Source organism: Aliivibrio sp. 1S128 (assembly GCF_001691065.1).
Classification (GTDB): Bacteria; Pseudomonadota; Gammaproteobacteria; order Enterobacterales; family Vibrionaceae; genus Aliivibrio.
Genome location: NZ_MAJV01000069.1, coordinates 1 through 167154 on the forward strand (window position 1 = coordinate 1; position 167154 = coordinate 167154).

General features: G+C 38.3%; 139 protein-coding genes and 2 pseudogenes. 81 read left to right on the forward strand and 60 right to left on the reverse strand.

Annotated features, from left to right (window positions below; all coding sequences use genetic code 11):
• The first annotated feature begins 223 nt into the window (after positions 1-223).
• The 18 genes from eutS to eutH all read left to right on the forward strand — a co-directional run bounded on the left by eutS (position 224) and on the right by eutH (position 15657).
• Entirely contained in the window at positions 224-574 is a 351-nt protein-coding gene (gene eutS, locus A6E03_RS09245; protein ID WP_065600786.1) for an ethanolamine utilization microcompartment protein EutS, read from the forward strand.
• A 1-nt stretch (position 575) separates the two neighbouring features.
• On the forward strand, positions 576-1031 hold the full coding sequence (locus A6E03_RS09250) for a EutP/PduV family microcompartment system protein (RefSeq protein WP_065600703.1): 456 nt from the start codon (positions 576-578) through the stop codon (positions 1029-1031).
• Between the two features lie 45 nt (positions 1032-1076).
• Positions 1077-1769: an ethanolamine utilization acetate kinase EutQ gene (eutQ, locus tag A6E03_RS09255; RefSeq protein ID WP_065600704.1), complete on the forward strand. Its 693-nt coding sequence runs from the start codon at positions 1077-1079 to the stop codon at positions 1767-1769.
• Between the two features lie 2 nt (positions 1770-1771).
• Complete coding sequence (eutT, locus tag A6E03_RS09260) at positions 1772-2629, forward strand: ethanolamine utilization cob(I)yrinic acid a,c-diamide adenosyltransferase EutT (protein WP_065600705.1); 858 nt, start codon at positions 1772-1774, stop codon at positions 2627-2629.
• Complete coding sequence (gene pta / locus A6E03_RS09265) at positions 2616-3587, forward strand: phosphate acetyltransferase (RefSeq protein WP_065600706.1); 972 nt, start codon at positions 2616-2618, stop codon at positions 3585-3587. The genes eutT and pta overlap by 14 nt, the downstream gene beginning before the upstream one ends.
• Positions 3588-3626: 39 nt before the next feature.
• The gene (gene eutM, locus A6E03_RS09270; RefSeq protein ID WP_065600707.1) at positions 3627-3956 is read left to right on the forward strand and encodes an ethanolamine utilization microcompartment protein EutM; all 330 of its coding nucleotides are present in this window, start codon (positions 3627-3629) and stop codon (positions 3954-3956) included.
• 24 nt (positions 3957-3980) lie between these two features.
• Positions 3981-4262: an ethanolamine utilization microcompartment protein EutM gene (eutM, locus tag A6E03_RS09275; RefSeq protein ID WP_065600708.1), complete on the forward strand. Its 282-nt coding sequence runs from the start codon at positions 3981-3983 to the stop codon at positions 4260-4262.
• Positions 4263-4317: 55 nt separating this feature from the next.
• Complete coding sequence (locus A6E03_RS09280) at positions 4318-4611, forward strand: EutN/CcmL family microcompartment protein (RefSeq protein ID WP_065600709.1); 294 nt, start codon at positions 4318-4320, stop codon at positions 4609-4611.
• A 30-nt stretch (positions 4612-4641) separates the two neighbouring features.
• Positions 4642-6060: an aldehyde dehydrogenase family protein gene (locus A6E03_RS09285; protein WP_065600710.1), complete on the forward strand. Its 1419-nt coding sequence runs from the start codon at positions 4642-4644 to the stop codon at positions 6058-6060.
• 3 nt (positions 6061-6063) lie between these two features.
• Positions 6064-6903, forward strand: coding sequence for an ethanolamine utilization protein EutJ (eutJ, locus tag A6E03_RS09290; protein ID WP_065600711.1), 840 nt, complete (start codon positions 6064-6066; stop codon positions 6901-6903).
• Between the two features lie 3 nt (positions 6904-6906).
• Positions 6907-8151: an iron-containing alcohol dehydrogenase family protein gene (locus tag A6E03_RS09295; RefSeq protein WP_065600712.1), complete on the forward strand. Its 1245-nt coding sequence runs from the start codon at positions 6907-6909 to the stop codon at positions 8149-8151.
• Entirely contained in the window at positions 8151-9581 is a 1431-nt protein-coding gene (locus A6E03_RS09300; RefSeq protein WP_065600713.1) for an ethanolamine ammonia-lyase reactivating factor EutA, read from the forward strand. The genes A6E03_RS09295 and A6E03_RS09300 overlap by 1 nt, the downstream gene beginning before the upstream one ends.
• 14 nt (positions 9582-9595) lie before the next feature.
• Positions 9596-10960, forward strand: a complete 1365-nt coding sequence (locus A6E03_RS09305; protein WP_065600714.1) for an ethanolamine ammonia-lyase subunit EutB — start codon at positions 9596-9598, stop codon at positions 10958-10960.
• A gap of 10 nt (positions 10961-10970) precedes the next feature.
• The gene (gene eutC / locus A6E03_RS09310; protein ID WP_065600715.1) at positions 10971-11867 is read left to right on the forward strand and encodes an ethanolamine ammonia-lyase subunit EutC; all 897 of its coding nucleotides are present in this window, start codon (positions 10971-10973) and stop codon (positions 11865-11867) included.
• 13 nt (positions 11868-11880) lie between these two features.
• Positions 11881-12537, forward strand: coding sequence for an ethanolamine utilization microcompartment protein EutL (eutL, locus tag A6E03_RS09315; RefSeq protein WP_065600716.1), 657 nt, complete (start codon positions 11881-11883; stop codon positions 12535-12537).
• A gap of 15 nt (positions 12538-12552) precedes the next feature.
• Entirely contained in the window at positions 12553-13914 is a 1362-nt protein-coding gene (locus A6E03_RS09320) for a 4Fe-4S dicluster domain-containing protein (RefSeq protein WP_065600717.1), read from the forward strand.
• A 12-nt stretch (positions 13915-13926) separates the two neighbouring features.
• On the forward strand, positions 13927-14475 hold the full coding sequence (locus tag A6E03_RS09325; protein WP_065600718.1) for a BMC domain-containing protein: 549 nt from the start codon (positions 13927-13929) through the stop codon (positions 14473-14475).
• Between the two features lie 63 nt (positions 14476-14538).
• Positions 14539-15657 (forward strand): ethanolamine utilization protein EutH, encoded by a 1119-nt coding sequence (gene eutH / locus A6E03_RS09330; RefSeq protein WP_065600719.1) that lies wholly within the window; start codon positions 14539-14541, stop codon positions 15655-15657.
• Positions 15658-15778: 121 nt separating this feature from the next.
• On the opposite strand, the gene A6E03_RS09335 is transcribed toward eutH, so the two are convergent.
• Positions 15779-16498, reverse strand: a complete 720-nt coding sequence (locus tag A6E03_RS09335) for an SDR family oxidoreductase (RefSeq protein WP_065592359.1) — start codon at positions 16496-16498, stop codon at positions 15779-15781.
• Between the two features lie 163 nt (positions 16499-16661).
• On the opposite strand from A6E03_RS09335, the gene A6E03_RS09340 reads away from it, so the two are divergent.
• Both A6E03_RS09340 and A6E03_RS09345 read left to right on the forward strand, forming a co-directional pair.
• Entirely contained in the window at positions 16662-17552 is an 891-nt protein-coding gene (locus A6E03_RS09340; protein ID WP_065592360.1) for a LysR family transcriptional regulator, read from the forward strand.
• 85 nt (positions 17553-17637) lie between these two features.
• Complete coding sequence (locus A6E03_RS09345; RefSeq protein ID WP_255310622.1) at positions 17638-18963, forward strand: diguanylate cyclase domain-containing protein; 1326 nt, start codon at positions 17638-17640, stop codon at positions 18961-18963.
• 4 nt (positions 18964-18967) lie between these two features.
• Here the strand turns inward: A6E03_RS09345 and A6E03_RS09350 are convergent, their stop codons facing one another.
• The 6 genes from A6E03_RS09350 to A6E03_RS09375 all read right to left on the reverse strand — a co-directional run bounded on the left by A6E03_RS09350 (position 18968) and on the right by A6E03_RS09375 (position 26060).
• Positions 18968-20953: a diguanylate cyclase domain-containing protein gene (locus A6E03_RS09350; protein WP_065600720.1), complete on the reverse strand. Its 1986-nt coding sequence runs from the start codon at positions 20951-20953 to the stop codon at positions 18968-18970.
• Complete coding sequence (locus A6E03_RS09355; RefSeq protein WP_065592362.1) at positions 20950-21543, reverse strand: YfiR family protein; 594 nt, start codon at positions 21541-21543, stop codon at positions 20950-20952. The genes A6E03_RS09350 and A6E03_RS09355 overlap by 4 nt, the downstream gene beginning before the upstream one ends.
• 2 nt (positions 21544-21545) lie before the next feature.
• Positions 21546-23756 (reverse strand): TonB-dependent siderophore receptor, encoded by a 2211-nt coding sequence (locus A6E03_RS09360; protein ID WP_065592363.1) that lies wholly within the window; start codon positions 23754-23756, stop codon positions 21546-21548.
• Positions 23757-24063: 307 nt separating this feature from the next.
• A complete protein-coding gene (locus A6E03_RS09365; protein ID WP_065592364.1) occupies positions 24064-25272 on the reverse strand; it encodes an MFS transporter in 1209 nt (402 codons plus the stop codon).
• 9 nt (positions 25273-25281) lie between these two features.
• Positions 25282-25464, reverse strand: coding sequence for a hypothetical protein (locus tag A6E03_RS09370; protein WP_065592365.1), 183 nt, complete (start codon positions 25462-25464; stop codon positions 25282-25284).
• A gap of 131 nt (positions 25465-25595) precedes the next feature.
• Positions 25596-26060 (reverse strand): hypothetical protein, encoded by a 465-nt coding sequence (locus A6E03_RS09375; protein ID WP_065592366.1) that lies wholly within the window; start codon positions 26058-26060, stop codon positions 25596-25598.
• A gap of 532 nt (positions 26061-26592) precedes the next feature.
• Between A6E03_RS09375 and A6E03_RS09380 the strand changes: the two genes are divergently transcribed.
• Together A6E03_RS09380 and A6E03_RS09385 are read left to right on the forward strand one after the other, a co-directional pair.
• Positions 26593-27126: a heme NO-binding domain-containing protein gene (locus A6E03_RS09380; RefSeq protein ID WP_065592367.1), complete on the forward strand. Its 534-nt coding sequence runs from the start codon at positions 26593-26595 to the stop codon at positions 27124-27126.
• A 19-nt stretch (positions 27127-27145) separates the two neighbouring features.
• Positions 27146-28900, forward strand: coding sequence for an ATP-binding protein (locus tag A6E03_RS09385; protein ID WP_065592368.1), 1755 nt, complete (start codon positions 27146-27148; stop codon positions 28898-28900).
• Between the two features lie 51 nt (positions 28901-28951).
• Here the strand turns inward: A6E03_RS09385 and A6E03_RS09390 are convergent, their stop codons facing one another.
• From A6E03_RS09390 to ggt, 13 genes are all read right to left on the reverse strand, one after another.
• On the reverse strand, positions 28952-30421 hold the full coding sequence (locus A6E03_RS09390; RefSeq protein WP_065592369.1) for a peptide MFS transporter: 1470 nt from the start codon (positions 30419-30421) through the stop codon (positions 28952-28954).
• 264 nt (positions 30422-30685) lie between these two features.
• Positions 30686-31606: a M14 family metallocarboxypeptidase gene (locus A6E03_RS09395; RefSeq protein ID WP_065592370.1), complete on the reverse strand. Its 921-nt coding sequence runs from the start codon at positions 31604-31606 to the stop codon at positions 30686-30688.
• A gap of 58 nt (positions 31607-31664) precedes the next feature.
• Positions 31665-36053, reverse strand: coding sequence for a DUF6701 domain-containing protein (locus tag A6E03_RS09400; RefSeq protein ID WP_065600721.1), 4389 nt, complete (start codon positions 36051-36053; stop codon positions 31665-31667).
• The gene (locus tag A6E03_RS09405) at positions 36043-36474 is read right to left on the reverse strand and encodes an MSHA biogenesis protein MshP (protein ID WP_065600722.1); all 432 of its coding nucleotides are present in this window, start codon (positions 36472-36474) and stop codon (positions 36043-36045) included. The genes A6E03_RS09400 and A6E03_RS09405 overlap by 11 nt, the downstream gene beginning before the upstream one ends.
• Positions 36446-37243: a PilW family protein gene (locus A6E03_RS09410; RefSeq protein WP_065592373.1), complete on the reverse strand. Its 798-nt coding sequence runs from the start codon at positions 37241-37243 to the stop codon at positions 36446-36448. The genes A6E03_RS09405 and A6E03_RS09410 overlap by 29 nt, the downstream gene beginning before the upstream one ends.
• On the reverse strand, positions 37243-37857 hold the full coding sequence (locus A6E03_RS09415; protein ID WP_065600723.1) for an MSHA biogenesis protein MshD: 615 nt from the start codon (positions 37855-37857) through the stop codon (positions 37243-37245). Before A6E03_RS09415 ends, A6E03_RS09410 begins: the two co-directional genes overlap by 1 nt.
• Positions 37847-38374: a Tfp pilus assembly protein FimT/FimU gene (locus A6E03_RS09420; protein ID WP_065592375.1), complete on the reverse strand. Its 528-nt coding sequence runs from the start codon at positions 38372-38374 to the stop codon at positions 37847-37849. Before A6E03_RS09420 ends, A6E03_RS09415 begins: the two co-directional genes overlap by 11 nt.
• A gap of 355 nt (positions 38375-38729) precedes the next feature.
• Complete coding sequence (locus A6E03_RS09425) at positions 38730-41462, reverse strand: DUF6701 domain-containing protein (protein WP_255310623.1); 2733 nt, start codon at positions 41460-41462, stop codon at positions 38730-38732.
• Positions 41463-41619: 157 nt separating this feature from the next.
• Positions 41620-42042: an MSHA biogenesis protein MshP gene (locus A6E03_RS09430; protein ID WP_065592377.1), complete on the reverse strand. Its 423-nt coding sequence runs from the start codon at positions 42040-42042 to the stop codon at positions 41620-41622.
• The gene (locus A6E03_RS09435; protein WP_141676937.1) at positions 42014-42811 is read right to left on the reverse strand and encodes a PilW family protein; all 798 of its coding nucleotides are present in this window, start codon (positions 42809-42811) and stop codon (positions 42014-42016) included. The genes A6E03_RS09430 and A6E03_RS09435 overlap by 29 nt, the downstream gene beginning before the upstream one ends.
• A complete protein-coding gene (locus A6E03_RS09440) occupies positions 42811-43374 on the reverse strand; it encodes an MSHA biogenesis protein MshD (RefSeq protein ID WP_065592378.1) in 564 nt (187 codons plus the stop codon). Before A6E03_RS09440 ends, A6E03_RS09435 begins: the two co-directional genes overlap by 1 nt.
• Entirely contained in the window at positions 43364-43891 is a 528-nt protein-coding gene (locus A6E03_RS09445) for a Tfp pilus assembly protein FimT/FimU (protein WP_065592379.1), read from the reverse strand. The genes A6E03_RS09440 and A6E03_RS09445 overlap by 11 nt, the downstream gene beginning before the upstream one ends.
• Before the next feature lie 328 nt (positions 43892-44219).
• Complete coding sequence (gene ggt / locus A6E03_RS09450; protein ID WP_065600725.1) at positions 44220-45974, reverse strand: gamma-glutamyltransferase; 1755 nt, start codon at positions 45972-45974, stop codon at positions 44220-44222.
• 288 nt (positions 45975-46262) lie between these two features.
• On the opposite strand from ggt, the gene A6E03_RS09455 reads away from it, so the two are divergent.
• Positions 46263-47264: a triacylglycerol lipase gene (locus A6E03_RS09455; RefSeq protein ID WP_065600726.1), complete on the forward strand. Its 1002-nt coding sequence runs from the start codon at positions 46263-46265 to the stop codon at positions 47262-47264.
• A gap of 33 nt (positions 47265-47297) precedes the next feature.
• On the opposite strand, the gene A6E03_RS09460 is transcribed toward A6E03_RS09455, so the two are convergent.
• Together A6E03_RS09460 and A6E03_RS09465 are read right to left on the reverse strand one after the other, a co-directional pair.
• Positions 47298-49145: a M3 family metallopeptidase gene (locus A6E03_RS09460; RefSeq protein WP_065600727.1), complete on the reverse strand. Its 1848-nt coding sequence runs from the start codon at positions 49143-49145 to the stop codon at positions 47298-47300.
• A 144-nt stretch (positions 49146-49289) separates the two neighbouring features.
• Positions 49290-49979 (reverse strand): type 1 glutamine amidotransferase domain-containing protein, encoded by a 690-nt coding sequence (locus tag A6E03_RS09465; protein WP_065600728.1) that lies wholly within the window; start codon positions 49977-49979, stop codon positions 49290-49292.
• A gap of 142 nt (positions 49980-50121) precedes the next feature.
• Between A6E03_RS09465 and A6E03_RS09470 the strand changes: the two genes are divergently transcribed.
• The 6 genes from A6E03_RS09470 (at position 50122) to A6E03_RS09495 (ending at position 56562) form a co-directional block, all read left to right on the forward strand.
• Positions 50122-51042: a LysR family transcriptional regulator gene (locus tag A6E03_RS09470; RefSeq protein ID WP_065600729.1), complete on the forward strand. Its 921-nt coding sequence runs from the start codon at positions 50122-50124 to the stop codon at positions 51040-51042.
• A 247-nt stretch (positions 51043-51289) separates the two neighbouring features.
• Positions 51290-52660 (forward strand): NCS2 family permease, encoded by a 1371-nt coding sequence (locus A6E03_RS09475; protein ID WP_065600730.1) that lies wholly within the window; start codon positions 51290-51292, stop codon positions 52658-52660.
• Positions 52661-52884: 224 nt separating this feature from the next.
• Positions 52885-54372: an arylsulfatase gene (locus A6E03_RS09480; RefSeq protein ID WP_176703467.1), complete on the forward strand. Its 1488-nt coding sequence runs from the start codon at positions 52885-52887 to the stop codon at positions 54370-54372.
• A gap of 122 nt (positions 54373-54494) precedes the next feature.
• Complete coding sequence (locus tag A6E03_RS09485; protein WP_065592387.1) at positions 54495-54878, forward strand: DUF4345 domain-containing protein; 384 nt, start codon at positions 54495-54497, stop codon at positions 54876-54878.
• Between the two features lie 35 nt (positions 54879-54913).
• Positions 54914-55591: a nucleoside-diphosphate sugar epimerase gene (locus tag A6E03_RS09490; RefSeq protein WP_065592388.1), complete on the forward strand. Its 678-nt coding sequence runs from the start codon at positions 54914-54916 to the stop codon at positions 55589-55591.
• A gap of 44 nt (positions 55592-55635) precedes the next feature.
• Positions 55636-56562 carry a LysR family transcriptional regulator gene (locus tag A6E03_RS09495; protein WP_065592389.1) on the forward strand — a complete coding sequence of 309 codons (927 nt, stop codon included), beginning with the start codon at positions 55636-55638 and terminating at the stop codon, positions 56560-56562.
• A gap of 54 nt (positions 56563-56616) precedes the next feature.
• Here the strand turns inward: A6E03_RS09495 and A6E03_RS09500 are convergent, their stop codons facing one another.
• From A6E03_RS09500 to A6E03_RS09510, 3 genes are all read right to left on the reverse strand, one after another.
• Complete coding sequence (locus A6E03_RS09500; protein WP_065600731.1) at positions 56617-59025, reverse strand: glycoside hydrolase family 2 protein; 2409 nt, start codon at positions 59023-59025, stop codon at positions 56617-56619.
• 528 nt (positions 59026-59553) lie between these two features.
• Positions 59554-59955, reverse strand: a complete 402-nt coding sequence (locus A6E03_RS09505; RefSeq protein WP_065592391.1) for a hypothetical protein — start codon at positions 59953-59955, stop codon at positions 59554-59556.
• A 13-nt stretch (positions 59956-59968) separates the two neighbouring features.
• A complete protein-coding gene (locus A6E03_RS09510) occupies positions 59969-61936 on the reverse strand; it encodes a S8 family serine peptidase (protein ID WP_083201856.1) in 1968 nt (655 codons plus the stop codon).
• Between the two features lie 294 nt (positions 61937-62230).
• Between A6E03_RS09510 and A6E03_RS09515 the strand changes: the two genes are divergently transcribed.
• From A6E03_RS09515 to A6E03_RS09525, 3 genes are all read left to right on the forward strand, one after another.
• Positions 62231-62956 carry a response regulator gene (locus A6E03_RS09515; RefSeq protein ID WP_061029855.1) on the forward strand — a complete coding sequence of 242 codons (726 nt, stop codon included), beginning with the start codon at positions 62231-62233 and terminating at the stop codon, positions 62954-62956.
• An 18-nt stretch (positions 62957-62974) separates the two neighbouring features.
• Positions 62975-64270, forward strand: a complete 1296-nt coding sequence (locus tag A6E03_RS09520; RefSeq protein ID WP_065592392.1) for an ATP-binding protein — start codon at positions 62975-62977, stop codon at positions 64268-64270.
• 170 nt (positions 64271-64440) lie between these two features.
• Positions 64441-64986, forward strand: coding sequence for an outer membrane beta-barrel protein (locus A6E03_RS09525; protein ID WP_065592393.1), 546 nt, complete (start codon positions 64441-64443; stop codon positions 64984-64986).
• Between the two features lie 55 nt (positions 64987-65041).
• Here the strand turns inward: A6E03_RS09525 and A6E03_RS20050 are convergent, their stop codons facing one another.
• Positions 65042-65257, reverse strand: coding sequence for a hypothetical protein (locus A6E03_RS20050; RefSeq protein ID WP_141676936.1), 216 nt, complete (start codon positions 65255-65257; stop codon positions 65042-65044).
• 158 nt (positions 65258-65415) lie between these two features.
• Positions 65416-66057, reverse strand: coding sequence for a YdcF family protein (locus A6E03_RS09530; RefSeq protein WP_141676935.1), 642 nt, complete (start codon positions 66055-66057; stop codon positions 65416-65418).
• Between the two features lie 295 nt (positions 66058-66352).
• Here A6E03_RS09530 and A6E03_RS09535 point away from each other — a divergent pair.
• The 3 genes and pseudogenes from A6E03_RS09535 (at position 66353) to A6E03_RS09545 (ending at position 69905) form a co-directional block, all read left to right on the forward strand.
• A pseudogene (locus tag A6E03_RS09535) lies at positions 66353-67264 on the forward strand (LysR family transcriptional regulator).
• Between the two features lie 142 nt (positions 67265-67406).
• A pseudogene (locus tag A6E03_RS09540) lies at positions 67407-69373 on the forward strand (alkyl/aryl-sulfatase).
• 247 nt (positions 69374-69620) lie between these two features.
• Positions 69621-69905, forward strand: a complete 285-nt coding sequence (locus tag A6E03_RS09545; RefSeq protein ID WP_065600732.1) for a hypothetical protein — start codon at positions 69621-69623, stop codon at positions 69903-69905.
• Between the two features lie 36 nt (positions 69906-69941).
• Here A6E03_RS09545 and A6E03_RS09550 read toward each other — a convergent pair whose 3' ends face one another.
• On the reverse strand, positions 69942-70427 hold the full coding sequence (locus A6E03_RS09550; protein ID WP_065600733.1) for a hypothetical protein: 486 nt from the start codon (positions 70425-70427) through the stop codon (positions 69942-69944).
• A 434-nt stretch (positions 70428-70861) separates the two neighbouring features.
• On the opposite strand from A6E03_RS09550, the gene A6E03_RS20470 reads away from it, so the two are divergent.
• Complete coding sequence (locus A6E03_RS20470) at positions 70862-70984, forward strand: hypothetical protein (RefSeq protein WP_255310624.1); 123 nt, start codon at positions 70862-70864, stop codon at positions 70982-70984.
• Positions 70985-71026: 42 nt separating this feature from the next.
• On the opposite strand, the gene A6E03_RS09555 is transcribed toward A6E03_RS20470, so the two are convergent.
• Positions 71027-71716 (reverse strand): DNA-3-methyladenine glycosylase I, encoded by a 690-nt coding sequence (locus A6E03_RS09555; RefSeq protein WP_065592449.1) that lies wholly within the window; start codon positions 71714-71716, stop codon positions 71027-71029.
• A gap of 162 nt (positions 71717-71878) precedes the next feature.
• Between A6E03_RS09555 and A6E03_RS09560 the strand changes: the two genes are divergently transcribed.
• Both A6E03_RS09560 and A6E03_RS09565 read left to right on the forward strand, forming a co-directional pair.
• Positions 71879-72808, forward strand: coding sequence for a Gfo/Idh/MocA family protein (locus tag A6E03_RS09560; protein ID WP_065592397.1), 930 nt, complete (start codon positions 71879-71881; stop codon positions 72806-72808).
• Between the two features lie 49 nt (positions 72809-72857).
• Positions 72858-73829, forward strand: coding sequence for a LysR family transcriptional regulator (locus A6E03_RS09565; RefSeq protein WP_065592398.1), 972 nt, complete (start codon positions 72858-72860; stop codon positions 73827-73829).
• 101 nt (positions 73830-73930) lie between these two features.
• Here A6E03_RS09565 and A6E03_RS09570 read toward each other — a convergent pair whose 3' ends face one another.
• From A6E03_RS09570 to A6E03_RS09590, 5 genes are all read right to left on the reverse strand, one after another.
• Complete coding sequence (locus A6E03_RS09570) at positions 73931-74590, reverse strand: nitroreductase family protein (RefSeq protein ID WP_060992004.1); 660 nt, start codon at positions 74588-74590, stop codon at positions 73931-73933.
• 247 nt (positions 74591-74837) lie between these two features.
• Positions 74838-75845 carry a glycine betaine/L-proline ABC transporter substrate-binding protein ProX gene (gene proX, locus A6E03_RS09575; protein WP_065592399.1) on the reverse strand — a complete coding sequence of 336 codons (1008 nt, stop codon included), beginning with the start codon at positions 75843-75845 and terminating at the stop codon, positions 74838-74840.
• The gene (gene proW / locus A6E03_RS09580) at positions 75842-76936 is read right to left on the reverse strand and encodes a glycine betaine/L-proline ABC transporter permease ProW (RefSeq protein ID WP_065592400.1); all 1095 of its coding nucleotides are present in this window, start codon (positions 76934-76936) and stop codon (positions 75842-75844) included. The genes proX and proW overlap by 4 nt, the downstream gene beginning before the upstream one ends.
• A gap of 4 nt (positions 76937-76940) precedes the next feature.
• Entirely contained in the window at positions 76941-78128 is a 1188-nt protein-coding gene (proV, locus tag A6E03_RS09585) for a glycine betaine/L-proline ABC transporter ATP-binding protein ProV (protein WP_065592401.1), read from the reverse strand.
• A gap of 462 nt (positions 78129-78590) precedes the next feature.
• Positions 78591-79703, reverse strand: a complete 1113-nt coding sequence (locus A6E03_RS09590) for an NADH:flavin oxidoreductase (protein ID WP_065600734.1) — start codon at positions 79701-79703, stop codon at positions 78591-78593.
• A 429-nt stretch (positions 79704-80132) separates the two neighbouring features.
• Between A6E03_RS09590 and A6E03_RS09595 the strand changes: the two genes are divergently transcribed.
• The 9 genes from A6E03_RS09595 to A6E03_RS09635 all read left to right on the forward strand — a co-directional run bounded on the left by A6E03_RS09595 (position 80133) and on the right by A6E03_RS09635 (position 95061).
• The gene (locus A6E03_RS09595; RefSeq protein WP_065592403.1) at positions 80133-81599 is read left to right on the forward strand and encodes a peptide MFS transporter; all 1467 of its coding nucleotides are present in this window, start codon (positions 80133-80135) and stop codon (positions 81597-81599) included.
• A 358-nt stretch (positions 81600-81957) separates the two neighbouring features.
• The gene (dtpA, locus tag A6E03_RS09600; RefSeq protein ID WP_065600735.1) at positions 81958-83442 is read left to right on the forward strand and encodes a dipeptide/tripeptide permease DtpA; all 1485 of its coding nucleotides are present in this window, start codon (positions 81958-81960) and stop codon (positions 83440-83442) included.
• A 188-nt stretch (positions 83443-83630) separates the two neighbouring features.
• Positions 83631-83981 (forward strand): rhodanese-like domain-containing protein, encoded by a 351-nt coding sequence (locus A6E03_RS09605; RefSeq protein WP_065600736.1) that lies wholly within the window; start codon positions 83631-83633, stop codon positions 83979-83981.
• Positions 83982-84155: 174 nt separating this feature from the next.
• A complete protein-coding gene (locus A6E03_RS09610) occupies positions 84156-84392 on the forward strand; it encodes a hypothetical protein (protein ID WP_065600737.1) in 237 nt (78 codons plus the stop codon).
• Between the two features lie 557 nt (positions 84393-84949).
• A complete protein-coding gene (dptF, locus tag A6E03_RS09615; RefSeq protein ID WP_065600738.1) occupies positions 84950-86557 on the forward strand; it encodes a DNA phosphorothioation-dependent restriction protein DptF in 1608 nt (535 codons plus the stop codon).
• Positions 86550-87863: a DNA phosphorothioation-dependent restriction protein DptG gene (gene dptG / locus A6E03_RS09620; RefSeq protein ID WP_065600739.1), complete on the forward strand. Its 1314-nt coding sequence runs from the start codon at positions 86550-86552 to the stop codon at positions 87861-87863. Before dptF ends, dptG begins: the two co-directional genes overlap by 8 nt.
• Positions 87844-92868 carry a DNA phosphorothioation-dependent restriction protein DptH gene (dptH, locus tag A6E03_RS09625; RefSeq protein ID WP_141677250.1) on the forward strand — a complete coding sequence of 1675 codons (5025 nt, stop codon included), beginning with the start codon at positions 87844-87846 and terminating at the stop codon, positions 92866-92868. The genes dptG and dptH overlap by 20 nt, the downstream gene beginning before the upstream one ends.
• A gap of 19 nt (positions 92869-92887) precedes the next feature.
• Entirely contained in the window at positions 92888-93925 is a 1038-nt protein-coding gene (locus A6E03_RS09630) for a ParB/Srx family N-terminal domain-containing protein (RefSeq protein ID WP_065600741.1), read from the forward strand.
• Positions 93925-95061, forward strand: coding sequence for a potassium channel family protein (locus tag A6E03_RS09635; protein ID WP_083201857.1), 1137 nt, complete (start codon positions 93925-93927; stop codon positions 95059-95061). The genes A6E03_RS09630 and A6E03_RS09635 overlap by 1 nt, the downstream gene beginning before the upstream one ends.
• 59 nt (positions 95062-95120) lie before the next feature.
• On the opposite strand, the gene dndE is transcribed toward A6E03_RS09635, so the two are convergent.
• From dndE to dndB, 4 genes are read right to left on the reverse strand one after another with little or no spacing between them, the layout of a single operon-like run.
• Positions 95121-95489, reverse strand: a complete 369-nt coding sequence (gene dndE / locus A6E03_RS09640; protein ID WP_065600743.1) for a DNA sulfur modification protein DndE — start codon at positions 95487-95489, stop codon at positions 95121-95123.
• Positions 95486-97459 carry a DNA sulfur modification protein DndD gene (gene dndD / locus A6E03_RS09645; protein WP_065600744.1) on the reverse strand — a complete coding sequence of 658 codons (1974 nt, stop codon included), beginning with the start codon at positions 97457-97459 and terminating at the stop codon, positions 95486-95488. Before dndD ends, dndE begins: the two co-directional genes overlap by 4 nt.
• Positions 97459-99423, reverse strand: a complete 1965-nt coding sequence (dndC, locus tag A6E03_RS09650; protein ID WP_065600745.1) for a DNA phosphorothioation system sulfurtransferase DndC — start codon at positions 99421-99423, stop codon at positions 97459-97461. Before dndC ends, dndD begins: the two co-directional genes overlap by 1 nt.
• A gap of 21 nt (positions 99424-99444) precedes the next feature.
• A complete protein-coding gene (dndB, locus tag A6E03_RS09655) occupies positions 99445-100539 on the reverse strand; it encodes a DNA sulfur modification protein DndB (protein ID WP_065600746.1) in 1095 nt (364 codons plus the stop codon).
• A 120-nt stretch (positions 100540-100659) separates the two neighbouring features.
• On the opposite strand from dndB, the gene dndA reads away from it, so the two are divergent.
• The gene (gene dndA, locus A6E03_RS09660; protein WP_065600747.1) at positions 100660-101784 is read left to right on the forward strand and encodes a cysteine desulfurase DndA; all 1125 of its coding nucleotides are present in this window, start codon (positions 100660-100662) and stop codon (positions 101782-101784) included.
• Positions 101785-101789: 5 nt separating this feature from the next.
• Positions 101790-102590 (forward strand): restriction endonuclease, encoded by an 801-nt coding sequence (locus A6E03_RS09665; RefSeq protein WP_065600748.1) that lies wholly within the window; start codon positions 101790-101792, stop codon positions 102588-102590.
• Here the strand turns inward: A6E03_RS09665 and A6E03_RS09670 are convergent.
• Both A6E03_RS09670 and A6E03_RS09675 read right to left on the reverse strand, forming a co-directional pair.
• Positions 102576-104597 carry a DNA phosphorothioation-associated putative methyltransferase gene (locus A6E03_RS09670; RefSeq protein WP_065600749.1) on the reverse strand — a complete coding sequence of 674 codons (2022 nt, stop codon included), beginning with the start codon at positions 104595-104597 and terminating at the stop codon, positions 102576-102578. The two genes, A6E03_RS09665 and A6E03_RS09670, sit on opposite strands and share 15 nt — an antisense overlap.
• Positions 104598-104676: 79 nt before the next feature.
• Positions 104677-105720, reverse strand: coding sequence for an alpha/beta hydrolase (locus A6E03_RS09675; RefSeq protein ID WP_065600750.1), 1044 nt, complete (start codon positions 105718-105720; stop codon positions 104677-104679).
• 565 nt (positions 105721-106285) lie between these two features.
• On the opposite strand from A6E03_RS09675, the gene A6E03_RS09680 reads away from it, so the two are divergent.
• Entirely contained in the window at positions 106286-107233 is a 948-nt protein-coding gene (locus tag A6E03_RS09680) for a hypothetical protein (RefSeq protein WP_065600751.1), read from the forward strand.
• 75 nt (positions 107234-107308) lie between these two features.
• Here A6E03_RS09680 and A6E03_RS09685 read toward each other — a convergent pair whose 3' ends face one another.
• Entirely contained in the window at positions 107309-108697 is a 1389-nt protein-coding gene (locus A6E03_RS09685; RefSeq protein WP_065592411.1) for a DASS family sodium-coupled anion symporter, read from the reverse strand.
• 647 nt (positions 108698-109344) lie between these two features.
• On the opposite strand from A6E03_RS09685, the gene gbpA reads away from it, so the two are divergent.
• Both gbpA and A6E03_RS09700 read left to right on the forward strand, forming a co-directional pair.
• Positions 109345-110820: an N-acetylglucosamine-binding protein GbpA gene (gene gbpA / locus A6E03_RS09690; RefSeq protein WP_065600752.1), complete on the forward strand. Its 1476-nt coding sequence runs from the start codon at positions 109345-109347 to the stop codon at positions 110818-110820.
• A gap of 573 nt (positions 110821-111393) precedes the next feature.
• Positions 111394-111885, forward strand: coding sequence for a M48 family metallopeptidase (locus A6E03_RS09700; RefSeq protein ID WP_065592414.1), 492 nt, complete (start codon positions 111394-111396; stop codon positions 111883-111885).
• Between the two features lie 25 nt (positions 111886-111910).
• Here A6E03_RS09700 and A6E03_RS09705 read toward each other — a convergent pair whose 3' ends face one another.
• Positions 111911-112267 carry a YkgJ family cysteine cluster protein gene (locus A6E03_RS09705; protein WP_255310625.1) on the reverse strand — a complete coding sequence of 119 codons (357 nt, stop codon included), beginning with the start codon at positions 112265-112267 and terminating at the stop codon, positions 111911-111913.
• Between the two features lie 311 nt (positions 112268-112578).
• Between A6E03_RS09705 and A6E03_RS09710 the strand changes: the two genes are divergently transcribed.
• Entirely contained in the window at positions 112579-112773 is a 195-nt protein-coding gene (locus A6E03_RS09710; protein ID WP_065592415.1) for a hypothetical protein, read from the forward strand.
• 91 nt (positions 112774-112864) lie between these two features.
• Here the strand turns inward: A6E03_RS09710 and A6E03_RS09715 are convergent, their stop codons facing one another.
• Complete coding sequence (locus A6E03_RS09715; protein WP_065592416.1) at positions 112865-113251, reverse strand: hypothetical protein; 387 nt, start codon at positions 113249-113251, stop codon at positions 112865-112867.
• A 331-nt stretch (positions 113252-113582) separates the two neighbouring features.
• Between A6E03_RS09715 and A6E03_RS09720 the strand changes: the two genes are divergently transcribed.
• The 5 genes from A6E03_RS09720 to emrD all read left to right on the forward strand — a co-directional run bounded on the left by A6E03_RS09720 (position 113583) and on the right by emrD (position 119451).
• Positions 113583-113789 (forward strand): DUF3283 family protein, encoded by a 207-nt coding sequence (locus A6E03_RS09720; protein WP_065592417.1) that lies wholly within the window; start codon positions 113583-113585, stop codon positions 113787-113789.
• A gap of 91 nt (positions 113790-113880) precedes the next feature.
• Complete coding sequence (locus A6E03_RS09725; protein ID WP_012551547.1) at positions 113881-114603, forward strand: YebC/PmpR family DNA-binding transcriptional regulator; 723 nt, start codon at positions 113881-113883, stop codon at positions 114601-114603.
• 220 nt (positions 114604-114823) lie between these two features.
• Positions 114824-116335 (forward strand): DEAD/DEAH box helicase, encoded by a 1512-nt coding sequence (locus A6E03_RS09730; protein WP_065592418.1) that lies wholly within the window; start codon positions 114824-114826, stop codon positions 116333-116335.
• Positions 116336-116683: 348 nt separating this feature from the next.
• Entirely contained in the window at positions 116684-117997 is a 1314-nt protein-coding gene (locus A6E03_RS09735) for a diguanylate cyclase (RefSeq protein WP_255310626.1), read from the forward strand.
• 251 nt (positions 117998-118248) lie between these two features.
• On the forward strand, positions 118249-119451 hold the full coding sequence (gene emrD, locus A6E03_RS09740) for a multidrug efflux MFS transporter EmrD (RefSeq protein WP_065592420.1): 1203 nt from the start codon (positions 118249-118251) through the stop codon (positions 119449-119451).
• A 118-nt stretch (positions 119452-119569) separates the two neighbouring features.
• Here the strand turns inward: emrD and dbpA are convergent, their stop codons facing one another.
• Positions 119570-120958 (reverse strand): ATP-dependent RNA helicase DbpA, encoded by a 1389-nt coding sequence (gene dbpA, locus A6E03_RS09745; protein ID WP_065592421.1) that lies wholly within the window; start codon positions 120956-120958, stop codon positions 119570-119572.
• A gap of 365 nt (positions 120959-121323) precedes the next feature.
• Between dbpA and A6E03_RS09750 the strand changes: the two genes are divergently transcribed.
• The 10 genes from A6E03_RS09750 to A6E03_RS09795 all read left to right on the forward strand — a co-directional run bounded on the left by A6E03_RS09750 (position 121324) and on the right by A6E03_RS09795 (position 135279).
• Positions 121324-122772, forward strand: coding sequence for a diguanylate cyclase (locus A6E03_RS09750; protein WP_065592422.1), 1449 nt, complete (start codon positions 121324-121326; stop codon positions 122770-122772).
• Positions 122773-122856: 84 nt separating this feature from the next.
• Positions 122857-123588: a siderophore ferric iron reductase gene (locus tag A6E03_RS09755; RefSeq protein ID WP_065600754.1), complete on the forward strand. Its 732-nt coding sequence runs from the start codon at positions 122857-122859 to the stop codon at positions 123586-123588.
• Between the two features lie 129 nt (positions 123589-123717).
• On the forward strand, positions 123718-124485 hold the full coding sequence (locus A6E03_RS09760) for an ABC transporter ATP-binding protein (protein ID WP_065600755.1): 768 nt from the start codon (positions 123718-123720) through the stop codon (positions 124483-124485).
• 42 nt (positions 124486-124527) lie between these two features.
• Entirely contained in the window at positions 124528-125418 is an 891-nt protein-coding gene (locus tag A6E03_RS09765) for an iron-siderophore ABC transporter substrate-binding protein (protein ID WP_065600756.1), read from the forward strand.
• A gap of 17 nt (positions 125419-125435) precedes the next feature.
• Entirely contained in the window at positions 125436-127433 is a 1998-nt protein-coding gene (fhuB, locus tag A6E03_RS09770; RefSeq protein WP_065600757.1) for a Fe(3+)-hydroxamate ABC transporter permease FhuB, read from the forward strand.
• 180 nt (positions 127434-127613) lie between these two features.
• Complete coding sequence (locus A6E03_RS09775; protein WP_065600758.1) at positions 127614-129779, forward strand: TonB-dependent receptor; 2166 nt, start codon at positions 127614-127616, stop codon at positions 129777-129779.
• 194 nt (positions 129780-129973) lie between these two features.
• Positions 129974-130897 (forward strand): SPFH domain-containing protein, encoded by a 924-nt coding sequence (locus tag A6E03_RS09780; RefSeq protein WP_065592439.1) that lies wholly within the window; start codon positions 129974-129976, stop codon positions 130895-130897.
• 6 nt (positions 130898-130903) lie between these two features.
• On the forward strand, positions 130904-131359 hold the full coding sequence (locus tag A6E03_RS09785; RefSeq protein ID WP_176703465.1) for an NfeD family protein: 456 nt from the start codon (positions 130904-130906) through the stop codon (positions 131357-131359).
• Between the two features lie 175 nt (positions 131360-131534).
• A complete protein-coding gene (locus A6E03_RS09790; protein WP_065600760.1) occupies positions 131535-133160 on the forward strand; it encodes a methyl-accepting chemotaxis protein in 1626 nt (541 codons plus the stop codon).
• A gap of 493 nt (positions 133161-133653) precedes the next feature.
• Complete coding sequence (locus tag A6E03_RS09795; RefSeq protein WP_065600788.1) at positions 133654-135279, forward strand: methyl-accepting chemotaxis protein; 1626 nt, start codon at positions 133654-133656, stop codon at positions 135277-135279.
• Between the two features lie 125 nt (positions 135280-135404).
• On the opposite strand, the gene A6E03_RS09800 is transcribed toward A6E03_RS09795, so the two are convergent.
• The 11 genes from A6E03_RS09800 to A6E03_RS09850 all read right to left on the reverse strand — a co-directional run bounded on the left by A6E03_RS09800 (position 135405) and on the right by A6E03_RS09850 (position 148832).
• The gene (locus A6E03_RS09800; RefSeq protein ID WP_065600761.1) at positions 135405-136340 is read right to left on the reverse strand and encodes a LysR family transcriptional regulator; all 936 of its coding nucleotides are present in this window, start codon (positions 136338-136340) and stop codon (positions 135405-135407) included.
• Between the two features lie 63 nt (positions 136341-136403).
• Positions 136404-138242 (reverse strand): glycoside hydrolase family 13 protein, encoded by a 1839-nt coding sequence (locus A6E03_RS09805; protein WP_065600762.1) that lies wholly within the window; start codon positions 138240-138242, stop codon positions 136404-136406.
• A gap of 88 nt (positions 138243-138330) precedes the next feature.
• Positions 138331-140304, reverse strand: coding sequence for an amylo-alpha-1,6-glucosidase (locus A6E03_RS09810; protein WP_065600763.1), 1974 nt, complete (start codon positions 140302-140304; stop codon positions 138331-138333).
• A gap of 84 nt (positions 140305-140388) precedes the next feature.
• Positions 140389-141012, reverse strand: coding sequence for a hypothetical protein (locus A6E03_RS09815; protein WP_065600764.1), 624 nt, complete (start codon positions 141010-141012; stop codon positions 140389-140391).
• Between the two features lie 82 nt (positions 141013-141094).
• Positions 141095-142231 carry an ABC transporter ATP-binding protein gene (locus tag A6E03_RS09820; protein WP_065592673.1) on the reverse strand — a complete coding sequence of 379 codons (1137 nt, stop codon included), beginning with the start codon at positions 142229-142231 and terminating at the stop codon, positions 141095-141097.
• Positions 142231-143145 carry a sugar ABC transporter permease gene (locus tag A6E03_RS09825; protein WP_065592674.1) on the reverse strand — a complete coding sequence of 305 codons (915 nt, stop codon included), beginning with the start codon at positions 143143-143145 and terminating at the stop codon, positions 142231-142233. Before A6E03_RS09825 ends, A6E03_RS09820 begins: the two co-directional genes overlap by 1 nt.
• Positions 143145-144443 (reverse strand): ABC transporter permease subunit, encoded by a 1299-nt coding sequence (locus A6E03_RS09830; protein WP_017020915.1) that lies wholly within the window; start codon positions 144441-144443, stop codon positions 143145-143147. The genes A6E03_RS09825 and A6E03_RS09830 overlap by 1 nt, the downstream gene beginning before the upstream one ends.
• Positions 144444-144555: 112 nt before the next feature.
• The gene (locus A6E03_RS09835; protein WP_065600765.1) at positions 144556-145689 is read right to left on the reverse strand and encodes an extracellular solute-binding protein; all 1134 of its coding nucleotides are present in this window, start codon (positions 145687-145689) and stop codon (positions 144556-144558) included.
• Between the two features lie 492 nt (positions 145690-146181).
• The gene (locus tag A6E03_RS09840; RefSeq protein ID WP_065592676.1) at positions 146182-147060 is read right to left on the reverse strand and encodes an NAD(P)-dependent oxidoreductase; all 879 of its coding nucleotides are present in this window, start codon (positions 147058-147060) and stop codon (positions 146182-146184) included.
• Positions 147061-147185: 125 nt separating this feature from the next.
• Positions 147186-147713, reverse strand: a complete 528-nt coding sequence (locus A6E03_RS09845) for a DUF3087 domain-containing protein (protein ID WP_065600766.1) — start codon at positions 147711-147713, stop codon at positions 147186-147188.
• Between the two features lie 198 nt (positions 147714-147911).
• Positions 147912-148832, reverse strand: a complete 921-nt coding sequence (locus tag A6E03_RS09850) for a permease (RefSeq protein ID WP_065592678.1) — start codon at positions 148830-148832, stop codon at positions 147912-147914.
• A 106-nt stretch (positions 148833-148938) separates the two neighbouring features.
• Here A6E03_RS09850 and A6E03_RS09855 point away from each other — a divergent pair, with 106 nt between their 5' ends.
• The 3 genes from A6E03_RS09855 to A6E03_RS09865 are packed head-to-tail and all read left to right on the forward strand — an operon-like array spanning position 148939 to position 150816.
• The gene (locus A6E03_RS09855; protein ID WP_065592679.1) at positions 148939-149247 is read left to right on the forward strand and encodes a helix-turn-helix transcriptional regulator; all 309 of its coding nucleotides are present in this window, start codon (positions 148939-148941) and stop codon (positions 149245-149247) included.
• A gap of 1 nt (position 149248) precedes the next feature.
• Positions 149249-149722, forward strand: a complete 474-nt coding sequence (locus A6E03_RS09860; protein ID WP_065592680.1) for a methylated-DNA--[protein]-cysteine S-methyltransferase — start codon at positions 149249-149251, stop codon at positions 149720-149722.
• A gap of 50 nt (positions 149723-149772) precedes the next feature.
• Positions 149773-150816, forward strand: a complete 1044-nt coding sequence (locus tag A6E03_RS09865; protein ID WP_065600767.1) for an ion channel — start codon at positions 149773-149775, stop codon at positions 150814-150816.
• A 3-nt stretch (positions 150817-150819) separates the two neighbouring features.
• Here A6E03_RS09865 and A6E03_RS09870 read toward each other — a convergent pair whose 3' ends face one another.
• The 3 genes from A6E03_RS09870 to A6E03_RS09880 form a co-directional block, all read right to left on the reverse strand.
• On the reverse strand, positions 150820-152160 hold the full coding sequence (locus A6E03_RS09870; RefSeq protein WP_065592682.1) for a heavy metal sensor histidine kinase: 1341 nt from the start codon (positions 152158-152160) through the stop codon (positions 150820-150822).
• Between the two features lie 4 nt (positions 152161-152164).
• A complete protein-coding gene (locus tag A6E03_RS09875) occupies positions 152165-152848 on the reverse strand; it encodes a heavy metal response regulator transcription factor (protein WP_012551588.1) in 684 nt (227 codons plus the stop codon).
• 104 nt (positions 152849-152952) lie between these two features.
• Positions 152953-153333 (reverse strand): DUF3316 domain-containing protein, encoded by a 381-nt coding sequence (locus A6E03_RS09880; RefSeq protein ID WP_065600768.1) that lies wholly within the window; start codon positions 153331-153333, stop codon positions 152953-152955.
• 235 nt (positions 153334-153568) lie between these two features.
• On the opposite strand from A6E03_RS09880, the gene A6E03_RS09885 reads away from it, so the two are divergent.
• Both A6E03_RS09885 and A6E03_RS09890 read left to right on the forward strand, forming a co-directional pair.
• The gene (locus tag A6E03_RS09885) at positions 153569-154234 is read left to right on the forward strand and encodes a response regulator transcription factor (RefSeq protein WP_017021635.1); all 666 of its coding nucleotides are present in this window, start codon (positions 153569-153571) and stop codon (positions 154232-154234) included.
• A gap of 9 nt (positions 154235-154243) precedes the next feature.
• Positions 154244-155629 (forward strand): histidine kinase sensor domain-containing protein, encoded by a 1386-nt coding sequence (locus A6E03_RS09890; protein ID WP_065600769.1) that lies wholly within the window; start codon positions 154244-154246, stop codon positions 155627-155629.
• Positions 155630-155757: 128 nt separating this feature from the next.
• Here the strand turns inward: A6E03_RS09890 and A6E03_RS09895 are convergent, their stop codons facing one another.
• Positions 155758-158217, reverse strand: coding sequence for a molybdopterin guanine dinucleotide-containing S/N-oxide reductase (locus A6E03_RS09895; RefSeq protein ID WP_065592686.1), 2460 nt, complete (start codon positions 158215-158217; stop codon positions 155758-155760).
• Between the two features lie 12 nt (positions 158218-158229).
• Complete coding sequence (locus A6E03_RS09900) at positions 158230-159321, reverse strand: NapC/NirT family cytochrome c (RefSeq protein WP_065592687.1); 1092 nt, start codon at positions 159319-159321, stop codon at positions 158230-158232.
• A gap of 326 nt (positions 159322-159647) precedes the next feature.
• Here A6E03_RS09900 and A6E03_RS09905 point away from each other — a divergent pair, with 326 nt between their 5' ends.
• The 8 genes from A6E03_RS09905 to A6E03_RS20255 all read left to right on the forward strand — a co-directional run.
• Entirely contained in the window at positions 159648-161729 is a 2082-nt protein-coding gene (locus A6E03_RS09905; protein ID WP_065600770.1) for a TonB-dependent siderophore receptor, read from the forward strand.
• Positions 161730-161839: 110 nt separating this feature from the next.
• Positions 161840-162607 (forward strand): DUF3450 domain-containing protein, encoded by a 768-nt coding sequence (locus A6E03_RS09910; protein ID WP_065600771.1) that lies wholly within the window; start codon positions 161840-161842, stop codon positions 162605-162607.
• Between the two features lies 1 nt (position 162608).
• Complete coding sequence (locus A6E03_RS09915; protein WP_065600772.1) at positions 162609-163964, forward strand: MotA/TolQ/ExbB proton channel family protein; 1356 nt, start codon at positions 162609-162611, stop codon at positions 163962-163964.
• Positions 163964-164473, forward strand: coding sequence for a MotA/TolQ/ExbB proton channel family protein (locus tag A6E03_RS09920; RefSeq protein WP_045104286.1), 510 nt, complete (start codon positions 163964-163966; stop codon positions 164471-164473). Before A6E03_RS09915 ends, A6E03_RS09920 begins: the two co-directional genes overlap by 1 nt.
• Positions 164470-164874 (forward strand): biopolymer transporter ExbD, encoded by a 405-nt coding sequence (locus tag A6E03_RS09925; protein WP_017021643.1) that lies wholly within the window; start codon positions 164470-164472, stop codon positions 164872-164874. Before A6E03_RS09920 ends, A6E03_RS09925 begins: the two co-directional genes overlap by 4 nt.
• Positions 164874-165494: an energy transducer TonB gene (locus A6E03_RS09930; protein ID WP_065592692.1), complete on the forward strand. Its 621-nt coding sequence runs from the start codon at positions 164874-164876 to the stop codon at positions 165492-165494. The genes A6E03_RS09925 and A6E03_RS09930 overlap by 1 nt, the downstream gene beginning before the upstream one ends.
• Positions 165491-166729, forward strand: a complete 1239-nt coding sequence (locus A6E03_RS09935; protein ID WP_065600773.1) for a hypothetical protein — start codon at positions 165491-165493, stop codon at positions 166727-166729. The genes A6E03_RS09930 and A6E03_RS09935 overlap by 4 nt, the downstream gene beginning before the upstream one ends.
• A 151-nt stretch (positions 166730-166880) precedes the next feature.
• A partial coding sequence (locus tag A6E03_RS20255) for a hypothetical protein (RefSeq protein WP_176703466.1) occupies positions 166881-167154 on the forward strand: 274 nt, incomplete at its 3' end.

Below are 167154 nucleotides of genomic sequence, written 5' to 3' on the forward strand. Positions count from 1 at the left end.
AAATAAATAATAAATACTTATTTTAAATGGATGTTAACGATAAATGTTTATTACTGTTTAATATCACATACTCAATACTATTTATAAATACGTTATAAATAATGATTTGTGATTAAGATCATAAGTAATATATTTAAATATAAATAATGAACTTTACTTGATTGCCTATTTAATACTTTGGGGGTAGATTGATTGTAAGTTGAATTTACAAATATTTATTATTATGCTTGATCTTACATCTGGAAAAGAAAGAATAATTCAAGAGTTTGTTCCAGGAAAGCAAGTTACTTTAGCTCACTTAATTGCAAACCCAACCGAAGAGTTATGTGAAAGAGTTGGCGTAGAGAGTAGTGGTGCTATTGGAATATTGACGTTAACTCCCGGAGAAACATCAATAATTGCAGGTGATATAGCAACAAAAGCGGCGAATGTGCATATCGGCTTCCTAGACCGATTTTCTGGAGCATTAGTTATTACAGGATCTGTAGCAGCAGTGGATGAATCACTACAAACCGTTTGTGATGTTTTAAATAGAACGCTGTCTTACAATAGTTGTACAATAACAAGAACATAATATGGAAAAACAAAATTTAGATAATGTTGTTTTTGTTGGAGAGGTTGATGCAGGTAAATCGGCATTAGTTGACAAATTAGTTAATATAGAAATAAATACAGGTAAAACACAATCTCCTATATTTTATCCAGGAAAGGTTATTGATACTCCAGGAGAGTTCATTGATAAGCGATCGTTAAATGGCGCGTTATTAACAACAATTTGTAATATTAAATCTATTGTTTTATTACAACCAGCCAATGGAAAACAATTTGCACCACCCAATGGATTACTGAATGTGTATCCAAATAAAAATATTATTGGTGTTATTAGTAAAGTTGATGAAGTTGATGCTGATATTGAACATGCCAAAAAATTATTTAGACAAAATAGAATTCCAGAGCCTTATTTTGAAGTTTCTATTTTTGACCAAGATTCGATAGATAAACTTTCTCACTATTTATTATCACTGCAGTAATTTTTACTGGAGTGATGTTGTGAAAACGGATAAGGAAGTGACGTTATGAAACAACTAATTTCTGCTGCGGATATTCGACAAGCAAAGTCAGATAAAAAGGCCTACCTTGTTGCACCCGTAAAAGAATTTATTATTACTCCAGAAGCTCGTGAAGTAGCAAAAGTAGAAGGTATTGAATTATTAGATGCCTCTCCAGTTGTTGCTCCTGCTCCAGTCTCAATTACTGTGCCAGTAGTGTCTGAACCTGTTGTCGGTCAAAGCCAGTTAATTCAAGCTGAAATTGAAGCGAAATTATCAGGTGTTGATGCTGCAAAAAGTGCTGAAATCCAAAAGTTAATTGCAGCAGCAATGGCTAATTTTAATCAAAATCTACCAGCGTCTCCTCGTCAAATTAACGATGATGGCATCGTACTTATTCACGGTAATGCGGTGAAGTTAGATGTCTTTGATGGGGCACCAGGAAAAAACATTGGATTAACCGATGTTATTGGAGCCAAAGAAGGCAGCAACATGGGCGTAGGTTATATGGGATGGGAAAATGCATTCTTCCCATGGACGTTAACTTACGATGAAGTCAATGTGGTACTTGAAGGTGAGCTTCACGTAAAAACGGCGTCTGGAACGACCATTGCAAAGCCAGGCGAAGTTATTTTTATCCCTAAAAACAGCACTGTTGAATTCGGTACGCCAACTCATGTTCGTTACGTCTACATTACTTACCCTGTTGAGTGGTTGTAACTATGAACACGCAAAGTATACCTAAGTTTATTACTGAAGATTATTTGAAACAGTATTTTGGTATGCGACAAAATGGTGAAATTCAATTAGAACCAGGAACGCGTTTTACCCCTGCCGCTCAACAAATGTTGATTGAAAGAAAAATATCAGTTCGTTGGCGTGATGAGAAAGGGCAAGTATTTGTCGAGAAAGGAGTGTCAGGTGCTGATATCTCTGAATTTGAGAAAGTACACCCTTTAAAAAGTAACAATATTCGACCTGAAAACAGCTGCGTTTTGTGTCATTCCAATGTGGGTAAAAAGCCGTCTTTAATGACGCACCTTGATGACAAAATGCTAGTGCCTAAAACACACCCTCGTATTGTATTACGAGGAAAATTAGATGCCTGCATTAGCTACTGCGTGGTTGTTCAATGTGAAATGGAACAGCAACCAAAAATCTTAACGTGTTTTATGGCTGATATTCGGTCTTATTTAGGTCAAATTTTGCAATCTGAAGTCACAAGTCAACCATTGCCAGAGCTTAATCTGGGTGAGTTTGATGCCTCTGTTATTCATCACTGGTCGCACAACCCATTAAAGTACCTTGGGCATGATCATATGTTGCCTGATGTGAGTTATGGAAAGTTAGTCGCAGAGTTGAACTATTTACGTGCATTAGTACGTGAATTAGAGGTCACAGCAATTGATACGTTTCTTGATCAAAGCATGCAATTAACCAGTAATGGGGTTAATCGAGACGATCTTGTTGCGGGGTTAAATCGCCTGTCTAGTGCGGTGTATGTTGTCATGATTCTCGTGTGGCAACATCTTAATGGGCATGAATTATTGTTGAAAGGTTTATCAAATGAAGTTACTTGATAAGTGCCGAGAATCTTGCTTAAAGCAACCTAAACGCATTGTTTTTCCAGATTCGAACGACATTCGTTTGTTGCATGCTGCGAACGATTTAAAACAAGCCGGTCTTGCTGAACCTATTTTATTAGGAAGCCCACACTTATTGCGAGATTACGCCCATAACAGTGGCATTGCTATGCCTTGTTTAACCGTGTTGTCGCCTGAGTTTTCGGGTTGTTTTGATGAAATGGTAACACGCTATATTGCCAAGCAGCGTAAACCAATGGCGCGTGATGTCGCGATTGAGTTACTTAAACTGCCGCTCAATTTTGCCATGATGATGGTTGAGCAAGGTTATGCCGACATTTGTATTGCAGGGAATCAATCCTCTACAGGGGATGTGATTAGAGCGTCATTGCGTGGTGTTGGTATTGCAGAAAAAACCAATACGGTATCGAGCTTTTTTATGATGCTGTCACCTGATGGGGGAAACACCTTTGCTTTTTCAGATGCAGGGGTGATTCCATTACCAACAGCAGAACAGTTGGCAGATATTGCGATTGATACAGCACGTAATTATCAACGTCTTACCGGTGTTGAACCACGTGTCGCTATGCTGTCTTTTTCAACCAAAGGTAGTGCGAAGCACGCAACTGTTAACCATGTAATTGAAGCCACTAATATGGTGCGAGAGCGTGCGCCAGATTTAATCATTGATGGCGAAATTCAATTTGATGCGGCGATGGTTCCCGCGATAGCTTCACAAAAAATGCCCGGGAGTCAACTGGAAGGTACTGCAAATGTGTTTATCTTTCCATCTTTGAATGCGGGTAATATTGCTTACAAAGTGGCGCAGCGTTTAGGCGGATATATTGCGTTGGGCCCAATGTTACAAGGGTTAGCAGGTTCGGTGCATGACTTATCAAGAGGGTGCAGTGCCGACGATATTGTAGACATCTCTTTATTGGCCTCTAACCTCTGATTTGATTAATTTAACTGACTGAAATTTAAAGGAAATAAAATGGAAGCTCTGGGTATTATTGAAACAAAAGGCCTTACTGCTCTTATTGAAGCCTCTGATGCGATGGTGAAAGCCGCACGCGTAGAGTTAGTTGGCTATAAGCAAATTGGTTCAGGCATAGTGTCTGCCATTGTTCGTGGTGATGTTGCGGCCTGTAAAGCAGCAACAGATGCAGGAGCGGCAGCCGCGCAACGTTTGGGTGAAGTGGTAGCAGTACACGTTATCCCTCGCCCACACAGTGATTTAGAAGCCATTTTCCCTATCAAATTAGCAGAAAGTGCGCCAGACAAAGAAGCAACAGCGGCTAAATCAGCGCGTAATTCAAAATAACTATATTTTAATAAGGGTAGAAAAATGGATGCGTTAGGAATTTTAGAAACTAAAGGGTTAACGGCGTTGATTGAAGCGTCTGATGCTATGGTAAAAGCGGCTCGTGTTGAGTTAGTGGGTTATCAACAAATTGGTTCAGGTTATGTTGTTGCGCTTATCCGTGGTGATGTTGCTTCATGTAAAGCTGCGACAGATGCGGGTTCTGTGGTTGCTCAACGTTTAGGTGAATTAGTGGCAGTACACGTTATTCCACGTCCATCAAAAGACTTAGAGAAAGTATTTCCCATTACCTCTAAATCAAAATAACTGGTCCCCTTAGATTCATGGTGGATCTAGGGGGAACCTTTAGCAAGGAGATGTCATGAGAATAGCTCGTGTTATCGGTCATGTAATTGCAACCGTTCGTAGTCGAAACATGCAAATGGATAAATTGTGTTTGGTTGAGTTTGTAAACCCAAAAGGAAAAGCCACCGGTGAAGTTCACATTGCCATGGATCAGCTTGGTGCTGGTGAAGGGGAATGGGTAATGGTGGTTTCTGGTAGCTCTGCAAGAACGGCTTATTCTGGCTCTATTGACGGCTCTCCTGTTGATCTTTGTGTTGTTGGTATTATTGATGAAATTACTGCGGGCGGCGAGCGTTGCTACGGCAAATGATCGTTGTCGATGTGGTGGAGTATATTGAACATGGATCCAAAACAAATTGAAGAAATCGTAAAGCAGATTGTATTACAGCTGAATGGTAATACTCACACTGCTTTGGATCAGCAAGTCAGCCCTGAAATAGGAAATTATGGTGTGTTCCCAACCTTAGATGGTGCGGTTGCAGCAGCTAAAAAAGCACAGAAACAAATTCGCAGTGTGGCCTTACGTGATGAAATGATCACAGCAATTCGTCGAATGACGAAAAAATACGCTCAAGAACTGTCAGAAATGGCGGTCGAAGAAACGGGTTTTGGTCGTGTGGAAGACAAAATTAAAAAACATATTTTGGTTTCTCAGCGTACGCCGGGAACGGAAATATTATCTCCACAAGCCGCTTCTGGTGATATGGGTATGAGCTTAATGGAAAATGCACCTTGGGGTGTTATCGCGTCAGTTACCCCAAGTACAAATCCAAGCTGCACTGTTATTAATAATGCCATCAGTATGATTGCTGGCGGCAACGCTGTTGTATTTGCACCGCACCCTGCCGCAAAGAAAGTCTCTCAGTATGCTATTCAATTAGTGAATAAAGCGTGTGAAAGTGTAGGTGGCCCAAATGCAATGTGTACTACAGTAGCAACGCCTTCACTTGAAAATGCAGAAGCGTTATTTGTTTACCCTGGTATTAACTTATTGGTTGTGACAGGTGGTGATGCAGTGGTTGAAGCCGCTCGAAAAATTACGGATAAACGATTAATTGCAGCAGGGCCTGGTAATCCACCAGTTGTTGTTGATGAAACGGCAGACATTGAACGTGCGGCAGTTTCCATCGTTCAAGGTGCTTCTTTTGACAATAATATTGTGTGTGCAACAGAAAAAGAAATCATTGCAGTTGAGTCTATTGCGGATGAGTTAAAAGACGCAATGTGCCGAAATGGTGCGCATTTATTAACGTTAGATGAAGCCGAAGCCATAGCAGGAATCGTTTTGAAGGGCTATCCGGGTGATAAGCCATCAGCAAACCCTAAATGGGTGGGGCGTGATGCGGCTAAATTAGCTGCAGCCGCAGGTATTGATGTGCCTGAAGCGACGCGTTTGCTGATCTTTGAAGCGGACAAATCTCATGTATTTGCCGTTACAGAGCAGATGATGCCAATTTTACCGCTTATTCGAGCTGTTAATGCAGATCAAGCTATTGATTGGGCTGTTGAATTAGAGAATAACAATCGTCATACCGCGGCGATTCATTCTAAAAATATCGATGTGTTAACACGCATGGCGTATGAGATGGATTGCAGTTTGTTGGCGAAAAATGGCCCTTCTATAGCTGCGATTGGTGCGGGTGGTGAAGGATGGACAACCATGACCATTTCAACCCCAACAGGCGAAGGCGTGACAAACGCATTAACCTTTACTCGTAAGCGTCGTTGTACCGCCGTAAATTCATTTAGGATTGTATAAACCATGAAGACGGATTATCTCGCTAAAGCTAATGAAAACCTATTGATTATTGATGAGGTAGTGAATGATGAAACCCCATTTACCGCCCCAGAAAATGTCTTTATTGGGGTTGATTTAGGAACCGCAGACATCCAAACCGTCGTCATAAATGATCAAGGAACGCCGATAGCGGCGTTCCTTGATTGGGCTGATGTCGTAAGAGATGGCGTTGTTGTAGATTACGCAGGCGCATGCAGAATTGTGCGTAGCCAGTTGACTAAAGTACAAGAAAAATTAGGTATTGAACCTAAGGAAGTGATCACATCATATCCCCCCGGTACTGATCCAAGAATTTCGATTAATGTCGTGGAATCGGCGGGCGTCGTAGTTAGCCATGTGATTGATGAACCGTGCAGTGTTGCAGCATTATTACATATCAATAACGGCGCAGTTGTGGATGTGGGCGGAGGGACAACAGGTACTGCGATCATTGAAAATGGAGAATTGCAGTTTTCTTTGGATGAGCCTTCCGGTGGGCGTCATGTCAGCTTAACCATCGCTGGTGGATTAGGGGTTGATATGGAAGAGGCAGAATTATGTAAACGCCGCAGTCACGATGATCCAATAATTGCTGCGATGGCAAGACCTGTAATTGAAAAGATGTCGGATATTGTCGCAGGGCATATTTCAGGCCACCAACCTGAAGCGATTTACCTTACTGGTGGTGGCACGTTAATTAAAGGGTTCACTGATATTTTTAAACAAACGTTCCCAACGATTGAAATCATAGAATTGTCTCGTGCGTTATATTTAACCCCTCTAGCGATAGCGAGCTACGGGCTTGCATTGCAAGAAAAAGAGTAAATTATGGCAAACACTATATCATCTTCCACCATTGCAACAATCGTGACTCAAACATTACAGCAATGTCAGTTTAATACCAGTTTCACGTTTCGTTCTCCTGCTATCACGGTGACTGGGCCTTATTGCGTCAATCAATTAGGTGCTACACTTCATGAACTTGGGGCAAAGCACGTGCTATTGGTGGTAGATAAAATGGTGTGGCAATTAGGGCTAACCTCTAGTTGTGAAACTGCCATTGAATTAGCAGGATTAACGCTTACTTTATTCACCGATGTTCAAGGCGAACCAGACAGTGAATTAGTTGTAAAAGGCGTGGCAATGCTTAAGGCAAGTGGCGCTGATTTTGTCTTAGGTTTAGGTGGTGGTTCAGCACTGGATGCCGCCAAAGCCATTGCGGTATTGGGTGATTATAAAGGGGCATTGTCTGAATTTGTAGTTGGTGGTTTGGCGTCTCGAACTGTTGGATTAGGTGCTATTCCTACAACGGCAGGGACGGGATCTGAAGCAACCGATATTACCGTAATTAAAGACGTTGTTAATAACATCAAAGTCCCCGTTAAAGGACCCGCATTAGTGCCAGACTTGGCCTTGCTTGATCCTGCATTAATGCTTGGAGTGCCTTCTTCAATTACTGCGGCAACCGGGATAGATACGTTAACACATGCAATAGAAGCGTACACATCACGTCAATCAAATCCTCTTGCTCAGGCATATGCGTATCATTCTATTGAAATGGTAATTAAAGCCTTACCCGTCGCTGTTGGCTGTGGTGATGATATGGATATGCGTCATAGTATGGCGATAGCCGCTTATAAAGCAGGGCTATCATTCAGTAATTCTGGACTGGGTTTGGTACACGCAATTTCTCATCAAATAGGGTCGTTTTACCATATTCCTCATGGTGTAGCGAACGCGATTTTATTGCCTTATGTAATGGTTTTTAATCGTTTATGTTGTGAAAACAGTTATGCAGAAATAGCCAAAGCATTGGGTGTTGATCGTGATTCAATGACAAAGAGAGAACTCTGTCAGGCGGCAATTTTGAGAGTAAGACAATTAATTATTGATTTGGGCTTACCCACCTCGTTAGCGGGTTTTGAGGTGAATCCAACGGATTTTACAACGATAGCAGAACAAGCCATGTCCGATATTTGTTTAACTGGCACACCTCGTCAAGTGAATGCACTGCAAATAGTCAGCTTACTGGAGCTTGCGTTCGTGGGCGACTTGGAAATGGAAGGTAGCTAATGGAAAGAAAGATTATACAGAGTGTTGGGATTGATATTGGTACTACAACTACCCAAGTTATTTTTTCCACATTGACGGTTGTTAATCGAGCTCCTGCTTCTCAGGTGCCGATGTATGAGTTTATTGACCGTGAAATAAGTTACCAAAGCCCAGTTGAATTTACGCCGATCGCTCACGATGGGGTGATAGACGTAGTGGCATTGCGTCAGTTTATTGATCAGCAAATTACGTTAGCAGGGTTTGAGAAAAAAGGCGTAGAAACCGGTGCCATTATTATTACCGGTGAAACAGCCAAAGCCCATAATGCGCGCGATGCCATTATGGACCTATCCCATCAATTGGGTGATTTTGTGGTGGCTACGGCAGGGCCGAATTTAGAATCTATTATTGCGGGCCGTGGGAGTGGCGCACAAGAATATTCAGAAAAGAACCACGGCAAAGTCATCAACATTGATATTGGTGGTGGTACGTCAAATTACGTGGTTTTTAATAGTGGAAAAGTGGTTGATACCGCGTGCTTGAATATTGGCGGGCGCTTAGTGGAACTCAATGCTCAGGGAGAAGTGACTTACTTACACAAACCCGCAATTACCGTCATTAATGACTTGTTTGGTGAAGCGTTAAACCCAAGACAAATCAACCATGATTATTTAGTGCGTATTGTGGCTCGAATGGCGGATCTCATTGTAGAGATCCTTACTGGAAAGTTAACAGGATTAGCCGCTCGTTTATTACAAACACCAGAGCTAAAAGACATTGCCGATATTGATGCCATCTTTATCAGTGGTGGTGTGGGTGAGTGTTTTTATTCGCAACAACAAGGTGAGCAAAACACTATGCAATTTGGTGATGTTGGTCCTTTACTGGCAAGAGCCTTATTACGCCATCAAGAACTCGATAAATTTGTCGTTAAAAAGCCCAATCAAACCGTGAGAGCAACGGTTATTGGGGCTGGTGCGTATTCATTAACGTTATCGGGCTCGACGATTTGGTTAAACGCAGAAGCACTGCCTTTAAAGAATATTCCAGTGGTTCATCCATCGGTAGATTGGCTGCAAGATTTTCCTGATATTTGCAGTGAAATTGTGCTTGCCGCGGAGCGAATGGATTTAGGGTTATCAAATGATCACTACGCGATTTCTTTTGATGAGTCGATGCCGATTACTTATAAAGCAGTTCAACATCTTGCTCGTGAATTAGCGTTATTTTATGAGAAGCATGGTAACCATCATGTCATGTTTTTAGTGGTTTTGCATAACGACATAGGTAAGGCGTTAGGCATGGAACTGCAGCCGCTATTGGCCACAAATGCATTAAGTGTTATTGACGAAGTAGCGACTCATGAAGGGGACTACATCGATATTGGGAAAAGTTATTTCGGTGGAGAGATTGTACCGTTAACCGTTAAATCTCTTGCCTTTCCATCTTAATTAGGAAGTATTTTATGAAATTGAAAACGAGCCTGTTTGGTCAAAGCTATCAATTTAGAGACGTAAAAGATGTATTAGCAAAAGCATCGGAACTGCGCTCTGGTGATGTATTAGCAGGGATTGCTGCCGAGACGTCTCAAGAACGAATTGCGGCAAAACACGTGTTGTCTGAAATGACGTTGAATGATCTACGTGAAAACCCAGTGGTAAGTTATGAGTCAGATATTATTACGCGCATTAACCAAGATAGTTTGAATCGTTCGGTATTTGAAAGTATTAAAAACTGGACGGTCAGTGAGCTGCGTGAATACGTGTTGTCTGATGAACCAACCAGAGAAGACTATCAACGTTTACGCAAAGGTCTGACGGCTGAAATGGTGTCGGCAGCAGCAAAATTAAGTTCAAACAGTGATTTGATGTATGGCGGTAAAAAATTAACGGTAGTGACAAAAGCGAATGCAACCGTTGGCCTTCCTGGGCGTTTTAGTTGTCGCCTTCAACCGAATGACACTCGCGATAACGTGAGCTCTATTTTAGCGCAAACGTATGAAGGCCTTTCGTTTGGTTGTGGTGATGCGGTGATAGGAATTAACCCTGTAACAGACAGTGTTGAAAACACCACGCAAATGCTGAATGCCATTCAAGAAGTGATCACCAAGTTTGATATACCCACTCAACCTTGTGTATTAGCGCATATTACCACTCAAATGGAAGCCGTTCGTAAAGGTGCTCCTGCGGGTCTGCTATTCCAAAGTATTGCGGGATCAGAGAAAGGGCTAAATGAATTTGGTGTGAGTGTTGAGATGCTGGATGAAGCTTATGAAATTGGTAAGCAATACAGCAACTTGGCAGGCGAAAATATGATGTACTTTGAAACAGGTCAAGGTTCTGCCTTATCTGCTAATGCGCATAATGGTGCCGATCAAATGACCATGGAAGCGCGTTGTTATGCCCTTGCTCAACGTTACAATCCACATTTGGTTAACACAGTAGTCGGATTTATTGGGCCTGAGTATTTGTATAACCATCAACAGATCATTCGTGCTGGTTTAGAAGACCACTTCATGGGTAAGTTATCAGGAATGCCAATGGGTTGTGATGCGTGCTACACCAACCATGCAGATACTGATCAAAACTCGAATGAAAACTTATTGGTATTACTGGCCGCGTCAGGTGTGAATTTTGTGATTGGTATGCCTATGGGTGATGACATTATGTTGAATTACCAAACAACGGCATTTCATGACACAGCGACCGCTCGCCAATTATTGAATTTACGTCCTGCTCCAGAATTTGAAGCGTGGATGGAAACCATGGGATTAATGGAAAATGGACGCCTAACAGCAAAAGCAGGCGATCCGTCAATTTTCTTTAAGTAAGGGATAGGTAATGAACGATCAAAATATTCAAAGCATTGTCGCGACGGTATTAGCCCAGCTTGGCGAAACCAATATTCAGCCATCAACCATCACAAAAATTGTTGATGATTCCGTTAATGCCATTAACCAATCTCCAATCGGTGATGATTCTTTGCCCGATCTTGGTGAACTGCGCTTTAAAAAATGGAACGGCGTTAAAAATGCAGCTGATCCAAAAATTGTCGATGACTTAATGGGTCAAACCAATGCACGTATGGGAACTGGTCGTGCAGGCCCTCGTCCTCGTACCGTAGCATTATTGCGTTTCTTAGCGGATCACTCTCGCTCTAAAGATACCGTTATTAAAAACGTAGAATCTTCTTGGTTACAAGAACGAAATTTAATTGAAGTTCAAACGTGTGCCATTGATAAAGACCAATATTTAACACGCCCTGATTTAGGACGTAAGTTAAATGATGAAGCAAAAACGATACTTAAAGATCAATGTAAGCAAGCACCTCAAGTGCAAGTTGTGTTATCTGATGGTTTGAGTTTGGATGCGGTAACAAGCAACCACGGTGAAATTTTACCTGCGTTATTAAACGGTCTTAAAAATGCAGGGTTAGATGTGGGTACGCCTTTCTTCTTACGCTATGGACGAGTAAAAGCGCAAGATGAAATTGGCATGTTATTGAATGCAAAAGTTAATGTTTTATTGATAGGTGAGCGTCCGGGATTAGGCCAATCTGAATCATTAAGTTGTTATGCCATTTATAACCCAACAGAAAATACCGTTGAATCGGATCGTACGGTTATCTCAAATATTCACGCAGGAGGCACTCCACCAGTAGAAGCCGCTGCCGTGATCGTTGATTTAGTCAAAGAGATGATCGCTAAACAAGCTAGTGGCATTAATTTAAAGCGTTAACAGGAGAGTAACTATGGCTATTTATGACAAGATTCAACCATCAGTGTTAGCAACACGAGTGATCGCTTCTGTTGACGCCGTTTATAAAGAAAAATTAGGCTTGAAAGACCATCATAACAGCATTGGTTTAATTACAGCCGATTGCGATGATGTAACTTATTGTGCGTTAGATGAAGCCACTAAAGCGGCAAATGTGGAAGTGGTTTATGCCAAATCCTTTTATGCAGGTGCTGCTCATTCTTCAGGCCCAACCTCTGGTGAAGTTATCGGAATTATTGCGGCGACCAATCCTGCGGATGTTATTGCAGGGCTTGAAAGAGTTAAGTCATACATTGAATTTGAAGCGGGTTTTCAGTGTGCCAATGAAGCGGGAGATATTGCCTATTTTGCGCATTTAGTCTCATCAACTGGCACGTTTTTATCTCAAGAAGCAGGGGTAGGAACAGGGGAAGCTCTCGCGTATTTAATTGCACCGCCACTTGAAGCTATGGTTGGGTTAGACGCAGCCCTAAAAGCGGCTGATGTGACTTTGGTGAATTTATTTGCTCCCCCATCAGAAACAAACTTTGGTGGTGGTCATTTAACAGGGTCTCAAGCCGCGTGCCGGGCAGCGTGTGAGGCATTTGAAGCCGCAGTGATTGATGTTGCCCGCAACCCTATTGCAAACTGATTTTAGGAGTAGTCGATGAATCCGTTGTTAAAACAGGTTCAAGACAGTGGTGTTATTGGCGCAGGTGGGGCAGGATTCCCCACTTACGTTAAGCTAGACTGTCAGGTGGATATGATCTTAGCGAATGGTGCAGAGTGTGAACCTTTATTATATAAAGATCAGGTTCTTATGCAGCGTTGGACGAGTGACTTTTTTGGCGGAATGCTGCTTGCTATGCAAGAAGTAGGGGCAAGCTGTGGCGTTATTGGGATTAAAAAGAAAAACACAGATACCATTGCCATACTTGAAGCGACATTACCTAATACGATTGTTTTATGTTTGATGGATGATGTGTATCCCGCAGGGGATGAAGTTGAATTAGTTTACAAAGCGACAGGTAAACGCATTCCTTCTGGAGGCTTACCAAAAGACATTGGTGTGATGGTGAATAACATTGAATCGTTTATCAATGTGTTTCGAGCGTCAAAGAATATTGCGGTTACAGAAACCATGATCACCGTTCATGGTGAAGTGGTTACTCCTTACACGGCTTGGCTTCCAATTGGTATTACTTACCAAGAGGCGATAGATTTAGCGGGAGGGGTGACTTGCCACGATTTTGTGGTGGTTGAGGGTGGCCCTATGATGGGGTCGGTCACGGAGGATTTATCTCAACCTGTGACCAAAATATCGAGTGGCTTACTTGTGTTACCAAAAACAAACCGAGTGGCTCGTATTAAACAACGCAGTGAAAAAGATTTACTTCGTATTGGTAAGGCGGCCTGTGATCAATGCAGATTATGCAGTTCAATGTGCCCAAGAGGTTTGCTTGGTTATCCAATTCAGCCTCATTTAGCTATGCGTTCGTTGCAAGTGTCTGGTGTAAATAACTTACCTGACGCATTGGCAGCGCAAGCGTGCAGCGGATGCAACTTATGTACAATGTGGTCGTGCCCTGAAGGGCTAGACCCAAGTCGAGTATGTGGTATAACAAAAAGAACCCTGCGAGATAATAATCAATTACTTACTCCAGTTCAATTACAAGAAAGAACCATTGATGTTCATCCATTAAGGGAATATCGAGGTGTGCCAACTAAGCGTTTAGTTCGTCGTTTAGAATTAACTGATTATATTCATATTAAAGCGGAATTCATTGAGTTTGATGAATTGAAAAATCAAACGTCAACAAAAATACCAGTCAATATAAATCAAGTCACTATTCCTTTATCTCAACATATTGGTAAGCCTGCGGTAGCAATAGTTAAGGTAGGTGATAGTGTGAAAAAAGGTCAAATTATTGGTCAGGCAGCCCCTGATGCATTAAGTGTTTCTGTGCATTCAAGTATTGATGGCACCGTTATTTCAGTGGATAACGTTATTGTTATCAAACGAATTTAGAAAGAGATCGTGATGTTAACTTCAATAGGTTGTATCGAATTAAATTCAATAGCTCGTGGTTTTTTAGTCTCTGATGCGATGTTAAAATCGGCAAATATAGATATTTTATTTAACCGAACTATTTGTCCCGGAAAATTCATGATTATGGTGGCTGGTGATGTCGCTTCCGTTAATGCCGCGATTGATACTGGGTTGCGAATTGGGGGTGGTGAAGTTGTGGATGACTTGGTTATTGCGAATGTTCATCCTGATGTATTTCCTGCTATTTCAGGAACGAGAGTGGTAGAAAAAACAGGGGCATTAGGCATTGTTGAAACCTTCTCTGTTGCTGCCATTGTAGAGGCTGCAGATGCGGCAGTAAAAGCGGCTAATGTGGAGTTATTAGAAGTTCACATGGCGATGGCGATTGGTGGGAAAGGATTTGTGACGTTAACCGGAGATGTTGCGTCAGTACAAGCCGCCGTTGATGCCGCTGCAGAAAGAATAAAAGGAAAAGGCGTACTGGTAGATAAAGTGGTAATTGCCCAACCCTCGAAAGAGATTTTACAAGGTACGATTTAGTTTATTAATGATTAACACGTTGATTTTTAAATATTTGCATATCATTTTTTAGGGAAAAATATCATGAATGACATTATTATATACATTATGGTCGGCTTTATGATTCTGGGTGCGGTTGATAAAGCACTTGGAAATCGTTGGGGGTATGGCGAAAAGTTTGATGAAGGTTTCATGGCAATGGGTGCGTTGGCATTAGCTATGGTTGGTGTGGTTAGTTTAGCGCCTGTGCTTGCAACGTTACTTAGTCCTGTAGTTGTGCCTTTGTATACCGTTTTTGGTGCTGATCCCGCTATGTTTGCAGGCACGTTATTAGCGAATGATATGGGAGGTTACCCATTAGCAATGAGTATGGCTCAAACACCAGAAGCGGGTAACTTTGCAGGGCTAATTTTAGGCTCAATGATGGGGCCAACGATTGTGTTTACCATTCCTGTCGCGTTGGGCATTATCAATAAAGAAGATACGCCTTTTCTTGCTCGTGGTGTATTAATTGGCTTAACGACTATTCCTGTAGGTTGCTTGGTTGGTGGCTTATTTGCAGGGTTTGATTTAGCGATGATCTTAGGCAATCTTGTTCCTATTGTTATTGTAGCAGGGTTAATCGCCGTCGGTTTATGGCTAAAACCAGACGCGATGATCCGTGGGTTTGAAGTTTTTGGTAAAGGTGTTATTGCGATAATTACCTTAGCCTTGGCTGCCATTGTGGTTGAAACCTTAACAGGGTTTGTTGTTATTCCGGGTATGGCACCAATTTCGGATGGTATTGAAATTATTGGTTCAATTGCGATTGTTTTAGCAGGTGCGTTCCCGATGGTTCATTTCATAACTAAGCATTTTAATAAGCCATTAATTAAGCTTGGCCGTGCGATGGGCATGGGTGAAACTGCAGCAGCGGGTTTGGTGGCAACATTAGCCAACAGCATTGCAATGTTTAATATCTTAAAAGACATGGATAACCGTGGAAAAATCATTAACGTTGCCTTTGCCGTGTGTGCTTCTTTCGCTTTTGGTGATCACCTTGGTTTCACTGCTGCTGTGAATAGTGATTTAATTTCAGCGGTAGTATTAGGTAAATTGGTTGGTGGTGTGTCGGCCTTATTTATTGCGGTATACGTAACACGTAATATGAACGTGGCTGAAAAATTAGAAACAGAAGATAAAGCAGAAGAAAAAATAGCGTAGATTATCGTCTACCTTAAATATAGGTAATAAAAAAGCCAAACAAGGTTATCCCTGTTTGGCTTTTTTGTAACTTAATTTTTTATAGTGTGACTATAATATAGTTACGTTTAGTTAGTACCTACTATGGTTGCTGCTTTGTTGGAGCAAGTGCAATCTCACGGATACATACGTTTTGAGGCTGTTGGTAAGCAAAAGATACTGCACGAGCGATATCATCAGCAGCTAGAACGCCACCCATGCTTTCTTTCCATTCACCGTAACCGTCTTTGATCTCTTGAGAAGTTGTATGAGTTAGAAGCTCAGTTTCAACGGCACCCGGTGCAATCGTAGTTACACGAACGTTTGATAAAGCCACTTCTTCACGAACGTTTTCAGAGATAGCGTGAACCGCGAATTTAGTACCACAATAAGCTGCATGGCTTGGGAACGTCTTCTTACCAGCAATAGAGCTGATGTTGATAATAGTACCCGTGTTACGCTCCATCATAGGTGCTAGAACCGCTTGCATGCCATTTAGAAGACCAATAACGTTTACATCAAACATGGTCTTCCACTCTTGTGCGTCTTGAGTGTCAATTTGGCCAAGAAGCATAGCGCCTGCGTTGTTGATTAGCGCATCAACAGGACCGAACTTAGCTTCACCTTGAGCGATTGCTGCATCAAAAGACGCTTTGTCTGTTACGTCTACTTTTACAGATAAAGAGTTTGGTAAGTTTAGAGCTTCAAGACGGTCAATACGACGAGCAAGAAGAAGCAGAGGATGACCTTCATCGCTTAAACGACGTGCGATAGCTTCACCAATACCAGAACTTGCACCTGTAATAACAACTAATTTTTTCATCTTCTATTTCCTCAATAAATTCAACAAGCAAACGAATTCAGAACCCTGTTTCGTTGCGATGGATGTATATTAATAAAAACCTTATTGTTGATATATAGCTATTTACTTGAAACTCTGTTGCTGTACTGCAACAATAAAGGGGTCTATTTACTGTGGTGGCTTTATGATTAACCAAATCAACCTTACTGATATTCGCTCTTTTGTTCTTATTGCTCGTTTAGGCAACTTTACTAAAGCAGCAGAAACACTTGATGTCTCTCGCTCTCATGTTTCTCGTCAAATAAGTAGTCTTGAAAAACAAATGGGCGTGACATTATTAATACGCACGACTCGGACTTTACGTTTAACAGAAGCAGGAAAGCATTTTTATTACCAGTGTGAGCAAGCCCTTCATACTATAGACCAAGCGTTGTTATCTGCTGTTGATGATGTAGAAAAAGTACAAGGAGAGATAAAAGTGAACTGCGTAGGCGGGCATTTAGGTGAGGTTGTTATTGCTGAAATCGTTAATACATTTATGCAGCAATACCCAGATGTTTCGATCAGCTTAGATTTTAGCAGTAATCGTGTCGATCTAATTGAAGAAGAATTTGATATAGCGTTTCGCATGGGTACTTTAGATGACTCCGGTTTTGTGGCTAAAAAACTATTAACGATAGATATGGGAACGTTAGCAAGTCCAGAGTATTTGGAAAGAAGAGGGCGACCTAGCCATCCTAAGGAATTAAATCAACATCATTGTTTAACAGGATCTGTGCGTAAGTGGCATTTTCAATCGACACAATCGCAAGATTATTATGATGTGACAGTGAAAGGGAATTTACAGTGTAAAAATGGACGAGTATTAGTTGCTGGTGCAATCGCAGGCAATGGAATTATTCGTGTACCTTTGATTTATTGCCAACAAGAATTGGATGATAATAAATTAGAGCAAGTGTTTGCTGAGTGGGTTATTCCAAGTGTCGATTTTTCAGCTATTTATCATCGAGATCGATATCAACCTAAACGAATAAGAACCTTCATTGATTTTGTTTATTGCTATTTATCTCACTAAAATATGACCTTACACCACGTTTATCGTGAAGTATTATTGTTACTATTATTGATAGTGTCTATTATTCAGAGTAATGGATTGTTAAATGTTTATTATCAGGGCTGATATAATGAATGTTCGATTAAAATTAGTTTTATTTCTCATCTTGCTATTCTCTATTTCCATTGTGGGCTCTATATTAACGTTAAAATTAGAGTCTTATGGTGATGAAAAACTAAGTTGGGTCATTCACACTCATAATGTGATAGCGAGTTCAGAAAAATTACTTAGTAGTATGAAAGATGCTGAGACTGGACAACGAGGCTATCTTTTAACGCAAGAAGTTATGTACTTAGAACCTTATTATACGGGTATATCTAGTGCTCTAAAGTATTTTCAAGACCTGAAAATGCAGACACAGGATAATATAGATCAGCAAAAGGCTCTTGAGCATATAGATAAATCAATAAAATTAAAATTGGATGAATTGGCTTTAACTGTTGAATTGGTTCAATACGATAATTTATCTCAAGCCTTAAGGGTTGTGAAAGAAAATAGAGGTAAAGATTATATGGATGATTTAAGATCCGATCTTACCCAATTTATTAATATAGAATTATTGTTACTTGAAAAGCGTAAAGGTGATTTTAAAGAGAATAGAACACAGCTTGTTACGTTAATTAAAATGCAAATGGTATTGCTAATCTTTTTAGCCATAGCCACCATTTTTTTTATGAAACGAAATTTATTTGATCCATTAAATCTTTTGCTTTCAAGTACTAAAAAAATGCAACAAGGTGAAAAATTAGATATTTCTGATGTTGTTGAAGATAATGAAATGGGAAATCTTCTTGCGGCTTTCTTTAAAATGAATGAGGTTGTACACGAAAAAGCAGAAGTATTAGCTTATAAAGCCCACCATGATGAACTTACAGGTTTGAAAAATCGGAGTATGGTGAATACTGAACTGCAATGTGCGCTTCATCATGGTGAAAAAACACAAACTAAAGTTGCCGTTTATTTCTTGGATTTGAATAAGTTTAAAGAAATAAATGATTCATTGGGGCATGATATTGGTGATCTGGTTTTAATTAAAACAGCCCAATTGCTGACAGAGACGATTCGTTCTAAAGACAAAGTATTTCGATTAGGTGGTGATGAGTTTTTGATTATTGGACAAGATATATCTCAGAGCTCAGGTATTAAAAAATTGACGTCAAAATTGTTAGAACAGTTCAAATTTCCAATACTTATTAATGAAAAATCAATGATGATATCTCCCTCTATTGGAGTCTCTATTTATCCTGATGATAGTCTGAGGGGAGAAGAATTGGTCAAATTTGCAGATATTGCCATGTATGAAGCGAAAAAAGAACAGGGCAATAACTGCTGTGAATTTGATGTATCAATGCTTAAAAGAGACAATGATTAGGCTTCTATTTTTTGCCATTTTTAAGGTGATAACGGTTTTTTCCTAATAATTTAGCGTGATACATCGCTTCATCTGCTTGTTGTAATGCGCTTTCTAAATCTCGTTTACTGTTTCTATCCCAATAATAAACCCCAATACTCGCGGACACTTTTGCCTCATTGTTTTTAATTATGATAGGTTGACTAATTTCTTCTAGAATATGTTGAGATATGGAATGAATATTATATTCTTGATTCGTTCTTTCATTAGGTAAATAAAGACCTAATAAAAACTCATCTCCTGATAAGCGAGCGACAAGATCATACTGGTATACGCAGTTGGTAAGTCGTTGAGCGATTATTTTTAATAATGCATCACCAGACTGATGTCCATAGGTGTCGTTTACCGCTTTAAAACCATCAAGATCGATAAACAGAATATAAGCGGACCTTCCTTTTTTATGTAGATCAAGAAGGTTATGATAAATGTTTTTCTTATTTGCTAGTCCTGTTAATGCGTCATGATTGGCTTCAAAACTGAGTCTTTTTAGCTCAAGTTCTTGAGTTTGGTCACTAATTGAAATAATGAATGATTCTACTTTGTCATCACTGTTTTTAATGGTTGTGATTGTAATTAAACAAGGTAACCAGGCTCTGGTGTCTCTTAAATTATCGGATAATTCTAAGCTTGATACTTCAGTTTTAACGTTAAGAAAGCCATGTTTCAGTAATTGCTTAAATACCGTAAATGAAAGCTCAATGGGTTCTCGTAAATACAGTTGATTTAGGTTGTCTATTTGCCCAAAAATTCGAATAAAAGCATTGTTTTTAGTTTCGATATTTAATTTTCGACTTAATACGATGGCAGAAATTGGATTCTGGTCAAAAATCATTTCAGCCATACGTTGGCGTTGCTCTGCAAGATAACGATTACTGATATCTTCAACATGTATTAATGAGTTTTTGTCTCCAGCGATAGGGTATGTTGATATCTGATACAGTTTGCCTGAAAGCTGATGACGAAGCACTATAGGATCCAAGCGTTGATGCTGCTTAATATGCTCTTGTAACGATATTAATCGGCTCTTTGGTTCAAAGCTACTCAAAATTATATCAATGAACTGGATGTCTAGATCTACAACAATATTAATGTTTTCAACCGTAATGGATGACAATAATTGATGAGCCGCTGGATTGTAATAAGTGATTTTTTTATTTGGAGAGACCACTAATAAGCCTTGCTCTAGGGAATCAAGCACTTGGTTTATATAGTGGTTTTTATCTTCTAAATGTTGAAACGCTTGAGTTAGCAGATTGTCTCGATGGCTGAGATTATCTAACATTTCATTAAAACAGCGAGTTACCATACCTAGTTCATCTGAATGTAAAACAGAGAGGCGTTGATTTGTGACCCCTTTTTTAATGACGCTTTGCATTGAATGAAAGATAGATAATAACGGCATAGCAATCAGTCGATGTAATCTGTGAGCAAAGAATAAAGCTAAGCTAGATAACAACACGGTTATGAATAAAAAGACAGTAATGATCTGATTACGCTGTTGGAACATTTTATCTTTAGATGCCCATACCGTTAGGTTTCCAAGATGTTCATTTTCTAGGGTAATAGGCTGCGTGATAGCAAAAAAGATTGAATCATTACAGCTGATGTTTTGTTGAACCCATTGGCAATTCATTGGTAACTTATCAAGTGTGGCAAAAGATTCTTTATTTATATCTTCAACATAAGCAGCAATTATTTCTGGGTCAAAAGAAAGGGCATTCATTTGATCTAAAACCGTTATTTTGTCATTGAAGATTAATGCTCCAGATAAGTTACTGGCAATCCCTTGGGCTAAAATTGACGTACGGGTATACAAGTTAGCACTGTGTGTGACACCGACAAAATAAGCAACACTTGCACCTAAAATAATACTACTAAGTGTAAGCAGCGTCCAAATAGGATAAATCACTTTTTTTCGCAACGGTAGCGAACTAAACCAAAGATGGATCATAGTGATCCCTCATCGTTAGCTATGTTCGAGACGGACAGTAGTTGTGAACGTAAAGAGAGCCCGGTTGGAGCAATGTGTTTTAAACTGATCAAAGGCTTAATTCGATTATTTATTTTAATAAAAGCAATCATGCCTCCTGAATGAATGAAGGATTCTCCGTCGCCGACTAAAAGAGCGTGTGGCTGTGAAGTCTGAAACTGTTTAATCATGATTGGGTCTTGAGTTGAGAGATAAATAACGTGACAGCTATTTGGTTGAATGTCACTGATTGAAGAATAAGGAATGAATGTTGCTTGAGCTGGTTTTTTATTTATTAAGGCTCGTAATGTGTTGCTTATATCTGATGATGCTTCAGAGCAAAAATTGAATTTTTGATTACTAGGGGCAAACGCGCCCCAAGTTGTTAAGAAGGCAAACCGAAAGAGATAGACGGCTTTTAAATTATGGTCTTGAATATTTTGGGTATTTGCTTTGAGTGCAAAACTACTTATAGGTAAAGCCAATAAAAGGATCAGGCACACCATCATTTTATAGGGAAGTCTATAAAATGATGAAAGGGACGAACTTGCCTGTGCTTTTATTATTGGCATAGCTATATGAAATTCCAGCTCAATTCAGCATAATATTGAGTGCCGTTGGCAAAAGGGTTTAATTGTTCTGAGTATTCTTTTACTTGGTCGTTTCCTAGGTTTTCAGCACTGATTTTTACGCTTGGCCATGTTGGTTTGTGCTGCCAGTGAATTGACATATCAAGAGTAACTAACTCTGGCCATACAAGATAATCATCGCCATAATTTCGGTATGCGGCTACCAATTTTTCATCAGGCTTAGAGGCTGAAACGTAATTAACAACAGAAGAAACCCAAAGTGTTGGATGAATATCCCACATCATGTGCAGTGTTGCATAATGATTGGGTGTATTTTCTAGATCTAAAATAGGTAAGTCGTTTGAACCACAAATAGATCCAGAGCATTCGCCTTTAATCGTTTTATAACTATAGTTAGCATTAACGTGCAATACATTAATTGGCTGCCATTGCATACTCAATTCACCGCCCATCGTTTCTTGAGAAAGAGGGTCGATGAGTTGGACATACATATCATGAATGACAGTACCAATAGCTCCGTTTGAATGATCTTGGGAGATATAAACAAATCCCCCCATATTCTGATACGCCCTTACGTTATCGTGTTGACTGTAAAATAGGCTTGCACTGAACTGAAATTGGTTATGTTGCCAATAGCGATATCCAATCTCATAAGTATCAACGGATTCCATTTCTAGATCACGATTACCTAAGTATTTATAAGCTTGCAGATAATCAACAGGACCAATCGTGCCATTTACAGGTTTGTCATAAACATTCCCCGTTGCTGGGTCATAATAACCACATGAATTACAAGAGTAATTTTCTTGAAATTGTGTATCTAACTCTAAACGAGAAGGCGTTATTACCGCACGTCCCCAGCCCATCCAAAGGCGTTGATTATCGGTTAGTTTTTGTAATAATCGAGCTTGAGGTTGAGAGTAGACTTCTTCGGTTATATTGGCATATTGCCAACGGTTACCTAATGTCACCTCTGTGGATTCGGTAATATTAAACGTCCAGTTTGCGTATAACCCGTAGCTTTGGTTCAGAAATTCATGCTCTTCAATAGTGCGAACATAAGGAGATAGATATTGCTCTTGTTCAGTAAATTGAGCGTATTCTTCATCAATAATACGAGCATTTGCACCGAGAGTTAAAATTCCCCAATCTTGAGTGTTAAATGTGTAGCGGCTGTCTAAATCTATACGAGTAAAACTTGCAGGTTCATTGGTGCTGTCTGAATCACTGTAGGTTACCCAAGCTTGGTTCTCCCATTGATCGCCATCTGACTTTTCATGAAGATATTGAATACCAGCGAAGAGCTCTTGTGAGTTCATTTCTGTTAGAAACGCATCATAATCACTTTGATGTGATGCAGGATTCAAAAATGCAGGTGTGTAGGTTAACCATTGGTATTCTTCGCGTGAGCGAATGCCACCAAATTGAATAGAAACGGTATTTTGAAGATTCTGATAATCGGCACGTAAACCAAATCGTTCGGTTTGTACTTCTAAGTTACGTAAGTCTTTTAGGTGAGCGTCTTCATCAGTAAAAGGAGAATGTTCTAGTAGCTCTATATAGCCTGATAGGTGTGTGTTTGTGTTAATTTGAGCGCTGTGATGTGCTTTATATTCACGATAATCATAATTACCCACAGAGGCGCTAAGTTGAGCTTTTGGCGCACTTTCTGCATCTTTGGTGATGATATTTATGACACCATTAACCGCATTACCACCCCATATCGTGCCTACAGGACCTAATACCACTTCTATGCGGTCAATATTATCTAAACTAACAGGTAAAGTATCCCAATTGACACCAGAATAAAGAGGGTTAACGACACTTCTTCCATCGATCATGACAAGTAGAGTGTTGTTTTCTCCTTGGTTTTTACTTCGAGCTGAAATAGTCCAATCATAGTCAGAAAATTTAGTTACATGCAGGCCTGGAGCAAGCACTAATACATCGGCAATGGAGCGAGCACTAGATCGTTCAATTTCTTTGGATGTGATTACATGTACAGCGGCAGGAACGTCAGACAAGCTTAATGATGTTTTCGTTGCGGTAACGACTTTAGTATCAACAAGAGAATCTAATGGCATATTAAGTAATGCATCTAGATCATTAAGTCCATCATCTATATTTGCGATAACAGGAAAAGACATAAGGGCAGACAAAGCATAAAAAAGTTGAGTTCGAGATAGTATCTGCATGACGTTCAATCAACACCAAATATAATTTAATTATAAGGTATAAAGTAAATACCCATTTTGTATATTTTGAGTTAAATCTTACATTTAAGATATCATTATGAAGTTAATTTTCGTGTAACTTCAAAATATTACGAATTAAATTTCATTACACCAATGAGATTTTAGAAAATAATACGACTAAAAGAAACGGTGAGTTGGTGTGATTGAGAAATATTAAAGGGGCATTTGAAACATTGTATTAAATGTTGAGTGTGTAGATCATAAAAAAGCCGATACACGTTATAACGTATCGGCTTTTTTAAGAACATTAAGCTGTTTGTAATTGCATTCTTTGTATTGGTTTATCATTAATAGGTAAATGAATTAATGCCGCACAGAAAGCTAGAACAACCGTAGACCACCAGATTGGTTCGTATGAGCCATAGTAATCATAAATACGACCGCCAGCCCAAGCGCCTAAAAAGCTGCCAACCTGATGAGTAAAGAAGACTAAACCATACAGAGTTGATAAGTAACGAGCCCCGAATATTTGTCTCACTAAGCCAGAGGTTAATGGCACTGTACCCAACCAACAGAAACCAATCGCACCACCAAAGATCGCCGCCGTATGCTCGGTGACAGGCAAAGTGACGAACGCGCCAATAACGATAGTACGTACAAAATACAGTGCTGACATTACGTGTCGCTTGCTGTACTTATCACCCATCACACCCCAGAAGTATGAACCAAAGATATTAAAAATACCCACATAAGCCAATGCCATTGCGGCACTTGAAGCCGGCAGATCTTTATCGGCTAAGTAACTAGGTAGATGCGTAGCAATAAACATCACATGGAAGCCACACACAAAGAACCCTGCGTGGATTAACCAGTAACTTTTGTTAGCAAATGCTTCTTTTAGCGCCTCAGTTAATGTTTGTGTATTTTCTTCTTCTGTTTGTTTTTTTGATGGCTTTGCTGTTTTCATAAACAGAGCAAAGGTAATAATAAGTGAGCATAGCATTGCAAAGACTTGCAGCGCGAATTGCCAATTAAAGTCATGCATTAAAACTTGAGCCCCTGGAATGACAGCAAACATACCAAAAGAGCCGGCAGCCGTCGTTAAACCAAAAGCTTTAGCGGCATGTTCAGCAGGAACGACTTTAGCGACAGCGCCTAGAATAATCACATAACTGGTTGCACTTAAACCGAAACCAACCAAAGCGCCAAGAGATAAATACAACATACTTGGTTCTGTTGCGACAGAAGTAAGAACAAGCCCTAACGCATAAGAAACGGCACCAAGCATAATAATGCGCTTAGATCCCCACTTGTCTGATGCCATGCCAACAAAGGGTTGAAAAACACCAAATAATAGATTTTGTAGCGCTACAGCAAAGCTAAAAAATTCACGACCTGTTTGGAAATGGTCTGAAATTGGCATCATAAAAATACCGAATGATTGTCTGATCCCTAGACTGATAATTAAAATCCCGATCCCAAGCCATACTAGTGGTGGAAAGCGAAAAATACTCATAATGTGCTCTTAATGGTGATGATGAGAATGATGGTGGCTTTCGTCTTGCCCTGTTTGCTGATGACACCCACTGTTTACGGCTTGTTGAGCTAATAAGTTCAACAAAGCAGGTGAGTTATGAACGGCAATAAGGGATAAAACTAATAACACACTCATTCTGACCAATTGAGCGAAAATGGATTGTGAAAACATGCAGCGCTCTTAGGGTTAAAAATAAGAGCGCGCATAGTAGAGAAAGGCAGTATATGAAGCAAATGACTATTTGTAAGGGTAACTATGAATTTTATGCATATATTATTTATTAAGGAGGCCGTTTATTTTCGTTAATCGAGAATTTCACCAACAACGACATCTTCCACTTTACTATTTAAGAATAAATTACGTTTAATAATAGGTTCAACGGCAGCTAATGAAGCAGACACGCCAGGCCAGCTGTCAGTGTGTGCGGCTAATTCAATATAAGCCACGTTATCTCTTATTCTAAAGTGTGTAACTCTGGCTGAGTTTTTATAATTAGAGACAAAAATATCTTTAGCACTTTGTTCTGCAAGGTTTTTAAAGGATATTTTAGGAATGCATTCACTTATAAATTGAACCGAATTTAATGGACTCTCCCCGCCTTCTTGTGAAAACCGAGCCATAGAATTACGATAGTCTAAAATGTTTTTAGGTAGAGAAAAAATAAATTCATTCTTCTTGCACTCAGAACTTTTTAGTTCAATCTCTTGCTCAAATTGGCAACCACTAAAGAGAAGTAATAGTGGCATGAGAGATAATAATTTTTTCATGGATTGAACTCGAGTAATTGATTTCTATTAATAAAATAAGTTTATAGGATTGAGTGTCTAAAAAGTGCCTTTATTTTAATAAAATGAGTAAAAAACAAAGTAGAGATCATTTTACCTTGATTTGTAGTCCATAGTATTAAATTGGCTTTAATCTTAAAATTAAAGGCCGTAATACGAAAGAGATAATTTAAAAGGAAAAAAGATGAAGTTTATTTGGTTAAAAATAGTGATTACGATATTAGTTTTTGCAATGTTGTTTGGTGTCGTTTTCTATCAAGTACAGAGTGGCGTGGTATAGCGATTGTGGTTTTCATTCGATGACTAGAAATAGAATGCGGTTTCGAAAACAATGGGTCGCCTTCTGATTTATTAGTCAAGCTATTCCATCGTGAAGGAGTCAATGTTTATAAAAATAATAGGTTTGATCTCTATTAAATGAAAAAAGATAGGCTAAGTAATTACCTTATTGAGCTATTTTTATCTAAGCTAATAAATAGGATATAAAGAACCTAAAGTAAGAAAGGGATGCAATATGAAAGGAATTATATTTTCAGAGTTTTTAGAATTAGTTGAAGATACGTTTGGTTTAGAAATTTGTCAGGAAATGCTGGATCAAAATAACGATGAAGGGGCTTACACCTCTGTAGGGACCTATGATCATAAAGATTTAGTGAAACTCATTATTTCATTAAGTAAATTAACCGGCATCAGTATTGAAGATTTGCAGGAAGTATATGGAAAGTCTGTTTTTCTTACATTGTTTAATAGTATGCCGGGTTTAAAGGGCAAGTCGTCTTCAACGTTTGAATTTATTAAGCAAGTAGAAAACTATATTCACATTGAAGTGAAAAAATTATACATAGATGCAAATCCGCCGCAATTTACTTTTATTTCAAGCACTGAATCTGAAATGGTAATGGATTATATTTCAGCACGTTGTTTTTCCCATGTGTGTTTTGGCTTAATACAGGGGTGTGCAGATCATTTTAATGAGAAGATTGATATCCAAATGACACCAATTCAAGACGATGGTTCTCAAGTACGTTTTACCCTAAAAAAACAGTAAGGTGTATTAAGGGATAATTATGGATAATGAGAAGATGCTTGAGTTGTTGAATCGTAAAATTCAACGAGAAAAAGCGGCGCGTAAAGCTGCTGAAGCATTGTTGGAGAAAAAAAGTCATGAACTTTATATAGCGAAACAACTGGTAGAAGAAACGTTATTGATCGTAAAAGAACAAGCGGAAAAAGACGTCGAATTACTCCAATTTAAAGGGTATTTAGACGCGATCTTGTTGGATTATAATCAAGCATTTTTACAAGATGAACCATCAAGTATTTTATTGCAACGACTGCTAGATGATTTGGCAAGTATCGACAGTATTGCCTCATTATGCTTAACCGTGGCACCTGAATTAAATGTTCATGGGCATATTCAATCGGTGTTAGTTGCTGGAGATTATGTTGAGAGTGAAGATCAAATTCATTCTAATTCAGAGTTCAATTGGAGCCGAAATGGGGCTCATATAATTGTGTATTTACATCATGAAGATGAGCGATGTGGCTCATTACAATTTACTTTTAATCAAGCACCAAATAAAACATGGCATCAAACTATTGAAAAACAATGTCGTTTATTTTCTGAAATGTTAAGTGCCGCGTTTGTTCGTCAACATTTGCTTGAAAAAACGATAAAAGAGAAACAAAGAGCAGAGAATTCAGAGCAATCTACCCGTGATTTTGTAGCAATGATAAACCATGAACTAAGGACACCTCTTAATGGTCTACTGGGGTCTGCAGAGTTAATGGAAGACAGTGATATCACCAGTTATCAGCAAACGCTGTTAACAACGATTCATCAATCTGGCGAAATGCTAAGGGTCATTATTAATGACCTACTTGATTTTAGTAAAATGAATGCGGGAATGCTTCAGTTAACGAGCATCCAATTTGAACCTGCGATATTAATTCAGACCATTAAACATATTTTTGCTCATCAAATAGAAGAAAAAAGATTGAGTTTTGTTATCGAGATAGAAAATACACTACCCGCTGAATTGTGGGGAGATGTTGACCGAATTCAACAGATATTAGTAAACTTGATTGGTAACGCGATTAAATTTACGAGAGAAGGAGAGGTCATTTTTTCTATTTCTTGGCATGAGAATGCACTACGTTTTATTGTGTCAGACAGTGGGTGTGGGATCCCTCTTGAAAAACAAGCGACGCTATTTGACCCATTTACTCAGGTTGATAATTCAAGCCAACGACAGTTTGAAGGCACCGGCTTGGGGCTTTCTATTTGTAAATCACTGGTTGATAAAATGGAAGGCGAGTTAACGTTAAAAAGTGAGTTAGGTAAAGGCGCAGTATTTACAGCTACTATTCCACTAATCGTTGCTTCTAAGAAAAAATTGGAATCGAAAGAATGCGCTGATTGTACTCATTCAATTGATGGGCTTTCAGTTTTAGCTGTCGAAGACATTAAGATGAACCAAGTTATCTTGAATATGATGTTAACAAAAGTAAATATACAACCAGATTTTGCGAATGATGGTCAAGAAGCTTTGGTATTTTTAGAGCTGAAAGACGTTGATATTATTTTAATGGATTGTCGAATGCCGATAATGGATGGTTTTGAAACAACAAGAAGGTTGAGAGAGCAAGGGTACAATAAACCGATAATAGCCTTGACTGCAGGAACAACCTCAACCGAGGTAGATAGCTGTGTGAATGCAGGAATGGATGATATTTTGCATAAGCCATATAAAGCGAAAGATTTAGAAAAAATGCTAATGAAATGGAGTTGTTCTTCTTTTTCTGGGAACGATAAGGTATAAAAAAGCCCAGCTCTCATTATGAGTACTGGGCTTTGTCTTTTAAATTAAGCGCTATGCATTAGATAATGCAATTTCTTCTGCTTTTTTGCTGCTTTCAAGCATTTTACGAATAACAATTGAAGCGGCAAATGCAACGCCAACCATGACTACCGCTAAGATAGTAAGCAGTTGGAAGTAGTTGCCGTAAACGGTTTGTACAAATTCCTGCGTAATCACTTGGCCTTTCTCTTGGGCGATAGACGTTGAGAATACCGCACCCACAATACCACTTAGTGCGATAGCAACAGAGAATAAGCTTACAGAGAAGTTTTCAATATGCTTTGGTGCAACAGACAAGATGAATGCAACCACTAAGCTACCCACAATAACTTCAGCAAAGGCTTGGAAGAAGTGGATAAGTAGGAATACTTCAGGACGAATAATCGCATCTTCACCAACACCCATCACAGCCATGGTTAAAATACCAAATGCAATTGCCGTTAGAATGAAAGAAAAACCAATTTTTGTTGCCGTTGAAAGGTGAATCTCACGCTTTGCAAGTGCAGAGAAAATCATCGCAATTACAGGTCCAGCCACAATACACCATAGCGGATTCATTGCCATAGATGCTTCAGGAGCAATTGGAATTAAATTAAATAAATCGCCACGCATGGTATTAATACTAACCATGGTCATTGATGTCATCATCTGGCCATAATAAACAAAGAAAGCGGTTGTTAATGCCGTCATGATTAAAATGGTACCCATCTTCAAGGCATCTGCCTTTTCAGATTTAATCATTAAGTAAATAAAGTAACCAATAGCGGCAAGACCAATGGCATAAACGATGTTCTGTCCGATATCCATGTTGGAAAACATGAAGAACACAAGAGCAATCATTGCTGCTGAGGTGATTAAAAAAGCAATCCAGTTTTTTGTACTTACCGGCGTTTGATCAATCTCTGCTCCAACTGTTAATAGAGATTTACGGAAAATAACCAAGGTGGCCAATGCAAAGAAGGCTAAAATAGAAGATAACAGGAAGCTTCCGTGGAACCCAATAACAAGAACGAACATTGGGAATAAGTATTGGCCCAATAGAGCGCCAACGTTGTTAACCGAGTAGTTTACTGGGTAGCAGTTCTCAAAGTGCTCTTGAGTATCAAATGTGCGTTTGTAAAGGCTAGGGTAAGATGGCGACATTAAACCACGAGCGTAACTTGCTAACGCGATACCACATAGCGCCATAGGTACATTCGTAGTGTACGAGCCAAGAACTAACAAAGCATAACCCGTAGAGAAGCCAAGGTAACTGATGGTTAATGAACGATAAGCCCCTAAAAACTTATCCGCAATAAAACCGCCAGCAATCGCAAATAAAGGCCCGATTGATGAGAAAGCACCAACCACCATCATGGTGTCAGCCTCGCTATAATTTAGCTCTTCAAGGAAAAAGCGAGTTAAAATGACCATTACGCCATAGAATGATAAACCAAACATCATTTGGCAAAACATCATGGATTTATTTAGTTTGTTCCACATAAGGATTCTCTTTTAGATAATTACTCTTTGTATTTTACCATCAAAAGAATGTAACAAAGTACGTTATTCTTAAAGTACCATTGTGGAAATAGTGTAATGAAGGGTATTTTTTAGTGTTTTGTTTTATTAAATGCGAATGATTTTTTAGATTCTGTTTCTTCTGATGAGTAAGTAATCAATAATTAAATAGAAAATAGATGAATCATTCAAATTTTTAATTCTTTGAGCTATCTCATCTATTTTCCAAATACGAGAACGTAATCGTTAACGTTGAGTGATCAAGAACTCTAGTGCGCCCGTAATTGCTGCAACTTGAGCATCATTACATTCTTGAACGGTTACTTTATCACTGTCAGGGTAGACTTCCGTTGTCGAAACAAAATCCGCATTGGTTAGCCCTGCGCACAGTCCTAATTTCTTTGTTGGGTAGTTTATTACGCCTTCCTGCTCGACATCTGAACCAATAATTTGGTTGTTTTCATCAGGCGGTGCAATGTGAGTTACTGTACGCACTGAATCAATAATTGCTTTTTGAAATTCAGGAGCGGGTTTATCGGTATCACCCACGGTGTAAAACCCATCAGGAATATAACCTTCGATGTATTCTAATCCGTCACGCGCCGCTAATGCTGGGCGAAATTCGGTTTCATCGCTGTCAGTCGTTTCATGTAGATCGATATGAGCAAATACAGGCGTTTCTAATGAAGCGACTAATGCCATTAAACCTGCGGATTCTTCTGTTGGAGTGTCAGCGTAGAATGAACGGTTAGGATCCGTAGCTGTAGGATTCCAACGATTAATTACTTCATAACCCCAAGGACTGACACAAGGCGCAACAACAATATTAAACCACTGACTGTAATGCTCTGCTTTAGAGTCTATAAACTGCAAGGCACCGTGAACGCCTGATGTTTCATACCCATGAACACCACCACTGATTAATAAGGTAGGTTTAGCATTATCCCATTGGCGAGTTTTAATGCATAACAATGGAAAGCGATCTTCATCATACGATAATGCACCATATTGAGATACGTCAAAGCGATCAGCAAGAGCATGAATTTTAGTGACGACGTCTTCCTGATAAGATCGTTTTACTATCATTGTTGCTAACCAAATTGCTTTATCTTCTTCATTCCAAACTTGGCCTTGTCTACCAATTGGGTAGGTATAATTGTTTTTCATATCATTCCTTTATTATTATGCAGTTTTCATGTTTCTGAGCAAGCAGGACATGGTAACACTAATTTAGTTGTTCACGGTTCCATATAATACGATCACTGCCTCGATAGATACCAAAACGAATGATGGCTTTTATAGAATCTTCAAAAGAGTCATTTTGATCAACGTCTTGCTTTAACCAAGGTAATTCAAATAAAGACAGCGTTGGAATGACTTTTCCTTGGTTGCCATTACCCGGAGCACTGAATGTCATGCTCGTTAAACCATTATTTACATTGGTGTCAGTCAAACTTGCTGATGTCGTCCCTTTTCCTACTGGCAATGCCGCAGGATCATTCCCAACATCAAAGGTGAAATAATTCGGTTTTAGAGCAGTACACCTGTCGGTATTCTTTTCAAAACGTCCGCCAATGTATGATTCTGTTGTTATTTTTGATTCTAAAGACGACAGCTCTGAACCATAAGTATTCGCCATTGTAATTCGTCCCCATTCTTGTCTATGCTCAGGGGTCGCTGGGAAGTCATAATTAAGGCAAGCCCCCGACGAATTTACTTTATAGCAGATTTGATCATCGTCTTTTAGGTCATCGGCCGTTAGTTTTAGTGTAATTGCATCATTGGTAGGTGGGTGAGGAGCAAAGGGCTTTTTATAGCGCAACTCAGCACCTTGTAGTTGAACTTGGCTTTTATTTTTAATTTTTACCACGTTGCCAGCGGTAGCAAACCCACTACGATGACCAAGAATAGATAGGCTGTCAGTATCTATCACGTCAATATCAGAAGGTGTGGCAGCATAAGTTCTAAAATTCCAACCGTTTCGGTATTTCCACCAGTCGCCAATGTTGTAATTTTGAAGTTGCCCGCCAGTTTGAGAAAGAGGTGTTACTTCAAGCGTTGGAAGACGATTAAATTCAAAAGTTTGCCCCATGTAAGTATAAGAGCTACAGGCATCGGTAATACTTGGTTGTTCTGCTGACATTGAGAAATAAGCGGGCGTAAAACGACCAATACTCCCCGTTGATGCCGATTGAATTTGATAAGCGGTACTGCCAAGATAATTAGCCGGTGGTGTTACTGATATATCAAACACACCCACCTCACTAATGCTTTGTGTAATACGATTGGTCCCATCTTGTGATGCAACATGATCGTATTCATTGGCTAATAGATTACCCAAATTACCGCCTGATGATGCAATCGGAGCGATTAATTGATGATCAAGTAACAGCATGTTTTGTGCATAGTTAGGCGTTGTTGGGTTGTTTGCAATATAGGTATCACTATCGCTTACCCATGCGTGTGCTCTTACGTATAAATTAAATTCTTCTCCTGCATGCGCGAATATGGTGCAAGTTGGATCTTCTGAAGGGCAGTGACTGTTGGTCGTTGAATTGCGGCTATCGGCGACTAAAGCACTCAATCCAAGAGGGAAGCTTACAAATTGATCGCTGCCTTCAATATCTTGGTTATATGATTTTACGTATTTAGCATTGAGTTGCAGTTGCCCTGCATCGATATAATTTACCGTAATTTGTGCTTCATTATTGGCAAAGTTTAACGCAAAGGTTGTCGGGGATGCTTCTTGTTTTCCTATTTCATTCCATGAATTATTAACGAGTCCATATAGACTTGGTGAGCCAATAATATTCGTTTTGCTTGGTGAAATGTAATCAGACCACAACTGAATTTGTTTGGTACCAGTAAATGTACTGCCACAGCCTTTTATAGTTGCTGTCACTGGTTTATTGGCTAATTTATCAGGGACAACGACGGTTAATCCTTCCGATTTAAAATTAAGCGTACAGTGTTGATCATTTAATGCGCCACCATTAATACTACATAGGGTTTTACTAAATGGCTTAGTTGATGGCGATGAGCTATATACTCCTAAGGTAACGTCGCCTTGTGTCGGTTTACCTATAGATAGTTTCGCAATACCGTTTGTCATTGTGACGTTGTTGCCGCTTAACCAATATCCATCTGCACCGAGATTACTCGTATTAAGAGTGACATCAATCTCATCAGTAAATAAGCTTGAACAAGAGGCGTCAGCACACGCTCGTAACGTTACGTTAGATACATCGCAAGTAGAGCCTTGTCCTGAATGGTTAAATTCAAAATGGTCAATTTGCTCACCAATAGGTTTTGAATACAAAGCACACATTTTGAAATTATCAATTTCATGGGTGTTGTCTAGCATGCCTGTAGAGCCAGTTAATGACATGATGAAGTTTTCAGGGATCTCATCTTGATTGTATTGGTTATTTAGCACATTAATTGGGCCAATGAGCGGTTTGAAATTTGGAGTTCTTCCTACGGCAACAACACTTCGTTCAACGGTTACATTGGCGGTATTATTGCTTCTTGAATCTATGGTAATACGGTAGCGATGAGTTTCATTTTTCCCATCATTGCCATCAATACGAGGAGATACTGTCTCCCCATCAATATAGTTATAACCCGTATATTGTTGACCAGACCCTCGTAAAACAACAGATTGTGCCGTTGTACCACCAGAGGTCTTATTCCTTGTTCCGCCTTCTTTAGAGTAGTTTCCGTATTCATCTAACCCTATGCCAACCCAGCCACCGGCAAACCCCGGAGCTGATTCTGCTTTTTTGAAGCCATAACCTAAAGGTCCACCAAAAGCCCCTGGTTGTGGTGTAACTTCAGCATCTGAGAAAACAACGGCTAAACCATCAGCACCAGTACCGCTGCCATATGCCATATAATCAAACTCGATTTCAATTTTATTTCCAAGAGCAGGATATAGATATTGAAAGGAGGATGCGGTAGATTGACCGGGACTATTTTCGGTAAGTTTTAAGCGACCACTAACTATGCTTGGGGTAAAGTAACCACTACTTTTGCTTGTTATCCAGTGGCTACTTAAACTGCCATTATTGAAATCGTCTTCATAACAGGTAGGCAACACAACATCAGGACATGGATGGCGTTGTTCATATAATTGGTTTATTTGACTGTCTGATAAGGCTTGGTCAAACACATTAACTTCATCAATCAAGCCATCAAAGGTACGAGATAAATCATAGTCATTAGCGACTTGTACCGGTTGAGTGTTTTCTTTTAGGTGTCGTAATGGTTGCACGTCTTCAACAATCGATTTTACTTCTTGTCCATTAATAAAAATGGATGCTTTATTTCTATTATGTGCGTTATAGCGAATCGCAATATGAGACCAGCGATTTTCAGGAATGCTTTGGGAAGTAGTCAGGTTCATTGGGTAATTGGTGTTTTTTAGTTCCCAATACCAGTTGATTTGGCCACGAGAATTTAAATGAAATTCATAGTTACCATTTTTAGATACAATAGTATAAAGCCTACCATTATGAGGATAAGAGCGAGGGTTTACCCATGCACTCACTGTAATCTCATCTTCGTTCGATAATTTACTGTTATGAGGCACTTCAATGTATTGCGCTTGAGCATGATTAAAGTTGCCGTAACCACAAGTCCCCATATTGGCTAAATCGATTGGTAGAGCAGGGTTGTCTTTTTGTGGGGCAGGATTATTTATAGCGGTACCGTTATAGCCGTTGCCAGAGCTGTCTTTAACTTCGCCAATAGTACCATCCCATGAATTCTCATCTAAACGTAAAGATAAAGCGGCTGACGGAAATGATATTGATGCTCTATCTTCAATATAAGCATTACTATTTAGTCGTAAGTGTTTACTCAATGTTCGACCGATGATATGGCTAGTATCATCTAAAATAATGTTATTGAATGCGTATACATCACCTTCGATCAACGCATTAGATTCAATATGAATATTGCTATATGAATAAAGAGCAAAGCTGCTATCGTTATTCTGTTTTATGGAAGAATCATTGTAAATACCTAGATTATTTTTTAAAAATAACCGAACGTTACCTTCAATATTAATTTGAGACATAGAGTTTATGGATAAATTTTCAATCCAATAATCACCGGAATGGAATGTCAACGTTCCACCATTTAGTGATAAATTCTTGATTCGTTGTTCGGGATTATTAAACACAAATGAACACTGAGAATCATTTGAAGTGATTTTTTTGTATGAGGAGCCATCAAAGATATATAACCCACCGCTATTACATGTATAGGATGCTTTTGACGTTGACTTCTTAAAGTTAGGTAGAGGAATATCTGAACTACTGCTTCCTGTTATTGGACATTCTTCATATTCTCCATTTGCATCCTCACAGCCATCATTTGGATAACCATTACTATTATTCGAATAGAACTCTAATTTTGCACCATTTGTTCCTTTGATCTTTGTATTATTATACATGGTTAATTTAGATGATTTTTTTGAATGCCCTTGAGCGACCCCTGGAAAGTAAGTGTCACGATCGATATTTTGAAAAGCGTGTGCAGTTAAAGAGAATGCACACATACTAAGAAAAACCGATAAGACCCCGATTTTAGAAGACAGATTAATTTTCATCGCGAATACCTACTTCAATAATACGCTGTAAGGTGGTGGAGCCAAATTTACATTGAGCGGTACTGACCAACTGGTGGACGACTATCCCAGAATCTAACTTGCCATTAGTCGAGCAGGTAACGCTAGCACTGCACTGAGACAAGCCATCGCCTTCAAAGCTATAGGTAACTGCTGTGTTTTTTGGAACGAAGCAGCTGCCTTCACCTGACATATAAAAAGCACTAATATCAAGTTGGATTCCTGATTGCGCAGCCATGTTGGTACGAGTTCCCATGATTTCGGTGACCGCATGAGTGTTCACTTTTTGTTGGTTTTTCATCATCATTAAGGCAAGAAAAGCCACAACAACAAGAATAAATACAGTAAGAATTAAGGCTGAACCTTGTGAGTTTTTAGGGCGTGTTGAAGATAAGAACATCATGATCTAATCTCACCTCTTCATTATTATCGCTAAAAATAAATTGCAATTTAACCAAACCATTACGAACCAAAGAAGGGTGTTCAACGTTGAATGACGCATCTTTGATGTTGTCTGCCATAAGTTGACGTTTTCCGGAGGATAAGCCTGATGGAGATAATTCGGGTCTAGATAATGGGTAATCTGAATATCGGAATAATTGGGAGCCTTCTATGCAATACCCGAGAGGTTTTCTGTACATATATAAACGGTGTGCGGGTGAATTCTCTTCAAAACTTGTCGGTTGAGTTAACGTTATATCCACCATTTCTGCCTCATTACCAGCCGTAAAATCAATATCTTGTGCCGCTTGAGCTATTCGTCCAAGGCCACTTGTTGGAAGGGGAGATAATAACTCTGTTGCGGAGGTTGGCATGACAACCAATCTGTCTCCTAATTTGATCCCGCGTTCTGGTAATACGCGCACAATATTGGATTTTTCAGGAGTAATTGCTAAGGTTTCATAGACTGCGGTATTGACGGTGGGCAACCATTCGATACAGGTCTCTGTTGAGTTGACTTGTACGCTATTTGGAACTGCATCACGGATCTCTTTGTGCATACGCTCAGTAACAAATCGACCTTGAAGAATGAGTTCTTCTCTGTCTGTCGTACCAGTATAAATTGTCATACTGTGTTGGATAATGGCACTCAACGAAAGACCAATTACCGCCAGTAATACAATTGAAATGATCATCTCAATTAATGTGAATCCACGATTGGGTAAGCGCATTAGAAATTTCCTCTGATCACAGAGAAGACATAATGCTGACCACTGGGATCAATTATATTAACGACAATACGTTTGCTGTTACCTGCAATAGTATCAGGAACGCCGTCTACTTTGTTATTCACATTAGCGTCATAGAAAACACGGATTGAAATAGAAAAATTGGGGTAAATTTGGGCTAAATCATCACCTAGTACACTTTGAATACTGCCGGATAATCCATCAAAGTCATCAACATCATTAAATAAAGTGCGATCAGGGACGCCATTGATGATCTCGTCGGGATCTGGTCCTAAGCAGCTTTTATCTAAGCTATCGTCACATTGAGGTATACCATTAATGACTTTTGTTTTAGCGAGGGAGCACATCTTGCCTGATTGGCTGTTGCACTCAGGAATCCCACCATTAGGGCCACTGTTTTCATCGTATTTACGTCCAATAATTTCATCCATAACCGCAGCGCCTAATTCAGTCGCTTTAGTTGAATGGATCAGTTGAGCGCTATCTTGAGTGCGTGGAAATAACAATACAGTCAATGTCATTAAGGCAAAGCTAATGAGAATAATCGATAGCACAATAGAGATTAAACTAAAGCCTGTTTGTTGATTAGCACGCATGAATATAGCCTTCTGTTTCAATGCATATTGTTTGTGTCGATGATCCGTAAATAATTATTTCACAGCGAGTGTTAGTGCACTGAGTCACTCTTCCGATTGAATCAAAATCTAATGCATAAGGTATTATTGGTGTGATTAGATTTGAGTTTACCTTTAATGCAAAAACAGCATTATATTTTGCTAGCGAAGCAACGTAAGTGTCATCTTGGTTTTCAAGATATTCATTACTCTTTTGTGTGTTAGGGAATACAGACGAACAATTCTCTGGTGTTTCATCTAAGCCGACCTGCTGCGCCCTGTGCTCGTTAATTAACCAGCGGTTACAAAAGCCATTTCTATTCATCGCTCGAATTTGCGTTAAACGTAAAGAATGCAGTAATTCTGTTTTTAATGTTTGCGTTGATACGCTACTAATTCCGGAGAAGTAGCTATTCGCACTGAGAGACACTATTGAGATTAAAACGATAACCGCAATAAGCTCAATTAAAGTAAATCCAGAGGTATGATTTCTAGTCATTTTTTTCGTTACAAAATGTAAATTTCAGGGGAAGCGGTAAGTGTACGGATAAAAATTATTAAGAGAAGTAAAATAAGCATAAATTTAGTGAGTACTTTCTTATTTTTATGTATATCCAATGTGAAGTACTTCCATGTTCATTGCATTTATTTGCGAGTAGGTTCAAATATTTTTGATAATGCTTTATTACTCACTTTTCGGTAACAGTCAATAAGTATTTTTTATAATCTCTATGGGATCTCGTTTTTTCTGCTTTGGTAGCTAAGGTTTTTTGGCGATTTAAAGGGTAATTAGTAAAAAAGGTGCCCCAATAAATAGGTCACCTTTTTCATTTTTTGAACAAGATAGAGATAAACTATTCTACCTGTTCACGCTTCCATATAATACGGTCGCTTCCTCTGTAGATACCAAAGTGAATAATGGTTTTAAGGGAATCTTCAAAAGAATCACTTTGATCAGCATCTTGTTGTAGCCAAGGTAAGCCTAATAGAAAGAGAGTAGCGATGATTTCACCTTGGTTGCCGTTACCTGGTGGACTAAATTTTAGACGTATTATCCCATCATTCATGCTTGAATTACTTAAATTTGCTGTGGTATAGCCATCGCCAACAGGTAAGTTTTTAGGATCTGTTCCTACGTTAAAAGTGAAATCTGATAACTTCAAGGTTGTACAATTGTCATGGTTCTTTTCAAAACGACCTGCAATGTAAGATTCGGTTATGATGGTTGATTCTAATGGCGCTAACTCTGAACCATGAGTATCGGCCATCGTAATTCTTCCCCATTCTTGGCGATGTTCAGGAGTGGCAGGAAAATCATAAGGTAAGCACTCACTTTCAGGACTAGACTTATAGCAAACACCATCTGAATCTTTTAAATCATCAGCCATTAACGCCAACGTGACGACATCTTGAGTCGCGGAATGAGGCGTGAATGGTTTGTTATAGCGTAATTCTGCATCTTGCAATTGAACCCCATTGCTATTGGGCAGTCTTACCACGTTACCCGCTTCAGCAAATCCTTCACGGCGTTTAGTAATGTAGTTACGGTCTGTATCTACAACGTCTAGTTTTGATGGTAATGCAGTATAAGAGCGTAATGCCCATTCATTTTCATAGCGCCACCATTTACCAACATTATAGTTTTGAATCGGCTGGCCTGTGTATGATAATGGCGCTAGATTTAATGTTGGCTCATCATCAAATTTAAAGGTTTGCCCCATGTAAGTATAAGTATGACATGCATTGGTTATGGTTGGTTGTTCTGCGGACACTGAAAAATAAGCAGGCGTAAAGCGGCCAATACTGCCCGTTGATGCGGACTTAATTGTGTAAGCCGTGCTACCAAGATAGCTGCTTGGTGGAGTGACTAAGAATTTAAACACTCCCACTTCACTGATACTTTGTTGAATAGCATTTAAGCTGTTTTTTGCTGAGGTATGATTATATGTATTAGCGAACAGTCCTCCGGATTTACCTCCTAACAGTGCTGAAGGAGCGATAAGTTCGTGAGTTAATTTTAAACCTTGCTGCGTGTAATTTGGTGTGGTTCGGCCAATTGAGGCGTTATTATCACTCCATGCATGAGCCCTGACATTAAGCGCAAATAACTCGTCTGCTTGAGCAAACACTGCGCAATTTATATCCTCTGAAGAACACGTTTTATGAGGCGTAGAACTGTTCTGTTTGGAAACGTAAGCCGTTAATCTAGCAGGGAAGCTGACGAACTCATCGTCACCTTTGATAATGTGCTGTGGCGTTAATGAATGACTCGCGTTTAGTTGTAGTTTCCCTGCATCAGGATAATTTAGTTGAAAAGTCGCTTCATTATTTTCAAAGTTTAATCGTAGTGTGGTTGCCGATGACTTTGTTGTTCCAATGTTTTTCCATGATTTATTCCCCTCCGTCGCCGAAATTCTTGGTGCCCCGATGAGCTTCAGCGCATTAGGCTCAATATAGTCAGACCATACTTGAATCTCTTTAGTGCCATTAAAGTTATTACCACACCCCTTAATTGTTGCAGTGACGGACTTGTTAGCTAATTTGTCTGGAACATCAATAGTAAATCCTCCAGCATTAAAGTGGATATCACAGTTGCTATTTTTACCGTCTTTAGTTTTACATAATAAAGGATTGTCAGCGTGTGGTAATGCACTCTCTATCCCTAACGTCACATTGCCTTGTGTTGGTTTACCTATCGATAAATTGATGTAGCCATTTTTTATTTTGATCTTATTACTTGGCTTCCAATAGCCGTCATTAGTTATATTTAAAGACATACTGACGTCATCAGTAAACAACGCAGAACACTCCGCGTTAGCACAAGCTTTTAATGTGACAGCAGAGGTGCTGCATGTTGAACTTTGTTTTGCGTGTAAAAACTCAAAATGGTCTATTTTTTTTTCAATTAAACTAAGGGGTTCAATATAACTCTCACCGGTGATATGAAGGCTTTTACTTGAAACTCGACCAGAAATATAACTGAGCTCATTTTCATTTTTGCTGCTACTTAAAGCGATTTTTTCTTTTGCATAGATATCGCCTTCAATAAATGAATGGTCAAAAACCTTTACACTCGAATAGCTAATAATCGTAAGTGATGAATTTTCTGCTTTTATAATTTTAGCCTTACCACTTAAACTGAGCTCTTGATTAACAAATAAACGAACATCGCCTACTATTTCTAAGGTCGGTTGATTTCCTGTTATTAATAGGTATTGGATCCAATAGTCTCCTGACGTTAATGTCACTTTGGCGCTATCGATGATTTCTAAATAAGAGAAACGGGCCTCTTTTGATGGAGTTTTAATTGTTGCATGGCAAGTGCCTTGGATCTCTATTGAGGTGAACTTATCTTTTTCGTTTAGCGTTAATGCGCCAGAGTTACATTCCGTGTATTTGGCTGTACCAGGCTTCTGAAAAGGAGGTAAAGGAAGTGCGGGTACATTTTGTTTAGTAACTTCACATGTTTTATAACCACCAAGCCCATTATCGCAGCTATTTTTAGGTAATCCTTCCCCTTTATTGCTAGAACAAAAATCTAAAGGAATGCCTTTTGTGTTATAAATTTTTGTATTTGAAGACATCATTAACTGGTTTCTTTCACAGTGACCTAAAGATTGAGAATGGCCCTGTGCACTGTTAGGAAAATAAATACTTTTATCTATGTCCTGAAAGGCTTGTACTAATGAAGATGATAGGCATAAGCTAAGAAAAATAGAGCTCAAATAGACGATTGAAAATCGATTAATGTGCATCACGAATACCTACTTCAATAATACGTTGTAAAGTGGTGTTACCAAATTGACATTGGGCGGTACTAATTAACTTGTAAATCTTAATTCCTGAATCTAAAACCCCTGTTATGTTGCAGTCTATATCGGCTTTGCATTGTGATAATCCATCACCTTTAAATTGGTAATGTTTTATTATTGCAGCGCAATTTTGTATTGGTGATGAATAAAAACTGCTAATACCTATTTGAATAGCTGATTGTGCCGTCATATTAGTTCTAATTCCCATTACGGCTGTCACCGTGTGAGTGCTGGTTTTTTGTTGAATTTTCATCATCATTAATGCTAGAAAGGCCACAACGACTAGAATGAAAACGGTGAGAATTAAGGTTGAGCCTTGTGAATGCTTAGGGCGTGTTGAAGATAAGAACATCATGATTTAACCTCACCTCTTCATTATTATCATTAAAAACAAATTGCAATTTTACGAGCCCGTTACGAACCAAAGAAGGTTGATCTATCTCAAATGACGCATGCTTAATGTTTTCAGCCATTAAATGACGTTTCCCATCTGAAAATCCATTAGGAGAAAGCTCATGGCGAGATAGCGGATAGCCTGAGTATCTGTATAGTTTTGAGCCTTCTAAACAATAAGCCAAAGGTGTTTGATAAATATATAAACGCCGAGCAGGGGAGTTCGCCTCAAACGTAGTGAGTTGTGTCAGTGGAACATTAATCATAGTAGGAGGTACTTCCGTTGATAAGGGGCTCCTGTCTGAAACAATAGCTACACGGCCTATACCGTCGGCTGAAGGCTCGGCGAACAAGACTGCCGCCGCAGATGGCATAACTACCATTCTGTCATTAAGATTAAGTGGTTTTTCCGGTAATAGTCGTAAAATGTCAGAACGAACTGGGCCCATAGGTAAGTTTTCATAGACCGCGGTGTTTATAACCGGGATCCATTCTATGCAGTTTTTTTCTGCATTGACTTGAATGCTATTTGGAACCGTATCTCGGATCTCTTTATTCATTCGTTCAGTAACAAAGCGACCTTGAAGAATTAATTCTTCTCTATCGACGGTATCAACATAAATAGCCATACTATATTGAATGATAGAGCCAATTGATAAACTAACGATCGCTAATAAAGTAATAGATATGATCATTTCAATTAAAGTGAAACCACGATTCATCGCTGTCATTAAAAGTTGCCTCTAATGGTCGAAAATACATAGTGTTGGCCACTTGGTGCGATTACTTTTACGATAATTCGCTTACTGTTTCCTGAGATAACATTAGGGGTACCATTAAATTGGCCTCCTATATTTGTGTCATAGAAGACGTTAATTGAAATTGAAAAATTAGGATAAATTTGAGCCAAATCGCTCCCTAGAACATCTCTAACGCTTCCTGATAATCCATTAAAGTCATCTACATCATTAAATAATGCACGTTCGGGGACACCATTAACTATTTCTTCAAGATCGGCACCTAATTTGTTTGGCGCAGTACAAGCAAGAGAAAGTGGGCGATTACATTCAGGAAGCCCTCCATTGGGGCCGCTATTTTCATCATACGAACGACCAATAATGTCTTCCATAACAGCAGCGCCTAATTCAGCGGCTTTGGCGGATTGTATTATTTGAACACTGTCTTGAACTCGTGGGAAAAGAAGCATGCTTAGCGTTATTAACGCAAAGCTCATTAAAACAATAGATAGAATAATGGAGATAAGGCTAAAGCCAGTTTGAATATTAGCACGCATGGATATACCCCTCTGTTTCAATGCATATTTCTTGATTTGAGGCACCATGAATTACTATTTTACAGCCACTCTTGTTGCATTGTTTTATTCTTCCCATTGGGTCAAAATCTAAAGCATATGGAGAGATTAATGTGATTGGTGTTGAGTTTACTTGCAAAGAGAAATAGACATCATGTTTGGCAAGAGATGCCACATAACTGATGTCTTGATTATCAAGATAAGCATTATTTGTTTGTTGATTCGGAAAAGATGTTTCGCAATTCTCTATGCGTTGTTCAAGACTAATTTGTTGAGCTCTATATTCATCGATTAACCAGCGGTTGCAATAACCACTGCGATTCATTGCTCTAATTTGGGTTAAGCGCAAAGAATGAAGCAACTCTGTTTGTAATGCTTGGGCTGACACACTGTTTATTCCGGAGAAATAGCTACTAGCACTAAGCGATACAATTGAGATTAAAACGATGACACTGATTAACTCAATTAATGAAAATCCATGTATATGATTACGATTCATTTTTGTTCGTTATAAAATATTAGCCGTATATTAAATGAACTCTACGGATAAAAAATTAGAGAAAGATAAAGAGATAGTTACAGACGTAAATAAAACATTAACGACTGTGATTGTTTTTGGTTGTATTAAGTTGTGTCCATTGAGGTTATTTAGTTATTGATTTATATAGTAAAAGTAGATGGAAAATACGTGATTTTCAGCAGCTGTCAATGAAATGTTTATGCTATTTATTTTAACTATGTAGTACTTTTTAGATGAAATTTAGGGTTCTAAAGATGAGAAGTGGTAACAATGAGTTGTGATTGCTACCACTAAATTGATTAGTATATTACTGAGCTATCACTTTACCCTCACGGCGAGGATCGGCAGCACCCACAAGAGAATTTCCTTGCAGTTTAATCGCTTGAACCCCTGAGTTTAATTCCTTAACTTGAACTTTAAATCCTAGCTTTTCTAACTTAGGAACCCATGCTTCAGCGGTGGTGTCTTTTTCTATTTCAAATGCCCCAAAGCGATTATTCATGTTAGGTAAATCAATGGCTTGCTGTAGGTTTAAACTCCAATCTAGATGAGCAACCAATGTTTTTGCTACGTATCCGATAATTTGACTGCCACCGGGAGATCCAATCGCCATATACGGTTTATTGCCTTCCATTACGATAGTGGGCGCCATGGATGAACGTGGACGTTTACCCGGCTCGATGCGATTGGCAATAGGAACACCATCAACATGGCTTCTAAAAGAGAAATCAGTTAACTCGTTATTCAATAAGAACCCGCCAACCATTAAGCGAGAGCCAAAGCCATTTTCTATGGTGGTAGTAATTGAAACCACATTACGATCTTTATCGACAATCGAAAAGTGACTGGTAGAAGGCAGTTCAATGGCTTCATCTAATGCGTAATTGTTGGTATGAGACCACGGTGGAGAGCCCGCAGAGGTTTCAGTTAATGCATCCTTTCCTTTTAGTAGTTCAGCGCGTTTTTCTAAATACTTTTTATCTAATAAGCCTTGAGTTGGCATTGGAACATAATCACTGTCTGCCATGTATTTACCGCGATCAGCAAAGGCTAGGCGAGAAGCATCTCCTAATAATCTCCAACTTTGTACATTGTCTTTACCCATATCTGAAATTGGGTAATGGCTGAGTACCCCCATAATTTGTCCAAGTGCCAATGCTCCTGAACTTGGTGGCCCCATGCCACAAATTGCGTATTGGCGATAAGGTGCGCAGACGGGTTCACGCTCTTTTACTTGATAAGCCGTAAAATCAATGAGATTAAGTACCCCAGGGTTTGAGGTCTCATTTCTTACTGTGTTCACAATATCTTGTGCAATTTTTCCTTGATAAAAAGCGACGGCGCCTTGCTCAGAAATAACCTGCAGTGTTTTTGCATAATCTGGATTTTTAAGCTGTTGACCCGCTTTTATTGGTGAACCGTCGTGGTTAAAAAAGTAGGCTTTAGCGGCAGAAGAGCGTTGCAGAAACTCTTGGTCATTATCAACCAATTTTGCTAAACGAGGACTTACGGTGAATCCATTAGTTGCAAGCTCAATGGCTGGTTCAAATAGGGTTTTCCAATCCAGTTTGCCTAGTTTTTGATGAGTATCCCACATCAATTTTACTGTGCCAGGAGTACCAACAGATCGCCCTCCGACTACGGCATCATAAAACTTAAGAGGTTGGCCTTTGTCATCTTGAAATAATTGAGGTGTCACTTCTAATGGTGCCGTTTCCCTTCCATCAAAAGTAGTAAGCTCTTGCTGTTTTGCATTCCAATAGACAAGAAATGCACCGCCACCAATACCCGATGATTGAGGCTCTACTAGCCCAAGCACCAATTGCGTTGCAACCATGGCATCAATCGCATTACCACCCTTACGCAGCATCTCAGCCCCCGCTTCACTGGCATAAGGGTTTGCGGAGGCGATCATCCACTCTTTTCCTCCAACGAGGTTCTGCTTGGTTAAGCCCGTTGCGGCTTCAGGGGCAACATTGTCTGTCGTTTGAGCTGCAAATGATATTGGCGTAATAAGAGAGGTTGAAACCAGTAACGCAAGAGTTGATGCTTTCCACTGCATAGATATTCCTTAATCGTATCAATTGGATGTAGGTAAAGACGTCGAGTTAAATAAACTGAGCAGAAAAAGATTGGCAGAGGAAAGGAGGCCTGTCGAATACGTTATTAGTGTTCTTGGTTAATGCTCACGTTTTAAACGAATTGAGAGTTACAATCTTACTTGCAAGATAGACAACGCCGATAGATATCACATCAATCACAGATATCACTATTTGGTCTTAATATAAGGGTAATAATCGAATGAGAAATACCCTATGATGGTTTTATATTGTGTTTATGGATGAACTTAATGAATCAAATGGACTTTTTGCGATGTGCCAGTGTGGGAGTACTTTTCGGCCTGGCTGGTTGTTCGTCAAACTCTGTCAATGATGTTGATGAGATTGAAGAACCAACGACGTTGACCAAGCAAACCCTAAATATTGAAGGGCTAAAGCATTGTAATAATGCCAATGATAGTCGTATTCATTTAAATCCAGATGAACCATTAACCATTATTGTTCATGGCTGCTTCGCTTCTGCGGGTCAATTTAAAACCTTAGCGGATGTGTATGGTTTATATGATCAACAAGCTATCTGTTTTGAATATGATGACAGAAAGAGTTTAGAAGAGACCTCTGGCGAGCTTGTTTCTGCTCTAAATCAATTATCAGATGAAAACCCTGAACAACCTCTGCATATTATTGGTCATAGCCAAGGTGGTTTGGTCGCTCGTAGAGCACTTACGGTTGATAGAGAAGATGAGAAAAAAGTCGCGACAAAACAACTGCAACTTACCACGGTCTCTTCCCCATTTAATGGCATTGAAATATCGTCACATTGTGGAATGACTTCTTTACGTATTCTTTCGCTGGGTATTGTCGATTTAATTTGTTATGCCGTGACAGGAGAGAAATACCAACAGATCCCACCGAACGCGGATTTTATTGAACAACCTGGAGATCTTCTCTCTTCAGTTTCTCAGCATTTAGTAATAAAAACGGATGAGCGTAATACGTGTCGTAGAACCAATGATGACGGAATATGCGTTGAAGATGATTACGTTTTTAGCGTTAATGAGCAGTCGAATCAAGACGTGGATGATGTCGTTCATGCGAATCCAATAACGGTGAAAGCAGGCCATGTTGAGATTGTCGGTAATGGCGATTCTGTTCCGACGGATTTGATTGATATCTTAAAAGAACAACAATTGCTGATTGATAATGGAACGGTTGATCAGTTAGAGCAAGCGCGTTTAATTGAACAGCTTTATTTTCAAGACGAGAGTTCTAATTCATCTATATTGAAATAAACAGGGTGGCATAAATACCACCCTGAAATCAGTTTAGCGTCCGTACGTTTTCATAATATACGCTTCAAATTCATCACACATTTTTGCATTTGATTCAGCGTTATTTGCCAGAGTGTTAGCCCCATCAATCACCGTGATATTGGCATGTAATGGCGAAATGTCAGCTTGAGTACGTGTGTTCATGTCTGCAATCTTTTGTTGTTCTGTTTTCCAGGCATCTTCTACCGATAGATTACATTCATCCGCTAAGTATTTAGCATTAAACCCTTCACCAGTAAGGGCAACAATAGAATCATTGTGATTTACGCTGTTGCCTGCATTCCAATAATGCTTAGCTAGCAAAGGCCCGATTTTTGGGTTATCCGCCAAGAAACCAAACTTCTCAGTAAAGTATGCACGAGTTTGATAGACCGCCATGTGCGCTAATAAGTAACCGTGATAAGCACACGAAGCTTCATCAGACACTAAGTGAGGAATAGCCATTAATGGGCGAGGGCTGCATTCTAATCCAAGTATTTTTTTCTCAGAAGCACGAGCTAACTTGGTGATGTTTTCTGGCGTTAAGTCTGAATCGCTTAGCTGGTATAACGCACGTTCAAAATACGGTACCACTAAAATACTGCGTTCTTGGTACGCTTTAAATGGTTGTTTACTGTCGATCATCGCTTTAATGATATCGTCAGGCACTGGTTTTCCATCGGTATCTAACGCGTATTGTTTTAACCAATCAGCATCAGCTAATAAGCTGTCACAAAACATAGATTGCGTTTCTGCATAGGCCATTGACGTTGGTGCAAATTCCTGCGAGAAACACGGAGCGTTCATTTTTACGTTAGAGAAATGTGCGGCGTGTCCCCCTTCATGGAACAAGGTATTCATGCCATCGTAGCCGCTGCCAATTTGGTCTGGTTTTGCGTTGCTAGTGAAGTTTACTTTAGCGGCGATCCATTGGTCTTGATCGTAAAATGATGGAATAGGACCATGACAAAAACCATTCGGGTATTTGCCTTTACGGTCGAGTAAATCAAGGGTTAATTCTGCGCCTGAGAATTCAATATTTAGGCGACCAAACGATTCAACCCAACGACGTAATGATTTTGAAAATGGTACGTAAGGGTCTAACTCACGCATCACATCACCAGCAAACGAGAACACAAAGTTGTGTGCGAGCAGTGATTCACTTCCTTTGTTTGCGGCAAGTTGGTCTAAGCTGTTTTGATGACAATCGCGTGTGCGTTTTTCAAAGTCATCCAAAATAGTAAACAGTTCATCTGCGCTCATTTTTTCTTTTTTTGTTACCGAGTAATCAAAGAAAGTATCAAACCCTTGAGATCGTGCGAATTTATTACGCAGTTTGATTAATTCAATAAATCCATTTTGCAGTAACCATTGCTCTAAACCAAGAAACGCTTGATGAGCAGATTGGCGTGTGGCGGCATTAGCGCTGGTGCGAACAATAGAAGCGAGTACAGGAAGAGAGCCTTCAACTGTGTCACCTTCTTCGTTTACATACGTCATGGTGTGGTTCTGTTTTTTCTCAAACAAACCCGCTTCAAATTTGATTAGCTCTGTTTTTAACTGTTGAGCTTGTTCTGATTCAATTGCATGAGATTCAAACGTGGCTAACCAGCCTTGTAAACCAATAAGGGTTTGTGTTTTTTCTTGTTCATCAGTAATGCTTTCTGCGTGAGCAAATTGCGCTCTAATGGCTGAGATTTGCTCAGCATTACTTAAAAAGTTCGTCCATGTGGTTTCTGCTTCCGTAGAGCCTTGGTGATCATCGCTCAAACCCATGTAGGTATCCCAAAAGAAGTTTTCTTTGGTGCGATGAATAGAGAGATAGCGTTGATTAAGCTCATTAAGATAGGTCGTGGCAGTCATTTTCGTCCCTTTAAATACAGCGTATGCAAAGGATTATTATGACATAGATGGTATAGAGATGAGGAGATTAAAATGAAAAGAGCTCAATCTGTAATTAGATTGAGCTTAATAAATGAAGCTTAATATTGTGCTTCTAATTGGAACCTATAGAGCAAGTAACAACTTTTCAGCCGTGCTTTCAGAACTTGCTGGATTTTGCCCTGTAATGATAAGGCCATCTTGAATAACAAAGGGCGCCCAATCACTGACTTTTTGATAATCACCGCCTTGTTTCTTTAATTCATCTTCTAATAAGAACGGCACAATGTCTGTTAAGGCAACGGCTTCTTCTTCTGTGTTACTGAACCCTGTTACGGCTTTATCTTTTACTATTGATTGACCTGCGGTGTCTTTTGCATTCAATAATACCGCACCAGCGTGACAGACAGCAGCAACGGGTTTATTGCTATTTAATAGCGTTTCAATAAGAGCGATTGAGTTTTTATCATCAACCAGATCCCATAATGGCCCGTGACCACCAGGGTAGAATACAGCATCGTAATCGTCAGCTTTGATATCGCTTAACCTGTGAGTGCTTGCTAACGTCTGTTGTGCTGATTCATCGTTATCAAAACGACGAGTGGCGTCCGTTTGAAAGTTTTCTAATTCACTGTTTGGATCGATAGGCGGTTGTCCACCTAGTGGAGAGGCCAGTGTAATGTCAATGCCTGCATCAAGAAATACGTAATAAGGTGCCGCAAACTCTTCAATCCAAAATCCTGTTTTCTCGCCAGTATTACCAAGGTCAGAATGTGAAGTCAGAACCATCAAAATGCGTTTTTTAGGTGTAGTCATTATTCTATTCCTTTAATTATTAGTGATCCTTGAAGAGATGAATCAAGGCATGGATAAAATATAGAGTGTAAACCTCAGTTAGACAATGCAGATTAATTTGATTACATTGATTCAATAATTCGACTAATAAGGTGAGATAACAATGAAATTGTCGTTTGAACAACTAAAAAGCATGGTGGTATTCACGCATGTGGTGGATCAGGGCAGCTTTAGTGCGGCAGCAAAACAGTTGGAATTATCACGTACCGTAGTCAGCTATCACATTAAGAAATTAGAAACGAACTTAGGAGTGACATTAATCAATCGCTCGACGCGAAGTTTGTCACTCACCGATGCGGGAATTGAATTTTATAGCAGTTGTCGGTTGATCTCAGATCAAGCACAATTTGCGAATCAGAAAATGGAAAACTATAAAAATGAGCCTGAAGGGGTATTAAAAATTACCTGTCCTGTGAACATGGGATTGCAGGTCATTGTCCCTGCATTGAACGTGTTTAAAGCGCAGTTTCCTAAGATTGAATTAGATCTTATTTTGTCTGATGAGGTGGTTAATATCATTCAAGAAGGGATTGATTTGGCCATTCGAGGAGCTGCATTGCCTGACTCTGGCTTAAAAGCACGTAAGCTCTCTTCTTTACCAACTTGCTTATGTGCGTCTCCAAGTTATTTAACTCGCTGTGGTAAACCGCTTACCCCTGCTGAATTAGAGCAGCACAACTGGGTCATGTATAAATTGGGATCGCCAACGCTAGAGCTGACAAAAGGGACAAGATCGTATCGTATTAAAATGAGTGGTGACATCACCACCAATAATGCCGCCGCACGAACCGCTTTTGTTGAGGGTGGACACGGTTTAGGACGAATACCTGTGTATGATGCGATGCCTAAAATAAAAGAAGGCACATTACAAACGGTGTTAGATGAGTATGAACTGGCCGATATTGAAGTGTATGGCGTATACCCACCCGGGGCAACGGATTCTAAAAAAGTGCGTTTATTGTTGGATTTCTTAATTCAATATTTTGATAGTACCCATCCGAGAAGTTCAATGTTATTGGGATAATATTGAACACAGATAGTTAATTAATAAGAATAGTTATAAATAAGCTAGATTTATTTTTGGTTGAATTTTAGGCGTTTTTAGTGTGAAAAGTGCATAAATTACTTCGGTTTCATTTACTTAACTATGAATAGTAACTGATTGTAATAGTGTGACGGTAACGATTGCTTATTTATATTTCTCTCAGTTTGTGCAAGAATGCGCGCAGAAAATGACAGCATCTTAACGCTTATTAGTAAGGAATGTTCCCATGTCTCAGGGCAATGCACAGAATACAGCACCACAATCCAACATGGATAAAAAACTTGATGGTTTCTTTAAAATATCAGAACGCGGTAGTACGGTAAAAACAGAGATGATCGCAGGATTAACGACGTTCTTAGCGATGGTGTATTCGGTTATTGTTGTGCCAAGTATGTTAGGTGCCGCAGGATTTGACTCGGGCGCTGTGTTTGTTGCGACGTGTTTGGTTGCCGCATTTGGCTCATTACTAATGGGCTTGTGGGTTAACTTACCAATGGCGATTGGTTGTGCTATTTCTTTAACTGCCTTTACTGCATTTAGCTTGGTATTAGGGCAAGGCGTCAGCATTCCTGTTGCGCTTGGTGCTATCTTTATTATGGGCGTGTTGTTTACGCTAATTACGGTAACGGGCGTTCGCCAATGGATATTAAGTAATCTGCCTGTTGGGATTGCTCATGGTACTGGCATTGGTATTGGTTTATTCCTTTTATTAATTGCTGCGGATGGCACAGGACTTATTGTTAAAAATGCACACGCAGGTTTACCTATTATGCTAGGCGACATTACGTCGTTCTCTGTCATTATGTCGGTACTTGGTCTTGCTGCTATTTTTGGTTTAGAGAAAAAACGCGTTCCCGGTGGTATTTTATTAGTGATTGTCGGTATTTCTATTATCGGCTTAATCTTCGATCCAAACGTGATTTATAATGGTTTCTTTGCATTACCAAGTTTAGAAACGGCCGATGGTGGTTCATTGATTGGTTCGATGGACATTATGGGAGCGTTAACGCCTGCGATTCTTCCTGTTGTTATTGCTCTAGTAATGACGGCGGTATTTGATGCAACAGGGACTATCCGAGCACTGGCAGGTCAAGCGAATTTATTGGATGAAAACGGACAAATCATTAATGGTGGCAAAGCACTAACGGCGGATTCTGCAAGTTCAATTGTTGCAGCGGTTGTTGGTGGCGCTCCTGCTGCTGTTTATATTGAATCGGCGGCGGGTACAGCGGCGGGTGGTAAAACAGGTTTAACGGCTGCGGTTGTGGGCGTGTTGTTCTTAGCCATGATTTTCTTATCACCAGTCAGTTACTTGGTTCCTGTTTATGCAACGGCTCCGGCATTAATGTACGTAGGCTTATTAATGCTGAGTAATGTGTCTAAATTGGATTTTGACGATTCTGTTGATGCATTATCTGGCCTTGTTTGTGCCGTGTTTATTATTCTGTCTGCAAACATCGTAACGGGCATCATGATTGGCTTTACTACTCTGGTTGTTGGACGCATTTTTGCTGGTGAGTTTAAGAAACTAAACGTAGGTATTGTGTCAATCACGATCGCTTTGATTGTGTTTTACGTGGGTGGTTGGGCGATTTAACGCTTACTATTGATGATTGAAAAACGGATGCTTAATCGCATCCGTTTTTTTATGCGTGTAATAAAATAATAAAAATATCAGACAATAAATTCAGTTTAAATGTGGTTAATTTTAAAGCGTGTCCTATCTTTTAAATTAAGGTATTGATTCTAAGTTGTTACTTTTCAAGAGTGATAAGCAGTCTCAGTGATAATGATAAAAGATAAGGAATTACGATGAATAGGATGTTTAAAAGCTTGACCGTGACAGCAGCACTTTCATTTTCATTGGTAGCGAATGCAGCACAAGAAAAGCCAAATATATTTGTTATTTTTACCGATGATATCGGCATCTCAAACCTCAGTGCTTATCATAATGGCGTAATGAGCAGTGATACACCAAACATTGACAGCATTGCTGAAAAGGGAATGCTACTCACCGATTATTATGCTCAACCGTCTTGTACCGCTGGTCGCTCTGCCTTTTTGACAGGACAATTACCCGTGAGAACAGGGATGCACTCCGTTGGTTTACCCGGCGGTCCTGTAGGCTTAAATCAAGATACGCCAACGCTTCCTGAAGTATTAAAAACCCTTGGTTATACAACAGGTCAATTTGGTAAAAACCATTTGGGAGATAGAGATGAATTTTTACCAACCAACCATGGTTTTGATGAGTATTGGGGGTGGTTATATCATCTCAACGCGATGGAATATACGGAAGATCCAGATTGGCCAAAAGACGAAGCATTTCAAAAGTTTGCCCCACGTAATGTTATTCACGCCACCTCAGATGGTAAAGGAAACCAAACCATTAAAGATGATGGAAGATTATCAATTGAGCGAATGAGAACGTTAGATGATGAAGTAAATAAACACACCATTAACTTTATCGAAAAAGCCGTTAAAAACAACCAACCCTTCTTTACTTGGTATTGTCCATCGAGAGGCCACGTATGGACTCATCTTTCGCCTAAATACGAAAAAATGTTAGGTCAAAACGGGTGGGGATTACAAGAAGTCGTCATGAAAGACTTAGATGATCATGTTGGTGAAATGCTGGCGAAGATTGAAGAATTAGGTATTTTAGATAATACCATTATTATCTTTACTGCCGATAATGGCCCTGAAATTATGACATGGCCAGACGGTGGCATGACGCCTTTTCACGGTGAGAAAGGAACAACATGGGAGGGCGGTGTTCGTGCGCCATTCTTAATTCAATGGCCAAATAAAATTCCTAAAAACACAGTAAACAATGGCATGTTTGATGGCATGGATTTATTGCCAACTTTAATCGAAGCGGCGGGTGGACCTGCTGATTTAAAAGAAAAAATGCTTAAGGGCTATAAAGGGTTTAAAGGACATTTGGATGGGTACAACCAAATGGACATGTTAACTAATGATGGCGAATCGAATCGTAAAGAGCTGTTTTATTATGAAAGAGATAAGCTACAAGCGGTACGCGTGGGTGATTGGAAAGCACACTTTGTTGTGCAAAATCATGGATGGAGCGGGGCAAAAGAAGAGTTAAATGCCCCGTTATTATTCAATTTACGTCGTGATCCTTACGAGCGAGCAGCGGAAGAATCGGGAATGTACCTAAAATGGATGGGACAAAAAATGTGGGCATTTGGCCCAGCTCAAGCTGCTGTCGGTCAGCATTTAGAAACGTTTAAAGAGTGGCCACCAGTGACTTCAGATACCGTAATTTCAGGTGGTGTGGGTAACTAATTCATCAGTTCAAATAAATAATAGTAAAGGTGCAGGTATATTTTTGTCATTGTGATTAAGAATGTAAATGCACCTTTTTTTTATGCATAGAGTAATGCATACCAATATATGGGAAATAAAATATGAACCGATTATTTTTACTTTCAGCGTCTTCTGGCTTAATCATAATAGCGCTTGCCTATGGATTAATGCCTGCACAATCATTGCCTTTTTTGTTTAATATTGACCCAACATCAATTAATGTCACGCATATCTTCCGTGCTGTTATGGGATTGTATTTAGGGTTTGCTATGCTTTGGTTAGTGGGAGCATTTAATCAAAAGTACCAATTGCCGGCCTTGTATAGTTTGGTTGTTTTTATGGTGGGCTTGGCATTTGGACGTTTATTAAGTATTGCTCTTGATGGGATGCCAAATGGATTGTTGCTTTTCTATCTGTTTTTAGAGTTTGGATTTGGTATTCTAGGGGTTATTCTGATTAAAAACACAGAGAAAAATGCTGTGTGATTCTATTCTCAATTAAGGTTGAGTAAGGGCATGTTATGCAGGAACCATCGTCTATCATTATTGCAGGGTCTACTGGTTTGATTGGCCATCATTTATTGAATTTCGCTTTAAAAAATGATGAAGTTCAACACGTTTATAGCTTAACTCGTCGACCGTTAGAAGAGGTAAGTTCTAAGCTTATCCAGATAGTAAGTTCTGAATTAGCTATTGATAAAGAAAGTCTTAAAGAGAGTATTCCTCGCATTGGTTTTATCGCCTTAGGAACGACCATTAAACAGGCTGGCAGCAAAGAGGCACTTAAAGCCATTGATGTATCGCTAGTGGTCGACGTAGCTCAATCTATGCGTGATATTGGCGTTGAATGTATTTATGTTGTGTCTTGTATTGGAGCATCAAGTTCTGCACTTTCGCATTATTTAAAATGCAAAGGTGAGATGGAAGAAAAAGTCACGGCGATTGGTTTTAAAAATGTTACGTTTATGCAGCCTGGTCCTTTGTCTGGAACAAGAGCAGAAACACGTTCGGACGAAACATTATTGCAAGGAATAATGAAACTCTTTCATCCCTTAATGAGAGGGTTTTTACTTAATTATAAGCCTATTCATGGAGAGCTGGTTGCTCAAAGTATGCTTGATTTAGCACTACATAACAGTGAGACAAATGGTTGTTATCGATACACCTCAAGAGATATGTTTGCATTAGTAAATAAGTAGTGTTTCACCGCGTATATTGTGATGAATAAAGGAATGGACAGTTAGTGCAGCAATTTGATTATAACTTACTAAATACGCTAGAAGTCTTATTAGAAGAGCAAAGCGTAACCTCTGCCGCTTTACGATTGCATTTAAGTCAATCTGCGGTTAGCAAGCAGTTGGCTAAATTGCGTGAAGTATTTGGTGACCCCTTATTTGAGAGAACACCTTATGGATTACGGGCAACGCCTAGAGCAAAGCAATTAGCACCAGAATTACGTCAAGTGTTACAACATCTGGAGCTATTTACTCGCCCCGCGCATTTTGAACCCAGTGAAAGCCAAAGAACATTTGATATTCACATGGTAGAACCTGCATATTCTTTAACTTATCCCCATTTCATGCCTGAGATATTAAAGCAAGCACCTCAAGTCAATGTGCATGCGAAAACATGGCGTCGTGACAGCTTAGAACAATTGTTACGCTGTGAAATTGATATGGCAATAAGTTGTTGGGAGTGGGACTCTCGTTCTAAATGGCACATGGAAAATATTCCCACAGAATTGAATTATGTTGAGTTAGTTAAAGATCATGCCGTTTGTTTAGTTCGAGAAGACCATCCGTTATTTCAAGAAAAATGGGGATTAGACACCTTTTTAAAATATCGTCATCTACAAGTGGTTTTTGGTGGTATTGAGCAATGGTTGTTGGATGATATTCTAAATTTAGAACACTTAAAGCGAGATATCGCAGTTAACTTAACAGATTTTCATTCAGCAATGGAATTGTGTGAACACAGTGATTTGATTCTATGTGCTCCCGCAAAATACGTAGACAACATGTTGAAAGGCTCACCATTAAAAATATTACCAGCGCCCATAGCAATGGAAGCGGGATGTTATGTTCTTATGTGGCATAAGCATTTTGATTTTGACCATTCACATCGTTGGTTCAGAGAATTGATTATTGAACGAGTAAAAGCAGAATATTAATCATATTACATAAAATTGGAGGTACAAAAAAGTACCTCCATGTAGAATGAACCCTTAATAGCTATTAGATAAATCGTAAATACGTAAAGAGTGTATTAACGTATCTATGTCATCCCCTAGGTAATCTACCGTTACCGGAATTTGAGGCAGCAGAGTAAAACTTGAATCACTGAACCTGCCTTTTCCATCGTGCTCTAAGTGCACAAAGAAAGCCGGATAATCAGAGCGCAGAGTAATGCGATTATCTTCTTGAGTTACTTCAATATTCGCTTTTTTAATCGTAAGTTGTTTAATCGTTGGTGCAGCAAACCATGTATTTTGAACTTTCTCGCCATTAACGGTTATTTCGACAAAGAAAAAGCAGTTATTTTCACTGACTTGAAATTTCTCTTTTGTTAATGACCAAATGATATCATTGCCATCTTTTTCAATAGAGTAATTAATTGCCCATTGACCAAGAACTTCGCCATTGAAATCCATCCAATACACATTACCGTCGATATGGTTTTCAAATCGAGAATCGTTTACTACCCTGATTCGAACTTCGTTCTCCGTTTCTTCAAAAGGAATGTAGGTAGGTGCAAAAAATCGCTTCGCATGATAATGAAGTTGCTTCCAACGGCCACTGTATTCAATGCTCGACCATGAACTTACTGGCCAGTTGTCATTTAATTGCCAATACAACATACCACGGCAAATAGGGCTAATTACACGCCAATATTCACATCCCGTTTTAATCGCAATTGCTTGTTGTACTTGGCTTAAATACAGCATTTGTTCAAAGTTAGATGGAAAGCGGAAGTAACGGGTAAACATTTCTGTGATGATACTGTTCCCACGCCCATTTTTTTGATGCGCTTCAAATGTTGGAGAAGTGACGTTCCAATCATGTTCAGGAACAAAGCGTTTCACTTCAGCAAAAGAAGGCCATGACTGAAAGCCAAATTCAGAGCAAAAACGAGGTTTAATGTCTAAGTAAGCACTAAATGATTTGCCAGAATGCCACACATCCCAGAAGTGCATATCACCTCGGTTATCGTTGTGCCACGCGTCACCAAAATCCATATCGCCATTACAAGGCGAGCTTGTCCAAAAACGTCTGCTTGAGTCTTCTTCGGCAATCCACTGAGCAATATTACGATTTAAACGGTCATAATTTACTGTGTAGGTAACTTTATTGTTTTTGGATTCGTCATACCAACCAATAGCACCTATCACTTCATTATCGCCACACCAAAGGACAATCGAGGAGTGATCTTTAAGTCGGTTTATTTGTTGGCGGATCTCAGGTTCAACTTCTTTTAAGAAAGCCTCTGTTGAGGGATAGAGTGAACACGCAAACATCATGTCTTGCCATACCATTAAGCCCAATTCATCACAAATCTCATAGAAGGTATCTGATTCATACTGACCACCGCCCCAAACGCGGATCATATTCATATTGGCTTCTTTTGCACTGCTCAATAGTTCACGATAACGATCTTCAGACTCTAAGCTTGGCATTGCATCCATAGGGATCCAGTTGGCCCCTTTTGAATTAATAGGGAAGCCATTAATCACAAACTCCATTGCAGACCCAATGGCATCGTCTTTATTGTTTAAGGTAATTTGGCGAAGCCCTATTTTTTTAGAGATTGATTGATTATTCAGATCAACATGCAAAGAGTATAATGGTTGCTCTCCGTATCCTGCTGGCCACCAAAGCTCAGGGTCTTCAATGTGGAAATTAACGACAGTGATCCCCGTTTCACAAGTGGTGGTCATTTGTATTTGATCGCCAAATGTCACGGTGAGTTCATGATCACTTATCGGATCGTGATGAACTACAGCGCTGACATCAACACTTCCTTGGTGCCAAATTTGTTCAGTATGAGCAGACAACAGGGTAATGTGTTCAATGACATCAATATAAATAGGATCGTAAATACCAGATACTAATAAACAGATCCCCCAATCCCAACCTGAGTGACATTGTGTTTTTCGGATCTGGTTCATGTGAGGAACTTGGTTGTTTCCTACTGCCCACGGAATAGGCATCGGTTGTGTGTCAGCTCGTTGTTGGCCTTCTTCATCGACACGAGAGAAATGCACTTCAATATGATTTTCACCAACGACCGTAAAGGGTTTGATATCAATACGGTGCAGTTGGAACATATTGGTGCTGTGTAAGACCAATTCACCATTAATGAAGATATCAGCAAGTGTATCGAGACGGCTTAAGTTTAATAATAAAGAAGCGGCATTACGTTCTTGTTGCGATAAGGAAAAAGTGCGAGATAAATGCCAATCGCATTCCCGAACCCATTGAACGTGTTCTTCATTGGTTTCTTGATAAGGATCCGTAATGAGATTTGCTTTTAATAAAGCGTGATAATTATCTCCCGGAATAGACATTGGGATAGAGAGTTGAGAATGCGTAGGCGAGGTAAGTGTCCAATCGCCATTAAGAGAAACCTGCGACATAAAGAATCCTTCTGATGCCGTTGATATAAGTAGTTCAACATTATAATTAAGTCATGCTGAACGATATTCATAAGTAGCAAAAGAGTGTATGTCTGAGAAGAAAATAAAAATGTGATGGTACTCTCGAACAAAACAAGAGTAAGTCGTTTTATTTATACAAATTAGATGGTTAGCACAATTATTTTTTGTTATTTTCACAACATTAACAGAGTTGAAAAAATTGACTGATATCTTGCCCTGTTACGATTTCTCTGTGACTTTCTTTTTCTTTGGGTACCACGCACCTTCTGAATCATCAAGTTCTGAGACTTAGTTCGATCAAACTCTGGCACTTTATCCATTTTAAGTTGAATCTGTGTTTGTCGTGAAATATCCTTTACTAAGTATTTTTTGGGATATTAATATATCTAAGTTAGATATTTATAGTTAATAATAATGAATTCATGGTGAGTTTTGTATTCCCATAAATAACGTATTAATAACACGTTAGAATACTTAAAGGAAAGTATTCTAACGATATGTTAATTTTTATTTCAATTTCAATTTATTTTTATTAAATTCAAATTCTGGATAGAAACCTTTTTTAAGCATATTATTTCGAAGCTTACAGATATTGACTCCTTTATCTATGTTAAATACAAAAATACGGTTTCGACTATACATAAACTTTATAGGGAATGTTTTTACCAACACCGAGATTTCACTATCGTTATCTAATTTTAAAAAAATAAGATTTTCAATTTTATCACTTGTGATAAGGTCTCCATCATTATTTGTTTTATACATAAAGCTTCTCTTTTCATGTTGATTTTTCATATAATCATAAGCATTATTTGATTTGCATATTTGTTTAAATTCATTAGCTTTCGCGCTAGATTGAAAAGAAAAATAAGAGATTGTAAAAATAAGTAAAAAAATAAATTTTTTCATAAGGAATACCATTTTAATGACCAAATATTCGTAAGGACCATGAGTTTAAAATACCATTAACTCTGTTGTTTTTTACTGTCATGATACGAGGGTTTTGATTATCTTTGTCCAAGCTTAATGTGCTGTAAAAATCATCTATATAGTAAACTTCAACTTTTTTACTCATATCAGATACGACTAATTTCCAATCTCCTTCGGATGATTCGCCATAAAATTTATGAGATAAAAATAATGTAGAATTAGAGGTGTCATCATAACTTTTTTCTTCTGAAGAAAAAATTATAGCACTATGTGGAGACAATAATGTACTACTTGTTCCACTTGGTGAAATTAATTTGACTAATAAGTCTGACATCCTTTCATGGTCAAATGTTAAATTTACTTGTACTGATTCAACGGTTAAGTTGTTAACATCTGTTATACTACTTACAATATGGATTCCATTATCTGGAATCTCAATTTTATCATCACTAGTATCAATCCAACTAGATATTTTCATATCAGGTAACGGTTCATGAGTTTTTGCTAATATTAAAGACTTATTAACGTCTACAAGTCCGAAACCATATAATGGGCTATACCAAAACCCTGCGTTATTCCTTTCCCAAGGTTCAATAGCAGTATAAGTGTCATAAAAACCATCATTGTCAGGATTATAATAATATTTCCCTTCTATAGCGGGATAATATTCATCTATACGGGTAGCCCCCTTTATTAAAATATCCCGAATATCCCTTTGCTTTAAATTAGGATTAGCTGACATAATCAAAGCAATAGAGCCCGACACATTTGGCACCGCTGAAGATGTCCCATTCATAGTTGCGGTATAATTACAATCTGGATCATGTTTATTTCCACCATGCAATTTATTTATATTATCGCCTGTCGTTGTATTTTGTCCCTTGTCGCAACCTGGCAAATCAGTGGTAACAATAGCGGGTCCATATTCCCCATAACCCCCACCAGGGGCACTAATAAAAATGTTACTTCCTACTGAACTATAATCCGAAATTTTTCCAAATGCATCTATAGCGCTAACTACTAAATAACCATAAAAATTATTACTAATATCATTAATAGTACTGATTCCAACTGGAATATTATAGGGCTCAGCCAATAGAGAATAAGGTGTAAAAAAATACATTCCATCGTATAGGTAGTCCTTATATTCGTTACCAGCCGCTTTAACATACATAACATCATATTCGTTAGTCATATATATTAAATTTTCATCTTTCATTACTTGAATTAGTGAATAAGGTTCAAGCTGAGTATTTTCAGAGCCAAAGCTTAAATTATAAATTTTATTAAATGCATTATTATTAGATGCCTTATTAACAAGTTCAAGTCCGTGAGACTTACGCCAATTAGTGTAGTTCTGCTCAACCTCATCACCAATAAGATTGTATCCTTGTATTTTTGCCATAGGAGCAACCCCCTTTGTACCTATGTCATTATCTACTGAAGCTAGAATACCAGCTACAGCAGTACCATGTGATTCATTGTTAATTGGTCTTATATCTTCATTCTTGGTCCGGAAATTCCATCCTGGCGATACTGCTTGAACATTATTTAATAAATTAGGATGTTCAAGCCAAATACCAGTATCAACAATCCCAATGTTTATATTTTCTCCTAATACACTCGCTCTATGAGCGGCCCATAAATTTAAGTCATATCCACTTATACCACCTTGTCTTGAAAATGAATTTTGCCCAACATTCATTAAGTGCCATTGTTGATTTTGTAATTCATTATTACCAGGAAGGCATCTTTCGTCACTATCCCTTCCCACATCCTTAATATTGTCCATTGACTTAACAAGTCTGCAATTAATATTTTTAATTGGTATTGGTATTGGTATTGGTATTGGTATATCTTCAATTGGAGACGCAACTTTTTTGTTTTTAAAAGGTCCACACCCTGTAGTAATAAAGAGTGATAAAAAAAATAAACATGTGATTCTATATGTATTAATCATATTGAAATATTACCCTAACGATGTAATTTAAATAAAACTTACAATAAATCAATGAAATGGTGGAAGTGCTAAAAATTAGAGTTGTTGAAAAAATTAATGATTAACTCAACTGCGCTGCTTGTGATTGCATTCGTCCGTCTTAGGATTGCACGTTTTTTGCATTGCACGGATTGAAATATACAAATTTAATTAGACTGACAATATAATAAAATTGTCATTATTTTCTGAATCGTCGGGGAATGATTATTAACTAATTTAATAAAATAAGAGCTTTAAATCTCACAGAGGATTACTATGAACACTACTCACTGTCTTTTTATTATTGAGGATGACAATAAACTTCGTCAGATCCTGTCGTCGTACTTTAGGGCACAAAATTTCGATGTGGTAGAGTTTGCGGAAGGTAAAAGTGCTGTTGAGGCCATTATTTCTCAACAGCCTGAACTAGTGATGCTAGATCTTATGTTACCGGATATCGATGGCCTGACAATTTGCCGACAAATCCGTCCCAAGTTTTTAGGTAAGATACTAATACTGACTTCTAGCGGCGATGATTTTGACCATGTTGTTGCGCTGGAAATTGGCGCTGATGATTTTGTTACTAAACCTATAAAACCACGAGTGCTATTAGCCCGATTACGAGCTTTAGTTCGTAATGAAAGTACCCACATACACTTGCCAGAATCCATATATCAATCGTCAGAAAACACATTAATTTTTGGGGGGTTATTGCTCAATAATATAAGGAAATGGTGTGAACTGTCTGGTAAGCATATTGTTATGACAGATAGCGAATTTGATCTTTTATGGTTGCTTGGCAGTTCTGCGGATCAAGTGTTGTCAAGAGATGACTTAACCCGTGCTATACGTGGTATTGAGTATGATGGATTAGATCGTACTATAGATAACAAAGTGGTCAGCTTGCGTAAAAAACTGGGAGATACTTCGTCTTCACCCTACCGTATTATTACTGTTAGAGGAAAAGGCTACGTTTTTGTACCGGACGCTTGGAACGACTAGAAATTAGGATATTTAAGTATGTGGCGTATCTATATAGAATCTTTTATTCGGTTGTTTTTTTTCTTTATTCTTAGCCTTTTTGCTTATGATGAATTCGTTTATCAGTTATCTTCCGATTATGACTATGTACTTGAAGATATGGAAAGTGCAGCATTCCAACGTATCTTACTAAGATTGTCTGAGTGCAGCACAAACCAAGAGTTGAATCAGTATCTTTTGAATTATGCTGATTTAACCGCGAGCAATCTGAACCTTGTGCATCCAGAAGAGTTACCGGAAGACGTAAAAAATTACTTTGCCCTGAATGAGAAGATACATTCTTTTTCGTTTCGTAACGAAGATAGGCACTTGTGGATTACATTGCCTGACGTATCGAATTTTTATCATTTTGAACCTGATACTAACTCTATGATTAGGGAGAAGATTAGCTTCAACGATTCGTTGTTTTTTGTTTTTATAATTGGTGGGTTTCTAATTTATTCAATCAGTCTTATCTGGTTTCTCAACCGACGGATCCTGGTTTTAGAACTGGTTACCGCCGATATTGCCAGAGGAAATTTAAACGCACGCGTACCAACCAACAGTGGTAGTAAAGTTGGGGGATTGAACGAAAGCGTGAATGATATGGCAGACAAAATATCTCAACTGATTTCTAACAATCGTACCCTTGCACAGGCGGTAGCCCATGATCTTCGAACACCGATTTTTCGTATTCAGTGGCAAGCTGAATTAATTCAGGAAAGTACGATTATTGAAGATGTGTGGGAGAAAGTAGCAAGCATTATTGAAGATACGGAAGAGATGGAACAATTGGTTAATGGGTTACTTTATTTTACCAAAATTAGCAGTCAAGAAATACCGCTACATAAGGAATTCTTCCTTCTTGAACCTTTCGTTAATCATTTAGTTAAGCGTCTTTATAATCCTAAAAATCGAGAAATTGAAGTCATTATTGATCCAGATGTTTATCTTCTTGCCGCTACAAATCTGTTTAAACCCGCGCTAGATAATGCACTGTCAAACGCTGTTCGATATGCTGAGTCTAAAGTGCGACTGGTTTGCCAATCAAACAAGCAACAGCTTAAAATTATTATAGAAGACGATGGTCCCGGTATTCCAGAAAAATATTGGGGTACAGTGTTTGAGCCATTTTTCAGTCTTGACCCATCTCGAAATAAAGAAAATATGGGGAATGGACTGGGCTTAGCGATAGTAAAATTGACTGTCGAGAAACATGGAGGTCAGGTGATACTTGAAAAAAGTGAGCTTGGCGGGGCGAAGCTCAACCTTATAATCCCAAATCTACAACTCTGACAATTACAAACAAATACATGACAAATTGTCGATATTGTCAACCTGCTTAATTTTGTAATTTTACTTAGTAACTTGGCTAATCAAATAATCAATATATACGTTCAATGTATCTAAGATTCATTTGATAATGTTTATTACAACCATCACAGTTGTTCAACTAGGTAATTAATATGAAAAAAATATCTTTATTTGTTATATGCTTAACCTTATTCCCCCTTCATTCTTTTGCTGAGCATATCGTTGGTACCGCTGTTGGCTATGGTAGCCAAAAATTCAAATTAAATGATGGAGGTTCGTTTGGTGATTCGTTTAATCTTAATACTTACTACCGGTATATGATTAATCCATATATTGGTATTGAAGGTGGGTGGACATCTGGTGGTGGTGGTATAGTTAGTGGTTTGATTAATATAGTATCAGAAGTGGATGATGATACTTTTTATGGGCCTAGAACTAGTGCTTTTCTTCAGTACCCATTAATGGAAAATCATTTTATTAATAACTTCATTTATACAAAGTTAGGGGCTAACAGATATAAAGTTGATTACACTATAGATAACGTATCTAAATCTGCTTCAGATATAGGTTTTGAGGCATCATTAGGACTTGAAAGTCGGTTCAATTTTGGTTTGGGATTAAATATAGAATATAAAAATATCACTAATCCAATTATTAAAGCTAATCTATTGATGGTAGGAATGAGTTATAAGTTTTAACGTGAGACATTACTTAACATTATAATGGGTATAAATTATTATATAATATCCGTAGCTAATATGGGACCGGGTATCTAATCGACTGAGATAAATGCCAGTCGTATTCTCTTACCCATTGAACGCGTTTTTCATTGGTTTCTTGATAAGAATCGGCAATGGGATTTGCCCTCAATAAAGTGTGATAATTATCTCCAGGAATAGACATTGGAATAGAGAGTTGAGAGTGCGTAGGCGAGGTTAGTGTCGAATCGCCATTAAGGGAATGCGACATAAAGAATTCTTCTGATGCCGTTGATATAAGGAGTAGATGAGAAGTGTATGCCTGAGTAGGAAATAAAAACGTAATGGTACTCTAGAACAAAACAAGAGATAAGGTTTTATTTATACAAATTAGATAGTTAGCTCAATTATTTTGTGATTATCACAGAATTAGCAGAGTTGAAAGTATTGACTGATTTCTTGTCCTGTTGCGACTTCTCTGTGACTTTCTTTTATTAACCAATTTAATGGATTTCTCACCCAAGGTTGAGGGTCTTTTGCCGGAAAGTCATCAACACAACGTAATCCAACAACATTCCAACCTTGTTGCTTACAGGTATTTATGCAGCGTTTCGCATGCCAAGATTGGGCAACGACCACAACATTACGTGAATGAATGTTGTTTAAGGCTTCACGCGCAATATCTGTGGTGGTTTGGTAGTCCTTATTTTCAATAACACTGATTTGTCTGTCTTTAGGGAAGTGGAGTGCAATTTCTTGTTGAAGTTGTACATGAATATTGGGATGTAAATGCTGGATATTTGCAGCCAGTTCACTTAGTTGAATGTTTACATCAGCGCTGTCACCAAATGAGAAGGCAATTAAAGTGTCAGCTTGATTTAGATCCCCAAAAGGCATTAGAAACGGTTGACCTAAAGCAAGGTAATTTTCTAAGCGTTGTTTTGATGATATTGGCAGTTGGTATGATGGATTACAGTAGCTAAATACTTGAGGATTAAGACGTAAGGAAGATGCAAAATCGTGGTGAATTTTGATATCAGAGTTTGAAAAGTAATTTATAAGATCACGCATTGTCCTATCCTTTTTTAAGAATGATAGCCACTGAGATTAACAATCCGTTGTTATAGCATTAAGCCGTTATATCGTATTTAGTTGTTATAGTAATATTAAGGCTAACAATGAAGTGGCATGATGAGTAGAAATTAATCAGCTAATGAGCTTGAGTCTTATAAATTAAACTTTATTTTTTTAAGGTTATTTGATGTCAGAGTAAATATGGAAATGAAGTCTAGTAAGACAAGGTTAGATTTTTAAGTATAAAGCTGCTTATAATCACATTACTAAATAATTGATGTGGTAGGAATTCATGGATCTAAATTTACTTAAAGCATTCGATGTTGTCATGAATACACGCAGTGTGAATGAGGCAGCAGTCAGTTTAGGTGTTAGTGCTCCTGCGGTAAGTCACACATTAAATCGCTTGCGAGAACAATATCAAGATCCGCTGTTTATTCGACAAGGGAGAGGAATCGTTCCTACCAATTTTGCAATTGAATTGCATGCCGAAATTCAAGAGCCATTAATTCGGTTATTAAATGGGGCAAAATCCCGTCAAGCGTTTGATCCTAGCACTAGTCAGTGAACCTTTCGTATTTCAAGCCATAAAGATTTAGATTTAATGGTCGTTCCTCCTCTTATTAAATACCGTGATCAGTTTGCTCCTAACGTAAATTTCAAAGCAGATATCGAGCATCTAAATGAAGAAGATAGACAGGCTGATTTACGCATGCGTAAAGTGGATTTAATTTTGGCAACGGTGCCACTTGAAGAGCATGGCTATCATAATAAATTGTTATTTGAACAGCAGCTTGTTGTGGTATGCAGAAAAGACCATCCAAGAATTAAAGACAGTATCACTCAAGATCAGTTCTTTGCAGAACAACACCTATTGTGGAAAACCCAGAGAATGGATAACTACATTATGGATTCGTTATTAATTGATAAGTTACCTCAACGAAAAGAAGCCTATGCGACAGGCTCTATTTGTAATTCTATTATGATGGCGGCTCAAATGGATTGGTTGTGCGTAACTGGAGTATGGCATTCAAAAATGATGTCTAAAATGCTGCCATTAACGATACTTCCATTGCCTTTTGAATCTCATCCCTTACCTGTTTATATGACGTGGCATCATTCACAACAATCAGATACTGGTCATCAGTGGTTAAAACAGATATTTGAAGAGGTTACGCAAGATCTAACGAGTTTATATTTATGAATTAACGGGAGTGCTCCTGTTATGGATTAAATAAAACTAAATCCACTTTTAAGTATGACACTATCGATTGTTTAATTGATAACTCTTAATATTTCTCCATCGACGAGCAAAATGGATTGCTCGCACTATTAAGAGAGAAATTATGTCATTTAAAAAATCCATAGTATCACTTGCTGTTATTGCTACCTTAGCGCCTGCGTTTGTGTTTGCTGCGCCGACAACCAGTCAGCCAAAAGAAGCGACAACGCACACTATTCAAAAGAACGACCAGTTAAAGCAATATTTAAATTTTGATAATAAATCTGATTTTGAAGATGCTTCTCGTGGTTTTATTGCAACATGGCCAGAAACAACAATTAAAGACGCAAACGGTAATGTCGTTTGGGATTTCTCAAAATTTAATTTCATCGACCAAGATGATAATACTCAAACCATTAATCCTTCTTTACTTCGCCAAGCAAAATTAAATAACATCAATGGGTTATTTAAAGTTAAAGACGGTGTTTACCAAGTTCGTGGTTTTGATTTATCAGTAATGTCATTCATTAAAGGTGATGACGGCTGGATTGTTATTGACCCACTTATTTCTCCAGAAACCGCTGCAGCAGGTTTAAAACTATTGCGTGATAATGTGGAAGATCTGCCTGTTACTGGCGTTATCTTTACTCACTCACACGTAGACCATTTTGGTGGTATTTTAGGCGTAACAACTCAAAAAGCCATTGATGATGGTGAGGTAGCTATTGCAGCACCAGAAGGTTTTTTCACACACTCTATTGCTGAAAATCTAATGGCAGGCACTACCATGTCGCGTCGCTCTTCATACATGTATGGCAACCTTCTTGATGCGAACAATAAAGGCATGGTTGATGGCGGTTTAGGCAAAACGACGTCATCAGGTTCACCTGGTATTGTGAAGCCAACTGAAATTGCAGAGCACACTGGTCAAGAAATGACGATTGATGGTGTTGATCTAGAAGTGATGATGGCTCAAGAATCAGAAGCGCCTTCTGAATTCATGTTCTATTTCCCTGAATACAAAACCATGATGGCAGCAGAAGTAATGACGCACACTATCCACAACATTTCGACATTGCGTGGCGCAAAAACACGTGATGCATCTTCGTGGGCGACTTACGTAGACCAAGCATTACATACGTATGGCGACAAAGCAGACACCATGATTGCTTCGCACCATTGGCCTACATGGGGTCAAGAGAAGATTAAAGGACAGTTAGCGAAAACGCGTGATATGTATAAATACGTTCATGACCAAACGCTACGTCTTGCAAACAAAGGGTATACGCCAAATGAAATCTCAGCAGAAATTAAATTGCCAGATTCATTAGGTAAAGAGTGGTACAACCGTGGTTACTACGGTACGGTTTCTCATAATGCACGTGCGACTTACGATTACTACTTCGGCGCATGGTGGGACGGTAACCCAGCCAATCTAAACCCATTAACACCAACGGAAGAAGGCACTAAATACGTTGAAGCGATAGGTGGCGGAAGAAAGTCATTGAAATTGCTGAAGCGGCAATCAAAAAAGGCGAATACCGTTGGGCGGTGACTCTGTTAAATAACGTGACTTTTGCAAATCCTAACAATATGGATGCACGTTATTTAGAAGCGGACGCAATGGAGCAACTAGGCTATCAATCAGAGTCTGGTCCTTGGAGAAACTATTATCTAGGTGGCGCTAAAGAATTACGTAATGGTATTAAACCAGTAGCAACGCCAAATACTGCCGCGATAGCCGTGAACATGCCGTTTAATCAGTTCATGAAATACTTAGGTGTGACAGTGAAACCTGATGTTGCAAAAGGCATGAATATTAAAGTGAATATCGATGTTAAAGGCGATGGTAAATACTCAATGGATTTAAGTAATTCAGTATTGAAATCATACACTGATACGCAATTTGATAACGCGGATTTGAACATTACGTTATCACGCCAAGCGTTTGAAAACATGATGTCGAAAAAATCAGTATTGAAAGATGAAATGAAAGCGGGAGAATTTACGGTTTCTGACCAAGCTAAATTCCAGCAACTGATGTCGGTATTTGATCAATTTAATTTATGGTTTGGCGTAGTTACGCCATAAAAAAGTAAGTAAAGAGTAATACAAAGCCTCGTTGAATGAAGGGATTCAACGGGGCTTTTTTGTATACATTTTCTGAGGTTAATGCGATGAACATCTCTTTTATAAAACAGTTTCATTGATAATTATGGCTAGTTAAGTGATATTGATTCATATATTGTATGTAAGCCGTTAGCTCTAAAAATAAAATATCACGCCAATTTAAAATTAAAATCATTTTGAGACGTTTTATTTAATAGAGGAAACTAATATGGCTAAGTATCAATTTTTTTGCATCCCTAACAGTGATCGCAAGCAATATACCTTTCTTGATATGGCATCAAGCACATTTCTACGAGAGAAAACCGCGATATTAGATAACGGTTTTGAGGTTGAAGATGATGTCATCTATGCAGATACTCCAGAAGAAGCTGTTGAAAAGTTCAAATCAAACTTTATTTATGCTGTTGATGAATATGGTAAAGCAGACCCTAGCTATAGTTTTTCTGTGTTTCTCCAATCTCTTTATAAAATGCTTTTTATTAAAAATAAATAATAAAGGCAAAAGATTGTTAATCACCTAGTGAAGACTTCAAAACAGATCGTCGAACGATAACTGAAGATGGTGCATAAAAATTACGCCTTTTGAATCTGGCACAATCCCATTAACGAGAGAGAGGGCGATTGTGTCTGTTATAGGATAAGAAAGGGTAAGTTGCGCGATTAAATAAAGGCTAATGTCGTCATTAATATAAGTAATTATTTGATCTTGTTCATAACCCGTCACTAGGCCAATCATCGCCCCTAAACGAAACGACAGTTTCTGTATGTTAAGGCTATCGTCCATACTAAAGTTCCAACCAATAAGCGTGGAGTTATTATTATAAGAATTGACAAAATGAGCAGCACTAAAGCCATTGTTAATACTAAAACCGATCAGTTTATGGTTTTCGTTATAATCATAGTTTCGGTCTACATGGTGGTTACTGTAGCCTAAAAAAGCAATTTGAAGTGAAGTGGCGTGAGTATTAAATGGGCATGAGAATAAAATAAAACCACATATGACAATCCATTTCATATCGTTCCTTAAATTAAAACAGATGAAATATAAGAATAGTCAATAAAGACTGATTTTACTTAATTTTTTGTCAGGCAACAAAAATAACATTGCCACAAATACAATACCAAATACAACTTGTTTCGCTATAAAACCACTCTTGATGTTGGCGGCAGCATGGGCAAATTAACTTATTCATATATTCTCTATCATTCTTATTATCTATAGATCAAGTATGGGATTAATTTACGTTTAATCAAATTAATATTTGGGTTCATTAGGCTCATTTAGATGTAAGCAACATTTATATGTAATCGTTAGAAAAAATAACCGAGAGAGTTAGTTTTTCGTCGTATTTTTATGCGTTCTTTCACATGATTTTGGTTGTTGTCACATTATATACATGTTGTTATGTTTAAAATGAGCCACCGAAAAGATTTGCTCAAGGAGGAGTTATGTTGATATCGGAAGGGTTAAGCCCACTAACAGAATTGGTCATTTGGATGAGCTACGCAGTCACTATTATCATCGCAGTGCTTGCTGTTGGCATATTATTTGAGTTGAATAAAAAAGAATGATTAATGTTATAAAGCACCTCTACGATGAGGTGCTTTATATTTTCAGAGAACCCTGTTGTCACCACAGCTATATGCGATGATTTGACTTATTTCCGACAGGCTACGGTTAGACTCAATTTTCCACTGTGTAAACGCTTTATTGGCTGCCTGTTGCGCTCGCTTTGTATCTCTACCACTGTCTATAATTCCGCAATTACGTAAATGAGATTCCACATCGGAAGATAAAATAAAGGTATCAACCCCCATTTGACGCAATGCATAAGCGCCTGTGTTACCACCTAAACGCTTACCGTTTTTCTTTAAATATCCCCACAACCCTATGATGTCTTCGCTTGGCCAGTTTGCGACCATCTTCCCAAAAGAACCATATTTAAGGCTGGCGATATTAATCATCATTGCATTAGCGGGAACCGTCATTACTTTTGTTAAGTGGCGGATTATCCGAGGGTCTTGGGCTTTCTTTTCCCATGCTTCATCAGGTTGAAGCAATAAAGGTTGAATACGGAATTGGAAAAATACGTCTTCAAATTCTGGCCATTTCTTACGAACTACATTCCATGATATACCGCATTGGAATACTTTTTCAGTAAATGCCGCTAACCAACGATCATCAGGAATCGAAGCTAACTCTTGAGATGATAATGGCTTATGTAGCAACTGTTCTAATTGTGCTTCTCCGCCTTTACGTTCAATGGCTCGTTGGTAAATGGAATCAAATTTTTCAATGGTCATGATGTTCTCATCTGTCAAAACGGTATGAATAGATTGAAGCATAAATAGCATTATCTTTGTATGCCTTAGAATAAATATTGCTTAATAATCTTATGCATTCAAGAATGTTAAAAATATTTAAATTATACTAAGGCGTAAGAGACTAGATGAAAAAGGACAGAAATGAAAATTGGAATTATTGGCTTAGGTGACATTGCTCAAAAAGCGTATTTACCTATCATTACTCAACTTGAAGGTATAGAACCTGTTTTTTGTACTCGTAATTTTAATACGTTAAAACAATTGGCACAGAAATATCGTGTGGATCAAATTTGTGAAGATTACCAACAGCTCCTGAAACTCAATATTGATGCAGTAATGATCCATGCTGCAACCAGTGTGCATTTTGAGGTCGCCTCTTTTTTCTTAAAAAATGGTATTCCAACGTTTGTTGATAAACCTTTGGCTGATTCAGCAGAAGATGTTGAGAAGCTTTATGAAATAGCGGAAAAATACAATCAACCACTGTATGTGGGTTTTAATCGTCGTCATATTCCGTTGTATAATCAACATTTGCCTGAGCTTTCAAAAGGGGAGGTAGGGCAGCTGCGTTCATTGCGTTGGGAAAAAAATCGCTACGCCCTTCCTGGTGATTTACGTACCTTTATTTTTGATGACTTTATTCACCCTCTTGATAGTGTAAATCTTAATGCTCAATCTTCGATTATTGATCTCTATATCACCCACCAACAACAAGGAAATCAACTGTCACGGCTAGATGTGCAGTGGCAAGTAGGAACCGCATTGTTACACGCTTCGATGAACCGCAATTTTGGAATAACAACCGAGCGTGTTTCTGCAAGCTATGAGAACCAAGCTTTTGAATTTGATTCTTTTGTTGAAGGCAAAATTTGGCATAAGAATACAGAAGAAAAACTTAACTTGAAAGATTGGACGCCGATGCTTACGAGTAAAGGGTTTGATGCGATGATCAAAGATTGGATTTCAGTGGTTGAAAAAGGCAATGTAGCAGATACTGTGATTGATCGTAATATAGCAAGTCATCAGTTAGCGGAGCGTATTTATCAAAAAGTAAGAAATCAAATTAAATAATAAATTTACGCTTAAGTTCATCATCGTTTAGCTAGAAAAAGGAACCCACATGTCATTGGTTAATCAGCTTTCACTTTTTATTGATATTGTACAACAAGGCTCATTTACTAAAGCAGCATCGCTGCATGATATGGATAATTCATCGCTATCTAAGCAGATAAAAAAACTTGAAACAGAGTTGGGTGTGCAGTTACTTAATCGTTCAACTCGTTCTTTCTCTTTAACGCCGGCGGGAGAAGAGATCTTAGAACAAGCATACCTCTTGGTTAATACAATAGGCCATGTGCAAACTATTGCGGATTCATATCATATTCAACCCAAAGGGCGACTTAGAATTACGGCGCCACTACATATTGGTCAACAATATTTGCAGCCAGTGATTAGCCAGTTTATGAAAAACTACCCAGACGTAGACATTGTATTGTTAATGGATGATAAACGCTCGGATATTATTACTGAGCATTTTGATATTGCTTTTCGATTGGGCCGTTTAGATGATTCAAGTTTAATAGCGAAAAAAATTGCAGATACCCGCGCTGTAATTTTGGCTTCAAATGAATTTTTAAAACAAAATGGTGAGCCGAAAACCCCAGAAGAATTGGTTGCTTTGCCTTCTGTTATTTATAGTAATGGTTCGATAACGGTAGATACAGTGAGATTAAGTGAGAGTCCACATTCTACTTTATTTAAAAGTTATAAAATGAAAGGAAAGTATAAAGTTAATGATGTGAGAACACTCATTGCTGCTGTGAGAGATGGATTAGGTTACGCGACAATTGCTTCTTCAAATCTTGATCAATCGATAGAAGAAATGAATTTAAAGCCATTATTAACTCATTATGGCCTTTGTAATCAAGGCCTTGCTGTTTATGCATTATATCCTCATAGAAAACAAACTGCATTAGTAAGAGAGTTTATTGCAGCCGTTCAAGCTTATATTGGTGAATCACCACGTTGGGAGCAACACATCCCTAACTTTGACACCATGTACCAAATAAATAAGAACGTAATAAAAAAATAACCCAGTCAAAAGAGCTGGGTTATGGTAGTTTTCAATAAAAAAGGCCAGACATCTGTCTGACCTTCTATTTCTATGATTAGCGCATAGGGTTGTTCTGTATATTATAGAACAGTAATGACATCTTCCATTGGTAGACGTGCTTTTGGAAGACCGTGGTTATAATCTTCAACGTCTTTGTGGTAACCCAACGCAAGAGCAAAGTCACAAACATAACCATCAAGCTCATCTTTAAATGTTTCGCCAATGAGTTGTGCATCAACACCTTCCATAGAAGTAGAGGCGATACCCATACGTGCAAGTGTGTGTAATGTGTTGCCTAAAGCAATGTAAGATTGTGCTTTAGTCCAGTTACCGTTAAAGCCTGTTTCATCAGTATTCAATTCAACAAAACCGTACGCGCCATCAAGCATATCGTTGTAACGCTCAGCAGGAAGGTGGCCTGAACTTACTTCTGCATCAACCACTTTTCTGTATTGGTCTTTATCAAACTTAGGGTTGTGTGCAAATAAAATAGTATGTGATGCTTCTTTTGCGTGTGGTTGGTTAAACTGGAACATGTTCGCGAATGTACCGTGGAAACGCTCTTTAGCTTCATCACTTTCAAGAACGATGAATTTCCAAGGTTGAGAGTTAATTGAAGACGCTGATAAACGGATAGCTTCTTTAATCACATCCATATCTTCTGCAGAGATGCGTTTAGTTGCATCGTATTTTTTAGCGGTGTAACGAGAGTTTAAATCGGCAATAATTGGATGAGTCATATCTACTTCCTAAAATAAGATGAACAAAAGCACAAGACAGAACATCCGTCTAACGCGTTGTTGATGGAAGTAATATAAATAAAATGAAGTAAGAGAAACAGAGCGTATTTATCCAATGACTATGGAATAAAAATACCATAATCGATTGAGTTATAAAAATACCGATATAAAAAAGGCCAGTAGCTTATGCTATTGGCCTTTGTATTACTCATAAATAATGAGTGTAAACGAAGTAAGGGTAGATAAATTATAGAGCTGCTTTTTTCGCTTCTGTAATCCAGGCATCGAATTGAGCGCGGTTTGCTTTTATCCAACCGTTTACGTGAGATTCGATATCCGCAGTACTATTTTTACCTTTACTCATCATCATGTTTTGAGCACTAACGTCATTGATATTCAGTTTAATGATTTCAAATAGTTTTGCGGCTGATGGGTTCTGTGCTGCAAACTCTTTGTTTGCAATAATACGCATAGAGTTCATTTCAAATCCGTAGTTCTTGCCGTTAGATAGTGTGGTATCAATATTTTTACGATCTCCTGGTAGTGAAGAGAAAGGCACTTCTAGCCACACAACATCTTTGTTAGGAACAAGAACACCACTTACCCAATAAGGTGTCCAAGTATAATAAAGAATAGGTTCATCGTTTTTGTAACGAGAAATAGTATCAGCAATAATCGCGGCGTAATTACCTTGGTTGTGAGTTACTGTATCTTCAAGTTGGAATGACGATATTTGGTGTTCAATCACCATTTCACAGCCCCAGCCTGGGTTACAACCGGTTAAATCCGCTTTTCCATCGCCATCTGCATCAAATAATTTTGCAATTTTTGGATCTTTTAATTGACCAATATTGGTAATGTTATACTTCTCTGCCGTTTTCTTATCAATCAAGTAACCTTGAGCTGCACCACTCACATATTGACCTTGGCGGTAAAAGCTATCATCCCCACCAGACATTTTGTATTTATCAGCATGAAGAGGGAACCAACCAACGGCTAAGAAAGTCGCATCGCCTTTTGCTATTGAAGTATAAGCAACGTTGTAATCCACTTCTTTTGTTGGCTGTACATCATAACCAAGCTCTTCAAGCGCACGGTTTACAATAGAGGTTTGGAATGTTTCTTCAGCAACGGTAGATTGAAGAGCTTGAACGGTTACCCCTTCGCCAGGAAGTTTTTCAGCCCAAACGTTCGTTGATAAAGCCAGTGTTGAAACGATACTTACCGTGAGTGCTTTCTTCCATGAATTAATCATTCTTGTTTCTCCTTAAGTTTTAGTTCTGGTTTTTTTTCTTTCTTTTGTGCAAAAATTTGTAGCAGGATAGATACAGGTCCCATGTGGTACCAACGTAATTTAGTGTTACCTGCGTTTACCCCGAGTACTTGAGTAATCCTATCAAGCAAAATAGCAAGAATAACAATACCTAAACCACCGACAGCAGCAAGTCCCATATCTAAACGACCGATCCCTCGTAATACCATTTGTCCTAGACCACCGACGGCAATCATTGAGGCAATAACCACCATTGATAGCGACAGCATTAAGGTTTGGTTTACACCTGCCATAATCGTTGGCAGAGCAAGGGGCAATTGAATTCGGTACAGCATTTGTTTTTTATTAGCACCAAATGAATGTCCGGCTTCGATTAACTCTTCTGGTACTTGTTGAATACCAAGAATGGTTAAGCGAACAACAGGAGGCAGTGCAAAAATAATGGTTACAACAACGCCCGGAACATTACCAATACCAAACAACATAACAATGGGAACTAAATAAACAAAAGCAGGGGTTGTTTGCATTGCGTCGAGTATTGGACGAATAAATTTTGCAGCCGTTTTACTTCTTGCTAACCAAATACCCATGGGTAGGCCGATAAGCAGACAGAAAAAGACGGAAGTCATAACCAAAGCAAGGGTTGTCATTGCTTGAGACCATGCACCAATAAGCCCGATAACGAGTAATGATGCAGCGGTTGATACGCCAAGCTTAAAGTTAGAAAACTGCCAAGCCAATAAAAATAAGATAAGTAGCATGAAAGGGGCTGGCGTAGAAACTAACGTGGTTTCAAATGAACTCAAGATAAAATCGATAGGAACACGAATAGCTTGGAATAACGGGCGTCCATGTTCAACTAACCAATTCAAGCCAGATTCAACCCAAGTATCAACGGGTAGAACGGCTTCTTCAAATGGGTTTAAAATATCAAAAGGTTTTGTTTCAACCACTTCGCTGTTGAGCCAATCTGCCGTTGTTGATGTATCGCCTGTTTGACCCCAAGGATCAGCACTTGGCGCTGTTGTCGTTTGTGACCATGGGTCATTATTTGTTTGATCTGATGATGACATCGTTCTACCCCTTATCTAACGTTTGAAGTAGTCGTGATTTCGTCACAACACCAAAATAATTACCATGTTCATCAACAACAGGGACGGAATAAGGTACGTTAGCGACTAATCCTAAAATTTCATTGATTGCTTGGTTTGGATTGAGAGTTAAGCCATCGGATAGTTGAGCACTGACCAGTGAGTTATTATCATTATGAGCTTTACGAAGAGATTCTATAGAAACAATACCAGAGTAGAGACTGCTCTTATCTACTACAATTCCGTATTCTCTGTCGTTATCCATCAAATACTGTAAGGCAGAGGCTGGGCCATCATGCTCTGATTTTTTAAACATCGCGGCTGGTTTTTTACGAGCAATGTCTTTTGCTGTTAAAACATTCGCGACATTAACGCCACGGAAAAAAGCTTCGACGTAATCATTGGCTGGATTATTAAGAATGTCATCAGGTGTACCAACTTGAACCACTTCACCATTTTGCATGATGGCAATTCTATCGCCAATACGCATGGCTTCATCTAAATCGTGTGAGATAAAGACGATGGTGCGTTTATCATCATTTTGGAGACGAATGAGTTCATCTTGCATTTCGGTTCTGATCAACGGGTCAAGCGCCGAAAACGCTTCATCCATTAATAGAATATCAGGGTCACAAGCCAGTGCTCGCGCTAAACCAACACGTTGCTTCATACCGCCAGATAATTCATCAGGGTAAGATTCAGCGTAGACATCAAGTCCAACTCGCTCTAATGCACTTAATGCACATTGTTTACGTTTTTCAATATCAACACCGGCAAGCTCTAAACCAAAGGCCGCATTTTCAATGACTGTCATATGTGGCATTAGGGCGAAGTTTTGAAAAACCATTGAGATATTATTGCGGCGGACGTGACGAAGTTCATCTTCAGAGATGTGAGCAATGTCTTTACCTCTAAGGAAAACGTTGCCTTTAGTTGGTTCAATAAGTCGATTGAGGAGACGAACTAGAGTGGATTTACCTGAGCCAGATAGGCCCATAATGACGAAGATTTCGCCTTCTTGAATACTGAGAGAAACGTCATTAACACCAATGGTTAGTCCTGTTTTTTCAAAAACGTCATCTTTGTTTGCGCCTTCATTAATCATTGTAAATGCGCGGTCAGTGTCCTCTCCAAACACTTTGTACAGTCCCTTAACTTCCAGTATGGGATTCATTTTTTAATTCCTTTGATTGAAAAATCATTAGTACTATAATTAAATTGATGGTAATTATCAAGAGTTACCATACGGTAAATATCCGAACTCCCTCTTTTGTTTGTTATTTACAATAAAGAAAGTAACGTGTCGTTATTGTGTAACTAATTGTTTTTCAGTTATTTATTGTGTTTGTTTTGTATGCTTTATAATTTGGCATTATATTTTTGTGAACGAGAGGTAACGAGATAATTATTGAATGAATAATTAGGGGCGCGATGTTTTTTGTAATTTAATTTGAGTACGAACTAAAAGAGAGTGGCTGTTATTTACCTGTTTCAGATTATTGAGATCAATCTGGGCTTAATCTGGTTATAGGCATACAAAAATGAGGAAGAATAATGAAGTCATGATGGGGAGGATGTAGGTTGCTGTTTTGCTTAAAGGTTAGCGATTACACTAACCCTTATGGCTATCTATTTATTAAGCTTGTGATTTTTTCGGCTTTCTTTTTTTATATACCACACAGAAATTGCCACGCTTAGTTCGGCATTTAGAGCAGCGCTCGCAATCAACGTCTGCTCGATTACCTTCTTTCCAACGTTTAATTAGTTGAGGCTCAGCAAGTAGGGGACGTGATAAGGCAAAATATTGGATATTGGTATTCGCCAACATTGATTCCATGGCAGCAATGTTGGTCAAGCCACCCACGGTGATAACAGGAACCGAAATCTCTTGGCTGATCACATCACCATATTCATGGAAATAGCCTTCTTCTCTTAATGTATAACCATCAAACGATTCACCAATCATGGTGCTGGCATTTCCGTGGATATTGCCAGAAATGATAATGGCATCAACACCGATTTCTTCCAGTTTCTTACAGATAATACGTGTTTCATCAAAGGTTAAACCACCGTCAAAAAACTCAGATGCGGTTAACTTAACTAAGATAGGAAAGTCATTGCCTACCCGTTTTCTGATCTCTGCATAAATCTCTAATAAGAATCTCATGCGATTATCTAAGTTGCCACCGTATTCATCTTCACGACGGTTGTAATATGGGCTTAAAAATTGGTTGATGAGGTAGGTATGCGCAGCGTGGATCTCTACGCCGTCAAAACCGGATTCTTGAGCCCGCTTACTTGCTTGAGCAAAAGCCGTAACGATGTAATCAATGTCCTCTTGAGTCATCGCTTTACCTAAGGTCTTTGTGCCTCTTTCACACACCTCACTTGGTGCAAATATGACTCTTTCTTCTACATTGTAGGTTGTTTTTGTTCCACCATAAGCAAGCTGCATGACAATCTTTGAGTCATGAGTATGTACTAATTCGGTTAGCTTTTTATATTCAGCAATAAAAGAATCATTATACATTCCCATCATGCCTGCATTTGGCTTCTCTTCTTCCACAATGTTTGCATAACCGGTGACAATAAGCCCGACTTCACCTTTAGCCAGTTCTTCGTAGATATCGTATAGCTTATCGGTCATGTGGCCGTCTTCGGTCGCCATGTTTTCCCACGTTGCGCTTCGAATAAAGCGGTTTTTTAATGTCATCTTGCCAATATGGGTTTCAGTAAACAAAGTGCTCAAGTGTTATCCTCTTTAATTATGGTTTTGTTGTTGTCATCAGAAGACAAAAAGACCAAAAAAGAACAGCCTTACCGTAATGTATATGGCTGCTCTTTTTTTGTGTATTTTGATCATATCGATGAGTTGCTGCCAATATAACCGACAATATAATTAAAATTCCTTAATCTATATTAAGAACGAGTCATATCGGTTGAAGAAAAAACGTAATTGCTCGTATTTTATTCATTATTTAATGTATTTATCAGTGGTTTATATTTGATATTTTCGAGTCATTTTTTGACCTCTATTTTTGAAAACTTATGTTGCACGAGATTTGCCGCAAACTTCTTGGTGTTTTAATCGTTGCTGTGTATGTTTACCCAATATTACTGAATAAGTAGCGAAATAAAATATCGATGCGAATTCGATACACAAGTCACGGGGCAACAGATGAATACGATCAAACAACCAAAAGGAATATTCCACATTATTGCGATACAGATGTGGGAGTTCTTTAGTTACTACGGTATGCGTTCTTTATTGATCCTTTTCTTAACGGAAAAGCTATTAATGTCAGACCAACATGCCTATGCCTTGTATGGTGCGTATACATCACTTGTGTATGTAACCCCAATCATTGGTGGTTATTTAGCAGATAAATATCTTGGTAATTACTGGTCTGTGGTGCTAGGGAGTTTATTGATGGTTGGTGGGCACTTTGTATTGAGTATTCCCAGCAGTGATCACTCGACATTGTATTTAGCCTTGTCGCTTATTATCTGTGGTTACGGCTTCTTTAAAACCAATTCAAGTTGCTTGTTAGGTGAGCTTTATCAAACCAAAGAGCAAGAACATGGACGTGAAGCGGGTTTCTCCATCTCATATATTGGGGGAAATATAGGATCAATGATTGCGCCTATTTTATGTGGTTTCGCTGCGATGAAATGGGGTTGGAATATCGGCTTTTCATTAGCTGGGATTGGTATGTTTGTTGGTTTGTGTGTTTTTATCTCAGGCCGTAAATACTTCAGTCATGTAAGCCAACCAAATATGCCAGCATTAAAGAAAAAAAGTGCCGGTATCCCTCATTGGTCTTTATTGATCGTAGCGGTTGCAGTGGCAACCTTAGGTTTAGTCTTTGTGCTTAAAAACCTATGGGCAGGGTACATCTTATTTGTTATTTGTTTAATGTCTTTGGTTCATATCATTAACCTATATCGTAAAAGTGATGCAGAAGATCGCCAAAAGCTAAATTCAATTATGTACTTTATGTTGTTTGGTACGGTTTTTTGGGCATTCGATCAACAAGGTGGTAGCTCTATCAGCTTGTTCATTGAACGTAATATTAATACTAATATTGGTGGTTTTACGATCCCAACGGCTTTCTTCCAAGCCATTAACCCAATAGCCGTTATTATTGGTGGTGCAGCGGTTGCTTGGTTATGGAAAATTCTGGATTCAAAAAGTATTTCTGTAAGAACATTAACTAAGTTAAATATTGGTCTTTTATTATTAACCGCAGGGTTTAGCTTAATTACGTTGTCTTCTAAATTAGCCATGGCGAGCGGTGAAACCACTTTTGTTTGGTTAATGGTTGGTTTGTTATGTATTGGGGTCGCCGAGCTGTTTATTGACCCAGTAGCGCTTGCTGCGATTACACGATTAAACCCACAAGGCGCAACAGGAACATTAGCAGGTATCTACATGCTTGCAGGGGGCTCTGTAGCTAACTATTTAGCGGCTGATATTGCACAGTTTACCTCAACAGATACTGGAGCAAATGCAGGCACATTGGATCTGATTGTGTCAGCGACTCAATACCACCATGTATTCCAAAGTATCCTATTTGTGACGGTAGGCGTATTTGTACTTGGCATGTTGGTTGATTTTAAACACCGTAAACAAACCGCAATGTAATTGGTCTTATGAGCAACAACAGATAATGTGTCTGTTGTTGCCTCAATATCCCGCCTTATCGCTTTTATTTCCTTCCATTTTTGTAAGTCATCCATGTATATTTCTTAAATCTTTTCTCTGCATTAAAATTCATTTTTGATTGTCATCATTACGTCAGTAAATTTTGTTGCTAAATGTTTCTTGGTGTTTCATTTTGTAAGTCATTGATTAAATAAGGTCTTGTTGGTCATTCCAAAAATAGTATTTTAGATTTCACTTATGACTAGTGATAACTAAATGTTAAATAAGTAAGTTGGTTGTGTAATTAGTAAAAAACCATAAAAAAATAGGTAACCACAACATACACAGGGATTTATTTATGTCTAACTTGAATGTATTCAAGCAGCCTAAGCAGTTTTATTTAATCTTTTCTATCGAGTTTTGGGAGCGTTTTGGCTTCTACGGTATGCAAGCCATTTTAGCCGTTTATTTGGTTAAAATTTTAGGGATGTCAGAGTCAGAGTCTTTTATTCTTTTTGGTGCGTTCTCAGCATTAATCTTTGGTTCAGTAGCCCTAGGCGGTTGGGTCGGTGATAAAGTCATTGGCACCAAACGAACCATCACACTCGGCGCGTTAATACTCACCATAGGTTATGCGCTATTAGGTGTTTCTGCATCAGCAGGAAATATCGGTGGTTCAGGTCTTATCTATGTCGCAATGGGCTTCATTACTATGGGTAATGGCTTATTTAAAGCGAACCCATCAAGTCTGCTTGCTAAAGTATACGACCAAGACGATAAGCGTTTAGATGGCGCATTTACTATGTATTACATGGCGATTAACCTTGGCTCATTCTTCTCAATGCTACTTACACCATGGATAGCAAGTAAATTTGGCTATGGTATGGCGTTTAGTGTCAGTGCCGTGGGTTTGATCATTACTGTAATTAACTTCTTAATGTGTTCACACATGGTAAAAGGAGTCGGTTCAGAGCCTGATCTAATTGCCGTGAATAAAATGCGTTACTTAGGCGTTGTAATTGGTGCCGTTGCATTGAGCTTTTTATGCTCAGTATTACTGCAACACCTATTCTACGCTCACGCTATTTTAGTGGTTGTTGGTGTTACGATTGTCGCTCTTTATATGAAAGAAGCATTCAAAATAAAAGGGCTAGAACGCGCTAAAATGTTAGTGGCATTCGCATTAATGCTGCAAGGTGTTGTGTTCTTTGTACTTTATTTCCAAATGCCAACGTCGTTGAACTTCTTTGCTATTCACAATATTGAGCATAATCTGTTTGGTATCTCAGTGGCGCCAGAGCAATTTCAAGCGTTAAACCCATTCTGGATAATGATTGCGAGCCCAATCTTAGCCATCGCCTATAACAACCTAGGTGAGCGCTTTGCAATGCCATACAAATTCGCATTTGGTATGGTGCTGTGTGCCTTATCTTTCCTTGTTCTAAAATTTGGCGCAAGCTTTGCGAATGCCGATGGCATCATGAGTTCAAACTGGCTTGTAGTTTGTTACGCTTTCCAATCATTAGGTGAACTATTGGTTTCAGGTTTAGGTCTTGCGATGGTGGCACAACTTGTACCACAACGCATGATGGGTTTCGCAATGGGTATGTGGTTCTTAACTTCAGCAACTGCGGCGGTTATTGCTGGCTGGGTAGCAACACTAACCACAGCACCCGCAGGTCTAACTGATGCAAACCAAACATTGGCTATCTACAGCGATGTGTTTGGGAAAATTGGTTATGCAACCGCGGTTGTTGCCGTATTTACACTACTGATTGCTCCTAAGCTAACACGCATTATTCGTGGCGAAACAACAGAGCAAATAGAAGTGGTTAACGTATAATAAAGAAAGATAATCAGCCTGATTGACTCTGGTTGATATAAAAAGAAAGCCCGTGCTATCACCTTATTGAGGTGAATACGCGGGCTTTTTTTGATCTAGCCTATAAAACAGGTCAACACCTTATATGCAAAATTACAATCCAGATTAAAATAGGGCAAATTTTATTACGCATTTAACAAGGACAATAAATGAAAATCAAAGCGGGATTATGCCTTCTACTTGCCATGGCCTCTTTTACTAGTTTGGCATCAGAACGAAGTGATAAAGCGTGGGATCTTGTCGATAATGGAGCATTACTTATTGATGTTCGTACCTCTGGAGAATTTAATCAAGGACACGTAGATGGAGCCGCAAATCTTCCCTTAAATACCGTGAACACCGCCTTTGCAGACATAGATAAAGACACTCCAATCGTAGTGTATTGCCGCAGTGGTAATCGCTCAGGACAAGCCATGAGTTACTTACAACAAGAGGGCTTTACTCAAGTACACAATGGTGGTGGTTTAGATGAAATGCTTTCAAGCCAACCGACCAAATAAATAACCGATTAGAGATCATCAGCAGGTTATTGTTCTTCACTTACCCAATGATGAAGTAAAAAACAGAGGTGCTCTTCATACAACATGCAGAGCGCGTCCAGTTTTACTTGACCGTTACAGAACTTGGATCTACTGTGCCATAAAATAATAAAAACATTCTAGTCAGAGGTTTATATGAAAATAGAAGCGATTGGTAAAATTCAAACCGAATCTATTGAAAGAGATAGAAGCCAAGAAGAGTTAAAAAACAGCATTAGTAACATGAAAATGCAGAACGAAGGTGTGTACGACCAAAAAGCCATAAACTTCGCCATGAAGCGCGGAGAATTAAGAGAAAAAGAAATTGAATCAAGAGTCAACAGATTAAAGGTCTACATGGACCAACAGCGCAATTTAAACAACGTAATGTAAGCCCCTTCGGGCAACCTGCTTTATCTCGCGAATTGGGGGGGCTCATTCTTCGCAAACCCCAATGGCTCAACCAAGCCACAAAACGCTTCGCTGTGTCTTGTCCCTACGGGTCACAATCAGGGCTAGTCATAATTAGTAAACAATTATCATTTATAGCTAATTAAAATTTAACAATGCTCGAAATTTGTTCATAAGCTGAACATTTAAAATTGAGGCAAGAGTTGGTTTTTTGTCATTTTTATACAAAGTCATCAATAAATGTAAGCTTTTAAAAGCGATTAAAATTTAAACCTGATAAAATACGGATAACAATAAAAATTACAGGTTAATGGCTTTGGATTTAAAAACTGCTTTAATCCTTTTGTCTAAATTGTATGCTTATTCTTTAAATATACAAAGATAGTTGGATGGGAAATATACGTCGTATAAGAATTGCATATGCATAGAAACGGAACTCATTCTTAATTAAGTTTCTATAAATAAGGCAAGTTATGTAATCAACCTGTTGAGGTTGTTATCACTTTTTCTAAAAATAGAATACTTAAATACGGAAATTTATGAGATTAAAAGAAGCCCTCAGCGTGATGTCAAAGTCGTCACCTTACGCTGTATCAACAGAACGCTCTGGTTTGAATTTAAATACTTTAGACGAGATAAAAAAATATTTATATATAGATATGCCCATTGCAAAAGCTGTTGAAAAACGAATCTCAAGTTTTTCAGCCGATAAGCCAGAGGTTCTGTTTCTTTGTGGTAGTAGTGGCGATGGTAAGTCTGAACTGCTAACAGAGTGTAAAAAGACATATAGTACGCGAGCAAAATTTCATTTAGATGCAACGCATAGTTTTGATCCTCGTGAAAATGCAATTCAGACCTTAGATAAAGTATTCGATGAGTATTTGTCTCAATCAAAGCCATTAGTTGTTGGTATTAATACCGGAATGCTTAACAACTATGCTGAAGGTGGTAGTAATGAGTTCTTTAAGGATGTAATTAAAAGCTACTTGGAAAATGGCTCACAAAGTAAGAGAGTATATTTCATAGATTTTGAGAGCTATCCAAAATTCAATATTGATGAAAATGGCTATACATCCGAGTTTGCAGAGAAGTTACTACAAAAATTAACTGCAAGTGATGGGAACTTAATTCGCCAAATTTTTGATAAAGATAAATTGGAATGTACAGACTCAGATAGCCGTAGAATACAAGCTAACTATGAGCTATTAAGTTTACCTGTTGTTCAAATAACGGTCGTTGATTTGCTTTTTAAAGCTCGTTTGATGAAAGACCAATTTGTGACTGCACGTTCTTTACTCGATCTTATATTTATGTTGATTGCTGGGCCTGGCTATTTGTTCGATAATCTTTTTTCTGGTGGAGATAACGAACTAGCTAACAAGCTCGTTGAGTTCGACCCTGCGCATTTACGAACGAAGAAAATAGATCGATTTATATTGGCAAACGATTTAGGTCTACCTGATATTGAGTTTGAAGAGTTTAAGGTTCAGATGAAGGTATTGGGAATAAACAAATTAAAGGATAGTCATTCATATTTAAGGTTATTTTATATCTTGAAAAATGAAGATTTCGCCAATAACTATCATGTACAGTTTTCTCAAGATTTTAGCCAATCATTAATAGACGAATACCTAAACATTTATCAAAAGCATAGAGATTACGATAATAGCGATGAGCACCGAAGTGTAATTAGAGATTTTTGCAACAATACTCTACGGACAGCAGTTAGAAAATATAACAATCGTAATGCCCCTCATTTACGAAAAGGTCATTATTTGATTTCTGAAAAGAATGGTTATCAATTAGTTGCAAAATTGGATATCAAAGCAGATTTAAAAAATGTAGATAAACAACTGCCAACTCCAGCTTCTTATTTCACTGCTTGTATTACTGTTGGGAGTGACAGTTTAACCTTACCCGTTAATATTAACTTATTACAGATGATGAAAAGAATAGGCGATGGATATCGACCAAATAAACATGATAAGAATACGGTTGTACTATTGGATGAGCTTGTTGAAGATATATCAAAAATAGCTAGTCAAGAAACAACATTGCACATCATTAATGGTAACCAGCATATTACGGTGACTGATAATGAAGACGAAAATGATAAGTATGAAGTGAGTGGCCTAAATAATGATTAAACAAAACCTTACTCCTCCTAGCAGAAATGCTTTTAGTTCATTCTTACCATTGAGAACTAAAGAACAATACTATAAATTTTGCTGGAACTCTGTACTGGGCTATTTCGTACACCTTTTATATAAAAAATCTCTTTTTACAAAGAATATTGATGATTTTAAAGGACTTTGCGAAAAGAGTTTTTTAAAAAATTTAGAAAGCGATGATTCAGATTTATGGAATGTTATAGAGAGCATGTATTTCCATAATGATGAATTATTTAAAATATCTCCAGAGTTACTTATTTTTAAAGCAACTAAGGAAGAGCTTGATATCAATAGCGAAAGACTTGGTGATATGTATGCAGGGATTTTGAATGGATTTACCTTGGAGAGCTCTTCAATGACTAGTCTTAATTTTATTGAGAAAGGGATTAAGACTGAGTTTGATAAATTTCATGTATCTGGGAAAAAAGAAGAACCTAAAGAAGCTTTAACCTATTTACCGTTTATTTCGAAATATTTTCACAAAGACCTACAGTTTTTAAATACTAAACCTCATTATCTTCTCAATAATTTTAATGCAGTTATTCGACTTTACGGATTCTTATACATTTCACAGATAGCGCTGAATATCAAGACTTGGGCGAATGGTGAACCAACCAGTAAACCTTGCTTTTTTATTGTTGATAATGAGAAAGCAAGCGATGAAAGATCGCAAGTTAAAAATTTTGGCTACGCCCAGCTACATGACAACTTAGAGTATTTGTATCCATATCTTTTTATGAATGAAGCTTTGCAAGAGAAAAATAATGTTCAACCTTTGTGGAAGCTTTTTGAAGGTATTAATGACAGTCATATAGATAGTTTGAATCAATTTGGTGAAGAATTCGTTGCAGATCGTGTAGAAAGAAAGTGGTACAACATTCAGCCAAATTGGCAGCATAGTGAAGATAAAGAGCTAGTGCTAGCTCAGTTACTTGAAATTGCCCATGCTCAATTTGACAGAAAAAAAGGTCGCTTAACCGCATATAGTACTGCTTCTGTTAAAGGTACGTTGCGAAATATCCTAGATCCTTTTATCCAGAATCGAAAGCGCGGAGGGAACGTATTAGCATTTAACCAAGATTATATTGTTTTACTTACTAATTTAGCCATTGGTGAAAGAGATAAGCTTCGTTTTCATGAGGTGATTAAAGAGTTTGAAGCTAGAGGGGTATATTTCGATAAACAAAGTCAGCAGAACTTAGTTGATTTTTATGAGCGCATGGGCAACGTAGAGCGAATGAGTGATAGTGGAGATGCAGTATATGTCAGACCAACGGTTTAATAATTTTTTAGTTGCTCACTTTAACCAATGGGCAAAGGCTGAGTTAGAGGTTGGGTTTCGTTATCAGTTTACTTGTCCTGATAATAAAAAGGGGCTTAATTTATATAATGCATTTTTGGATATTACTGATAGTAGTATTGAAGTTAAAGGAATAGAGCTAAAGACTATTAGATATGGAAATGTTGAGCTTATCCCTGTTTATGAAGGTGAGAACTTTACTGAGAACTATATTGCTCATTTGAGAGATGAAGTATCAGCAATGGAGGGTTCTGCAAAAGGAACGGCATTACTTATTATTCATAACTCGATGTTAGATACTCTCCGAAATTCTACAGAAGATGTTGCTCAGAGTGGTTTTGTGTGGCATCCAGAGAACATTAGAAATTTGCTATATAAAGAAATTGACCAAAATGATGAAAAAGCAAAAATATCAGAGTGTTTACTTAATTATCATTTTGACGAAATTCAAGATGACAATGCAACAATGTTTGGCTTCGAAAAGCTTTACACTGCAATCGCAGATGGCGATCTGCAGTTTCATGAACTTGGGCTATTAAAGGATGATCAACTTTCTGAAGAAAACTGGGAAGGTGAGCAAATAGTTCAACGTCTTAAGGAAAATAAAGAACTTAGTGATAAGTTGGAGTTTATAACGCACCATTTTGCAAATGAGTTACAAGATAAACTTGCAATTTTGGACTTTAGTGAGAAGTTTATAAAAGAACATTTTCCTAATGAGAACATTGAGCAATATAAAGAAAACTTAGATCTAGGTGAGTGCTTTGCGGAACAAGATAAAAACAGAACGAACTTATTAGAGTTAGAAAGTGTTAAGGCTCCCTATACTGAGTTTCTAAATAAATCTAAGTCAGAAAAAGGGGCTGGTGCTAGAGAAAGGCATATAGTGTTATTGCTAGAGCCTGAGCAAAATGAGTTTGAATTGGATCTCTGTTTCTTAAATCAGAAACTAAGAGACAGTTTTTGTAAGATTCAACACAATTCAAAACAGTCAACTGTGGATATATCTATTAAGAACTCTGGTGGAATTCGAAGCCGAGCTGTTTTAACAAGCAAATTTGATGGACAAGCTAGATATTTTACTTTTCAAGTTAAAACTGACAAGCCAAAAGAAACTCATAAATTTAGAGTGTTAGTTATTGGGAAAAATGATTTTTATGTGGATGCTTTCAGACATACCTATTTAATTGAGCCATTAAAAAAATGGGTAACACTTCAGACTGATGAACAAAGCTTTAAAATTAGTGAGTTGCCAGATAAGAGCTCTTTAGTAGAAAACGGTCAAGTGTTTGATTCAACTATTACTGGACTAATTGATTTTAAAGCTCTTGCGAGAGTCTCTGATGATATTAGTTTTACTGTTAAAAGCGGAGCTAGCCAAATAAATTTTAATGTAGAAGGTGAGGTTGCTACGGACTCATTATCATTACCATTAATGTTAGATCAAAGCCGGTTTAAAGAGCTTTTCGATGACGGTTATTTTGGACGGTATAATCGTGCTAAAGATAAAGTACTCATTGATGAAAAAGAAGTAGCTCCAAAAGGTAAGCGTCTTTCGTTGCTTCAGCAAGAAGCCAAACTACTTGATAGTAGACTTTTGGCAACTAGCGGAACTGAAGGTGATTTTTATTTATGTGATTTAGACGAGGACTTTCCTGTACTTTCTAGCGCTTATAAAGAACTGTTTGAAGATTTAGTTCGAGATAAAACATTACTAAGTTTATCAAGTTGGGGAAATAAAACCACAGGGTTAGTAGATAGAATAGTTACAGCATACCAAGCAGAGATAGACAAGATTCCATATCACGCACCGTTGCATGCCAAACATAAACGATTAATGAATATAGGTTTTTCTGATATTGAAGGACAAACGTTCATTACGCCTTATCATCCATTAGTACTTGCTTATAACTCAAATCTAGCCACAATTTTAAAAGATGATAAAGATTCTGGGAGTAGTTTTACAAAACTACCGCCAGTGACGATTCAAAGGTTAACAGCACAGGGTTTACTGCCATTTATTTATGATCCAATGAATGGTTTTGCGTATAATCATGCAATAAAAGAAAACGTATTTTGGTCAAAATTAATTCCACAGAAAGATAGCAGTTATGATTATGTACGTAGCCTAGTAAAGGATAAAGTTAGTAAGTTTTCTGTAGCTTTTAAGCATCTATTTGTTGCTGGAAGTAAGACTACATTAATTATTAACTCTGTTAATAACGGTGAAAATAAAGAAATTTTCTTAGGTCTTCTGGATTTTATAAAAATTAAGAAAGACAAAGTTACAAAGATTCACGTTAATTTATACGATAAGACAGAAAGTGATAGCTGGTTTGATAAATTTGCTGATGCAGCAACTTATGACAAAATAAAAGACTTGTGTGAACTTAATAAAGGATCAGCTAAAGGGCAAGCAGATAGCATTATCGACCTGTTGAGAACACGTTTAACTTATAGTAAATACAGACATGAAGAAGGCGATAAAGAGCAAGTTTATGCTCATATGAGCTTTTTTAGAAATAACGAACGAGTTAAGGCAACAGATGTTGATGTTTTAAAACAAACTTCAGGTGTTGTATGTAATGGACTTATGCCAGGAGAGGCTGCTACTAATAAGAACGGTAGTTATTATACTGCATTTGGGTTAGAAGGTGTCGATTTAGATAGCGCTCCTCAATTGAAATTGGCAGCTAAGTATGGTGGATTAATTAAACCTGCGAAATGTCAACATGAAGAGTACGGGGATGCCAAATCACAAGCGTTAGTAGTTACTGAAAATTTTAAAGTTCTATTAGAACGCGCGTACGAGAATTCTATTTGGACGACAATTATTGATCCTAAAGTGACATTGGAATTCTTTGAAAATCAAAAGAATATGGTTCTTATTCACTATTCTGATAACTACACGAACTCAGTCAATTACGATGCGATTACAGTAACTAAACAAACAGATCTATACCATAAAGTCCTAGAAAATGATGAAGGTGGGATCATTGAAGAGTTTAATGCTTTTAATGGGGAGTGGTTACTCAATTTAGTTACAGCACTTGAAAATGAACGTAAAGAGAAGCGTGGAATCATCTGTGCATATAAGTACATCAATTGCTTAGTTGCGGATTCAAACATTATTTGGGTTCCTCTTTCTATTGCAGAGATTATCCGTGTTGCTGGTAACTTAGGATTGAATATGGCCGATAGTGATTTGTCACGCCATGCTCAAGGTTTTAAGAAGGGTGTTATTTCAGATGATATTCTATTTGTTGGTTTTAAAGATAAACAAATGATCTTACTGCCTGTTGAAGTAAAAACAGGTAAGAGGCAGACACACAGTAAAGGTGTAGAGCAAGCTCAAGAGCTGAAACGTTACTTTGAGTCATTACTTGGGCAGCCAAACTTAGCCGGAAATCTTTACCGCGGGCTATTCATGCGTCAAGTACTGATGCAAATAGATAAATATAAGCTCTATAACGTCTACGAAAAGGGTTATTTCAGTAGTATTGAAGATAATAATGCTTATTGGTTGCAGGGAGATTATCAGCTCGCTGAACTTGTTGATTATCCAGCAGGATTCTTATTCGTGAATGTTGAAGATAGTAATTTTAGTAAAGCTTCGTTTATGAAGGTTCACGATATTCTAAAAGTAGAGTTACCAGCTGGCAATTTAAGCCATTGGGTGAGAACACCGATGCGAACTCTATTCTCCGAACTTACGTCAGCTAAGCTTCACCATATTGATAGCAGGTATATTTTGCAAAGTGATTGCACTATTAAGCCTTTAATCATCGAAGAGGCAAGCAAAAGTGAAGAAGATAACGAGAAAGATTCTAAGCATGAGGATGAGCCTAAAGTTGAAGATTTGACATTGATTAAAGAAGAATCCTCTTCATCGGTTGAAATCGTAAAATCAGACCGAAAAACAATGTCGGTCGAAGAACTTGAATCAATATACCAGCAAATTATAGATTGTTATTACAGTCATAAAATAACACTACTTAAGCCTGATAATGTTGAGCCATTTATTGAAGGGCCAGCATCTATCTTATTTAGGGTGGGCTTAAACCTAGGTGATAAACCTGAAAGTGTTTTTGCTAAATCTCAGTCATTAAAATTGGCGTTGAAATTAGGGCAAGAGCAAGATATCGGTTTTGGGATTGATAGAGGTTGTATAACTATTGATGTACCAAAGAATGAAGAACAACGCTATTTTGTTGACCAGAATGATATTTGGCCAAATTGGAAACGACCTGAAAGGGCTCTTGAAGTCCCATTAGGGGAAGATCGTTTTGGTGAAGTAATTAAGCTTAATTTTTCATCGTCAAATTGCCCTCATTTATTAATCGGCGGTACTACAGGGAGCGGTAAATCAGAGGCATTGAATACAATTCTTTATGGTATGGTCGAACACTACAACGTTGATGAACTTAAGTTAATGCTTATTGATCCTAAAGGAACGGAGCTTAATGATTTTGAGAGATATCCTCATATAATTGGTCGGATTGGTTTTGATGATGATGATGCGCTAGAACTGCTTAAACAAGCGGTTGAAGAAATGCAATCTCGTTATGTTCAGTTTAAAGCTAAAAATGTTCGCTCATTACCTGATTATAATGCCAAGGTAAGTGAAGAAGAACGAATTCCTTGGTGGGTACTTGTACTTGATGAGTATGCTGATCTCACGTCTGATAAAGACATGAAAAAAGAGATAGAAGCAGAACTGAAACGTTTGGCACAAAAAGCTCGTGCTGCGGGTATTCATTTAATCATTGCCACACAAAAACCAAGTGGTGATGTTATTAGTACAAACTTACGTTCTAACTTGCCAGCTCAGCTTGCTTTACGAGTTAAAAACGGTACAGAAAGCCGTGTTATTTTAGATGAACAAGGTGCCGAAGTGCTAAATGGTAAAGGGGATGCTTATCTTAAATCTGAAGGTAAGTTAGTTAGGATTCAGTGTGCAAGAATAAGTTTGTGTCATATTAAATAATTTTAAATAGGTCTCTAGCATGTTAAATACAAAAGATATTGAAGTAGGATTAGATCAGCTTGTACTCGACCCAAATAATTATCGTTTATTCGGGCAAACAGAAGGAAAATTGATAGTAGATGCAGATGCTGAAGGTTTACAAGAAGTCACATTAGCTAAGCTCGAAAAGCAACGATTAGGTGAATTAAAAGATTCTATTAGGAATCATGGTTTTTTAGAAATGGAGCGCATAGTTGTTAGAGCCCTTAATTCTAAAGAAAATAAAGAAAATAAAGAAAATAAAGAAAATAAAGAAAATAAAAGATATTTAGTTGTTGAAGGTAATCGACGGACAGCGGCATTAAAAAGTCTTGAGCCTGAAGCTACAGGTGATTTGAAAAAAAAGTTAAGCAACTTAAATGTGATTTTAGTTGAAGGTGATGAGCAGCAGGTGAAAACCTATTCAGCTACTTTGATGGGAATTAGACATGTCTCTGGACCCAAAAAATGGGATGGTTTTCAGAGTGCAAAACTAATCAATGATTTGTATGAAGATGGAAAGTCATTTACAGCGATTGGTGACATATTGGGTATAACAAATCGTGAAGCAGGAAGACGATACCGTGGTTATCAGGCGTTTCAACAAATGCGATTAGATTCCGAGTTTAAAGATAAGGTTGAACCAAGACATTATGGGCTTCTTTTGGAGTTTTTATCTCCTTCTAAAGAAGGTAAGTCATGGCTTGGATGGAATGATGCTAAATATTTATTTGAAAATAAAGGTAGATTAAAAATAGTTTATAAAGCACTCACTATAGATAAGGATGAAGGGCTTGAAATAAGGAACCCAGGAGATGCAAGGAAGTTTGTATCTCTTTTAGGTACTCAGTACTGCAGTGATATCGAACAAGGAAAATCAATTCACAATATGCCAGATCCTGAGGACTTGAAAGATAGTGGAAAGTTGAAAAAAATTAAGAGCTTTATTTCTTTTATAGAAAAGAACTCATTTAATTCTGAGGAAATCAGTTATTTAGGTGAGCTGGAGAGGATTTTGCAAGAGAAATTGGGTGAATAATGATGTTGGATGATTTCAATTACGATACTTTTGTGTCGTGCTTAAAAGAAGAATTAATATCTTCTGATCATGATGAAGTTAACGATCTTGAGTTTTTGATTGACTATTATAAAGATTATCCGCCTTCGGAGCTTGAGGATCCTGATTCTGATTTCTCCAGAGAAGAAATAGAGAGGTTAGCTCAAGAGCAGCTGCCAAAAATTAAAAGATATTTGATCGAAAAGGAAAGCAATTGGCTAATAGTAGACGTTGATAAATTTAAAGAAGGAAAAAGTACAGCTAGTTTAAAGAGTGGGTCACCTTTAGAGCAGAAATTAACAGTAGAAGAGCAAGCCTTAATAAATACTCACTTTCAGGAGTTGGGAATACAAGAAAGGCGTAATTTACTAAATTTATATGAACAAAAGGTTTCAACATTAGGAAATAATAAAGAGAAATTTGATGTTCTAAAATCATTGTGTAATTCATATAAATACTCATCTATAGATGATAGTAATTATTTGAGAATCTTAAAAAACACAGGTGATCTAGCTCTAGAATTAAATGAAAGCGATGGCTTTAAGTATTTTGAGTACTCAGCTAAGATCTATCGAGAGAGATATGAACATGATGATTCTGCTGAACAGTTTAGGTTAGCAATAGTAGCGGCGAATAAAGCCGGAGAGTGTAAGGAAGAAGTGTTAGTGCTGACTCGTTCAATGCGAATCCAATATGAATTAGCAGGAAACGAAGAGAAAGCAGCAATTGCATTTGTCGAAGAAAACAAGTTAAAACGTGTAATTTGTGGAAAACCAGAGGTAGGTATACTCCATCGAATATCTGATTATTGTCAAAATCCAGAAAAAGTGGCTCTTGGGGCTGGATTTTTAATATTATTTTCGACTTTAGTTTATGCTATTTTTGGACTTGTTCCATCGGGTTTTGATAAGCAGTCATTACTACTCGGTGATGAAACATGTTATAGAGTTTTATGGGACTCTTTATATTTTAGTATTGTTACTTTTACTACGCTTGGGTACGGGGATTTTTCTCCAAGCGATGGGATTAGTCGTATTATGGCTAATATTCAATCTCTAGGTGGTTTGTTTTTTTCTAGTTTATTTTTAGTTACTTTGGTTAAAAAGTATGGAAGATAAAAATTAGCTTATTATTCAAAGTACATACTTTTAAGGTATGTACTTTGTGGTTCAAAATATTATAGGGCTGATTTCATTAGGTTCTCTATGTTTTTAGTATTACTTGAAAGGTAAGAAATACCACGGTGAAGGTGAAGTTTAAAATGATAGTTAAGCTCACTTTTATCAAGTTTCCCATAGTCTTGATATATACGCTGCTTTAACATTGCCAAATATATATCTGAGAATTCACCACCAAACACCTTCCATGTCATTTCTATATTACTGTCAGTAACTATTTCCTCGTGAGGTGGAAGGCTTTCTTCTTTTAATGAAAGCATCAAAGCCCAACGACAAAGAACATTCCAGTTTTCAATTTTTGTATGTTTTTTGGCAGTGATTAACTGTCCTTTTGCTTTTTCTGATAAGCGGACGATTTCAATACTCATACTTCCTCCACAAAATAGCCAGGTTGAATTGTTGATGTTTTTAGCGATTCGTTATAGCTAATGTGATATTCCTTAGAAATATATGGTTTCAATTTTTTGTAATATTGACCAGTAATTTCTTCATCGGTAGATAATAATAATACTTGTCCAGCAGCTTGTGGAAAATAATCCTCTACTAATTTAGTTCTGTGCTTTCCATCTAAACGCCCCATAGGTGTATCAATGATTGTTGGGATCTCTTTACCTGATTCGTCGGCAAGTGCCCATAAGATCGCCACAGAAAGTAGCTGTCGTTCTCCTGCGGAAAGGCGCTTTGGCTCTAGTGGCTTATTATCACCATCTATTAATGTTAAATGGAATGTTTTAGGGTTAATTTCAATTCGTGCAATTAAATTGGATTTACGTTCTAGCTGTGTAAATTTACTTTTAATTTTTGATTCAAGTTTTGCAATGTTTTCATTGATTAAGTTGCTTTTAAAAGAATCAATAATTGCTTTCATTTCATCTAAATGTTCAGCAACTTGTTTATTTCTAAGTTGCTCAAAATTCTCTGCGCTTTGCTGTACAAGCGTGGCATCTAATCTGCCTTCAAGTTCATGTAACTGATTTTTACATTGATTTCTTTCTTCCATAGTTGCTTCTAATTGATGTGTTTTTTGCTCAATTAAAAGCTCTAACTTTTGTTTCTCTTTTATTTGGTCTTTAACTGAATCGTAATCAGGAATAGCTTCTAATTTTTTCTTTAATAACGCATTTTTTTCTATTAATTCAGATTTTTCTTCGATAAGTGTGCGGCATTCGATAGCTTCACTTTTTAGGGAGTTATAGGCAAAATCAAAAATGGCAGAATTGCTATTTAAATAGCATTCTGTTGTTGTGTTTTTTGATTCAGAATCACTCATTAATTTATCTAGTGTTACTTTTACTAATTCCACTGTTGAGTTATCACTAGTGGAACTGAGAGTCTCTAATAGAGCATTATTTTGTTCTATAATGTATTTTTTTGCATTTAGTTGTTCGATACTAGCTTGCTCTTTAAGAGTTTGTTGTTTTGTTTTTTCAAATAAATCTTTAGCTAGTAATAATGGTAGGGCACTACCTGCAGCTTTAATTAGACTGTTATTAGTAGCCTCAATCTTTAACTCAACTCCTTTTTCTTCTACTTGAATTTCACTAAGAGAATCTAGTAAATTTGCACCTGAGCTTTGTAATTCAAACTGCATATTATCGAGTTGATTAGATAAGTTATCGTGATCAGTCAGAATTATTTCTATTTCAGCTTCTTTCTCTTTGAAATTATTTTCAAGTATATCTCTTCGAGCAAGTAGTTCTTGTACTCGTTCATTTGCTTTATTGTCTAAGTTTTTTTCTTGTTTTCTTTGGCGCTGGTTATTGAGATCTTTTGACAATTGCGTAAATAGCTCTAATCCTAATAAGGCTTCAATGCCTGTTTGGATTAGTTGTGCTGAACGTGATGGATCGGCAAGATCTTCAATTTTTTCACCATCAAAGAAAAATAGTGAAGATAGGCTCTGCGGGATGAACTCAGATACAAAATCATCCCAGCTATCCGTTAATAAATTATCTTTAAGTCCATCAACATTAACTTGTATCGTGTCATTAATATCTCTATTTGAGCCCATAGACCAACTACGAATGATTTCGTAAGTATACTGTTTTGTTCCTGTTTTATGTCGAAATCTTAATGCAACAGAAGCGCTTTTATCAACGCTAGAGCGGTTTATAGCCTGTTTTAAATATTCACCATATGGAAGGCGTCCGCGGTTTGAGCACTTAGCATGCTTACCATACAGTGCAAGTTGCAAAGAATCCAAGAAGGTTGTTTTTCCTCCACCATTGAGACCACCAAATAAAATAATTGGTTTTTCATGATCTGTACTATCAAGGTCAATTTTATGTTCACCTTGATAAATACCAAAATTGTTCAGTGTTAGTTGTTCAAATATCATTATTTAGTCTCAATAACTTGGATTTGTGATTGATTAGTTAATTTACTGTTTCGTTGCTCTTTTGCTATAAACTCACTTTGCTTTTGGTCGAGTAGGGCAAAAGATAAATCAATTTGACATATATAGTATGCATATAATTTTTTTAAAGCAGTGACAATTTTTGTACCTATCTCCAGATCATTTTCAGATGTGAGATGTTTTTTATCAGCTAATTTTAAATTAAGTTCTTTGTATTTTTTTACTTTATTGAGTTCTTTTTTACCATCTAGAATTAATAGATTAGATGGTAGGTTTTGTAAAAACTCTTGTTCGTTACCTACATTATTTAATCGTGTAAGTTTTAGCTTATATTCATTTTTAACGCGCTCAAGAGCAAATCTTCTAGCATGATCAATACTAGAAAAAGCACCTTTATCGATCTCTGTTTCAAGTTCTTCAGCAATTTTAGATCGTCGTAATTGGTGTTTATATTTGTCTTCTATTGCTAATAAGCCTCGTAATTGCTGATATTTTAATTGATCGTAATCATTATAAGTTGAGCAATGTGCTTGTAATTTGGACAAAATATTATGATTAATTACTGGGCTATAAGCTCGTTTTGGTCCCTTATATTCACAATTAAAGACTTCTTTGTATATTTTAGGAACAAAGTCTTCGACTTCTTTTTTATCTTCAACCCATAATCGACGAATCTCTTCTAAGTCTTCGAGGGAAAGAAGTTCAAGATTTCGGACATCTTCAGGGCCAGTTTCTTGTACATAAGCTTGGGCCTCTAATACCTTTCTTAGCATATGCATACGGAATTTTTGTTGATAAGGACCACGAACAACATCTGCAGGTAAATTTTGGTATTTATGTTCGGTATTATCTTCATGTTGAGCTAAACGCTCATAAATATCTTCGCTATCTTCAATATTTGCAGACTCAGTGAACCCTTTCATACTGATGTGAACGGTTAAGCTGCCATTCATTCTTCTAAAATCACGATTGCTTTTATCTCTAGCAATCTTATTTTCTTTCTTCAGCTGATTTGGGTCATTAACATCAATCTCATTACGTAATTGTAAAAGAGGGAGCATCCACTCTTTCTCTTCATCATTGGCTATCATTGCTGCCATTGATTTGTCTTCCCCTACCATAGTACATACGTAACAGCCAAAGCGGCTATCACCACAACTAGGTGTAGATTTATCTACAACCAATGGACATTCGCCACCTTCAGTTGCTCCTTGGTACATACCTAGCAAGTCACTATTACGGTATCCCCATGGATTTTTTTCTTGTGTTAAATATGCCCAAACGTCATCGTTAGTCCAGTCTTCAACAGGGGTGTATACCCAGACACGATCTAATTGAGTATTAACATTTAGGCCGTCTTCTTTACGTGTATTATCAGCGCGCTGTTCTATGCTTTCCATATTGGCAGTACGAACAGTACTTTCATGCTTACGAGTGCCTAGAACAAGAATTGCTTCACCGTTACTTTTTACTACATTTTTGATGAATGTATTTGAAGGACTGATTTTCAATCTATCTGTACACCAGCGAAATTTGTAGCGAGGTGCAGGGTAACCTCGACCTATAAGATTGACCCAAAAGCGATCACTCACCTCTGGGACTAGGCGATGTGGTTTAATTGGTAAATTTTGTTGTAATACTGCGTTGTTCATTTGCTTTAATGATCTATCTACCCATAAAGCTACTACAGGATTTTCAACTAATGTATCTGTACTAATAACATGAACTATTTTATTTGCTTTACCTTCTTCTTGTAATTCAGCTATTGCTGTCCATACAAGCTGAAGGATTGCAGTGGAGTCTTTACCGCCACTGTAACCAAGAACCCAAGGAATATTATCTTTTTGGTATAATATTTTTGTTCTATCAATTAATTGTCGAATTGTTGCTTTAAAACCCAGTTCGTTAAATGCAGAGTAACGTGGTTCAATTGTATTTACAGTCATTCTAATTTGTTTCCTAAGAAGTTATTTACTCTGTTGTGAACGGATAAACTTTTGTTCTTCAGCTTGTTCTTTATCATTTAATGGTATGTCTAAATGCTGTTTGATCTTATTTGCTGTTAATTTAGTGGCTACTGATGAGTTTCTCATCGCACCATTTACAACGCAGCGTCCAGCCCAGTCTTTGGTGTTCGTTCGGGACCAATTAATATTTTTAAGTTTTTCTGTGCGCTTTTTCCAGTTCTTATCATTGGTTAATAGCCAATGTCCGACAATACCTAAAGCTTGAAATGTAACGGAATGTGCGTGTATTGACTCTTCTCTTACTTCGCCTCCAGATGCTTGCTCTTTATATACAAGAGTCCATGCTGGTATAGTTAGAACTAGGTGCTCCCAAAATTCACGAGCAATAGAAATTTGCTCCTGATAACTTTCTTCAGTTATTAGTTCAAATAGTTCATTATTTGCTTTATTGAGGGCACTATGACTAACTAGCTTTTTAGATCTAGTTCCTAAATTACTTTTCTCCATATGAATCAGCTTACTGAGAATAGGGCTTTGGAATACGATCTCTTTAGATAGCATTGCATCAGGACTATCGTCGTAAGTAATACTTAAAGAGCTGTCTGTTTTAACTGGATATAAATTGAGATCTTTAAATATTTTTTGTCTTTCTGGTAATGATTTATTTACAAAAAATACAACGGAGATGTTTTCATTACCTAAAGATGGATCTTCTTTTAATGCCTCTAAAATAGCAGCGTTTCGATGTTGACCATCTGTAATGTAAACTTCAGCGTCTTCATCGATCATTAGGGTCCCAATTTTTTGATGATGCCTTGAATCACCTATCGGTGTAAATTCACTTTCACCATCAATACATGCTGTTAATGCGGAGAAGACATAAGCATCACGATTGTTAAGAATATAATTTGTTATTTCAGGAATACGATCAGGGTTTAAAATTCGTTGTGCTCGTTCATTTACAGGTAATGCACTTTCATCAAAGGTAAAAACTTTACGTAGCCTTTTTAGTGGGCACATAACAGTGTAAAATTCAGTTTCAGCTTGAGTTCCCTTAATGGCTGGGAATGAAGTACCAGATGTGATTTTTTCCATAATATTCTTCATGATGCCATTTGTTTGTACGAAATAAAGTATTTGTTCTTACGAACAAGGGCGGTACTATACGTTAATAATTTTCTTATGTCTCGTATTTTCCATGTAAAGGAGCGTTAAGTGACGATTTATTTAGATAATAATGCAACAACTAAAGTTGCATTGTCAGTAGCAGATATTATTCAAAAGTATTTGCTAGAAGAGTATGGAAATTCAGGTAGTCGTACTCATGAATTTGGGGTGAAGGCGAAACAAGCTGTAGAACTGGCAAGGCAGCAGGTAGCGGATGTTATTGATGTAAACAAAAGTGATGTTATTTTTACTAGTGGAGCAACGGAAAGTAACAATATTGCTATTTTAGGATTGAAAGAGTTTTCTGAAACAAGTAATAAGAAGCATATTATTACGACTGAAATCGAACATAAAGCGGTGTTAGAACCGTGTCAGGAATTAGAAAAATACGGTTTTGATGTTACATATTTAAAGACAGATCAGACTGGATTGATTTCAAAAGAATCTCTATCTGAGGCTTTAAGAGAAGATACTGTTTTAGTCAGTATCATGCATGTAAATAATGAAACGGGCTCATTGCAAGATATATCTGGATTTTGTGATATTTTAAAAGATCATGATTGTTATTTTCATGTTGATGCAGCACAAAGCTTCGGAAAGTATAACGATGATTTAAAGAATAGTCGTATTGATATGCTTAGTGCGAGCTCGCATAAATGCTATGGTCCTAAGGGTATTGGAGCTCTAATTCTTCGCCGTCGCGGATTTAAAAAAGTGCCTTTAAAGCCATTAATGTTTGGTGGTGGACAGGAGAAAGGGTTAAGACCGGGAACATTACCCGTTGCTTTTATCGCTGGGTTTGGAGAAGCTTGTCGGTTAGCGTCGATTCATGCAAAAGAATGGGCGATACATTGTCAAGAGCTGAAGTCAGAAGTAATGCAAGAGTTATCCCATATTAATGCGATAATTAATGGTGAAAATACAGTTCCACATGTAATAAATTTTTCAATTCCTAATCTAAATTCAGAAACAGCTTTGGTGGTATTAAAGGGATTGATAGCGGTCTCTAATGGCTCTGCTTGTACTTCTTCTAGTTATACTCCTAGCCATGTACTTACTTCTATGGGATTAGATGAAGATCGTATTGATAATGCGATCCGTATGTCTTGGTCTTACGACACAAAAGAGATACCATTAGTTCAAGTTATTGAGAAGATTAAACAATTTTTGTGAGCAGTATGAAAATTTATGAAGCAGCGATAGAAGCGTTAAATAGTCTAAATCGTCCTTTGAATGTTGACGATATTTATAAAAAAATAATTAAAGAAAATTGGTATGTATTTGGTTCAAAGACACCATTAGCTGCTTTGAGAGTGACAATGGATCGCCACTGTTCTAATAAAAGTATTTCGTCTATGCATAAGGATCGTTATTTTTATAAACATACTGATGGTACTTATGAATTACTGGAAGACTATCGTGCGAATGATGAATTTAAAATAAAAGAACCAAGCCCAGATTCAATTAATGCAGATTCTTGTATCGCTCAAATTCAAGAACTGGCTATACAGCAAAAAGAAAAGTCAAAAGCAGAGATCTTATCTTATTTAAGAGATCTTCCTCCTCAAAGGTTTGAAGAGTTTAGTGAGCATTTTCTAACTCGTTACGGCTTTACAAAAATGAAAGTTACATCATCAAGTCGAGATGGTGGTATTGATGTAAAAGGTGCTTTAAAAATAGGTATTGCTGAAATGGGGGTTGCTGCACAATGTAAGCGTTATGCAGCCCACAATAAGGTTGGTCGTCCCGATGTTTCACAATTTCGTGGTGATATTACGGGAGAGTTTGAGCAAGGAATTTTTATAACCACTAGTAGTTTTACTAAAGAGGCTCTCGATATTTCATTTAAACCTGGCTGCGTACCTGTTATTTTAATTGATGGCGAGCAACTTGCTGAGATTATGATAGAGAAAGGTATCGGTATTCAAAAACAGCAAGTTGAATTATATGATTTTGATGCTGATTTAATTTTTGAATAATCGATACCCTTGAATATGTTTTTCTTCTTCATTTAACCGCTCCTCCAACTCAAATCTATGCAGTATGATTTCTTTTTGATAATCATACTGCATTAATTTTGCCAGTCTCTTATCAAGGCTCAATTGCTTTTCGTAGTTCTCTGCATTTTTACTCATATATAGGTGCTTATTGAGTAACGGTGGTCTTCGCTTTTCTTCTACATAATCAAAAAAGTCGATATCTTGATCTGCCATCTTTATTTTGATGCGTTCTACTAAAAATGGAACTGAGTTATTGAAGTCATCATAGTTAGTTAGCGTAACTTTGCCTGAGGTAATGTGTACTTTAACTAAGTCTATCTCTTCACCAAGCTCACCATACATCTGTAATGCAGCACCAATATAGGTACGTAATAAAATAGGTAAATCATTAATGTACGTTTTGTGCAAAATAAGCGAATGGCCATGGTTAAGTAAAGAGGCCGAAAGGCTAGCATGTGCTTTATCACACTGGGTTTCAATAAGGCCAGTATCTGAAATGGCAAACAGAAGTTCAGTAGCTAAACCTTGTGCGGTGTTATAATCACCAAAGAGGGCTTTAATATCTCGCTTTAGGGCTTCTGGTTGTTGTGTGTATGGTTTTCTTTTTTCAAAAAGGCTCATAGCAAAGTAAAGTAATAAATCTTCTTTTCGGTTCTTCTCCGCTTGTTTAAATTCATGGGTATCAAATAGCTCTTCAAGTAATCCAAATACCTTTTTATGTGATCCAATAAGTTCTCGTATTTTCTGTGATTCATCAAATTCGTCATTAGCAGGTATACGCCCAAGTTCTAAGCTACAACGCCAGAATGCATCAAATAACCCTTGGTGTTGGGTTATTAATAGTTTGGCTTTATCTTTTGCCTCAATTGGCTGAGGTGACGTTAATTGCTGCCATTGATGGTTACGTTTAAATTTTTTCTGTAGGTATTCTTGCTCTTCTATTTTGTCTTTAAAAATATAAAAAATACCTGGAGCGATAGGGATCGCTTCTTCTTGTATACACCTCTCTATGTAGTTTTTGATTTCTGATTGGGCGTAATATTTTTGAAACGTATTTCGAGAGGTGATTACCCCATCTTTGTAAGGAGTAAATTGGGCGATATAATTATCGTTCGCTAGCATGACAGACACAATCATAAACTTATGAGTGAGCTCCCATGCATTTAAAAGAGCATCTAAACGCTCATCTTGGTCTTCTATAACGTTAAGTACAAAACCGAGGTTAACAATGTCTGAATTTACTTTTTCATTGTCTGGCTGAAAATTTGGGTCCCAACCCATAGCGTCTAATCCGTGAGCTTCTAGCTCTCGTAAATCATCGCCTCGACCACAACCGTAATCAAAAATAGAATAATTTCCTTCTAAGTATCCATGCTTAACTAAGGTTTTCATTGGTGCAGAAAGATCATGACGAACAATGGCGGTTTTATGTCTATCTATTCCTGCAGACGGTTCTAGTGGCTGAAAGGTTGAACTTCTAAATAAACGCCCATCAACAAGGTCATAGCCTTTCTGGTTAATAAGGTTTTCCCATGAACGCTTAAAGCCAATTATTCTGGTATTTTCGTATAGTCCTGCTACTTCTCCTTCAGCTGTAATGGCTTTGAATTCTTCAACATAAGGTGAGTCTGGAAGGATCATGGTTTCTTTGCGGTGTAGAATTGGTGGGTTTTCTGATTGCGTATAATCGGTAATCTTATGGGTAAGTTTACTTAAATCAACATTTACACTTTGCTTTAGTGGTGGATACGCATCTTGATAGAAATCAGGATAGCTTAGTAATGATAAGCGGAAGTCTTTTTTAAAGAGTTTGACTAGATGCCAGTGCTCATCTTCAATATTTAATGCTGTTGCTACCGCTGGAATAAATTGTGATAAAGGATCTGGTAGCTCTGACAATGTATCTTTGTGTAGATAAATAGCATCAGGTAGATGCTTTCCTATTTTTATCTGCTTTATGAGAGTTTGAAATATGGTCTGATCCATGAGTGAGTCCATTCAATATTGATAATCAAATAATAGCAAGCTTTTCATTTTTAATGAAATAATCACTTATATACATTTATCAATCCCACTGTTTTCCTCTGTTTTTTACAATCCCAATCGTTACTGGCTTTTTCACTTTTAAATACAACTGTCCTTCTGTTTTTTCTCTTGTTGGAATTGCGAATCTATCAATATCTCCCATTAACGTGAGTGCTAAATCTTCAGCGAAATGTTTACAGTAAAAATGCCATGAGTGCGTCCAATTACCTATATTCTCAGGTGATGGCTCAATCAGAGACAGCCAATGATCACCACAATGCACATTAACGACATTGTTTGGTGCATTATCAGGAATACCTGTGCGTCCACAGCGTGAAAATACCCCCGAACGTTTTAAGTTTGATGTTTTTAAAGCGGTATCGTAAGGGTTTTGGTAGTTAGTTATGCGAGTTGATTGCTCAAACAACGGTTTTGATTTGCTGTCATCTTTTTGAAATGACTTTTGTGCTATATCTCCACCGATAAAGCACACTTGACTAACGTTCCAATGAATTCGCTGCAAGGTCCGATTTTTACTGGCTTGATAAAATGCTTCTCTAATCACATAGGCCCCTGTTGAATGCCCAAGGAGATGCACATTAATGTCACATTGGTTTTGATGTTCATTCAGCTGGTTAATTGCCAATGGGACAATGCCAGACGTAACCAGTTGCAATGCACTTTGGTAGACATCAATTTGGTTCTCTAAATAATGTAGAGTGTAAGACGAACAAGGCCAATCAACGCTAACAAGCGTTCCTATAAATCCTTGCTCTTTAAGGTTCTTATCCAATAGTTTATGTCGTTGTATTACTTCTTCTTGGCTATTGTTGTAACCGTGAACAAAGAAAAGAATATTCCCCGTTTTAAAGTGAGCCAATGCATGGTGGGTAGAGTGATGCCCAGTAGTCGCTGTTGCTGTTAGGTCAGAAATCCATTTTTCTTGATCTATATTATGGATAGAGTTATCGGCGTGTGTCGCCTCATCAGGCAAAATAAGGTAATCCGCATAGCTTGCTTTCTGCATGTATAGAGCTTGCGATGGTGTTTGTTTTAATTGACGTGTACTTAATATGAATATCATTTAACACTCTCGTTACACCGATTTAATAAGCCTACAGAATAGAAGGTTTCAGGTAGATAAATAGTCTCAGAGTAAGAAGTTGTGAAGAGGGGGTTAATAGCGATGAAAGAAGGTGCAATATTGTCTCTATTTTAAGAGGGAAATATCGAATTTCCTTTAATTGCGTTTTATATCAATAGTTTAAAGGGTTTAAAAATTGTGATGTATGACAGTATCCTTGTGAGGAATTGATGCTAATTATTTTTTTATACAGCATAATGACAATCAAAAAAAAGTATAGGGTGTATTCTCTACTAATAAAAAACCAAAAATAAGTAGAGTATATTAGTCTCTGGTCTAGGCGCAAACGGCTTAATCAACATAGGGTAATGAGATGTTTTTCAGTGGTTCTCAGAGTTCATTCATGGTATTTATGGAATTTTTAATCGTAGGGTTAGCGATTGTGTTAATTCCTATGGCAATACACACACTTCGTATTTTGAGAGAAAAAGAGTAATAACACCTTTTCTTTCTTAATATTATTTATTGGGTAAAATAGGGTTTTATTTCTTAGTTCGGAAACCCTATGGCCCACTACTCTCTTATTGATATTCCTTTTAACCTCAGACATACCTGTTGGTTCTGTGGTGAGCCTTCATTCGATCTTCTTTCTTTTCCAAAATCATCCCATCAAATCGCACAAATATCGCATCAACCAATAGAGCTACCTGCGTGTAAAGAGTGTTTATCCTTACCTACCGGTGGAGTGGTTGAATCTATTTGGTCATTTCGAGATAACATTAAACACGCGTTAATGAATAAGTACGCTAAACATTTAGGTATAGGATTACAGTGGACAAAAGAAGAGTTAGAAGACTCTGAATTTGACGGTGCTATTCTTGAAGGTTTTGGTAAAAGTGCATGGCCAATGTATGAAATCGCGAAAGAACGGGTTGAATATATGGGATGGGATATTACCGTCGATGGTGAACCATTAGATGGATATGATGAAAGTTATGGGTATGAATTTCACGGTGTTCGTTATTTAAGTATTCAAGCGTGTATTGAATATCATGTAAAAGCGTTGTCTCTTGATCTTGTTTTGTTTGAAACGTTGATTGAAATAGTCGGCTCTGAGCGTTTTGCTTATGCCTTACGTATTGCAGAGTTAAATAGAAATATTTCGAGCAGAGATCGTAATTCCATTATTAATGAAGTGTTGGAACAAGAACAAGATAAGAATGATATTGCAGAGTTAGAATTATCGAACCAAAACCAACAAACATTGCCTTTGGTTCCTGTATCAATTGATGGGATTGTCGTTCAGCCTGAAGCGATTGAATGGGCGATTAAAAATCAATGCATTAGCTTAGGCTTATTAGTTGAACAAGAAGACGCATTTTTTGATGAGTTTGAGCATTTAGGTGGGCCAAGGGCTTTTGCTTTATTTGATGGTCTGCAATCTTATTTGAATGCGAGATCGATAAGCCAATGGGGAAAAGAAAATGATCCGAATGATGAATTTTGGCGTTAATTGGTAAGTACTTATTTTCCATAAAAATATGGCCTCTGTTTTAACTGAGGCCATAGTTATTTTTAAGGTAAGTGATTACGCCCAGAAGATAGAAGCGAACGCGGTTAAAATAACGATACAAACAAGGTTTAGATAAATACCAACGCGCATCATCTCTGATTGTTTAATATGACCAGACCCGAATACAATCGCATTTGGTGGTGTCGCAACAGGTAGCATAAAGGCACAAGAGGCAGAGATAGCTATCATGGCTGAAAGTACCACAGGGGAGATCCCAAGTACTTCGGCAACGCTGGCAAACACAGGAATAAGCAGCGCAGCACTGGCGGTATTACTGGCAAATTCGGTTAAGAACACCACAAACGCGGCAACGGTAAGTATGGTAAATAAAATACCGGCTTGAGATAAAATATCACTCAGGCTATGTGCTAAAAAGCTGCTTGTTCCTGTTGCTTTTAAGATGTTACTTAAACAAATACCACCCCCAAATAACAGCAAAACACCCCAATCTGTGGTTTTTTCTACGTCTTTCCAGTGTACTACTCGAGAGAAGCCAAGTAAGACAATCGCCATTAGTGCAACTAAGGTGTCGAATTTTGAGAACCCACCTAACATCGCATTAATAGGCTTACTAAAAATCCATAAAGTAACAGTAAGAGCAAAGATCATAAGAGTGACGATTTTACCTTTATCCCACGTTACTGGTTCATGGTTTAATTCAAAGACTTCATTTAGATTTGGTTTTAGCATCACATACAGCAAAGCGACAGTGACTGGTAATAAGATAAGTGTGACAGGAACACCAAAAGCCATCCATTCAGTAAAGCTTAAACCCACTTCGGCAGCGGCAATCGCATTCGGTGGGCTACCTACGATAGTTGATATGCCACCAATACTCGCACAATAGGCGATACCTAAAAGTACAAATACGTAAGTGTTATGACCTGTTTTTGAATTTACTTTACTTAGTACACCCAAAACCAGTGGCAACATCATTGCTGTGGTCGCGGTGTTGCTTATCCACATTGATAAACCGGCGGTGACACCAAAAAGCATATAAACCGCAGTACTCATTTTTCCTTTTGCTAAGACTAATACTTTATCCGCAATGACTTTATCCAGTTCTTGTCGGTGCAGTGCAGCCGCAAGAGCAAAGCCTCCTAAAAATAAGAAGATGATTGGATTAGAAAAATTACTTAGGGCTTTTGTAGTGTCAAAGATCCCAAAAGCAACCGCCAATAAAGGGACGAGTAATGCAGTAATACTGACGTGTAGTGCTTCGGTTAACCATAAAATAGCGACAAAAACTAAAATACTTAAACCAAGAACAACCTCTCTCTCAAAAGGTAAGAAGTGATATAGAAGAGCGAAAAGAATAATATCAAAAAGGATGATAAGACTATTTTTATTTAAAAACCATTCCTTGGTATTTGTGGGTAAAGGCAGATGTTCGTTTTTGTGCATGATGAGCTCCATTCTAACGATGAATTGTTTCTGATGAGCAAGATTTATTGTTGGATAACAGCGTCTTGTTCGATAGTTATTGATTAACTTTTCCACTATTGTCACAGAAAATTAACCTTGGTAAATAAAAGGTTATGAGCTTTGTCGTTTCGATCGTTTCTGTAATGTCATAAATATGCTTTGCTTCACCATTTAAACAGAAAATTGTCGGTAATTGTTATGATTATGTTATCTGAATTTTCATTGATAATATCAAGCTATTTGGTTTGGTTCTTACTATTGGGTATTGATATTTATGTAATTTTTGTGGGTTTTTTTTCTGATTATTTCTATGTCATTCATTTGTTACGTGAATGGTTGTTGTTTTGTTTATTCTATGTTCTTTGATTTTGTTCTTTATTTACAAATGGTTAGCTTATTTTGTTTTGTGATTTGACTTCCATTTTACATTAATGTTAGTCGTGTTTTTTTGTGCTTTCGACTACATTCCTTCACCCACGCAATAGGCTTGTTAATTTATATAACAAACACGAAGACGTTCTTTACTGTTCTTTTTAGGGCAGGTAGATATCGCTTTAGTTCGCTGTGAATACAAGTCAATTAGCGGTGTGATATGAACAATATAATTATAATATCAAGGAATAATAATGAACAAATGCTCAAGAAAAACGTTATTAGCATTATCGTTAATCGCTGTTAGCTCTGGTGTTTCTGCCCATGGTTATGTTTCTCAAACCAATGGCGGTATTGCTGGCTCTCGTGCTGCGCTATGTAAATTTCCAACGTCTGATACACAAGAAAAAAATACAAACTGTGGTTCAGTACAGTGGGAACCTCAAAGCGTTGAAGGCCCTGAAGGATTTCCTGAAAAAGGCCCCGCAGATGGTCAAATTGCAGGGGCAGGTTTAGTTCAATTTTCTGAGTTAAATGAACAAACAGCAGATCGTTGGGTTAAGCGTCCAATTGCAGCAGGGCAACAAACGTTTGAATGGACATTTACCGCTAACCACGTAACAAAAACGTGGAAGTACTACATGACAAAACAGAACTGGAATCAAAATTCAGTATTAACGCGTGACTCTTTTGATTTGACGCCGTTCTGTGAACTTGATTACAACATGGCAAAGCCGCCGCTATATCCACAAACATTTTCTCATGCGTGTGTCGTCCCTGAGCGTGAAGGTTATCAAGTAATTCTTGCGGTTTGGGATGTGGGTGACACTGCGGCAGCATTCTACAACGTGATTGATGTTAAATTTAACGGTGATGGTGGAGTGGTTGACCCTACCTGGACTCAAGGGGGGCAAATTAACCCTACTCGTGATCTTAATGTGGGTGATAGCGTCTTTACTCGTGTATTTGATGCATCGGGTGAAAACAACCGTTTATCGACTAGCATAACGATTGAAAATGCAACTCAAGGCCAAGCAAATAATTGGACGCATGCATTAGCAACTAAAATCAATCAAGAGCAATCAAATATTGGCGCTGGTAAATTGAATGATAAAGGCGACTTTGTCCCTGCATTTGGTTCAAATCCAGTGTATTTAAAAGCAGGCAGTGGCTTAAAGAGTGTTGAAATTGGTTACCAAATTGAAACGCCAGAACCAACGTATGAGCTAGATTTACAAGGCCTAGAACCTATGTATATGGTTGGTGAATCTGCAACTGAATTAGACCTTACGTTATATGCCGTAGGTAATATGAACGTTGAACTGACTGTCTACAACCATGCAAAAGAAGCACTATCTAATGCGGTTGTGGAATTAAACGATGGCGAAACTAAATCAGTATTAATGACATTGTCTAAATCAGAAGAAGGCCATCACATGCTTGTATCTCGTATCAAAAACACTGATGGTGAGTTAATTGAGCAAACAATGTCTGATTTCCATTTAATGGAAGATCAAACACCGCCACCCGCAGGTGATTATGATTTTGTATTTCCAGAAAATGTGAAAAATTATACGGCAGGTACTAAAGTGCTGGCTGAGGATGGGTCTGTTTACCAGTGTAAAGAATTTCCATATTCTGGTTACTGTGTTCAGTGGACAGAAACAGCAACTAACTTTGCACCAGGTGTTGGTTCTGATTGGTCAATGGCTTGGGATAAAGTGAAGTAATTATTTACCGTTAAAATAATGCTCAAGCCGACTTATTTAATGAGTCGGCTTGATTTTTAAGAATAATTAAATTTAAAGAATGTTATTTCTGAATGCATATATTCATTCTCCTTTTCTAATTCCTCAATAACGGCTCGTATGGAACGTTCTTACTGAAGAACGCGCTATGGAGCTTGCATCACTTTACTCTAATTAACCGATGTTCTACGTTATTAAGTATTAGCACTATGATTTGTGACCGTCTCATGGCGTCTACTTTTTCTATCATCTCTGTGCTGTATTGTCTTTTCACCATCCATTGCATTGGGGTTTGAAAATTATCTTCATTGATAACAAATGACTCGTCATTGAGCGTACCTTCGTGGATGTTTATAATCCAAATTCGAGATTGAAACTCAAGGACTTCGCTCATAGATGTTGTGATCTGACTAATAGTACGGGAGATAAAATGACGAAAACTCATGAGGTCTCTTTTAATTGGTTAAGGATAGAAAACGATAGGGGTAGGGTAGCGATAAAGAAAGTAGGGTACAATAGTACATTATTAGTAAAATGAGATCATGAGTATAAAGCATGACTAAATTGCGATATTTAAAAGGGTACCCTGAACATATTTTGGCTCAAGTTGAACCGATGATAGCCAATGGTAAGTTAGCTGAGTGGGTGAAAAATAAATACCCAACGATGCATGATATTACGTCAGAAAAGGCGTTGTTTGATTATACTCAAGCATTGAAGAATAAATACATTAAAAAGTCTTCGCCATTAAGTAAAGTGGTGTATGACCCTAAAATTCATATTGTGAATAACGCGTTAGGCTTGCACACATTTGTTTCTCGCATTCATGGCAATAAGCTAAAAGCAAAAAATGAAATACGTATTTCGAGTGTGTTTCGTAAAGCGCCAGAACCGTTATTAAAAATGTTAGTGGTTCATGAATTAGCGCACATCAAAGAGAAAGATCATAACAAGGCATTTTATGCGTTGTGTTGCCACATGGAACCTGATTACCATCAATTAGAATTTGATGCGCGTTTATATTTAACGTATTTAGAAACCGTGTAGATTTTTTACTTAAAGGTCGGGGTGTCTATTTATCGATGCCCTGTACTTTTCGTTCTTCTTCACATTCATAAGAAGCCATTTCAAATTCACGGCAGATCCATGGACGGTTTTCATAAATCGTACACATTAGAGTGTCGCGATCAACAGCAGCACACCAACCATCATCTAGACGTAACATAACCTCCCCTCCCCAATCATCATGATCAATATACTCTTCTGGTACCCCAGTGTCGGTAATTATCATCACTTCTAATTTACAGCAGCAAGCTTGGCAATTCTCGCAAGTAATGCCAGAAGCGGTATTGAGTGATGCCGTAGTGAGTAGCGATTCTGTTGAAGGTGACTCGGTAAGAACCGTAATGTCGATAGCGTTGATGGTCATAGTTATCATTATTTTTATCAATGTAGAAACTAGGGTAACTCACCTGAGTAAATATCACGAATAATAAAAAATAAATTTTAATGAAAAAGCAAAGTATAGAGAATGGGTGCGACTAAATAAGTGATATAGCGCAGATACTTTTCTTGCGGGTAGAACCTTAAATGTAGTCCAACTGATACTATTAAAGATAGTGTTTTTGGGAAAAATAATCACAAATATAGCTTCGATCACATTATGAAAGAAATAGATTTAACAAGTGCAATCGGCTTTGCTAAATATACATCTGAAGGGTATGGATTTAGGAGGTTATTATGTCTATAAATTCTATTGATCACGGTGAAATCACCGATATGAAAGGCAAGTATGAAATTGCTGATGAAATGGTAACAAATATTACAGAGTGTCAGAAAAAAGTAGCAGCACGTCGTCGTATTGAAGCAATGCGAGAAATTAGAGAAAGTGGTCTTACGCTAGAAGAAGCGAAAGACTTAGGCCTTATCCATTAATTTTTGAGTTCTACATTCATACCTTCAACGCTTTATTATCAATGCGCCTACTTCGGCGCATTTTTGTTGCTTTTAATTGTAAGTTTGGTTCTTAACATCCACTGTTTTCTATGACATAACTTGCTGTGAGTGTGGATTCATTGGCTTGAGTATAATGGAAGTAACATTTCGTATTTTTAAGTGTTTTCGGAGAGTCAGAAAAACCGATATAAACGCTATTGTTATCTACTGATGTTAGTAAGCTATCTTGTGGATTAACAAGTCTAATTACAGAGTCGGTATCAAAGTCTGAAGCGACTGATGAGGCATCATTAAGTGTTTGTGTGTGGGTAACAAAGGTTTCAATGCCTTCTAATACTCTCAATTTAGATTGATGCTCTATGTTTGATAAAAAAGGCTTTGCCGCGATACAAACTGGAATTAATACCGTGAAGACGATGATAAGGTTTTTAACCGTAGATTTTCTGTTACTTTTCATTTTAGTTACTTAAATTAGCAAGATTTTGATATTGAGTGACTCTCGTTATATTGAGATAGTCATTTAACACCAACGTATCTAGACGATGATAATGCTTTAGTTTAGCTATTATCGATAAATGAGAGAGAGATAGTACCTCATTAATTGATAGAACTAATGTTAACAGGTGCTTTATTGTTGAGAATTTTGGTTATATTTTAAACCTGAACGTTATGCCGTTGGTATTTCTATTGATGAAGGAAAATTGTTTTTCTTTGTGAATACGTTTTTGACTAGAAAATTTAACGACGAAGCATTAAACTTTATTCGTGATTAATTAAATGAGCTTGCTATGAAAAACTTGTCCTTATTGCCTCCTAAAGAAAAAAATGAAATAGAGCTAGATAAACAAGCGGCGTTCTTTGTTTGGAAGGTTAAGAATGCAAAAGCAGGCCCAGACCTTTGGAAAACAGAGGAAAATAAGTTAGAAGATGAGGCTGAACGTTTCTTTTTTCAGCAATCAATTGAAAAATATAAGTCAAAAATGGGTGTAGCGTAAGGTTCCTTGATCTTTACTAGCGTATAACCACTGTAATTTGGTAGAATCTGCCGATAATTTTAAGTCCACAATCAAAAAAGAGAGAATTCCGATGGGAAGAAGTTTTGAAGTGCGCAAGTCTTCAATGGCTAAAACACAAGGCGCAAAAATCAAAGTTTATTCTAAATACGGTAAAGAAATTTACATGTGTGCTAAGAATGGCGGTCCTGATCCAGACATGAACTTGTCTCTAAAACATCTTATTTCGAAAGCGAAAAAAGATCAGGTACCGACACACATCATTGATAAAGCGATTGATAAAGCAAACGGCGGCGGTGGTGAAGATTACCAACACGCACGTTACGAAGGCTTTGCTCCAGGCGGCGCAAGCGTAATCGTTGACTGTTTAACAGATAATGGCAACCGTACTTTCCAAGACGTTCGTCAATGTTTCGTTAAAACAGGTGCTAAAATTGGTAGCCCTGGTACAAGTTCTCATATGTTTGATCACCAAGCTGTATTCCAGTTCAAAGGTGAAGATGAAGAAGCAGTACTTGAAGCGTTAATGATGCAAGACGTAGATGTCACAGACATTGAACTTGAAGATGGCGTGATCACAGTATTTGCACCAAACACCGAGTTCTTTAAAGTAAAAACAGCACTGGCTGCTGAATACCCTGATTTAGTGGTTGATGTTGAGGAAATTACATTTGTTCCTCAAAACCCAATGGAAATCACGGGTGAAGATGCTGAGAAGTTCCAAAAATTCTTAGATCTATTAGATGATTGTGATGATGTTCAGCAAGTGTATCACAACGCAGAATTAGAAGATTAATTGTAATTATTCAATTAAAACATCAAAAGCCGAGCTATATTGCTCGGCTTTTTTATAGCCGCAATGTATTAATTTCATTTTGCAGTATTGTTGTTTTTAAGTTGAATTAATTAGAGTTTTAGTGGTTGTGGTAATCAAAGATTGAGTAATCTCTCAGTTACTGTATCCTACAGCGCTCGCAGTTTTGCGCTTAATGAACATTGATAGAGTAAATTTTAGTATGGGTTTTACCTCTCTGGGCTTATCTGCCCCTATTTTAAAGGCTGTAGAAGCACAAGGTTACAGCACGCCTTCACCGATCCAATTACAAGCGATTCCAGCGGTAATTGAAGGGAAGGATGTTATGGCGGCAGCTCAAACGGGTACAGGTAAAACAGCAGGCTTTACACTACCTCTTCTTGAGCGTTTATCAAAAGGCCCGAAACTTAAGTTTAACCAAGTTCGTGCATTAGTATTAACACCAACTCGTGAGCTTGCGGCGCAAGTACATGAGAGTGTTGAAAAATACAGTATAAATCTTCCGCTAACGTCTGATGTCGTGTTTGGTGGTGTTAAAGCTAACCCACAAATGCAACGCCTTCGTAAAGGTGTGGATGTATTGGTTGCAACGCCAGGTCGTTTATTGGATCTTGCTAATCAAAATGCAATTAAATTTGACCAACTAGAAATCCTAGTATTGGATGAAGCTGACCGTATGTTAGATATGGGCTTTATTCACGACATCAAAAAAATCTTAGCTAAGTTACCTAAGAATCGTCAAAACTTACTGTTCTCAGCAACGTTTTCTGATGAGATCCGTCAGCTAGCAAAAGGGCTTGTAAATAACCCTGTAGAAATTTCAGTAGCAACGCGTAATACAACAGCAGAAACGGTTGAACAATCGGTGTACGTTGTTGATAAAACGAAAAAAGCACGCGTTCTTACTAAGCTAATTAAAGACCATGACTGGAAACAAGTATTGGTTTTCAGCAAAACTAAACATGGTGCAAACCGTTTAGCAAAAACACTTGAAGAAAAAGGCATTAGCTCTGCGGCTATCCACGGTAATAAGAGCCAAGGCGCACGTACTAAAGCATTAGCTAATTTCAAATCTGGTCAAGTGCGTGTTCTTGTTGCGACGGATATTGCGGCTCGTGGTTTAGATATCGAACAATTACCACAAGTTATCAACGTTGACTTACCAAAAGTACCTGAAGATTACGTTCACCGTATTGGCCGTACTGGCCGTGCTGGCGCAACAGGGAAAGCAATTTCTTTTGTGAGTGAAGATGAAGCGGGTGAACTATTTGCGATTGAGCGTTTAATTCAAAAAATCTTACCTCGTCATGTTCTTGAAGGTTTTGAGCCTGAAATGAAAGTGCCTGAGTCAAGATTAGATTCTCGCCCAATAAAAGCGAAAAAACCAAAGAAAACTCAAGCGCCAAGACAAGATCATAGAGATGGTCAGCGCTCTGGTGAAAACCGCAGTGGCCATAGACAAGGTGCTAAACCTGCACCAAGACGTAATACAGAGAACAAAGAAGGCGGCGCTGCAAAGAAAGAGGGTGGCAATGCGAAGAAACGTCCTACTGATGGTGGTAAACCTAGGTCGAAAGGCAATGGTGAGAACCGTGGAAATGGCAGCAACTTCGGTGGTGGAAAACCAAACGGTGCAGCAAAGCCAAAGACAGACGGTACAAAACCACGTCGTCAAGGTCCACGCCCTGCACGTAAGCCTCAACCACAGCAATAATGGTTAGGTAGATAAACAGAAGCCAGCTCATGTAGCTGGCTTTTTTGTGTCTATAGTGTGTAGATTTTTAGATATTAGATTTATCAATTAAGAGACGATGCCTCATTGGTAATACTGTTGCTAAAATTAACAATGATTTATTTTTATACAAAAAATATTCCTGTACCGTGTGAACATTGAACACGACTGTGAATGTTTTGGGGAAAAATGAGGGTAAAACGAATTATTTTGAGTGGGTCACTGCTGCTATTGGGCATTGCTCTAACTTGTTCTGCATTTTATATCGTGAAAAGTTATCAGAAACAGAGCCGCATTATTGAAAGTGAACTAAAGTTTAATGCGAATTTTGTGTCTATTTGGCTTCAAACTGCCTTTAATCACTCCAACTTTGTATTAACTCAATTATCTAGAGAGTTAACTCAAGACAGCTTTGCTCAATTAGCCCTTTCAGACGATCATTATCAAGAGCAAGCTAAGGTCTTCGAGTTGCACTATCAAACGTTAATGAATGCTATTCATGTGTTTGCTGTAGATAAAAATTGTGTGTTACTAAAAACGAAGACGGTGGGTGGCGTCGATCTTTCTTCGCGTGAGTACTGTCAAAAATTACGTAATAATCATGGTGAGATAAGATCCATTATTACCGCGCCTTTTAAAGATATCCTCAATCGCAATGTGGTGGTGCAAGGGGTAAGGATAACGGATGAAAAAGGAGAGTTCGCCGGTATTGTCGGTTTGCTAACGGATTTTACGTTTTTTACCAGAGCATTAAGAAGTGCCAATTTATCACAAGGTTCAACGATTACGATACTTAGTCGTGATTTTACGGTGCTTGCGACCAGTGTGCCTAAGTATTTACCTATTGGTGAGACGATTGACTTTGATTATGTCCCTTACTATAAAATCAATGGATTAAAATATAACCAAGAATTGATGTTTGATTCAAGTAAAAAGTATGACGGTGCTTATCAAGGTATTTTTGTGAAAAAAGCATCTGATTTACCCTTTCTCATTTTGGTAACGAAGGCGAAGGAGTATTGGTTTATTCCTCTGTATATTACGATGGCGACGGTTTGCTTTTTATTGTTGGCGCTAAGCTTATTTTTGATTAAAAATATTTATTACGTTTCTAAGTTAGACACTAAAGCTCAGCATTATTCTAAACTGGCGTTATATGATGATTTAACGGGATCATGCAATCGTCGCTGCTTTAAATTGAAAGCAAGTGAATTTATTGACAATTATCATGAAAATAAACAACCTTTTTCCGTCGCTCTTTTTGATATTGATTACTTCAAGCAAATTAACGATACCTACGGTCATGATATTGGTGATGAGGTATTACGCCAATTTAGTCTAATTTGCGAAGAGAGGGTGGCCAAGGGGGACTTGTTTGCGCGTTTAGGAGGGGACGAATTTGTCATGATTTTAGTTAACACGACAGTATTACAAGCACAAACCCTACTTAACGAGTTACTTCGTTCTATTTGCAAGATAGAAATAACCACAAGTATTGAGATCGTTCAATTCACGAGCAGTATTGGTGTGGCTGAAGTCAATAAAGAAACGCTAGATTGTACTCGATTATTAAATAAGGCAGATGAAGCACTTTATCAAGCCAAAAAACAAGGTCGTAATCAAGTTGTTGCTTATTTTGATTAAAATAATGCTGATTAAAAAAGAGGAATGCATTGTTTCCTTATTTGAATTTAACATTAGTAAAACTAATCCAAATAATATAAAAAATCTCTCCTGAAATAAGACTGAATTAGATTGCCAGTTTTATCTAATCCCCTTATTATCCGCATAAATAAAGAGAGCAGCGTTGCTCTCTTTTCTTGTTTTAAATTTGTTATCTATTGTCTTAATTTAACTTATCTTATTAATATTTTGCTGTTTTTCGGAGAGCAGTCATGCAAAAGTCTTATTCACTTGCGACGTTCAGTTTCCTGATCGTTATTTTAGTTGCTGTTGGTCAAATGAGCCAAACTATGTATGTACCCTCTATTGGTTACATGGCAAGTGAATTCAAAGTAAGCCCTTCATCATTACAAGCGGTTATGGCTGTTTACTTAATTCCTTATGGATTATCACAGTTTTTTTATGGCCCAATCTCTGATCGCATAGGTCGCCGTGTTGTAATCTTATCAGGCCTTACTCTATATATTGCAGGTACGTTACTTGCCTTGTTTGCTCACGACTACATGTTATTTTTAGCCGGTTGTTTTGTTCAAGGTTTAGGTATCGGTGCTGCAGGCGTTATGTGTAGAACGATTCCTCGAGATTGCTTCTCAGGTGATGAATTGCATAGAACAAACAGCATTATCAGTATGTGTATGATGTTTTCTCCATTATTGGCTCCTGTGCTAGGTGGCTACTTAACCGAAGCCTTTGGCTGGCGTTCAAGCTACTTGTTTTTGGCTTTGTTTAGTATTGCGGTGTTGATCATAATGACCACCTCGATGAAAGAAACATTGCCATTAGAAGTTCGTCGTAAAGAACCTGTTTGGAAGAGTTACCGTCACGTATTATCAGAGCACCGCTTTCAAGGGTATTTGATTTGTTTAGTTGCCACGTTCGCTGGTGTTGCCGTATTTGAAGCGGCTGCTGGTGTATTATTAGGTGGTAAATTGAAACTGCCAGCAACAACGGTAAGTATTTTATTTATCTTACCAATTCCTGGTTATTTGGCTGGAGCTGGTTTATCAAGTGTACTTGCTAAGCATTGGTCTGAGAAAAAATCGCTAGATGTAGGTTTAGTGTCGATTGTGCTTGGTGCGACAATTGTACTTGTTCCTGGCATCATGGGGCTAACAACGGCACCTACGTTAATTGGCGGCGCGGTATTGTATTTCTTAGGCGCAGGTATCTTATTCCCTGCGGCAACAACTGGCGCATTATCTCCTTTCCCACAACATGCGGGAACCGCGGGTGCTTTACTGGGGGGAATGCAAAATTTAGGTGCGGGTTTGGCAACAATGGTTGCAGCTATGATCCCAGCTAACAGCCAGATGCCTGTTGGATTGATTATGTTCTTAATGTCATTACTTGCTGTATATGGCTTACGTAAAGTGCATTCAATTCCACCATCAAGCGAGATGCCATTAGCGGTGTAAATGAAGTTATTGCAATTAAAAAAGGCCGAGTAGACATTATCTACTCGGCCTTTTTTGTATGTGACGCCAACTAAGCGGTGTGCCGCATTCGTTGACGTTACTTATTTTGTATTCGGTATTAGCCGCGCATACGGCTTACACGGAACGTACGACCTTTCATTTTACCAGTTGCGATTTTATCTAATGCTGCTTTAGCAATTGAGTTATGAACAGCAACATAAGCGTGGAAATCAAATACGTTGATTTTACCTACTTTCTTGCCATCAACGCCGTCTTTACCCGTTAAAGCACCAAGAATATCGCCAGGGCGAAGTTTGTTTTTCTTACCGCCATCAAGCCAAAGCGTAACCATTTCTGGGTAATGTGGTTGTTCGCTTAGGTAATCTTCACTTGGTAGTGGTTCGTCATTAATAGTAATGCTCATGTAATCTTCGATTTGAGCAAAACTGTTTGTTTCTTTATTATTGAACAAACTTAATGCGATGCCTTTTTTACCAGCACGACCAGTTCGGCCAATGCGGTGAACGTGAACTTCAGGATCACGAGATAGCTCAAAGTTGATTACTGCATCTAGAGAGTCAATATCAAGACCACGAGCAGCAACATCGGTTGCAACTAGGATAGAGGTACTCTTGTTAGCAAAACGAACTAATGCTTTATCACGGTCACGTTGTTCTAAATCACCATGAAGTGCGGTTACGCTGAACTCAAAATGACGTAATTCATCAGCAACTTCTTGAGTAACACGTTTTGTATTACAGAAGATAACCGTAGATTCTGGACGGTGCTTAAGCAGTAGAATTTGAAGTGCTTTTAAACGGTTTTCAAAATCATCTACTTTATAGAAATGTTGTTCGATAGATGTATTTTCTACTTTATCTTCCGCTTTTGTCATGATTGGATCATTCATGATGCGATCAGCAATCGATTTGATTTGTGGTGGGAACGTAGCACTGAACAGTAAGTTTTGACGCTTAGCCGGTGCGTGATCCAATACCATATCAATAGCGTCTTGGAAGCCCATTTCTAGCATACGGTCAGCTTCATCAAGAACGAATGTATTTAGGTTGTCTAGGTTTAAGTAACCTTTACGTAAATGCTCTTCAACACGGCCAGGAGTACCAACAATGATGTGTGCGCCGTGTTCAAGTGAACCAATTTGTGGACCAAATGGAACACCACCGCATAAAGTCAGCACTTTAATGTTGTGAATAGAGCGAGCAAGCTTACGGATTTCTACCGCAACTTGATCAGCAAGTTCACGTGTTGGGCATAATACTAACGATTGAACGCGAAAACGTTTTACATCTAAGTTAGCTAATAAGCCTAAACCAAACGCTGCTGTTTTACCTGAACCCGTTTTCCCTTGGGCAATAACATCTTTCCCTTTCAGCATGAATGGTAAGCTTTGAGCTTGAATTGGAGTCATCTCTGTGTAGCCTAAAGTATCTAGGTTTTGAAGAAGAGATGGATGTAGATCTAATGATGAGAAAGAGGTCTGGCTCAAGGTGATTTCCTATAAACAAGTTGCAACAAGGTAAGAATTACCTAATGGATGGAGAGTAATAAGAAGAGGGCTAAAAAGCAAGTTAGATCACGTTTTTTCTGTCTATAAAAGCAGCAAGTGGAGGGTTTGGCTAAATTTGCATAAGAAGTGTTTTTTATTTGTGCTTCTAACTTAGCAATTACATCAGGCAGTTGACGTCTCAAAATAAGGAGGTAAGTGTGAGGCGTTATCACCGATCAAGTGCGTTAACACTAAATTTTGGGATAAACAAATGAAAAAATGATTTATTGTCATTGATTTTACAAACGCATTACCTATGGTATATTTCGCCCGAGATGGAACCGTCTTCACATTATAGGAAAGGTATGAGGAATAGAAGTGCATTTGTTTACAGTTCGATGATTATTGGATTCCTTATTTTTTTTCTTTCTGCATCCTATATTTACAACGCCTATAAAACGGATCGCCTCCGAGTTATTGATCTATTGCATTTTAATGCGAGTTTTGTCGATCTTTGGTTAACGAAGTCTTTTTATGATTCATCTATTGTTTTAGATGATATGGCAGAAGACCTTTCAGCTAATGGCATTCATTCTCCGGATCATGACGAGCAAGATTATGCGCGTGAGATTGATTACCTTCGAGAAAAAGAAGATGCATTACCTAATGCGACATTAGCCTTTATTATTGATAAAAATTGCATTTTAACTCACAGTAAAACTCTGAGTAATATTGATGTCTCTCATCGTGAATATTGCCGAGTTTTTAAAAGTAAAAAAGAAGAAACAACGCTCGTTACGTTACCTTTTGTTGATTTAGCTGGGAGGAATGTTGTTGTTCAAGGGATTAATATACTTAATGAGAATAATGAATTTGCTGGAATGGTAGGAATATCTACAAATCTACGCTTCTTTAATTCGACAATTAGTCAATTAGCCTTACCTTCTTCAACTGGGATTGCCATTTTAAGTTCTAACCTGAAATTATTATCTTTTGTACCAAAAGGAAAGGAGCGAATAGGAAAAAGGATTAACGTAGCCAAAATAAGGCCTGAAATATTTGAAGAACTCTATAAAAATGGAGAGGTGGTTTTTAATTCAGATATATATAATGATGGCATGATGGATACGATTTATGCTCGTAAAATTAAAGACCTTCCTTTTATTATCGTGGTCACAAAACAGCAAGACTATTTACAAACCATGGTATCGGTTTCACTCATCAGTATAGTGGCCTGTTTCTTTATTATTGTTGGGCTTTTGGTTTTTAATTTATATTATGTTAAGCGCACGAAAGAACAAAAAGAAAAATATTCAGAGCTGGCTTATAACGATTATTTAACGGGAATCAATAACCGCCGTTCTTTTGAGTTAAAAGCATCACAAGTTCTTGCTACCTATCGCCGTAAGACAATCCCTTTTTCTATTATTATGTGTGATATAGACAACTTTAAAGAATATAACGATAAATATGGACATGAAGTAGGGGATATAATGCTCACAGCTTTTTCCGAAGCGTGTTTAAAAAACTTACGTGACTCTGATATTTTAGGTCGTTTTGGTGGTGATGAATTTGTGATTTTAATCCCTGACCAAAATAGCGAACAAGCCTTGTTAGTTGCAACAAAATTACAAAACGTTATTCGTAATATTTCTGTTTTAGCTGACCACGAAAGCTTAACAATGACTTGCAGTATGGGGGTTAGTACTATTTCTGATCCTAAGATGACCGTTCAGGAATTACTCAATATTGCTGATGGCAGCCTGTATGATGCAAAAAAATCAGGACGTAATTGTGTAAAATGCAGCATTTGATGCTATTGATAATCATTTGTATTAGTGGGTTTTATTCGTTACTCTATTAACTCTTTTGTGATTACTAGATAACATTTAATTTTTATGCAAAATAATGATGCCTTTGAGCTACTTTTTTCATTATCTAAACAAGTTACACCATACTTATCTGGGCATTTATCGAGCACGATGCTATCGAGTGATATTTCAAAGCAACTCAATATCTCTTGTGATAACAGTAAAGCGATTAATATGCTTTATGAACGCATATCGCAACACTCTCCAGAAGCAGGGAATGCCTATTGGTTAACTCGTACATGGGATTTACTCTGCTGGCAGCCTATTTATGTTAGTTTTATTGCTGTTTATCGATTGAATGCGCTTCCTGATATTCAAAATATGAGTCAATCTATTCAGTCTGATTTTATTGCAGGATTTACCTTTCATAATTCAACATTGGTCGTTGGTTCGCCTGAAGAAACGATCCCTCTTGCTGCTTTACAGCTAAGAACGATGTTTGATTCATATAGAGATGAAATCTCTCGTTGGACGCGTATTCGCCCCGGTTTTACGAATCATTTGGTTGCTGATGGTTTGTTAAATTGCCTCATTAAACTTCAATCTTTTCAGCCGACATTATCGAATGAGTATCTAATAGCGCAAGCTCAATTGTGGTTGGAGGCTTTTGAATTGCCGAATAAGCACCTCTCAAGTTTACAGGTTGATCTTATCTCAAATAAATTGAAACTGGTGCGTACCAGTTGCTGTTTAGTTTATAAATGTGAGGGACGAAAATTATGTCTCGATTGCCCACGTCATTCAGATAATAAGCGTTAATAGAATGCTTGAATTTATAAACCCAAGACCCCCTTTATTTAATCATTGAGAATAAAAATAATTATCATTGCCATTTCTTTGTGCTACAGTTCTGCCCATCATTCATGGACCGAATAATTCGCTTACTTTATGTATCAACTTGTCGATGCGTCGTTTGACATTGACGGAAAGTCAATTCTTCATCCGACTACTGTCATTTTCCCCAAAGGAGAAGTAACGACCTTACTTGGCCATAATGGATGTGGTAAATCTACGTTAATTAAATTACTTAGTCGCCAAAATCACCCCTCGTCAGGCTCTGTTTTGTTTAATGGAAACCCGGTGAGCCAGTTATCGGATAAAGAGTTTGCTCTTAATGTTGCCTATCTTCCCCAGCACCCACCAATAACGGATGGTGTTACCGTGCGTGAGCTTGTTTGTTTTGGTCGTTATCCATGGAAAGGGGCGTTTGGACGATACACGAGACAAGATCACCAGCTTGTTGATGGGGCAATTGAAAAAGTAGGTCTGACATCATTTAGTGATCATTTTGTTGCTACCCTATCAGGGGGAGAGCGCCAAAGAGCTTGGATTGCGATGTTATTGGCCCAACAAAGTCAGTGTATTTTACTTGATGAGCCCACTTCTGCGTTGGATGTTGCCCACCAATATGACTTATTAACGTTAGTCCGAGAATTAAATCAAACCTTAGGTCTGACCGTCATTATGGTATTGCATGATATCAATATGGCGGCCAAATTCAGTGACCATCTCATCGCATTGCACTCAGGTGATGTGATTGCTCAAGGCTCACCTGAACAACTAATGAATAAAGACACATTACAACAGATTTATGGAATGGAATTAGCGTTATTTCCTCATCCTAAAACCGGTCAATTAATCAGTTATATCCCGTAAATATCCGTGTTCGATTAACGAAAAGAATAACAAGGAAGAAAGATGAATAAGATGTTTGGTTTGATAATGATGGTTTGTATTTCATCGGTACAAGCAATGGATATTAAACATGAGTTAGGTCAGGTTCAGTTCGATAAATCACCAGAAAAAGTAATTGCACTGGATTGGGCATTAACAGAAACGGTATTAAGTTTAGGGGTTAATCCAATCGGTGTTGCTGACGTTCAAGGCTACCAAACATGGGTGAAAACGCCAAAATTTAATGGCTCTGTAATGGATGTTGGCTCAAGAAGAGAGCCTAATTTAGAGCTAATTACAGAGTTGAAGCCAGATGTTATTTTGATCAGTCAGCATATGTCACCAATGTATGAAAAATTAAATGCGATAGCACCTACCTTGGTTTATACCATTTATAGTAATAAAAAAACGCCTCTGGCTTCGGCTAAAGACATCACTCTTCAGCTTGGTGAGCTGTTTGGGAAGGAGCAGAAAGCAAAAGAGCTGATAATTAAAACGGAACAGCGATTAAGTGATAACGGAGATAAAGTTCGCCGTCTTCAATCAAATAATAAACCACTCATATTTATTCGTTTTATTAATGATAAAACCGTACGAGTTCACAGCGATGGATCATTAGCCCAAGCAACGATTGATGGGATGGGGCTGGTAAACGCATGGCATGAAGCGACGAATATGTGGGGATTTACCACCGCAGGGGTTGAAGCGTTAGCGCAGCATCAGCAATCAAATGTAGTGATCTTTGGTCCATTAAAAGCGACAGAAAAGAAGCAATTAACACAATCGGTTTTATGGCAAGCATTGGCTTTTACTCGAACAGATTCGGTGTATGAACTTCCAGCTATTTGGACATTTGGTGGGTTAATATCAGCACAACGTTTTAGTGACAATATTACTCAACAACTTATTCAATAATTGTGAAAATAACCGTTATGCTGACATCAAATCATCTTTTTACTTTATCGCTTAAAATCGTGAAAGCACGAGTTGGCCTTGTGGCGTTATTACTCATGATTATTTTAGGCTTATTGCAATGGACCGTGCCTTATTCTCAAGGTGTCGGTTTATTGTGGCAAACGGTGTTTAATTATGACCCAAGTAATTACCAACATTTAATCACTCACCTTACTTACCTTCCACGCCTTGTTGTTGCCTTATTGTGTGGGTTTGCGCTTGCTGTTTCTGGCTGTGTAATGCAATTTGTATTACGCAACCCAATTGCATCACCAACGACGCTTGGTGTTGCTGCTGGAGCTGAATTAGGCATGGTTCTTGGGATCTTGTTTTTTCCCGTAAATGCGATGATTAGTGGGTTTATTCCTGCGTTTTTAGGTGGCGGTTTAGCGACTGGTTTGGTGTTTCTATTATCGGCAAAGCGGGGATTTTCACCGGTTCACATGGTGTTGTCTGGTATGGTTATTAGTCTGTTTTTCGGCTCACTTAATACCATGCTATTGCTTTTGAATGAACAAAAGTTAGCCAGTGTTTTTGTCTGGGGTGCAGGTACTCTTAACCAAAATGATTGGTCGAGTGTTGTTACTCTCCTTCCACTCATTATATTGCCTATTTTTGCTCTTTTATTACTTTCAAGGCCCTTATCTGTACTTCAATTAGGCGATCAAGTTTCAGCATCTATTGGCATTAATATTAAGCAAATTAAAGTAATGTCACTGACGTTAGCAATATTTATTACTGCAGCAGTAGTGAGTGAAGTCGGCTTAATAGGTTTTGTTGGTATTGTCGCTCCTGCCATTGCTCGTATGTGTGGCGCTCGAAAATTAGTATCACAGATTTTATCCAGTGGGGTGGTAGGCAGTGTGATGTTATTACTTGCCGATTTGGTTATTCAGCCATTTTCAGGTGTTGGAGGTGAATTATTACCAACGGGTGCAATGACTGCGTTATTGGGTGCTCCATTCCTTCTTTGGTTGTTAAATCGAAAAGTATTTCAATCAGACATGAAAGCCAGAGATATCACTCAAGTCAGTTATAAACACATACCGTTACTGAGGGTGGTGTTGCCTTTGTCTATTTTGATTATTGTTTTGTTTATTATCGCGGTGTTTGTTGGTAAAGGGCAAAATGGGTGGTTAATTTCGCTAAACCCATCGATAGTTGAATTGCGTGTTCCTCGTGTTTTTGTTTCATTCCTGGCCGGAGTGGGGCTCGCTATTGCAGGTACTGTCATTCAACGGGTCTCCACTAACCCGATGGCAAGTCCTGAAATTTTAGGGATTAGCTCTGGGGCTGCATTGGCACTTGTATTAGGTGCTATGTTTGGTATTGCAACAGAAAGACATGAACAGATGTTACTAGGGACTGTCGGTGCATTATTCGTCACGGGTATTATTTGGGTGATGGGACGTAAGCAAAATTTTGCACCGGCTCAAATGCTATTAACCGGGATTGCGTTAAGCGCAGGTCTGGACGCTTTTTTACGTCTTGCTATGTCATCAGGTCAAGATAATATAATGGCCTTATTAACGTGGCTTTCTGGCTCTACCTACTTAGTTAGCATGAGTGATGTCTATCTGCTTGGTATTGGAATTACGTTATTTTTCACTATCGCAATGAGCAGCCATCGATGGCTAGATATGATTGGTTTAGGAGAGGTTATTTCTACAGGGGTTGGTTTATCTTGCCGGCGAGCAAGGCTATTTCTACTTCTTCTTGTCGCAGCATTAACGACGTTATGTACCATTATCATAGGTCCACTGAGCTTTATTGGATTATTAGCCCCGCACATGGCGCGTTCATTTCATCAATATCGGGCTTCTCATCAATTGTTAACGGCGAGTTTGTTGGGGGGATGTTTGATGATTGTCGCTGATTGGGTAGGACGAACGGTGTGGTTCCCATGGCAGTTTCCTGCGGGTTTATTGGCCTCGCTACTTGGTGGTATGTACTTTTTATATTTAATGAGGAAGTAGTATTCTGACTTTAATTGTTGATAAATAAGTATTTAGATAAGCATTGCCAATTATTACCTATAGATTAGGTAAAAAGAATTAAGAGATTTTTTTATTTTATAAATATAGTTAGAAAGTAGTTGATCAATCCAATGAGAATCATTAGCATTCGCGTTTGTTAAATAAAACAATGGAAATGTTATGAAAACAAATGATACTTATTTAATTCCTTTAATGGCTATCTCAGTAGCAGCAACCACTTTTGTATCCGTATCTGCTCAAGCAAAAGAATACAACAATACAGAAGAAACCATGGTGGTGGTATCTAGCCGTACGCCTAAAGCAATCAGCGAAATTCCGGGAACGGTTTGGTTTGTTGATTCAGAGCAAATCGAACAAGAATATCGTGGTGGTAAAACTCTAGGAGAGATTTTGGCTGCAACCATTCCATCGTTAGATGTGAGCAGCGGGGCCAGAACCAACTACGGTCAGAACTTACGTGGTCGTGCAATGCTTGTCATGATTGATGGGGTATCACTTCAATCATCTCGCCCTATTAGTCGCCAATTAGATGCGATTGACCCATTTAATATCGAGCGTATTGAGGTTCTTTCAGGTTCAACTTCTATTTATGGGGCGGGTGCAACGGGTGGTGTGATAAACATCATTACTAAAAAAGCAGACAGTGATGAACTGCAGTTTGAGAGTTACGTTAGCGGAACGACAGGATTAAATGGCGGTGATGATTTTGATTATAAAGTCGCGCAATCCATTTCAGGCGGAAGTGAAAATGTAGCAGCGAGAGTATCAGCGGTTTATACCGAAACACAGGGCTATTATGATAGTGAAGGCGATATCATTACCCCTGATATCTCTCAAGGTTCATTGCAATATAATAAAACGATAGATCTACAAAGTACGGTTGATGTTTCGATTTCGGACACTAAAAATATCAACTTTTTAGCGCAATATTACGATAGCCAGCAAGACTCGCCATACGGTCTTTATATTAAAAACTATAAGTTTATTGATGTACGAAAAGGCTTCGAGTCTGATCGCCAACACGGCACAGAGCGCATCATGCTAAGCGCGGCTTATAGCGATTCTGAATTTCTTAATCATCAACTTTTAGTTGAAGCCTCTTATCGAAAAGAAGATCAAACTTATACGCCTTATTACCAAGGTGCTTCACAACAAACGACAGATGTTATTTCTTTAAAAACCGCGCTGGCCAAATCGTTTGGTAAAGTGAATTTGGTCTACGGTGTAGACGCCTACATGGATAAGTTCGAGAGTAACCAAGCGTTATTTGATCCAACGATTGCTAATAACTCAGGTAATTTAGTGAATAAAACTTACGCTAAAGTGGGGCGCTACCCTGGAGTAGAGGTCGGTTCGGTTGCTGGGTTTATTCAAGCTGATATGAATATTACTGATGATTGGTCAATTCAAGGGGGTTACCGTTACCAATATATGAACAATAAGATCGATGATTTTGTTGATTATAAAATTCAAAAGAAAATTGCTGCAGGGAATGGCTCTTCTGCTGATGCCGTTCCTGGGGGCGAAACGAATTACTCTGTAGGCTTATTTAATATCGGCACTATCTATAAGCTTACTTCTGATTCACAAGTGTGGGCAAATTTCTCGCAAGGGTTCGATCTCGCTGATCCTGCGAAATATTATGGGCAAGGAAGTTATTCAGCGGTTGATGCCAATGGACATTATGCGCTTCAAGACAGCATCAATGTATCTGGTTCAAAAATGTCAGGGATTAAAACCAACAGTTATGAAATTGGTTTTAGGACTGAACAAGATGCATTAAGTTTTCAAACAGCAGCGTATTTTTCACAATCGGATAAGTCGGTTAAATACAATAAGCAGACATTGCTAATTGAAGATGTTGATAATGAAAAACGTGTCTATGGTGCAGAGGCATTAGTTTCTTATTGGGTGATGGATAACATTCAACTTGGTGCTTCAGGTCATTACGTTATTTCAGAGCTTCAAACCGACGGCAAGTGGGATGATTTAAGCGCGGGTGAAGCAAGTACGTCAAAAGCCAGTTCATGGGTTGGATGGTATGAATCGGATCTTGCGCTGAAAGTGCAAAGCCAGACGATGTTTGACTACAAAGATGCAGACGATAATGAGTTATCTGGTTATACCGTGTTTGATTTAGTCGGTAGTTATGAGTTACCAGTGGGTAGTTTAGGGTTTGGTATTCAAAACTTGTTTAATAAAGACTACACGACGGCATGGGGGCAACGAGCTCAAATTCTATATGCTAGCCATTACGATGCAGCAGCTTATGATTACAAAGGCCGTGGACGAACCTATACGCTTAATTACCAAGTTAACTATTAATATTTAGTTACGTCTACATTTAATATTGCAATTAAATTAGGCTATTTCGTAAGAGGTAGTCTTATTTTTCATTAATAACTGCCTAGTGTGTCCATACATTTATAATAAAGTTAGGTATGATTGAAAAATAAACATTTATTTAGTAAGACGCAGATATATTTAGATAATTATTAATTAGATAAGGAAGGAAAATAATGACATATGACACGTTAATAACAATTGGGGTACTGGTATTTCTTGTACTCGTGTTGATTGCTCTTGGTGTAAAAACGGTTCCTCAAGGCCATAATTGGACAGTCGAACGATTTGGTCGATATACCCAAACGTTACAGCCGGGTTTAAATATAATTATTCCATTTATTGATGGCATTGGTCAGAAAATAAATATGATGGAGCAAGTGCTGGATATTCCTGCACAAGAAGTTATTTCAAAAGATAACGCGAATGTCACGATTGATGCGGTGTGTTTTGTTCAAGTGGTTGATGCAGCAAAAGCCGCGTATGAAGTAAGTGATCTTCAACATGCCATTCGTAATTTAACGCTAACCAATATGCGTACAGTGTTAGGGTCTATGGAACTGGATGAAATGTTAAGCCAACGTGACATGATTAACGTGAAGCTTTTAGCTATTGTTGATGCCGCAACCAATCCATGGGGCGTAAAAATCACACGTATTGAGATTAAAGATGTGCAACCACCAGCAGATCTAACGGCAGCGATGAATGCACAAATGAAGGCTGAGCGTCATAAACGTGCCGATGTACTAGAAGCTGAAGGTAAACGTCAGGCTGAAATACTAAAAGCAGAAGGTCATAAACAAGGTGAGATCTTAAAAGCAGAAGGTGACAAACAAGCGGCAATTCTTCAAGCGGAAGCTCGTGAACGTGCGGCAGAAGCTGAAGCAAATGCAACAAGAATGGTATCAGAAGCAATTTCTCAAGGTGATATGCAAGCGGTGAATTACTTTATTGCGCAAGGCTACACAGAAGCACTAAAATCTATAGGACAGGCTGAAAATAGCAAAATTATTATGCTGCCTCTAGAAGCGACAGGTTTAATGGGTTCAGTTGCTGGTATTGCTGAAATGTTTAAAGTTGACAAAGAGGGTTCTAAATAGGAGTTCATGATGGAATTTTTTGAACAAATGAATCACTGGCATTGGTTAACGCTGGGTTTGTTATTACTTGCTGGTGAGTTATTAGGAACGGCAGGCTATTTTTTGTGGATAGGTTTATCCGCCGTCGCAGTGGGTGTGTTGTATGCCGTGATCCCACTTAGTTGGCAGTTGCAATGGGTCAGTTTTGCGGTTTTTTCTTTATTTACAACCTGGTTGTGGTGGAGATATCAACATAAAAAAGACGAGGACTCTGATTCTAAACGCGCATTAAACCAAAAAGATAAACAATTAATCGGACAAACGTCTCGTTTGGAAGAGGATGTTATCGCGGGTTCATGTCGAATTGTACTGGGCGACAGCACTTGGTCAGCAAAAAGTATGCAAGATATTCCAAAGGGTACGCTCGTTCATGTTGTTTCTGTTGATGGCATTGTTTTGACTATTGAGCCAGTCAACACATAAATTAATACCGCTATAAACTCAAATGAGTAATTGATTATCGTAATTCGGTAATTATTACTCATTTTTTATTCAGCTTTTTTGAACTGCTGCCGATATGGATATAAGGATTAAAGGGGTCTCTAAAAAAGTAATACTCATGGAACGAGTTATTAAAATCATTTAAAGGTATTAGTACATGAGTTATAAAAACTTAGCAGTAAGAAAAAAAATTGCCGTTGTCTTTTCTGGCATTGGTTTAGTGATGATTGCATTTGGTTTTTTTCTATTGCAAGAATTAAACAAAGTAGAAGCAGAGGTGATTAACTTTACCGATTCGACTGTACCAAGTGTTTTGTCTGTTGAAGGTATTTATTTCGACATGAACGCCTATCGTCGAAATCAATACGCAGCGTTAACGTATCAAGAAAAAGATCTTCCTGGTTTATTGTCTATTTTGTCTTCACAAAAAAATGATATCAAAGTTGACCTTGCAAAGTACGAAGCGACAGTAGCAAGTGCTGATGAGCGTCGTGTATTTGACCGTGTTAATAATGGTTGGAAAGAATACTTACGTCTTTTAAATGGTTTCACTCAAAAAATCAGTGATGGTGAGAGATCTTTAGCTCAAGCTGAACTTCTTGATTCCTTCCGTCAATTTGAAGAAGTTGGTGCAGCAATGGATAAGTTAGTTAAAGCTAACTTAGGGTTTGTTGCTGACAATCGAACGTCAATTATGGCCAGTGTTAATAATGTAACAATGGCAACAAAAGTGTCGTTTAGTGCTTTAATTGCATTTATGATTTTTATTACTTTCTTCTTAGCTCGCCAAATTTGTCGCCCATTAAATTTAGTGGTCGAGCAATCTAAAGCGATTGCGGCTGGTGATTTAACCTTCCGTCTTCAGCGTGAAGAGATTGGTAATGATGAACTAGGTGAATTAGCTGACACCAATATTGAAATGCAAAATCAACTGCGTGAACTGATTGAAGATACAATTTCAGCCGTGACTCAACTTTCTGCAGCAGTAGAAGAGATGAGTGCGATTTCAGAGCAATCTGCGCGTGGTATGCAACAACAACAATCTGACATCACAACGGTAGCCGCTGCGATGGAAGAAATGAAAGCAACGGTAGCAGAAGTCGCAAATAATACAGAAACGGCGTCTACCTCAGCATTAGAAGCGTCTGAAGAAGCAAAACAAGGCAATCGTGACGTTCAATCGAACATTGACCAAATTCAAGTGGTCTCTCGTGATATCGAACAAGCAGGCGAGCTGGTTGAAGAATTAGAGCGTGAATCCAATAACATCAGTGTTGTGGTTGAAGTTATCCGTGGTATTGCTGATCAAACAAATTTATTAGCATTAAACGCAGCGATTGAAGCGGCGCGCGCTGGTGAGCAAGGCCGTGGTTTTGCCGTGGTTGCGGATGAAGTTCGCTCTCTTGCGGGTCGTACCCAATCATCAACGACAGAAATTGTTGAAATTATCGAGAAACTTCAAGCAAGTGCAACACACGCAAAAGCAGCAACAGATCAAAGTTGTTCTAAAATTCGTATTTGTGTAGAGCAAAGCGTTCAGACGGGTCAATCAATCCAAATGATTGAAGAAACCATGATGAAGGTGGCAGATACTGGAATTCAAATTGCGAGTGCGTGTAGCCAACAAGATTCAGTAACAGAAGAACTTGGTCGCAATATTCAAAGCATGAGTTTGTCAGCCAGTGAAGTGGCATTAGGTGCTGATCAAACTGCACAATCGAGTGTTGAATTAGCACAATTAGCAACGATGCTTCAAACTTCTTTATCGCGCTTTAAAGTGTAATAAAACGGCGTTAAACCAGTATTGGTATAAATAGAAAAGGAGATCATTCGATCTCCTTTTTTGTTATTAAAATGAAGGCGTAAAGGTATTGCCGAGTAAAATATGATTATTTTAATAAAAGTCTAAATTTATTTTACTGGATAATGGTCTTGTTAATGGAGTATTGACGGTGTAATTTTGACGTTTGTTCTTATTAGGCTGTAAATAATCACGCTTTTCAAAATAAAGAGAGTAATTAATTAACGTAATAAGTTACTGCCTACTCATTTTTTTACATCTTTAATTTGGCAATGGTTTGCTATTTCTATTTTAATTACAACGTATTGTTTATATTTACATTTTATTGAATTATAAAAGTATGTGACTTTTGTCGCTTTTTATTTTATTTTTTCGTCGATTTGCCGTTATAAGGCAAAAAAGAGTTAAGACATTTTCTCTATAAAATAACACTCATGGATGAGCTATGAAGAACTATCTAAAGGTTGTCAAAGACATGAGTTATAAAAATTTAGCAGTAAGAAATAAAATTGCCGTTGTATTTTCAGCAATTTCTTTAGTGATGATAGCGTTTGCTATTTTCCTATTACAAGAATTAAATAAAGTAGAAACAGAGGTTATTAACTTTACGGATTCTACGGTACCAAGCGTATTGTCTGTTGAAGATTTGTATTTTGAAATGAACACTTATCGCCGAAATCAATATGCCGGATTAACTCTTAACGCAGAAGAGGTCCCTCGTCTTATCTCTACACTGGCTTCGCAAGAAAATGATATTAAAGATCGTTTAGATAAATACGGTTCAACGGTTGCTAGTAATGATGAGCGACGTGTTTTTGAACGAGCATTAAACGGATGGCAGAGATATTTAAACCTGTTAACTGACTTTGACGTTCAAATTAGTAATCGCAATCTGGAAAAAGCTCAATCTGAATTATCAGAGTCAATTGATGCATTTAATGAATTAGGTGCGGCTATGGACGCGCTAGTTGAAACGAATTTACTATTTATAGCGAGTAATCGCTCATCAATAATAGGTAGTGTAGATAATGTAACAATGGCAACGAAAGTATCATTTACTGCTTTAATTGCATTTATGATTTTCATTACTTTCTTTTTAGCTCGTCAAATTTGTCGCCCATTAAATTTAGTGGTAGAGCAATCTAAAGCGATTGCTGCCGGAGATTTAACGTTCAACCTTGCACGTAATGAAATTGGCAATGATGAGTTAGGTGAACTGGCTGATACTAATATTGAGATGCAAGATCAGTTGCGAGTGCTTATTGAAGATACGATTTCAGCCGTGACACAACTTTCTGCAGCAGTAGAAGAAATGAGTGCGATTTCAGAGCAATCTGCACGTGGTATGCAACAACAACAATCTGACATCACAACGGTAGCCGCTGCGATGGAAGAAATGAAAGCAACGGTAGCAGAAGTCGCAAGTAATACAGAAACGGCGTCTACCTCAGCATTAGAAGCGTCTGAAGAAGCAAAACAAGGCAATCGTGACGTTCAATCGAACATTGACCAAATTCAAGTGGTCTCTCGTGATATCGAACAAGCCGGCGAGCTGGTTGAAGAATTAGAGCGTGAATCAAACAACATCAGTGTTGTGGTTGAAGTTATCCGCGGTATTGCTGATCAAACAAACTTATTAGCACTAAACGCAGCGATTGAAGCGGCGCGTGCTGGTGAGCAAGGTCGTGGTTTTGCCGTGGTTGCGGATGAAGTTCGCTCTCTTGCGGGTCGTACTCAATCATCAACCAGTGAAATTGTTGAGATAATAGAGAAGCTGCAAGCAAGTGCAACACACGCAAAAGCAGCAACAGATCAAAGTTGTTCTAAAATTCGTATTTGTGTAGAGCAAAGTGTTCAGACGGGTCAATCAATCCAAATGATTGAAGAAACCATGATGAAGGTGGCAGATACTGGAATTCAAATTGCGAGTGCGTGTAGCCAACAAGATTCAGTAACAGAAGAACTTGGTCGCAATATTCAAAGCATGAGTTTGTCAGCCAGTGAAGTGGCATTAGGTGCAGAGCAAACAGCACAATCAAGTGTTGAGCTAGCACAACTTGCCACTACGCTGCAAATGTCTTTGTCTCGCTTTAAAGTATAATTTGACGAGTCATTGAATTGAGCTAATTTGCACTAGAAACTAGAAACTAGAAACTAGAAAGGAGATCGTATGATCTCCTTTTTTATTATCTATTTTAGGGTTAAATGACCAGGAGAACCCTATAATCAGATAGCACCATTAATATGTGGATTCGTTTTAATCAGCTCTTTAAATTGCTCAAGTAATATAATACTTTGTTTATTTTGCTGGCCATCTTTATGTAAATACGCTCCAATTGTCGCTTTGCTGAAACATTCTTTCATCTGTAAAGGTACAATATCAAAGCCACTAAAGTAATCTCTCATCGTCATTGGATAAGGTAAAATAGCATCACTGTTTTGAAGTAAATCAATGGCAGTTAGTAGCGAGTTCGTATTATAGATAACCTTTTCTTGTAAATAATGACGCTTTTGAAAAGAGGTTAATTGTTCATTTTGTTTTTGAACTAGATGTGAAAACCGTTTCTTTGCTGCGCCTAAATCAACCGATGGGAAGCGAGCAATGTCTTCATTACTGCAGGTGATTTCTAAAAGGGGGTGATCTTTTCTTACATACACTTCTTCATGACAGCTGAATAAAGGATGGAACTGTATGTCTTCATATTGTGCTAATCCCAATATTTCGTGGCCTACGAAAATACTGATCTCATCACTTAATAGAAGGTTCATTAATTGGAGATGATTACCAACATCAACAGAGATATTACTGTGCGGGTAGGTGTCTCTAAAATCTTGTACGCAATCTCGAATAAACAGATGCCACCATGCATCACCACAGCCAATTTTTAGTTCGGTCTGGTGTCTGAGTTTGTTCTTCTCTAATTTATTAAGGGTGTTTTCATAGAGGTTTTGCATCATTTTTGCTTGTTCGTAAAGTAACTCTCCGCTGGAAGTTAGAGTTATTCCTTTTGAGTTACGATTAAACAATTTACTGCCAAGTTTCTCTTCTAACTTCTGCATGTTATGACTTAATGTCGGTTGACTTAAGCAGAGATTATTCGCGGCTTGGGTGACGTTTTGAGTTTTAGCTACTTGAATGAATTGAATCATTAATTTAAACATAATAGCTCTTTGCTTGAATAAGAAAGAGCTATTTTATGTGGCTTACTGCTTGATATCTAGCGGTTACTTTTCGTTTTGATACATGGCGAAGCTAAAGGGTGCCAATGTTAACGTTTCTTCTAATTTGCAAGAGGTTTCGTTATAAATATCAATAACTTTTTGTTCAGAAAGTAAACTTGGTAGCGTTACTTCTACTGACTTTTCACTGTTATTCATAAAGATGGTAATGCAATCAGTACCATTTTCTTTTTGATAAATCAGATATTGCTGTTCATCATCGCTCATTAACCAGTTAATACGATGAGCGCGAAGCGCAGGGTATTTTTTACGTAATTTGATGATCTGCATAATATGCTGCTTCATGTTCATATCATGTTTGCTTTCATCCCAAATCATGCATTTACGATTTAATGGATCAGCCCCGCCATCTAAGCCAATCTCACTACCATAATAAATACAAGGAGTGCCACTGTGGGTAAATTGGAATAAGTACGCCAGCTTCACTTTTTCTTTATTGCCAGAGCAACGGTGAAGAATACGAGCGGTATCATGGCTATCTAACAATGAAAATGCGACTTCATTAACCGCAATAGGATAGCTTGTATTAACGTCATTTACCGCGTATTTGAACTGATTAGCACTTAGGTTTCCTTGAGCAAAAAATCCTATCATGGCGTCGGATAATGGGTAATTCATTACGGCATCAAATTGGTCACCGGCAAGCCAATTCATTGAATCATGCCATGCTTCTCCTAAAATATAGATCTCAGGTTTGATCGCTTTTAATTCATCACGGAAGCGTCGCCAGAAGTGTTGATCAACTTCGTTTGCGACATCTAAACGCCACGCATCAATATTGAAATTACGCACCCAGTATCGGCCTACTTCCAGTAAATATTCCATCACTTCTGGGTTTTCGGTATTGAGTTTTGGCATGTTCTGCGCAAAGGCAAAAGCGCGATAGTTGAGATACTCTTTACTGTGTTGATCTTTTTTAGACTCATCCACAAGTGGGAATTGCTCAACATAGAACCAATCAATGTATTTGGAATCTTTTCCGTTTTTAATGACATCTTGCCATTGAATAGAATCGGCACCAATATGATTGAATACAGCATCTAACATGACTTTCATGCCACGTTTGTGGGCTTCTGCAATTAACGTTCTTACGGTGTCGTCGTCACCAAAAGCCGGGTCAACTTTTAGATAATCAACGGTATCGTATTTGTGGTTAGTTTTGCCTTGAGTCATTGGAGTGAAATACAAGCCGGTAATACCAAGATCTTGCAAGTAATCAAGATGGTCAATAACACCTTGTAAATCACCACCAAAGAAACTGTTGGTTTTTGGGTCTTCTGATCCCCAAGGAAGTGCATTACTCGGTGAGATCGATGGGTCGCCATTGGCAAAGCGTTCAGGGAATATTTGATACCAAACCGTTTCTTTTACCCAATGTGGTGGGCTAAATACGTCGATAGGGTTCATGTATGGGAAGCAGTAGAAATTGAGTAATTGGCTTAATACAGGGTCTGCATCATCAGTGATGGTGAAAATTTGTTTCTCAGTAACGAGCAGTGTTTCGCTCTCTTCGCCTTCTAGAATAAAAGCGTAACGAGCACGGAAGAATCGTGGTTGCGCTTCGCAGAACCAGTAATCAAACAGTTCTGTTTCACACTCTTTTTCCATAACAAAGTTTTCGCCGCCACTCCAACCCATAGCATCTTCTGCATTGAGGTTGCCGCCACCGCCACCGGATGTCCAATCGTATGGGTCTCCAATTCTTAGCGTGGCGTTATTGACTTCGCCCTTTGCTGTACGAATGCGTAAATGAAGCGTTTCTTTATCATAAGTATAAGAATAACTTGAGTGAGATCTATGATAGATCGCTGCTTTTGTAATCATGATTAATACCGTTTAGTGAAAGTACCAACCCGAATAACTACTTGACGTAATAGTCACCCAGGTTGGTATAATATTTAAATATGAAATTCTATTTTTGGTGTGCTTGTTCGTAATATTTCACGACGCGTAATACTTCACTGACGCTCCACGCTTGAGCAAAACAACCACGAGATTGATTTGGTGCGTAACCATCATAGATTTCGGCAAGTTGACCAATACAGCCTTCATAAAGTCCGTCTTGGTTATGTTCAATAAATTGTTCAACAATACGAAGTAGGTCTTTATCTTGTGGGAATTGACGTAAGATCCCCATTAAGAATTGACCAATCATAAAGCCCCAAACGGTACCTTGGTGGTATGCCATATCACGATCGAAATGAGAACCTGTACAAACGGCCTTAAACTCAGGATCATTCATCGCAAGAGATCGTAACCCCAGTGGCGAATACAATTCTTTATAAATAGTAAGAATGACAGAACGCGCTCTTTCTTGACTTAAAATTGGGAAAGGAAGGCCAACGGCATAAGCTTGATTTGGGCGAATTTGTTGGTTTACTTCGCCTTCTTTAATCCAATCATTTAAGTACCCAGCCTCGTTGTAAAACTCATCGTTAAAGGTGACTTTTACTTGTTCTACAAGTGCTGGTAACTCTGGCATTGGTGTGTTCAGTTTTTGATTAAAGAAATCCAAAATAGACAACGCATTAAACCAAAGTGCATTGATCTCTACTGCACAACCGTGTCGTGGTGTTGGAACGATATCGCCATAACGAATGTCCATCCAAGTCAGTTGATCAAAGCCGCTGCCGCCGCTGATTAAGCCGTTATCAAGCATCTTAATATCAAAATCAGTACCGTTACGATAATGCTGATAGATGTTTGTCATGCACTCGTAGGCTTCATCACGGATGAACTCTATATCACCACTGGCTTGGTAGTATTCATAAAGGCTAACGATAAATAACAACGAGGCATCAATGGTGTTATACATTGGCTCAACCCCTGCTTCAGGGAAGAGGTTGGGTAATACACCACGCTGCTCATAACGGATAAAAGTGCGAAAAATTTGTTTTGCATCTTCAAATTGATTGGTCGATAAATTACATCCCCAAAGCGCAATCATGGTGTCACGACCCCAATCAGCAAAGAATGGGTAACCGGCAATGATTGATTTTGATTCGGTAGAATCGCGGTCAACCACAAATTGCTCACTGGCACGCACGAGTTGTTGGCCAAAAACGCTCTTAATTTGAGCTTGTTCAATATAGGTTTTTTGGCGTTTAATTTCAGTATCAATCATGGCATCTACTGATTGAGTTGCTAGTAAGGCAGCGCGTTCTTCTTCTGCTTCAAAGATGACATAAAATGCTTCGTGAGTATCGCTACCGGTAAAGTCGATAGTATGCAGTGACATTTGAGCGTCAGTCGCAGGGCGACCATCTCGTGCATCATAAGAGAAGAACAGGCCTGATTCATAACGAGGCGTGTCTAATGCGGAATCTACGCCATTATGACGATAAGCTAAGGTCTGATTATTACTGCTGATTTTACCTTCTTGGTGCGTAAATTCTTGTTCTTTTGATAGGTTTTGTCCTTTTGAACAGAATTGATATTTCGGCGTTATATTTAAGGTAAAGGCTTGTTGTAATGGGTTGAACACCTGATATTTAACGGCAAGTCGGTTGACTTCATGGGTCATAACAAGGGTTTTGGTTATTTCAATACCATCAATTCGATAAGTGAAAACAGGAAGGTAGGTTTGATTGAAGTTATCAAATAACAGTGTTGAATCAACAGAATCATAAGGGTTTACGTTTGCTTGAGACGACAGCGGATGGCTTTCTTGGTTTGATAGCGTAATACGATCATCCAAATGGCGAACAAAACAAAAACGATTATTAGGCGCAACAAGGCTTGCCATAAATAAGGCGTGATCGGTACGGGTGCACGATCCTGCAAGGGTAAGAGAAGAGTAACCACCTAATCCATTCGTTAATAAGTAGTTTGATTCTTCAAGGCGAGTCATATCGCGAAAATTGGCTTTAGAAAGAGATATTTTCATGTGAACCTTACGATTTAATGTCAAATGTTACCCCGCCTTTATTCACTTAGATTGGTAATTTTAAATTGGCAGGGGAGTTTATTGTTAGCTTTTTATTTCGTTATAAACGAGTAAGAGTTTTTGCACTTCACCTTGGGTATACGCGAGATTTTGGCTTTCTTCGTATCCCCAAAGCGGGGTAATTTGAACCTCATTTTTAGTTGGTGTTACTTTGAATGCAGTAATGCGCTCTTGTGTATTATCAGAAATGAAAAACAGATAAGGCTGAGGCTGTGTAAGCAGTGCGTTGTATTGAGAAGGCGTGGTATACACGGCATTCACTGCTTTTACGTCTTTAGTGCCATAAAAACGCTGGGCTTCAGCTAATACGGGTAATGCCATTTCTTGTAACTGTTCATAGCTGCTCTCTACATGAAACGAACCGCAATTACTTGGGATCTGATCACGCAGTGCTTTGTATTGGGCGTTAATGACTTCTAATGGCAGGGTTAAATAGTTATTTTCAAACTGTTGTGCTGAGGAAAATAGCTCATCATTATTCACACATTGTTTAAAATTTTGCTGCTGTTCAGTAAAGGTTGAGTAGTCAAATGATGGCTTAGGAAGGCTACTATAAGCAATGATAAAGCCGGTAATGAAAATAACGACAGCGACTGCAATATGAAGCATATAGTCGTGAATGCGTTGAAGTTGGCCGCGAAAATTCAAAATGTGACTCCTTGTTTAACTGTGTTGTTTATAAAACAGGGTTTATTGCCCTCAATGAGAGAGGGCAATAAATGGTTTTATTTTATTTCTTAAATTCAGCAGATTTGATTGAGTACTTGATGGATTCTTCCGTTTCAGTATCAAAGAAATGCAGTTTGGTGTTGTCGATAACCAGAGTGATTTTTTCATCAATCTCAACATCTGGTTCGCCAGTGCCTAATGTGCCCACAAATAGATTCATGGGTGCGGCATTAAAGAACACGTTAATCGCATCGCCTAAATATTCGCTGTTAAGCGCAGTGACTTCAAAACAACAATCAGGGAACGCATCGCGGTATTTTTTACCAGAGCGAATGGCACTAGAACGTGCGCCTAACGTGACAGGCTTTCCGTTATAACCAGCGTTATTTAGGATTTGTTGGTCACTTTCATTCAAGGTAATCGAGAAAGAAGGACACATGAATTGACCGCCTTCGTACATTCCTTCAATAAGGTTCATTGATGGCATGCCCATGAAAGTGGCTACAAAACAGTTTTTAGGGTTAGTAAATAGCTCTTTTGGAGAACCAATTTGTTGAACTTCACCCATCGACATTAATACAATACGGTCTGCCATGGTCATTGCTTCAACTTGGTCATGGGTTACGTAAATTGTGATAGCGCCTTTGTCTCTGTGCATGCGAGAGATTTCAGTACGGGTTGTGGTACGTAACTTCGCATCCAAATTACTTAGTGGTTCATCCATTAAATACAATTTAGGGGTACGAACCATTGCTCGGCCTAAAGCCACACGCTGACGCTGACCGCCTGAAAGCTCTTTTGGTTTACGCTCTAGATATTCCGTTAAAAATAGATCTTCAGAGATGTTGTCAACCGAGCTTTTAATATCATCACTAGGGTAGTTACGTAACTTTAGGCCGTAGCCAATGTTGTCACGCACTGACATGTGTGGGTAAAGCGCATAACTTTGGAATACCATCGCAATATCACGATCTTTTGAGCTAACATCGTTGACTACTTCGCCATCGATAATGAACTGGCCATCAGTAATGTCTTCTAAGCCTGCGATCATACGTAGCGTGGTGGATTTACCACAGCCTGATGGACCGACAAGAACAATGAATTCCCCTTCTTCAATATCGAGATTGAAATCACGCACTGAGCACGTATCAGAATTTGGGTATTTTTTATTGATGTTTCTTAATGAAATTTTGCTCATTAGCCTTTTACTCCACCAGACGTTAAGCCGCCCACGATATAATCTTGAAATTTATAGAAAACGATAACAGGCGGAATTGCTGCTAAGACCGCGCCTGCTGCGAATACGTTGTAGCTTGATTCTTTGATGTTATTGATAAGACCCATAAGGCCAACTGCCAGTGTTTTCGCTTCTGAATCCATACTTGCAATCAGGAACTTAGGCATGATGATGTCGCCAATTGGACCTAAGAAACAGAAGATAGCGATAACCATGATCATTGGTTTTACTAATGGCAGTAGGATTTCTTTGAAGATCTGCATTTGAGTTGCGCCATCAATTTTTGCTGATTCATCTAATGCGCGAGGAATCGAATCGTAATAGCCTTTCATTAAAATCGTATTCATTGTGATGCCACCTGTGGTGTAGATGAGGATCATAAAGATATACGTATAAAGTGTGGCGTTGGCAGAGCTGTAAATACCGATAGAGTTCGCAATCGCATACAGAGCAATTAAGCCACTGCCTGATGGGATAATTTGAATGATCAGTAATGACATTAATGCACTTTTACGTGATTGGTAACGATAACGAGAATAAACAAACCCAGAAATTGTCACGATAAACGTAGAAAGAATCATGGTAATTATCGATACTAAGAAGGTATTTCGGTACCAACTCAAATAAGGCGTATCATTGAAAAGCTGAACAAAATTTTCCGTTAGACTGAAATTCTCAGGGAAAAATGAGGTTGAATACAGTGAATTACTCACGTTAAACGCACTCATTAAGGTCACTAATATTGGGTAAAGAATGATCACTGCCATCGAGATCAGAAACGCATAACAACAAGCCACACCCATGTTCTTCGTGATGACATGACGATTAAAACGTTTTGCTTTGATTTGGCGTGCTAAAGGGATTGCTTTGTCCATTACATCACTTCCTCATTTTTAAAGGCACCCGCTTTCAACCATGAATACAAGACCACGGCACCAACAACAGTACTGGTGATTAAGGTATATACCGCCGCTTCGTTGTATTTAGCATCCATCATTAAGCGGAAACCAAGAGATGAAATCGTATCGAGTGGTTTGTAGATTGAGCCTACGGTTTGAACCGTTGCCTCACCCAACATGTATACGATGGTGACGTTGTTAAAGTTGAAGGTAAATTGAGTAATAAACACCGGAGCAACACTGATCAATATCAAGGGTAGAGTGATGTCGAAGAAGTTGGTCCATGCGTTGCCACCATCAATTGCACTCGCTTCATACAAGTCATCAGGAATGGTTTGTAATACACCCGTTACTAAGATAAATACGTAAGGGAAGCCTAACCATGCTTGAATTAGTATGATGGTGATTTTGGCGTAATCTGCGTTTAGGAAGAAGCCAATTGCTGTGCTTACATCGTATTCGTTACCGGTGAAAAACGGGATAACCATGGTGTTCATGCCGCCAATCTTTGAGAAGAAAAGTTGGAAAACAAGAATGGTTAAGAAAGCAGGAACCGCCCAAGGTAAAATGTACACAGTACGGAAGAATTTTTTCCCTCTGATGTGTTTATTGTTTGCTACAACGGCAAGGACGGTACCTAGAACAATAGTCAAGGCAGAAGCACAGAAGGTCCAGGTGAGTGTCCATGACAAGGTTTCTTGGAATGCAGCAGCAGTACGTTCGTTCGTGAACAAACGTTCAAAGTTAGTGAAGCCTTTCCATTCAATTAGAAATGCAGGTGGTAAAACAGGGCGTTTGAAGTTAGTAAAGGCCACGACAATAGAAACAATCGCTGGCAATAAAGCAAAAACAAACAGCAATATGAACTTAGGTGCGGTAATTAGATTAGGTACGATTTCGTGTGATAATCCGCGTACTTTTTCAGTAAACGTAATTGCAAAACCAGATTCATCTATTTGTCGTTTTACGTCTTTTGCATCGCGAGCAAAGGCGTAGTGCAATGCGAAAAAGACTAAGATCATCATTGCGCCAACGGTTGAACCTACCATGATAAGAAAAGAATCATCTACAAAGCGCTCTGCACCAATAGTGATTTTTCCATTCGGTTGTTCGACAGCCAATAGACGGAAATTAGGAAGGGTAAATTGAATAAAAACCAATATCTCTAAAGCCAATATAGAGAATCCAAATAGAGTCTCTCGCATTCGACGCAGTAGAAGGTGTCCACTGCCAGGAATAAGCATAGAGAGCCAGAATACAAACTGTTGACTCATGTAAATAACCTACTTATTTATTAGTGTTGTGTAGATATGTCATGTCTTTGTATTGCACGATGCTGAGTGGTTCGGCATCGTGCAGATAGAGTGAAAATCGAATGGGTGTGGGTTACATGTCTTCGATATCAATTTCGATAGTATCAACGGCTGCATCTAGTACCGCTTTTACATCTTGACCTTGTGCGATTTGAGCAAGACCCGTTTTCATTGGTCCCCAAACCTTCATGAACTCTGGGATACTTGGCATAGGTTGGCCGATATTGGTCGCATCAAAGATAGCTTTATGTAGAGAGCCTTCTTTGTAATTGACAGATAGGCTAGGTGATACTTCACGTGTGTCTGCATACCATTTGTTTGCGTTTTCAGGAGTCGCTAGGAATTTAATAAACTCACGAGCACCTTCTTGATTATCACTGTAACCATTTACGGTCATCCCTTTTGTGCCTGTTAGGGCTTTATATGGATGACTGCCATCCCAGCTTGGAATTGGTGCAGCACCAACGTTAATGCCTGCTTTTTCAATATCAGCAATTGCCCATGGGCCGTTGATAATGGCTTTTAGTTTTCCTTCCATGAAGTATTTCATCATGATGTCATAAGCAACGGTATCATCTTGCATTAGGGTCCAGTGACTCACGCCACTTTTATATAGCTCTTGAGCCGCTAAACCCGCTTTGATTGCGTCAGGTGTATTTAAACCAATATCTTGAGGGTTATTGTCTTTGAAGATATAACCACCGTTAGACATGAATAGACCGCCAGTGAAGTAGAAATCAGTGAATTTCGCTGCCCATTCTGATGGTGGGATTTCTTTCAGTGTTTTTGGTGCTTCTTTTAACATGTCTTTGTTATATAGAAATAGGGTTGTATCTGTAGACATTGGAAGCATGTAGGTTTGGCCGTTATAGGTTGATGCGTTGGTTGCTGCATCTGTATAACCGTTAACGGTAAAATTGGTCGGGGCAATTAAGTGTTGATCCGCTAGTTCACCAATACGGTCATTTGGGATCATGAAGATATCAGCAATATTGCCTTTTTGAGTAGGCAGTGCCGCTAATAAATCAAACATGCTTGTTGCTGCGACTTCAACTTTAAAGTCCTTTCCTTTATTAAACTGCTCTGCAAGCTCGGTAAAGTAAGGTACATAGCTTTTTTCAACACCAATAACGATGTTTTTTGCAGCCATTGCCGTGTTGCTTAGTAGTAGGGCAGCTGAAACGGCAAGCGATAATTTCTTAATCATTTAATTGCTCCTGAATAGGGGTAGAGTGCTAAATTGATATAATCACGTTGGTATATAATTTAATGGTATCAACAGTTTATATTTAGTATTAAGCGGTCTCTCTAGAGTGCTTCCTGCGATACATGTTGACCTGTTTATAAGGCTAACGTCATTGAGATAATCATAGGACTTTGGAGGTATACGGTGAAATGCTATTTATCTTAGGTAGCCATAGATAAAATGCATAACACATAGATAAATGTTATCTACCGCAACGATATCTAGGGTATTCACTATCTTTGATTGGTTAAAAATGTGAAGGCAGTAACAGTCTGTAGGACGAGACAAAAGAAAGTAGAAAAATCGGTAGGGTAAACAAAAGTATTGGTGGATCACAGTTAAGATAAGCTGATGAGAAAATTGAATAAAAAAGGGAATAGAGGAATACACTTTACAGCAAAAAGGGCGACAGTCTTTGTCCCCCTTTTTGAGTTATTTATTGGCAATGTAGAATTATACTTTTGCTTTAACCGCTTTGATTAGCACAGACGTATCCATTCGACCTAAACCTTGCTCTTGAAGGTTTTTGTATTCTTGGTCGACTTCTTCAGTCAGTGGCAGCTTAATCCCATGAGCTTTTGCTTCATCTAGACAAATGCCTAAATCTTTTCGCATCCAATCGATAGCAAAACCAAAATCGAATTTATCTTGCGCCATGGTGCTTGCACGGTTTTCCATCTGCCATGAACCGGCAGCCCCGTGCTTTAATGTTTCAACGACAAGGTCTATATCCAAATTTGCTGTTTCAGCAAGAATAAGCGCTTCACTTAACCCTTTTAAAACACCAGCGATACAGATTTGGTTTGCCATTTTACAGCGTTGACCTTGGCCATTTTCACCAAGAAGGGTAATGGCTTTCGCAAAGCTTTGAATTACAGGTTTTGCTGTAGTGAAAGCTTCTTCATTGCCGCCACACATTACGGTTAATACGCCATTTTCAGCACCGGCTTGACCACCAGAAACAGGTGCATCAATAAATTGGTTACCTTGTGCTTCACACGCTTTAGCAAGTTCAACCGCTAAGGTTGCTGATGTGGTGGTGTTATCGACTAAAATAGCGCCAGGCTTTAAACCTGCAAGAACGCCATCTTCACCATAAATAACGCTACGAACATCGTTATCATTACCAACACAAACAAAAACGATGTCTGAGCCTTCTGATGCTTCGCGTGGAGTTTGAGCTGATTGACCTTGGTATTCCGCAGCCCATTGTTTAGCTTTTGCTTCGGTGCGGTTATATACCGTGGTTGAGAAACCTGCAGTTTGCAGATGACGAGCCATTGGGTAACCCATTACGCCCAAACCAATGAAGCTAACGTTAGTGATTTCCATGTCATTCCTTATTATGTGCTGTTGTTATTAACGATTAAAACACAGCTCGTAACGATTTGACATAGGTCAATATTGAGATTGTTTGTGATATTGTCATGAAATTAATTCATGATCAGTTGTGTCTGTTACTCGTATCTATCTAGTAAATCGACAGTAAAGTCATCAAGCTCAAGCGTAAGGTTCATTTCTGTGGCTTGTTCATATACTTCATTTAAGCTTTTTTGAACTGCTGTAATGGTAAGTGTGTTGTTATCCAAGGTGAATACTTGTTGTTGAGTCGTGTAGTAAAAAGCGAGTATCAACAGAGAGTCGTGATCATTTCTTGCCGCTTTTTCTTTAATTTTTGCTAGCTTACGATAGATACGATTATGAATTTGTTTTAGCTGCCATACGTACATGATCTCATTAAAGTAAGCGTGCGCTTTTACTTTGTTCATGATAATTGAGCTTACGATAACCGCTAAGATAACGCCAAGAACATTGAGATGAAAGTTACCAGTAGAGCCGGATTCTGTAATGCCTTCAGAGCCAAATAGGGCAATAAGAATTGACCCAAATAGTAAAGCTAAAACAGCAAGGCAGCCGATAAAAGCAACCATAACGAGATTAGTTTTTTTACGGTAGGTATCTTTGTTTATATTTAGAATTTTCATTTTAGACCATTCTCGATGAAAGTAAGTAGATGGGCAGTGTAGTGCAAAAAGGAATAAAATTGGAATTAAGAAAGAGTAACCGTTAGTTTCATCAACGTTTTATTGAAAAACAGATGTGGTTAAGAGACAAAAAGCCATATCAAATTGAGTGATATGGCTTTGTTAATATTGCGTATTATTTTTTGAGGTGTTTAATCTTTAAAAGATAAATTGATACAAGAAGCCCGCACCAATTGCCATGCCTAGAATTACCACTAAGAACGCTGCAATCATTTGGTTCTTGAAGATAGATTTAAGTAAAATCACTTCGGTTAAACTTGCCCCTGCACTACCAATGATTAGCGCCATTACTGCACCAAGGCTCATTCCTTTTGCTGCTAGTGCTGCACTTAGCGGGATAACCGCTTCAGCACGAATGTAAAGTGGAATACCAATGACCGCCGCAACTGGGATTGCAAATGGGTTATTTTCACTTGCGATACGAGCAACGAATTCTGTTGGCATAAAGCCGTAGATCATAGAGCCAAGTGCGATACCACCAATCAAGTAAGGTAATACTTTCTTAAAATCAGTCCATGTGCTGTTCCAAATTTTGATCCACTTGCTTTGCGGTGCTTTTTTCGCGCCGCCACAGGTTGAACCACAGCTTTTTGGTTCAGGTGCGATATACGCGGTTTCTTTTACGTATTTTTCAAAGCCCAGTTTTTCTAATGCGTAGCCCGCAATGATTGAAACGCCCATCGCAATCGCAAAGTAGAACACGGTAACTTTAAGTCCGAATGTCACCGCAAACAGGCCAATAATAATTGGGTTTAGTAGCGGACTTGCAAACAAGAACACCATCATGGTACCGAAACCGGCTTTCGCTCGTAATAGACCTTTCAAGAAAGGAATTGTTGAGCATGAGCAGAATGGAGTAATCGCTCCTAATAAGCCTGCAACAATATAGCCTCGGCCATTTTTCCCACTCAGAATACGTTGGATCTTTGCTGGTGGAATGTATTCCTGTAAGACGCCAACAAGGTAGCTAATTAATAGGAACAGTACGGTTAATTCTGCCGCTAAAAACGCGAACATATTTAAGGTGTCCATCACCATATCTTGTGTAATTGTAAACATAATCTAAATCTCTATATTTCTGGAATAGTCGAAATGTACACTTAAGGATTAGCATGATCAAGTTATTTCTAGTATTATCGAAATATAAATTTAAAGAGGACGCGTCATGGATATCGAGATTGTTGCTAAAGCACTGAAAGAATTAGGCCATCCCACACGTTTAGCTATTTATAAAAGTGTAGTGAGAGCTGGGTATCAAGGTATTGCGGTCGGCGGACTTCAAGAAAAATTGGATATTCCGGGTTCTACGTTGTCTCATCATGTATCAGGTTTGGCCTCTGCGGGGCTAATTTCACAACGTCGTGAAGGTCGTACCCTTTTTTGTGTGGCTGAATATGAGAAACTGACGTCAGTGATTGGTTTTTTACAAGACGAATGTTGTTTTGATGAAGCGTGTGAAGAAGAGGAACAATAAAATGAATGTATATACGCAATTTGAAAGTCCAATAGGCCTGATCACGGTCAATGGGAATGACGATGGTCTACTGGGTGTGTGGTATGAAAGTCACGCAAGAGAACTTAGTGACTTTGGAGTGCAAGACGATGATCATCCTATTTTGCGACTCACTATTAGCCAGTTAACCGAATATTTTAATGGTGAACGTCGAGAGTTCTCGATCCCATTAGCGGCAAATGGCACCGAATTTCAAAACAAGGTGTGGCAGGCATTAACGACCATTCCTTATGGTGAAACCTGGTGTTATAAAGATCTTGCCATTGCAGTAGGTAACCCAAAGGCGTCTCAAGCAGTTGGTGGGGCTAATGGTAAAAATCCAATCTCAATTATCGTTCCTTGTCATCGTGTGATTGGTAAAAATGGCAGCCTAACGGGATACGCTGGTGGCGTTGACATCAAACAAGCATTATTAAAGTTAGAAGGTATACGTTAATTTTGTAGTACGCTACACTGATCGGAATTATGGATGATGAAGGAATAACAATGCACGCAATATTAAAAGTCATTGCTAACTTAATTAATAAGCACTTTATGGCGATTAATATGTATACGCTGATGTTTCTTCTTATCAGTTACGTCGCGTTAAGTTGGCTAGGGTTAACCTTGGCTAATGAACCTCATTTAACCGATAACCTATCCAGCTTTTTTTACTATATCGTTACCACCAGTAGTACCGTAGGGTATGGTGATTTAAGCCCAACAACCGATCATGGTCGACTCTTTTCAGCCTTGTTTATTATTCCATGCGGTGTTGGTTTATTTGCGTTGTCAGTGGGACGTGCCGCGGTATTTTTTACCGATTTTTGGCGTACAAACAGAAGAGGGAGACGAAACTTGAACTTAGAAAATCACATTATCGTTATTGGAATAAACAGTGGGCGAACGCCTCACCTTGTTCAAATGTTAAGAAGAGAAGAGCAAGGCCGACGAGAAGTGGTGGTTGTCTCTTGTGAGTATGAAGAGTCTCCTTTTGATTCTGATATCCATTTTGTTCGCGTTAACTCGTTTACCGATGCAACAGAAATGGAACGCTCAAACTTATCGAAAGCCAGTGCGGTGATTGTTGATACCGATTTAGATGATGCAACGTTAACCATTAGTTTGTTTGTCGCAGAGCAAAACAGCGATGCGCATTTAGTGGCTCACTTTGAAGATTCAATCAAACGAGATTTATTGCATAAATATTGCCCAAATTCAGAGTGTATTTCGTCACTGTCGACAGAATTAGTGGCGAAGTCTGTAATGGATAAAGGCTCAAGCTTTATTCATTCTGAGTTGGTGAGCGCGCATGAAGGTCAAACTCAATACTCAATTGAGATACCGAGTGACATCACGCCATTTACGATTGAATCGGTGTATACGCCATTTAAGAAGCAGTATGAAGCCATCATTATTGCCATACAGACAAATAATGAAGGGTGTAAAATTAACCCAAGTCTAGAAACCATACTATCGCCAGGCGATGTGATTTATTACATTGCGGATGAGCGTATTGTCGATCTTAATTGGGCTAACATTACGAATTAATCATTATTTTTGGAAAGAAACGGTAAACGTTGTTTGTGTATCGGCAGACTGCACTGTTATCTTTCCATTATGTGCATTTACAATCGAACGAACGATAGGTAATCCAAGCCCTGCGCCTGTGCTGCTTGAATGTGTTCGTGATTTATCGGCTCTGTAAAAGCGCTCAAAAATAAAAGGCAGATCCTTTTCTTGGATAGTGTCACCTATGTTTGAAATTGATAATTGCACTTTATTTGGGCTGTCTTTGATATCAATTAAAATAGAACTGTTTGGTGCTGAATGACGAATTGCGTTTGATAAGAGATTATTAGCAATTCGTTGTATCATCGATTTATCCCCCCATAGCACGCCATTACCAGAAAGCAGGATAGTAACGTCTGACTCTTCAGAAATGATGCTGTAATATTCTACAATAGGTTCAAATAATGAGACTAAATCTAAGTGGACATTACTCTTTAATAGCAAATCATTTTCTGACTTAGCAAGATAAAGAGTATCGTTAATGGTTTTATTGATCCGTTCTAATTCTTCTAAATTAGACGATAAAATGTCTTGATAGTCTTGTGTGGATCTTGAGTGTGATAGCGTGACTTGAGTTTGTGTCACAATGTTCGATAATGGGGTTTTTAACTCATGGGCAATATCAGAAGAAAAGTCACTTAAGCGCTGAAACCCCAATTCTAATCGTTCAAGCATTTGGTTTTGCACCCTCGCAAACTCAATGAGCTCAGTGGGTAAACTCTCATCAGATAATCGGATATGCAATTTATTTGGTTGAACTTCTTTGATTCTATTTTGCAGTGATCTAAGCGGTTTAAATCCCATACTCACGATCAAAAAACTGTAAAGAAAAGACAGCAAACTCGCGATGCCAATAGACCACATTAAAATAACTTTGAGTTTTTTATTAAATTGAATGTGATGATCAATGTTAATGCCAATGAGAAGGCCAGTGTACTCTTCATGTGCGTTTAGAGGATAATATAAGGTTCTAAATGTATGGTTATTATACGTCCACTCGTTAAGGTCTTTTGATGGAGAAAATGCACCATCATTTGCGATTACGTTGGTGTTTTGGGTTTGCTCTCCGTTCTTTTTGGTTATCCATACATTAATGCCTCTGCTTTTTAATGATGCAAATATCTCGGTACTGGTAATCCCTTTGTTTTGCAGTAAGACGGAAACGGAAGTGCGGTTGGAGGTTATTTGATGACGATCTTCTTCATAGAAATGGGATTGAACGAGATACTGAATGGCGATGCCAAGGCCAATAAACACAAATACCGAGGTGGAGAAAAACATGAGGGTGAGCTTTAATTTCATTGAAAGATAATGAGTTTTCATTGCATCACACCTCGTCCATTTTATAACCCATTCCTCGCACCGTATGGATCAATGGCGTGTCGTAAGGTTTATCGATTTTTGCTCTGAGTCGCTTAACGGCAACGTCAATGACATTGGTGTCACTGTCGAAATTCATATCCCAAATGAGAGAGGCGATGGTGGTTCTTGATAGTACTTCTCCTTGCTTTCGCATGAACAATTCGAGTAATGAAAATTCTTTTGCTGTTAATGTAATATTATCGTGATTTCTTGTCGCAGTATGTTTTAAAAGGTCGAGTTGTAAATCACATAAGACTAACTCGTTTACTTTTTGGGTGTGCGAGTTTGCAGTTTGAGATCTCAGTGCATTTTCAATACGAGCTTTTAATTCAGCAAAGGCAAAGGGCTTGATTAGGTAATCATTCGCGCCGAGTTCAAACCCTTTTACTCTGTCATCTACTTGATCTTTTGCCGTCAGCATAATAATAGGCGTGCTATTTTCGCAGTTTCTGAGCGTTTGCAAAATTTGCCACCCATTCAATTTTGGCAGCATGACATCTAAGATAATTAAATCGTATTGATATGTCGTTGCGTTATACAAACCATCAACGCCATCACGCGACAGATCAACAGTGTAACCGGACTCTGTTAATCCCTTTTTTAGATAATCTCCAGCTTTCGTTTCATCTTCTATTATAAGTAGTTTCATCACGTTACTTCTTTAAATACGGAGAACAATCAGTGGGTATCAATACAATATAGTCGCATCTTTCTTATATGGCACGTTGATTTATAAAGAATAGTACAAAAAAACTAGTCATTAGAGTTGTGCTCTAAGTAATGATAATTTGCGTGTATTAATCCTGTGTATTGTATTTGCCCTGCCATGTTCATTGTTTCTTGAACTGTGATGTAACTCTTGTCGTCTAAGCTAATGCTTTGGGTTGTTTTTGATTCAAATGATTTGATTTTTAATGCATTTTTAAGTTCTGATGGTGAACTTGTATCGAGTTTATTTAATTGAGTTAAAGCTTGATTGTAGGCTTCTTTTTTCGTTGTTACATGGTCAGTATAGAGCGTCGTATTGCTTGTTTTACTAATATAGTTGCCGCTAGTGATAACTGAGTTAGCCATCGCATTTGAACTTGCAAGAATAATAACGGCTGATAGAGCAAGCGTTTTTAATGATTTCATGATGATTCCTTAATGAACTGTTTTGTTTAAGTAGGTTCATAATAGCGGACTGAAAGTGACATAACGGGGTCTGGTATATGACATTTTTGTCATGTTGGTTTTGGGGAATGGATTGTGTTTTTATGACTGATATCATTAAGAAGAGAGAAACTGTCGCCATTTGAAATTCTTTATTGCACTGAGGTAATGCTGAGATTAGAATGCGAACGATTTTCATTTTAATTGGTGAGTAAACGTGTCCCGTATTTTAGTGGTTGATGATGACATTGCATTGTGCAATTTATTACAAGAAGTATTGCAAGAGGAAGGCTACGATGTTGATTGCGTACATTGTGGTGAAAGTGCATTAGAGTATATTCAAAACCATTCTGTTGATCTTGTTTTGCTGGATGTCATGTTGCCTAAGCTTGATGGGTTTCAAGTGGCACGACGTATCTGTCAACGTTTTGCAACGCCCATTCTTATGCTAACGGCCTTAGGTGATGAAGCCTCTATGTTGGATGGCTTACAAGCCGGTGCCGATCATTTTATTGCCAAACCATTTAATGTGCCGGAATTACTCGCGCGTATTACGGCCATCTTGCGTCGAGTTGGGTTAGAGCGTCAGCGTCAAAGTTACGTGGGGGCAATTGAAGATCTCTCTGAACAGTTCTCGCGTTTGCCATTAACTGAAACAGAATCAGAGTTATTGCAATATTTGATTAAAAATACGGATGTTGTCGTGTCGAAGGCGGATTTACAAACGAATATCTTAAAGAAAGAGCTGTGTCCGTTTGATCGAAATTTGGATATGCACATCAGCAATATTCGTCGTAAGTTATTGAAGTCGGGCTTATCTAAACAACACATTAAAACAGTTCGAGGCCGTGGCTATAGCTTTATAAAAATGGTTAATGGGTAGGAGATAATAATGCCTTTGCGTTGGTTTCAATCTTGTCCTTCTTTTATTCGTAAGCACCGCAATGGACTCGCGTTTCGTTTATTCAGCTCATTCGCTATCATTCTTGTTGTGATACTTTCATTGCAAAGTTTGGCCGAAATTGCGTTAATGAAATCGATGTTACGAATTCCGTCTTCTATCCAAGACAAAATGTTGGATTTAGCCTACCAAGCCAATGTTCTCATTGATGAAGGGGACATGGATGAACTGGCTGATTGGGCAAACGCACAAGAGTATTATCTATTTGTATTGGATAAAAATAACCGACCAATTACACACCGAGACATGCATCCTCATTTTGAGTTCAAGTTGAAATATTTACGTCCACTCAATACGCAGCTTGATAATAAAGTGAATCAACCGATCATTGGAATACCATTGAACGATGGGTTGACGATTGTGATGCAAATGCCTTACAAATATCACCCTGCTCGTTATTTTTCGCTGTATTTTAGTATTATAAAAATCATTATCTCTGGCCTTATTTTAGGCTTATTTTCGTGGGTTATTGCTCGTTATTTGCAAAAGCCATTAGATAAATTAAGAGAGGTGAGCCATCGACTTTCTGAAGGTGATTTTACGATTAAAGTGGCGGATGAAATTGGTCATTCAGTGCGCGAGTTTAGTGAGTTGGCACATGACTTTGATAATATGACAGGGGAAATACACTCTCTTGCTGAAAAGCAAAAAAGGTTGATAAGAGATGTCTCTCATGAATTACGAACCCCACTGGCTAGACATAACTTAGCTCTGCATTTATTAAGAAAGAGAACAGATAACGAGCATGTGCATTTGCTTGATCGTTTAGAAAATGAATCGGCAGAAATGAATAATTTGGTTGGTGAGATTTTAGAGTTTAGCCAATTAGAGAACGCGCGGTATTCTACAAAATTAGAATCACTGATTTTAGACAGTTATTGTGAAGCTCAAATTACGCAATTACGTTCAGATTTAAAATCAAATCAAACCTTAGAAACACGATTCTCCCTTGGGACAGACGTTGTGATGGTTGATCGTCGCCTTTTAGCTCGATGTGTAAATAACCTCATTAGCAACGCCATTAAATACGCGGGAGGTAACGCGACCATTCGATTATTGATCACCCGTTATCAAGAGAATGAACTGCATTATATTGCGGTTATTGTTGAAGATGATGGGCTTGGTATTCCAGAGCATCAACTGAAAGATATTTTTGCGCCATTTACTCGTTTAGAGTCAGCCAGAGATAAGCAATCTGGTGGTTATGGCTTGGGGCTTGCGATTGTGAAAGAAGCGATGTCAGTGATGAAGGGGAAAGTGAAGGCTGATAATCGAAAAGAGGGCGGTTTGAGGATCTCACTGTTGTTTCCTGTTTAGTTCTTACCTAGATTAGTATTATTTAGAATTGCAGCGATGGTTATAAGAAATATTGAAGTGAAGATAAAAATAAACCCGAGCACATTATATGCTCGGGTTTGTTATTTATGGATATGAACTAAATCATATTACCCATTCATTGGTGGCGTAAACGCCGTTAATGTTGGAGCAACGCCTTTGAATTTTTCAATTTTCACAACCCCAGAGTTGCCACAGTTCCCATTGGCTAAACGAGACGTAGGAATATCCATTGTCAGTACATTTGGTCCACCATTCTTACACATGCCTGTTTTAGGGTCTAAATCAGGCCATGCACCTTCGTGGATACATACGCTGCCTTTTTTGATGCCATCAGAGACAAAAGCACCAACCAGAACTTGGCCACGTTGGTTATAAGCGCGAACTAAATCGCCATCTTTAATACCACGTGCTTTTGCATCTTCTGGGTGAATTGTAATAGGCTCACGGTTTTGTACTGCGTATTCTTTACGAAGATCGGCATAGTTAAATTGGCTGTGCAAACGGTGTGCTGAGTGCGATGTCATTAACTGCAATTCACCATCAGCGTAGTTGAACATCCACTCTGTTGGTTCAATCCACGTAGGGTGTGGAGGACAATCATCTAGCTTGTAGCTTTCAATTGTTTTAGAGAAAATTTCAATTTTACCACTTGGTGTTCCTAGTGGGTTCATAATTGGATCTTTACGGAAATCACCAAAACGAACAAATTGAGCATTTTTTTCATTCCACTTCATTTCGATAAGCTCATTTGCTTCCCAGAATTTGCTGAAGTTCATCATAGGGATGCGAGCATTACGACCACCTTGTTGTGCTGTTTTATAGAAATCACGAAGCCATTCCATCTCCGTTTTGTTTTCCATATACACATTTTTACCACCAGGCGTAATGTACTCTGCCATATCAGCAAATACATCTAAATCACTACGAGCTTCATGTTGTGGCTCAACCGCTTGCTTCATAGGAACAAGATGTTGGTTAGAATAGTCGCCAGTCATCGTCATATCATTACGCTCAAATGAAGTCGTAATTGGTAGAACGATATCTGCGTGTTTTGCAGCCGCTGTCCAGTATGGTTCTGAAATTACGATAAGTTCAGGTTTTTGCCATGCTTTGATCAGACGGTTAGTATCTTGGTGATGCGTAAAGTTAGCACCGCCCGCCCACCAAATCATTTTAAGCTCAGGGAAGGTCATCGTATGACCATTATGTTGGAATTCAGTCCCTGGTTTTTCTAAACACTCAACAATTCGAGCTACAGGGAAAGAAGCTACAACACCACCAGCCGCTGCCCAACCGCGAGCTGCAGCATCACCCGTTTTACCGATAGATGCAGAAATTGCAGGTAATACACCCGCATCACGAGTAGGATTTCCACCATTAGAATAGTGGTATGAATAACCAAAACCACCGCCAGGTAGACCAACTTGACCAAGCATTGAAGCAAGAACAGTAAGCATCCAGTGACGTTGTTCACCGTGCTGTTGACGTTGCATACTCCAACCAGCCATAAGCATGGTGCGATTTTCTTTAAAGATCTTAGCCAGAAGTTCCAGTTGTTTTGCTGGAACACCACATATTTCAGATGCCCATTGTGGTGTTTTCTCTATACCGTCTTCTTTACCCATTAGATACGCTTCGAACTGTTCGAAACCCGTCGTGTACTTAGTAAGGAATTCAGTATCGTGTTGCTGTGTTTTTACTAATTGATAAGCAATACCCATCATCATCGCAACATCAGATTGCGGATGAGGTGCAATCCATTGAGCATTCTCACCAAAGAATTCAGCCGTTTCTGAACGCATTGGGTCAATAATAATGACTGTTTTTCCTGATTTCTTCAGTTGGTGGAAAAATTCAAGACCTTGTCCGTCGGTAGAAGACCACGCAATTTTAAGAGTGTTAAGTGGATTTAAGCCCCATAGAACAACTACTTCACTGTTTTCTAAAATAACAGGGTAAGTCGTTTGTTGCTCATATACTTCGATAGAACCCACAACGTGCGGCATGATAACTTGAGCGGCCCCCGTTGAGTAATCACCCATGTGACCGGTATAACCACCAGCCATACTCATGTAACGTTGAAGCAGTGTTTGAGCTTTATGTAACACGCCGCTTGAACGCCAACCGTAAGAACCGGCAAAAATAGATTGAGGGCCATACGTTTCACGAATGCGCATGTGTTGCTCATGAATTAGCTTATAGGCATCATCCCATGACACTTGCACAAATTCATCACTGCCACGAAGCCCCTGAGGGTTACTTGGGTTTTCTAAATACCCTTTACGAACCATTGGGTATTTTACACGGGCTTTTGTATGAACTTGTGATGGACCGGTAAGCTGCAAGCTGTTTGGTACGGTTTGAGCTAATCCGCTTTTGGTTGAAATAAGCTGACCATCTTTAACTTCACAAAGTAATGGCCCCATGCGGCTAGACGTCAGAATTAATGAATCTGTACGGCCAAGCGTAGAAGCGTTCACAGATAACGGAGCGATAGACGTGATCGCTAATGCACCAGCAGATGCACCTGCGCCTTTTAAAAAGCCGCGACGAGTAATAGTTGTCATAGTCACTCTCTCTTATTTGTGATTAGCCACGTCTTTCGCGTGGTTTTGGAAGAATTTAGTCAGGATCTCAAGGTTTAGCTCAGAGATATCAGTACGTGCACCCATACCTTTAGCCACTGGCCCCCAAGAGTTTACAGTAAAGTGACTTGCAGCAATTTTAGCGTGACAAGTAGAACAGTAAACATTATCAAGTTGCTCAGCGTAATCCCATAGCGGTTGGTTTGATGCAAGAACTGGAGCTTCAATATCACCAGTTAACTCAGCACTACGCCATTCATTGCCATAAGCATCTGTGTTTGCTTCACCTAATGTCAGCGCTTTGATGCCAGTATCAGTAAGAGTCGCAATGATTGAACGTTGGCCTTCACCCATGTAGATAACCGATTCTGCGCCTTTCATTTGGTAACCAGAAACAGTCACTGTACGTTTACCTTCATCGCTACTAACAGTCGTTAGTTCAACGGTAGGGTTAATGGTCGCAAGGTCAGCCATTTTAATGCTTTCAATTGGGTAAACTTTTTCAGCATCAGCTTTGGTGTTTTTAGCCATATCAAAAAGGTGGTCAAACGCAGACGTATCTAATGTGGCTTGTGGTGCAAAGTGAGCAACGCCTTTATGACAATCAATACAGGTTTGGTTATTTTCTCTTCCGTATGCGTGCATTTTTTGTGCACTAGCAGATTGGTCGTAAGTTTCCATTGCATCAAAGCTGTGACAAGAACGACAAGTAGCAGAGTCATTTTCACGCATTTGAGCCCAGACAGTTTCAGCCATCGCTAAACGGTGTTCTTCATACTTTTCATCAGTGTCAATTTTGCCAGTAACAAACTCGTGATAGATGTCTTTAGACGCACGGATTTTGGTAATTAGGTAATCAATTGGTTCTTCAGGGATGTGGCAATCAGCACATTCTGCACGAATGCCTTTCTGGTTACTGAAGTGAACAGAACCTTGGTATTCATGTAATGGTTTTTCCATCGTGTGGCATGAAACACAAAACTCAGTGGTTGATGTTGCGTGAAGTACTGCTTGTGTACCGCCCAAGGTTATCCAACCAATGGCAATACCAACAGCGATGATTAAAGCAATGTAACGTTTTTTCATAATATTATCCTTGATATAGCCATATTATTTGTATGGTCAATCGCGAATTCTACCACTTTTGTACTATTTTTCTATAAATTAAGTGGTATTTATGTCAATAAGTTTAACCTTGTTCTATAAATTGAGCTTTCTATTAATAAGGCTTCATTTTATGGCGTTTTTTTGATGTTAATTTCTTCTTTATTTGTTGCACCTTATTTATTTTCATTTACAAAACTTTACGAATGCAAAGAATGTAAATTTAATGCAAATAATAACAATTATCATTTATATTCCATCTCAGATTTTATCACCCCCCTTTTATAAATCTTTGGAGATAATGGAATATGTTTTCTAAAAGTCAGTTGGCTCTTGTTATTGGCGCAGTTTTGTCTACCCCTCTTGCTTACGCTGAAACAGATGCATCAACTACTGATGAGCACATGGTCGTTACAGGCCGTGATTACGGTTATAAAGCCGATACAAACTCAACATCAATGCGTATGGAAGCAACGCAATTAGAAACTCCAGGGCAAGTAACTGTCATTGATGAGCAAATCATTGATGAGCAACGTGCGAGTACACTAGGTGAAGTGCTGAAGAATGATTCAAGTATTTCTGAAGGCTCGAAATCAACTAATCGTGAACGTTTTTACTTACGCGGTTTTGAATTAAGCAGCAGTTCAAGTTTCTTACGTGATGGCTCTCAGCATTGGTCTCATTATCGTCAACCAATTGAATTATTAGAGCGTGTAGAAGTATTGAAAGGCCCTGCAGGTTTACTTTACGGTAAGTCGACTCCTGGTGGCTTAGTAAATATGATCTCTAAAAAACCAACGTATGAGACTCAAGTAACTATTAGTCAAGATATTGGTTCAAATAATTACACTCGTTCAATAGCCGATGTTAGTGGGGCATTGAATGAAGATAAAACATTACGTGCTCGCGTGATTTTATCTCAAGAAAATCAAGATTCTTGGCGTACACGTTTTGACGGTACTGATGTAGAAACGGAACGTACTGTTGGTGGTTTGTTTGTTGATTATGATATCAATGAAGACATCATGTTATCTGCTCATTATGACAGAACTGACGAGCTAGGTGATTTAGATAACGGCTCAAAAGTAGATACAACGACGGGTGAAGTGATTGATCCAAATACCGTTAAAGACCAAAACTGGGCAAAAACAGATAATGATGTTGTCAACTATGGTGTTGGTTTAACTGCAAACTTAACTGACTCATGGTCTGTTAAAACCGGTATTAGCCGTCAATTCTATGAGCGTCAACGTACAGAGTCAGACATACATAAAGATGGCAGCAGTTATAAATCATCTGATCGTCATGATGAGTGGACATTCGATACCGCTTATGTTGATTTTACTGGTGATGTAGATGCCCTGGGTGTTAATCACCGTTTATTAGTAGGTGGTAACGGCCTGCATTATGATTACAAACGTCAATATGACAGTTCAACATCATGTGATACAGGTACTGATACATGCAGTGATGGCTTTAATCGCCCTGGTGATTTGAACTCAAGTGATGATACTGTTGGCTCTCATTCTAAGAGCCAACATTACGGTATTTACCTTCAAGATTTAGTGACATTTAATGACTCTTGGCAGTTACTTGCTGGCGCACGTTTTGCTGTAGATAAAACAGAAGACAGTAAAGGAAAAAAAGAAGATTACACTAACATTCTTCCTAAGCTTGGTGTTATTTATCATCCTGCTGAAAATGGTTCTATTTATGCCGTATATTCTGAAAGTTTTGAACCAGTAGCAACCATTAATGATGCTGATGATGTTAATGATGGTCAAAAGCAAGACCCAATGAAAGGTAATTTATACGAGCTAGGATCTAAGTGGGAACTATTAGATAACAGCTTGTATGTGTCTGGTGCTTTATTCCAAATTGTACAGTCAAACATGCAAGTGTCTGAAGATATTAACGGTGGTTCAAATACACGTACTTCACAGGTCGGTGAGCAAGTTCATACTGGTATTGAGTTAGCTGCAACAGGTTACCTGACAGAAGCGTTCTCATTAAGCGCATCAACAACTTTACTTGATGCTAAATATGAAAATGACCCAGCATTAGAAGGTAAAACGCCTGCGGATGTACCTGAATTTAGTGCAAGCATTTGGTCTCAGTACGATTTCAATAACGGTACAGGTATTAATCTTGGTGTTTATCACGTAGGCGAGCGTTACGGTGACTCTAAGAATGAATTCAAAAAAGATGCTTACACACGAGTAGATATGGGTATTTCACATACTATTAAATATGATGAAAGCTTAGATTTTGTTGCTCGGTTCAATGTGGAAAACCTATTGGATACCGATTATCTAGCAGGTGGTAGTGCAAGTGGTGTAGTGGTTGGTGAAGGCCGAAACTACATGGCGACACTACAAGTTAAATACTAATTTAGCGCATTAAATATAAGGGAGGCTTCGGTCTCCCTTTACTGCGTTTATTTGAAGGCAAATTTTTTAAGAGATAGACCTTAAAAAATAACAGTTAAGAAATAGATAATATGAATATTTTAAAAACCAGTATAGGAATAGCGTTAGCTACCGTGATCACAACCGCTCAGGCAACGACGCTTGATCAAGCACGATCTATCGAAAATAAATCGAATACAGCCTCTGCTGTGAGCCAAACAAAAATTGATAAAAGCTCAGAAGCAACATTGGCATACAAAGCAGAGATCGAACAACTGCAAGAAGAAGTAAAGAATCTTGCGGTTTATCGTGATCACCTCACTGGTTTGGTGAATAGTCAACAACAAGAAATGGGTAACCTAAATAATCAAATAGAAACAATTAAAGAGACAAGACAAGGCGTCGTGCCATTGATGTATAAAATGTTATCGGGCCTTACTGTGTTAGTTGAGCAAGATAAACCAATCAAGATAGCAGAACGCCAACAACGTATTGAAAAACTTGAACACATGATGACAAGAGCCGATGTGAGCGATGCAGAAAAATACCGTCGTATTCTCGAAGCGTATCAAATTGAGATGGATTACGGATCGAAGCTAGGTACATATCAAACTCAAATCACGGTTGATAATGATGAATTAATCGATACTGATATGTTGCATTTAGGTCGTGTTTCATTGCTTGCTCGTCGTTTGGATTCTTCACAATACTGGAGCTGGAATACCTACAGTAATCAGTGGACATTATTGGATTCATCATTTAATGACGACTTAGCTAAAGCGTACTCTGTCGCTTATAAGCAAGTGGCTCCGAGCTTATTGACTCTACCCGTTTCTTTATCACTGAAAGAGGTGAAATAACATGACGATTAAACCACTTATTTTAGCTATTTCAGTATTAAGTTTTTCAGCTAACACATCGGCAGCAAGCTCTGAATTAGTTCAAGACACCAAGCAAGCAAGCCAAATTCAAAAACAACATAATGCACAGCGTGAGTCTGGTTTTAAACAAACAGAACAAAGTTTAAAAGCACAAAGAAATGCGTTAATAGCAGAACGAAAACAGCTACAAAAAGAGAGTGATAAATTAAGCTCAACGTTCAGTAACAATGAAAAAACGTTAGCCTCTTTAGAGCAAAAATTGCATCTAGAAACTGGCAGTCTGGGAGAGCTGTTTGGTGTTGTAAGACAAACAGCAAAAGATGTCGATGTAGAGTTAAAGAACTCAGTGACAGGCCTTGATGATAAGAAAAATAGCCAAGTAATTAATGATATCGTTGCCGCTAAATCTTTGCCTTCGATGGGCCAGTTGACCGGTTTATGGCAAACAATGGCACAACAAGCACAGGTAAGTTCACAACTGACTTTAGTTCCTGTAACTGTTATTGACGGTGCAGGTCATCGCGCAGAAGTGAATGCTTACCGTTTAGGAAATATGGCATTGGTTGGCGACGAAGGCTTTTTACGTTGGGATAACAAAAAACAAGTTGCGACGTATTATGCACAACAGCCAGAGCTTGCGCCATCAGTAGCAACATTATCTGATATGGCGCAGCAACAAGTGATCATGATGGCAGTGGATCCATCGCGTGGCATCATGCTAGAACAACTTGCAAATTCGCCAACGCTAAAAGATCGCCTTCAAGCGGGTGGTGTGGTTGGACAAATCATTATCGCTCTATTGGCAATTGGCCTGCTTATTTCGTTATTTAATGGTGCAAGATTGTTGGTTATTCGTCAGCAGATCCGTACTCAATTAAAAGATCCTGAACACATCGGTAATAATCCTCTTGGTCGTGTTTTATCTGTTTATGATGCAGAAAAAACTCGTTCGGTAGAAGCGTTAGAACTTCGTTTACTAGAAACCATTGTCGATGAGCAACAAGGCTTAGAAAAAGGTCTTTCAATGCTTAAGCTTCTCGCTGCATTAGCACCTATGTTAGGTCTTTTAGGTACTGTTACTGGCATGATCGAAACATTCCAAGTGATCACGCAATTTGGTAATGGCGATCCAAAAGTAATGGCGGGCGGTATTTCAATGGCTCTTGTGACTACGGTATTAGGCTTAGTTGCAGCGATGCCTCTGTTATTAACTCACAATATCTTAAGCTCACAAGCAGAGAGTATTCGTACCATCCTTGAAAAACAGGGCTTGAGTTTAGTGGCTGAACAAGCAGAAAAAGAAACAATAAATAAACCAATGGGAATTGCAGCCTAATGACGGCTTTCTTATCTCACTTTATGGCACAAGGCGGCCCCATTTTATGGTGGTTAGGCGCTGTTGTTGCTGTGTGTTGGTTACTAGTGGTTGAGCGTGTATTTTTCTTATCTTTCACTTTTCCGGCACAGCGAAAAGTATGGTTAGATAAATGGCAACAGCGAGACGATCACGATTCGTGGTACGCAAAAACGATCCGTGATGGCTGGGTAAGCGAAGCACATCTTCAGCTTAATCAATACATGAATTTCATCAAAGTTCTTGTCGCCATTTGCCCAATGCTCGGTTTGCTAGGCACGGTAACAGGCATGATCTCAGTGTTTGATGTAATGGCAAATCAAGGCAGTAGCCAGCCAAAACTGATGGCTTCTGGTATCTCATTAGCCACATTACCAACCATGGCAGGAATGGTTGCTGCGCTAGCGGGTATGTTTGTTCATGCTCGTTTAGCCAAAGTATGCCGCCGTAAAGAACATCATTTAGAAAAAGCATTAAGGAGTCAGTCATGAGACTTGGCCGTCGTTCTTCAAACCAAGAAGAAGCACAAATAGATTTAACATCAATGCTCGATATCGTATTTATCATGCTGATCTTTTTTATCGTAACAAGCTCATTTGTGCGTGAATCAGGGGTTGAAGTAAATCGCCCTCAAGCCAGTAATGTATCGAGTCAAAAAGACGCGGGTATCTTTGTCGCTATTACCGCTTCAAACGATATTTTCATTGATAAACGCATGGTGGACGCCGAGCGAGTTCAAGCCACATTAGAGCATTTATTATTAGAACAACCTGATGCATCGTTAGTGATCCAAGCAGATGAACATGCGTATAACGGTACGGTTGTAAAAGTAATGGATGCGGCTAAAGGTGCGGGAGTTAAAGGCATCGCATTGGCTGCGGAGAAAAACTAATGTGGCGATTATTGTTGGCAGTGCCTATTGCGCTTTCTATGACGGTAGGGTTATTCACGTTTATGGCGTGGATGGTAGACAACGGTCATAACGGCAAACCAGAAAGCAGTGAGACGATCCGCTTTGACATGGTGATGGTTGAGCAAGAACAAGATATTCAGCGCCGTCAACGTCGAGTGCCTGAAAAACCAGAGACACCAGAGCCGCCACCAGAGGCAAAACCAATGGCGTCTCAAACTCAAACTTCAATGGCGACGCCACAAAGTTCAATGCCACCAATGAGCTTGGATTCTGGTATTTCGGGGTTAGCGATAAATGCACCGAGTTTCGCTGATTTTACAGGTAACCAACAAGCGATGCCGTTGTATCGTGTTGAGCCTCGTTATCCATCAAAAGCGATGAAAAGAGGTGCAGAGGGCTTTGTTGTTATGTCATTTACCATTGATGAACAAGGTCGCCCAACTAATGTAAAAGTAACGGATGCTAAACCGCGTCGAATGTTTGAAAGAGAAGCAGTTAAAGCGTTGAAAAAATGGAAATATCAACCAAAAGTAGTCGGTGGGAAAGCCATTGCTCAAGTTGGACAAACGGTGAAATTGGAGTTTACGTTAGCAAAATGATGAAATTACCTTTACCTCATACTTCAGATTCGTTGAGATCTTTACGCGGCTTTATTTTAAAGTTGGGTTCTGTGTTCTTACTTTGCTTAGCATTTCTATTTAGTTGCGTTTCTCAAGCACAGCAATTGAGTCAATATAACGCAGCAAAAGTACAGCGAGCATTACAATTACAACAGCAAGAAAAAATGACCGAGGCAATTACTGTTTTGGCAGAATTAACCCCTTCTCAGGATTATGATAAAGCCTATATTCAACGTATGTTGGGTGTGTTTCATTGGCAGGCAGGGAGTAGTAAATCGGCAGTTAAATATCTCACTAAAGCGGTAAATAGCCAGCAATTAGCCGATGAGCAAGCATGGATAACGCAACGTATGCTTGCCGATTTATTATTAACAGAGCAGCGCTTTAGTGATGCGTTACCGCATTATTATCAATTAGCGAACTCAGTGCCTGAAAAACAAAAAATAGGCGATTTATGGTTCCGTATTTCTCAAACCCATTACCAGTTGGCGCAATGGGAAAAGGTCCTTTCTGCATTAAATAAGCATGAACGTGTCGCGATATATAAGAAACAAAGTGAAAGAAGCCAATCGCTAGTACTGAGATTAGGGGCGCAACTGCAGTTAAAACAATGGAAATCGGCGATCCCTACCTTGAACAGTTTAATTGTACTTGAACCAAATAAAGCGACATGGTGGCAGCAGTTAACGAGTATTCAGCTTCGTTTGAATCAACCTGAAAATGCGTTAGATACTCTTATTCTTGCAGAGCGACAAGGAATTGAATTGAGTCAATCAGAATTGAAATTGTTGGCTCAACTTTATGCTCAGCGCGGTATCCCAGAGAAAGCTGCTGAAGTATTAAGTCAGTTAGATGAAGCGCAAAGTGATATTGATTTACTGACTATGCAAGCAAGTTATTGGCAAGCAGCAAAAGAGTGGGATAAAGCCACTGTCACTTGGTCAAAGGCTGCAACGCTAGATTCACGTTATTATTGGCAAGTGGCCCAATTACAGATCCAAGAGGGTCATCATCAACAAGGCTTGAAGACTTTAGATAAGGTTAAGGATTACAAAAAGACAGATGATATTGCATTAGCTAAAGTGAGAGCCTATTACAAGCTAAACCAAATAGATTCAGCCTTACTTTATGCGAAAAGAGCCAATGATTTTACGCCATCAAATGAAGCGAAAGGGTGGATAAAGTATTTGTCTCAATTATATTCATCAATGTAAATTAATTTCTTAAAATTATTGGTTTTATATATAATAAGTTTCTTTAGATTGGTTTTTTTTTGTTTATAAATTATACATGATGTAAAATTAGTTATATACGAAGCCACAATTATTAATTGTGGCTTTTTTATTTATTATGTTGGATGTATTTGTGCAAGTTAAGGTTTTAGTATGTAGTGTTTATTTTTTTATGTTTAATTCATTATTTGGCTGTTCTTTTTATGATAGTAATGTTAAAAGTTCTGATTTAAATGTTAATAATAAAAATAAAGAAATAATCTTATCACCTAAGATAAAAATGATTGATAATTTTCAAAATAAATTAAAAAAAATAACTAAAAGTGATGTAGAAGAAAAAAATTTTCCAATTAATACTAGCAATAATGCTAAAAAAATACAGTCTTTACCAGAACCAGAACCAGAAC

Coding starts and splice junctions, on each gene's coding strand:
- A6E03_RS09715 (WP_065592416.1), bottom strand. CDS start 113,251: ATGAAAAGTAACAGAAAATCTACGGTTAAAAACCTTATCATCGTCTTC.
- A6E03_RS09415 (WP_065600723.1), bottom strand. CDS start 37,857: ATGCGTGCTAATCAACAAACAGGCTTTAGTTTAATCTCTATTGTGCTA.
- A6E03_RS09685 (WP_065592411.1), bottom strand. CDS start 108,697: ATGCACAAAAACGAACATCTGCCTTTACCCACAAATACCAAGGAATGG.
- A6E03_RS09860 (WP_065592680.1), top strand. CDS start 149,249: ATGAATGTATATACGCAATTTGAAAGTCCAATAGGCCTGATCACGGTC.
- A6E03_RS09520 (WP_065592392.1), top strand. CDS start 62,975: ATGTGGCGTATCTATATAGAATCTTTTATTCGGTTGTTTTTTTTCTTT.
- A6E03_RS09750 (WP_065592422.1), top strand. CDS start 121,324: ATGAGGAATAGAAGTGCATTTGTTTACAGTTCGATGATTATTGGATTC.
- A6E03_RS09475 (WP_065600730.1), top strand. CDS start 51,290: ATGTCTCAGGGCAATGCACAGAATACAGCACCACAATCCAACATGGAT.
- A6E03_RS09485 (WP_065592387.1), top strand. CDS start 54,495: ATGAACCGATTATTTTTACTTTCAGCGTCTTCTGGCTTAATCATAATA.
- A6E03_RS09780 (WP_065592439.1), top strand. CDS start 129,974: ATGACATATGACACGTTAATAACAATTGGGGTACTGGTATTTCTTGTA.
- A6E03_RS09500 (WP_065600731.1), bottom strand. CDS start 59,025: ATGTCGCAGGTTTCTCTTAATGGCGATTGGACACTTACCTCGCCTACG.
- emrD (WP_065592420.1), top strand. CDS start 118,249: ATGCAAAAGTCTTATTCACTTGCGACGTTCAGTTTCCTGATCGTTATT.
- A6E03_RS09505 (WP_065592391.1), bottom strand. CDS start 59,955: ATGAAAAAATTTATTTTTTTACTTATTTTTACAATCTCTTATTTTTCT.
- A6E03_RS09865 (WP_065600767.1), top strand. CDS start 149,773: ATGCACGCAATATTAAAAGTCATTGCTAACTTAATTAATAAGCACTTT.
- A6E03_RS09400 (WP_065600721.1), bottom strand. CDS start 36,053: ATGAAAATTAATCTGTCTTCTAAAATCGGGGTCTTATCGGTTTTTCTT.
- A6E03_RS09445 (WP_065592379.1), bottom strand. CDS start 43,891: ATGAATCGTAATCATATACATGGATTTTCATTAATTGAGTTAATCAGT.
- A6E03_RS09835 (WP_065600765.1), bottom strand. CDS start 145,689: ATGATTAAGAAATTATCGCTTGCCGTTTCAGCTGCCCTACTACTAAGC.
- A6E03_RS09820 (WP_065592673.1), bottom strand. CDS start 142,231: ATGAGCAAAATTTCATTAAGAAACATCAATAAAAAATACCCAAATTCT.
- A6E03_RS09700 (WP_065592414.1), top strand. CDS start 111,394: ATGACTAAATTGCGATATTTAAAAGGGTACCCTGAACATATTTTGGCT.
- A6E03_RS09490 (WP_065592388.1), top strand. CDS start 54,914: ATGCAGGAACCATCGTCTATCATTATTGCAGGGTCTACTGGTTTGATT.
- A6E03_RS09760 (WP_065600755.1), top strand. CDS start 123,718: ATGTATCAACTTGTCGATGCGTCGTTTGACATTGACGGAAAGTCAATT.
- A6E03_RS09250 (WP_065600703.1), top strand. CDS start 576: ATGGAAAAACAAAATTTAGATAATGTTGTTTTTGTTGGAGAGGTTGAT.
- A6E03_RS09565 (WP_065592398.1), top strand. CDS start 72,858: ATGTCATTGGTTAATCAGCTTTCACTTTTTATTGATATTGTACAACAA.
- A6E03_RS09730 (WP_065592418.1), top strand. CDS start 114,824: ATGGGTTTTACCTCTCTGGGCTTATCTGCCCCTATTTTAAAGGCTGTA.
- A6E03_RS09570 (WP_060992004.1), bottom strand. CDS start 74,590: ATGACTCATCCAATTATTGCCGATTTAAACTCTCGTTACACCGCTAAA.
- A6E03_RS09365 (WP_065592364.1), bottom strand. CDS start 25,272: ATGAGTATTTTTCGCTTTCCACCACTAGTATGGCTTGGGATCGGGATT.
- A6E03_RS09670 (WP_065600749.1), bottom strand. CDS start 104,597: ATGGATCAGACCATATTTCAAACTCTCATAAAGCAGATAAAAATAGGA.
- A6E03_RS09895 (WP_065592686.1), bottom strand. CDS start 158,217: ATGACAACTATTACTCGTCGCGGCTTTTTAAAAGGCGCAGGTGCATCT.
- A6E03_RS09325 (WP_065600718.1), top strand. CDS start 13,927: ATGTTAACTTCAATAGGTTGTATCGAATTAAATTCAATAGCTCGTGGT.
- A6E03_RS09880 (WP_065600768.1), bottom strand. CDS start 153,333: ATGAAATCATTAAAAACGCTTGCTCTATCAGCCGTTATTATTCTTGCA.
- A6E03_RS09385 (WP_065592368.1), top strand. CDS start 27,146: ATGGATAATGAGAAGATGCTTGAGTTGTTGAATCGTAAAATTCAACGA.
- eutC (WP_065600715.1), top strand. CDS start 10,971: ATGAACGATCAAAATATTCAAAGCATTGTCGCGACGGTATTAGCCCAG.
- proX (WP_065592399.1), bottom strand. CDS start 75,845: ATGATTAATTCATGGAAGAAAGCACTCACGGTAAGTATCGTTTCAACA.
- A6E03_RS09905 (WP_065600770.1), top strand. CDS start 159,648: ATGTTTTCTAAAAGTCAGTTGGCTCTTGTTATTGGCGCAGTTTTGTCT.
- A6E03_RS09550 (WP_065600733.1), bottom strand. CDS start 70,427: ATGAAATGGATTGTCATATGTGGTTTTATTTTATTCTCATGCCCATTT.
- proW (WP_065592400.1), bottom strand. CDS start 76,936: ATGTCATCATCAGATCAAACAAATAATGACCCATGGTCACAAACGACA.
- A6E03_RS09725 (WP_012551547.1), top strand. CDS start 113,881: ATGGGAAGAAGTTTTGAAGTGCGCAAGTCTTCAATGGCTAAAACACAA.
- eutQ (WP_065600704.1), top strand. CDS start 1,077: ATGAAACAACTAATTTCTGCTGCGGATATTCGACAAGCAAAGTCAGAT.
- A6E03_RS09795 (WP_065600788.1), top strand. CDS start 133,654: ATGAGTTATAAAAATTTAGCAGTAAGAAATAAAATTGCCGTTGTATTT.
- A6E03_RS09370 (WP_065592365.1), bottom strand. CDS start 25,464: ATGTTTTCACAATCCATTTTCGCTCAATTGGTCAGAATGAGTGTGTTA.
- A6E03_RS09605 (WP_065600736.1), top strand. CDS start 83,631: ATGAAAATCAAAGCGGGATTATGCCTTCTACTTGCCATGGCCTCTTTT.
- dndC (WP_065600745.1), bottom strand. CDS start 99,423: ATGACTGTAAATACAATTGAACCACGTTACTCTGCATTTAACGAACTG.
- A6E03_RS09800 (WP_065600761.1), bottom strand. CDS start 136,340: ATGTTTAAATTAATGATTCAATTCATTCAAGTAGCTAAAACTCAAAAC.
- dptH (WP_141677250.1), top strand. CDS start 87,844: ATGTCAGACCAACGGTTTAATAATTTTTTAGTTGCTCACTTTAACCAA.
- A6E03_RS09915 (WP_065600772.1), top strand. CDS start 162,609: ATGACGATTAAACCACTTATTTTAGCTATTTCAGTATTAAGTTTTTCA.
- A6E03_RS09930 (WP_065592692.1), top strand. CDS start 164,874: ATGTGGCGATTATTGTTGGCAGTGCCTATTGCGCTTTCTATGACGGTA.
- eutS (WP_065600786.1), top strand. CDS start 224: ATGCTTGATCTTACATCTGGAAAAGAAAGAATAATTCAAGAGTTTGTT.
- A6E03_RS09595 (WP_065592403.1), top strand. CDS start 80,133: ATGAATACGATCAAACAACCAAAAGGAATATTCCACATTATTGCGATA.
- A6E03_RS09720 (WP_065592417.1), top strand. CDS start 113,583: ATGAAAAACTTGTCCTTATTGCCTCCTAAAGAAAAAAATGAAATAGAG.
- A6E03_RS09555 (WP_065592449.1), bottom strand. CDS start 71,716: ATGACCATTGAAAAATTTGATTCCATTTACCAACGAGCCATTGAACGT.
- A6E03_RS09830 (WP_017020915.1), bottom strand. CDS start 144,443: ATGAGTCAACAGTTTGTATTCTGGCTCTCTATGCTTATTCCTGGCAGT.
- A6E03_RS09925 (WP_017021643.1), top strand. CDS start 164,470: ATGAGACTTGGCCGTCGTTCTTCAAACCAAGAAGAAGCACAAATAGAT.
- dndD (WP_065600744.1), bottom strand. CDS start 97,459: ATGATATTTGAACAACTAACACTGAACAATTTTGGTATTTATCAAGGT.
- A6E03_RS09420 (WP_065592375.1), bottom strand. CDS start 38,374: ATGACTAGAAATCATACCTCTGGATTTACTTTAATTGAGCTTATTGCG.
- A6E03_RS09285 (WP_065600710.1), top strand. CDS start 4,642: ATGGATCCAAAACAAATTGAAGAAATCGTAAAGCAGATTGTATTACAG.
- A6E03_RS09405 (WP_065600722.1), bottom strand. CDS start 36,474: ATGATGTTCTTATCTTCAACACGCCCTAAAAACTCACAAGGTTCAGCC.
- dndB (WP_065600746.1), bottom strand. CDS start 100,539: ATGGAAAAAATCACATCTGGTACTTCATTCCCAGCCATTAAGGGAACT.
- eutT (WP_065600705.1), top strand. CDS start 1,772: ATGAACACGCAAAGTATACCTAAGTTTATTACTGAAGATTATTTGAAA.
- eutL (WP_065600716.1), top strand. CDS start 11,881: ATGGCTATTTATGACAAGATTCAACCATCAGTGTTAGCAACACGAGTG.
- A6E03_RS09665 (WP_065600748.1), top strand. CDS start 101,790: ATGAAAATTTATGAAGCAGCGATAGAAGCGTTAAATAGTCTAAATCGT.
- A6E03_RS20050 (WP_141676936.1), bottom strand. CDS start 65,257: ATGTCGCATTCCCTTAATGGCGATTCGACACTAACCTCGCCTACGCAC.
- eutM (WP_065600707.1), top strand. CDS start 3,627: ATGGAAGCTCTGGGTATTATTGAAACAAAAGGCCTTACTGCTCTTATT.
- A6E03_RS09410 (WP_065592373.1), bottom strand. CDS start 37,243: ATGCGCTTACCCAATCGTGGATTCACATTAATTGAGATGATCATTTCA.
- dtpA (WP_065600735.1), top strand. CDS start 81,958: ATGTCTAACTTGAATGTATTCAAGCAGCCTAAGCAGTTTTATTTAATC.
- A6E03_RS09805 (WP_065600762.1), bottom strand. CDS start 138,242: ATGATTACAAAAGCAGCGATCTATCATAGATCTCACTCAAGTTATTCT.
- A6E03_RS09810 (WP_065600763.1), bottom strand. CDS start 140,304: ATGAAAATATCTCTTTCTAAAGCCAATTTTCGCGATATGACTCGCCTT.
- A6E03_RS09360 (WP_065592363.1), bottom strand. CDS start 23,756: ATGCAGATACTATCTCGAACTCAACTTTTTTATGCTTTGTCTGCCCTT.
- A6E03_RS09850 (WP_065592678.1), bottom strand. CDS start 148,832: ATGTTTACAATTACACAAGATATGGTGATGGACACCTTAAATATGTTC.
- A6E03_RS09630 (WP_065600741.1), top strand. CDS start 92,888: ATGTTAAATACAAAAGATATTGAAGTAGGATTAGATCAGCTTGTACTC.
- A6E03_RS09465 (WP_065600728.1), bottom strand. CDS start 49,979: ATGACTACACCTAAAAAACGCATTTTGATGGTTCTGACTTCACATTCT.
- A6E03_RS09705 (WP_255310625.1), bottom strand. CDS start 112,267: ATGACCATCAACGCTATCGACATTACGGTTCTTACCGAGTCACCTTCA.
- ggt (WP_065600725.1), bottom strand. CDS start 45,974: ATGCAGTGGAAAGCATCAACTCTTGCGTTACTGGTTTCAACCTCTCTT.
- A6E03_RS09435 (WP_141676937.1), bottom strand. CDS start 42,811: ATGACAGCGATGAATCGTGGTTTCACTTTAATTGAAATGATCATATCT.
- A6E03_RS09910 (WP_065600771.1), top strand. CDS start 161,840: ATGAATATTTTAAAAACCAGTATAGGAATAGCGTTAGCTACCGTGATC.
- dptF (WP_065600738.1), top strand. CDS start 84,950: ATGAGATTAAAAGAAGCCCTCAGCGTGATGTCAAAGTCGTCACCTTAC.
- A6E03_RS09785 (WP_176703465.1), top strand. CDS start 130,904: ATGATGGAATTTTTTGAACAAATGAATCACTGGCATTGGTTAACGCTG.
- A6E03_RS09870 (WP_065592682.1), bottom strand. CDS start 152,160: ATGAAAACTCATTATCTTTCAATGAAATTAAAGCTCACCCTCATGTTT.
- dptG (WP_065600739.1), top strand. CDS start 86,550: ATGATTAAACAAAACCTTACTCCTCCTAGCAGAAATGCTTTTAGTTCA.
- A6E03_RS09320 (WP_065600717.1), top strand. CDS start 12,553: ATGAATCCGTTGTTAAAACAGGTTCAAGACAGTGGTGTTATTGGCGCA.
- A6E03_RS09900 (WP_065592687.1), bottom strand. CDS start 159,321: ATGAAAAAACGTTACATTGCTTTAATCATCGCTGTTGGTATTGCCATT.
- A6E03_RS09430 (WP_065592377.1), bottom strand. CDS start 42,042: ATGATGTTCTTATCTTCAACACGCCCTAAGCATTCACAAGGCTCAACC.
- A6E03_RS09425 (WP_255310623.1), bottom strand. CDS start 41,462: ATGATGTCTTCAAATACAAAAATTTATAACACAAAAGGCATTCCTTTA.
- A6E03_RS09530 (WP_141676935.1), bottom strand. CDS start 66,057: ATGCGTGATCTTATAAATTACTTTTCAAACTCTGATATCAAAATTCAC.
- A6E03_RS09380 (WP_065592367.1), top strand. CDS start 26,593: ATGAAAGGAATTATATTTTCAGAGTTTTTAGAATTAGTTGAAGATACG.
- A6E03_RS09710 (WP_065592415.1), top strand. CDS start 112,579: ATGTCTATAAATTCTATTGATCACGGTGAAATCACCGATATGAAAGGC.
- A6E03_RS09635 (WP_083201857.1), top strand. CDS start 93,925: ATGATGTTGGATGATTTCAATTACGATACTTTTGTGTCGTGCTTAAAA.
- A6E03_RS09350 (WP_065600720.1), bottom strand. CDS start 20,953: ATGATCCATCTTTGGTTTAGTTCGCTACCGTTGCGAAAAAAAGTGATT.
- eutJ (WP_065600711.1), top strand. CDS start 6,064: ATGAAGACGGATTATCTCGCTAAAGCTAATGAAAACCTATTGATTATT.
- A6E03_RS09510 (WP_083201856.1), bottom strand. CDS start 61,936: ATGATTAATACATATAGAATCACATGTTTATTTTTTTTATCACTCTTT.
- A6E03_RS09345 (WP_255310622.1), top strand. CDS start 17,638: ATGTTTATTATCAGGGCTGATATAATGAATGTTCGATTAAAATTAGTT.
- eutM (WP_065600708.1), top strand. CDS start 3,981: ATGGATGCGTTAGGAATTTTAGAAACTAAAGGGTTAACGGCGTTGATT.
- A6E03_RS09390 (WP_065592369.1), bottom strand. CDS start 30,421: ATGTGGAACAAACTAAATAAATCCATGATGTTTTGCCAAATGATGTTT.
- A6E03_RS09610 (WP_065600737.1), top strand. CDS start 84,156: ATGAAAATAGAAGCGATTGGTAAAATTCAAACCGAATCTATTGAAAGA.
- A6E03_RS09935 (WP_065600773.1), top strand. CDS start 165,491: ATGATGAAATTACCTTTACCTCATACTTCAGATTCGTTGAGATCTTTA.
- A6E03_RS09395 (WP_065592370.1), bottom strand. CDS start 31,606: ATGAAAAACAATTATACCTACCCAATTGGTAGACAAGGCCAAGTTTGG.
- A6E03_RS09480 (WP_176703467.1), top strand. CDS start 52,885: ATGTTTAAAAGCTTGACCGTGACAGCAGCACTTTCATTTTCATTGGTA.
- A6E03_RS09355 (WP_065592362.1), bottom strand. CDS start 21,543: ATGCCAATAATAAAAGCACAGGCAAGTTCGTCCCTTTCATCATTTTAT.
- eutH (WP_065600719.1), top strand. CDS start 14,539: ATGAATGACATTATTATATACATTATGGTCGGCTTTATGATTCTGGGT.
- A6E03_RS09825 (WP_065592674.1), bottom strand. CDS start 143,145: ATGGACAAAGCAATCCCTTTAGCACGCCAAATCAAAGCAAAACGTTTT.
- A6E03_RS09890 (WP_065600769.1), top strand. CDS start 154,244: ATGCCTTTGCGTTGGTTTCAATCTTGTCCTTCTTTTATTCGTAAGCAC.
- pta (WP_065600706.1), top strand. CDS start 2,616: ATGAAGTTACTTGATAAGTGCCGAGAATCTTGCTTAAAGCAACCTAAA.
- A6E03_RS09295 (WP_065600712.1), top strand. CDS start 6,907: ATGGCAAACACTATATCATCTTCCACCATTGCAACAATCGTGACTCAA.
- gbpA (WP_065600752.1), top strand. CDS start 109,345: ATGAACAAATGCTCAAGAAAAACGTTATTAGCATTATCGTTAATCGCT.
- A6E03_RS09305 (WP_065600714.1), top strand. CDS start 9,596: ATGAAATTGAAAACGAGCCTGTTTGGTCAAAGCTATCAATTTAGAGAC.
- A6E03_RS09755 (WP_065600754.1), top strand. CDS start 122,857: ATGCAAAATAATGATGCCTTTGAGCTACTTTTTTCATTATCTAAACAA.
- A6E03_RS09765 (WP_065600756.1), top strand. CDS start 124,528: ATGAATAAGATGTTTGGTTTGATAATGATGGTTTGTATTTCATCGGTA.
- A6E03_RS09840 (WP_065592676.1), bottom strand. CDS start 147,060: ATGGAAATCACTAACGTTAGCTTCATTGGTTTGGGCGTAATGGGTTAC.
- A6E03_RS09545 (WP_065600732.1), top strand. CDS start 69,621: ATGGCTAAGTATCAATTTTTTTGCATCCCTAACAGTGATCGCAAGCAA.
- A6E03_RS09875 (WP_012551588.1), bottom strand. CDS start 152,848: ATGAAACTACTTATAATAGAAGATGAAACGAAAGCTGGAGATTATCTA.
- proV (WP_065592401.1), bottom strand. CDS start 78,128: ATGAATCCCATACTGGAAGTTAAGGGACTGTACAAAGTGTTTGGAGAG.
- A6E03_RS09460 (WP_065600727.1), bottom strand. CDS start 49,145: ATGACTGCCACGACCTATCTTAATGAGCTTAATCAACGCTATCTCTCT.
- A6E03_RS09920 (WP_045104286.1), top strand. CDS start 163,964: ATGACGGCTTTCTTATCTCACTTTATGGCACAAGGCGGCCCCATTTTA.
- A6E03_RS09845 (WP_065600766.1), bottom strand. CDS start 147,713: ATGAAAATTCTAAATATAAACAAAGATACCTACCGTAAAAAAACTAAT.
- A6E03_RS09790 (WP_065600760.1), top strand. CDS start 131,535: ATGAGTTATAAAAACTTAGCAGTAAGAAAAAAAATTGCCGTTGTCTTT.
- A6E03_RS09525 (WP_065592393.1), top strand. CDS start 64,441: ATGAAAAAAATATCTTTATTTGTTATATGCTTAACCTTATTCCCCCTT.
- A6E03_RS09775 (WP_065600758.1), top strand. CDS start 127,614: ATGAAAACAAATGATACTTATTTAATTCCTTTAATGGCTATCTCAGTA.
- A6E03_RS09680 (WP_065600751.1), top strand. CDS start 106,286: ATGGCCCACTACTCTCTTATTGATATTCCTTTTAACCTCAGACATACC.
- A6E03_RS09515 (WP_061029855.1), top strand. CDS start 62,231: ATGAACACTACTCACTGTCTTTTTATTATTGAGGATGACAATAAACTT.
- A6E03_RS09855 (WP_065592679.1), top strand. CDS start 148,939: ATGGATATCGAGATTGTTGCTAAAGCACTGAAAGAATTAGGCCATCCC.
- A6E03_RS20470 (WP_255310624.1), top strand. CDS start 70,862: ATGTTGATATCGGAAGGGTTAAGCCCACTAACAGAATTGGTCATTTGG.
- A6E03_RS09455 (WP_065600726.1), top strand. CDS start 46,263: ATGAATCAAATGGACTTTTTGCGATGTGCCAGTGTGGGAGTACTTTTC.
- A6E03_RS09280 (WP_065600709.1), top strand. CDS start 4,318: ATGAGAATAGCTCGTGTTATCGGTCATGTAATTGCAACCGTTCGTAGT.
- A6E03_RS09340 (WP_065592360.1), top strand. CDS start 16,662: ATGATTAACCAAATCAACCTTACTGATATTCGCTCTTTTGTTCTTATT.
- A6E03_RS09560 (WP_065592397.1), top strand. CDS start 71,879: ATGAAAATTGGAATTATTGGCTTAGGTGACATTGCTCAAAAAGCGTAT.
- A6E03_RS09440 (WP_065592378.1), bottom strand. CDS start 43,374: ATGCGTGCTAATATTCAAACTGGCTTTAGCCTTATCTCCATTATTCTA.
- dndE (WP_065600743.1), bottom strand. CDS start 95,489: ATGAGTATTGAAATCGTCCGCTTATCAGAAAAAGCAAAAGGACAGTTA.
- A6E03_RS09375 (WP_065592366.1), bottom strand. CDS start 26,060: ATGAAAAAATTATTATCTCTCATGCCACTATTACTTCTCTTTAGTGGT.
- fhuB (WP_065600757.1), top strand. CDS start 125,436: ATGCTGACATCAAATCATCTTTTTACTTTATCGCTTAAAATCGTGAAA.
- A6E03_RS09675 (WP_065600750.1), bottom strand. CDS start 105,720: ATGATATTCATATTAAGTACACGTCAATTAAAACAAACACCATCGCAA.
- A6E03_RS09335 (WP_065592359.1), bottom strand. CDS start 16,498: ATGAAAAAATTAGTTGTTATTACAGGTGCAAGTTCTGGTATTGGTGAA.
- A6E03_RS09300 (WP_065600713.1), top strand. CDS start 8,151: ATGGAAAGAAAGATTATACAGAGTGTTGGGATTGATATTGGTACTACA.
- A6E03_RS09470 (WP_065600729.1), top strand. CDS start 50,122: ATGAAATTGTCGTTTGAACAACTAAAAAGCATGGTGGTATTCACGCAT.